We start from the raw sequence: 220,684 nt of genomic DNA on the forward strand, positions 1-220,684 counted from the left end.
GAGGGTCCTGAAGGGACGTTGAAGACGACGACGTTGATAGGCCGGGTGTGTAAGCGCAGCGATGCGTTGAGCTAACCGGTACTAATGACCCGTGAGGCTTAACCTTACAACGCCAGAGGCGTTTTTGAGAGACACGATTTTCAGTTTGTGACGGATAAAGAATTAGCAGAAGCGAAGAATTTTTCGTTTCGTGCACCAAGATTTGCCTGGCGGCTTTAGCGCGGTGGTCCCACCTGACCCCATGCCGAACTCAGAAGTGAAACGCCGTAGCGCCGATGGTAGTGTGGGGCCTCCCCATGCGAGAGTAGGGAACTGCCAGGCATCAAATTAGTTCCTTTTCCCCTGACAAGGAAAACAACAGGAACAGACAGCTATCAGCCATCCGCTGACAGCTGTGAAAGAACCGGTGGAGCGGTAGTTCAGTTGGTTAGAATACCTGCCTGTCACGCAGGGGGTCGCGGGTTCGAGCCCCGTCCGTTCCGCCACTTAATTGGAAAGCCCTGACTTAACGGTCAGGGCTTTTTCCATTGCAGCAAATACTGCCCGGAAAGCCCTCCCTGAACGCAGGCATCCTCACCGGACCTGGGCGCATCTCAGATGCGCCACGGTTGTTCAGCACTCCACTCGCTGAGGAAGTCAATAAAAGCGCGCACACGCTGGCTGACGCCAGTATCACTGTAATAAACCGCATTGAACGGCATCTCGACCGGCAGGCGTTGATCTGCCAGCACTTCAACCAGCGTTCCCTCCGCAATTTCACGATCGATCATATATTCCGACAGACAGGCGATACCATTACCTGTGAGACAGAGCTGTTTAATCGTCTCTCCGCTGTTGGAGGATAAAGCCCAGTCGATATCATAGAGCTCACCGCTGTCACGGGCGACGGGCCAGCGATTAAGCCGGGGCGAGTCCTCAAAGCCCAGGCAGTGATGACGATCAAGCTCAGCCACGGTGTGCGGCACGCCATGCTCCCGAAGATAGGCGGGCGACGCAACCAGTTTACGAAAGCTGTTAAACAGCAGACGGGCGCGCAGGGTAGAATCAGTCAGATTACCGGCGCGGATAGCGATATCCACTTTTCGCTCAATGAGGTTGATAAAACTTTCCGAGGAGATTAACGAAAGCCTCACCCCTGGATAGCGGGCACGGAAAGGCTTTATCATCGGCATCAGCAAATGCAGAATTACCGGCGTCGCGGCATCAACGCGCAAAAGGCCTTTTGGCTCCTGCAGGCTCTCAATCAGGTCGCTCTCCGCCGTCGTCATCTCCTGCAAAAAGCGCTGAACATGACGAAAATAACGCTCTCCCTCCTGCGTCAGTGCCAGCTGCCGGGTGGTGCGGGTGAGCAGGGCGATGCCCAGCTTGTTCTCCAGCTTTTTAATCGTTCTGCTGACGGCTGAGTTCGCCATCTGCAGCTGTTCAGCAGCGCGACTGAAACTTCCGCTTTCTACTACGCTGACAAACACTTTTAGTTCGTCAGAAGATGCCTTCATTTAACCTCCCTGCACGGACGTGGCGATGACGCGACGCGGTGGCCGATGGTGCTGTGGTTCCAGTATAGAAGTCTGGTCAGCAATGACCGCATGGATCATGCCTCCCCGCGTTTTGTTCAACGTCTGCAAAGGCGCTGTTTTATTCTGGAAAAGGGTGCTGAATTCTGACATTGACCTGCATCCATTGAAACCCCGGTCTAAAATCCCTATAACAGACAGGTGTTATCTGTTTTTGAATCATCAGCCAGGCGGGAAAGTGCGCAAAAAAACTTATGCAATGCGATATGTGGCTGGACAACCTGTGGAACAGATCTTTCCACCGGGTGCGATGCTCCATCTCGGTCAGGCACTGCCACCCGGCGCTCCCTTGCCCGCGCATCCGAATCTTAAGGTTCTGGTGTGGAACATCTTCAAGCAGCAGCGTGCAGACTGGATGTCGGTGCTGGAGGGGTTTGGTAAGGACGCGCACCTGGTTTTACTTCAGGAGGCGCAGACGACGCCGGAGCTGGTACGGTTTGCGACGAGTAATTATCTGGCTGCCGATCAGGTTCCCGCCTTTGTGCTGCCTCAGCACCCCTCTGGCGTGATGACGCTCGCTTCTGCCCATCCGGTCTACTGCTGCCCGCTGCGTGAGCGTGAGCCGCTGCTGAGGCTGGCTAAATCGGCGCTGGTCACGGCCTATCCTCTGCCCACCGGTGAAATGCTGATGGTCGTGAATATCCACGCGGTTAACTTCAGCCTGGGCGTCGACGTCTACAGCAAACAGCTGGGCCCGATAGGGGAGCAGATTATGCATCATCGCGGTCCGGTGATCATGGCCGGGGACTTTAATGCCTGGAGCCGTCAGCGCATTAACGCGCTCTACCGCTTTGCCCAGCGCATGAAGCTGGAAGAGGTGATGTTCACTGCCGACCACCGCCGTAAAGCGTTTGGTCGCCCGCTGGATTTTGTCTTTTATCGCGATCTCAGGGTGAGTGAGGCCTCAGTGCTGGTGACGCGGGCTTCCGACCATAATCCTTTACTGGTGGAGTTCAGTTCAGGACGGGAGTCCGGGGCAGACAGAAAAGAGTAAAGCGAGGGTACAGCGTAGAGGGCTGCGGATGAATAAAAGAAAAAGGCTGACAATTGTCAGCCTTTTCAACGTATCAGGTATCAGGTGTCGCGTTATTATTCACAAACAGCGTTAAATTATCGCCGGGCTGAATATCTTTCGCGCTGTCCAGCACACTGTTCCAGCGCATCACGTCTTTGATATTGACGCCGTGATGCCGTGCAATACTGTCAAGAGAATCACCCTTACGAACACGATAGGTGATGCTATTGCCGTTATCAGCCAGTCGGGTGCCATTCGAACCGATAGTCAGCGTCTGACCCGGTCGGATATCGGCACCGCGCAGGTTATTATCCTGCTTCAGTGTGGAGACGCTAACGCCAAGCTTCGCGGCGATACCCGAGAGCGTATCACCCCGTCGCACCTTGTACCCGCCGCTCGCACTCGCTTTAGCAAGCTGAGTTGGCTGTACCGCTGCGATGTCACCGGACGCCAGTGAGTTACGCAGTCTGGCGACGTTCGACTTCGGCACCATAATATAGTGCGGGCCGTTTGGCGCGGTTGCACCGCCTTTGTAGCCGGTATTGAAACTCTTCAGTTTCGTGAGCGACATACCTGCCATTTCGGCAGCCTGCGTCAGCTGTATCTGCTGACCCACTTCCACCCGTGCCAGTGCACGACTTTCGTTGGGTGTCGGCAGTTTGATACCGTAACGCTTGTTATGTTTGAGCAGTTCACTCAGAGCTAACATTTTCGGCACATACACCGTGGTTTCGCGTGGCAGCGATAAGTGCCAGAAGTCAGTCGGCTTACCGCGCGCCTTATTCTGTTTTATCGCTTTGAGTACACGTCCCTCACCGCTGTTGTATGCGGCAATGGTTAATAACCAGTCACCGTCAAACATGGTGTTAAGACGCTGCATCATATCCAGCGCAACCCGTGTGGATGCGACAACATCCCGTCGCCCATCGTAATACTGGTTCTGTTTCAGACCATAATTTCGACCCGTTGAGGCAACTATCTGCCAGATACCAGCGGCATTGGCGGATGAGGTTGCGCGAGGGTCAAAAGCGCTCTCCACTATGGGTAGCAGTACCAGTTCCATCGGCATTTTACGTTTCTGTATCTGCTCGACTATCCAGTACATGTACGGCTCTGCCCGTAATGTTACATCGTGGAGATAGCTCTTATTTTTTAAAAATTTACTTTTTTGTTCGCGGATTGCCGGGTTTTCCGGAATCCCCATCTTCAACTCGTCACTAATGAAACTCCAGAGATCTGCGTCTGCTGCGAGGCCAGTTCCATCTTCCTGCCATCGCGGCGACAAAAACTCGTCTCCGTACTTTCCATTTTCACCTTGACCAGCTGAAGACAGGCTCTGTGCATGCTGTTCGGGGATATTGGCATCGTTCCTCGACGCCTGACATCCTACCAGCAAGACTGAGGCGAGTAAGATCGCTTTAGCCTTCATGTGTGTGTCAATAGTTCGCTTAAAAGACGAGCAACTATACGTGACGACTTTTCACAACACAACCCGAAAAATCAAAAAGCGTCTTTCTTCTCGCGTAGAACGGCAAATGTGTGCCATACCGGTTCATCATTCACGTTAACGGTTAATGCCCTTTGCAAATCAACATCTTGCGTGCGGAGAAATAAATTTATTGACCGTTCGTGCCCCAGTTTTGTGGGCAGACTAATGCCATTTTCGGCGCGTAAGTCCTTAATTTTCTGATATTCGGCCATTATTTGCGGGTCATGGGGCAGAATAGCCGCAGAAAACTTCAGGTTAGATAAAGTATATTCATGCGCGCAGCAGACCAGCGTTTCCTCCGGAAGCTGATTAAGCTTTTGAAAGGATTCATACATCTGCTCTGCTGTACCTTCGAAAAGACGTCCGCAGCCACCCGAAAAGAGTGTGTCGCCACAGAAAAGATAAGGTGAGCTGTAATATGAGATATGTCCTAAAGTGTGACCAGGGGTATGAATCACCTCGAACGTCAGGCCGAGCACCGTTACCTGATCGCCCTCGCTGACCACCGTTCTGGCTCCTTTGGCGACCGTTTCCTGCGGACCGTAAACTTCGAGCGCCGGGAAATGCTCACACAGCGTTTTTACCCCACCCGTATGGTCGTTGTGGTGGTGAGTTAACAGAATCGCCACCGGCTGCCAGCCGTTAGAGGCCATTTTTTCTAATACCGGCTGAGCTTCACCGGGATCGACAATCAGACACTGACCTTCATCATTATTCAGCGTCCAGATGTAGTTGTCCTGCAACGCAGGAATATTGGTAAGATTCATCATCACCTCTAGCAGGTCGTAGGAATAAGGAAGAGCGTAAAGCATGAAGCCCGCGAAAACACGCCAGATTCTGAACGCTCCGCTATCGTGGCGCGATATGCCGTGGGGAGACTATTTCCGCGACGCGCTGACCCAGCAGCTTCAGCCTTACCTCGGAAAGCTTTATGGCTTTCATATGCTTAAGCTTGGCAACCTCAGCGCAGAAATCAACACCGAACACTGTGCTATTTCACATCAGGTCAACGTGGGCAGCGAGGGCGAGCTGTTACAGGTGCTGACTGACCCCCTGCAGCTTCCCTTTGAGTCGAAGTCGATTGATGCCTGTCTGCTGGCGCATACGCTGGCCTGGAGTCAGGACCCGCATCGGGTGTTGCGGGAAGTGGACAGGGTACTCATTGACGACGGCTGGATGATCATCAGCGGCTTCAATCCCTTCAGCCTGCTCGGGGTCACGAAAATGATTCCGGGGTTAGGCCGTAAGGCGCCCTGGAGCGGACGGATGTTCAGCCAGATGCGTCTGCTCGACTGGCTGAGCCTGCTGAACTATGAGGTGGTTTACCGCACCCGGTTTCAGGTGGTGCCGTGGCATCGGCAGGGGGGGAAACTGATCAGCGCCCACTTACCGGCGCTGGGGTGCCTGAATATTGTCGTGGCACGTAAACGCACCTTCCCGCTGTTGCCGACACGGGCGAAGAAGAGCATGAGTCCCAGCCAGATCCGCCAGACCGTCAATGCTACCCGCCAGTTCCGGCAGGCAGACGATCAGGACTCGCTCTTGTAACCGATATCTTCAAAGGCGGGATTTTCCGCCGCGCTGCGGGCCAGCACGTCGCAGCGCTCATTCTCGGGATGTCCCGCGTGGCCTTTAACCCACTCCCACTGAATCTTGTGGGTGCTGAGGGCCTGGTCGAGACGCTGCCAGAGGTCGACGTTCTTCACCGGTTTTTTATCCGCGGTTTTCCAGCCGCGTTTTTTCCAGTTATGGATCCAGCTGGTAATTCCCTGACGCACATACTGGCTGTCAGTACTGAGCACCACATCGCAGGGCTGCGTCAGCGCTTCAAGCGAAATAATGGCCGCCATCAGTTCCATCCGGTTATTGGTGGTGAGGCGATAGCCCGCGCTGAAGGTTTTCTCATGCTGGCCATAACGTAAAATCGCCCCGTAACCGCCGGGACCGGGATTTCCAAGACAGGATCCATCGGTGAATATTTCTACCTGTTTGCGCATCTCTGGTAGACTTCCTCTCAAAAACGTCAAGTCTGACATAAAACGGGTCTTATGAGCACTGCAAATAACCGCCAGATCGTACTCGATACTGAAACCACCGGCATGAACATGATCGGGGTCCATTATGAGGGGCACCGCATCATTGAGATTGGTGCGGTCGAGGTGATTAACCGTCGCCTGACCGGTAACAATTTCCATATGTACCTGAAGCCCGATCGGCTGGTCGATCCGGAAGCCTTCGGCGTTCACGGGATTGCAGATGAGTTCCTTGCCGACAAACCGATGTTCAGCGAGATTGCGGATGAGTTTCTCGACTATATCCGCGGCGCCGAGCTGGTGATCCATAACGCGCCGTTCGATATCGGCTTTATGGATTATGAGTTCTCAAAGCTGAATCGGGGCATTGAGAAAACCGAAACCTTCTGCAAAGTAACCGACAGCCTGGCGCTGGCGAGGCGCATGTTTCCCGGCAAGCGTAACAGCCTGGATGCGCTCTGCTCGCGTTATGAGATAGACAACAGCAAGCGAACGCTGCACGGCGCACTGCTCGATGCAGAGATCCTGGCGGACGTGTTCCTGACCATGACCGGCGGGCAGACCTCACTGTCGTTTTTATCCGAAAGTGAAAGCGCCCGTCAGGCGCAGGGCGAGAGCATTCAGCGCATCGTACGTCCCGCCTCGGCACTGCGCGTGGTGACGGCCAGCGACGAGGAGATCGTTGCCCATGAGTCACGTCTGGATCTGGTCATGAAAAAGGGCGGCAGCTGCCTGTGGCGCGGCTGAATGACGGAAATTTGTGGATAAAATCAACGGCGAGCTGAAAAAAACGGCAAACGATCGCGTCGTCAGGAAAAAGCGTTGACGCCGCAACGGCCTGCCATTACTATGCGCCTCGTTCTCGACGGGGAACAAAGCGCGGAGCGGTAGTTCAGTTGGTTAGAATACCTGCCTGTCACGCAGGGGGTCGCGGGTTCGAGCCCCGTCCGTTCCGCCAATCTCTTTAAAAAAGCCGATTCAGAAATGAATCGGCTTTTTGCTGTCTGCGATTCCGTGGCGGGTTACTCTTTCTGCGCCACGACCTCACCCTGCCAGCGCGCACTGTCTGCCGCTTCACGCTCTTCACGGGCGATAAAGCGGTAGCAGCCTGCCGCCAGACCGGCTCCGATAAACCAGCTGAAGTTCGCCACCTGATGCAGGGAAGGGATAAAGCTGATCACCAGGCAGATGGCCACCGACGGCAGCAGCGCGGCGATCGCTTTAGGGTTAAACCCGCCGCGATACCAGTACCGGCCCGCTGGCGTGGCGTTAAACAGGTCGTCGACCGAGATGCGTCCGCGTTTGATCAGGTAGAAATCAGTCAGCAGAATCCCGAACAGCGGCCCGATAAAGGAGCCCAGGACATCCAGGGTGTAGTGAATCAGTTCAGGCGACTGGAACAGGTTCCACGGCGTTAACAGCACCGAGCCCACCGCGGCGATCATCCCGCCGGTGCGGAAGCTGATTTTCTGCGGTGAACAGTTAGAGAAGTCGAAAGCAGGTGAGACGAAGTTCGCCACAATGTTGATGCCGATAGTGGCGGTAATCATCGTCAGTAGCCCAATCGCTACCGCCAGGTCGTTGCCGACCATGCTCACGGTCTCGATCGGATCGGTGATCATTTTACCAAACAGCGACTGGGTGCCCGACACGATGACCACCGTCACCACGGAGAAGAGCAGGAAGTTAAACGGCAGGCCCCAGCGGTTGCCACGACGGATCTCTGACATGCTTTTGCCGTAGCGGGAGAAGTCACCGAAATTCAGCAGCGGCCCGGAGAAGTAGGAGACGACCAGCGCGGTTGCGGTAATCATCTGCCACGTCTGCTCGCCCGGGGTGAGTGATTTACTGGCGAGGGTAAAAGAGATCCCATCAAAACCGGTCTTGTATACAATCCAGCCCGCCAGCGCCACCATCACCACATAGACAGCCGGACCTGCCACATCGATAAACCGTTTGATGGCGCTCATGCCGTGCCAGAAGACCATCGCCTGCAGCAGCCACATCACGCCAAAGCAGCACCAGCCCAGCAGCGACAGGCCAAGCCAGTGTGGCTCAGTCATTGAGTTCAGTGACGGGGCGAACTTCAGCAGAACCAGCATCAGCGCGTTCGCCGCCAGGTAGGTCTGGATGCCATACCAGGCAAAAGCGATCAGCCCGCGGATGACCGCCGGAATATTCGCGCCAAACACGCCAAACGCCTGACGGCAGATCACCGCATAGGGAACGCCTGCCATCTGGCTCGGTTTTGCCACCAGATTGGCACAGATCTGCACGATGCAGATCCCGGCCAGCAGGCAGAGCAGCACCTGCCAGCTGGCTAATCCCAGCGTGAAGAAGCTGGCCGCCACCACATAGCCGCCCATGCTGTGGACATCTGACATCCAGAACGAAAAAATGTTGTACCACGACCAGTTCTGGTCGCGGGTGGGCGCCAGATCGTCGTTACAGAGACGTGGGCTGTAACTGGCGTTAGCGTCAGAGGCCGTGCTGGCCACCGTGGAATGATTTGGCATGAAACCTGCTCCTCTACCCGAGAGTGAAATGAATAATCTGGTAAAGGGGTATTGCAGGATTCAGGCCAGATTTCTTTTCCTGTATACAATATTTGCTGTTCACGTATACGATATGTGGCGTACAGAGAGCTTCCGGAGCAGGTAATGACAAGTAAAACAGGCCAGCGAGACGCCGCCAGAACGCAGGATAAAGATGAAGGGATCTACCAGGCGCTGATGACCGCCATTGTGGAGCATCAGCTGCCGCCGGGCAGTAAACTGCCGGAAGAGGCGCTCTCCGGCGTGTTTGGAGTAAGCCGCACCGGCATTCGCAAAGTACTGCAGCGCCTTGCGGCGGTGCAAATGGTCACCCTGACGCCCAAACGTGGTGCGCAGGTCGCCACCCCTGGCGTTGAAGAGGCGCGGGAGATCTTCGCCACCCGCAGTTTAATGGAGTGCGCCAATCTGCACGCCGTGCTGGCCCATCTGCAGCCCCCGCATCTGGTGGCGCTGGAACAGCTTATCGCACAGGAGAATCAGGCACACGCCGCGCATGATGGCCCGGCAGCCATCCGGCTTTCGGCAGCCTTTCATATTCAGCTGCAGGCGATTTCCGGCAATCAGGTGCTCACCGGCATGGTGACCAGCCTGACGCAGCGCTCGTCGCTGGTGATTGCCGCCTATGGCGCGCCATGGCAGCGCGGCTGCCGCTGTGACGATCACACGCATCTGCTGACCCTGTTACGGGCACGTGCGCTGCAGCCACTGACTGAGGCGCTGCAGCACCATTTTGAGCATATTGTTTCCAGCCTGCACTTTGAGCGCAGCGGTGAAACGCTGCCCGACTTTTCACGACTGTTTGCCACGGGCAAAGGAGCGGCCTCATGAGCCTGATTCAGGTCATTAACCCCAACACCAGCCTGGCGATGACCGAAACCATCGCTCAGGCTGCCCGTGCGGTTGCCGCACCCGGCACCGACATTCTGGCCGTTTCACCCTCGCAGGGCGTGCCTTCCATTGAAGGGCATTTTGATGAGGCGATCGCGGCCATCGGGGTGCTGGAGCAGGTCAGGCTGGGGCGGGAACAGGGCGTCAGCGGACATGTGATTGCCTGTTTTGGTGACCCGGGGTTACTGGCGGCCCGCGAGCTGGCCAGCGGGCCGGTCATCGGTATCGCAGAAGCGGCGATGCACACCGCCACGATGCTGGCGACGCGCTTTTCGATTGTCACAACGTTGCCGCGTACGCTGGTGATAGCCCGTCATCTTCTGCAGCAGTATGGCTTTACCCATCACTGTGCCGCGCTGCATGCCATCGATCTGCCGGTGCTGGCGCTGGAGGATGGCAGCGGACTGGCGCAGGAAAAAGTGCGTGAGCGTTGCCTCCAGGCCAAACGGGAAGATGGCAGCGGCGCGATTGTGCTCGGCTGTGGCGGCATGGCGACGCTGGCCGCTTCCCTGACGCAGGAGCTGGGGCTGCCGGTGATTGATGGCGTCGGCGCGGCCGTAAAAATGGTGGAGTCGCTGGTGGCGCTTGGCTTTGGCACCAGCAAACATGGCGATCTGGCCTGGCCTTTGCAGAAACCTCTCTCAGGTGCGTTTCAGCATCTAAACTAACGGAACTTTCCAGACAGAAGACAGGAAGCGAGTAATGACTGACGCTGCAGAGAAGAAAGAGTACAGCTTTAACAAAAACTATCCGCGCGATTTGATCGGTTATGGTGCTCATCCGCCGCACGCCGCCTGGCCCAACAACGCCCGGGTGGCGGTGCAGTTTGTCCTGAATTACGAAGAGGGGGCGGAGAACAGCGTGCTGCACGGTGACGCCGGCTCCGAGCAGTTCCTCTCCGACATCATCGGTGCCGCCAGCTATGCCGACCGTCATATGTCGATGGAGTCACTCTATGAGTACGGCTCGCGCGCCGGTTTCTGGCGCATCCACAATGAATTTCAGAAGCGCGGTCTGCCGTTGACCGTGTTTGGCGTGGCGATGGCGCTGGCGCGTCACCCGGAGGTTGTCGAAGCGATTAAACAGGCGGACTACGATGTGGTCAGTCACGGCTGGCGCTGGCTCCACTATCAGGGCGTGGATGCGAAAACCGAACGTCAGCATATGCAGCAGGCAGTGGATGTGCTGACCGATCTGTTTGGGAAAGCCCCAACCGGCTGGTATACCGGACGTGACAGCCCGAACACGCGCCGGCTGGTGGTGGAGCAGGGCGGCTTCAGCTACGACAGCGATTACTATGGCGACGACCTGCCGTTCTGGACGCAGGTGACCTGTCAGGATGGCACGGTTAAGCCGCACCTGATTATTCCCTACACCCTGGAGTGCAATGACATGCGCTTTGCCTCGCCGCAGGGATTTAACACCGCCGAGCAGTTTTTCACCTACCTGCGTGACAGCTTCGATGTGCTGTATGAAGAGGGCGAGACCGCGCCGAAGATGATGTCGATCGGGATGCACTGTCGCCTGCTGGGGCGTCCGGGCAAATTCCGTGCGCTGCAGAATTTCCTCGACCACATTCAGCAGCATGACGACGTCTGGATCTGTACCCGCCAGCAGATCGCCGATCACTGGATCGCGACGCACCCGGCACCGTAGGCCGGTTCCGGTGCGTCGCCTCCCTCGGGCCAGGCGACGCACCGTCGATAATCAGCTCATCAGACTGACCTGGGCGGCCACAATGCACCAGCCGTGCGGCATGCGAACCCAGGTCTGCTGCTGACGGCCGATTTTATCACTGCCGGCACGGGTAAATTCGGTGCTGCAGACCGCATAATCCTCGCCAAAGGTGGTGATCACGGTATTCTGCAGCGTCCGGTCGAGGCCCGCAGCGGGGCGTGCAGCCCGGAAGGCGCGAATCTCATCAATGCCATACAAATTTTCACCGGCCCCAAGGCGCACGGTGCGCGGGTCGTGCCAGAAAAGCGCATCCAGTTCAGCCACGTCATTGCTCACCAGCGCCTTTTCGTAACGCCAGAACTGCGCCGTCACCTCGCTGACCACCTGCGGTAAATTAATCTCTCTGTTCATCAGGCTCCTGCCATCGTGATTTGCGGCAGGGTGATGCCGCGTTGTTCCAGTGTCCAGGCGGCACGTAATGCCGCCGCTTCATTAAACGGGCGGGCGATAAGCTGTAACCCAATCGGCAGGCCGCTTCGGGTCGCCAGCGGAACGGTACAGACCGGCAGTCCCAGGAAGGAGATGGGCTGCGTCAGCATCCCCATGCTCGCTTTGGCGGGCAGCGACTCACCCTGAATTGACAGCGTCTGCTGACCGATGGTGATCGCGCTGCAGGGGGTTGCCGGGGCGATCAGCACATCGAAGCGATCAAACAGCGGCAGCACCTGCTGCTGGAAATGACGACGGAAGCGCTGGGCCTGCACATACCAGGCGCCGGGCATCATCGCGCCGGCCAGCAGACGCTCGCGTGAGTTGGGTTCAAACACCTCAGGCTTCTGACGCAGGGCAGGCAGATAGTGATTCCCCCCCTCGGCGGCGGTCATGATAAAGGCTGCCGAACGCGCCAGCTCCGCCTCCGGCATCACCACCTCCTCCTGCGCCTCCAGCGCGGCTGCGACGGTGGCCACCGCCGCGCGGGCGTCCTCATCGCACCAGCGGGCAAAAAAACCGCCCAGCACGCCACAGCGCAGCCCTTCACTGCCCTGCGACAGGCCGGGCAGCGTGGCCTCTGGCGGCCGGACGGCCTGAAACGCATCTGCGGGGTCTGCGCCCTGCAGCAGGTCATAAACCAGCGCCAGGTCTTCCACCCGCCGGGCCAGCGGGCCGATATGATCGAGGCTGGCAACAAAGGGGTGGCTGCCGCTGCGTGACAGTCGGCCAAAAGTGGGTTTCAGGCCAAAAATGCCGCACAGCGACGCGGGCACCCGGATTGAGCCGTTGGTATCGGTGCCCAGCGAAAAGTGAACCAGCCCGGCGGCCACGGCGGCAGCCGACCCCCCGGACGAGCCGCCCGCGACGCGGCTTAAATCGCGTGGGTTACGGGTCGGGCCGTAATGGCTGTTCTCGGTGGTGAAACCATAGGCGTAGGCATCCATGTTCAGCATGCCCGACAGCAGCGCGCCTGCGTGGCGCAGTTTGCCGATGGCGAAGGCATCCGCCTGCGCCGCAGGGCGGTCGCTGAACAGCCTCGCCCCTGCCAGCGTGCTGTGACCCGCCACATCAAACAGGTTCTTCACCGCATAGGGAATGCCCGCCAGCGGGGGCAGGGGCTCACCGCGCTGCCGCTGCGCATCAACCGCGCTGGCTTCTTTCAACATGCGAGGCCCGGTGATTTCCGTCCAGGCATTCAGCGCCGGGTTGTGCTGCTCAATCGCCTGCAGCGTCTGTTCGGCCACCTCGCGAGCGCTGATCTCACCCTGGCGGATTGCCTGCTGCAGCGTCTGAATCGAAACTTCACCTGTTTTCATGCCTGATACACTCCCGCCACTTCCAGCCGGTCATCAAGCGGAAACGCCATCAGTGGTGCGGCCATCTCCGCGATACGCGACAGCTGGATTAGCAGCTCGGCGCGGCGGGGATCGTCCAGCGTCAGTTGCAGGATCTGCTCCATATGGCCGATGTAGCTGGCCCACTCATGTTCATTCATGATTCACTCCTGTTTAAAAACCGGCGGCGCTGCCGTTACTGCGCGGATCGCTCGCGCCTTCAAACATGCCATTGCAGTGACGCACAATGGCACCCGCATGACCCACGGATTCGCTGAAGTCCGGCAGGCGTTCTACCTCGTGCCCCCACTGGCGCAGCTGTGCGACGGTTGCGTCGGCAATGCGGCCTTCCAGCTTCAGCGAGTCTGATGACTGGCCCCAGGTACGCCCCAGCAGCCAGCGCGGTGCACTGACCGCCTGCTGTAGCGGCAACCCCTGAATCACATGGCGGGTAAAGATCGCTGCCTGGGTCTGCGGCTGACCATCTCCGCCCATTGCGCCATAAACCAGCGTCCGGCCATCTTTCAGCCGTGCGGCGGCGGGGTTCAGGGTATGGAAGGGCTGTTTGCCGGGTGCCAGCGCCAGCAGATGTTCAGGATCGAGGCTGAACGCGGCTCCCCGGTTCTGCCAGGTGATGCCCGTGCCGGGCAGGACGACCCCGCTGCCAAACTCGTGATAGATGCTCTGAATAAAGGAGACGGCAAGCCCGCTGCTGTCCATCACACCCATCCAGACCGTATCGCCCGGCCCGCGGCCGCTGCCCCAGTTTGCCGCCTCGCCATCTTTGATCTGGCTGGCGAGGGTGGCGAGGGCGTCCTCAGCCAGCAGCGCCTGCACATCTTCGGTGACATAACGCGGATCGGTAATGTGCCGGTCGCGCAGCGCAAAGGCTTTTTTGGTGGCTTCCACGATGCGGTGCACCGTCTGCGCCTCGTCAGCCCCGGCCATCTCCAGGCGATCGGTAATGCCAAGGATCGCCAGCGAGACGAGGCCCTGGGTCGGCGGGGCGATATTCCAGATGTCGCCTTCGCTGTGTGCGAGGTGCAGGGGCGTGGTGCGACGGGCGCGATGCTGCTGCAGATCGGCCAGGGTGACCGGCATGCCAAGCGTGGCCATTTCATCAGCCATATGGTGCGCCAGCGGGCCGCGATAGAAGCTGTCCAGCCCCTGTTCGGTAAGCTGGCTCAGTGTCTGTGCCAGCGCAGGCTGGGTAAAACGGCTGCCAGGCTGCGGCACCTCGCCATCAGGCATAAAGGTGGCGCTGAAGCCGGGCTGATGCTGTAACTCACTGCGGAAGTTCGTCGTGGCGGCGGTCTGAGAAGCGGTGACCGGAATACCGTCCGCGGCGTAGCGAATCGCATCGCGCAGCAGACGCGCCAGCGGCAGCAGCGGGCTGCCGGATTCAGCGGCGAGGGTCAGCGCCTCATGCCAGCCGCTGACCGTACCGGCGACGGTCAGCGCCGCTTTCGGCCCGCGATGAGGGATTCTGGGGTGACCGGCATAAAAATCCGGATGCGCCAGCGAACCGGCGGCACCGCTGGCGTCGATAGCGACGGGATCGCCGCCGGGTGGCAGGATCAGCCAGAACCCATCCCCGCCCAGCCCATTCATGTGCGGGTAGACCACGGCGATAGTCGCGGCTGCCGCCACCATCGCTTCAATGGCGTTGCCGCCGTCACGCAGCACCGCCAGCGCGCTCTCACTCGCCAGATGGTGCGGCGTCACCGCCATGCCCATCGGCGCCATATTACTCTGAATCATCTTTTTCTCGTTCTTCGGGTAACAGAACCGATAGCAAAGCAAGAGCTGTTCCAGTTTTTAGCCTGAGCTGACATTGCGCCGGTTAACCTGGCGTAAATTGTGCTAGCTTCTGCTGAAACAAAAGTTACAGGGTGCGATATGAAACAGCTTGATGAACGACTCCGGAGTCACTATCCCCAGCTCTCGCCGCAGGAGCAGCGCATTGCCGACTTCGTGTTTGACCACTTCGATGATCTGATCAGCTACAACAGCGCCGAGCTGGCGCGGCTCAGCGGCGTGTCGAAAGCCACGGTCAGCAGGCTGTTTAAACGTCTGGGATATGAGAAGTACAAGGATATGCGCGATGAGCTGCGCATCCTGCGTCAGAGCGGCATGCCGCTGACCGATAACCGGGATGCGGTGCAGGGCAACACGCTGCTGGCGCGCCACTACAAGCAGGAGATGGCGAACCTGACACAGTGGGTCAACAGCCTGGATGCCCGTCAGTTTAACGATGTGATCCAGCAGCTGGCGCAGGCGAAGCGCGTCTTTATCATCGGCATGCGCAACGCCTATCCGGTGGCGCTGCATCTGCGACAGCAACTGGTGCAGGCGCGCTCGCAGGTCTTTATTCTGCCGCAGCCAGGCCAGACGCTGGCAGAGGAGCTGGTGGATATCACCCCGGAGGATATGGTGGTGGTGATGGCGTTTCGCCGCCGCACCCGTATCATCCGTCCGCTGATGCAGCAGCTTCAGGCGGCCGGAATACCGCTGCTGGCGCTGTGTGAGCCGCAGGCGCAGACGGTCACTGCGCTGGCACGCTGGCAACTCTGCACGCCGCTCGACAGCGTTTCCGCCTTCGACAGCTATGGCTCGGCCATGAGTCTGATTAACCTGATTGCCAATGCGCTGCTGCATGAAATGCTGGCGCAGGGGCGGCAGCGTATTCATCAGATCGCCGATCTCTACCAGCAGTTCGACGAGCTGGAGCACCGTTAACAGGCACCATTTTGGTGCTTTGCCCCATTTCAGCACACGCCCGCCCGCGGCGTAATCCTCCCCGGTTACGCCCCTTTTTCAGTGAACTCTATGCCGCTTAACCCTTTTTCCGCCGCTGCCCTTGTTGGCACATTAGTTGCAGATTGCCTGTTAAAGAATCTTTTGTTTCATCACATTTCACCGGGGTGCATAATGAAAAAAGTTTTAATGGCGGTTGCAACAGCGGCATTACTGATGGCACAGGCGGGAAGCGCACTGGCCGATCAACTGCAGGACATTCAGAAGCGCGGTGTGATCCGCGTGGCCGTTCCGCAGGATTTCCCGCCGTTTGGCTCGGTCGGTACCGATCTGCAGCCGCAGGGGTATGACATCGACATGGCGAAATACCTGGCGAAGCAGATGAAACTTAAGTTGCAGCTGGTGCCGGTCAGCAGCGCCAACCGGGTGCCTTATCTGCAAACCGACAAGGTCGATCTGGTGATCTCCAGCATGGGTAAAAATGCGGAGCGTGAAAAAGTGATCGACTTTACCCGCGCCTATGCGCCGTTCTTCCTGGGCGTCTTCGGACCGAAAGGTGACGAGATCAAAGCGGCCAGCGCGCTGAGCGGCAAGTCGATTGGCGTTACCCGCGGCGCGGTGGAGGATATGGTGCTGAGCGAAGTGGCACCGAAAGATGCGCAGGTGAAACGTTACGAAGATAACAACACCACCTTATCGGCGTATCTCTCTGGCCAGGTGCAGTATGTCGCCACCGGCAACCTGGTGGTCGCCGCCATTGCCCGCCAGAATCCGGAAAAAGCGCCGGTCGCTCAGTTTATGCTGAAAGATTCGCCCTGCTTTATCGGTCTGAAGAAAGATGAGCCTGCGCTGAAGGCGAAGGTGAATGCGCTGATTGAGCAGGGGATTAAAGATGGCACCCTGAACAAGCTGTCCGAAGAGTGGCTGAAAGCGCCACTGCCCGCCAGCCTGGGCGCATGAGGACAGATTCATGACCGGGCAACTTAACTTTCCCGCGTTGTGGCCCTACTGGCCGGAGCTGCTTTCCGGCCTCTGGGTCACCATTCAGCTGACGCTGCTGGCGACCACCGGTGGGGTGGCGATTGGCATCGCAGGCGCGGCGCTGCGCAGCGGTAAACCGGGCTGGCTGAGCCGCCTCTGGGGCCTCTATGTCGAGCTGATCCGTAATACGCCATTTGTGGTGCAGCTGTTCTTTATCGTTTTCGGTCTGCCGAATCTGGGGCTGAAACTCACCGCCGGTGAGGCGGCGCTGCTGGCGATGCTGATCAACCTGGGCGCTTACAGCACCGAGATCATCCGTGCCGGCATCCAGGTGACCCCGAAAGGGCAGTGGGAAGCGGGGCGGGTGCTGGGATTGACCCGTAGCCAGACCTTTCTGCGGGTGGTGTTACCCCCTGCGCTGCAGCGGATTTATCCGGCGCTGGTGAGCCAGTGCATTATCGTGATGCTGGGGTCGTCGGTGGTGTCGCAGGTCTCCTACGAGGAGCTGACCTTCGCCGCCAACCTTATTCAGTCACGCACGTTTCTGAGCTTTGAGGTTTATCTGGTGACCACGCTGATCTACCTGGCGTTGTCGATTGCGATGCGCCATCTGCTGCTGGCGATAGGCCGTAAATGGTTTGGAGTGCAGCCCTCATGATGACGACCTTTACCGACTGGGACATCGTGCGCAACCTGCTGCTGGCGGCGCGCTGGACCCTGTTACTGTCGCTGGTAGCCTTTGTCGGCGGAACCCTGGTGACGCTGCCTCTGCTGCTGCTGCGTCTGCTGCAGCGCAAATGGCTGACGCGTGCGATACGGGGTTACACCGCGCTGTTTCAGGGAACCCCGCTGCTGATGCAGCTGTTTCTGGCCTTTTTTGGCGTCGGCTTATTTGGCATTGATGTGGCACCCTGGACGGCCGCCTCGCTGGCGCTGACCTTCTACACCAGCGCCTTTCTGGTGGATATCTGGTACGGCAGCATCCGCGCCCTGCCGAAAGGGCAGTGGGAAGCGTCACGCTGCCTCGGCCTGACCTTTGGTCAGACGCTGTGGCGGGTGGTTGCACCGCAGGCGATCCGCATCGGCATCGCCCCGACGGTAGGTTTTGCCGTACAGGTTATCAAGGGCACCGCGCTGGCGTCGATTATCGGGTTTATCGAGCTGACCAAGGCGGGCACGATTCTGAACAACGTGACCTACCAGCCGTTTAAAGTTTTCGGGCTGGTGGCGCTGGGCTACTTCCTGATGTGTTATCCGCTGTCTCGCTACAGCCAGTATCTGGAGAAAAAATTCAATGCCGCTCATCACCATTAATCAGGTGCAAAAATATTACGGCGACAACCATGTGTTGAAAGGCGTGGATCTGGATATCGACATGGGAGAGGTGATCTCGATCATCGGTCGCAGCGGATCGGGCAAAAGCACGCTGCTGCGCTGTATGAACGGGCTGGAAGGCTATCAGGAGGGCAGCATCAAGCTCGGCGGCATGACCATCACCAGTCGTGACTCGCAGGCGCGTGAGATCAGCCGCTCGATTGGCATGGTGTTTCAGAACTTCAACCTCTTCCCGCACATGACGGCGCTGGAAAACGTCATGCTGGCACCGCGCCGCGTGCTGAAGAAAAGCGACGCTGAATGCCGGGCGCTGGCGACGCAGATGCTGGAGAAGGTGGGGCTGGGCGAGCGCCTTAACTATTACCCTGCCAGCCTCTCGGGCGGCCAGCAGCAGCGCGTGGCGATCGCCCGTGCGCTGGCGATGACGCCCAAAGTTTTACTCTGTGATGAGATCACCTCTGCGCTGGATCCCGAACTGGTGGGCGAAGTCCTGAAAGTGCTGGAGCAGCTGGCAGCGGAAGGCATGACGCTGATCCTCGTCACGCATGAAATGAATTTCGCCCGCGACGTGGGCGATCGAGTGGTCTTTATGCATCAGGGGCGCGTCTGGGAGCAGGGCGACAGCAAAACGCTGTTTGCGCAGCCGCAGTCGCCGGAGCTGAAGCAGTTTATCTCTTCAGTGCGTCTCTGAGTCTTAAAAAAGGAAACCCGCATGGATATCAATCATTACCCGCAAATTAATCCGCCACAGCGTCTGCTGATGGGACCCGGCCCGATCAACGCCGATCCGCGCGTGCTGCGCGCCATGTCGAGTCAGCTGCTGGGGCAGTACGACCCCGCGATGACCCACTACATGAACGAAGTGATGGCGCTCTATCGCGGCGTATTTCGCACCGAAAACCGCTGGACGCTGCTGGTTGATGGCACCTCCCGCGCCGGTATCGAAGCGATTCTGCTCTCCGCTATCCGGCCTGGGGATAAGGTGCTGGTGCCGGTGTTTGGCCGCTTCGGCCATCTGCTGTGCGAGATCGCCCGCCGCTGTCGGGCAGACGTCCACACCATCGAAGTGCCGTGGGGCGAGGTCTTTACCCCCGATCAGATTGAAGAGGCGATTAAAAAAGTGCGGCCACGCCTGCTGCTCACGGTGCAGGGCGACACCTCCACCACCATGCTGCAGCCGCTGGCGCAGCTGGGTGCTATCTGTAAGCAGTATGGCGTGCTGTTCTACACCGATGCTACCGCGTCGCTGGCGGGTAACGCGCTGGAAACGGATGCCTGGGGACTGGATGCCGTCTCGGCGGGGATGCAGAAATGTCTGGGCGGGCCTTCCGGCACCTCGCCGATCACCCTGAGCGCAGAGATGGCCGCGGTGATCCGCAAACGTAAATGCGTGGAGCAGGGGATCCGCACCGAGGCGCATCAGGATGGCGAGGAGGAGATGATCTACTCCAACTATTTCGATCTCGGCATGATCATGGATTACTGGGGGCCGGAGCGACTCAATCACCATACCGAAGCGACCAGCGCGCTGTTTGGCGCGCGCGAATGTGCCCGCCTGATCCTGCAGGAGGGGCTGGACAACGGCATCGCCCGTCACAAACTGCATGGTGACGCGATGCTGAAGGGGATTCAGGGGATGGGGCTGGAAACCTTCGGCGACCTGAAAAACAAAATGAACAACGTGCTGGGCGTGATGATCCCGTCAGGCGTAAACGGCGACCAGGTGCGCAAGCTGATGCTGGAGGATTTCGGCATTGAGATCGGCACCTCGTTTGGCCCACTGCATGGCAAGGTCTGGCGTATCGGCACCATGGGCTACAACGCGCGTAAAGATTGCGTGCTGCAGACGCTGGCCGCGCTGGAAGCGGTGCTGACTCACCTGGGGTATCGCACGCCGCAGGGCGCGGGAGCTCAGGCCGCCTGGGATCACTACGGGAGCCAGGCATGATGATGAGCGCCAGCGAAGCCCTCGCTGCTGCACAGCGCGTCATGGCGCGCTGTGATGCGCTGGCAGCGATTAGCGAAACGACGGAGGGCCTGACCCGCGTCTATCTGTCGCCGGAACATCTGCGCGCCAACGCCTGCGTAGGGGAGTGGATGCAGGCGGCGGGGATGACGGTCTGGCAGGATGAAGTCGGCAATATCTGTGGCCGCTACGAGGCAGCCGAAGCGGGGGCGCCCGCGCTGCTGCTCGGTTCGCATCTCGACACGGTACGTAACGCCGGTCGCTACGACGGAATGCTGGGCGTGCTCAGCGCCATCGAAACCGTACAGTGGCTTCATGAGCACCAGTGCCGTCTGCCGCTGGCGATAGAGGTGATCGGTTTCGGTGATGAAGAGGGAACCCGCTTTGGCATCACGCTGCTTGGCAGCCGCGGTATTACCGGCAGCTGGCCGCAAAGCTGGGTAACCCATCCCGATGGCAACGGCATTACCGTGGCGCAGGCGATGGCGGATGTCGGGCTCGACAGTGCGCAAATCGGTGCGGCGGCCCGACGGATAGAGGATATCGTCGGCTATCTTGAACTGCACATTGAGCAGGGCCCCTGCCTGGAGCAGGAGGATCTGGCGCTGGGCGTGGTCACGGCCATCAACGGGGCGCGTCGTCTTCACTGCCGTTTTACCGGTGAAGCGGGCCATGCCGGCACGGTGCCGATGACCCACCGCAAAGATGCGCTGGCCGCAGCCGCCGAGTGGATGGTGTTTATTGAGCAGACCACCCGTGAGCAGGACCCGCAGCTGGTCGCCACCGTCGGCACCCTCAGCTGTGCCCCGGGGGCGGTGAATGTTATCCCTGGCGAGGTGTCGCTGTCGCTGGATGTGCGCGGTCCGCTCGATCATCCGCTGGAGACCCTGCTCTCCACGCTGTTAACCCAGGCCGGGGCGATTGCGCTGCGGCGTGGAGTGCAGTTTACGTCGAACGAATTTTATCGCATCGGAGCCACCGCCTGTGACTCGGCGCTGCAGCAGGCGCTGAGCCATGCGGTTGAAACGGTGCAGGGGCGCAGCCTGTCGCTGCCAAGCGGAGCCGGACATGACGCCATCGCCATTGCTGAACGCTGGCCGGTCGGTATGCTGTTTGTGCGAAATCATCGCGGCATCAGCCATCATCCGGCCGAGTCTGTCGCGGTGCAGGATGTGGCACCGGCGCTGCAGGCCTATCTGCAGGCGGTCACGCTGATCGCCGGACGGAGCTGAAAATGGAATTAACCACGTTTAATCAGCTGCCGGCCGACGAGGCGCTGGCGGCTATCCGGCATTGTGTGGCGATCCCGCACTGGCAGCTGTCGCTGGTGGCCGCTCGTCCGTTTGCCACCACAGACGCGCTGCTGACCCGCGCCGACACGCTGGCCCGCCAGTGGCAGCAGCCCGATCTGGCGGCGGCGCTGTCGGCGCATCCGCGCATCGGCGAACGCGCCCGGGGCGCAGACAAAGAGGCGACGCTGTCGCGCGGCGAGCAGTCCGCCATGCAGCAGGCCGATCACGCCCTGCAACAGGCGATGCAGCAGGGTAATGAGGCCTATGAGGCGCGCTTTGGCCGGGTCTTTCTGATTCGCGCGAAAGGGCGCAGCGGCGAGGAGATGCTGGCAGCGTTGCAGCGCCGTCTGCAGAATGACGATCAGGCTGAACAGCAGGAGGCGCTGGATCAGCTGCGTGAAATCACACTGTTACGCCTCAGGGAGACGATTCAATGAGTACCGTTACCACGCATATTCTCGACACGGCGCTGGGAAAACCGGCCAGTGGGGTGGCCATCTCGCTGGAGCAGAACAGCCCGGAGGGGTGGTTTCCCGTCTCTCAGGGTGAAACGGACAGCGACGGACGACTGAAAAATCTGACCCCGGAGCCGCTGACGCCGGGGCACTACCGCCTGACCGCTGAAATCGGCGACTATTTTGCTGCCGCCGGTCGGGATGCGCTCTACGTCAGCGCGCAGATCGATTTCATGATTGCCGAGGCGGGCAGCCATTTCCATCTGCCGTTTCTGATTTCCCCCTGGTCCTGGTCAACCTACCGCGGCAGCTGAGCCGGCCGTTTACAGCGAAAAGCGATCCGCATCCTGCCAGGCGGGGAAGCGTTCGCGGTAAGCGTGCAGCGCCTCCAGCGACAGCGTCGCATCCAGGCGGGCGCGCTGATGTGGCTCCGCCGCACTCAGGATCTCGCCCTGCGGCGAAATAATCTGGCTGTCGCCGCTGTAGTGATGCTGATTGCCATCACTGCCGACGCGGTTGCAGCCTGCGACATATGCCTGATTCTCAATCGCCCGCGCTAACAGCAGCGCCTGCCAGTGTAAGGCGCGAGGCGCTGGCCAGTTGGCGACATAGAGCGCCAGATCGTAGTCGTTGCGGTTGCGGGAGAAAACCGGGAAGCGCAGGTCGTAACAGATCTGTGGCAGGATGCGCCAGCCACGCCACGCCACCACCTGACGCGCTTCGCCGGGCTGATAGTGGTGATGTTCATCTGCCATGCGGAACAGATGCCGCTTGTCATACTGGTGCAGCGTGCCATCCGGCTCCACCAGCAGGAAACGGTTCACCGCGCCGTTTTCGGTCTGGATCGCCGCGCTGCCGCCCACCAGCGCATCGCAGCGGCGGGCATGCTGATGCAGCCACTCCACCACCCGCGACTGCGGCAGCGAGCTTTTCGCAGCCTCCATCGCAAAGCCGGTGGTAAACATCTCGGGCAGAATAATCAGATCGCGTCCGGTGAGTCCGGCCAGCTGTTCGTCAAAATGGCGCAGGTTGGCTTCGCCATCCATCCAGCTCAGCGTCTCCTGCAAAAGCGTGATTTTTAAAGCTGACATAAGCGCTCCGCGGCAGCATCTAACGTCGCCGGCTGTTTAGCAAAACAGAGGCGGATCAGTTTATGAGGAAAAGGATCGGCGCAGAACACCGACAGAGGAATCGCGGCGACGCCCACTTCGCGGGTCAGCCACTGGCAGAAACTGACATCATCCAGATCGGAGATCGCGCTGTAATCCACCAGCAAAAAGTAGGTGCCCTGGCACGGTAAAACCCTGAAGCGGCTGTGACGCAGTGCATTCGCCAGCCGATCGCGGCGGTCGCGATAGAAGGCGGGCAGAGCCTGATAGTGTTCCGGATGCTCACGCAGCATATCGGCAATTGCCAGCTGCGCCGGGGTATTGACCGAGAAGGTCAGATACTGATGCACCTTACGCAGTTCAGCGCTGATCGCCGCCGGGGCAATGCAGTAGCCCACCTTCCAGCCGGTCATGTGAAAGGTTTTGCCAAACGACGACACCGCGATGGCGCGCTGACGCAGGTCAGGATGGGCCAGCACGCTGGCGTGGCCCGCTTCATCAAAACAGATATGCTCGTAAACTTCATCGCTCAGCACGTAGACCGGTCGCGCAGCAATCGCCTGCCACAGCGCGGCAAAATCCTGCTGCTGCCAGACGGTGGCTGACGGGTTGTGCGGGGTGTTCAGGATCACCAGCCGGGTTTTATCACTCAGCAGCCCGGCAAACGCCTGCCAGTCTGGCCGGAAGGCGGGCGGCTGCAGCGCAATACGTTTCATGACGCCGCCCGAGAGCGTGACCGCCGGGGCATAGCTGTCGTAGCTGGGATCAAAGCAGATCACCTCATCGCCCGGACGCACCAGCGCGGTAATCGCCGCATAGAGCGCTTCAGTTGCGCCCGCCGTCACCGTAATCTCCGTTTCCACATCAGGCTGATAGTCATAAAGCCGCGCGGTTTTCTCCGCGATCGCCTGACGCAGCGGCAGCGCCCCGGTCATCGGCGCGTACTGGTTCGCGCCCTGGCTGACGTGATAGGCCAGCCGCTGTTGCAGATAGTCCGGGCCGCTGAAATCGGGGAAGCCCTGAGAGAGGTTGATGGCATTATGCTGCTGCGCCAGCGCACTCATCTGGCTGAAAATCGTGGTGCCGAGCGCCGGAAGTTTGCTCTCGGGGATCAGGTTGTGCTGCGTCATGATGTCAGGCCTTAAGCGCGAAGAGAGAAGCGGGATCACCCGGGGTTTGTGCCACTATAAACAGGATGGTAGTATTTGGCAATCAAGACGCTTAGACGTCTAAATGCTTTGTGCTCCGCGCGTCAGCGGCGTTGGCCGCGCTTGCTTACCCGGGTCACTTACTCATGTAAGCTCCCCGGGATAAGCGCGCTTGCCGCCTTGCTGACACACGGATCATTTCGCCTTTAACTGCTTTATGCTTCGCGCAACAGCGGCGCTGGCAGCGCCTGCTTACGTGGTATCACCTTTCACCGCAAGGAACCTTTATGTCGCAGAGTCATCCGTTAGATCAGCTGGTTGCCGCCTGTCACTGGATAGGCATGAAAGGCTGGGCTCCGGCCACCGGCGGGAATATGTCGGTACGCCGCGACGGGTATGTCTGCCTGCTGAGCGAATCGGGCAAAGATAAGGGCACGCTGACGCGTGATGACTTTATCGAGGTCGATATCGCCACCAGCCAGTCGCTGTCGGGCCGTAAGCCCTCGGCAGAAACCGGCCTGCACACGCTGATCTATCGCCTCTTTCCTGAAGCGGGCGCGGTGCTGCACACCCATACGGTCAATGCCACGGTGCTGTCGCGGGTGGAGCAGGGCGCGGCGCTGCTGCTGCACGGCTATGAGATGCAAAAATCGCTAAGCGGTCAGCATACCCATCTGGACACGGTGGCGATCCCCGTGTTCGACAACAGTCAGGATATCGTGGCGCTGGCGTCAGAGATTGAAGATTACGCCGCCCGATTTCCGCTGCGTTACGGCTTCCTGCTGCGCGGCCACGGCCTGACCTGCTGGGGCGAAGATGTCAGCGAAGCGCGCCGCCATCTGGAAGGTCTGGAATTTTTATTTGAATGTGAACGTCAACGTCGCCTGCTGGAGAAAGCATGATCCGCGCCATTGTTACTGATATTGAAGGCACCACCAGCGATATTCGCTTTGTGCACAACATCCTGTTCCCCTATGCCCGTCAGCATCTGGCGGACTTTCTGCGAGAGCATCAGCATCAGCCAGAGGTCGCGGCGGCGCTGCAGTCGGTGCGGGAAGAAGCGGGGCAGCCGCAGGCCGATCTGGCGGCGGTCATCGCGATCCTGTCCGATTTTATGGATCAGGATCGCAAATCCACCGGGCTGAAAGCGCTGCAGGGCATGATCTGGCGTGATGGCTATCTTAATGGCAGTTTTACCGGCCATCTCTATCCCGATGTGCTACCTGCGTTACGCCGCTGGCAGGCGCAGGGCATTGAACTCTATGTATATTCCTCCGGTTCGGTTGCGGCGCAGAAATTGTTATTTGGCTACAGCGACGAAGGTGATATTACTGACATCTTCAGCGGCTACTTTGATACGCACGTCGGCGCCAAACGCGAGGTGACAGCCTATCGCACGATCGCCGCTGAGATCGGGCAGCCAGCGGAGCAGCTGCTGTTCCTCTCTGATATTCGTCAGGAGCTGGATGCCGCCGCGGAGGCGGGCTGGCAGACGATACAGTTACTGCGTGGCGAGGCGGACAGCGAGAGCCGTCATCGTCAGGTGACGGATTTTTCCCAGATTAACCCGGAGTCGATTTAGCATGAGCGCACTGACGATTTTTACTGACCGCGAAGCGAGCCAGCCGGTCTGGCACAGTACCGAAGCAGAGGCGATTCGGGAACGCCTGAACGCGAAAGGGGTGCGTTTTGAACGCTGGGAAGCCGATCGCGATCTGGGTGAGAACCCGGATGCGGAAACGGTCATTAAGGCCTATCAGCATGCGATTGATCGGCTGGTGGCTGAGAAGGGCTATCAGAGCTGGGACGTGATCAGTATGCGCGCCGATAATCCGCAGAAAACGGTGCTGCGTGAGAAGTTTCTTTCCGAGCATACGCACGGCGAAGATGAGGTGCGTTTCTTTGTCGAGGGGGCCGGGCTGTTCTGTCTGCATCTTGACGGTGAGATCCTGCAGATCCTCTGCGAAAAGAACGATCTGATCTCAGTGCCTGCGGGCACGCCCCACTGGTTTGATATGGGATCGTCACCGCACTTCACGGCGATCCGGATTTTTGACAACCAGGAAGGCTGGGTGGCGCACTTCACCGGCGATAAGATCGCCGATGCCTATCCGCGTCTGGCCTGATTGGACCACGGCCGGAAAGGGGTTTGCGGTGAGCCTCCGCGCTGCCGCAAACCCCTGATATCGCTTACTGCGGCTGGAAGATGCCGCTCTGCACCTGGTCAGGCGTGACCACCCCCGTGTCGAGTATCCAGCCGCTGATCAGGGCGGCTGGCGTCACATCGAAAGCCGGATTGAAGACTCTGGCCGTTTCCGGTGCCCACTGCACGCTGCCAAAACTGCCCGCCACGCCCGTGACTTCGCTGGCGGCGCGCTGCTCTATCGGGATGGCGGCGCCATCCGGGCAGTGACGATCCAGCGTAGTATGGGGAGCCGCGACGTAGAACGGAATCTGGTGATAGTGGGCCAGCACCGCCAGGCTGTAGGTGCCGATTTTATTGGCCACGTCACCGTTGGCGGCAATGCGGTCGGCACCGACCCAGACCGCATCCACCTCGCCGCGCGCCATCAGGCTGGCGGCCATGGAATCGGTGATCAGGGTATAGGGGATCGCCAGTTCGCCCAGCTCCCACGCGGTTAACCGGCCGCCCTGCAACAGCGGTCGGGTTTCATCCACCCAGACATTTTTGATCCACCCCTGCTGATGCGCACGGGCAATCACGCCCAGCGCGGTGCCCACGCCCGCGGTGGCCAGCCCGCCGGTATTGCAGTGGGTGAGCAGCTGGCTGCCCGGTTTGATCCGCGTGCAACCGGCTTCAGCAATCGCATCACAGAGCTGTTTATCCTCCTGCACCAGCCGCCAGGCTTCGTCCGTCAGCGCAGTGACAAACGCCGGCTGGGCCAGCGCCACTTTCATCCGGTCAAGATTGTTCATCAGATTAACGGCGGTTGGCCGGGCGGCACGCAGATGTTCCAGCGCCTGTGCCAGTTCAGCGCGGGTCTGCCCCTGTTCAGCCAGCAGCGCCAGCAGCAGTGAGGCAGAGAGGCCAATCAGCGGCGCACCGCGCACCCGCAGCGCATGAATATGGTCAATCAGCTGCGTGACGCTGTGTGCGGGCAGCCAGTTCTTTTGCTGCGGCAGCGCCTGCTGATCCAGAATCCAGAGCTGATTGTCACGAACCTGTAAGCTGGTGGTTTTAAGTGTCTGCATTGTGGGTGAAATCCATGTTGCGTTAATGATGCGTATTGTGCCAACATGCTGAACGGATGTATAGACGTCTGAACGGCTTATTACACCTGGGTTATCCGCCTTCGATTGATGAGGAACAGGCAATGTCGCAATACCGTACCTTTACTGCTGCTGATGCTGTTGAGTATGCCCGGCAATTTGGCGGCGTGGACGATCCTGCCGCGCTCTGCAGCGCTGAAGAGATTGGTGATGGCAACCTTAATCTGGTGTTCAAAGTTTATGACGATCAGGGCCGGAGCCGGGTGGTGGTCAAGCAGGCATTGCCCTATGTGCGTTGCGTCGGGGAGTCCTGGCCGCTGACGCTGGATCGGGCGAGGCTGGAAGCGCAGACCCTGGTCGAGCACTATAAATATTGTCCGCAGCATACGGTGCAGGTGACGCATTATGATGCGGAGCTGGCGGTGATGGTGATGGAGGATCTCTCCAGTCACCGTATCTGGCGCGGCGAGCTGGTGAAGGGCGCTTACTACCCGGAAGCCGCAGCGCAGTTAGGCGTTTATCTGGCACAGACCCTGTTTCATACCTCCGATTTCGTTCTGCATCCGCATCAGAAAAAGGCGGAAGTGGCGCGTTTCATTAATCCGGAAATGTGTGAAATCACCGAAGATCTCTTCTTTAACGATCCCTACACCGATCATGAGCGTAACAGCTACCCTGAAGCGCTTGAGCCGCTGGTGGCCAGCCTGCGCAACGACGATGCGCTGCGCATTGCCGTCGGCGGGCTGAAGCATCGCTTTTTTGCGCATGCCGAAGCGCTGCTGCATGGCGATATTCATAGCGGCTCGATTTTCGTGGCTGACGGCAGCCTGAAGGCAATTGATGCGGAGTTCGGTTACTTTGGCCCGATTGGGTTTGATGTCGGAACGGCGATTGGCAACCTGCTGATTAACTACTGCGCGCTGCCGGGGCTGCTGGCTCCACGTGAGGCAGCCGATGCGCGCGAGCAGCGGCTGAGTGATGTCCATCGTCTCTGGTCGACGTTTGCTTCGCATTTTCTGGCGCTGGCGGCAGAGAAAACCCGCGATGAGGCGTTGTCCTGGCCCGGCTATGCGGCGGCGTTTCTGCGCAAGGTCTGGGCGGACACCATCGGTTACTGCGGCACCGAACTGATTCGGCGCACGGTGGGGATGTCCCACGTGGCGGATATGAAGCTGATTGCCGATCCGGCGATGCGCACAGACTGCATTGGTAACGCGATTAATTTAGGACGTACGCTGATCCTGGCTGCCGATCACGTGGAAGATGTGGATGCGCTGATTGCCCGCATCCGCCAGGCGGGATAAAAAAGGCCGACATGATGTCGGCCTCTGAAACAGAGCTGGCTCAGGAAGCATAAGTTCAGCAGCCCGGTGCGGCCATCACACCGGCCTGAACGCTACGCCGCCTCGCTGGTGCGCGACGCAGGCTGAGGCGCTTTCTCCGCCACCGGCACCGCCAGTGCATCTGCCTCAAACTCATCCACGTTGATGGAGCGCAGACGGCTGGCTTCAGCACGCTGCAACACCTCTGCTTCCTTCGCATCGATCCAGCCCTGCTCCAGCGCACGCTTCGCCAGCGCATCCAGACGGGTGAAGGAGAGATGCTGCTTTGTCTGTTTGCACAGGCGGTCATAAATCACTTCGGCTGCCATCACCTCCTGCAGCGCCTGTTCCATCTGACCGGCGGGGTTATTCTCGCCCGGCGTCAGATAGATGCCCCGGCCCAGACGGCTGCGGGTCGCTGACGGCTGTTGCAGCAGTTTTGCCAGCTGGTGATCCAGACGATCAGACGGGGCAGGGCAGTGATGTCCGCCCGCAAAGATAGCCATGCGTAAGGCACCCGCAACCAGCCGGTTCGGGAAGTTGCGCAGCAGATCGTCCATCGCGACCTCCGCCTGATGCAGGGCATCCTGCACGCCCCAGTGAACCAGTGGCAGATCGGCTTCATTACGGCCCTCATCGTCATAGCGTTTCAGGGTGGCTGAGGCAAGATAGAGCTGGCTCAGCACATCGCCCAGGCGCGCCGAGATGCGCTCGCGGCGTTTCAGACTGCCGCCCAGTACCGCCATCGACACATCTGAGAGCAACGCCAGGTTGGCACTGATGCGGTTCAGATGCTGATAGTAGCGACGGGTGGCATCGCGGGTCGGGCTGGCGCTGGTGCGTCCGGCGGTGAATCCCAGCCACAGGCTGCGCACGGTGCTGCTGCCGACGTGGCCGATGTGACTGAACAGCGCATCATCGAAGGCATTAACATCGTTGCTGGCGGCGGCGGCCATCTCCTGCAGAACATATGGATGGCAGCGGATCGCCCCCTGACCAAAGATAATCATGCTGCGGGTCAGGATATTCGCGCCTTCCACCGTGATGGCGATGGGCGCACCCTGATAGGCGCGTGCCAGGAAGTTACTGTTACCCAGCATAATGCCTTTGCCGCCGGCAATGTCCATGGCGTCAATAATGGCGCGCTGGCCGCGGTGGGTGCAGTGATATTTCACAATCGCTGACAGCACCGCCGGTTTTTCACCCTGCATAATCCCGGCGGTTATCAGCGTGGCCGCGGCGTCCATCACATAGGCGTTACCGGCAATGCGTGCCAGCGGCTCTTCAATCCCTTCCATCTTACCGATAGAGAGCCGGAACTGACGACGGATGTGCGCGTAAGCGCCGGTTGCCAGCGCCACACTCTTCAGGCTGCCGGTTGAGTTGGAGGGCAGCGTAATGCCACGGCCCACCGACAGACACTCCACCAGCATCCGCCAGCCCTGTCCGGCCATTTCCGGGCCACCGATGATAAAGTCAATCGGCACAAAGATATCCTTGCCGCGCGTCGGCCCGTTCTGGAACGGCACGTTGAGCGGGAAGTGGCGATGACCAATCTCCACGCCCGGCGTGCTGGTCGGGATCAGGGCACAGGTGATGCCCGGGCTGGCGTTATCGCCCAGCAGATGATCCGGGTCGGTCAGTTTAAAGGCCAGGCCGAGCACAGTGGCGATCGGGGCCAGGGTGATGTAACGCTTGTTCCAGGTCAGCCGCATGCCCAGCACCTGCTCACCCTGCCACTCACCCATGCAGACCACACCGGTATCCGGGATCGCACCGGCATCTGACCCCGCTTCCGGACTGGTCAGCGCAAAGCAGGGGATCTCTTCACCGCGCGCCAGTCGCGGCAGATAGTGATTTTTCTGCGCTTCGGTACCGTAATGCTGCAGCAGTTCGCCCGGACCCAGAGAATTAGGTACACCCACCGTGATCGCCAGAATCCCGGAGACGCCCGCCAGTTTCTGCAGAACGCAGGCCTGCGCATAGGCTGAGAAGGCCAGTCCGCCATACTCTTTTTTAATGATCATCGCGAAGAAACGATGCTCTTTCAGGTAGGCCCAGAGTTCCGGCGGCAGGTCAGCCATCTCATGGGTAATCCGGAAATCGTTCGCCAGGCGGCACGCCTCTTCAACCGGGCCGTCAAGGAAAGCCTGCTCTTCCGGCGTCAGGCGTGGCTGCGGGTAGTTATGCAGCTTCTGCCAGTCCGGCTTGCCCTGAAACAGATCGCCTTCCCACCAGGTGGTGCCCGCATCAATCGCTTCTTTCTCGGTGCGGGACATCGGCGGCATCACCTGCTGGAAGCGCTGTAACATCGGCTGTGAAAAGAGTCTGCGACGCAGCGACGGCAGGTTGAACGGCAGCAGCAGGATCGCCAGCGGCAGCAGGAGCCACGGCGTCCAGAGATGCGCGACCGCCATCGCGGCGGTCCACAGCAGCAGGATCGCGCTGGCGGTCCGCAGCGACAGGCGGTGATAGAAGAGGGCGCCAATCAGCGCCACCGTGGCAAGTATCGAAACAACCATCATAGTGAACCACTCCGCAAGTAGTAAGAGGTCTGACCTGTTATGTAGAGAGGTTTAGAGCAGCCGGGCGGATTTATCAATTTGTTTACATCGCAATTACAACCTGCCTCACAAAAACGGATTTTTGCCGTTTTATTCGACAACCGGTGTCGGAATCCACACCGCTACCGCCGGGTCAGGCGTGGCATGAAGCTTTGCGCTGACCGGCCATTCCGTTAAACTTGCTGCGATTAACCTCTTCTTATAAAGGACATCCCTATGTACCAGGACATCATCCGCTCTGAGCTTAATGAAGCTGCTGATACGCTGAATAAATTCCTCAGCGATGACGCCAATATTCATGCGATCCAACGTGCTGCGGTGCTGCTGGCTGACAGCTTCAAGGCGGGTGGCAAGGTGCTTTCCTGCGGTAACGGCGGCTCCCATTGTGATGCGATGCATTTCGCCGAAGAGCTGACCGGCCGCTATCGTGAAAATCGTCCTGGCTATCCGGCGATTGCCATCTCTGACGTCAGCCATCTCTCCTGCGTCAGTAATGACTTTGGCTATGACTACGTCTTCTCACGCTATGTGGAAGCGGTGGGGCGTCCGGGCGACGTGCTGCTGGGCCTCTCAACGTCGGGCAACTCTGCCAATATCATTAAAGCGGTTGAAGCCGCCCGTGCGCAGGGGATGAAAGTGATCACCCTGACCGGCAAAGATGGCGGTAAGATGGCCGGCAGTGCCGATATTGAGATCCGGGTGCCACACTTTGGTTATGCCGATCGCATTCAGGAGATCCACATCAAGGTGATCCACATCCTGATGCTGCTGGTCGAAAAAGAGATGGTGAAGTAACTGCGCTGGCCTCCTGTCTGACGGGGGGCCGCTTAATCAGAGGCGGTGGCTATGTGCGAATTGCTCGGGATGAGCGCCAATGTTCCCACGGATATCTGTTTCAGCTTTACCGGACTGGTTCAGCGGGGCGGGGGAACCGGGCCTCACAAAGATGGCTGGGGCATTACCTTTTACGAAGATAAAGGCTGCCGTACGTTTAAAGATCCGCTGCCGAGCTTTAACTCTCCGATTGCGCGTCTGGTGCAGGAGTACCCGATCAAGTCGCACTCGGTGGTGGCGCACATCCGTCAGGCGAATCGCGGGCAGGTGTCGCTGGAGAATACCCATCCGTTCACCCGCGAGCTGTGGGGCCGCAACTGGACCTACGCGCACAACGGGCAGCTGAAGGGCTATAAGCAGCTGGAGACCGGCACATTCCGGCCGGTGGGGGAAACGGACAGTGAGAAGGCGTTCTGCTGGATCCTGCATCAGCTGGCGACACGCTATCCGCGCACGCCGGGCAACTGGCCGGCGGTGTTCCGCTTCATTGGCGAGCTGGCCACCGCGCTGCGGCAGAAGGGGGTATTCAACATGCTGCTGTCAGACGGACGTTATCTGATGGCCTTCTGCTCGACCAACCTTTTCTGGATCACCCGTCGCGCCCCGTTTGGCCGGGCGCAGCTGCTCGATCAGGATGTGGAAGTTGATTTTCAGCAGCACACCACGCCGCATGACGTGGTGACGGTGATTGCAACGCAGCCTCTGACGGCCAATGAAACCTGGCAGCGGATTGCGCCAGGTGAATGGGCGCTATTCTGCCTTGGAGAGCGCCAGGAATGAACGGGAAGCGGCTTCGGGACTGGCTAAAACCGGTGCCGGGCTGCTGTTCATCACATATTTCCCGCTGGCGACATTGACCATCGGCGGCTGGTGATACTTCGCAAAGTAAGCGTATCCCGGCTGCAGCTGCTGCCAGAAGCTGGCATAGGTGGAGTAGCGGTGACGCTGCATGTTGCTGTCGGTCATGCGGAACGGATAGATGCTGATGCTGACATCCTGCTGGCCGTTTCGCAGCGCAGCATTCACATAGGTAAAAATCTCATCCATATAGGCGTTGGTCATGGCATAGCAGCCAATCGACTTACAGTCGCCATGGATCATCAGGTAGTTACCGCTGTAACCCTGATTGCGATCGTACTGATTCGGGAAGCCGATGTTGATGGCGCGATAAAAGCGGCTGTCGGGCTTCAGCTGATTCAGCTTCACGTTGTAAAAACCTTCCGGGCTTTTGAAATCGCCTTCACGGCGTTTCGGGCCGAGGCCGCCAGAAAAGTTGCAGATGCGGTAGGTATCCAGCAGGCGATATTCGTTACCGATTTTGCCGTAGAGTTCGAGCGTGCGTTCTTCCTTGAAGATCTGGATGTAGACCGGCGTGCCGAGTAACTGCTTCTTTAATTCTTTGCTGACCGGTGCCGCTGACTGAACGGGGTCGGGTGTCATTGCCATGCTGAGGGCTGGCAGTAAAATCATCGCAAACAGGAGTGCGATTTTGCCCATGCTGTGTATACCTTGAGGTGAAGAGAACATGACACAAATTTTGCGTCTTTGTTGGCATTATCGGAACTATCCGCTACCGCAGCGCAACATTAAACATTGTCTGTTTTTTTAGCAAGACGGCGTCGGCCAAATTCGCGATTTACTGAAGGTTATTCGGCCAGAAATTTGTAAACTTTATTCGCCCGGGCAACAAATATTGCAGTTACCCCTGTCGGCTGTATACTTATCCAGTGCCGGAGGGGGGTATGCGTAAAATCATTCATGTCGATATGGACTGCTTCTATGCCGCAGTGGAGATGCGTGACAATCCCCAGCTGCGCGACATCCCGATCGCCATCGGTGGCAGCCGCGAACGTCGCGGGGTCATCAGCACCGCCAACTACCCGGCCCGCAAATTTGGTGTGCGCAGCGCAATGCCGACCGGCATGGCCCTGAAGCTATGCCCGCATCTGCGCCTTCTGCCAGGGCGTTTCGACGCCTATAAGGAAGCCTCCGCGCAGATCCGCGAAATCTTTTCCCGCTTTACCCCGCTGATTGAACCGCTCTCGCTGGATGAAGCCTATCTGGATGTGACCGACAGCCCGCACTGCCACGGCTCGGCCACGCTGATGGCGCAGGCGATCCGCGCCACGATTTACCGTGAAACCGGGCTGACCGCCTCGGCCGGCATCGCCCCGATCAAGTTTCTGGCCAAGATCGCCTCCGACCTGAATAAGCCGGACGGGCAGTGTGTTATCACCCCGGCAGAGATGCCTGACTTTTTACTGACGCTGCCACTGGCGAAGATCCCCGGCGTAGGCAAAGTCTCTGCAAAGAAGCTCGAAGAGATGGGGCTGGTGACCTGTGGCGACGTGCAGAAGGCCGATTTAGCCCAGCTGCTGAAGCGCTTTGGCAAGTTTGGCCGGGTGCTGTGGGAGCGCAGCCACGGCATTGATGAGCGCGGCGTGATCGTTGAGCGCGAGCGTAAATCGCTTGGGGTCGAGCGTACGCTGGCGGAAGATATCAGCGACTGGGAGGCCTGCCTGGAGATCATCGATTTTCTCTATGCCGAACTCGACCGCCGGCTGACGCAGATCCGACCCGACAGACAGGTGGCGCGTCAGGGCGTCAAACTGAAGTTCAGTGATTTTCAGCAGACCACCCAGGAGCATATCTGGCCGGTGCTGAATAAAGAGGACATGATCGCCATCGCCCGCAAGACCTGGGATGAGCGCCGCGCCGGGCGCGGTGTGCGGCTGGTGGGACTGCACGTGACGATGGTAGATCCCCAGCTGGAACGTCAGCTCCTGCTGGGTTTATAAGTCAGCCTCACCCGCCGGCAGGGCTGACGCCAGATTACTTCTTATATTTCGCGGCCAGGGTGGCGAACCACGGTGCGACAAAATCCTCATTGCTGCCCCAGCCCGGAATGATTTTGTTCAGCGAGGCGACGTTCACCGCGCCAGGCTGGCTGTTCAGCTGCTGCTGAGAGATTGACGCCGCTTTAAACTGATACGTTGCAGGTGTCTCTTCACCGGCAATCTTCTTCGCCACCAGCCGCATATTGACCGCGCCAATGGTTTTAGGATCGACCGCCACCGTCTGCACCCACGGGCTGTTTTTCTCACGCATCAGCTGCAAATCCTGGTTCGAGACATCGATGCTATAGAGCTTGATCTCGGTCCGGCCATTCTCCTGCAGCGCCTTGTAAGCCCCCTGGCTGAATGCATCCCATGCTCCCCAGATGGCGTCGATTTTGCCTTTCGGGTATTTCCCCAGAATCGCACCAATCTTGTTGGCGGTGTCGCCCTGCACGTCAGTTGAAACGGCCCCAATCGACTCCAGCTGATGAATGCCCGGATTCTCTTTCAGCAGTTTTTCATACACCACCTGACGGCGCTCCATCGGCGGGAAACCGGCGACCCACAGCTTGACGATATTCGCCTTGCCGTGGAAATCGTTGATCAGCTGGCCCAGCGACAGCTGCGCCAGCGAGGCATCATCCTGAGCGGTAACGGTGACGCCGGGAATCGGGCTCTCCACCGGGGTATCAAACACCGACAGTTTGATGCCCGCATCGGCAATCCGTTTCACCAGCCCGCTGGCGTAGGGCGCCTTACCGTGCGACAGCACGATGCCGTCATACTTCTGGCTGATCGCCTGATTAACGAAGTCCTGGAAGCGCGCGTCGTCGCCGTTGCTGAGGAAGGTGCTGACCTTAAAGCCAAGCTGGCGACCCTGCTGAATAGCACCGGCTACAAACTGGGTGGTGTTGTCATCGGAGCCGAGATTGCGGATCACCGCAATGCGGATGGGGCCGTCATGACCCGCGATGGCCGCAGGCACCGGGGTGACGGTCTCCGCGAAGGCGGCGCTGGCGTTCAGCAGGCTCAGGGCCAGCAGCGAGAGCGTTATTTTTTGCATTGTTATCAACTCCGGTAGACGCGCCTCAGCGGCGCTGGATATAGGTGATCGCCAGTGCTAAAGCCAGCACCAGCCCTTTGATAATGTCCATGGCGTAGTAGGGCACAGAGAGCATGACCAGACCGTTCTGCAGCACGCCCAGGATCACCGCGCCGACCAGCGTGCCGAACGCATTCGGCTTGCCGGAGCCCGCCAGTGAGAAGCCTATCCACGCCGCCGCGACCGCGTCCATCAGGTAGCCGCTGCCGGCGTTGACCTGGGATGAACCGATGCGCGAGGCGAGCAGAATGCCGCCCAGGCCCGCCAGCAGGGAGGCGATGACGTAAGCCAGTACCCGGTAGCGGGTGGTGCGGATGCCGGAGAGGCGCGCCGCTTCCGGATTGCCGCCCAGCGCATACATCCGGCGACCATGTTTGGTCAGGGAGAGCGCCAGCTGTGCCACGACGGTCACCACCAGCATGATGATGACAATGGTCGGCACCTGACCGAGCAGGCCAAACGCCGCCGGAATGGTGCCTTCCGCCATATCACCGCTCGGCAGCACCATGTTCTCGGTGATCGACCCGCCGAAGCTGTAGGTCATCGCCACCCCCTGAATCACGAAGAGGGTCGCCAGCGTCGCCAGCATGTCGGGGATGCGCAGGATCACAATCAGGAAGGCGTTGAACAGCCCGACCAGCGTGCAGAGCGCCAGGGTGATCAGAATCGCGGTGGTGGTGCCAAAGCCGTACCAGACAAACAGTGAAATCACCAGCGCGTTAGCCAGCGAGGCGGTCGAGCCGACCGACAGATCAAAGCCGCCGACGGTCAGGGAGATAGAGACGCCAACGGCAATGACCGTCACAATCGCAATCGAACGCAGAATGTTGATGATGTTATTGGGTTCAAGGAAGCTGTCGGAAGCCAGCCCAAAAGCGGCGATCAGGATCACCACCGTGAGCAGCATGCCCCATTTATAGAGAAAGTCGAATAGCTGGTGATGCCACGGGGTGGCGGTCAGTTTAAGATGGGTCTCTTTGCTGCTCACGCAGGGGTTCCTCCGGTGGAATAGAGCAAAAGCGTCTCTTCGGTGACGTCGTCTGCAGCCAGTTCAGCCACAATGCGTCCATCCCAGAGCACGCAAATCCGGTCGCATAAGCCGACCAGTTCAGAAAATTCACCCGACGCGTAGATAATCCCTTTACCTTCCCGCGCCAGGCTGTCGATGAGGGTAAACAGTTCGGTTTTGGCTTTGATATCGACGCCTTTGGTCGGCTCATCGAAAATCAGCACGTCGGCGTTATTGCGCAGCCATTTGCCGATCGCCACTTTCTGCTGATTGCCGCCCGACAGGCGGCGCAGCGTCTGAGCCGGACCGGTGGTGCGCACCTGCAGCTGCCGGATAATCTGCTCGGCCCAGCGCCACGCCTGACGATGACCAAACAGGCTCCAGCGCGAAAAGCTGTCATCCGCGCTGACGCTGAGGTTCATCGCGACCGACTCATCAATAAAGATCCCCTCTTTGCGCCGCTCCTCCGGCACCAGCGCCATGCGACGGCTGACCGAATCGTGCGGCGAGCGGGGCTGCCAAGGCTGACCGTGCAGTTCACCCCGGCTGACGCGACTTTGTGTGGCGCCGAACAGGGCTTTGCAGAGTTCGGTTTTCCCCGCGCCGGCCAGGCCGGCAATCCCCAGAATCTCCCCTTTGTGCAGGCGCAGCGAGATAGCCTGCAGCCGCTGCGCATCGTGAAGTCCCTCTACCGCCATCAGCAGCGGCTGCGCCTGCTGTGGACGACGCGGCGGGAAGATGTCGGTCAGCTGATGACCCAGCATCTTCTCAACAATCTGCTCTCCGCTCAGCGCGGCCATCGGGCCGGTTTCAATCAGGCGGCCGTCGCGCAGCACCGTCAGACGGTCACAGATGGCTTTCAGTTCATGGATGCGGTGAGAGATAAAGACCACGCCGATGCCGCTGGCCTGCAGGCGACGGACCACGGCAAACAGTCGCTCACTTTCATGCTGGTCCAGCGGGGCGGTGGGTTCGTCCAGTATCAGGAAGCGGCAGTGGTGCGACAGCGCCCGCGCTAACAGAATCTGCTGCTTTTCCGCCAGCGTGCAGCGCTCCACCAGCCGGTTAACATCCAGCACCACATCGAGCTGAGCCAGCAGCGCCCGCGCCTGACGGCGGATCTCTCCCCAGCGATAGCGGTGACCCGGCTCGGCCAGACGGTCCAGCAGGATGTTTTCCGCCACGCTGAGCTGCGGCACCAGCGCCACATCCACTTCCTGCTGAACCAGATGAATGCCCAGCTGCTTAGCCTCGCGCGGTGTGCGAATGGAGACCGGCTGGCCATCAAGCAGGATCTCGCCGCTGTAGTGGCTGTGCGCGCCGGACAGGATCGCCATCAGCGTGGATTTGCCCGCTCCGTTCGCACCGGTGAGCGCATGAACCGAATGGCCTTCACTGCGGAAATCCACCGACGATAGCGCGGCAAACCCGCCAAAAGCGATGGAGATGTTACGCATCTCAAGGCAGTTTAACCCTGGCATGTGATGACTCTCCTGAAGAATGAGTGGCCGCATTTTTTCCTGAACCTTCAGGCGCGGCAACAGCCGAAAGCGCATAAGCTAGCACGAAATCTTATTAGCCATCCAGACATCCGGACATAATGGCGGCTATAACCAGCGAAGCGCGGGAACTTGGCGGAATAGCGGGGGAAAACGAAAAGAAGGCAGCGAATTATGCTGGGGGAAAGTGGCAGGCATAAAAAAACCAGGCCGGAGCCTGGTTCATTTTTCTGACGACCGGATTACTTTTCTGGCACCACATTCAGCAGGGTGGTCAGCAGTTTCCAGTAAAGGCCAACGCTTTCAATATGCACCTGCTCATCTGGCGAGTGCGGCCCGGTGATGGTCGGCCCAATCGACACCATATCCATGTTCGGGTAAGGCTTCTTGAACAGACCACACTCCAGACCGGCGTGGATCACCTGAATGTTCGGCGTCTTGTCGAACAGGGCGATGTAGGTCTGACGGGTCAGCGCCATGATGGCGGAGTCCGCATCCGGCTGCCAGCCAGGATAGCCGCCTTTCGCTTTGGTCTGCGCACCGGCCAGCTGGCCCAGTGACGTCAGCATCTGCACCACATAATCGCGGCCCGTGTCGATCAGCGAGCGGATCAGGCAGTTGATCTCGGCGTGATCCTCTTCCATCGTCACCACACCGATATTCAGTGACGTTTCAACCACGCCTTTCGCCACGTCTGAATTGCGGATCACGCCGTTTGGCGTGCTGTTCAGCAGGTTCAGGAAGCGATCGCGGCTGTCAGCGCTCAGGGCGGCACCCTGATGCGCCAGCGGCTCGGTGACCAGGGCGATGTTCGGCTCTTTGATACCGTGCTCGTTCTGGATGGCGCTCAGGAACTGCGCCGCCGCCGATTTCAGCGCATCCGCTTTGTGACTTTCAACCGCAACGGTCGCAAAGGCTTCACGCGGAATGGCGTTGCGCAGTGTGCCGCCGGTGAAGGTCAGCAGACGCAGATCCAGTTCAGCCGCGTGGGCCGCCAGGAAGCGCGCCAGCAGCTTGTTGGCGTTGCCGAGGCCCATGTGAATATCGGCGCCGGAGTGACCGCCACGCAGCCCTTTCAGCGTCAGCTTCAGGGTCTGGAACTCAGCAGGCACGGCCTCACGGGTCAGCGGCAGGGAGGAGACGAAGTCGATACCGCCCGCGCAGCCCATGTAGATCTCACCTTCCTCTTCAGAGTCGGTGTTGATCAGGATTTCGGCCTGCAGCCAGTTGGGCTGAAGACCGAATGCGCCATCCATGCCGGTCTCTTCGGTCATGGTCAGCAGCACTTCCAGCGGGCCGTGGGTCAGGCTGTTGTCAGCCAGCACCGCCAGCGCTGAGGCCATACCGATGCCGTTATCGGCACCCAGCGTCGTGCCGCGCGCTTTGACCCACTCGCCATCAATCCACGGCTGAATCGGGTCTTTGGTAAAGTCATGCACGGTGTCGTTATTCTTCTGCGGCACCATATCGAGGTGCGCCTGCAGCGCGACCGGGGTCCGGTTTTCCATGCCAGCGGTGGCGGGCTTGCGAATCAGGATGTTGCCGACCTGATCGCGCTCACACCAGAAGCCCTGCTCTTTAGCCCAGCCGGTGATGTAGCTCGCCAGCGCTTCTTCGTGAAAAGAGGGGTGAGGAATAGAGCAGATCTTAGCGAAAATATCCCACAGCGGCTGTGGAGAGAGTTGAGACAATTCAGACACGACAGGTCTCCTGTGTCAGTGTACCGGCGAGGCCGGACATCGCGAGTTTCCAGTGAAAAATCGCCGTCAGAGAATCTGACGAGCCAGGCCCGAGAATATCACTGTTTTTCACCGGGTGCGCTCCCGGACGCGCTAAAAAGCCGCAACCAGCGCGCGGGTGCTGGTTTTTAGCGCGTCAACTCCTTATAATCTCGCGCAACCTTTTCCCCGTTGCACATTTTTAAGCCACTTCGGTTGGCTGGGATTTCTATTCTATGAGCGAAAAATACGTCGTCACCTGGGACATGCTTCAGATTCATGCCCGTAAACTCGCCCAGCGTCTGCTGCCTGTTGAACAGTGGAAAGGCATCATCGCGGTGAGCCGTGGCGGTCTGGTACCGGCTTCGCTGCTGGCACGTGAACTGGGTATCCGCTATGTCGATACCGTCTGCATCTCCAGCTATGACCACGATCATCAGCGTGAAATGAAAGTGCTGAAGCGCGCAGAAGGCGACGGTGAAGGCTTCATCGTGATCGATGACCTGGTGGACACCGGCGGAACGGCGCAGGCGATTCGTGAGATGTACCCGAAAGCGCGTTTCTGCACCATTTTCGCGAAACCGGCCGGTCGCTCGCTGGTTGACGATTACATCGTCGATATCCCGCAGGATACCTGGATCGAGCAGCCGTGGGATATGGGCGTGGTTTACATCCCGCCGATTGTAAAAAGCTGATTGCGATACCCTCACGTCACAACGCCCGGTTTTCCGGGCGTTGTGCTTTCTGAGCCTCGCACCCCGAATTGCCGTACAGTACACTTAGCCATCGCCGTTTCTGTTGCAGGAGAAGTGAGAATGACGAGCAAAAACCTTAGCGAGGAGCTGTTCAAACCCCGCTTCAAACATCCTGAAACCTCTTCCCTGGTGCGTCGTCAGCATCATGCTACCCCGGATGTGCACTCCACGCTGGACGGAGAGAGCCAGCAGGGCTGGTATCGGATGCTGAATAAGCTGATGTGGACCTGGCGCGGCCTGACGCCGCAGGAGATCAGCGAAGTGCTGGCCCGTATCGCCATCAGCAAGGTTGAGCATACCGATGAGACGCTGCTCGATACGGTGATCGGTTTTCGCAGCGGCAACTGGCATTTCGAGTGGTGCAGACAGGCGGGGATCTGGCAGCAGAAGGCGCTTGAATCTGGCGACGACAGTGAGGCAGGCGACTTCTGGCTGCATGCGGCGCACCTTTACAGCGTCGCCGCCTATCCCTACATAAAAGGGGATGAGCTGGCCGATCAGGCACAGACGCTGGCCAATCGCGCCTATGAAGAGGCGACGCAGCGCCTGCCCGGTGAACTGAAGACCCTGACGTTCGCCATCGCGGGCGGCAGCCCGGTCACCGGCTTTCTGCACATGCCGCCCGGCGTCGAAGCCCCTTATCCCACCGTGCTGTTCTGCGGCGCGCTCGACTCGTTACAGAGCGATCACTACCGTCTTTTCCATGATTATCTGGCGCCTCGCGGTATCGCGATGCTGACCATTGACGTGCCGTCCGTGGGTAACTCGGTGAAATGGACGCTGAATCAGGACACCAGCTTCCTGCATCAGCAGGTGCTGCGTGACCTGACCAATGTGCCCTGGGTCGATCATACGCGTGTGGCGGCGTTTGGTTACCGCTTTGGTGCCAACGTGGCCGTTCGGCTGGCCTATCTTGAATCGCAGCGGCTGCGGGGCGTTGCCTGTCTGGGGCCGATTGTACACGCGCTGCTGACGCAGACGGCGCTGCAGGATAAGATCCCGGATATGTACATGGACATGCTGGCGAGCCGTCTCGGCATGGCCACCGCCTCTGACAGCGCACTGCGCACCGAACTCAATCGCTATTCGCTGAAAACTCAGGGACTGCTGGGACGTCGCACGCCCACGCCGATGCTTTCGGGCTACTGGCAAAACGACCTCTTCAGCCCGGAGGAGGAGAGCAGGCTGATCGCCCGCTCCTCATCGGACGGGAAAGCCCTGCTGATTCCGGTGAAGCCGGTGATGGCCAGTTTCGACAAAGCGCTGAATGAGATTTGCGACTGGCTGGAGAAGCGTTTAAAAAGGTAACTGGCAAAATTTTCACTGTTTGCTACAACTAGTAGCGGAATTTTTCCGGGCTGCCCGGAAATCAGGGCTGTATAGCGGTCAAAACCAATGGAGAATCAGCATGACGTTACCAAGTGGTCATCCCCGCAGTCGCCTGCTTAAGCGTTTTACCGAGCTTGGACCTTATATTCGCGATGGGAAATGTGGCGAAACCCGTTTCTTCTTCGACTGCCTGGCTGCCTGCGTTAATGTGAAACCCGCACCGGAACTGCGTGAGTTCTGGGGCTGGTGGATGGAACTGGAAGCGCAGGCTGACCACTTTACCTATGTCTACCACATCGGCCTGTTCGATAAAGAGGGTGACTGGTCGGTGGCAACCATCAAGGGCAAAGAGAACACGGCGCGCGTGGAGGAGACCTTACGTAACTTCCATACCCGTCTGAAGGCGATGCTGAAGGAGTTAGATCTGGACCTTATTCCGGCCAGCGACTTCGATGAGAAACCGGTGAAGCTGAGCGCCTGAGTCAGCGGAAAAGGGCGGCCTGACCTAGTCGTCAGCGTGCTGAGAAGCCTGAAGCAGAGTGAAACTGGCCGCGATAACGAAACCTGATGCGCAGGGAACCGGGTCAGAAAAGGAAAGCGTCCCGCGCCAGGGACGGCGCGGGCCGAGCGGCCAGGGATTGGCTTAAGCGACTTTCCGTTCTGACCCGGTTCCCTGAGCGGGCTCGATCTCACCGCAGCCTGAGTCAGATTGATTAACAACAAAAGGGCGAGTGAAAACTCGCCCTTTTTTATGCTGTGACCGGCGTGCAACCGCCACATCAGAACTGGTAAGTCATCCCCACCGCGACGATGTCATCGTTGTTGAGCGACAGCGCGTTGTCATCATCCAGCTGGTTGATTTTGTAATCCACGAAGGCCGACATATTTTTGTTGAAGTAATAGGTCGCACCGACGTCGATATATTTCACCAGATCCACATCGCCGATACCGTTTTCGATATCTTTGCCTTTGGTCTGCACATAGCCAATAGACGGACGCAGGCCGAAATCGAACTGATACTGCGCCACCAGTTCGATGTTCTGCGCTTTGTTGGCTGCGCCCGCAACGGAGGCACCCGTGTTGCGGTTGGTGCCGCTGATGGGCGTCATGTTGCGGGTGTCGGTGTAGATCGCCGCCAGGTAGACGCTGTTGGCATCATACTTCACGCCTGCGCCCCAGGAGTCGGCACGGTCACCGCCGCCATAGGCGCGCGCCTGCTGCTGGTTAGTACGGTCAGAGGAGGTGATGGCACTCATCAGGCTCACGCCACTATCACCCAGCGCATAGCCCAGTGAGGCGCCGTAACCGTCGCCGTTCTGACGGTTAATATCGGTGCGGCTGTTGGCGCTGGTAGCGTCGTTTTTGCCCTGATACTGCAGCGCAAATTTCAGTCCATCCACCAGACCAAAGAAGTTGTTGTTACGGTAAGTGGCGACGCCGGTGGCGCGCTGAGTCATGAAGTTATCTGAACGGGCCGTGCCGTCACCGCCAAATTCCGGAAACACGTCGGTCCAGGCCTCAACGTCATACAGCACACCGTAGTTGCGGCCATAGTCCACCGAACCGTACTGCGAAAATTTCAGACCGGCAAAACCGAGGCGGGTTTTGTTGCCATTGTTGGCGTCGCTGCCTTCGGAGTTATTGACGTTGTACTGATATTCCCACTGACCATAACCGGTCATCAGGTCGTTAATCTGTGTCTGACCTTTAAAGCCGATACGGGTATAGGACTTGTCACCATCTGCGCTGGCGTTATCGCTGAAGTAATGTTCCGCTTTCACTTTGCCGTATAAGTCCAGCTTGTTGCCATCTTTGTTATAGATTTCGGCAGCCTGCGCGGCAGAAGCCAGCATCAGCGTAGAGAGGAGCATGGCCAGTGTGCTTTTCTTCATTTGCTATCAATCCCAATGTGAGCGCCGTGTGAACGCCGTAAAAAAATGAAAGTTTTTGTAAAGCACCGACTTTTTACCCGTCAGAGATGAACTTTTTATGACGCTTTTCCTGATTTCTTGTTAACGGTGAACTTTTGGTCTACGCACCTGTCCACGTAATTTCGTGCTTTTCCCCCGCTGGCTGTTGGCTTCCTTATCGACTCCTGTTAAAACGTCCTTTCGTAAAAATTTTTCACTACGGCAGGAAATATGAGTGGCAGTCAGACCTTAGTGGTCAAGTTGGGTACCAGCGTTCTTACCGGCGGATCGCGCCGGTTAAATCGGGCGCACATGGTGGAACTGGTTCGGCAGTGTGCGCAGCAGCACGCCGCAGGCCACCGCATTGTGATCGTCACCTCCGGCGCAATGGCCGCCGGACGCGAACATCTGGGCTACCCCGAACTGCCGCCGACCATCGCCTCAAAGCAGCTGCTGGCTGCGGTGGGGCAGAGCCGTCTGATTCAGCTGTGGGAACAGCTTTTCTCTATCTACGGTATCCATATCGGCCAGATGCTTCTGACCCGCGCCGACATGGAAGATCGCGAACGCTTCCTCAATGCCCGCGACACGCTGCGTGCGCTGCTGGACAACCACATTGTGCCGGTAATCAACGAGAACGACGCCGTCGCCACCGCGGAAATCAAAGTGGGCGACAACGACAATCTCTCGGCGCTGGCGGCGATGCTTGGCGGGGCCGACAAGCTGCTGCTGCTGACCGATCAGCAGGGACTGTTCACCGCCGATCCGCGCAATAATCCCGACGCTGAGCTGATCAGTGATGTCCATGTGATTGATGACGCGTTACGTTCCTTAGCGGGCGGCAGCGTCTCCGGGCTGGGCACCGGTGGAATGTCAACCAAGCTTCAGGCCGCGGATGTGGCCTGCCGCGCCGGCATCGACGTCATCATCGCGTCAGGCAGCCGCACCGGCGTGATCAGCGATGTGATTGAGGGGAAACCGGTGGGCACGCGCTTCCATGCGCAGCAATCGCCGCTGGAAAACCGCAAGCGCTGGATTTTCGGGGCACCCCCGGCCGGTGAGCTGACCGTCGATGATGGTGCGCTGGCGGCCATTATCGAACGCGGCAGCTCGCTGCTGCCGAAAGGGATCCGCGCCATCCAGGGAAATTTCTCGCGCGGTGAAGTGATCCGCATTCGCAGCCTGCAGGGCAGGGACATCGCCCATGGGGTTTCACGCTACAACAGCGACGCAATGCGGATGATCGCCGGGCATCACAGCCAGCAGATCAGCGACATTCTGGGTTATGAATATGGCCCGGTGGCGGTTCACCGCGACGACATGATCGTCAGTTAAGGAGCGGACAATGCTTGAAGAGATGGGAAAAGCGGCGCGTGCCGCAGCGTATACCGTGGCCGATCTGTCGACGGCAGAGAAGAACCAGGTGCTGATGACCATTGCCGACTATCTGGAGGCGGAAAGCGCTGAGATTCTGGCGGCTAACGCGCTGGACTTAGCCGATGCGCGTCAGAATGGCATGAGCGCCGCGCTGATGGATCGGCTGACGCTCAATCCGGAGCGGCTGAGCAGCATTGCCAGCGATGTGCGCAAAGTCTGCCAGCTCGCCGATCCTGTCGGCCAGCTCATTGATGGCGGGCAGCTCGACAGCGGGTTGCGCATCGAACGTCGTCGTGTGCCGCTGGGTGTGGTGGCCGTGATTTATGAGGCGCGGCCAAACGTCACCGTGGATGTTGCCAGCCTCTGCCTGAAAACCGGTAACGCCGCGATTCTGCGCGGCGGAAAAGAGACCTGGCGCACCAATGCGGCCACCGTGCGGGTGATCCAGAAGGCGCTGCAACAGCACGGACTACCGGCGGCAATTGTCCAGGCCATTGAGAACCCCGATCGTGAACTGGTGAATCAGCTGCTGAAGCTGGATCGCTACGTCGATATGCTGATCCCGCGCGGCGGAGCTGGCCTGCATAAGCTGTGCCGGGAAAACTCCACCATTCCGGTGATCACCGGCGGCATTGGCGTCTGCCATATCTACATTGATGAGACGATGGCGATCGAACCGGCGCTTGATCTGATCGTCAACGCCAAGAAACAGCGTCCCAGCGCCTGTAACTCGCTGGAGACCCTGCTGGTGGATCAGGCTATGGCCGATCGTTTCCTGCCCGCTTTCAGCGCGCGTATGGCGCAGGAGGCGATCGCGCTGCATGCTGACAGCAACGTGCTGGCGCAGCTGCAGCAGGGGCCGGCATCGGTCTCGCTGGTCAATCCGCAGCAGTATGACGACGAGTGGCTGTCGCTGGATCTCAACGTCCGGTTAGTGGCAAATATGGACGAGGCGATTGATCACATCCGCACGCACGGCACGCAGCACTCGGATGCCATTCTGACCCGCGACACCCGCAAGGCGATGCGCTTTGTACGCCAGGTTGACTCGTCAGCCGTCTATGTCAACGCCAGCACCCGCTTCACCGATGGCGGGCAGTTCGGTCTGGGGGCTGAAGTGGCGGTGAGTACACAGAAACTGCATGCGCGCGGTCCGATGGGATTAGAGGCGCTGACCACCTATAAATGGATAGCCTGGGGCGACGATACGCTCCGCTCATAATTGCGATAATTTTTAACAAAACGGGAGTCTTTCACAGGCTCCCGTTTTTTTTAGCGTCTCTTTTTCGGGCCAGTGAAAGATAGGATTTTCTGCGCTTCAGTTTCAATTCCGTTCCGGTCACCTTATCGCAGGCCAGATTGCTGGCTGAATTTCACGCAATTTCTTACGGAACATTCCTGAAACACAAGGCGCTATGCGGCCTGAGGCAATATTTTTTGTCCCGTCGCAGGCTGAAGCGGATAATGATAATCAGGAACGCTTGATAAAGCGGTTAGGTAGTAAACGAGCGGTAATATAAAATGAACTGGTAGCAATAATGAAAATAACATCCAGTATCTCTTCTATGGCTGATTATTAACTAATGGTTAAAAAAGAAAGTACAAAACAAGCTTTCACCGCCAGGCTGATAGCGGCCTGTGAGAGTGCCGGCATTGCCGGACATGGACGGAACAAACAGGTTGCCAGCGCCCTGCAGAAGCAGGGCTGTAAAATTTCAACGCCGGGAGTGTGGAAGTGGTTTAACGCGCAGTCAGTGCCTGATGATGGCAACTTACTGGCGCTCAGCGAGCTGCTGGGCGTCCGGGTGGAGTGGCTGCAATATGGGATGGATCAACCCGCAGAGCCGGTGACGCTGAACACGTTTGCCGCCCGGAAAAATGTGTTCCGGGTGGACAGTCTGGACATTGGTCAGCGCAGCGCGGCGGGCCTGCCCGCGCGGGACGAGTTTGTCGAAACCATCCAGGCGATCGAATATGGTCCGGATGAGGCGCGGGTGCTGTTCAACGGTCGCCCGGCGGAAAACATCCGGTTAATCGCGATTAACAGCGACTCGATGGCGGACACCTTTGCGCCGCGCGATCAGCTGTTTGTCGATATCAGCGTGCGGATGTTTGATGGCGACGGCATCTACATCTTTACCCTTGATGAGCAGCTCTACCTCAAGCGTCTGCAACTTCAGCACAAGAAAATTGCTGTGATATCAGACAATAAACGTTATGAGACCTGGTATCTCAATCATGATGACGTCCCCAGCCTGAAGGTTCTGGCAAAAGTGATCATGAGCCAGGCGCGACAGTATCAAATCCTCGGCTGAGCCCGCCTTTAAGGCGTTTCTCAGGCGGGCCGCAAAAAAATAATCGGCATAAATTCATAAATTTAACCAGCGGTAAATAAAAAATTAACCAACAGTGTTTGATAATGCATAAGAACCTGTTAATAATTTGGATATGGATGAACAACGCCGTTCTTTCAGGGATGAGCCGCTCTTAAACAATTGAGGCGCTGCACAAGCGCGAATCATACCACCCAAAAGTCAGTGAACTTTGGGATGGGGTGGATGCGCAAAATGCAGCGTCGTCAGATGCCGTTTATTTCCCCTTCGCTTACTTTCCACCTGGCTGCTCACGCAGCCGGGGGGCGAGCGTGCGATCGTGAATCGCGACATTCGGGCCCGTTCGGTTCGCCGAAAGCTCGCGCCTGCCACCCCATCGCCAAAGACTCATTCACAGGAGGAGTTATGGCGATAATTCACTATGGCAAAAGCGTTTTTGTGGGCAACGCACGTACTCGTCGCCATCGGCGGCGCCAACCTCTCAGCAGCCTGAAACAGAGTATCGACCAGGCCCTGAACTCTCCAGCTGAAACACCTGCCCTGCGGCGCGCAGAACAAATCTGCCAGCGTCAGGTTATCCCGCGCGTGGATCGCGCGATTACTGCACCCCGCATCATCAGCAAAGAGACCCCCGCTTTCGACAACTGCTGTCTGCCTCACGTCCATCTCTACGCCGTGAGCTGAAGCGCAAAAAAACACACCTTTTCGTTCCGGATAACGCTTTGCGTTCTCCAGCTTTCGCTGGGCGTAATCTGCTGAATTACTGTTCAGTTTTGCTGCAGGGTGAGCAGGGCATTCTGCTGCGCCGGACAGGGTAATGATCAGTGGGCGTTATGTATTTCTGTTCACAGGGCTGAATGGGTTTAACCCGTCATTGAGGAGTCGTTATGAGCCAGATAATCGCAGTACTGAACTTTGAAGAAGGGTATGTCGACGCGCCTTACCTCGACACGCTGGGGTTCCCCACGGTGGCCGGTGGCATCCGCATCGGACCCAAGGGCGCCTCGCTGAACAACTATGCGTTCCGGGTGCCACGGCGCGTCGGGGATGTCTGGAAGCAGTGCATTCTCGAAAACAAAATTCAGGAGATGCAGAGCCGGGAACTGCTGCGTAACGCGCTGGCAAAGTGCAATGACGCCCGCACCGATGTGTTGCTGAGCATGGCGTATCAGCTGGGCGTCGACGGGGTCATGCAGTTTAAAAACATGCTCAGCGCCATTGTGGCTGAGAAGTTTGATGAGGCGGCGGACGCGATGATGAACAGCCTGTGGGCCCGTCAGACACCGGGCCGGGCCAGACGTCACGCCGAGATGATGCGCAGCGGAACCTATGCGGTTTACAGGGGGTTGCTATGAGATGGCTCATGTTTCTGGTCGCCGTGCTGACGGCGATCATCATCCTGCTGCTGTTGCAGCGTTTCACCACCCTCCAGTTTGTCTCGCACGCCCGCCTGCTCTTCAGAACCTGGTCAGTCTGGCTGGCGTCGCTGGGATCGATGCTCAGCGCCTGGGCGCAATCCTTTCCTTCTGCCGCCGTTGATGCCTGGAGCGTGCTGCCGGAGGACGTCAAAACGATTCTGCCGCACAACTATCTGGGGCTGGTCGGCGCCTTCATGGTGGCGATGGGCGTCATCGCCCAGTTTGTTCGTCAGAAAAACCTGCTGAACGAGAAGCAGAAGGCCGGAGGAACGCAGCCATGACGCTGATTACAACATTACTGGGCGGCGGCTGGCACTGGCTTGCCGCGCTGGCCGCCGTTATTGCGGCCCTGGGGGCCACTTATTTTGGTGGCAGGAAAGTGGGCAAAGTGCAGCAAAAAGCGCGGAACGACGTCGATAACGCGCAACAGGAGGCGGCCCGCGTGACTGCGGTGGCGCAACAGCAACAACATAACCGCGAGGAGGCTAACCGTGTGGCGACTGATAACCACAGCCTTGATGACGCTGCTGCTCGCGACAAGCTGCAGCAGTCGAAATACCACAAACCCTGAGCCGGTGGCGATCACCGACTCTGCCTGCGTTCTTTTTTCCCCTCTTTATACCTACGGCGATGACGCGCAAAAAATGGACGTTCGTACGGTGCGCGCCATCAACACCCACAACGACATGTGGGACACCCTTTGCGGCCATCCGGCTGCGGCGAAGTAGTGCGCTGATGGTCAGCGCGCTATCCCAATAATCCTGAGGAGGATTCTATGATCGAAGTTAACTCTTTTGCTGAACTGCGTACCACAGTCCCACCAAAATCAGGTGAAGTGGCGAGCCTGAAACGCTATTACGACAAAGATTCCAGCTTCCGTGGCGGCGCTGATTTTGTCGGCTTCCTCAGCACCACCCCGCTGAAGGATGATGGGGGTACGGTGGCGGTGGGGAACGGTTTCTACTGGAAGCGCACCATCAACGATCCCACTGAAGTGAATATCCTGCACTTCGGCGCGAAAGGGGATGGTGTCACCGATGATACCGACGCCTTTATGCGGATGCTGGCATGGACTCAGAGCTATAACACCTACGTGAAATCGCTGCCGGTGCGTTTTCCGGGTGGCCGCTTCCTGATTTCACCCATCGATCTCAGCGCGACGGAGACGGCGTTTTTTGGTATTCAGGGTGATGACAGCGATCTCGGATCGTCACCGCGTACCACCATCATTTCCGACAAAAGCGCCAATACGGTGTTTAAGGTTAATGCGCGCCGGATCGTCATCAAAGGCATCTGCTGGCATGGACAGGCTAATGCCGGAACCGTCGACACCACTGCCAAAGTCACCGTCACGCCAGAGCAGTGCAGCAACGTTCAGCCGTTCTTTGAAAACACGATTGTGGGCGGCCAGATCGTTAATATCTACTGCTTCAAGGCGCAAAGCACCGGCGGAACCGTCTTTAAGCTGCAGGATACGCTCGACAGTAAGTTTGATCAGGTCTACAGCTCAAGCACCTTCTCACGCGTGTTTGATGTTGGCTGGTCAAATACACCGAAGGGGAACTGGGACCACTCAACTGCGATTGAGTTGTGCAACGCCAACTTCCAGTCGGGCTATGGCGACGCCACGCTCTATATGCCGCGCGTGACCCAGGGGATCATGCGCAACGTCTGGATTGAGCACACCACCAACCCGGGGGATCTGTCGGACGGCGGCTGGACCATCGATACGCTCAACATTGAAGATTGTGGCACGCCGCTCAATCTCAACAATGCCCGCGTCCTGATGCGTCATATCAACCTGCAGGCCGGGGCGAAAATCACCAATGACGTGGCCGGCAATAAGTGGCTGTCGACCTTTGAATATGGCTATCGTCGGGATGAAAACTACGGCTCCTTCCTGACCGGTTCGCTGCGTGCTGGCTATTACAGCGGCTATAAAGTGGTGAACAACACCGACACCGATAACTGGTATCGGCTGGGTCAGCTCTATTTCCCGGCGCCTAACCAGCAGTGGGTGATGGAGTTAATCGGGAAAGCGGACGCCACCACGCCCTCCGGCACCGCCGGTTCGCCGGTTAACGTCGTCGGCACGGGTAAGACGCTGATCAACCTGCAGCGTCTGGAGACGGTCTGGGCCGATGCGTACCATATGGGGCAGCCGTCGGTGCTGGACATCCGCTATGGCCGGGTAGGGACTACCTATGCCGTTATCTGGGTCAAGCTGAAAGCCAACAGCGGCGAGACGATGTTCAACCTGAAGACCACCGGGCCGACCCGTTTCGACACCGGCTCCTGCTCGCTGTTCCAGTCCGACATGTCCGTGGTGACAGACGTCACCAAAGTCGGCTCTCTGAAACCCGCGGCACGCTTCGGCATGCACAACGGACTGGCGGGCATCGGGGCCAACGAAAAAGGCGTGGTTACACTCGCTACCGCAGCGGGAACACCCGCCAACAAGACCGCGCCAACGGGGTTTGTGCTGATCAATATCAACGGCGTTGACCGCAAGGTCCCTTACTACGATTGATGATCGGCATGTTTTGGGCGAGGCTCCGGCCTCGCCCTTTTTTGATCGGCCGTCAGAAACCGCAACGGCTCCCCGGCGATACTGACAGCGCGCGGTAAAACCGATAAGGTCATGGTCAGCGCAGATAAAACCCAGATATGAGGAGAAAAAGAGGATGAAAAGAGGCGTTATCGCGGCGGTGCTGGCTGCCGTTCCGCTGTTCGCGAGTGCCGCGGCCCCAACCTATCTGTTTGATTTTATCCAGAACAAACAGACCGGCCAGGCGTATCACAAGCTGATCGCGGGACACGCTTTTCCGGCATGGGTTAAGCAGGGCGGCACCAGTACCCCGGCCACGGAGGTCACCATTAAGGGGGTGAAGTATCAGGCGCTGTCGGGATGTAAGCCACACAACTGCCCGGCGCAGACGATTGCCATCCTCTACTCGCCGGAGAAGGGCGATATTCATGGCGTCTACTCCGATTATGATGAGAAAAGCCGGCGTCAGACGCTGACCTGGCTGAACCTCGATCCCATTGATGAGGGTGGGATGCGCAATAGCCTGCTGAGCGAGCTGAATGGCGATCTGGCACCCTGAGTCACACTGGCAGACAGAGCAGAATAGTGGCATGCGGGACGCATCGCTGAGACGTTTCCCCGCATGCCGGCCCGCTGAAACGGGCGGCCGCACAATTTGAGATTAATTTCAATTGCGGCTTGCGCCACCTGGTTAAGTGTGGCTTAATGAATCGTCGGTTTGATTAACAGACACTATCAAAGTAAGTAACCAAAGCAGTTCTCATCTCTAAGTTTGTCGCGAGACATCCCTTCTTTTTGAGTCTTCTCTTACGTTCTGATTAAAATCTGTTCTCAGGCCATTATGCCGGAAGGCTCGATATATTAAGGATTTAAGCATGTCTAACAAAATTCGCGGTACCGTTAAATGGTTTAACGCAGAGAAAGGCTTCGGTTTCATCTCTCCTCAGGACGGCAGCAAAGATGTATTCGTACACTTCTCTGCAATCCAGGGCACCGATTTCCGTTCATTAGACGAAGGTCAGCAAGTTGAATTCACAGTAGAAAATGGCGCCAAAGGCCCAGCTGCTGCGAACGTTGTTGGTCTCTAAGGACTGAAAATTACTTTTAAATGTCCACACTGTCATGGCTCACAGTTTCGTACATCACATTTTGATGTCACAAGAGCCAACCCGCATGGAGCGAAATGCATTTTCTGCAAATCTGTTGTTGTTCAGGTGAACACGGCAAGGATTGCGATTCAGAGCCAGCCTCGCGCACTCTGACAGGCTAGTGAGCCATATAGCGTTGTTGCATTTACAGTAATAAAAGGCTGCCTCTGGCAGCCTTTTTTGTTTCTGCTGTTGCCCGACCCGGAAACAGGCCCGCCGCAGCAGGCCGCTTCGGACGTTAACGCAGTACCGGCTGCAGGGAGAGTTTACCGGTGTTAAACACGCTCATGGCCTGTGCCATCCGCTCTGCCTGATCCTGTAGCGCCTGTGACGCGGCTGAGGCTTCCTGTACCAGCGCGGCGTTCTGCTGGGTCACCGCTTCCATCTGGGTAATCGCCTGGTTGATTTCACTGATGCCGCTGCTCTGTTCGCTGCTGGCGATAGTGATTTCGCTCATGATGTTCGCCACGCTCTGCACGCTGTTCACCACCTCCCCGATAGTAGAACCCGCATGTGTGACCAGCTTGCTGCCCTCATCGACTTTCGCGACAGAATCCTCAATCAGCACTTTGATCTCTTTTGCCGCTGACGCTGAACGCTGCGCCAGATTGCGCACTTCCGTCGCAACCACCGCAAAACCGCGACCCTGCTCGCCCGCACGTGCCGCTTCAACCGCCGCGTTCAGAGAGAGAATGTTCGTCTGGAAAGCGATGGAGTCGATAACGCTGATGATATCGACAATTTTCCGTGAGGAGAGGGCGATCGCTTCCATTTTCTCAATCACCTGCTCCATCACCACGCCGCCTTCACGCGCCACGCTCGAGGTTGCCGACACCAGATGATTGGCTTCACGCGCATTATCGGCGTTGTGCTTCACCGTCGAGGTCATCTGCTCCATGGCCGACGCGGTCTCCTCCAGCGAGCTGGCCTGCTGTTCGGTACGGGTAGAGAGATCGAGGTTGCCGCTGGAGATCTGATTCGAGGCCACCGCGATCGTGTCGGAGCCGGTGCGCACTTCGGTCACAATAGAGAGCAGGTTGTCGTTCATTCGCTGCAGCGCCTGCATCAGAATGCCGGTCTCATCACGCGAGGTGACCTGCATCTGCGAACTCAGATCGCCTGCGGCAACACGTTCAGCCACGTCAACCGCCGCCACCAGTGGACGCACGATAGAGCGGGTCAGGAAGTAGCCCAGCACAATCGAAGCCAGAATCGCCAGGGCGGAGAAAATCAGCGTGACCGTAATAGCCGACTGGCCATTATCCATAATGCCCTGACCCTCACTGCGCAGCTGCGAGTCCTGGGAGTTGGCAAAATTGATGGCGTCCTGCAGGAATTTATTCTGTGTGGCGGTCATGGATTGCAGCACATAGGTGCTGGCAGCATCAAAATTACCCGCCTGTACCAGCGCCATCAGCTCGGCTTTCACCTTTTCGAAGGCCAGCGATGACGCGAGAAGACCGGCGATCTTTTTCTTACCCACCGGCGTGACCTGAATGGCCTCGATCTTCTTCATGGCGTTGTTAGTGCGTTGTGTCGCCTCTTCCAGCTGACCAAAGCGTTTCGCATTCTTTTCCGGGTGCAGCGTGTCGATCACCATGCCGCGCAGATATTTAATCTGATCGTTAACGCCGTCGCGCACATCAAAGGCCAGCCGGACCTTTACATAACGATCGTCAACGATCGAGGCGATCGCCGTATTAATACTGTTAATCCTCGTTATTGAGGTCACGCCGATGACGATCAGCAGCGTGACAATAATACCAAAGGCTGCAGCGAGCCGTATTCCCACCTTCATATTACTGATAATGAACATAATCTCTTCCCGTATTAATATTAATCAATGAGTTATCAACAATAAGGTGCCTTGCCGTTGTGCGCAGTGCCTTGCTGATGCCTGAGGCCAGGACCGCAGACAAAAAGGGGGTCTCGCGCATACAGTTATCGGAGTGCGCAGATTTACCTTTAATATTTTTTAAGTAATAACGTTGCGTGAATAAATAATCGGGTCTAAGCATCAGAAAAAATGAACAATGATTGAGCGGCGAAATTAAGACAAAAAAAAGGGCTGTCAGCAGAAACGCTGACAGCCCGGTTTAAACAATGGCTTAAACGTCAGAAAATCAAAAAGTAGAGGCCAGCCCAGAATGCGAGGCTCAGGGTAACGGCGGTAATCCATGCCAGCTGGCGTAAACGGCCACGCAGCAGCTTCTGGCGAGCAGGGGTAACGGGTAAGGTTTCAATGTGCATAGTCGGTTCCTTGTCAGGTGAGCCGTAAACGCGGGCGAATGTGCCCGCATTCGCTTAGCGGGCCGCGTCGAGAACGTTGAAAATCACGTCTGACAGTTCGTTCAGCTCAAACTTCGCCACGTAGCCATCGGCACCGACTTTGCGCACGTGATCTTCGTTGGCGCTGCCGGAGAGGGAGGAGTGAATCACCACCGGCAGATACTTCAGAATCGGGTCACGCTTGATGTTGCGGGTCAGCGTAAAGCCATCCATTTCCGGCATCTCCAGATCGGTCAGCACCAGAGCAATTTTGTCATGGATCGACTCGCCTGCTGCCTGCGCGTCCTGGCTCATCTGCTTAATTTTTTCCCAGGCTTCCAGGCCGGTGTTATACATCAGCGCCGGGATGCCCATACTCTTCAGGCCCTGTTCCAGCAGCTGACGCGCCACCTTGGAATCCTCTGCCACAATCGCAACGGCGCCAGGGCGATAGTTGAACGTGCGTGGTCGGGCCGCTTCAGGCTCAACGCCGCGCACCGACGGAATGATGTCATACAGGATTTGCTCAACGTCCAGCACCATCGCCAGCTCATTGCTCTGCTTGTCACTGTCCAGACAGGCGATACTGGTGATGTTGCGACCGCCGATACCCGCTTCCGCGGTGTGAACCTGGCTCCAGTCGAGACGCACAATGTTTTCAACGGACTCAACGGCAAACGCCTGAGTGTTGCGGGCATACTCGGTCACCAGCAGCAGGTTAAGGCCGGTTTCCGGCACACAACCGGCCACGGCAGGCAGGTCGATGACCGGAATGAACTGACCCCGAATACTCGCCATCCCCAGCAGCGGCGACCGCATGCCAGCGGCTTTGGTGATGGCCGGCATCGGCACAATTTCACGCAGCTTGAAGACGTTAATGCCAAACAGCTCGGACTTGCCTTTCAGCTGATCGGAACCTAAGCGAAAAAGCAGCAGCTCAAACTTGTTCGATAACGCGAGGTTCGCTCTTTCATCAATCTCTTTTTGAAAATTATCCATGGTTGCCTCTGCGTTAACGCAGCTGGTGAAATAGGGTGTGTAAAGGTTATCGGCAGCAAACGGAAAAAGGTGAGAAGAGAAGGGTGAAATAAAACGATCGCCAATTAATGTGCCAGGCTTAACCCTGAAGGTTCAACATGGACACCTTTCCAATAAAGGAGTGTGAAATGAAAAAAGTGATTTTAGCGTCATTGCTGGTGATGGTGAGCGCGGGCGTTGCAGCGGAAGAGGGCGGATACAAAGCGGGTGAAACGCCACCGCCACAGCACAAGCAGGATGCGGGCTATAAAGGCTCTGAAGATACCGGTCAGACGCATATCGATCAGATCCGCGACTTCCGTCAGGGCGGTTACGTGACGCTGGAAGGCTACATCGTGAAGAAAGAGCAGGGTGAACGTTATCAGTTCCGTGACAACACCGGGACGTTACCGATTATCGCGCCGAAGAAAACCTTTGATGGTAAGACCTACACTGCGGAAGACAAAGTGCGGGTCAGCGGCAAGGTGCAGGGTAAAGGGGATAAGACCACGCTGCACGTGACCCAAATCGAAGAGCCGTAATAAAAACGGGCGAGGTTATCCTCGCCCGTTTTTTCAATCCTTCAGCAGAATCGCCCGGCAGGTTTTGCCTTTGATTTTGCCCTGCTTGAGCTTCACCAGCGCGCCTTTTGCCTGACTGGCTTCAATGGCCACGTAGGCATGGGTCGGCGTCAGCACAATCTTCCCAATCTGCTCCGCGCGATACCCCGCCTCACCGGTCAGTGCCCCCAGAATGTCGCCCGGACGAATCTTGGCTTTACGACCGCCATCGATGCAGAGCGTCATCATGGCCGCAGGCAGCGGTTTGCTGCTGCCTTTTTTCAGCGTGCTGGCCGCGATCCACGGCAGTTTCTGCTGCAGGAAATCTTCCAGCGCGTGGGCGCGAGCCATCTCATCGGGTGCCACCAGGCTGACCGCAACGCCATGCTCACCGGCGCGTGCCGTGCGCCCGATGCGATGCAGGTGGACTTCAGGGTCCCAGGCGAGCTGATAGTTGACGACCATCGCCAGTGATTTGATGTCGAGTCCGCGTGCGGCGACGTCGGTAGCAACCAGGACACGACCGCTGCCATTAGCGAAGCGGATCAGGACGCGTTCGCGGTCGCGCTGTTCGAGATCGCCATGCAGCGGCAGGGCGCTGATGTCGCGTGCGTTGAGCGCCGCGGCAACATCGTCGCATTCACGTTTGGTGTTACAGAAGACCACACAGGAAGCGGGCTGATGATCGCTGAGCAGGGCAATCAGTAAGCCCAGTTTTTCATTGTGGCTCGCTTCAAAGAACTGCTGGTCAATAGCGGGCAGTTCGCTGACATCTTCTGTCACCACGCTGAGCGCGTCGCGCTGGAAGCGGGTGCTGATAGCCGTGATGCCGTCAGGCCAGGTCGCGGAGAAGAGCAGGGTCTGGCGTGACGCGGGGGTGGCTTCAATGATCGTTTCCATATCATTCAGGAAGCCCATCTCCAGCATCCGATCTGCCTCATCGAGCACCAGCGTGTTGAGCTGGTCGAGCTTGAGGTTTTCACGATGGATGTGGTCGAGGATACGACCTGGCGTGCCGACCACGATATGCGGCGGATGCACCAGGGAGTCGCGCTGTGCGCTCATCGGCTGTCCGCCACACAGGGTGAGGACTTTGATGTTACGGGTGAAGCGTGCCAGCTGGCGCAGCACGTTGCCTACCTGATCCGCCAGTTCACGGGTCGGACAGAGGATCAGGGCCTGAGTCTGAAAGCGGGTGCTGTCGATGTGATGCAGTAAGCCGATACCAAACGCAGCCGTTTTACCGCTGCCGGTTTTTGCCTGCGCGCGCACGTCGCGTCCCTGCAGAATGGCGGGCAGCGTGGCGGCCTGGACCGGCGTCATGCTGGTGTAGCCCATCTCGCGCAGGTTATCGAGCTGGCTGTCGGGAAGCGAATTGAGGGTAGAAAAAGCGGTCACGGGCGCGGCCTCTGAGGCTGAAAGTGTAGGGCATGATTGCGGGGCAAGTCTGGCAGAAAGCACGCCAGACGGCAACGGGAACCTCGATGGTTAGCTGGGTGAATCTATCTCTGCCGTATCGCTTAGGAATAGACTGAAGTTTGCCTGAAAATGGTGGTTTTTTTTAATTAATTGGCCGGTGCCGAAGGCGACTAATCAAAAAAGGGTATTTCATGAGGCCAGTCATAGGTTTATAAGCTGCCGTTTTTAAAAATTTATTTCATTGTTAATCAGATAAATCCTTTGTCATGACTCCAGTAATAGAATTAATCATTAAAAAATATCACTCCTGGTGCCGATAAAAATCCTGAGCTAATTGCTTTATATTTAGCGCGCCATATTCCTGGTACAACGACCGGTAGAGGGTATTTGCATTGAGTAATAGCATCCAGGGACCACATGAAAATGTGCTTAAAATAGTAGGCCGCGCCGTACTGACACTTCACGTTCATGGAGAGAGCTTATCTGCGGATAAGATCGCTTCGATGATCGGGTGTTATGCGGAAGATGAGCCCTGTGATCAGGAAGATCGTCGCTTATACGCGCTGGCAATGGAATTAATGTCGAATCAACAATGGGCCAAAAGCGCGTAACACGCACTCCGCTCAGGTAAATGCAGAGCCTCCCCTGTGGAGGCTCTGTCGTTTCTGGGAGGCGTATGTCCGGCAGTCGTTTCCCTGAGCAGGCGCGATCCATTTCGAGATACCACTCAGCTTCCTGTCAGAGCAGGCTTCAGGGAGCATACGCCCTCCGCAAAGACGCAAAACCGCCATCCCTGGCAGGCTCAGCGCGGGCCATCCCTGGCCCGCTATGCTTTGCTACAGGCGTATGCTCCCTTCGCTTCAAGTCCGGCAGTCGCATCAGTTACTGACATTGACGGCGAGACCACAGGCAGGATGATTGTGGCTGCAATGATGAAGGATAAGGCGCAGGGAACAGGGTCAGAAGAGGAAAGCGTCCCGCGCCAGGGACGGCGCGGGCCGAGCGGCCATGGATGGCCTGAGCGACTTTCCGATCTGACCCTGTTCCCTGAGCAGGCTCGATCTCTCCGCTATGATTAAGCAGGCTAAACGCCCACCATCCGCCCTGCGATTTCAGGCCGATGACAGCGCAAACACGGGTTTACCGCGCGAGAAGGTCGCGACTACCGGTGAAATCCGTGCCACGGCTTCGGCGGAGCAGCTGGCGGCTACCAGCATCATGCTCGCCTCATCGCCCGGTTGCGGCCACTGTCTCTCACCCTGAGCCGAAAGCGGGAGCCGATCGTCTGTGGCAATCCCCAGCGCCCGCGACAGCGAAAACTCATCCGAGCCGCGATAGAGCTGGGCATAGAGATTCGCTTTTTCCAGCATGCTGCCGGTGCCAAAGGGTGACCAGTGATCGATAACGCTGTCGGTGCCGGTCATGACTTTTACGCCCGCCGCCTGCAGCTGCGGAATCGGCATGGTCAGTTTGCCGAGGGGAAGCGTTGAGGCCACGCTGAACTGCTGCTCTGCCAGCCCTTCAATCATTTTGTTCAGGGCGCTCCCCTCCAGCGTCGCCAGCGCAAAACCGTGGCTCAGTGTCACATTGCCTTTCAGCGCCGGGTTCCTGGCGACGGTGTCGATCATGTACTGGATCGCGGCCACGCCAGCCGGGGAGGTTTCATGCAGATGGATGTCAACGCCGCGCTGATAATCGAGTGCAATCCGGAACATCGCATCCAGTGACTTCTCCATCGCGCCATCCACGCTGGTAGGGTCCAGCCCGCCCACCTTTGCGACGCCGTGCTGTATCGCCTCGCGCATCAGGCCATCGACCTGCGAGTGCAGCAGGCCGTGCTGTGGAAACGCCACGATCTCGCAGTGAAAGGCGGGGTGCCGCGCCAGCGCCGCCTGCAGATGTTCCAGACTCTGCAGGCCACTGACCGGATCGATATTGCAGTGGCTGCGGGCGCGGGTGGTGCCTTTGGCGTTCAGCAGGGCGATTAACGCTTCGGCACGCGCCTGTGAGTGCGGCAGCAACTGCGGAATCAGCACCTGCTCGCGGGCAATCATATCCATGATGGTTTTGCCCTGACGGGGACGGGGCGCCTGCCACGGGCCGCCGTAAAAGGTCTTATCAAGGTGGATGTGCATATCCCGGGTGGCGGGCAGCAGCAGCGCATCCTGCGCATCCCATGACGGCAGAGTCGTATCACCCTGACCAGCGGGCGTCAGTCGATCAATGCTGCCGTCGCGCACGCTGATATCGTAACGGCCGGTGCGGGTGGCGACGATCTCATCCTCCTCACGAATAAACCCCTCCTCCAGCCGCACATTGCGCAGCAGATAGTGATCCTGCTGAGGCAGCGGGGCGGGGGTGTCAGGATGGGAGACGGAGGGGGCGGAAGTCGTCGCGGCACTGGCCGGGCCGAGACCCGCAGCGAGCAGGCCGCCTGCGGCGGTCCAGCGGACACCCTGTCCGAGAAAGTCACGGCGGCTCGATGAAGAGGAAACAGGCATAAAAACTCCAGTCAGGGGAACAGACCGTTAATCTGACAAAGGCGGGCTTACCCTGCTGCGCTATTTCTCACTGGTGACTATTCGATATCTCACTGCCAGCGCAGCTGACCGAACGCCGCCAGTGATTCCGCCAGCGCACGCTGCAACGGATCCTGTGGATGACGGCAGAACAGCGCCAGTTCAAAAGTATCAATCACCGGCAGCCCCTGCTCACGGCCCAGCACCCGATGTCCGGGCAGGCGACAGCTGGCGGGCAGCAACGTCAGCCCCAGCCCCTGCGCACTGGCGGCGGCCAGCGCCACCAGACTGGCGCTGCTGTAACTGATGCGCCAGCTTCGGCCCAGCGCATCGAGCGTCTGACACACCTCATCGCGATAAAGCCCCTGCTGGGGAAACAGCACCAGCGGCACCGGCGTCTGTTCGAAGCAGGGCCACTCCGCGCTGTCGAGCCACAGCAGCGGTTCCGGCCGCGATGCCAGCGGACGATCGCCATAGGGCTGCTTAATCAGCATGATATCCAGCTCTTCACGCTGCCAGGCGCGCCTCAGCTCCACCTGCATGCCGCTCATCACATCCAGCCGCAGCTGAGGGTGGGCGCGACTGAAGTGCGCCAGCAGACCGGCGGTGGGGGCGGCAAAATCTTCCGGCACCCCCAGCCGCAGCACGCCGTCGCGCCACTGATCGCTCAGGACATCGTGGGCTTCCCCGTTCAGCGCAATAATCCGTCGCGCATAGCCTAAAAGTTTCTCGCCCTCTTCGGTGATCTGCACCTGATGCGAGGAGCGAACCAGCAGCGCCTTTCCCACCATCTCCTCAAGGCGCCGCACCTGCTGGCTGACGGTGGATTGCGACAGGTGCACCCGGTCGGCCGCCCGGGTGAAGCTGGTGGTTTCGCACACGGCCACAAAACTGAGCAACTGCTGCGGGGTAAACATCGGCTGACGATTCATTTTTTCACTACCTGGCAGAGTAATATTTCATTTCCCAATAGTATCGGCTGCTGTCAGGCTGACAACTTTTAAACGTTTGGATTGCCGATGAAGAGAGATAACGTTCTGCTGCTGGCGGCACTGGTACTGGCCGGGCTGAATATGCGGCCGCTGATGACCTCCGTCAGCCCGCTGCTCGGCCAGTTACGCCAGAGCATTGGTTTGGCACCGCTGGCGGCGTCGCTGCTGCCAGCGCTGCCGATGATGATGATGGGCGCGATTGCCCTCGTCAGTGCGCCACTGATGCAGCGCTTTTCCGTGCGCAAACTGCTGTTGGGCGGGCTGCTGCTGTTGCTGCTGGCCCTGGCGAGCCGGCTGTTTGTGACGGAGGGGCGAGGACTGGTGCTGACGACCCTGCCGGGCGGTGCGGGCATCGGCATCGTGCAGATGGCGATGCCGGGAGTGATCCGTCAGCGCTTTGGCCAGCGCAGTGCCGGGGTCACCGGTCTGTGGGCCGCGGCGCTGATGGGCGGCGGTGGCATCGGTGCGGCAATCTCGCCGTGGCTGACCGGGCAGCTTGGCTGGCAGGGCGCGCTGAGCAGCTGGGCGCTGCCGGTGGTGCTGGCTATGCTGCTCTGGCTGTTTATCGCCAGCAGACCGGTCGCCCGCCAGGAGAGGGCAGCGCTGCCTTCCCTCTGGCGTAAACCGCGCGCCTGGACCCTGGCGCTGAGTTTCGGCCTGGTGAACGGCGGTTACGCCATCTGTGTCGCCTGGCTGCCCGACTTCTATCACCAGCTGGGCTGGCCTGCGCAGGCGGGCGGCTCACTGCTCGGCATGATGATCGGCTGTCAGGTGACCGGGGCGCTGCTGCTGCCTCTGATGGCGCGGGGGCGCGATCGCCGTCCGCTGCTGCTGCTGACGCTGGCGATGCAGCTCAGCGGCATGCTTGGCTTCCTGTTTGCCCCGCAGCTGGCTCCCTGGCTCTGGGCGGGGATCGCGGGCGCAGGACTGGGCGGGGCGTTTCCGCTGGCGCTGGTACTGGCCCTGGATCATCTGGCGCAGCCGCAGGCGGGTGCGCGGCTGGTCGCCTTTATGCAGGGCGTCGGCTTTATTATCGCGGGCAGTATGCCGTTTATCGCCGGGCAGTTGCACACGCTTACCGGCCACTTCAGCAGCGTGTGGGTTCTGCAGGCGGCGGTTACGCTGCTGCTGATTGCGCTGAATCTGCGTTTCCATCCGCGCAGTTATCCGCACGCCTTTCCCGAAGAAAACCCCTGATTTTGGTCAGACCAATCGGCGCAATATTTTTCCCTGGTTCACACAACCAGAAAAATCGCGCAACTTTTGTTGCCACAAGTTAACAATGCATTAACTATCTCCAGCCATAAGGCCCGCGAAAGCCGGATGTGGTCTGACCAATCCGGCGGGCTGAGGGAATGCAGCACAGCGACTGTGTTCCATCTCATCTTTCCTCTGGAGATAACGGCATGCAGATCTGGCAACAAAACTACGATCCGCTGGGCAACATCTGGCTTTCGAGCCTGGTCGCACTGATACCGATTCTGTTTTTCTTCTTTGCACTGATTAAACTTAAGATGAAGGGCTATCTGGCGGCCACCCTGACTGTGGTGCTGGCGCTGCTGGTGGCGCTGTTCCTCTATCAGATGCCGGTGGCACAGGCGCTGGCCGCCGTGGTGTATGGTTTTCTCTACGGCCTGTGGCCGATAGCCTGGATCATTGTCGCCGCCGTTTTCGTTTACAAAATTTCGGTTAAAACCGGCCAGTTCGATATTATCCGCGCCTCTATCCTGTCGATTACGCCCGATCAGCGCCTGCAGATGCTGATTGTCGGCTTCTCGTTCGGCGCCTTTCTGGAAGGGGCGGCGGGCTTTGGTGCACCCGTCGCGATTACCGCCGCGCTGCTGGTGGGGCTGGGCTTCAACCCGCTCTATGCCGCCGGACTCTGCCTGATCGTGAATACCGCGCCGGTCGCCTTTGGCGCGATGGGAATTCCGATTATCGTGGCGGGGCAGGTCACCGGGCTGGATAGCTTCGCCATCGGCCAGATGGCCGGACGTCAATTGCCGCTGCTGACCCTGATTGTGCTGTTCTGGATTATGGCGATTATGGATGGCTGGCGTGGGGTAAAAGAGACCTGGCCGGCAGTCATGGTGGCGGGCGGTTCCTTTGCTGTTGCCCAGTTTCTCAGCTCCAACTTTCTGGGCCCGGAGCTGCCTGACATTATCTCGTCGCTCGCCTCGCTGATATCCCTGACGCTGTTTCTGCGGGTCTGGAAGCCGGTGCGCATCTTCCGCTTTGCTGATGCCGGGGCGAAGCAGGATGACGCCCTGACTCCGCCGCAGACGTACCGGCTGGGCCAGATCGTTCGCGCCTGGATGCCGTTCCTGTTTCTCACCGCCACCGTAACGCTCTGGAGTATTCCCCCGTTTAAGGCGCTGTTCACCCAGGGCGGCGCGCTCTATGAGTGGGTGCTGAACATACCGGTTCCGCTGCTGAATGGGCTGGTGGCGCGGGTGCCGCCGGTGGTCAGCAGCGCCACCCCTTATCCGGCTCTCTATAAACTCGATCTGATCTCCGCCACCGGCACCGCGATTCTGATCGCGGCGATTGCGGCGATGATCTTCCTGCGCATGAAACCCAGGGCCGGATTGCAGACCTTTGCGGCCACGCTGAAGGAGCTGGCGCTGCCCATCTACTCTATCGGGATGGTGCTTGCCTTTGCCTTTATCTCCAACTACTCCGGCCTCTCCGCCACGCTGGCGCTGGCCCTCGCGCACACCGGTCACGCGTTTACCTTCTTCTCGCCGTTTCTGGGCTGGCTGGGCGTCTTCCTGACCGGATCGGACACCTCATCCAATGCGCTCTTCGCCGCTCTGCAGGCTACCACCGCGCAGCAGATTGGCGTCTCCGATGTGCTGCTGGTGGCGGCCAACACCACCGGCGGCGTGACCGGCAAGATGATCTCACCGCAGTCGATCGCCATCGCCTGTGCGGCGGTCGGGCTGGTGGGCAGAGAGTCCGACCTGTTCCGCTTTACCGTGAAACACAGCCTGATTTTCACCTGTATGGTCGGTCTCATTACCACGCTTCAGGCCTACGTTTTCCCCTGGATGATCCCATGACAAACCCGGCAGACCCGCTGGTGACGCGCCTGCGGGCGTACATCACCGACCATCATCTTGAGCCAGGCATGCGCCTGCCCGCCGAGCGACAGCTGTCGGCTGAACTCGGCGTTTCACGCTCCTCGCTGCGTGAGGCGATTCAGCAGCTGATCAGCAGCGGGATGCTGATCAGCCGGCGTGGCGGCGGAACCTGGCTCCGGCAGCAGCTGGCCCCCTGGTCGGAACAGCGCATCGTGGAGCCGATTCGCCAGCTGCTGCATGACGATCCCGACTACCGCTATGACATTCTGGAGGCGCGTCACGCCATTGAGGCCAGCACCGCCTGGCATGCGGCACTGCGCGCCACCGACGCCGACAGAGAGCGGCTGCAATACGCCTTTGATGCCACGCTGAAGCTGAAGGAGAGTGACGATCCCGATCTCGCCGCCCAGGCCGATGTGCGCTTCCATCTGGCGATTGCCGAGGCGTCGCACAACCTGGTGCTGCTGCAGACCATGCGGGGCTTTTTTGAACTGCTGCAATCCTCGGTCATGCAGAGCCGTCAGCGGATGTATACCCAGCCTGCGATTTTTGCCCGCCTCACGGAACAGCATCAGGCGCTGCTCGACGCCATTCTCGCGGGCGACGCCGACGCCGCCCGGCAGGCAGCGATGCAGCACCTGGGGTTTGTTCACACCACCATGAAAAGCCTGCATGAAGATGAAGCGCGTCAGGCGCGCATCACCCGCTTACCGGATAACGACACACGCAACCCTAAGGAATCCGACTGATGATTATCTCAGCTGCCAGTGACTATCGCGCCGCCGCGCAACGTATCCTGCCGCCGTTCCTGTTCCACTATCTTGACGGCGGGGCCTATGCCGAACATACCCTGCGTCGCAATGTGGAGGATTTGTCGGACGTGGCGCTGCGCCAGCGTATTCTGAAGAACATGTCAGAACTGAGCCTGGAAACGACCCTGTTTAAGGAAACCCTGTCGATGCCGGTTGCGCTGGCGCCGGTAGGACTGTGTGGCATGTATGCCCGTCGGGGAGAGGTGCAGGCGGCGCGCGCGGCCGCCCTGAAAGGGATACCGTTTACCCTCTCCACGGTTTCGGTCTGCCCGATTGAAGAGGTGGCACCGGCGATTAACCGCCCGATGTGGTTCCAGCTCTATGTGTTGCGCGACCGCGGCTTTATGCGCAACGCCCTGGAGCGCGCCAAAGCCGCGGGCTGCTCGACTCTGGTCTTCACCGTCGATATGCCGACGCCGGGTGCCCGCTATCGCGATGCGCACTCCGGCATGAGCGGCCAGCACGCCGCGCTGCGGCGCTACTGGCAGGCGGTCACGCATCCGCAGTGGGCGCTGGATGTCGGCCTGCAGGGACGTCCACACGATCTGGGCAATATCTCTGCCTATCTCGGCAAGCCGACCGGACTGGAAGATTACATCGGCTGGCTGGCGAACAACTTCGATCCCTCTATCTCCTGGCGCGATCTGGAGTGGATCCGTGAGTTCTGGGACGGGCCCATGGTGATCAAAGGGATTCTGGACCCGGAAGATGCGCGCGATGCGGTGCGCTTCGGGGCCGACGGGATTGTGGTGTCTAACCACGGCGGCCGTCAGCTGGATGGTGTGCTGTCGTCTGCGCGGGCGTTACCGGCGATTGCCGATGCCGTCAAAGGGGATCTTGCCATTCTGGCAGACAGCGGTATCCGCAACGGGCTGGATGTGGTGCGCATGATTGCGCTGGGCGCAGACAGCGTGCTGCTGGGACGCGCCTTTATCTATGCGCTGGCGACCCACGGTCAGCGCGGCGTGGAAAACCTGCTGAACCTGATTGAGAAGGAGATGCGCGTTGCCATGACCCTGACCGGCGCGAAGTCCATCGCGGATATCACGCGCGATTCGCTGGTGCAGGCCGGGGCGCTGCTGGAACCGCAGAGCGCCTCACCCCGTCCGCGCGCGGTGAGTTAAGCCTGCGAAAATGAATGCATTGTCTATACTTAGCTTCTTTACCCACAGGAGGAATGAGATGACCATTCATAAGAAAGGTTCGGCGCATTGGGAAGGCGATATCAAAGGCAAAGGCACCGTCAGCACTGAGAGCGGCGTGCTGAGCCAGCAGCCCTATGGCTTTAACACCCGTTTTGAAGGCGGCAAAGGCACCAACCCGGAAGAGCTGATTGGTGCAGCGCACGCGGCCTGTTTCTCCATGGCCCTGTCGCTGATGCTGGGCAATGCGGGCCACAAGCCGGAAAGCATTGATACCACGGCCGATGTGTCGCTGGACAAGAAAGGCGACGGCTTTGCCATCACCAAAGTGGCGCTGACCAGCACCGTCTCTCTGCCAGGCATTGATAAGTCAGCGTTTGATGAAATCATCAACAACGCCAAGGCGGGCTGCCCGGTTTCTCAGTTACTGAATGCGGAAATCACACTGGATTACACGCTGAATAACTGATGCCGGTAACGGGTCGCCCTCTGGCGACCCTGGCGCGACGCTATGCACAACCGGTCCTGCTGTTGACCGAAACAGATGCGCCTTCAGGCGCATCTTTGCTTTCTGACAGAGAGGAAACCGCGATGATGAGAGTCCGGGCGGCCAGAAAACAGTGGAAGATGGTGCTGGTGCTGTTATGCATCTGTGGTGCCCTGCTGCTGATACGCCGGGCTGCGATGATTTGGGCCTGAACCGATGAAGGGAACAGGTCGCCATTCGCTGGGCATCTTACTGATGGTGATTATCGTGCTGGAGGCGATTTACTTCCTGCTGACAGCCTCATGGCTGCCGTGGCGGTAGATTTCGCTCAGACAAAGGCATCTTCGCGCCGTCTGACCCGCACGTCGCTGCGCGCAATGCGATGAGCCTTACGCGGATCGCCCACCACAAACTCAAAGGTAGGCGTGTAGTAAAACGGCAGCCAGCCGCCATAACTGCTCTCCCACTCCCAGCGGACAGGGCAGGGCCACAGAATGCCATCATACAAAAGATAGTAAACCCAGCGTCCGGCAGGACGACGGGGACGTGATGTTTTCATGGGATTCACAACGATAATGGTGAACAACAGCTTATATTTTGTACGCTAAATCGCCAGCTTGCAATGTTGCCGCGCGGCTTTATTGCGACTGGCCCTGAATCAGCGATGAACTTCACCGCAAAGCAGGACCACGTTCGGTCTGACTTTGTGAATACGGTGCGCCATCGTTTCACAGTCGGCTTTGGTCGGATAGATACGCTCCGAGACGGGTAACGCCTCACAGGCATCATATCCACACGCGCTCACTAACAACACGAATCCTATCAACATCGCTCTTCTCCTTTACACGGTCTGCTGGTCCGGACTGTGACGTTTTTTTTCCCTTTTTATCCACCAGTATAGACAAACGTGCCGGGGCAGCATTGTCAGTGTGAGCGGTGGCCCGCCACACGGCCGGAAAACGGTGCGTCAGCAGAGAGGCGATGAGGCGTCAGCCCGCGAAATACCAGGCGGGCAGCAGCGCAATCAGATTGTTCAGGGTGTGCAGAAAGATGGGCAGGGCAAGACTGTTACTCCGCAGCCGGGCGTAGCAGAGCAGCAGCGAAAAGAGCGTCAGGGCGATCAGGGTCTGCCAGTGAACATACTGCGTGTGCATCACCGCAAACAGCAGCGAGGTCAGCAGCATACAGGCGAAGCGGCTGCGCGGTGCCCACAGCAGAAAGCCCTGCAACAGGAATCCGCGGAACAGCACCTCTTCAAACACCGGGGCCAGCAGCACGGCGGTGAGCAGCAGAATCAGCAGCGAATTGCGTCCCTGCTGGGCCTGCATCACCAGCCAGCCTTCCGGCTGCATAAACTGCATCTGGGCCGCCATCAGGACAAACAGCGCGCCGGTAAAGAGCAGGGTTTGCAGCATGCCGAGTTCACCCAGCGGCAGATCGGCGCGGCGCTGGCAGTAGAAGCGATACAGCGGGTAGATAACCGCAAATTCAAACAGGCAGAGCACCGGCACCAGCAGTCCGTCATTGCGCAGCACGCTGTAGTTGGGAAACAGCGTGATCAGCATGGTAACCAGGTAATAAACCACAAAGCTGCCGACGTAGAACAGCGTCAGGGTCACTCTGTCGGAATTGGTGTTCATAGGCGACTCTGCCAGCGAAGGTTAGCGCATAGTAGCAATGCGCCTGATCGCTGTCGAGTCAGCCCTTGAGACAATATTGCATGCTTATTTTTGCCGCAGACTAAACACCGGAGCAGGCGGGCCGATAACTGAGGAAACTATCTGGTCAGCCCCCCGTATTACGGGGCTGGCCCGTGACTAAAACCTGGTTGTGTAGTGAGCACTTTCAATGAATTTTAACCCCCCGGCACCGCCCTCACCGCCATTCAGACAGGCTGCTGAAGACCGCACTGTGCGCTTTACGCGCCGCAGTCTGCGTACGCTTTCGCTGCTGCTGTTTGGCGTGCTGCTGCTCTCAATGGTGATGGTGCTGACCATCGCCCAGCGGCAGAACAGCACATCGGCTGAGCACGATCTGCTGCTGGTGCAGCAGGCATGGAAGAGTCGTCAGGAGGCGATGGCCACTGATATCCGGGATTATGCCTTCTGGGGAGAAGCGTGGCGTAATCTTCACGTCAGCGTGAACAAGGCCTGGGCGTATGACGAAGAGAACTTTGGTCCGGGTCTTTATGAAGAGTATCACTATGAAGGCGTGTTCGTGGTGGATGGCAAAGGTCACACCACCTACACGGTGATTGATGGTCAGCTGACGGACACGCCGCTGGAGGCGTGGCTGGGTCAGCAGACGCCCGGCCTGATTGCGGCCGCGCGTCAGCTGAACAACAGGGCCATGACGCAGGATGCAGAGATCAATCATCTGCCCGCCATCGTGGTGGCCGCCCCTATCAGCAGCGGAAGAGTGGATAACACGCCGTCAAAGGCGGGGCCGCCATCCGTGATGGTGTTTGTGAATCTGTTTACCCCCGCCAAACTTCAGGCGCTGGGCGCCTCGCTGGATGTGCGCGAGCTGCGTCTGCCCGACAGTGAAGAGGATGCGCTACGCGAGCCGCGCATGGTGCAGCCGTTGCCGCACGGCGAACCGATTGTCCTGCGCTGGACACCAAAGATGCCGGGAATGGGCCTGATCCTGTTTCTGCTGCCCCTGCTGACGCTGATGGCGATCATCATTGGTCTGATCACCCGCCGCGTCAGCCGCCATGCGCTTTCGAATGCGATCCTTTCAGACCGGCGCTTCGCCATGCTGGCGATCAGCCAGCAGGAGCTGGCCAGCAGCGAAGCGCGGTTTCGCGATCTCGCTGAGGCGGCGTCAGACTGGATCTGGGAGACGGATGAGAAGGGCCGCCTGATCTACCTGTCCGCGCGCTTTGAAAATGTCACCGGCCACGACATGTCACACTGGCTGGGGCGACACATCGATCAGCTGCTGACCCATCCCAGCCATTCGCTGGTCGCCTGGCTGCTGCGCCAGGAGGAGGAGGGACAGCAGATGCCGTTGCGCTGCCAGTTTATGTCGGCGCAGGGCAACCGCCGTATTGGTCAGCTGGTGGCGAAAACGATCTGGCATGACACGCGGCGTATCGGATTCCGCGGCACGGTTTCAGACATCACGCAGAGTATGGAAGCGGAGGCGCGTATTCAGTTCCTGTCGCGTCATGACGTCTTAACCGGCCTGTCGAACCGCGTACAGCTGCAGGAGTTTCTGACACAGCATCTTGAGCAGCCGGAAGGGATCGTGCCGCTGACGCTGATTACGCTCGACCTCGATCAGTTCAGGCCGATCAACGAAACCTGGGGCCATGCGACGGGCGATGAGGTGCTGAGCCAGATCGCGCAGCGTCTGAAGCGCGCCACGGGGCCTCAGGAGCTGGTGGCACGACTGGGCGGGGATGAGTTTGTGCTGGTCCTGCGTGAAACGAACCGCGAGCGGGTCGATCAGCGCTGTGCTCAGCTGGTGCATGAGGTTCAGCAGCCGATCAGCACCGGCCAGCATGTCCACTATCTGACGGTCAGCATGGGCATTGCCTGCGTCCCGCAGGATGCCAGTCACCCGGAAACGCTGCTGCGTATGGCCGATATCGCGCTCACCGAAGCGCGTGAAGCGGGGCGCAATCAGTGGGTCTGGTATGCCAGCGAGATGGCCAGCCAGCGCGAGGATAAGCGTGAAATGGCACGCCGCATTGAGAAAGCGCTGAGGAACAATGAATTTCGCCTGCACTATCAGCCCCGCTATCAGCTGCTGAGCGGCCAGCTGGCGGGAGCCGAGGCGTTGCTTCGCTGGCAGGTTGCGCCGGATCAGTGGATGACACCCGATCACTTTATTCCGCTGGCGGAAGAGAGCGGACTGATTGCCACCATCAGTGACTGGGTGCTGATGCGCGCCTGTGAAGATGCGCTGGGGTGGGGAGGCGACCGCTACGTCTCGGTGAATATCTCGCCGATGGAGTTTCGCACCAGCGACCTGGTGCAGCGGGTGGCGGATGCGCTGGCCCGAAGCGGCCTGCCGGCAACGCGTCTGGAGCTGGAGATCACAGAGAATGTCACCTTTGAACATCCGCAGCGTGCGCTGGAGATGATGCAGGGCTTACGGGCGCTGGGCGTCAGGTTAACCGTGGATGATTTCGGCACCGGTTATGCCGCGCTGGGTTACCTGAAAACCTACCCCTTTAACGGCCTCAAGATCGATCGCTCATGGATGAAAGATTTTCCGGAGTCGGAGCAGGCGCAGTCAGTGGTAGCGGGCATTATTGCGCTGGCACGCGCGTTTGCGCTGACCATTACGGCAGAGGGGATTGAGACAGAAGCGCAGCTGAACCAGTTAAAACAGCTCTCGTGCGAAGAGGGACAAGGCTACTTCCTCGGTCGTCCGATGCCGCTGGCTGCGTTCAGTACGCTTCTGGAAAGAACGGCGCAGAATCAGGCTGGGTCCGCTTAACGGACTTTGACCGCCACGGCGGTCATCAGCATGGCGCAGACAACAAAAATAATCAGTTCCATTATGGACTCCCGGAGCTAAGAATAATCTTAGTTAATTGTAGCCACCGGGCGTTTCTTTTTTAAGCAGTGCGTGCGATTAATCCTAAATTGTGATCGCCACCGCTTACAGTTTTCGGCGGCTGTAACAACTTTACTTTTTTAGAGTTCAGCCTGGCCGGCACGCTTTGCTACTCTTGGGGACAGGGTTTTACACGTCCAACAGGAGATCAAACGTGAAATTTTATGGAAAAGGGCTGCTGGTAGCGGGTCTGTTTGCCTTAACCGCCTGTCAATCCGCCTCCCACTCTGACACGGCCAGCGTGAAGCCGGATCCTGAGAATGATCGCTGTGGTGCCTCACAGTTTCAGCACTATGTCGGCAAACCGTTAACCGCGCTGCAGGGACAGCATTTCGATCAGCTGGTGCGTCCTATCCCTTATAACTCTGCCGTCACCATGGACTTTAACCTCAACCGGCTTAACTTCCTGGCGGATAAAAACGGCAACATCAGCTCTGTTTATTGCGGCTGACGGCCTGGGTGTCACAGCCTTGTCATAACGGCGGGCGAGAATGGCGCTGCATTTCGATGCGCTTCTCGTCACGCGATTGACAATGCTCGTCTTGTTTATTCCCGCCCCGGCGGGAATTTTTTTAGCGCCTGCGGGCGGTAACAGGAGCGAACATGAAACGGATGAAAGGCGCGCTACTCTCTGTAGCCTTACTCAGCAGTGCAGCGGCGCAGGCCTCCAGTGCCGAAGCCTGGCAACAGAGCCGTCAGGTGATGACCCAGGCCTGCATTAACGCCAGTCACCTGAGCAAAGTCAGGGTGCTGGGCGAGCCGATTGAGTATGACGACAGCACAGGATACAGCGCTCTGTTGCTGGAGGGGCGCTATCCTCAGCGACAGATGAACAATAAGCGTGGACGGGAGCTCTGCCTGTTTCAGCGCAGCAGCGGGCGGGCCAGCATCAGCGAAGCGGATAAGCTGCGCTGGGTGAAATAAGCCAGCGCTTCAGGCCCGGGGTGGCGCGTCGATTAACTGAGCCAGCAGGGTACGATAACGTTGCAGCTGCGTTTCGTCCCCTTCGACTTCCAGTTTCTCAATCACCCGCGCAATTATCGCTTTATTGGTGGCGGGCTGACCCGCTTCCATCATCTCGCGCATAATCACCGCCAGCAGATCGGACTCGGGCGGCGTCCGCCAGTTCGGGCCATTGAAATAGTCGGTGATAGCGCGGCTGGCGCTGTTCGGTTGCACTCTCATTTCCCACCTCCGCTAAACCCCAGACCTCTCCCTTACACCCGGGTGCAGGGGCGTTTATCTACTCAATACGCGGGTTCGCCTCAGCATAGCCGGACGGTCTGCACCGTTGTTTGCGGAGGGCGTCACACCGATCGGAACGATCGCTATACCGCCGTGGCTGGCGGTTTTTTAAACATAGAAGCGAAGCAAACGGTTGTCAGTAACACAATGACATATTTTTCCATCCTGCTGAGGGGGGATGGAGATCGGCAGGCGACAGATCCGCGACCTGTACGGCGGCGTAAATTGCGCAGAATCAAGATGCTTGCCGTTTTTGCCATGTTCTGGCGGTCACGCGCAGCGGGCCTGGGTTAAACTCAGCCCTCTTTCTCTTCACGCCCTCTGCCCATGCCACGCATCATTGAACCCTGGAAGATAAACCTGATCTCGGTCTGGTTTGGCTGTTTTTTTACCGGACTGGCGATCAGCCAGATTATTCCGTTCCTGCCACTCTACCTTGAGCAGCTGGGCGTCACCGGCGGCACCTCACTCAGCCTCTGGTCGGGACTCACGTTCAGCATCACCTTTGTGATCTCAGCGGCCGTTGCGCCACTATGGGGCAGCCTCGCCGATCGCAAAGGGCGGAAACTGATGCTGCTGCGCGCCGCTGCTGGCATGGGGATCGTGATCCTGCTACAGGCTTTCGTCACCGAAGCCTGGCAGTTGCTGCTGCTGCGCGCCCTGATGGGGCTGACCTCAGGCTATATCCCCAACGCCATGGCGCTGGTGGCCGCTCAGGTGCCGCGTGAACGCAGCGGCTGGGCGCTGAGCTGTGTCTCCACCGGCCAGATTGGCGGGGTGATTCTGGGACCGATGCTGGGCGGGCTGCTGGCTGATGGGGTGGGGCTGCGCATGGTCTTTATGGTCACCGCGGCTCTGCTGCTGGTCAGTTTTCTGGTCACACTCTTCCTGATTAAAGAAACCGGCTACACCCCGGTGAGTAAAAAGGAGAAGCTCAGCGGACGTGAGGTGTTCCGCTCGCTGGATAACCCCAGACTGGTGCTCTGCCTGTTCTTTACCACCCTGGTGATTCAGATGTGTAACGGATCGGTTAACCCCATCCTGACGCTGTTTGTGCGGGAGCTGGCGCCCCATGCGGAGAACATCGCGTTTCTCAGCGGGGTGATCGCCGCGCTGCCCGGCGTGTCCGCTCTGCTGGCCGCACCCCGGCTGGGGCGACTCGGCGATCGCATCGGTACACAGCGTATTCTGCTGGCGACGATGGCGATCTCGCTGCTGCTGTTTATCGCCATGTCCTTTGTGACCAGCGCAACGCAGCTGGGCGTGCTGCGCTTTCTGCTGGGTTTCGCCGATGGTGCGATGATGCCTGCGGTGCAGACCCTGCTGGTGCGCCATTCACGCGACAACATTACGGGGCGGATCTTCGGCTACAACCAGTCGTTTATGTATCTCGGCAACGTTGCCGGTCCGCTGCTGGGCGGGGCGGTGTCGGCGATGGCAGGTTTCCGCTGGGTCTTTTTTGCCACCGCCGTGGTGGTGCTGATTAATGTGCTGTTTCTGAAGCGCGTTTACCGTCGTCCGAAGACCGTTCTGCCCGCGTCGGCTGGCAAATCGTCAGTTCCGTCTGCCAGCGCTGCTGAGTCAGCAGAAACTCAGGACTGACGCTGGGACTCCAGGAGTCATCGCCGCCCACGCCCATGTGGTACGCATCCAGATGCAGCCAGCAGCCCGTTTCCGGGCGCAGGAGGTGGCGGTGTGACGTCTCCCGCAGCTGCTCCAGGCTGAAGCGACTTAGCGAGAAAGCGAAATCCCCGCTGACCTGCCAGCTGCCGGTATCAAGCTCACGGGTGCCGCCGCGCAGGCCGTTCTCACCCGGGAAAACATAGGGCGTAAAGAGCCGATCCAGCGGTAACTGCCAGCGGGAAAACTGTGCGGCCAGCTGGCGGTCAGGGTAATTTTCGTGCGGACCGAGGCCGAGCCAGTTCACCTGCTGCGGGATCGTCGCCAGCGCGCAGCGTAGCCCGATGCGCGCTGGCGGTGGCAAACCGCGGGACTGCTCAACGGAAAGCTGCAGCGTCAGCTCCCCCTGTGCATTGATCAGAAAACGTATCCGGCTGATAAAGGCGAGCTGTCCCCCTGCGTGCCAGCTGTGCAGCGTCTCAATCTGCACCGCCCGGGTCAGCGTTTCGGCCGCAATCGCTATCCGCTGGCTTTGCATCTGGTCATAGCCCGCCGCTTTCCAGCGCTCCGACCAGGCGTTGGGATCGATCCGTTCCGCTTCGCTGGTCCCGATGTCATTATCCAGCGGCGCGCGGATAAAGCACGCCTGAAGCGGCGTCAGCAGCGTCGGCTCGTCATCCACCCACCACTGTTCCAGTTCGCCGCTGTGACGGGAAAATTGCCAGCGCTGCTGCCGGTGGGTGACGACAATCTCACGGCCGTTATCGTGCAGCTGCGGTGCCTCACCGGTTTCCGGCAGGAAAGGCAGTGCCAGCGCGGAGGGGAGCGCCCACTGATCCCAGGCGACACGCCAGCCAGCTTCGCTCCAGCGGGTCGGCTGCACCTGATGCACGGCAACATTCAGCCAGCATTCGCCCTGCAACGGAGGCGGGGAGGGCAGGGTGATCCGCTGCTGGCCCTGCGCGGGGATATCAAGCGGGATATCACCCTGCGCCACGACCTGGCCGGCCTGCTCTATGCGCCAGCGCAACACTTCGTTATCACTGTGGCGGAACAGATAGTCGCTGCTGACCGTAAAGCTCAGCGGATCGTCGGGATCGACCGTGAAGTGCCAGAACTGCTGGGCGCGCTGCGCCTCATAGAGCGCCGGATGAGGTGTACGGTCGGCAAACACCAGCCCGTTCATACAGAACTGACGATCGTTGGGTGTATCGCCAAAGTCGCCGCCATAGGCCTGCCAGGGCTCTCCCTGATCGTCATAGCGGGTGAGGCTCTGATCCACCCAGTCCCAGACGAAGCCGCCCTGCAGGCGCGGAAACTGACGGAAAGCCTGCCAGTATTTCGCAAAGCCGCCAAAGCTGTTGCCCATCGCATGAGCATACTCACAGAGGATCAGCGGGCGCGTTTCGCCCGGCAGTCCAATCCACTTTTTCAGTGACCATTTCGGCACCGCCGGGAAGGGCTGATCCTGATCCACCCTGGCGTACATCGGGCAGATGATATCGGTCGCGGCGGTATCCGCACCGCCGCCTTCATACTGAACCGGACGGGTCGGATCGCTGCTTTTCACCCAGCGGTAAAGCGCGTCGTGCGTTGCGCCATGGCCGGATTCGTTGCCCAGCGACCAGATAATAATGCAGCAGTGGTTACGGTCACGCTGCACCATGCGCGTGACCCGCTCGCTGTAGGCGGCAAACCAGCGCGGATCGTCAGAGAGCCGGTTCATGGGCTGCATGCCGTGGGTCTCAATGTTGGCCTCATCCACCACGTAAAGCCCGTACCGATCGCACAGCCGGTACCAGAGCGGATGATTGGGGTAGTGCGAGCAGCGCACCGCATTAAAATTGTGCTGCTTCATCAGCATGATGTCGCGGCGCATCATCGCCTCATCCACCACCTGACCCCGTTCAGGGTGGTGCTCGTGACGGTTAGTGCCGCGGATCAGCAGCGGTTTGCCGTTCAGGCACAGCAGGCCATTGTCGATAGTGACCTGGCGGAAACCGACATCCCAGGCTTCCACCTCGATTAACTGCTGCTGCTCATCCAGCAGGGCCAGCGTGGCGCGGTAGAGATGAGGCGTCTCCGCGCTCCACAGGTCAGGCCGCTCCACCGGCAGGCTGAGCAGGGCGCGTTCGGGATAGTGGCCGCGTTCATCGATAATGGCGCTGCCCAGCGGCTGCTGACACTGTGCAATCTGCTGCTCGCCCTGCCACAGCGTCAGACGCAGCTGATAGCGTGAGGTAACGGCGGAAGGCAACGCGACACGCACCTGCGCGCGCAGATCCGCACGGCAAAATTCCGGGCTGAGCCGGGTTTCCAGCTGAACGTCAGCCAGATGAATCCGGGGTTTATGCAACAGGGTGACGTCGCGGAAAATACCGCTCATGCGCCACATGTCCTGGTCTTCCAGATAGCTGCCATCGCTCCAGCGCAGCACCATCACGGCCAGCCGGTTTTTACCGGGACGCAGCACCTCGCTCAGGTCAAATTCAGCGGGCAGCCGACTGTCCTGGGAGTAGCCAATCCAGTGACCGTTGCACCAGAGGTGAAAGGCGGAGTTAACGCCGTCAAAAATAATGCGCGTCTGTCCCGTCTCCAGCCAGGCGGCTTCAATGCTGAATGTGAGCGAGTAACATCCGGTCGGGTTTGCTGCCGGCACCTGTGGCGGATCGACCGGGATCGGATACTGCACGTTGGTATAAATGGGCGCGTCATAGCCGTGCATCTGCCAGTTGGCCGGCACCGGAAGCGTACCGGCATCCGGCAGATCCTGCAGTAACCAGCTGGCGGGAATCGCTTCAGGCTGCGCAAAGTAACTGAATCCCCACTCACCATTGAGACTGCGCAGTGAGGCGGACGGGGCGTCATCACGCGCAGCGGCTTCATCGCGCCAGCTGGCAAAGGGCGGGTGGGCATCCAGCCGATGCAGTGAGGTCACTACCGGGTTTTCCCAGTCGCGCCGGGAGAGGATGTCGCTGAGAGCAGCCTGAGAGAGAGTCATGTCGGTATCCTGTAAATGTGATGCGCTCACAATGCGCAAAAAATGCCAGGCTGTAAAGCGTTCCCCCTCCCGATTTGCACAAATAGTTTCGTCTGCAAATCGGTCGGGATGTTGAGAACAGAGCAGATTACTGACTGTAAAATGTTAAGTCTGGTCAGCAAAGATGAATAGCGGCAGGATGCAGAGAAATCTCACTTGTCAGCCCCGCTGGTGGCTTCATACACTCAGCCCGATTTTTACACCCTGAGGTTGATATGAAACGAATCGTTAAGCTGGCGGCTGTTGTGGCATTAGGTTTTATCCTGAGCGGATGTCTTTTCCCGCCTCCTGGCGGCGGTGGAGGGGGCTGGGGCGGGCCGGGTGGCGGGCCAGGCCACGGATTTGTTGATCCGCGCTAAACGTGCAGTACAGTCCCACTCTGGAATGGGATCTTTCCATCACGCTGACCGGAAACATTTCCCGCTTTGCTTATTCGCTGCCAGAATAAGAAAGAACACATCCACATGGGAGATAACACGATGAAAGTCGGTTTTTTGGCAATGATGATGGCGGGCCTGCTGGTCAGCGGGCTGGCAAATGCGGCGGAGAAGACCCCGCAGCAGGAGAAAATGACGATCTGTAACCAGCATGCCAAATCACAGGATCTCAAGGGAGATGCGCGCAAATCCTTTATGAGTGAATGCCTGAAAAAAGAGAGCAAGCTGTCACAGATGTCTCCGCAGCAGATGAAAATGAAAAGCTGCAATGGCGAAGCTGGCGATAAAAAGCTGGCGGGTGATGCACGTAAAACCTTTATGAGCCAGTGCCTGAAAAAAAGCTGATGTTTCTCCCGGCCACGCAGGTGGCCGTTTCCCTTCCGGCCTGCGTTTAAATTCCCTGCGGTAACAGCCCGTTACGCTTCTGACAAACATTCCGCGTCAGGCTTTTAATTTCCTTTGCCACACTTACTGTTTGTGGGGATTTGCGCTGCGCAGGGTCTGACGGCGCGGCGCCCAACCGGAACAGTCAAAGGAGCCACGTTGTGAACTATCAATTTACCGTCGATCTGAAAGACCTGCCGCAGCGTCAGCCGGTTAAAAAAACGCTGGGTGAGGTGGAAGTGTTACTGATCCGCGAGGGGGAAAGCGTTCGTGCTTACCAGGCGACATGCCCGCATGCTGGCGCGCCGCTGGAGCAGGGCGCGATCTGTGGCGACCGGCTGGTCTGCCCGTGGCACAAAGCCGCATTTAATCTGGCCGACGGCAAAATGTGTGAGCCGCTGGCGCTGGCCGATCTCAAACAGTATCCGCTGCGAATTGAAGAGGGGCGTGTGCTGGTCAATCCTGAGGCGATGTCGCCCGCCGCGCCCATTGGCAGCGGTGCAGACGCACCGGTTTTCGTGGTGCTGGGTGGCGGCGCGGCAGGAAGTGCTGCGCTGTGGCGGTTACGGCATGAGGGCTATAAAGGGCGTCTGGTGCTGGTGGAGCGGGAAGCGGACGCACCCTACGACCGCACTGCACTGACCAAATTTGTGCCATCAGGCAAGATGGATATCAGCGAGGTACCGCAGCTGCTGAAAGCGGATGTGATGGATCACGTCGAACGCATTCAGGCCAGTGTGAGCCGCCTTGACGCTCAGCAGCAACGGCTGATCTTTGAGGATGGTGAAAGCCTCGCCTTCGACAAACTCCTGATCGCCAGCGGCGCGGCACCTGTCCGTCCCGATATACCCGGCAGCGATCTGGAGGGGGTGCATCTGCTGCGCAGCAAAGCCCAGACCGACCAGCTGCTTCAGGCGGTAGATGCCAGCCATAAAATTGTGATTATCGGCAACAGCTTTATCGGCACCGAACTGGCGTCGGCGCTGCGTAACCGTGACATTGACGTGACGGTGATTGCCCGCCAGACGCTGCCCTTTGCGAAACAGTTTGGCGATCAGATTGGCCGCTATTTCTATCAGCTGCATCAGAAAAATGGCGTGAAATGGGAGCAGGGCGAAATTGAATCCCTGCAGGGCGATCAGCAGGTGAGCAGTGTGCAGCTTAAAGGGGGGCGGCAGTTGCCCGCCACCGTCGTCCTGTTTGCCACCGGCGTGAAACCGGCCACCGACTTTATCCACGATCTGCCGCTGGCAGAAGATGGCAGCCTGCAGGCCGATGCAGAGCTGAAGGTCGCTGAGAACATCTGGGTCGCGGGTGATATCGCGACGTATCCGTCGGCGCAGGGGCCGCTGCGCATCGAGCACTATCGTGTTGCGCATCAGCAGGGACAGACCGTCGCCAGAAATATGCTGGACCAGCACGTCGCCTTTGAACGTGTGCCCTTTTTCTGGACGACCCAGTATGGCACCCGTTATGAGTATCTGGGCCACGCCAGAGAGTGGGATAATTTCCAGCTGCTCGGCTCGCTGGAGGAGAAAAAGTTTATCGCGTGTTATGGACAGCAGGGTGAACTGGCGGCGATCTGCTCATGCGGGATGTATACGCTGACCGCTGAGCTGGTGGAACGGATGCAGCAACCCATGACGTTTGCCGACGCCGTGGCGTACTGCAAGGCAGCGATGGAGTAGGCCGAACGCAGGGCAGGCCGACGGGCTGCCCTGCTCATCGTGGCTTGCTAGCTGCGGCTCAGTTTCTCTGACTTCGCCATGCACTGCTGCATCGCTTCAATCACCGCCGAACGCATCCCTTTCTCTTCCAGCACCTTCACCGCTTCAATGGTGGTGCCGCCGGGAGAGCAGACCATATCTTTGAGCTCCGCCGGATGTTTGCCGGTAGTCAGCACCATCTGCGCCGCCCCTTTCACCGTCTGCGCGGCAAACTGATAGGCCTGCGCGCGCGGCATGCCGCCAGCGACAGCCGCATCCGCCATCGCTTCGATAAACATGAACACGTAGGCCGGGGCAGACCCGCTGACGCCCACGACCGAGTGAATCAGATACTCATCCACTACCGCTGCCTTGCCGAAGCTCTCAAAAATCGCGACCACTTCGTCGGTTTCTGCGGACTCCACCAGCGCATTAGGCGTGACCGAGGTCATGCCTTCACTCACCAGCGAGGGGGTATTAGGCATCGCCCGGACAATTTTGCGGTCATAACCCAGCACCGAAGAGAGTGAATCAAGCGTCACACCCGCCGCGATTGACACCACCAGCGCCTCTTTCTTCAGGCTGCCTGCCAGCTCTTTTAACACTTTCAGGATGACATTGGGTTTGACCGCGCCAAACAGAATGTCCACCTCGCGCGCCAGCGCGTCAGCACTCTCTGCGGCGTTGATGCCATACTGCTCTGCCAGCGCCTGGTTGGTGTCTGCTTTGCGGTCATAAACGAAAATATCAGACGGGGCGATTTTGCCACTGTTGACCAGTCCGCCGATAATGGCTTTCGCCATATTTCCCCCGCCGATAAACCCGATTTTCTTAGCCAGCATCGCCATCTCCTTAGGACATTATGCGTTTTCTTCCGGCTAGCTTACTTCAGTCAGCCCGAATAACAAGTCAGCCGCGTGCAGCCTGGAAAGCGTGCCGCAAATTAAATTTGCCATTTAAAGGGAACCCGGCAAGATCGCAGACTTCTCTGACTGTAAGGAGTGATGATGTCTATCTGGGTCGATGCCGATGCCTGTCCGAATGTGATCAAAGAGGTGCTGTACCGCGCGGCCGATCGCACCGCCACCACGGTCACCTTTGTGGCAAACCAGTTTCTGCGTGTGCCGCCTTCGCCCTATCTGCGCACCCTGCAGGTGCCTGCCGGGTTTGATGTTGCGGACAATGAAATTGTTAAACGTGTTGAGCCAGGGGATCTGGTGATTACCGCCGATATTCCGCTGGCGGCCGAGGTGATTGAGAAGGGGGCGGCGGCGCTGAATCCGCGTGGCGAGCGCTACTCACCGGCGACAATACGGGAACGGCTGACGATGCGCGACTTTATGGATACCCTGCGGTCAAGCGGTGTGCAGACCGGCGGCCCCGCGGCAATGAGTCCGCGTGACCGCCAGCAGTTTGCAAATGAACTGGATAGCTGGCTCAGACAGCAGAAACGCTGACGTTAAACGAAGCTGTCGTCGTCGTAGTCGTCGCCGCCAAAATCGTTAAGGTCGCCGTTGTCGGCAAAATTGTTATCCCAGCCGCTGTTCTGATCCAGGAAGGCGTTGTCATTACCCTCATTGAAGGTATTGAGGTTGTCATCGCCGCCGTTAAAGGTGTTGAGATTATCGTTCACCTCCGGCAGCGGTGGCTCATTGATGATGTTCACAATCTCTTCCGGCTGTGAGTGGTGGAACATGCTGGTCAGCATATCGGCCATCACCACACCACCGGCGACACCCACCGCCGTCTGCAGTGCGCCGCCGAGGAAGCCGGTGCCGCGTGACGCCGGGGCTGGCGCATATTGCGGCTGAGCCGGTTGCTGAGGCGCACTGTTCCAGGGTGACGGTTGCTGCTGTTGCTGAGCAGGCTGCTGCTGACGTGAACCGCCGCCAAACAGTCCTGAGAGGAATCCGCCACTGCTCTGCGCGGGCTGCTGTTGCTGCTGCTGTGCCAGCTGACTTTCCAGCGCCGATACCCGCTCATTGAGTTTTTTCAGCGCCGCTTCCTGAATCAGGATCGCCTGCGCCATGTAGTAAGGTGCGCCAGGCTGCGCCTGCAGGTGCTGGTTAATCAGTTGTTCGGCAGCGGCATCACGTGCCGCGGTCTGGCTTTCGGCCTGTTTCAGGCGGGTGAACAGCCCTTCGATCAGTTGTTGTTCTTCGCGTTGCATGATGACTCTCCTGTGGCGATGGTGATCAGTATATGTGGGCGGCTGAGAGAAAAGTAAATCTGTGGCGGTAAGCAAATATTGCCAGACCCGTTTTGCCACGCTTTTTCGCCATTTCTGCCGGGCAGCGCAGACCCTGATGCACAAATCGTGCATGCATTTCCCCTTGAAAAGATAAGACTTATCGCCATTCAGGGCAGTAAAGTGCGTAAAACCTGCCTGACAGGTGGAGGCCATAATAATTTCCAGTTATGATGCGTCGCATTAATCAGCTAACCATGCAGCCGCATCGCGCGGTCAGGCGGAGGAACGGCCCTGATGTCACTACCCATCTTTTTGATTGGCGCTCGCGGTTGCGGCAAAACCACAGTCGGCGTGGCGTTGTCGCAGGCGCTGGGCTACGCCTTCACCGACACCGATCACCATCTGCAACTCAGCACGCAGCGCAGCGTGGCCGAGATTGTGACGGCAGAAGGGTGGGAGGGGTTCCGCGCCCGTGAAACAGAATCACTGCGGGCCGTGACGGCGCCGCGCACCGTGATAGCCACCGGCGGTGGCATGATTCTGGCCGAGGAGAACTGCCGCTTTATGCGGGAGCAGGGACAGGTGATCTGGCTCAGCGCCTCTCCGGAGGTGCTGGCAGAGCGGCTGCAAAGCGAACCAGAGGCGGCCCAGCGTCCGACCTTAACCGGCCGTCCGATTGCCGATGAGATGAGCGATGTCCTGCGCGAACGCGCGCATCTCTATCAGGCCGCCGCCCATCATCAGGTGAATGCCATGCAGTCCCCCGAGCGTGTGGTCGAGGAGATCCTGCTCTCCCTCTCCCTGGCGCGCGCCAGCTAACCCTCAGATTTTTCCCGCTTTGATCCCGCTTCAGTGGGTGTTGTCTATACTTACCTCATGACAGGCAGCGGCCTGTCCTGTGGAATGTTATTGAGAGAAGAGGGACACAGTATGCCGACCAGACCACCGTATCCACGTGAAGCGAAAGTTGTGCCTGTAGAAAAGGGTCCTGAGGGTAAAAAAGTCACGTCCTATGAGTTACGTGCTGACCACCCTAAACCAAATTCCTTAATCAGCGAGCACGAAACGGAAGAAGAAGCGCATGATGCCAAAGCGCGTTACGAAGACGTCGAAAAAGAGTAATTCGTTGCTGCTGGCAGGGACGCCAGCCTGTTCCATCCTGTCATAGCCGGCAACATCCTTTTCTGTCGCCCCTGCGCGATAGAGTTTCCCCTTTCCCCGACCGCATCCGGTCAATTAACACGCAAAATTTACGCAGATTTACTGCGACTGGCTTTTTGTCCGGGCGTCTGTTCTGCGCACTCCCGGCGTCGCCCTATAAAGCCCCGCTAATCAATTTTATCGCCGTATTTTCTCTGCTGCCGATCCTGCCGGTGTCAAAATTGTCGCTTGACCGATTCAGCGTCACGTTTTATTTTCGTCGGAACTGCAGAGGAACTTTGTTCCATATAGTGGAACCCGTGACATGACCACACTCGAAAATGCCGCCGCCGTACTCCGGTTATTTCAGCACAAGGGCGTGACGCAGGGGCATGTCGGTCTCTCCTTCAGTGAGGTGGTTGAGGCGCTGGGCCTGCCCAAAAGCACGGTATCGCGTCTGCTCGCCACGATGGAAAGTCAGGGGATGCTGGAGCGCGATGCCGACACGCGCGGTTATCATATTGGCCGCGTATTGTTAGCCGCCGCCGGGCACTATCTGTCCGCACCGCTGGTGGACAGCGTCTCAGCCGCAATGGTCAGGCTGGCCGCAAAAACGGGCTGCATGGGCTACGTGTCAAAGCTGGATGGCCGGGAAATATTAGTGATGCGCATGTTTCATGGCCGTCACTTTACCCAGATGGTCACCCCACCCGGCAGCCGGATGCCGGCTGACGCCACCTCAACCGGCAGAGTACTGCTGGCGCAGTTAAGCGATGACGAGGTGCTGGCGCGCTTTCGTGATCACTGGCAGGCTGGACCGGCAAACTCGCCGCAAAGCCCGGAGTCGCTTCTTGCCAGTCTGGCGGAAATCCGGCAGCAGGGCTGGTCACTGGCCCGGAATGAGTCTCTGCCTGGCATCAGTTCACTGTCAGTCATCGTACACAACAAACATCATGGCGAAACGGTCGCGCTCTGCCTGTCGTTTCTGTCGCAGGAGTCGGAACCGGGATACCCGCCCGCGCTCCTTGACGCATTACGCGCAACGGCCACAGAGATGGCCGAAAAGTTTGGCGCGTAACGTCACCACGATTTTATCGGCGTAATACTTTCGCCACACCAGGGAAAACCAGGGCCTTCGGGCCTTTTTCTTTCAATCTGATCGCCATGCTTTACGCAGCAGCCTGGCTGCCTGTATGCGTCCCCTCGCGTGTTTGTGCACGGGTGACGTTCCTGGCAGGAGGTCAGCGCCTGCGCGCATCAGAACCGTAAAAAAGACAAGCGGCGTCAACCCGTCAGCAGGCGGGCAGACATTCTTCTATTTCTTCTGGACAAGGACTGGCGGGGACATATGGAACGGGTAAATCCGATCAGGCATGCTGGCGTGGCACTGGTTTTAATTTTGCTTTCTATCGCGGGTGCCATTATTGGAATCCAGCTGATCACCACCCTTGGCGTAACGCCTAACACGTCGATTATTGGTGCGCTGTTTGCCATGCTGCTGGCGCGTATTCCGCTGCAGGCTTTCCGCCGCTATCGTTCGATTGAAATCCAGAATCTGGCGCAGACCGCTATCTCGTCAGCCACCTTCGGGGCAGCCAACAGCCTGCTGATGCCGATTGCGGTGCCCTGGGCGCTGGGAGAGCCGCAGCTGGTCCTGCCACTCTTCTGTGGCGTCAGTGCCGCAATGCTGCTTGATGCCTGGCTGCTCTATCGTCTGTTTGATACCCGCGTCTTTCCGGCCAGCTATGCCTGGCCTCCGGGCGTGGCGGCGGCTGAAGCGATCAAAGCAGGGGATAAAGGGGGGCGCCAGGCCTGGCTGCTGGTGGCGGGTATTGTTGGTGGCGTTGTCGGCGCGATGCTGAAGATCCCGATGTCCGCCTTTGGCACCGCGTTTATCGGCAATATCTGGGCGCTGTCGATGCTCGGCATCGGTTTTCTGCTGCGGGCCTACGCGCAGCCGGTGGCCGGTATTGATATCAATGCACTCTACATTCCGCATGGCGTGATGGTCGGTGCCGGCCTGGTGGCGCTGATTCAGGTCATGATGGTGATCCGCAGTCGCAAAAATGATGCGCAGGGGGTGAGCCGCAACGGCAATGAGGTGCAGCGGGCGCTGGGCTTCGGCAGCGTGGGCTACATCGTGATTTCGGCGCTGCTGGCACTGGCGGGCGGCCTGTGGAGTGAGATGGGCATCGCGATGCTGCTGCTGTTTGTCCTCTACGCCGCCTTTGCTGCCTTTGCCCATGAACTGATTGTCGGGATTGCCGCGATGCACTCCGGCTGGTTCCCGGCCTTTGCCGTGGCGCTGATTACGCTGATTATCGGCATTCTGCTCGGCTTTCCGCCGCTGGCACTCTGTCTGCTGTGCGGCTTTACCGCCGCCACCGGGCCGGCGTTCGCCGATATGGGCTATGACCTGAAGGCGGGCTTTATCCTGCGCGGCAACGGTGCCGACCTGCAACAGGAGCTGTGGGGACGGCGCATTCAGCTGATCGCCGCCATGATCGCCTTTGTGGTGTCGATTCCGCTGGTCTGGTACGCCCATATCCTGTTCTTTACCGATAACCTGCTGCCGCCGGTGGCGCGGGTCTATGCCAAAACGATTCAGGCGGGCGCGGAGCCGGGTATCGCCGGAAACCTGCTGCTGTGGGCAATTCCTGGCGCGATGATTCAGCTGATCGGTGGACCGAAACGGCAGCTGGGCGTGCTGCTGGCCACCGGTCTGTTAATCAATAACGCGATGGCGGGCTGGGCTGTGATGGTCGGGATTGCTCTGCGCATCGTCATTATTCGCGTCTGGGGCGAGCGGGGCCGGTCGCCTATGGAAGTCATGGCGGCAGGGTTTATTGCCGGTGATGCCCTCTACAGCTTCTTCCATTCGCTGTTTGCCAGCAGCAGCAAGAAATAAAAGGATTAACGATGAGTTTGCAGCAGACCCTGACGGTTTTTGAATTACTGGACAGCGCCCATATCGACGGGCAGCAGGTGGTGGATCTGTTTGCGCCCTGGCCGGAGATCACGGCCCGTTTCAACCGGGTGACGGGTCCCAAAGGCCGGACCGACTTTGTGCGCATCGATATCCCGGGCGTGCAGGGCAAAGCCGCGGGAGGCCATGCGCCAACGCTGGGCATTATTGGCCGGCTTGGCGGCATCGGTGCCCGCCCTGGCCGGATCGGGATGGTCTCCGATGCCGATGGCGCCGTCGCGGCGATCGCCTGTGCGCTGAAGCTGGCGCAGATGCAGGGTAAAGGCGACAGGCTGACGGGGGATGTGATCATCACCACCCATATCTGTCCCGATGCGCCCACGCGGCCGCATCTGCCGGTCGATTTTATGGATTCACCGATTGATGATGTCACGATGAATGACAATGAGGTGGTGGCGGGAGTGGATGCGATTCTGTCGATCGACACCACCAAAGGCAATCGCATCATCAACCACAAAGGCTTTGCCCTGTCGCCAACGGTAAAAGAGGGCTACATCCTGCGGGTGTCGGAGGATCTGCTGCGCATCATGGAGATGACCAGCGGTCGTCCGGCGGTGACCTTCCCGATCACGACTCAGGATATTACGCCGTACGGTAACGGGATTTATCATCTCAACAGTATTCTGCAGCCTTCCACCGCCACCGATGTCCCGGTTGTGGGCGTGGCGATCACGGCAGAGTCGGTGGTGCCGGGCTGCGGAACCGGGGCCAGCCATGAAGTGGACATTGCGGCCGCCGCGAAGTTTGCCATTGAGGTCGCCAAGGAGTTTGGTCGTGAAACCTGTCACTTCTACGATGCCGACGAATATGAGCGGCTGATCGCGCTCTATGGCAGCCTGGCGCATCTGCGTCACCGGAACCACTAAGATGACGGCCTCCCTGGTGACGCTGACCATCGGTCAGTCGCCGCGCAGCGACATTCTGCCGCTGCTGCGTCAGCATCTGCCGGATGCGCAGACCGATCACGCCGGACTGCTGGATGGGCTGAGCCGCACCGAGATCCAGGCGCAGTTTGCGCCAGATACAGGCGATGCGGTGCTGGTGTCACGGCTGCAAAGCGGCGAACAGGTGCGGCTGGCGGCGTCTAAGGTGGAGCAGGGATTGCAGCGCAAAATCAGCGCGCTGGAACTTGCAGGCTATCAGACCATCCTGCTGCTCTGCACCGGTGAATTCAGCCAGCTTCGCACCCGACAGGCGCTTCTGCTGGAGCCGGACCGTATTATCCCGCCGCTGATCGGCGCCATGGTGCAGCAGCAGCAGATCGGGATCGTGGTGCCGGTTACGGAGCAGATTGTCGAGCAGGCGGGTAAGTGGCAGCATCTGCCCGTTCCCCCCTGTTATGCGGTTGCCAGCCCCTATGAGGGCGATCAGGCGACCTTCATCAGTGCAGCGCACACGCTGCAAGCGCAGGGGGCGGCGCTGGTGGTGATGGACTGTATGGGGTATCACCAGCAGCATCGGGCTGCGTTACAGCAGCAGCTGGGCGTGCCGGTTCTCCTCTCTAATGAGCTGGTGGCCCGGCTGGCGGCCGCGCTGCTTCCCTGACGAAGGCGATCACAAACGCCTGTGATTTCGCGTGACAGATCAGCGGGTTCCCTTCTACACTGCCAGACACACAACATGTGCTCTGGAGACTATTATGCTCAACGTAAGTGAGTATTTTGACGGAAAAGTTAAATCTATCGGTTTTGACAGTGCGAGCACCGGCCGTGCCAGCGTGGGCGTGATGGCTGAAGGTGAATACACATTCGGTACCGGTCAGCCGGAAGAGATGACCGTGGTCAGCGGCTCGCTGAAGGTTTTACTGCCGGGTGAGACGGAGTGGAAATGGTTTGAAGCGGGTTCGGTGTTTAACGTGCCGGGTCACAGCGAATTTCATCTGCAGGTGGGCGAGCCGAGCTCCTATCTCTGCCGTTACCTGAAAGATTAAAAAAGGGCCGCTTAGCGGCCCTTTTTTTATGGTCAGACACCCCCTGTCAGCATGGGGCTGCCTGCCGATGATTAACGCTGGGCTTCGCCGCCGAGCGCTTCCACCAGGTTGCTGGTCAGCGCGGCCAGTTCGCTGGTCATCAGAATAAAGTCAGCATCAAAACGCTGGGCAAAATCTTCGCGGTCGATATCGTCGTTCTGGTCGCGCAGCGTGTCGCTGAACTTCAGACGTTTCACTGAACCATCATCGGCCAGCACAAACTGAATACGCTCCTGCCAGTCGAGCGCCAGTTTGGTCACCAGCTTGCCCGCTTCAATGTGGTTCGCGATCTCATCGCACACCAGATCCTGCTTTTTACAACGGATGACGCCGCCATCTTCCAGCAGCGCTTTCAGCTCCGCTTCATCCATCAGTGCAAAACCGGCCGGCAGATCGCCTGAGCGCACCCATTCGGTCAGCGTCAGCTCAATCGGGCTTTCCAGCGTCAGGGGCACCACCGGCAGTGAACCCAGACTTTTACGCAGCAACGCCAGCGTATCTTCCGCTTTCTTAGCGCTGGCACAGTCCACCATAATCAGATTGTTAACCGTGTCGATCCAGAGGTAAGTCTGGCTGAAACGGCTGAAGGCGCGCGGCAGCAGGCTGTGCAGCACTTCATCCTTCAGCGAATCTTTTTCAGTCTTCTTCAGCTTGCGGCTCTGCTCAGATTCCAGCTTGTCGATTTTGGCTTCCAGCGCCTGTTTCACCACTGGTGCGGGCAGAATTTTCTCTTCTTTACGGGCGCAAATCACGATCTGGCCGTTGTTCTCGTGGGTCAGCGCATCACTGCGGTTGCCCATCGGCGAGACCCAGCCGGTTTTGCTTAAATCCTGACTGCCACACGGCGAAAACGTGAAGGCGTCGAGCTGTTTTTCCATCTCATCTGCGGACAGCGGAATGTCACGATTCAGACGATAAACCATCATATTTTTAAACCACAACATCGGGATTCCTTACCGTGGCGCGATCGGGCGCACAAGTCTGCTAGAGTCAGCGCGCATGATAGCGAAACATCGGAGTGGTTTCATTGCCTTTCCGGCTGGCGGCTTCTAATGTATCTCTCATCTGAACGAATAATGAGGAATAAACCGTGCGCATAGGTATCGATCTGGGTGGCACCAAGACAGAAGTGATTGCATTGTCGGATGAAGGGCAGGCGCTGTTCCGCCACCGGGTAAATACCCCTCGTGATGACTATCAGGCGACGGTACAGGCGATTGTCGATCTGGTGATGCTGGCCGAAGAGAAAACCGGCCAGAGCGGCACGGTCGGGATCGGTATTCCTGGCTCACTGTCGCCTTACAGCAGGCGGGTGAAGAATGCTAACTCCACCTGGCTCAACGGCCAGCCGCTGGATAAAGATCTGGCACAGGCGCTGAACCGCGAAGTGCGTATCGCCAACGACGCCAACTGTCTGGCGGTGTCGGAAGCGATCGACGGCGCCGGGGCCGGACAGGCGCTGGTGTTTGCGGTGATCATCGGCACCGGCTCGGGAGCGGGCGTGGCGATCAACGGTGAATCACGCATTGGCGGCAACGGCAATGCCGGTGAGTGGGGGCACAATCCACTGCCCTGGATGGATGAGGATGAGCTGCGCTACCGCCAGGAAGTGCCCTGCTACTGCGGCCAGCAGGGCTGCATTGAGACGTTTGTCTCTGGCACCGGCTTTGGTATCGACTATCAGCGGCTGAGCGGCGTGCATCGCAAAGGGGCGGAAATCGTCTCGCTGCTGGCGCAGCAGGATCCGATCGCCGAACTGGCGATGAGCCGTTATGAGCTGCGGCTGGCAAAATCGCTGGCACAGGTGGTGAATCTGATCGATCCCGATGTGATCGTGCTGGGCGGCGGGATGAGCAACGTGGATCGCCTCTATCAGACCGTGCCGCTGCTGATGAAGAAGTGGGTGTTTGGCGGCGAGTGTGAAACGCCGGTGCTGAAAGCGCAGCATGGCGACTCCAGCGGCGTGCGCGGTGCGGCGTGGCTCTGGCCGCTGCAAAGCTGATGCGGCATGCCGGTGAGAGCTGGCTCTGTCATGCGCTTGCCGGACCGCGGCGGCTCAGCCCCTGAAGTACCAGGCGCTGAGCCGTTGATCCGTCAGCGTTGTTGTGCCGGTTTACTCGCCCACCAGCATACTGTCCTGCGGAGCGCGTCCGCGCTGCGCTTTGGTCGCGAGGAAATAGAGATAGCCCACCACCATAATGGCGACAAACAGCGCGCCAATCACCGGGTTGAACCACAGCATGGCCAGCAGACAGATGACCGACAGCAGCAGGGCGATGCCCGGCACAATCGGATAGCCCGGCGCACGGAAACTGCGTGCCATCTCTGGCGCGCTGCGGCGCAGCCGGAAGAGGCTGAGCATGCTCATGATGTACATCACGATGGCACCAAACACCGCCATGGTGATCATCGCCGCCGTCAGTGTCATCCCCTGCAGATTGATCACGCCATCGCTGTAGATGGCCGCAATGCCCAGCACGCCGCCGGTAAGGATGGCGCGATGCGGGGTCTGAAAACGCGACAGTTTTGCCAGGGCAGGAGGCAGATAACCCGCGCGGGCCAGCGCAAAGAACTGCCGTGAGTAGCCGAGAATAATGCCGTGGAAGCTGGCAATCAGGCCAAACAGGCCGATCCAGACCAGCATGTGCATCCAGTTTGAGTGCTCCCCGACGATCATTTTCATCGCCTGCGGCAGCGGATCGTTAATGTCAGCCAGTTTGCGCCAGTCGCCCGCACCGCCCGCCATCAGCATCACGCCAATCGCCAGCACCACCAGCGTCAGAATGCCGCTGATGTAGGCGCGGGGAATGGTCCGCGTGGGATCTTTTGCCTCTTCCGCCGCCATTGCCGCGCCTTCAATCGCGAGGAAAAACCAGATGGCAAAAGGGATCGCGGCGAAAATACCGGAGAAGGCGGGCAGTCCGAAGCTGTCGCTGCCGGCCCAGCCGTGTGCGGCGAAGTTCGCCAGGCTGAAACCGGGAGAGACCACACCCATAAACACCAGCAGTTCGATCACCGCCAGCACCGTCACCACCAGTTCGAACATCGCGGCCAGTTTTACGCCGAGGATATTCAGCGTCATAAACAGCAGGTAGGCGCCGACGGCGGCGGTTTTCGGGTTAAGGTCGGGATACTGCACGTTGAGATAGGCCCCAATCGCCATGGCAATCGCCGGTGGCGCAAAGACAAACTCAATCAGCGTCGCCAGACCGGCAATCAGCCCGCCGGTTTCGCCAAAGGCGCGGCGACTGTAGGCAAACGGCCCGCCCGCATGGGGGATCGCGGTGGTCAGTTCGGTGAAGCTGAAGATAAAACAGGTGTAAAGCGTGGCGATCAGCGCGGTGGTGACCAGGAATCCCAGCGTGCCCGCCACCGCCCAGCCATAACTCCAGCCAAAATATTCGCCTGAGATCACCAGGCCAACCGCAATCCCCCACAGATGCAGGGTGCCCAGCGTGGGCTTGAGTCTGTTTGTCATAACTGCCATCCCCGTCGTTGTTGGTCTTATGCGGCGTTACACCGCCATTACGCTACAGTAGAAGGATGATGCCGCTGCCTTGCGCGCCACGACTTGACGCCAGCGCAGTGACTTCTGTTCTCCAGAGTCAACTCACACGCAACAACCGGGTCAGTTGCACGCTGCGGTCAACTTTGTCTCCTCTGAAGTCAAGCAGCACACACGCTGGCCACGCATGCTGAAATGACGCAAGTGACCAGGAGCCGGACTGATGAGCGCGAAACAATATGACAACCTGACTGATTCCCAACTCACCCTGATGGCGCAGCAGGCGCTGGCCTGTTATCCCGATCCACTGCAGGGTCAGCTCAGCCTGCTGTGCCGATCGGAGAACGCCACGTTTCTGCTCAGGGCGGCCGGGCAGCGTTATGCGCTGCGGCTGCATCGTGGCGATTACCATCAGAAAGCGGATATCGTCAGTGAATTGCAGTGGCTCGATGCGCTGCGTGAAACCGGCATCATGGTGCCGGAAGCGGTGCCGGATAAAGAGGGCGAACAGGTGCTGACGCTGCGGCTGCCGGATGGCAGCGAGCGTTATGTGGTGCTGTTTCACTGGATCGAGGGCGAGATGCCGACCACCGACGTCGATCCCCGCGCCTTTCAGCAGCTGGGGCAGATCACCGCCCGGCTGCACCAGCAGAGTAAGCAGTGGCAAAAGCCAGCGGGCTTTCAGCGCATTATCTGGGACCACCACACCATGACCAGCGCGGAGAGTCACTGGGGACGCTGGCAGGATGCGCCGAACCTCAACCCTGCCGATCACGGCGTGGTCGAACAGGCGATTGCGCAGGTGGGCGCGGCGATGGCGCAGTTCGGGAAGGGATCGGATCGTTACGGCCTGATCCACGCCGATCTGCGCCTGACCAACCTGCTGCTGCACAAAGGGGAAACGCGGGTGATCGACTTTGATGACTGCGGGCTGGGCTGGTATCTGCACGATCTGGCGGCGGCGATCAGTTTTGTTGAGCACCATCCGCGCGCCCCGGAGTGGATCGATCACTGGATCCGCGGTTATGAGCAGGTGGCGCACATCAGCGATGCGGAGATGGCTATGCTGCCTGCGCTGCTGGTTCAGCGTCGTATTCAGCTCACCGCGTGGGTCGGTTCGCATGCCGAAACGGAAATGGCGCGCAGTCTGGGACCCGAGTGGGCGAGCCATTCAGTGCGTCTCTGCCGCCGTTATCTGGAGGGGGAGCGACTGCCGGTGGGGGTCTGATGCACCAGCGACGGGCGTCGCTGCGCCGCCACAGTGCCCGACAGCCGGGTGGCGCAGCGGAAGAGGCGGCCGGGATGTGGGATGCGGTTGCGCCCGTGCCGCCTGCGGCTGGCTCCGGGAAACTGGTATGGAAATTGCTGTCGGTAACAGGGGTGATCCACCTTTCTACTCACAGAGGCGACCATGAATCCGACACTGATCAAGCCCGATGCGTTTGCTGCCTGCTCGGCAGCCGCAGAAGCTGGCAATCACGGCGTACTGGCTGCGGCAGCGACTGGCCTGAGCGACTTTATTCATACTCAGGGCGGCGACGCGGACCGCATCTTCGGTATCAGCGGCATCGATCCGGAGCGCCTTGCCAGCCCGACGCTGAGCCTCGGGCTGGTTAACTACTGTCGGGTACTGGAAGAGGCGGCCCGACACTCCGATTCTGATAACTTCGGTTTGCACTACGGCAGGCAGTTTAAACCGCAGTCATTAGGCCTGATTGGCTACATCGGTCTCTGTTCCACCACGCTGGAACAGGCGCTGCACAATGTGGTCAACGCGTTTCCCTGGCATCAGCACGACACGCTGACACGCCTGGTGGATAAGGGGGAATGCTGGCGGCTCGACTATCAGGTGCGCCACGGGGCGATTCTGTCGCGCCGTCAGGATGCGGAGCTGACGCTGGGCATGTTTATGAATCTGATCCGCCACGTGGCGGGCAAACACTGGGCGCCGCGCGAAGTGCACTTTGAACATCCGCGCCCCGGCCAGTGGCACGATCACTGCAAAGTCTTTGATGCGCCGGTCTGGTTCGATCAGCCCTTCAATTCACTGGTGATCCCGAAGCGCGATCTGCTGCGCGCCATGCCGGAGAGCGATCCGATCCTGCTGACGGTGATGCAGGATGCGATCCGGCGGCTTAATCGTGGCACGTCGCAGCAGAGCATGGTTGAGCAGGCGCGTTCGCAGGTCAATCTGTCGCTGATGCAGGGGGAGCCGGTGCTGGAAGAGGTGGCGGATAAGCTGGGGCTGTCGAGCTGGTCACTGCAGCGGCGGCTGCGCGAAGAGGGCAGTAGCTTTACCGCGCTGGTGGATCAGGTGCGCTGCGAAATGGCGACACACTACCTGCAACAGAAGCAGCTGCCGATTTCAGAAATGGCGCTGCTGCTGGGCTACTCGGAAGTCAGTGCTTTTTCGCGCGCGTTCCGCCGCTGGTTCGGTATCAGTCCGCGTCAGTGGCGTCAGGAGGGGCTGGCCAGCTAACCGCGCGGCGCAAAGCCGAACCACGCAGGTTGTCCAGGCTCCGGCGGTGGCGGAAGGCCGCGGGTCTGCGCCACCAGCTGCCATGCGCGCAGGCAGAGCGCTTCATCACCCTGGGTCTGGGTCACCGCATAACGTCCACTCCGTTGCCACTCCATCCGTACCAGACATTGCTGGCCCGCATAACGGGCTGCATCCCGGAAGTCCCGGTTCAGCACCGGCTGCATTTGATGCGTCCAGTGACAGGATTTGCTGTCAGGATCTTTTTCCGGCTGACAGAGGTTTGCCACGCTATCCCGTTGCTTTATTACAGGTTGCTGGCAGGCGCTGAGCGAGATGGCAACAATCACACCCGGCAATATCCGCCTTATTACATTAATCAAATTCATTTAACTGGCCCATCTCCCCTTAAAGATCTTCCTGTCTGCTGCCGACAGTCTACAGACCGGCCTGCTGAATGCTATGGCATTCCTCCGACTGTCAGCAGAACCAGAATTTACCGCCCCGGTGCGGACGATCTCTCTTTCACGTTTTGGATGAGAAAGGCAGAAAAACAGGCCTTTGCGGCACTCTCCCGGTTGACGGCGGGCAGTGCCTTCCATGCCAGCAAACCCGCCTCGATTCTGGTGCTGCCTGCGGATAACGGCTCGCCGGATGTCAGCGCCACGCATCGCTTAACCTCCCGGCTGAGGTGCCCGTTATCCCTGGGGCAGCTCCAGCTGGCTGTAACCTAATCCATTCATCTTGCGCACTTTAATCTGCACCGGGATGCGCTCCTTCATCGCCTCGACGTGGCTGATCACCCCGATGGTTTTGCCGCTGGCGTTGAGCGCATCCAGGGCATCCAGCGCGGTGTCGAGCGTCTGGGCATCCAGCGTGCCGAATCCCTCATCCAGAAACAGCGATTCGATGCGCGTTTTGTGGCTCACCAGATCGGATAACGCCAGGGCCAGCGCCAGACTGACCAGGAAGCTCTCCCCGCCCGACAGGGTGCGGGTATCGCGTGCGGCATCAGCCTGCCAGGTGTCAACCACATCCAGCTCCAGCTGATCCTGCGCCCGCCGCTGCAGCAGATAGCGGCCATGCAGCCGGTCAAGCTGACGGTTAGCGAGCGCGACCAGATGATCCAGCGTCAGCCCCTGGGCGAAACGCCGGAATTTATCGCCGCTGGCGGAGCCGATCAGGTCGTTGAGCAGGCTCCACTGCGCCAGCGCCACCCCATCCTGTTCTATCTGTGTCATCAGACTCTGCTGCCGGGCACGCAGGCTCGCGTCGCTGTGCAGCTGCTGCTGAATCTGACCCTGCTGGCTGGCGTTGTCGCGCAGCGCCAGTCGTAACTGCTCCAGCTGCTGCGCCAGCGCCTCGGCAGATTCCGGCATCGCGTCGGGCTTTGCCTGCTGATGGGTGCTGAGCCGCTGACGCAGATCCGCCCGTCGCGCCTGCTGCTGCTGGTACTGCTGATCGAGCTGCTGCAGCTGCTGGCGCAGTTGCAGCGCAGTCTGCTCATCCAGCAGCGCCGCGCGCAGGCTGGCTTCATCGGCAAATCCGGCGCGCGCCAGTGCCTGCTGCAGTGTGCTTTCCGCCTCTGCCAGTTTGCTGCTGAGGGTCTGACGCTGATTTTCCAGCCCCGCCAGCTCACCCTGCAGGCGACTGACCTCGGACTGCGCCTGTTGCAGCGCGGTGAGTTGCTGTGCCAGCTGTTCATCAGCGTGCTGAACGCGGGCCTGCAGCTGCTGACGGGCGAGGGTGACCTCGCGATCGCCAAACAGCGCCAGACGCTGCTGACGCATTTCGCTGAGCTGCGCCTGGCTCTGCTGCTGCTGCTGCTGACGAGTCGTGAGCTGCTGCTGTTCCTGTTCAGCCTGCTGCTGCAGGGCAGTGAGCTGGGTTTCCCCTTTCAACAGCTGTGGCTGCAGGTTAGCGAGCAACTGCTCACTCTCCTGCCAGCGCTGCCAGCGCCGCTGTTGCTCCGCCAGCCACGCAGCGCGATCGGCGGCAGCGGGCAGGGCAAGATGGTGTGCGCTGAACTGCTGCTCCAGACGGCTCTGCAACTGCTCCCAGGCCTGCTGTTCCTGCTGCTGACGCTGTTGCAGCACATCCAGCGCCTGTAGCAGGCTGGTCAGCGACTGCTGCGCCAGCTGTTCGGCCTGCTGCTGCTGCTGCCAGGCCTGTAGCTGCTGAAGATGGTGATCTTTCGCAGCCTGAAGGGCCTGGCTTGCGGCTTCCTGAGCCTGTCGCTGCTGCTCAAGCTGACTTTCACGGTCGCTTTGCTGCTGCTGCCACGTGGCTAAGGCCTCGCGATCGGCAAGCGGGAAAGTAAGTGCCAGCTCACCGCTCAGAACCTGCCATTGCTGCTCAAGCTGCTCAAGCTGTTGCTGCATCCCGGCGATTTCCTCGCGCAGCGTCTGCTGCTGTACCGCAGACTGCTTCAGCTGTTCGTTTTTTGCCGTGCCCGCTTCGCGCAGTGCCTCGGTTTGTTGTTGCAGCGCAGCCCGGCGCTGCTGGTTAGCACTGACTTCCAGTGTGCTGTAGGCCCCGACGGCGGGATGGGTGCAGGAGCCGCACAGCGGACAGGGCTGATCGGCGGTGAGCCGGGCGCGGTAGTCGCTGAGATCGACAATCTGCTGCTCCAGCGCGCAGATTTTTTCCACATCGTCCAGCTGCTGTTTTTCGCGTTTCCACGTCTCACGCAGCGTCTGCAATTCCGCTTGGCTCTGCTGATGCGCTTTTTCCAGCGCGTGTAGCCTTTGCTGGCGCTGGTCCAGCTGCTGGTGCAGCGGCTGCCACTGCGTTGAGAGCAGCAGCAGTTGCTGACGCGCCGGACGGCTGCTCTGCAACTGGCTTAACGCCTGACGCACTGCAGCAGGCGGATGCTGCTCCTGAAGCGAAGTTAGTGCTTGCTCCGCCTGCGACAGCGCCTGGCGGGCCTGTTGCTCCGCCTGCTGGCGCGGCAGTGCCTGTCGGGCCTGCTGCTGCTGTTCCGCCTGCTGCGTGGCGATCTGCTGCTGCTGCTGATTGCGCTGTTGCGTCAGTCCCGCCAGCGTCGCTTCACGCTGTGCCAGCAGGGCAAAGTTTTCCTGCCACAGCGGCAGCGAAGCACCCCAGTGCGCCAGATCGGTCAACTGCTCACGTAACTGATGCTGTTCAGCCATCGCCTGCTTCAGGCGGGTCATCTGACGGGTCTGCTCCGCCAGGGTTGCCTGAGTCTGATCAAGATGCTGTTGCTGACGGGCGTTTTCCTGCTGCTGCTCCTCATTGTGCTGCTGCAGGGCGCTGATGCGCTGATCCAGCGGCAACACCTGTTCCGTCAGCAGGGTCTCCTGCTGCTGCTGTTCCTGCTGTGCCTGCTGGCGGGCAAGCTGAGTGGCCGCATAGCGCTGCTGATGCTGCTGATGCTGGCTCTGCGCCTGCTGCTGCTGATCCGTGAGCTGCTGACAGCGATGCGAGACCTGCTGCTGCTCGGTACGCAGGGCGTCGCGCTGCTGCAGCGCGCCCCGCAGTTTTTCAGCCGGTTCGCTGCGTGCCAGCCGCTGGCGATCGGGCTCAGCGGCCTGTAAGGCCGCGCTGGCCTGCTGCAACGCCGCCTCCGCCTGCTCACTCTCCCGCTGTAGCTGCTGTGCCTGTTGCTGCCACTGCTGTTGCTGTTGCGCCTGCTGATAGCGGCTGCTGAGCTGCTGTTCCGCCTGGTCCAGCCCGGTCAGCTGCTGTTGCAGCGCCTCGCGCGCCTCACTCTCCAGCAGGGTCATCGCGCCCGCCTGGCTGCGCAGCAGGTCCAGCTGGGTTTTCGCCTCTTTGTGGCGCTCATAAATGGCGGCTGAGATCAGGCCGTAGATTTCGGTGCCGGTCAGCTCTTCGAGAAGTTCGGCGCGTTCACTGGCTCTGGCATTGAGAAACGCGGCGAACTGGCCCTGAGAGAGCATCATCGAGCGGGTGAAGCGTTCAAAATCGAGCCCGGAGAGGGTTTCCGTCAGCTTCAGCTTGTCACCCACCTTATCGGCCACGATGGTGTTGTCGGCGCAGCGTGCCAGCTCAACGCGCGGGGCCTGCAGCTTGCCGTCGGCGGCACCGCGCGCGCGGTTCTGACTCCAGAAGGCGCGCCAGGCTTCACCCTTAATCTCAAACTCTACCTCAGCCAGACATTCCGCGCAGTCGCGGGTCATCAGCGGGTTCTGGCTCTGGGAGATCGCGCCCAGGCGCGGCGTCTGGTGGTAGAGCGCCAGGCAGATGGCATCCAGCAGGGTGGTTTTCCCGGCACCGGTGGCACCGGTAATGGCGAACAGGCCGTTGCTGGCAAAAGGTTCGGCGCGGAAATCGATAAACCATTCACCGCGCAGGGCATTCAGATTTTTAAAACGTAGCGTAAGGATCTTCATTGGGTCTCTTCCATGGCGGCCAGCGTCTGACGAAACAGGGTGGTCATCTGATCGATCTGCTCCGCCTCTAAGCCCTCATCCAGCGCCAGCCGGCGGGCGAAGACCTCTTCCACCTTCAGCTCGCTCAGGGTTTCATTGTCGAGCCGCGCCAGGCTCTGCTGCCGCTGTTCACGGCTGCGGCGCAATAGCAGCACCTCGACGGGGAGCGTGGCGGTCAGCGTTTCCACCTGCCGTTGCAGATCGCTGAGGTACTCCTGGGTCGTGACTTCGATATCGAGCCAGATCGGTTTCTCCGGCTGCTGCCCGCTGAAGGTGTTTAACTGTTCAGCAATCTGCGCCAGCGATCCTTTCAGCGCCTGCATCGGCTGAGTCTGCGGCACCACCAGCGGGGTGACCGCCTGCAGGCCGCTGGCCGTCAGCTCCAGCAGGAAGACGCTTTTTTCACTGCTCAGCTCATCAAAACTCAGTGGGATCGGTGAGCCGCTGTAGCGGATATGCTCGCTGCCGGCGACGCGCTGCGCGCGATGAATATGGCCCAGCGCAATGTAGTCGGCGGCGGGAAAGGCGCTGGCCGGGAAGGCGTCCAGCGTGCCGATATAGATGTCACGCACCGAATCGCTCTGGCTGACGCCGACGGTGGTGAGATGGCCGGTGGCGATCATCGGCAGCGCATGGCCCAGTGCCTGTGCTGCGGCGAAACGCTGCTGATAGTGGTGAGCGATCGCCTCCAGCAGCGAGGTCTGCTTGTCGCGTCCCGACTGACCCGCCCGGCTGCGCAGGATGTCGCGCGGCCGCAGGTAGGGAATCGCACAAAGCAGCGCCCCCGGTTCACCCTGACGGGTGTTGAGCAGCAGCACATCATCGTCCTGTGGGGTGGCGATCACCCGGGTATTGAGACAGGCGAGCAGCTCGCGCGACTCATTCAGCGTCGCCACGGAGTCGTGGTTGCCCGCCAGCACTATCAGCTGACAGCCGCTGGGCTGCAGCGCCACCACAAAACGGTTGAACATTTCGCGCGCGTAGCTGGGCGGCGTGCCGGTATCAAACAGATCGCCCGCGATAATCAGCGCATCCACCTGATGCTGTTCAATCTGGATCAACAGCCAGTCGAGAAACGCCTGATGTTCGGCCGCCCGGCTTTTGTTGTAGAAGAACTGCCCCAGATGCCAGTCCGCAGTGTGAATAATGCGCATGATGAGTCCCTGCCGTTGTGATTCGCCCGGCGATTATACTGGCTCTGCGGCCAAAGCAAAAAAGAGTCGCTGCACTGTCATAATTGATTACCTATGTGGTTACAGGCAGGTTATGTTTTTCATAAAAGTGTCACAAATCTGACGCATAATGGCGCCGCGAATCTCAGTGACAGCCGTCATAATCAGCAGGAGAAATAATGGCTAAGCGCATTTTGGTTGTGGAGGATGAAGCCCCCATCCGTGAAATGTTGTGTTTTGTTCTGGAGCAGAACGACTATCAGCCAATCGAGGCGGAAGATTATGACAGCGCCGTGGCCAGGCTGATCGAACCCTGGCCCGATCTGATTCTGCTGGACTGGATGTTACCGGGCGGCAGCGGCATTCAGTTTATCAAACACCTGAAGCGTGAGGCGATGACGCGCGACATTCCGGTCATGATGCTGACCGCCCGTGGCGAAGAGGAAGATCGGGTGCGCGGGCTGGAAGTGGGCGCGGATGACTACATTACCAAGCCTTTTTCCCCCAAAGAGCTGATGGCGCGCATTAAAGCGGTGATGCGCCGTATTTCACCAATGGCGGTGGAAGAGGTGATCGAGATGCAGGGGCTGAGTCTGGACCCCTCGTCGCATCGCGTGATGTCCGAAACCACGCCGCTGGAGATGGGCCCGACCGAATATAAGCTGCTGCACTTCTTTATGACGCACCCGGAGCGCGTTTACAGCCGCGAACAGCTGCTGAACCACGTCTGGGGCACCAATGTGTATGTAGAAGATCGCACCGTTGATGTTCACATCCGCCGTTTACGTAAAGCGCTGGAGATCTCCGGCCACGATCGCATGGTACAAACCGTTCGCGGAACAGGGTATCGTTTCTCTGCCCGCTACTGAACGGAGCCTTTACCGTGCTGGAACGCCTCTCCTGGAAGAGATTACTGACAGAACTGCTGCTGGCCTGTCTGCCCGCGCTGCTGCCGGGCCTGCTGTTTGGCGGGCTGGCCTGGTGGCTGCTGCTGAGCGTGCTGCTGGTGCTGCTGTGGCATTTTCATAATCTGATGCGGCTGTCACACTGGCTGTGGCTCGACCGCACCATGACGCCCCCTGCCGGGCGTGCCAGCTGGGAGCCGCTCTTCTATGGGCTTTACCAGATGCAGCTGCGCAACCGGCGGCGGCGGCGCGAACTGGGCAATCTGATCAAGCGTTTCCGCAGCGGTGCCGAATCGCTGCCGGATGCAGTGATCCTCACCACCGAAGAGGGCACCATTTTCTGGTGCAACGGACTGGCGCAGCAGCACCTTGGCCTGCGCTGGCCGGAAGACAATGGCCAGAATATCCTCAACCTGCTGCGTTACCCCGAATTCTCCCGCTATCTTCGCCAGCGCGATTTTGATAAACCCCTGACGCTGGTGCTGAACAATAAACTGCACATGGAATTTCGCGTCATGCCCTACAGTGAAGGGCAGTGGCTGCTGGTGGCGCGCGATGTGACGCAGATGCATCAGCTGGAAGGGGCGCGCCGCAACTTCTTTGCCAATGTCAGTCATGAGCTGCGCACCCCGCTCACGGTGCTGCAGGGCTATCTGGAGATGATGAACGACTCAGTGATGAGCGAACCTTCGCGCAGCAAAGCGCTCCACACCATGTCGGAGCAGACGCACCGCATGGACAGCCTGGTTAAGCAACTGCTGACGCTGTCGCGCATCGAAGCGGCCCCGGCGATCGACCTGAAAGAGAAGGTCGATGTGCCGGTGATGCTGAAACTGCTGCAGCATGAAGCCGCGACGCTGAGCGGCGGCCGCCACGACATCCATTTCCACACCGATCCCCATCTGAAAGTGTTCGGCAACGATGAACAGCTGCGCAGCGCCATCTCCAATCTGGTTTACAACGCGGTGAACCACACGCCAGAGGGCACGCGGATCGATATCAGCTGGCTGCGCGGCAGACAGGGCGCGATTTTCCGGGTCTGTGACAACGGGCCGGGGATCACGCCGGAACACATCCCGCGGCTGACCGAGCGCTTCTACCGGGTCGACAAGGCGCGCTCACGCGCCACCGGTGGCAGCGGGCTGGGGCTGGCGATTGTGAAACATGCCCTGAGCCACCACAACGCGCGGCTCGATATCACCAGCGTGCCGCATAAGGAGACCTGCTTTACCTTTACGCTGCCGGCAAGGTTGATTGTCAGCAGCGTGATGCAGGAGAATGCCGTTCATTAACCGCTGCCGGAACTCTGCCATGCGCCTGCTTCTTCTCTTCCTTATAACGCTGCTGCCGTGTCTGGCGCTGGCTCAGCCCGGCACGCTCGCCGGCAATCTCAGCAGTGTCGGGTCTGATACGCTGGGCTATCTGATGACCCTCTGGAGCGAGGATTTCAGCCGTCAGGCTCCGGGCGTTAACGTGCAGGTGCAGGCCTCCGGCTCCTCTACGGCCCCGACCGCGCTGGCGGCGGGGGCGGCGCAACTCGGCCCGATGAGCCGCCCGATGCAGGCGGATGAACGCCAGGCGTTTGAAGCGCGCTACGGCTACCCGCCGCTGGCGGTGCCGGTGGCCATGGATGCGCTGGTCGTCGTGGTCAACCAGCGTAATCCGCTGCAGCAGATTGCGCCCTCGCAGCTTGATGCCCTCTTTTCAGTGACCCGCCTGTGCGGTGCACACAGTATGCCGCGGTTCTGGGGCGATCTTGGCTTAACCGGCGCTGAGTGGCGTAAACGGCCGATTCAGCGCTATGGCCGCAACTCCGCCTCCGGCACCTGGGGTTTCTTCAAGCAGCAGGCGCTCTGCAAGGGCGATTTTCGCCGCGACGTGGCGGAGTTTCCCGGCTCGGCTGCGGTGGTGCAGGCGGTAGCCGGGAACCCGCGCAGTATTGGCTATGCCAGTTTTGGCTTTCATCTCAGCGGCGTCAAAATGCTGGCGGTGAAGAACGATCAGGGGCAGGCGATTGCCCCGGATGCGGAAGCTATCCGCAGTGGCCGCTATCCCTGGGCGCGTCCGCTCTATCTCTATGTCAATAAAGCGCCCGGTAAGCCGCTGCCGCCGCTGGTGGCCGCGTTTCTGCAGCAGGTGCTTTCCGCGCAGGGACAGCGTCGGGTCAGTGAGGCGGGCTACCTGCCGCTCTCTGACGCGCAGATGGCGCAGGCGCGTGCAGCCCTGCAGTAATCCTCTAAGTTGAATTTTTTTCATCATCGCTGAATTTTCTTCAGTTGCAGACTGAGGCCACTCATGTCACTCTGCATTCAGACATATAGCCATCCAGATGGCTATTTATATCAGAGTGCAATTATTTCCTGCCGCAATGATTGGCAGGAGAGACAGGAGTGATCATGCAAAGAGAAACCGCCCCGTTCCGTGCCGATACCGTTGGCAGCTTCCTCCGTCCCGCCGCGATTAAACAGGCGCGCGAACAGTTTTCAGCCGGCGAGATTGATGCGGCAGCGCTGCGTCAGGTGGAAGATGCGGCCATCCGCGATGTGGTGGCTAAGCAGCGTGAGAACGGCCTGAAAGTCGTGACTGACGGTGAGTTTCGTCGCGGCTGGTGGCACTTCGATTTCTTCTACGGCCTGGACGGCGTCGAGAGCTATGAAGCGGAGCAGGGCATTCAGTTCAATGGCGTGCAGACCAAAGCGCACGGTGTGAAAGTGGTGAGCAAGCTCGGCTTTCCGGCCGATCACCCGATGCTGGACCATTTCCGCTTCCTGCAGAGCATTGCCGGGGATGCGGTGCCGAAGATGACCATTCCCAGCCCCAGCGTGCTGCACTTCCGTGGCGGTCGCAAAGTGATCGACGCGGAGGTCTATCCCGATCTGGCGGACTATTTCGACGATCTGGCGCAGACTTACAAACAGGCGATTCAGGCGTTTTACGCGGCGGGCTGTCGCTATCTGCAGCTGGATGACACCGTCTGGGCTTACCTCTGCTCGGAAGATCAGAAGCGGGATATCCGGGCGCGTGGTGACGATCCGGCGCAGCTGGCGCAGACCTATGCCCGGGTGCTGAACAAAGCGCTGGAGGATAAACCGGCCGATCTGACCGTGGGTCTGCATGTCTGTCGCGGTAATTTCCGCTCAACCTGGATCTCAGAGGGGGGTTACGGACCGGTCGCTGAGATCCTGTTCGGCAGCGTCAACGTAGATGCTTTCTTCCTGGAGTATGACAATGCCCGTTCCGGCGGCTTCGAGCCTCTGCGCTTTATCAAGCCCGGTCATCAGCAGGTGGTGCTGGGGCTGATCACCACGAAAGTGGGAGAGCTGGAAGATCCGGCGCAGGTGAAATCCCGGCTGGAAGAGGCGGCGCAGTTTGTGAGTCTGGAGCAGATCTGCCTCAGTCCGCAGTGCGGCTTTGCGTCGACCGAAGAGGGCAACAGCCTTAGCGAAGCCGAGCAGTGGCAGAAGATTCGACTGGTTGTCGATATCGCGAAACAGGTCTGGTAAGGCTGTAACGTTGTGCAGACAGGCGCGTAAAACGCGCCTTTTGTGTATCTGCCGGTGCGTTTATGCGGATATTTCCCACCGTCTGTCTGTTTTTCAGGCACATCATCTTGTGTGCCTGTGCCAAAAATCAACGCTATCCTCTGTCATTTGAAAAAATGGCGGGATAAGCTTCTGGTTTTCCGATCCCGTATTGCCTTTCTCCGCTATAAACGTTTTACTTAGCGCCGTTGTCGATCCATCCCTCTGTGAACAGAATAAAAGCAGCTCAAATCACCTGCACTTTTCCCTGCGACGAGCATAATGCGCTGAGACACTCAGTCAGGTCGCGGCTTATATGCAGCGAGGGGGACAACACAAACCCAACTTCCACCGCAACATCAGTGACAGGCCGTATGACACATCGTTTAACTTCGAAGGACATTCTCGCGCTGGGCTTTATGACATTCGCCCTGTTTGTTGGCGCGGGCAACATCATTTTCCCTCCTATGGTGGGTATTCAGTCTGGCGAACACGTCTGGACTGCCGCTATCGGATTTCTGCTTACCGCTGTCGGTCTGCCCGTGATGACCGTGATCGCGCTGGCCCGTGTCGGCGGTGGCGTGGATGCGCTCAGCAGCCCGATCGGCAAGGTGGCGGGCATCGTGCTGGCCACCGTCTGCTATCTGGCGGTCGGGCCGCTGTTTGCCACCCCGCGAACGGCGACGGTCTCGTTTGAGATGGGCATCGCCCCCCTGACCGGTGAAGGCGCGCTGCCGCTGTTTATTTACAGCCTGATCTACTTTGTGCTGGTGATTGGCGTGTCGCTCTATCCCGGCAAGCTGCTCGACACGGTAGGGCACTTCCTGGCACCCCTGAAAATCGTTGCGCTGACCATACTGGGCGTCGCCGCGCTGTTGTGGCCGGCAGGCGGGACGATCACCGCCACGGCTGATTATCAGCGTGCGGCCTTCTCCAGCGGTTTCGTCAACGGTTACCTGACCATGGATACCCTGGGCGCGCTGGTGTTTGGCATCGTGATTGTTAACGCCGCCCGTTCGCGTGGCGTGGACAATGCTGCACTGCTGACCCGCTATACCGTACTGGCAGGACTGATTGCCGGTCTGGGCCTGACGCTGGTCTACCTCTGCCTGTTTAAACTGGGGGCGGGCAGCGGCGCGCTGGTGGATCAAAACGCTAACGGCGCAGCGATTCTGCACGCCTATGTTCAGCACACCTTTGGCAACATGGGCAGCTTCTTCCTGGCCGCTCTGATCTTCGTCGCCTGCATGGTGACCGCGGTGGGCCTGACCTGTGCCTGTGCGGAATTTTTTGCGCAATACCTGCCGTTATCGTATAAAACGCTGGTGTTTATTCTGGGTCTGTTCTCTATGGTGGTGTCGAATCTCGGCCTGAGCCACCTGATTCAGATCTCCATCCCGGTACTGACGGCGATCTATCCGCCCTGTATCGTGCTGGTGGTGCTGAGTTTCACCCTCAACTGGTGGAACAAGAGCAGCCGGATTATCGCGCCTGCAATGCTGGTAAGCCTGCTGTTTGGCATTGTCGATGCGATTAAAACGACCGGGTTTAAAGATTTGCTGCCGGCTTTCAGCCAGCATCTGCCGCTGGCCGACCAGGGTCTCGCCTGGCTGCCGCCGTCGCTGGTGATGCTGTTGATTGCCGCTGTGGTTGATCGGGTGAAAGGGCCTGAACAGGTGACGGCTCACTCGTAACAGTCAGCACGGTTTTTTCTTTAACCACGGGCTTGCCCGTGGTTTTTTCATTTCACAGGTACAGGTTGTTATGCAAGAAACCAATAAGCTCAAACGCGGACTGAGCACGCGCCACATCCGCTTTATGGCGCTGGGATCGGCGATTGGCACCGGGCTCTTTTACGGTTCCGCTGACGCGATTAAAATGGCCGGGCCGAGCGTGCTGCTCGCCTATATCATCGGCGGGGCAGTGGCTTACATCATCATGCGCGCGCTGGGTGAGATGTCGGTCAATAATCCTCAGGCCAGCTCCTTCTCCCGTTACGCCCAGGACTATCTGGGGCCGATGGCCGGATACATCACCGGCTGGACCTACTGTTTTGAAATCCTGATTGTGGCGATTGCCGATGTGACGGCGTTTGGCATCTATATGGGCGTCTGGTTCCCGGAGGTGCCGCACTGGATCTGGGTGCTGAGCGTGGTGCTGATCATCGGGGCGGTTAACCTGATGAGCGTCAGGGTGTTTGGCGAGGTGGAGTTCTGGTTCTCCTTCTTCAAGGTCGCCACCATTATCGTGATGATTCTGGCCGGTTTCGGCATGATTATCTGGGGGATTGGCAACGGCGGGCAGCCAACCGGTATCCACAACCTCTGGACCAACGGCGGCTTCTTCGCTCACGGTGTGGTCGGCATGCTGCTGTCGCTGCAGATGGTGATGTTTGCCTACGGCGGCATCGAAATCATCGGCATCACCGCCGGGGAAGCGAAAGAGCCGGAGAAGTCGATTCCGCGCGCGATCAACTCGGTGCCATGGCGCATTCTGGTCTTTTACGTCGGCACGCTGTTTGTGATTATGTCGATCTACCCGTGGAACCAGGTGGGGACGTCGGGCAGCCCGTTTGTGCTGACCTTCCAGCATCTGGGGATCGCCGCGGCCGCCTCGATTCTCAACTTCGTGGTGCTGACCGCGTCACTTTCCGCGATTAACAGCGATGTCTTTGGCGTGGGCCGTATGCTGCACGGCATGGCGCAGCAGGGCCATGCGCCGAAGGTCTTCATGAAGGTTTCCGCACGCGGCATTCCGTGGGTGACGGTCGTGGTGATGATGTTCGCCATGCTGATCGCGGTCTATCTCAATTACCTGATGCCAGAGAAAGTCTTCCTGGTGATCGCCTCGCTGGCGACCTTTGCTACGGTGTGGGTCTGGATCATGATCCTGCTGTCGCAGATCGCGTTCCGCCGCAAAATTGGCAAAGAGGCGGCCGGTAAGCTGCTGTTCGCCTTGCCGGGCGGCAGCTGGACCGCTGGCGTCGGCGTCGCCTTCCTCTGCTTTATTATCGGCCTGATTGGTTATTTCCCCGATACCCGCATTTCACTCTACGTGGGTATGGTGTGGATTGTGCTGCTGCTGCTGGGCTATAAGCTGGTGCGCAAGCCGCGCTAATCTTCCGTTCTGCTCTCCCGATTCACGGGGGAGCAGAACCGGCAATCTCCCGCCTTCATTCTCTTTTCCTCCCGCCTTAATTTCTCAAAGGATGCGCTGTCAGCGCAGAATAAAAGTCATTCCCCGGCAGACGGCGTCAGACAGGCCTGAATGGCCAGAGAAGGGGAGGATAAAAGGAAATAAAAAACGGCGAAACCAGTCGCCGAAAGAATCTAAATATTACAGGAAAAAATGTATAAAGGGATGATTGACGCGGCTATCGTAAAACAAAACGCGGGGCGCTGAAAGCCAGCCGGATTTAATTAAGAAAAGGGCGGAATAGCGCTAATTAACAGGGATTAACATTATTCAGACCGCGTTTTTGTTGCGGCCTGAATATGATTAGCCACAGACTCAGGGCAATATAACGGAAACCGGCAGCGTAGCGCTGTTGTCGATGTTTTTCTGCAGTTGTGTCAGCGTGGATTGATAAGGGCAGAGCAGGCCCACACTGGTATCCCTGCAGCCAGGCTGATGCCACGCCTGATGTAATAACGGGTGTTTTTCATCAACCGGTTGCAGCCGGCGGAGATCATCCAGGCTTTGCGCCTGAAAGTAGATCTGCAAAAAACGTTCCCCGCTTCGCGTGTCGCGCCAGCGCTCCAGCACCAGACTGCCGCCTGGCGGAATATTCCCGCGTGAATAGCCTGGCAATGCCCAGTCAAAGCCCATCAGCGTGCGCACCATGGCAATATTGGTGTCGTGCGCCACCAGAATTAACCAGCGGGTCGGCGACGTGTCAGAGCCAATCGCCTGCAGCATTGTGCTGAGCAGGATCGAGCCACGGCGCTGGGCCAGATAAAGGATATCGTTACTGAGGTCGTAGTTTGCGGTCAGCAGTGGCAGCAGCGAGGTGATCTGCGCCGCCGAGGTGATGTGTCCCCAGGCGAGCTGATCAGACGGAAGATTTTCGCTGTAGCCCAGGCGCAGCGTCTCCACCATGCTGGCCATCGCGCTCAGCCCCTCAACGTAACTGCCGCCGTTGCGGGTCTGTCTGAACTGCCAGGGGCGATCGAAGAACGTGCAGCGGGACGCAGGCGGGCAGACCGCCGCTCTGAGCTGCTGAATTGCCGGTTGCAGCTGCTTTTGCCACTGTGCCAGATCGCCTGCCTTCTGCTGCTTAGCCGCCAGCGCCCGGGCGGGATCGATGTGGGTGAGCGGCAGTTTGTCGCTCTGAAACAGGGGATCGACCTCGCCCGCGACGTGATGCACCGGCACGCCGCAGCCGGGAAAGGCGCCGTCAGTCAGTGCCGCCGCGGTGGCGCGGGTGCGCTGCAACGGACTGGCCCGCACATAGACCTGCGCCGCATCGGGGCAGCCCGCCGCCAGCAGGCCGAGCTGGCGATAGTGATCGCCCTGCCAGCGCCCCTTATTCACGACCGCGCTGTAGCCATGTCCGGTCAGCTCCCCATCGGCGGTGGTCCACACCGTCCAGGATTGCTCACTGGCCGCCTCAATCTCTTTGCGGTTTCCCGGCGTCGGTGGCCGCACGCCGTGGCGGCTCAGCTCGACCACCTTCTCCAGCTGATACTCAGCCGCCTGTGACGTCGTGCTCAGCAGACAGAGAGCGGCGAGAATAAGCGCGCACCGACGCAGCCGTAACCGGATCATCTACTCATCCAGAGCGGGATTACCCGTCAGCGCTTTAATCTGTGGATAGAGGGCCGCATTGGCCAGCAGAACCGGATTACCGTTTTTCAGCCCGTCGTTACGCAGGTAGTCGTTGGTGACGCCGCCCGCTTCGCGCATCAGGACAATGCCCGGCAGACTATCCCAGGGATGCATGTGCGCTTCGTAATAGCCTATCAGGCGTCCAGCAGCAGCCCAGGCGCTGGTCAGCGCGCCGGACCCTACCCGAATAAACATGCCACCCTGCTCAATCAGGCCGGTGATGAGGCGCGAGACGCTTTCGCCGCCGGTGCGGCTGGAGTTGCTGATACCCAGCAGCCCTTCGTCAAGCCGCTCTGCCGCATGGACCTGCAGGCGGCTTTCGTTAAGCCACGCCCCGTGGTTTTTGCGGGCATGAAACAGCTCCTGATGATTGGGGTCGCAGATCACGCCGATCACCGGTTCGCCCTCGAAGACCACCGCCAGCGACACGCACCAGTTAGGCAGGCCGTTGACGAAGCAGGCGGTGCCGTCGATGGGATCGATGACCCAGACAAAGGGGGCGCCCTGAACCTCGCCACCGCTCTCTTCGCCGTAGACGGCATCGTCAGGAAAACGTTCAGCGATTAATGTTTTAAGCAGCGCTTCCACGTTGCGGTCAGCCTCGCTCACCACATCCTGTAAATCCCTTTTGTGTTCCACCACCAGTGTCTGACGCTGCTGATACCATGACAGGGCCCGGCTGCCCGCCGCACGGGCGATGTCGCAGGCGTAACGGTAACGCGCGTCAATTTCAGATTGCGAAGCGGATGACATCTTTTCCTCTTATGATTTTGTGCCATAACGAACGGAAGGCGCGCCTGAACAGGCGGTCTGGCTGTGCTGTTAACGTAACTATTGTTAAGAAAGGCTTCATTAAGCCGCAGTTAGCGGGCAATGGCAAGATGGCGCAGGGGCGGACGACGGGCTTTTTCAGCGGGCAGGCGCCCGCATCTTCCCGGTGCGGCAGCAGAGGATCGGGTTTTACAGGGTGCGGCTGGTCGCCAGCGCCATTAAACGCGGATAAAAAACAAAAAACAGCGCTTCCAGCTGTTCGTAGTGTTCAGTGAAATCCTGGTAGGAGTCGCGCAGTGCCGCCAGACGCGGACGGCGGCTGGCCATGCCATGGAGGACCCGCTCCAGCCGCGCGGGCTGGGCATAATGCTCAAACCAGCGCTCGCGCCACATCACCGCGTTAAGTTCCTGAAAATCGACCGGCGTCTCCGCGAGGTGCGGCACGATTTCGCGCTCGGCGGCGGCAGAAAACTGCGCCAGCGTCTGGCCGGGCATGAACTGCTGCCAGTGACGGGCCAGAAAATGGTCCCAGATGACGTCCAGCGTAATCGGGGCCACGCGATAGGTTTCAGCACGGAACAGCTGACGGGCGCTGCGCACTTCCGGCAGCGTGTCGGTCATGACGTCAAGACGCCGGTGCATGAGGATGCCGTCTGCGACAGGCGCAGACCAGTGCTGGTGCGGGTTACCCCGCACAAAGTCAGCCATTAGATTGCCGAGCAGGGAGCTGTCGGCCAGCTGAGCCAGATGGAGATGAGCAAGAAAGTTCATGCCGCATTATAGGCTGAACTGCCTTTGCGCAGCCAGCTGTTCAGAATTGGTCGATTTTCCGCTAAACTGTGCCGCCTGTTTTTGCCTGAGAAAGAACACTTCAATGCGTGTCGCCGATTTTGCTTTTGAATTGCCCGAATCCCTGATTGCTCACTATCCCCAGGCGCAGCGCAGCGGCTGCCGTCTGCTGTCGCTCGACGGTCCCAGCGGCGCACTGACGCACGGGGTCTTTACCGACGTGCTGGATAAGCTGAATCCAGGCGATCTGCTGGTGTTCAACAATACCCGTGTGATCCCGGCGCGCGTCTTTGGCCGCAAAGCCAGCGGCGGCAAAATCGAGATGCTGGTCGAGCGGATGCTCGACGACAAGCGTGTGCTGGCACATGTGCGCGCCTCAAAAGCGCCGAAGCCGGGTGCAGCGCTACTGCTGGGCGAAGATGAGAGCGTGAAAGCGACCATGGTGGCCCGCCACGATGCGCTGTTTGAGATTGAATTTGATGATGAGCGCGCGGTACTCGATATTCTGAACAGCGTGGGCCATATGCCCCTGCCGCCCTATATCGATCGGCCGGACGAAGAGGCCGACCGCGAGCTTTATCAGACCGTCTACAGCGCCCGTCCGGGGGCCGTCGCGGCACCCACAGCCGGTCTGCATTTTGATGAGCCGCTGTTGCAGGCGCTGAAAGAGAAAGGCATTGAGATGGCGTTTGTGACGCTGCATGTCGGGGCGGGAACCTTCCAGCCGGTGCGTGTCGAAACCATCGAAGAGCATCACATGCACGCGGAATATGCCGAAGTACCGCAGGAGGTGGTTGATGCGGTGCTGGCCTGCAAGGCGCGCGGCAATAAGGTGGTTGCGGTGGGCACCACCTCCGTCCGGTCGCTGGAGAGCGCAGCCAAAGCGAGCCAGGATGCCCTGATCGCGCCATTCTTCGACGATACCCAGATTTTTATCTATCCGGGCTATGAGTATCAGGTGATCGACGCGCTCATCACCAACTTCCATCTGCCTGAATCGACCCTGATTATGCTGGTCTCGGCCTTCGCCGGGTATCAGCACACCATGGCCGCGTACCGCGCTGCCGTGGCTGAGCAATATCGTTTCTTCAGTTATGGCGACGCGATGTTTATCAGCAAAAATCCGCAGGCGCCGCTGGAAAAAGTGGGCGACTGATTTATCAACCGATAGCCGGAATCGCGCTCTGCGTGACAGAAGGCTATCTGCATCGGACTGTTTCTCCGATGTATCGGTTTCCAGCGGCTGCGGAAACTAGATTAATATCATTTCAATACATCAACTTACGAGAGTTATCCTGCCAGATTCACTCTCGTAATTTCCTTCCTGTGCCAGAAATGTGACAACGCCGCTAAATCTGCTCAAATGTTCACCACTCAGATGCGCGTATTTGTTCACCATCTCCAGCTTCTCCCATCCTCCCAATTCCTTCAGAACCATCAGCGGCGTTCCGTCCTGAACATGCCAGCTCGCCCAGGTATGTCTCAGGTCGTGAAACCGGAAATCCTTTATCCCTGAAAGCTTCAGCGCCCGGGTGAAATCACTTCGCACGAAATAGTCGTGAAATGTTCCATCGGAAGAAAAAACATATTCGAAACCGCGGGGGATCCGATTCAGAATCTGTACAGCCTCATCACTCAGGGGCAACTGTCTTGCCCGCCCCGACTTGGCGACTTCCGCTTTCACCACTGCACGCCGCCGCCCTAAGTCGATATCCTGCCAGGTGAGGGACAGAATCTCCCGCAGTCGCGCGCCGGTCAGCAGAGCGAATGAGCACAGGTTTCTCATCCACTCATGCTGAAGGTTTCCGATAAGCGATCTGGCATCGTTCTTATCGAGCCACCTCACGCGCACCTTTGGCTCACGCATTGTCTGCGCGTAGGGTATCTGGTCAATCCATCCGCTCTTATAGGCTAGCGAGAAACCCCGCATGATGAATGCCCGGTAGCGGTTCTTCGTCGCGTTAGAGAGGCGCTTGTGGGTTATGCGGCTGTGAGTGGGAAGATTTTCCGTAATCTCCTCGCCGCTCACAGATGAAACCAGTCGACCCTCAAAAAGACCATGCCAGTAGCGGGCATAGATTTTGATGTTCTCGATGTTGGCGTTATCCTCAGCGTCACGGAGCGCCAGCATGATCAGGTCTTCAAACAGGCGTTCCGGCCTCTTATCCAGATTCTTCACAGCCCACGCTTCATGCTTCAGCTTGTCGTGCAGCTGCTGTGCCTTCTCTTTTTCTTTGGTGCCAGCAGAGCGTCTAATTCGCGAGCCGTCTGGCTTCGATATATCAATCCAGTACGTGTTACCTCGTTTGTAGATCGGCATTTCCTCTTCTCCTTACCGCCTACAACAGCCAGCCGGAAAACATTGTTGTCGTTTGCTGCCTGCTGTTCAAACTTTTTCATGCTCTCTGAATTGGCACGCCAGCAGCCGCCCACCTTGAACATGTGGAATCGGGCCGGGTCGCGATAGATAGTTGACGCTGACACTCTGATAAGCGCAGCGTACTCTCTGACTTTCATGAATGCCTCGTCCGGCATATCTACTCCTTATACGGCCAGCACAGAGCCAGCAGGATGCAAATTAAAAAGGCGAGCCACATGAGGAACTCGCCGGGGGAAATGTCGTGGATGGTGTTCATTTGCGGTTTCGCCGCTTTTTAGACAGCCTCTTCAGTGCCGCAGCATTTGTTGGCCTGCCTCCAGGAGCCGAAGGGTATGAGGTCCAGTGATACTGTGGTGGCACCCATGCTTTTGCAGCAAAGGCCATTGAGGCGATGATAGCCGGGGCGAACATGCCGATTCTGGACATAACAACTCCTCACGCAGCGCGCGATAGTGAATAGGGTGGGTGGGGGATTAGGCTGCAGAAACTGCTAGATTGCGGTACCCGGTGCGCTCACAAGCCACCTGGTAAATGGCTAGGTCTTTCTCAATGCCAATGAATGCGCGCCCTGACTCCTGACAGGCGACGCCAGCGGTGCCGCTACCCATAGTGAAATCGAGCACGGTATCGCCGGGATTGCTGTAGGTTTCGATTAGGTATCGGAGTAGCGCTACTGGCTTTTGAGTGGGGTGGTAATTTCCCTTCTGTTTGTCGCTCGAGAAAAACTGAACATCGCGCGGGTACCGCGAAGTCGAGTCGTATTCTGTTAAGGTGTAAGCCTTGCCGTAGCATTCAGAATTGACTGCCTTGCGCTTACTGGTTCTGCGCTCATGTCCGTGAGTGAATTGCGGGTTGTATGTTGGCTGGCGGCGATAGAAGACTTCGATATTTTCATGGGCGCGCAATGGCTGCCTTTTGGCATTCAGAAAGCCGGTGGCATTCCCTTTCTCCCATATCCACTCACTGCGCCAGTGCTTAAGGTTGCTGGCAACTAAAACGCTAGTGAATGGCTGAGCTGAAAAGATGACGATCGGCGCGTTTTCCTTGGCTACCCGATAAATCTCTGACCACATGCGCTCGAGGTCTAGCACTGAATCCCATTTGCATTCCGTGGTGCCGTATGGAACATCAGCGCATACAAGGTCGATGCTTCCAGTCTCAATGGCGGGCAGAACATCGAAGCAGTCTCCGCAGTGGAGTTCAATCATGCCACTTTCCTCTGCTTCTTAGCGCGCTCAATGCGCTCATAGTCTTCCCGGCACTCTGGTGAGCAGAAGCATCCGGCCGGCACCGCCTCTTCGCAGTAATAGCAGGCGCCGGTAAACAACATTTCTGGATGCTTTCGGTTAGCCAGGGCAATCTCAATCATCTGCTGCTCGCGTTCTGCGGCTTCATCTGCTGGGTCTGGAAAGTTCATAATTACCTCCAAATTTTGGGCGTAAAAAAACCTGCCGGAGCAGGTCTGTTTTTTCTGTCAGAGACTCACATTTATTTCGCACTAAATAAGTGATAACCCTGACTTGTTATGTCGCGCATAGCGCTATCGGCATCAACACCAATAATTCGACATTGATTTGGGGACCGCATATCGAATGTGTCTATGCTGGAATAGGATTTTCCACCCATTTTCAGTACGCCATCAGGAAGGCTGGCCCCTGAAATGACTATCATGAAATTGCCTTTTGTCTTTTTACAGCGGCAAACATCAACAATCACTTGCCTTCCTCCTTCTGATAAACCGGGTCAGTGCCGCGCGGAAACTGCAGCGAAGCATTCCTGTAATGCTGCAATCTCTCCCTGAAATACTCTCTCATCGCCTCAGGCTGCTGCATCTCAACTTCATGCGGGATAACAGGCTGATTCATACGCTCCTTGTAAGCGACTCCTGACGCGGCTAAATCCACGTTAATCCTGTCGCGCTCTTCTCTGCTGCGTGCTGCTAAGTTGTGTGACATGGCGATGTCCTCCTGTGGGGAGTATATCGCGCAGAGGTTATTCCGGAAGGTTTGGTTTTTTAAATTTGTCGGGAAGAGTGCCGCCTTCAATCTCCTTTATTATCTGCTGGCAGGCATCATCAAGGCCATCAAGATATGGTTCATAATCGTCGAAGTTCGCCAACTCAGACAGCCTCTCCCTGGCTTGCTGGTTTTTGTCGATTACTATTTGAACGCCCTGAACCCTGAATTTATCTGCAGCCTTACGCAGCGCCAGCAGCTCCTTTGCCATATCCATAACCTCTTTCCTCGTTAGCGCCCATTCATCGTTTCGAGCAATACAGTCAAGAATTGAATCACTAATCATTTCGCCTCCTTGATGTCAGCACGCAGGTGTAATTCCGTCCCGTCAGGCAGCTTAAAAACTTTGATATCATCACTGTTCATTAGATGCATAGCGGCTGCATAGAGCACCTGGCCGGTCACATCTTCTTTTGGGCCGACAAACTGGCGTGCATCCAGAGCCATACCTCTGACTGCTTTGCTGCGTCCGGCGAAGATGGTGTTCGTAAGTGGGCTGACGCCGATCGTTAATGGATTGCTCATTCTCTTACCCCTTATGCCGCTGTCAGGCTCAATGCCGCGGCGAAAATAGTTAGTCCAGGCAGCCCGGATTGAGCCCCAGCGCAATTACACGCGCCCGGCGTTTTGCCGCGATGATCGCTTCCTTTCGGCGCTGCTCATCGAATCCACCGCCGCTGATGATGATTGGCACCGAGTTAAGCGGCACCAGTCGCTTAGGCTTGCGCTCCAGCGTGTAGGTATGGTCAAACACTCTGCCAACCTTCACAGGGTCGGATGAGGTGATAGAGATTGATTTGCATGGCTTAAGGCATTCGCGCATCTGGTGGTTAAACTCAGCGAGCGTCATATGAAAAAGGGCGCATAATTCGCGCCCGGTCATTGGTCTTTTTGATAGCTTGAAGGTGACTTTCTCTTTAAATCCGCTGTTCGGGTGATTGTTGCGCCGGTACTGAGCGAGTTTTCGCATGGTTACTCTCCTCCGTCTCCTTCAAGAACGCTGTATTCAGCACTCAGGACAGATGCGTTATCCTGATCGACATCACTTTCGGCTTTCTCATCCAGCACTGCGGCCTTCTGCATTTCGATACTGACCGGCAGGTATTTGAACAGGCGACGGATGACCGTCTTCTTCGCCATCTCTTCCCAGTGCGTAACCCATGGGCCATTGGAAGATGCCTTGCTCTGCGCCTTGACCTTCTCGACCTGCTTAGCGGTCATGACCTCAAACTGAGTGCCGCCATCCTTGAGGCGTGCCACCGCATAAACATGGGTAATTGGCGCGTCTTCATTGTCGCCCGGGCGGTGAATCAGGTTTTCGTCCAGGCCATACTCAAAGCTGAACTCATCATCGGCGCGCACTACCCGTGCAGACAGACTGACGATTTGCCCCGAACGGCGGGCAAGGTCAATCATGCCGCGGTAGCCGATGATGAGCTGGACGTTTGACTGGCCTGATTTAGAGCGACCATTACCGAACGGCAGCAGATAGGCATGACCCAATGCGCTACCGGGTTCAAGACCAAGCTGTGAGCACTGGACAACGGCACCAATAAAGCTGCTCTGGTCGCAAGTTGCCAGCGCCGGTGTCTTGCGAATCTCGGTGGTGACGATGCGAATCATTCGGTCGGCCGTCATGTGGCGGGGAAGCGCGGCTGCAAGCTGGCTCTTCATGGCTGGCTGGTTCATGAAGCCGACCAGTGTCTGCTCAGGCGTTTTATTGGCAACCTGCTTGCTCTGCTGCGTCTTCTGCAGGTCAGCGCTGGCGATAGGTGGCTGGTTACTCATTCCTTAACTCCTTCGCCCAATAGGGCAGTGATAGGGTTGCGATGCCCGGCCATTCATTCCGTGACAGGCATTCTGCGAAAGTGTGGATGTTTCGTTTGTACTCAGCCCGACCGGCATCCTTTGCCTGCTGGTCCATGACGAACACCTGTACCGGATAGCGGCCGCAGTCAATTGACGTGCTTACAGCAAGGAACGCAAAGGTAGGTGTTTCATCGAAGTGCGATTCATAGCCGTCTGAGTAGAAGGCGTCCTGAACGTGATAGCGGTATGAGTAGAAGTCTTTCTGAAATTTGATGATGTCGGCCGTGCTTTTGACGTCCACGCACCAGTTGAAATCGGTGATGATTTTGTCCGGCCGGCAGCGGGATAGAACGCCGGTGTCGCGGTCATTCCAGTAAACGCTCGCCTCTGCATTTCCCTGTGCTTCAAGCATCCACCGGGCAATCGGATGAGCCATGGCGCTGTCACGCATCAGCTTCAGCTTCCGGTTGTCGTCGTGCGTTATAGGCGTGATTCCTTCTGCCTCGCACCGCTCCATAAACTCCTTTTCCTTCTCCTTGCCCGCAGTAGTCCGGCGGTTAACCTCAGGGCCTATCTCAAAGCGCTTGCTGAACTCGTCAGGCTCAAGCAGCAGGCAGTGCACGGCAGTGCCTAAATCCAGCGCGGCCGTCTTTTCCTCATCGACCGGCGCATGCTTTCGCCACTGGTAGATGGCCGGGCTTATCGCAATATCATCCAGTTGTGATTTGCTGATGCCCGGGCCGCCGTGATAGTCCTCGTTGCTGATGTCGTAGTAGATGCCAGGCTGCATTACGCCGCCTCCTGATTTCCGTGTTTGTTGCGGTAGATTTCGATCGCGACTTCACGTCTAGCTACCCGCACCATCGCCTCACGCAAAAACTCCTCAGCGGCTTCGTGCTGCTCGTCGTCTTCATCGAACATCTCTATAGCGGGATAGCCGTAATGACGCGTCAGGAAGTCGCACAGAGCGGGCATGAGCGGGTTTGTCTTGTGCTGATTCATCCGCGCATCGACTTCAGCAGAGATAAGCTCCAGCTCGCTTTCTGGCAGGCCGTCAGCAATATCCTGCACCTCATTCCTGGCCGTTCTGTTCAGTCTCATTTCCGCTCTCCTATGCCGAGGCTTTTCAGCATCAGGCTGATGAAGGTGAAGTCTTTGGCTTTCTCAGCCATCTCGCGCTGGCGCTCCAGCTCGTCCTGCTGCTTGCGGTACTGCTCAGCTGCTGCCGGTGCGTTCATGGTCTTCCCTCCTGCGCTACAACCTGCAGAAGACGCTCCCACAACTGCTGCAGGCGGCTCTTTGGCTTCCAAGACATAACGTCAGCGCCGGTAAGTTTGAAATCGAACATGGTGTTTTTGGGGCAGCCCGATGCCGCCCCAGCGATAGCGAAAGCCTGCATGGGGATACTCCGTTGAATGGGTTGGTGTAAAAAGAAGGGGGCCATTGCGGCCCCCATAAGGATGAAACGTTCTGGTTATCTATCCTGCTGAAATCTCAGCGTTGGTGCGTAGCACCGTCATGGCCTGTCGTGACAAGCCATTGCGTTGCTACTTATCCCAGCGGTAAATCGTGCATGAGTTGGCGAATGGCTCTCCGTTCTTTTTAATCTTCCTGCCAATTAGCCATTTTTGACCAGTGGTGGCATTTCCATATCGAGAGTCAACAATGTAAGTATTGCCTTCGCTTGTTACTTGCTGCCCCTGCTTAACGCCAAGCTCTTCAAGAGCGGCTAAAGCCCAATCCTGATTTACGCTTTCCAGCTCGCTTTGTAGGCGCTTAATTTCGTCGCTCAACCGAAAAGCCTTGTTTGATAACTCTACGTACTTCTCCATCCTCTCTCTCCTGTAGTGGTTACTGGCCCAATGCCTTGCTGATTACTGATGTCGCGCGAATTAACGGATGCTGAGGGTCACAATCGTCGGTTGACACAGCTAACACGTCCTCCACGTAATCACGCAGTTGGCGAAGCGCCTCAAGAAGCTCAGGCGCTGCGGCGATTAGTCTGGCGTTTGCGTCATCTTCATTCTGCATAGCAAAACACGTGGTAATTAAGTCGCCATTTGCATCGACGATACGATTCCACTTTTCGTTACCATCGGAAATCAACCACGGCCCTTTGCTGCCCGTAAACTCACTCATACATTCCCTCCTGCTATAAACCCCAGCACCATCAGCACGCCAAACACAAACAAGCCGAAATACCAGTCACTGTCGCTTAACATGGTGCCTCCAGATGTGAAAAAGGCCGCCTAAGCGACCTAATTAAAAACCCAACTCTCTGTCTCAGCGTTGTGTCCAAAGTTGTAATCTATGACGGGTTGAGTCAGGTCAACCTCCTTTAGCTGGGACACAACGGTAGAGACCACGGCCAAATCCTGCTTAAGTCTCATGAGATGGTATTTTTTTCTACGTAATAGGCTTTCAATAGCCAGCTTTTTTGATGAGAAAGCAAAAGATCGCTCAGCTGATTTGGCCACCTTCTTAATGGCATATCGTCCTTGTTTATTCTTCCACTCAGCCAACCAACGCTCTGGCTCGGCTTTGCAATTACGATTATCAATCCAGTGCGCAGGAACCAGCCACGCATAATGCTCGGTTTGATAGAAAGCCAGATACTGCAAGGCATAAACCTTAATGCCATCCTCTTCCACAGTGGTCTGATATTTCCAATAGACCGGCATTCCGTCATATTGGGATTCAGATTCTGGGTATGGAACGAGCCACGATTTGCTCATACTCAACCTCTCGCCGTTACGATGTCTTTTGATTTGCGATAGCCAATAAAAAAGCTGCGTTAGGCAGCCTCAGATTCGATGATTTGATGTTCAGCTACCTGCAAGGCGTGATATCTGGTGAAGCCAGCGCCGATGAAATAGCTGATCTCTCCATCTCCGTGATCGATAACCGTATAGGCGTTTTCAATCGCCTCTTCCGTGCCGTTCTCATACTTAATTTTCAGCGTTGCCATAACTACCTCGCTGTAACTGTTTCTGATTTGCGGTAACCCGCGTTGAATAATGCAATCTCAGGCAGACACACTGATGTGCTCTCATGCCTGTCACGCAGAGAAGGGGAGGAGACTGCCTTATCGATGCGGCTAATGTGCTTTGGTCCTGCAGCCTGCTCACGTTCAGCTGCACGTTTTGCCCTGCGGCGATTTCTGGCGTTATCAGAGGCCAGAATGGTCATTACGATTGTCATGGCTTCACCTATAGATATTTTGCGTAGATGCGATGGCATTCTTTTTCAGCCATATCAATTGCTGAATCCAAGCTCTCAGCACGAGGCTCGGTGTTATTACCGAGGCCAAGAACCTTAAAACCATTAATTGAACGCTCAATCCGAACACCAAATTCAGCTAAGAGGCGACAGAGCCGCTTTTTCTGTTCAGAACTGATACGACTAGACATAAGCACCTCCGGTAATTGGCTTAGGTGATTGGATGGCCGGCGCTGATCTCCGGCATAACGGACCACGAACTGCGCCGCAGCTACCCGGCTGGTTTCAGGTTAGGAACCTGTCCTTGCAATTAAGCTAGCTAAGCCCGCGCATCAGCCTGCGCATTCATCCAATCCCAAAGCCAACTTCAATTTGGTTCACCGCATTTCGGCGGAGACAAAACCCATCAATGTTAAAGAGCGATCCAACATTCTGTTGGTTACTGCGTCCTGCTGATGAGGTAAAGAATACTCTCAGTATTTAATTAAGTAAATACCCAGAGTATTTATTTCGATTGTTGAATAGCTATGCTATTGAAAAGATAGGCAATTTATTTTTACGAAGTGGGATCTGCAGGCACAAAAAGGCCCGCTCAGGGTTTGTTATGAAATGGCAAGCATAAAAAAACCGGCGCAATGGCCGGCTTTTTTAGTGGCTTGGTGCATTAAGATGCCCAGGCTGTCTTAGATGGTAGATACCCATTTCTCTTCCAGTCGGTCAGCACTTTTCGTGCAGCCCTAACGAAGTAGGGTTTCATTCCCTCATCAGACATTGGCGAGTTGAGATATAGCTCACCAGTGGATGAGTTGATGTTGAAGCGACCCTCGCGGCCGTTTCCATCAGTATATGAATAGGTTACGAGGTTGCCAACTGTCTCAATCATCCGGATTTGTACTAGAATCGCCATAATATGCCTCATCAGGATTCCAATCATAGCCCAGAAGAACAGTCTTGCGGTGCGCTTCGGTTTGCGACACCTGTTCTCTCATTTCGATTATAGACTCTAACTGCTCATGTTTAAACAGGTCTAAATCTGACTTAACAAAATCACCTTCGCAGTATCTAGACCATACATTGACTATATCGGGGTCAGCATCTAAGCGTCTTAACTGTTCGACGTCATCAATGATAATCCTATGCTTTCGGATAAAGATATGCTCTTTTACCCTGACTACAATACGCTCTGGCTTGCGTAGGTTGGAAGCAATTTTGGGAACATCGCTGAGATCTTTTCGGATCTCATCATAAGCCAGTTCGGCCCGATCCCAATCTTCAATTTTGTTGGCATCAAGAACTTTTCTGACTGAAATCTCAGCTTTGACTTCGACATCAAGCGACAATATTTCATCAATGCTCTGAAATGCCTTGATAAAAATATCATCATTCATTTTATGATCTCAGAAAGGCCCATTTCTTCGATAATGAAGCCGATGAGTACAATGTTATATTCTAAAAAGTTAGAAAATCCCCTCTGTCCCATCCCATAGGGTTTAATCAGAGAAAATCCAAATTGCACAACGCCGTCAGTATAAGATAAACAACCTGACATTGAGGTTCTATTTATCTCGTTGATTTTATTAAGAATAAAATCATTGTCAAGGCCGTCTTTTGACTGGAAGTTTATCAAGAAGACTACGTTATCGTGCTTGGTTTTTGCCATATAAACGCGAAGACCATTCTTGGTAATTCTTATTCCATTATAGCCTTCTCGCTCTTCGCAGTCATATCCCAGCTCAAGCAACCACTCTTTATAATCTTCTTGGCTAGTTTGTGTGCTTATCTTTTCCACAATATTATCCTTAATGAAATCTTTAGGCCTGAAGCTACAAGCATAACTGTAAAGAATTTTTTAACTTTAATCTCTAAACCAACCGCATCTTAGTCTCGATCGCAACACCCAGCACCTTACAATTACCGTTCACTGGCACCATAGGCCACTGAGGGTTGAGACCCTTTAAGTACTTCTGGCTACCGTCGATGATGAGCTTCTTGAACGTAGCTTCGTTGTCATCAGTCAGCTTTGCTACGACCAGACTGCCATTTACCGCCTCACGCCCTGTATCGAACAGTACATAGGTTCCTGCCGGAATGCTCAGTCCGATCGGCGCAGTCATCGAATCGCCTTCCACCTGCAACCAGAAAGCCTCTCCTTGCGTATGTGCGTCAGATTCAAGCCACATATCGACATCCTTAATCGTATAGGGTTCACAGGCTTCATCCCATGCGCCAGCCTGAACCTTGCTTAAAACGGGGTAGCGGGCAGTTGGCTTATGGTCTCTTGGATTAGAGACATTAGCGTCAACCGTGCTTGCGTAGCGGGAAACATCCTTGGCTAAGGTTGGGCTGATTTCAGAAACAGAGACATGCAGGAGCCGTGCTAACTCGGTCACTACCGGGACGTTGAGTGCTATGCGGCCATTCATGTAATGACCGACCGCACCCTGAGAAATTCCCAGAGAGTCAGCGATTGTGTACTGAGTGATTTTTAATTCTTTCTTCTTCGACTCATACAAAGCCTTCAGGCGCGCAGCGTCTGCAAGCTGTTCTGTCGTCAGTGACTTTTTGTTTTCCATCAACTCATTCTAATACCGCAAGTAATTACACTCAAAATACCCGGGATATTTACTTTAATGAATACCCGTAGTATTCTTTGTTGTGTATCTTCAAGGAGTGAGCCTATGAACCGAATGACACTTGAGGACTACGCAAAAATTCATGGGCAGGCGAAAGCCGCTAAAGATTTTGGCGTTATCCAATGTGCAATCAGCAAGGCCATTCGGACGGGGCGACAGATTTTTGTGACCGTTCAGTCCGATGGAACCGTTAAGGGTGAGGAGTTAAAGCCTTTCCCGAGCATCAAGAAGTAAGCAACACCGCTCTTTAAAACTCTGACCCCGCTCCCACCGAAATGTCGGAGCAACCTCAAGTGACTTGCTCACCGCAATGTCACGCAAGTTATTCAACTAAAGGAATTTTACATGATGGAAATTGCAAGCTATCGCAAAAAGGCGAGAGAGATTGAAAGCCAGTTACTGAACAAACTGGCTGAACGTGGACAGGGAACACTGGCGAAGGTGCTGGACCTGGACGACGCAGCTGTAAGCCGCATGAAGCGCCCATCAGGAAAGCAGCGTCACAGCTTCTTCCAGATGATGAGTCTGGCGCTGGCGTATCTGGATGTGGTGTCACCGGAGTCTGAAATGGCTCAGAGGTTGTTGCGTATTGAGCAGCTACTGACCAAAGAAAAGACCGAGATGAGCGGTAACTCATTCTCGGCCTGATAGATATTTGCGAACACAAATAACTGGAGAAAAGTATGCCAGGAATAACTGGATATGTAAACAGTGGCGGGGTGCTTTATGAGTAATCTCGCTTACAGCAACGTTTCACCAATCAGGCCTGACAAAGAGGCCGTGGAGCGCCGTGTGGTCGATACCGATAATGGGTTTACCAGAATCGCTAACGAACTACTGGAGGCTATCGCAAGCGCCGATTTAACAGCTCGTCAGTTGAAGCTCATGCTGGCTTACATCCGTAAAACGTACGGCTTCAACAAGAAATCAGATCGCATCGCAGATGAGCAGATTGCTCAGATTACTGGCCTGTCACGTCAGAACGTGAACAAGGCCAAGAAGGAGCTGATTTCAATGAAGTGTCTGATAGTCGAAGGGAGTCAAATCGGCGTTAACAAGGAGGTCTCAGCGTGGCAATTCAGCAAGTGTCTCCAAGTTAGCAACTTTGTCTCTAAGTCAGAGACTTCAAATGTCTCTAAGTTAGAGACTTTGGATGTCTCGAAGTTAGAGACACACAAAAGACATTCTTCAAAAGACAAGAAAGACAATATTAATAAACCCCCTATAGTCCCCCGTCCTGAAGAAGTGAAACCGGCTGAAAAGCCAAAAGCAAAAACCTTCGATCCGATGGACGTCGTACTGCCCGAATGCGTTCCAGCAGATCTGTGGGCCTCATGGGTCTCATATCGCAGGGATATCAAACAGGCAATCAAATCCAAGCAGACCGTCACCCAGGCGCTCAACCTGTTAAGCCGGTGTCATGCGAATGGTCATTCGCCTGAAGAAATCATCAACAACAGCATCGCTAACGGCTGGACCGGACTGTTTGAACCAAAACAGGCCAAGAGTCCCGTACGGCAGAATACAGGACCGGCGCGCGCCGTGGCTGAGCGGTTTAACGAGAAAGATTACGGTCACACTCAAATGCCCTCATGGGCGCAGGAGTAACTCATGAGCTACGAAAACCAGATTGCCAACGATACTCGCGAGAAGATCGCAAAGGTGCAGCGTCAACTCGACGAGCTTGCTTCACCCCCTAAGCAGATTGAAAACACCGTTTTCGAATTCATTCAGGCAGTGTGTGACAAGCATGGAGCATTCGAGCAGCGATGCCGGAAAATGAGCATTGGCGTTGGTGGGAAGGAGATGATCACCAAGAGCGAGTGCAAAAAATGCCTGGAAGAGAAGCTTTCCAGACTGAAAAGCGACGAGGACAGCATTGCCCGCCGCCGCCGTGAAAGCGAAATTATGCGCCTGATGGGAAACCTGAACCTGCCACAGCGGTTTGCGCCTTCAACTCTGGATAACTACGAGCCAGCAAATCAGGACGCAGAGCGCTGCCTGAAGCTTTGCAAAGCTTACGCAGCCAAATGGGCCGACCGGCGCAAGCAGGGTGGCGGAATGGTCATGTGCGGCAAGCCTGGCACCGGTAAGAACCATCTTGCCCTGGCTATTGCTAAGCACGTCATCAACGAGCATCAGCACTCAGCCATGTTTACCACAGCTTTGCGTGTTGCCCGGGCTTACAAATCAACATGGGGTAAGAACGCGGAGCGTACAGAGTACGAGGTAATCAGCGCATACACCGATCCAGACCTTCTCATCATCGATGAGATTGGTGTGCAGTTCGGCAGCGAAGCTGAAAAGCTGATTCTGTTCGAGGTGATCAACACCCGATACGAGCAGATGAAGCCAACGATTCTTATCAGCAACCTCCCGCTTGAAGAGCTGACCGCATTCATCGGTGAGCGCGTAATCGACCGCATGAACGATGGCGGCGGCTGCACGCTCGCTTTCACCTGGGAATCCTATCGCTCACGGGGTGCCGCATGAAACAGGTAACTCAACTGGTAATTAATACGCCGCTGATGCGTCAGGCCCGCAATCTGCAGCTGGCAATCATCGACCTTGCGAAGAAGCGCGACCTGAAGCCTGAGCAGTTCCGGGCGCACCTGAACGCTATCGACATGCTGGCGCGAGAAGCACACGACCTGATGGTTGATGCGGAAGATGAGCAGCAGGAATCAAGGAGTCACCAATGAACAAGCTAACCTCTGAGAAGCGCAAAGAGCTGCTGGAAGAGATTAAATACAACCGCGAAAATTGCTTCCTATCCGAAAAAACCAAAATTCTGATGGATATTGCCGAGTCGGTAATACTGGAGCAGCAGGAGCGGGGTGAGGGTGAGTGGATTGAGTGGGGTGGTGGGGACCAGCCAGTAAGCGATTACTCAGTTGTCGAGGTTAAGTTCCGAAATGGCTCGGTTGAAAAGGGTGAATTTGCTGAGTGCTATGAGTGGAATCACGGATACCATGACCTATCAACCACTGAGGTCGACATCATCGCCTACCGCATCATTGAGAGTAATGGGAAGGAAAAATGATTTCGATAATTGGTTCAATTCTAGTCTGGATTCTTATCGTAATTGGCTGCATTGGCGCTCTTCTCTGCGCTGTTATCGGCTTCATTGTAATGGTTAATTTCCCTACCAGATTTCGATAAGGAGCCAGCTAGTGAAAATCTACCGCATCATCCCGGAGCGGGCCACCAATCAGAATGGAGAGCAGTGATATGAGTGACAAGTTAAAGCCATGCCCATTCTGCGGCGGTAAACCAACCGTAAGAGATGGCACGTATAGCGGATCTGCCATTCACATTTCATGCAGGTGTGGCGCTCAGATGTTTGGGGGGAGGAATCATTTTGGCAGCGAGCAAGAAGCCGTAGAAGCCTAGAATGTGCGCAATTATCAGGAGGACGCATGAACAACGTAATTCCCTTAAAACGCTCTGAGCATGTCATATCAGACGCTGAGCTGGATAAGCTGGCTATCGATATCAGCCGTTTCGCTCAGAAGCATGCAGGCACACTCAGCCTGAGCCACGGCATCAGGAAGTTACTCAGCGACGCATTAAAGCGAGACAAACGTGATGGAGACTCAACGTTACCTGTTGCGTGACAGCAACATCCGACAGAACTGCATCACTGCCATCCAGCAACTACCCGCCAATCCCGACAAGCCTCTGCAGGTAACCATCCAGGAAGACACCAGAAGCCTTGCGCAAAACCGCATGCTTTGGGCCTGCCTGCATGACGTATCAAGCCAGGTGGTCTGGTACGGGAAGAAGCTCGACGCAGAGAGCTGGAAGCATATTTTCAGCGCCAGCCTGAAAGGGCAGGAGACGGTGCCGGGCATTAACGGCGGCTTTGTGGTGCTGGGGCAGTCAACAAGCAAAATGCGCGTCAGTGAGATGCGTGACCTAATCACACTAATCCATGCCTTCGGTGCCGAGCGGAACGTCAGGTTTAGCGACGAGTCAGCGCGGGCGGCTGAATGGGCTAATCGATTCGGGAGTAGAGTATGAGCAAATTAACCACTGCAATTCTGGATGTGCTTTCTGATGGCGAATGGCACACCTCAAAAGAAATCACCGACCGCGCCTGCGTGATGGCCTCAGCTAAGCGGAAAAACGTGGATGTAGCCCTTCATGACATGACCGACAGCAACAAGATAAAGCGTCAGCGGTTTGGCAATACCGACCACGATTACCAGTACCGGATGGGAACGGTAAACATGGGTTTTGGCCGTAGCTACAACATGGCGATGCTGGATAGCCTGCTGGCAACAGTAAGGGGTGCTCATGCGAATGACATGGTTCGTGCATGACCCTGTAGACACCGACACCGCCGCCGAACTCCTTTCACGCTACGCCTCCCGCAATATCAAAACTCAGAAGACACTCTCAGCAGACCCACGCCTCTGGCTGGTGAGCGCCTTGCTGCCTGAGTCCCGGGAAGAGCCAAAGCCGAGCCGGCAGTATAAAAACCCAATGTGGAGCTGAAGATGAAACCAAATACCGACTACACGAAAATGGACATGCTCATTCAGGAGCGAATTGCTGCAGGCAAAAACACCTTTATGAAAATCGATGGCGGGCCGGTTTATGAAGAGGCCTCCCGATTGTCTGAAGAGACTGGTAGCCCAGCCTTCCGCATTATCGATCGGCGACTTCAGGCAATGCGCAAGAAGGGGTTAATCAAATACACCACAGCCGAGAAATGGACGGTGAACTATGTGTGAACGCTGCTGCCGCTGCCACACCATCCTTACCTCAGAAGACAAGTATCACTACGGGGCTAACTGCGAAAACTGCGAGGTAGATCGCCGCTATGAAGACCACGAACGGGACCAGCCAATCAAGTCAGCCTACTGGCGCTGGCGAGCCATCTGCTTCTGTGTGCGCTGGCTGTGGAACTCAGCTGCAGGATACCGAAGTCTACGCCTGTGGTTGCTGTCTCGACCTGTGGCTACTGGCCGATCCGAACTTCGACATGACAGGAGAAAGTGATGGTTAAAGGCACCAAGCCGCCGAAGCCGAAGAAGTGCAAATGCTGTCCTGAAAAGTTTACCCCCCGTAATAGCCTCCAGACCGTCTGTTCTCCCAAATGTGCCATCCAACTCGCTAACCAGCTATCCGAGCGCAAGCAAAAGCGCCTGGAGAAAGAGCAGCGCGCTGCATGGAACAAACGCAAAGCCGATGTGAAGCCGTTAAGCCACTGGATGAACATGACCCAGCGGGCATTCAACGACTACATCCGGGCGCGGGATGGGAATATCTGCATCAGCTGTGGCAGCACGACAGCGGTCAGCTATCACGCAGGGCACTACAGGACGACTGCAGCGGCTTCTCAGTTACGTTTTAACGAGGATAACGTTCACAGCCAGTGCAGTGCGTGCAATACGCATCAGTCAGGCAACATCAGTCCATACCGCATCAATCTAATCACCAAAATCGGCCTTCATCGCGTTCTGGCGCTCGAATCAAACAACGAACCTCACCGATACACCAGAGAAGAATTGGACAGCCTCAGGGCGCGTTACAGGGCTGCTCTGCGTGAATTGGTAAAGCAGAGGGAAGCAGCATGAAAAGATATAAGGTCACCATAACCCACGTCGTCGAAATACAGGCCGATAACGCGTGTGCGGCCAGCGACTTTGCCAAAAAGCTAAGTCTTAACGGCCCGCTTTCATCAATCTCCCGAACGTTCAGCGCCATGAACTCACATGTATCGGATTTCTGGTTCGCATCCAGAACGCCTGAGCAGACAGCCAAAGTTCGTGTGGAGGCAGCATGACCCTATACCTCAGAGAGAAGTGGCTCAGGCTACTGCTCAACTTCAGACCAATCACCCCAGCCATTCAGCCCGCTCATATTCAATCGTGGGACATCCAGCCTGAGAGGAAGAAACGATGAGTCTTGAAGCAACCGTTAAGTACCACTTCCCGAAGACAGCAAGCTTTGCCGGTATGCCGCCTGCAACAGCCTCTGATGCGTTATCTGGCACTGACTACATGGCAGCTATGGGAATGACGCAAAGTCGCGCTCCTCTGGGTTATAGTGCGTTTATGGGGAAGGTTGGAGTAAGCGATAACGACGCCCGACGCGCCGTATCGTTATTGACTGAATATGCTTTGAGTACCTGCGATAAGGTTGCCGCCCTTCGCAAGCTAGACCCTGATGTTAAACCAGCTGTGATGCAAACTCTCGCAACTTATGCGTACATGGATTATTGCCGCAGTGCGGCCAGCGTCAAACCGTGCGAATGCTGCCAGGCTAAAGGATTTATTGAGGCTGACGTGTTCAGTATGAAGTCGCCGCTTTCGGGTGGCGCCGCTCGGAGTGTGAAGGAGGTTGTCCGGGTTCTCTGCAAGACCTGTAACGGTAAGGGCGTCGTATCGTCGTCATGCCGGGACTGCAGCGGGAGAGGGCGAGCGGTTGATCGCAAGTTGACTGAAGAGCAGGGCGTGCCGGTGATGGGCGACTGTAAGCGATGCTGTGGTCGTGGGTATGAGCGTATTCCTGCTGTAGAGGCGTTTCGCAGCGTGGCCGCCATTACCGATGCAATCAGCCTGGCTACGTGGGATCGGAGTGGTAAGCCGTTCTATGACCAGTTAATCGGCAAGCTGGAAACTGAAGAGTCGTGGGCCAACGCCGCGCTGAATAAGGTTACCGGATAGCGCAATCGGAAATAGCTCATTATTTTATCGTGGGCTATTTACTTTTCAGGAATCTGGGGATATGATTCCTAACAGTTGAAGTTGCGCGCTGTTGTTTAACGCGATAACTTAATCCAGTCAGTTCCATCACTGATAAATGTGGATGCCAAAGAGCCTCGCGACCTCACCAGTCGGCGGGGCTTTTTTATTATCCGCTTCAGGGTATAAGCATGAAACTATCCCTTCCATGGGATAGGTGTCCATAACTGCTGCGAAGTCACGATTAAGATTTGATACTTTCGGCAAACATCGCCAAAGCCTTCGTCACTACTGCTGACTGAGGTAGTCCTGTTTGCTCTGCCAGTGATTCAAGAAGCGCGATTGTGTCGGTGTGCAATTTGATGCCTTTCACCTTCATGCCGCGCTTCTCATCACTGCGTTTTTGCCGATCGTCGTTAGTTGATTTCATAACGTCACCACTCTAAAATCTGGGGTGGGGTTGGAGGGGATTTCTCCCCTCCGCCTGACTGTCTTAGTAAGCTGGCGAGCTAATCACTAAGAGAACAATCAGGATGATGATTAACTTCATCATAACCCTTACCTCATGTTGGCCTCTGCTTCGGTAGAGGCCTTCCCGTTTCAGCGTCCTGCTGATGAAATACATTGTAGGTTAACCTACATCTGAGCGCAAGTGTTTTCTCTGCGCTTCTACAGAAATTTCAAAGAATTATTAAGGCTCACTCCGGTGGGCCTTTTTCGTTTATCGCCCCTGCCAATCATCATCGACTCTCACCCTTTCCTGTGTGGCAGCGGGAGATCTTTTATTTCCTACAGCAATTTGCCGGAAACCTCCGGGCAATGCCGGAGACGGCCTATGAAACTAAACCTTTCTGGCCGCGAGGTCAGGTATGAATGACAGCTTAGTCACCAGTATCGGCGCGATCATCTTTGGCACCGGCGCGGTTGCTTTGTTCTGGCGTCCACTGATATCTGGTCTTGCCAATATCGTGGCGGGCAATCGGGCTACAGGCGAGATTATCACTGGCTATAAAGACCAGGTATCTCAGCTTAAATCGGACAATGCCTTGCTTCGCGAACAAAACGATGAGTTACGCGCCCGCCACGATGAAAACATCATTCGCATATCTGCCCTTGAGACCGACCTCAAAGTCATCAAAAACGCTCTACGCGTCATGCTGGCTATGTCAGGGGCGAACCTTGATGAGCGATTCCGAACTGAGGTAAACGGGCTGATTGGCAAGCTCGGAGACGGAAACGATGACAAACCCTAATAAGACGGCGCAAAAGCGGGGTATTTACCTCGGAGTTCTGATGCTGGCGCTGAGTATGATTTGCGTGGCCATGACGATCATCTTTGTCTACGTCAGCGAAAAATCAAACCAGCGCGTTGAAGAAATCAGGCAGGACTATCGCGCAGTGGCAAACCGACGCGATAAGAAAGTTGATGTGCTGTCCGGCCAGGTATCGGCCCTGCAGCAAAAGCTCAATGTACTGCCTGACCAGACGGCGGACAAGACCGCTGACAAGGTGAAGAAGGTAGTGGCAGAGGACGATAACAAATGAGCCAGATTATCCCGATCCTGAATTTTGAAGAGGGCTACGTTGAAACGCCTTACCTTGACACGCTGGGCTTTCCAACTGTGGCGGGCGGTATCCGCATCGGTCCTAAAGGGGCATCGCTGAGCAATTACACTTTCAGCGTTCCCCGCAGTGTTGGCGACGTCTGGAAGGCGGTGATTGTTGACGCCAAAAAGATTGAGATGAGCAAGCGCCAGAATATCGCTGCGGCGATAAAGCAGTGCAACCCGGCGCGAGAAGACATTCTCATCTCTATGGCTTATCAACTGGGTGTCGATGGGCTGGCTCAGTTCAACAGGGCTCTTATCTTCATCTCAAACGGTGACTTCAATAGTGGCGCTAACGAGATGCTGAACAGCCTTTGGGCCAGCCAGACACCTGGTCGCGCTCGACGCCACGCTGAAGTGATGCGCACTGGTTCCTACGATATTTACAAGGGGAAGATATGAACTTCCTTATCTGGTTCCTGGTTGTAGCGGCCGTCGTTATTGTGGTGCTGCTCATCCGCAAGTACACCAGCCTGGAGTTTGTCGCCCATGCAAAGCTTCTATTCAAGGCGTACAGCGTATGGCTTGCATCAGCTGGTTCCGCACTTAGCGCGTGGGTGCAGTCATTCCCGCAAAATGCGCTCGATGCATGGAATGTGCTGCCGCCTGATATCAAATCGTTTCTGCCTCAGAACTACCTAGGAATGATTGGCGCATTCATGGTGGCGATGGGGGTGATTGCCCAGTTTGTGCGGCAGAAAAAGTTGCTCGCCAGTAAGCAGGAAATGGAGAGTCAGCCATGACGCTTATCACTTCACTGTTTTCAGGTTGGTGGACAGAGGTTCTCGCCGGCGCAGCTGTTCTGGTCGCGCTGTTTGCCAGTTACTTCGGCGGAAAGAAAATCGGCACCACTCAGACCCAGGCTAAAGCAGACGTCAAAGCTGCTGAAGTGAAGTCTGAGCAGGTTCAGGCTGTGGCAAAGAAGCAGTCCGACAACACGGAGAAAGCGAACAGTGTTAAACAGGCCAATGCTGCTCTCAGTGATTCTGCTCAGCGCGACAAGCTGCGCAACTCACGATTCAACTCCGACGACTGATTCGCCGGTCGCCACGGTCGATTCTCTCTGCACTCAGGATTCTGTGATCCGCACCCATGGCAAAGACGCCGACCTGATGGATATCCGAACCGTCAGGGCGATTAACGACCACAACGACCTCTGGGTGAAGCTGTGCGGAGAGCCCAAATGAACATCTTCAAGCGAGCCTGGCTATGGCTCATCACCAAGAAGGGAAATGAAGTGAGCGAACCCATTACTGATACCACAGCTGTGACAACGGACCCGACTAGCATTACCGCCGATACTGCCGCCGTTACCGCCACACCGGCAGCTGAAGTTAAATCAGGCGTTCAGGACTTCGAAGCGGCACTGGCATTCGTAGAGAGTGGCGTAGCACAGTTGGGTGCAGCGGCGAAAGATGAGCTGAAAGCACTGGCTAAGAAGTATCTCTGAAGACATTACAAAGGCCATTCGTGGAGTGGCTTTGATAATGCTTACCCGACAGTAGCATTGTCGAGAGTGCCCGCGGGAGCCAGCGACGTTAAACAAAGTCAATCCCGCATATTTCCCAAAGCGTCGCTCTGTCGCTGTCTCAGCTTACATCAATGAACCGAAGATCCTCGCGGGGAGACTGAGCTGTTAATCAATAACAGAGAAGCAGGGTTATAGGCGAAAGCTGAATTCCCCGACATGCGGTGAACGCCCACCGTGCGAGTTGCAGGCGTGGCACTCTGAGAGAAGAGGCAATAAACCAAAGAGGAAATTATGGCGACCGAAAAGAAAATGGGCCGCCCGACTGACTACCTTACGGAAGTAGCTGAAGACATCTGCAACCTGCTTATGCTGGGCGAGAGTCTTCGCTCCATCTGCAAGCGTCCGGGCATGCCTGCAATCAGAACTGTTATGTACTGGTTGCAGAGACACGAAGACTTCATGCAACAGTACGCGCGCGCACGCGAAGTTCAGGCTGAATTGCTGGCCGAAGAAATCATCACGATTGCGGATGACAGCAGCGGCGACGTCATTGTTGATGATGATGGCAACGAGCAGACCAACCATGAACGAGTTGCCCGCTCCCGCCTCCGTGTTGATGCCCGCAAATGGTACGCATCCAAGCTGGCACCGAAGCGCTATGGCGATAAGGTGACGCATGAGCAGAACATTACGATCACCGACCTTACAGACGCTGAGCTTGATGCCAGACTGCAGGAGCTAACCAATGCAAAATCTCAGCCGGGAGCAGAAGATTGAGCTGGTAAAGCTGCTGGAAGAGAAGAGACGACGCGAGAACGTTTATCGCTATCGTGGCTTCTATCAGTCACGTCACCCCTGGCAGAAGCGATTTATTGCCAGCACCAAAGAATATTCCCAGTCAGCTCTCATCGCTGCTAACCGCGTTGGCAAAACCGAGACGGCGACGTACATCGACGCCATCCACGCGATGGGTGATTACCCGGATGAGTGGACAGGCCACAGATTTGATCATGCGCCACTTACCTGGGTGCTGGGCTACTCCGGTGAGAAATGCCGCGACCTGCTTCAGACGCCAATCATCGGGCGCAAAACGGATAATGGCTGGGAAGGCGGCCTGATACCCGGCGAGCTGATTATCGGCGTTGAGGCCATGACCGGCACACCAAACGCCGTACGCTCCGTGTACATCAAGCACAAGTCAGGCGGCACAGCAAAGATTCAGTTCTGGTCCTACTCGCAGGGCCAGCACGCATTAATGGGTGACAGCGTCGACTGGTTCCACATCGATGAAGAACCCAAAGACCCCGACATCTTCCCACAGGTTCTGACACGTACAGCGACCGGTGACCGTGGCAATGGCGGGCGTGGCATTCTGACGTTCACGCCAGAGAACGGTCGCACCGACCTCGTTATCGGCTTCATGGACACACCCAGCGCCGCACAGACGTGCATGAATGTTGGCTGGGATGATGCTCCACACCTCAGCGAAAAGGTGAAGACAGAGCTTCTGGCATCATTTCCTGCGCATCAGCGCGACATGCGAACCAAAGGCATACCGATGCTGGGCCACGGTCGAATCTATGACCTCGCCGATGATGCAATCATGTGTCAGCCGTTCCCATGCCCCGATCACTTCTTCGTCATTGACGGCCAGGACTTTGGCTGGGACCACCCGCAGGCGCACGTTCAGCTTTGGGAAGACCGGGATGAAGACGTTATTTATGTCGCTCATGTGTGGAAGGCCAGAGAGAAAAAGGCCGATGAAGCGTGGCGGATGGTTAAACGCTGGGCCGATGGTGTTCCCGTTGCATGGCCTCACGATGGCCTTCAGCACGAGAAGGGCGGCGGTCAGCAGCTTAAAGAGCAATACAAAGCTGAAGGCTTCAGGATGCTGGCAGAGCACGCGACATGGCCGGACGGCAATTACAAGGTTGAGCCTGGCATCCATGAGATTCGCGAGCGCATGCTTGATGGCAAGTTCAAAGTGTTCAGCACATGCCCGGAATTCTTTGAGGAGTTCCGCATGTATCACCGCGATGAGCACGGCAAGATTGTGGCGATCAACGATGACGTCCTGTCAGCCGTTCGCTACGCCTATATGATGCGTCGGTCAGGCAAGCAGATGTTCAGCATCAAATCACCCCGCAAGAAGGCTCGCGTAGCCACCACAGAATACAACCTATTCGGGAGTTAACCATGGGTATCGAAACCGGCGCTCTGGCTGCTTATGCTGCCATTGCCTCTGCTGCCGTGGGCGCAGGAACAGCAGTGTACTCGGCAACACAGAATAAAGCGCCAGGCGTAAAAGGAGCACTGGCTCCAAACGCAGACGCCGCAACAGCGCAGGCAGATGACCTGCTTCGCAAGCGTTCACGTCAGGGCATCAATGCCAACATCCTCAGCGGCTCCGGTGGTGCAGGAAGCGTGGGCGCATCTTCTACCGGGCAGAAATCACTCTTAGGCGGTTAGCATGGCGAAGGAAAACGACGAACTGCTTGACCAGATACTCCGCGACCAGTCGACAATGGAAACATCCCGGTCAGCATGGGAGCAGCTCTGGCAGGAAGTAGCAGAGCGTTGTTTACCCCGCGGGGCTGACTTCAAGGGTGAGATTCGCGACGGTCAGAAGAAGTCCGATAAGGCCATTGATTCAACGCCGATTGTTGCGCTTGAGCGATTTGCTGCAGCGATGGAGTCAGTTATTACGCCTCGTACACAGACGTGGCATGGCCTGCAGAACGAGAGGTTCAGCGACGACACTGAAGTGCAGGAGTACTTCGAGGAAGTCACAAAGGTTCTGTTCCGGCTGCGATACGCGCCGTGGGCCAACTTCGCCAACCAGATGAGTGAGAACTACATCTCGCAGGGCGCATTTGGCAATGGCTGCATGTACGTCGACGAGCTGCCCGGCAAGGGCATGCGCTACCTGACGTATCACCTCCGTGAGATTTACTACGAGGAGAACTATCAGGGTATCGTCGACCTCGTTCACCGCAAGTTCAAACTCAACGCCCGGCAGGCTGTACAGCAGTTTGGCAAAGACAATCTGCCGGAGAGCATTCAGCGCGCCTCTGAATCAGCCCCGATGAGCAAGTTTGAGTTCATCCACCGCGTGTGTCCGAACACAGAAATCCAGTTCACCGAAGACGGTAAGCCGAAGCAGGACCACACAGGCATGCCGTGGGCGTCCTATTACATCTGCAAGGAAGGGCGGAAGATTGTCCAGCAGAGCGGCTATCACACAATGCCGTACTGCATTGGTCGCTACTACAAGTCACCCGGTGAGACATACGGGCGCGGTCCGGGCATGACAGCTTTGCCAGACATCAAAGTGCTCAACGAGATGAACCGTGAGACGCTGATTGGTGCGCAGCTAGCGAACCGTCCGCCGATTCTTGTGGCTGATGATGGTGTGCTGGACACGTTTAACCTGACGCCTGCGGCAATCATTCCCGGTGGCATGAGCTCGAACGGCTCACCACTGGCCGCGCCTTTCACGTCCGGTTCCCAGCCTAATCTCGGGCTGGAGATGATGGACCAGAAGCGCCAGCTGATTAATGACGTCTTCCTCGTCACGCTGTTCCAGATTCTGGTGGATAACCCACAGATGACGGCAACAGAGGCGATGCTGCGCGCTCAGGAAAAAGGCCAGCTCATGGCCCCGACTGCCGGTCGAATCATGTCAGAGCAGCTTGGTCCGATGATTGAGCGTGAGATTGATATCTGCGCCCGTAACGGCCTGCTGCCCGATCCGCCTCAGCAGCTTATCGATGCCGGGATGGAATATGACATCGACTACAAATCTCCGCTGGTGCGTATGCAGCGCGCAGAGCAGGGGCAGGGCATCCTCACCACGCTGGGAGTTGTCAGTCAGGCCGCACAGTTCGATCCAAGCGTTCTCGGCCTTGTGAAGTACGGCAAGGCAATCAGGGAGCTGGCTGACATCAACGGTATGCCGCTGTCCCTGCTGCTCACCGAAGAGGAAGAGCAGGAAGCCAAAGCGGCTCAGGCGCAGCAGGAGCAGCTGAACAACCTGCTTAACGCCGCGCCGAACATCGCGACCGCAGCTGACAAGCTGGCATCTGCTAACCAGAAAGCCAATACACCACTACCCGCACCGCAATAACCACCTGAAGGGATGACATGAGCAGATTAATTCTGAGGCGTGCGCGTGCCTTTAGGGCGGTATTTGGCACCACTGGCAAGCGCACCAAAGAGCAGGAGATTGTTATCAAGGTGCTGGGTGACTTCTGCCGGGTGAATAAGTCCAGCGTGACGGTATCACCTATTCACCGGCAGGTAGACCCGCTGGCAACGTGCGTGGCTGAAGGCCGTCGCGAAGTGATGAGTCGCATCTCTCAATATCTTCAGCTCGACCAGGAAGAGCTGATCCGAATTATCAACGAGGCAGAGAAAACCGATGTTTAACATTCGTGACCTTATTCGCGTTTACATGAACGAAGCCGGTGAAGCCGACCAGTCTGGTGCAGGTGACATTCTTCAAGCGGGCACTGAAGGCCAGCCGCAGTCAAACAGCACCAATCTGCTGGGCGGTGACGAACAGCAGCAGCCCGCAGAGCCGTTCCTTTCAGCACTTCCTGCAGAGGGTGATGCAGAGGGCTGGGGCAACGTCTGGAACAAACTCGGACGACCTGAGACGGCTGATGGCTATGAGCTGCCAGTACCAGAAGGTGACAGCGGTGAGTTTGCCGGCGCGGCCAGCGGCAAGATGCATGAGCTTGGGCTCAGCAAGTCGCAGGCTCAGGGTATCGCTGAGTGGTACAACACCCAGCAGTCGCAGATGGTTGAGCAGTTTAATCAGCAGCGCGAGCAACAGGCCACAGAGAATGTTGCTGCCATCCGCAAGGAGTGGGGCAATAACTTCGATACCAATGTTGCAGTAGCCAACAAGGCCATCTCTGCGTATCTGGCACCTGAAGCCATTCAGGCGCTGAAAGAGAGCGGGCTGGGTAGCAATCCTCACATCGTCAAAGCATTCCACAAAATCGGCCAGTCGCTTTCCGAGGCGAAGGTCATCAATGGCGAGCCGTCTCAGAGCGGACCCAAATCAACAGAAGACATCTTCTACGGAAGCAACTAAAGGAACCATAACCGATGGCTATTATTGGTAACACGGCCCTTACCCTGGCCGACTGGGCTAAGCGTCAGGACCCCGACCTGAAACAGGCTCGCATCATTGAGATGCTGAACCAGAAGAACCCTATCCTACTGGATATGCCGTTCATCGAATCCAACGCGCCGACCCACCACCGCACCACCGTTCGCACCTCGCTGCCCGCCGCTCAGTGGCGTCGCATCAACAAGGGTGTGAGTAAAGGCAAGTCGACCACAGCGCAGGTCGATGAAGCTGTTGCGATCATGGAAACCTACTCTGAGGTCGATAAAGAGCTGGCTGACCTGAACGGCAACACCGGTGCATTCCGCCTGTCCGAAGCTCAGGCCTTTATTGAAGGCATGAACCAGCAGATGGCCTCAACTCTGTTCTATGGCAACAAGGCGAACGACCCTGCTTCATTCGATGGCTTTGCGACGCGTTATAACGACAAAGACGCAGAGAACGGCAAAAACATCATCGACGCTGGCGGCACAGGCAGCAACCTGACCTCGATCTACATCGTGGGCTGGGGCGATCAGACTGTTCATGGCCTGTACCCGAAAGGCTCTAAAGCCGGCCTCAGCCATACCGACAAGGGCCAGCAGACGCTTTTCGATGCGGATGGTGATCCGTACGAAGGCTATCGCGATCACTTCCAGTGGAAAACCGGCCTGGCTGTCCGTGACTGGCGCTACGTGGTGCGTATCGCGAATATCGACGTAACCAAAATGCTGGACGAAAAGGCCAACGGCAAGTTCGCTACAGACCTGGTGCGCCTGATGATTGCAGCGACTCACATCCTGCCAGACCGCAGCGCTCGCATGGGCATTTACATGAACCGCACGCTTGGCGGCTTCTTTGACATGCAGGCGGTGGAGAAACCATCTCTCGGCCTGAACATCATCAAAGACACCGAAGGCCGACCATGGACTGATTTCCGTGGCATGCCGTTCCGCGAAACCGATGCCATTATCGATGGCGAAACTGCTGTAGCGTAAGGAGCTAAGCAATGGCAATTCTTGATAATGAGCTGACGTTCTCGAACGCTCAGGCGGTCACTGCGACCGCCGTATCAACCAACGTGGTTGACCTCGGTGTCGACCGCGATATCGGCATCGGTGAGCCGGTTTATCTGGCTGTGCAGGTTGGTGCAGCATTCGCTGGACTGACTTCACTCACCGTTACGCTGCAAACCAGCCCGGATAACAGCGCATGGTCAACCCTGTATCAGTCTGCGGCGATCCCCGTAGCCGACCTGACTGCAGGTGCACAGCCAGTTCGTGTTGTTGTTCCGTCACGCACTGAGCGCTATCTGCGCGTCAACTACACCGTGGCAGGCGCCGGCACCGCTGGCGCCGTAACAGCATCGCTGCTGCTCGGTCCGGATGGCTATCGCGCTTACCCGGCTGGCTCTCCGACGCCAGACTTCTCAGCGGTCACTAACGTTTCTGTTACCGGCGTGAGCGTCAGCCCGACCACTGCCAGCGTGGCCGTGGGTGCGAACGTAACCCTGACAGCCAGCGTGTCGCCTTCTGACGCGAGCAACCCGGCGATCTCTGCAACCTCATCCAACACCGCTGTGGCAACCGTGACTCGTTCCGGCAATACCATCACGGTGAAAGGTGTTGCTGCAGGCACGGCGACTATCACCGTCACCACCGCAGACGGCGGCCACACGGCGACCAGCACCATCACAGTTACCGCTGCCTAACTCTGATGTATCAGATACAGCCCTCTCCGGAGGGCTTTTTTAATGGTGAGATATGACTACCAAGATAATCGTCATAAACCGCGCTTTAGTGAAGCTGGGCGAAGAGCGCCTGATGAGCGAGACGGACAACAACAAAGCTTCCAGAACGATCGAGGCGATTTATGACGGTTTGCTTGAAAGCCTGCTTCGTGACTATCGCTGGGCGTTCTCCATCAGGCGGGCAAAGCTTGCGGCCCTCAGTGAGTCGCCAGCTTATGGATACTCACACCAGTATCAGCTTCCCTCCGACTTCCTCCGGATGGATGAGGTGCTTAATAGCGCGCTGATGAGCCCGCTATCAGGCGCTATTGACCAGCTTCGTGATTCACCCTGGCAGATTGAAGGGCGGAAGATACTGACTGACATAGAGGCCCCGCTGCACCTACGCTACGGCGCTAAAGTCACAGACCCGTCGCAGTGGGATAGCTCTTTCGCTGAAGCGTTCGCTTGCTTACTTGCTTATGAGATGTGCGAATCCATCACGCAGTCATCGACCAAAAAGCAGGCGGCCGGACAGGACTTTGACGCAGCCATTAAGGCAGCCCGCGCAGCCAGTGCCATCGAGCGACCACGCATTAAGCAGCAGGAAACATCCTGGTTAACATCGAGGTTATAAATGCCATCAGCTTCCCCATCACTAAATAGCTTCAATGCCGGTGAGTTTTCCCCGCTGATGATGGGGCAGACCAACTTTGAAAAGTGGTCATCCGGCGTTAAGTCGATGCTGAATTTCATCCCTCGCTCTCAGGGTCCTGCAGAGCGCCGCGGCGGCACCTACTTCGTTTCTGAAGTGAAAAACTCAGGACAGCGAGTATGGCTGGCCAAGTTCGAGTTCAACACTACGCAGGCGTTTATTCTTGAGTTCGGCCCTCAGTACATCCGATTCTATTCCGACCATGGCGTAGCGCTTAACTCAGACGGCGGAACTCTGGAGGTAGAGACTCCATTTGTCGCTGGCGAACTGACTAACAGTGATGGCGGGTTTGGGCTTTCGATGGTTCAGAGCGGCGATGTCATCTACATCTGCACGCATACCGGCAACCTGCCTCCTTACAAGCTGTCGCGCGAATCCAATACAAACTGGACAATTGAAGCTTTCGATTACTCCGGCGCACATGGGCCGTTCCGCGATATCAACTCAGATCGCACCATCACGGTTCGCACTGACCAGTTCCGCATCTGGTCAGCGAATGGAGCCACGCGTCCGGACGGTACGCCAACCACAACCACACAGTGCACCATCAGCGCCAACTCGGCTATTTTCGATTCGAGACATGTGGGCGGGCTTTTTTATATTGAGGCCAGCACCGACGGTGTGACGGATGGAACTGGCAAAAACGGCTATATCCCATCGTGGGAGGCCGGGACAGATGCGACGTTTCAGGCGGGTATGTTCTGCCGCAGCGATGGGAAATACTACGAGGATATGGAGGGCAACAACACTGGTGCCACCCAGCCTACATGGACATCCGGCGCCCACCGTGACGGCTCAGCCAACGCAGTTTTATGGCGTTATTCAAATGGCGGATGGGGGATTATCCAAATCACTTCGGTCGTGAGCGCTACGCAGGCCGTTGGCAAAATTCTGACTGAGCTCCCGCCAAGCGTGCGGGGATCTGCAGGGGATACCTACAAATGGGCGTTTGGTGAGTGGTCGCCGAAGTATGGATTCCCAACAAAGGTGGCTTTCTATAAGAACCGACTCCTGTTCGCGGCGCGTGGCAAGCTGTGGTTCTCTGTAGCTTCCGACTATGAGAACTTCACCACCATGACGAATGGGTATGAGGTTCAGTCTGACGATGCAATTAACGTTCAGATTGAGGCCGATTCAACCAATACCATTCAATGGCTGGCACCCGGTTCATCTCTGTTGGTTGGCACCGCGGGTGGAGAGCATACATGCTCACCTTCAACCACGACGGCTGCATTCGGGCCCGACAACATTCAGATAACCAAAGAATCATCTTATGGCTCAAAAGGCGTCAACGCAGTGCAGGTTGGTGCTACGTCGATGTTTGTTCAGCGCGCCGGATGCAAAGTCAGGGCAGTCCTGTCCGACTTAGAGAGCGGCTCATACAGCACCAGCGACGTGACAATCCTTGCGGAGCACATAACCCGGGCGGGCATTGTTGATATGGCCTGGCAGCAGGAGCCCGACTATGTTCTTTGGGTCGTACTCGCTGATGGTTCACTGGTCGCAATGACCTACAACGATGAACAGAAAGTTACCGCATGGCATCGTCACGATTTGAATGGCGATGTGGAGGCTGTCTCCTGCATCCCAGACCCTGACGGTATCAGGGATGATTTGTGGATCGTGGTGAAGCGAACCATCAATGGCGAAACAAAGCGCTATGTCGAGTATCTGAGAGCAGCGTGGGACGCCTCTACTGAATCGTTATCAGAAGCGTTTTATGTTGACTGCGGACTTAGCTATCGTGGCGCTCCGACCAAAACCATCTCAGGCCTGACGCACCTTGAAGGTGAAAAAGTGTCAGTGGTCACTGACGGAGCGGTGCATACAGAAGTCGTTGTGACCAGTGGGAGCATCTCCCTTGAGGCATCGGCATCAGTCGTTCACGTAGGTCTGTTATACCGATCTGAACTTGTCACCCTGCCACTGGAGGCGGGCGGCACGGCCGGCACCTCGCAGGGTAAAACCAAGCGTATCAGCAAGCTGACACTCAGATTCGTTAATACGCTGGGTGGAAAGGCGGGCCAGTTGGGCGGCAAATATCTGGACACCATAGAAAGCCGTGACTACTCCGACCTCATGGATAAGCCGCCAGCTGCTTTTACTGATGACCGGGATATCGATTTCGCCGGAGGTTATGACACTCAGGGGTGCATCAGAGTAGTTCAGGACCAGCCTCTGCCGATGACATTGGTTGCGATTTATCCCCGTTCATGGACAACCGGCGAATGAAAATAATCCCCTACGAACCTCACCACCTGCTGGACATTATTCCGCAGAAAAGCCAGTCATCGCTGGAGAGAACGCCAGAGCGTGCACAGCAGTTAGCCAGCTATCACAGCTTTACAGGTGTGATTGATGATCGCGTTATCGCTATCGGAGGTCTGGTTGAGCTTAACCCTATCCGGGCCTATCTGTACCTGATTGTCACAGAAGACATCCCTCACCAGTGGACTCAGCTGTACCGGGCGGCAAGGCGGCTTATTGCTGCAGGCCTGAATGACTATGTCAGGCTCGAAACCATGTCCTCCTTTCCGGAGGCAGAAAGGTGGCTAGAGCTGATCGGGTTTGAGTATGAAGGAACCATGCGTCGCGCAGGACCAGATGGTGAGGACGCCAAAATGTACAGCATAGTGAGGTCTGGCGATGCAGTTTACACAGGCAGTAAATAACAACCCAGCCGCATGGTCATCCGTTGCCTCATCGGGTCTGAACAGCGTAAGCGCAATGGCTCAGGGCTACACGGCATCACGCAACAGCAACTACAACGCGTCACTGCTTGATCAGCAGGCACGTACTGTTGCGCTACAGACCGGCTCGCAAACTGCGCAGATTCGCAGGCAGGGGAGTCAGGCTCTTGCGGGTCAGGCAGCTGCGTTTGCTGATAACGGCACCGGGAGCGGAGGCAGCAACGCACTCATTCAGCGCTCAACCGCGATCGACACTGAGATGGACGCGGCAACTGCTGACTATAACGGCAGAATGCAGATGGTTGAGCTGCAGAATCAGGCGGCGGCACAGCGGGCTCAGGCAAAAGCACAGCGTCCCGGTCTGGTCAGTCTGCTGGGTGGCATTAGTGGCGCGGCAGGAAGTTACTACAGCACTTCGGCAATGACAAAACGGTAGGTTAATAATGGCACGAATTCCGGTATACGATCGTCAGGTAGGGTTACGCGCTGGCGGCCCATCTCCGGTTAACCTGCCGTCGCAGTCAACTGATACTCAGATGCTCCAGCAGGGCGTCAACTCCTTTGCCGATGCGGCCGTCAGACTGCAGCAGCAGCAGAACTCAGTTCGCGGCACGCAGTACATGACTGACTTTGTTAATTCTCAGTCATCACTAGGCAAGGCGCTGAATGACGCTCAGCAGCAATCGAAAGACGGCATCGACTACATCCCGGCCGCTCAGCAGCTAATTAAGCAACACCAGGAAGATTTCTTCTCCCAGCACCCCGGCATGAGCGACACCGAAAAGCAGGACTACACCCTTCGCTGGGCGCAGTCACGCGGCCAACTTGAGAATCAGGCGATAAACTGGGGGCAGAATCAGGCTAAGCAGATTTCAGTCGCTAACCTGAATGACAGTGCATCCGCTGTCGGCAATGCCATTCTGCAGGACCCGAACTCAGCTAAGGCGCTGGCTGTGGCGCATCTGCAGGCGATAGACCAGAGCGATCTGGACCCGGCAACTAAGGCTGAGATAGCCAGCCGCTCCCGAAACATGTGGGCGCTGTCGGCGGCGCAGTATGGCATCCAGAAGGATGCTCAGCACGTAATCGACCAGCACGGTGCATTTCAGGCAGCCCAGACCATTGGTTCCGGAGATGGCGCATCAATGCCATCAGGCTCGCCTTCCACTCTGGCTACCAGAAATAACAACCCGCTGAATATCCGCTTCAGCAATACGAATAATTGGGCGGGAAAGGGCGGCGATAACGGCACTGGCTTTGAGCAGTTTGACACGCCTGACCACGGATTTCGCGCTGGCCTGAAGCTGATGCGCAACCATATCAACAATGGCAGCGATACGCTTTCCAGCCTCATCAGTAAATGGGCTCCGGCTGGAGATAACAATGACCCTGCCCAGTATGCGCAGTCAGTAAGCCAGCAAACCGGAATCCCTGTCGACGCCAAAATAAATCCGGATGACCCGCAGCAAATGACAGCTGTTGCCAAAGCAATGGCCCGTCAGGAGGGTTATGGCGCTCCGGTTAGCGACTCTCAACTGAGTCGCGCGTGGTCATCGCAAAGCGATCCGAATCAGCTTGCTCCGGGCGTTCCGTGGGGCCAGTTAACTCCACAGCAGACAAACGGAATTATCAATCAGGCGCAGGCTAAGGTGGACCAGCAGAACACGCAGCGCCGACTCCTGATGCAGGACCAGATGCGCAATGACACGGCTCTGATTGAGTCTGGCAATCCGGTTGCGAACCCAATCAGCCGCGAGCAGTGGATGAGCACCGCACCGCATGATGCCACGCCTGAGCAACTGACAATTCTGGATAAGCAGTTCCAGCAGTACGCACTGCTTAATCAGCTTCAGCCCATCTACTCCGACATCAATACGAAGTCGGCAGGTGAGGGACTGGCGTCAGTGCAAAGCATCAGACCAACAGGAAGCGAGGATGATTTTGCTTTCCGTCAGCAGCGGTACCAGCAGGCCGTCCAGAAATATCAGCAGGTAATCGGTGCGCGTGAAAAGGACCCGGGCGGGTGGCTGGCCCAGAACTCCCCTGAAGTGAAGGCGGCTTACCAGACCTACCAGCAGGACCCATCTCAGGGAGCTCTACTGGCTCAGGCCATTCTGGTGGACAAGTCTCGGCTGGGAATAAAGAGCAAGGACGTCCTTCCGGATGCGCTGGCTGATGGCATTCTTCAGCAGATTGACACCAGTAAGGAGCAGAGCGTGGCTGCAATTCAGGGTATTGCCGGTCAGTTCGGGCCCTATGCCGACCAGGTGATGCAACAGGTCCAGAAGAAAGCAGGCCCCGTTCTTCAGGTTGTCATGGCAGCGGATAACCCGCGATCGGCAAACACACTGTGGCAAAACCGCAACGTTAAAACTGGCGATATCAAAGACGCCATCAATACGGATAACAAGGGTGCATCTGACTCTGCAGACAGTGAGTGGGCCAGCCAGTCAAAGGACTTTGCTACCACGATGGTTAATCAGCCAGGTGGAGTTGGCGTCTGGAACAACTTCAACGAGCAGGGGCGTCGCCTTACCTACCTCAACATTCAGAAAGGGATGAGCCCGGGCGATGCTGCGAAGCAGGCCTATCAGGATGTCCTCGGCTCGCAGTATCAGACTCAGGGCTCATGGCGCCTGCCGGTTAAATACGGTCTCGATTTGAGCGACGTCCGCGATGGAGCGAACCATTATCTGGAAAACCTGAAGGCAGACCAGATTATGCCTCTGCAGGGTGACCCGCGACTGGGTGACGAGATTAATCGGCAGCAAAGCCTGTCGCGTATTCGTGATAACGCCGAGTGGGTTACAAATGCAGACGAGTCCGGCCTGCTGTTAACCCTGAATGGTCTTGTTGTGAATGGTAGTAATGGCGCGCCTATTACTGCCAGCTTCGATGAGCTTTCAAAATCAGGCCAGCAGAATCGCGGGTTACTCAACAGCATCGGCAAGTTCTTCTCATCGCCCACCAAGTTTGACGCGAAAAAAGGCGGCATGACACCGGAGCGCGCATTGTTCGGTGATAACTTTCAGCAAGGAGTACAGCGTTGACGATTTACACACAAGACCCTGGTCAGGGTATTAACCAGCCGATTGGCAATGCCGCGTCAGGTCTTGGTGAATCGCTTGCTGCTACTTTCGAGCAGGGGTTTGATGAGGGTCCGTTTAACTCGGCTTTACGCCTGAACCGTGCTTACGGGCAACTGAATGATTCTTCATCTGCAATGGTGCCTAAGGCTCAGGCTGATGCGACGCTGAAGCAGTACGGTGTTAAGAGCATCAACATCCCGGATGAAGGCGTTACCCAGACCTATCTGGATAATGTGGTGTCGAACCGAAAGGATACGCTGGCGCAGCAGCAAATAGCTGCTGCTGCCCCATCCGGCTTTGTTGCAACTCCGCTTAACGTGATGGCAAACCTAGCTGGAGCTATGGCTGACCCGGGTAACCTAGCTCTGGCCCTGATTCCTTTCGCCGGTGAGGCTCGCGCCGCCACTTTACTTGGTCGAGCCGGAGAGAGATTTCTGCAGGGTGCCGCAATGGGCGGCATCCAGACCGGCGCAACTCTTCCGACCATGGCAATGGCATCGGCGGCAGAGGGTGATGATTTCACGCTGGGAAGCGCCATGGAGAATCTTTTCTATGGCACTGTCGGCGGCGGCCTGCTTCATGCCGGTGGCGGAGTAATTGCCGATTTGGTTAGGGGGCGGAGGCCCACTGTCACCAGTGAGTCGCCACTTGAAACAGCAGCGCGTGTTGAGCCTGTTTCTGAGCCGGTATCGCCGAGCCGCGCATCAGCAGGTGAGCCTGATAATGCATCGCCGTTACTTGACCAGACCATTTCGCGCGAGGCTGACAATTACGCCTACAGTCGCGCATATGATGACGTAATCCCTGAGTATCAGCAGTCACTTCAGAACCTGCAGCAGGGGCGAATCGATAACGTAGCTGATCTGCGGGCGGAGATGGCCGCAAATGAGCATGCTTCCAGTCGACTGGATGCAACGCTGAAGTCGCGGACTGAGCAATACCAGCAACAGCGCATTAAGTATCGCGATGCACGACAGCGAGCGCTGGCTGATATTGAGAGTGAAAAGCAGGCCCTATCCTCGCGTAACGACGAAATAAATCAGGCGCTCGAAGGTAATGCGGCGGCAGAAAAAGCCACTGGGGAACTAAGCGCAATCGGTCGTGGAGAAATCCCTGACGGACTGGCAGGAAGAATCAGCGAGCGTGCCGTTCAGATAAAGTCCGGGCTGCAGCGCACTTCTCTCGCTGAGGGGGTACGAACAGCCGCGCAGAGAATCGATGACGCCCACTGGACTCAGCGGCAGAATGCTTTTAGAGCAGGACTGTCGCACATGATGCAGGGTAAATTGCCAGACGTTGAGCCTTTCTTCGATATGACCGCACCCGAACTGCGTGAGTCATCTATTGAGCAAATCAGAAAGGGACCGCGCAGCGACACCGAGCCATCTACAGTGAATGCCAGCAGGGATGCAGAAGCAGACTACCAGCGAGCAAGTCGTGATGATGCTGACCTGCTGAATGCTCAGGAAGATTTTGAATCTGAGCTGGCGCTGGCTAGAAGTCGCGTTGATGAACTGGACTCTCCGGAACTGCGTGAGGCGCTGGGTGAAATTCAGAAGCAGGCCAGTGACGAAAGTCTGGTTAAAGGGTATCAGGAATATGCAGCTTGTATGCTCAGGAGAATGTAATGGCTAATCAGTTTCTGACGCAATGCGAGCAGGCGGTCAACAAGGCAGCCGGTCGCGAGCTGTCTGAGCAAGAAATGGAAACACTGGTGCGCGACATGGAAACAACCGTAAAGCGCATCCGGGCTGAGAACGAAGGCATTTCATTGCAGGATGCAGCTCTGCGTGCAGCTGAGGACTTGGGTAATCAGGAGAAGCTGGCAAACGTCATTGAAGCCCGCAACAAGGCAATCAACACCCGGGTTGCAGCAGAGCGGCTGGCATTCCTGCGCGACAGCTTCCCTGACCGCCCTGATATTGGTCTGTCTGCCATTCTGGTTGGTCGCAATGAGGCGCGCACGGGCAGCCGATCATCCGCATCATCAGAGCAGTTTCAGCTGCGCTCTAAATACCTGTCAGGCCTGAATCATGACCTTGAACAGGCTGATGTGCTGAAGTTTCTGGCCGCCGGCACAAATGACGGTGAAGTTGCAGATGCGATGTGGCGACTGGGCAAGGGGGAAGCGACCAACAGCCTCCGCCCGGAGTCAGTGAAGATTGCGGAGATCATCACCAAATGGCAGGAAGCTGCGCGCATTGACGCCAACAAAGCGGGTGCGTGGATACGTAAGATGCCTGGCTATATCGCCCGTCAGGGGCATGACATGATGAAAATCCGCGCCGCAGGCTTTGATGCGTGGAAGCAGTCAATTTTGCCACGGCTGGACAATGCCACTTTTGAGGGTATTACAGACACTGATGCTTTTATGCGAAACGTATATGACGGTCTGGCATCTGGTGTCCACCTGTCCTCTGAAAAGCCTGACTGGATGAAAGGCTTCAAAGGCTCGCAGAACGTTGCACGCCGTGCCAGTCAGGAGCGCGTGCTGCACTTTAAAGACGGTATTGCATGGCACGAGTACAATCAGCAATACGGTGTTGGCAGCCTGCGTGAAGCGATATTTGGCGGACTTGAGTCGTCAGCCCGCAACACTGGCCTGATGCGTGTTCTGGGTACAAACCCGGAGAACATGCTTAACTATTTGGCAGATACAGTTTCTAACGATCTGCGCGGAAATGAAAAAGGTCTGCGCGCCTTCACGGATGCCCGCCGCAGCCAGATCAAAAGCCAGATGGCAGAGGTTACCGGCGCAACAAATATCCCGGGCTCAACAGCGCTGGCGCGTTTTGGATCAACGACCCGCGCAGTGGACTCAATGATTAAGCTTGGCGGCGCGCTGATTTCATCCTTCAACGACCTTGCCAGTAACGCGCTGGAGCTTCGCTATCAGGGGAAAAGTTTTCCGCAGGCGCTTACAGAGTCTATCCAGGGACGACTCAAGCGATATTCAGCACCTGAGCAGAAGCAGATTCTGAGCTCACTTGGCGTTTACGCCGACTCTATGCGCGATGAAATTCTGCAGCGCTTCTCTGGAGACGTTACTCTTCCCGGCAAGGTTTCCCGCCTGCAGCGCCAGTTCTTCAAGCTCAACGGCCTTAACTGGTGGACAGATGCTTCACGTAACACGACGGCCACGATGATTTCTCACTGGCTGGCTGACAACGCCGGTTCCGTACACGCATCGCTGAACGGCGATTTAAAGCGTGCCCTTGACCTGCACGGCATAGGTGAGGCTGAGTGGAACATTTATCGCCAGATGGAGTTGAAGGGCTCAGAGGGTCGCAAGTTCATGACGCCTGACGGCATTAACTCCATACCAGATGATGTGATTGCGAAGTATGTTTCCGATCGCAACGTCAACGTAAACGAGAAAAGCATTCAGGCAGGCCGTGAGCAACTGGCTGATAAGTTGCGTGGATATGTGCTCGATCGCGTCATGGTGGCAATGACAGAGCCTACAGCTCGAACCCGCGCACTGATGAAGCAAGGGACGCAACCGGGAACGGTAGAAGGTGAACTGCTTCGCTTTATCGGACAGTACAAATCCTTTACCGCATCTTTCATGCAGCAGGCACTGGGTCGTGAGGTATTTGGTCGCGGCTACACGCCTGCACCTCTGGGGCAAGGGCGATGGGGAAGCGTGCAGAACGCACTTTTCAAAAGCGGGAAGGGTGAGATGGTCGGACTGGCTCAGCTTTTCCTGTGGATGACCACGTTCGGATACCTGTCCATGCAGACCAAGCTGATGCTGAAGGGGCAGACGCCGCGGCCGGCAGATAGCAAAACACTGCTGGCTGCAGCTGCGCAGGGTGGCGGGCTGGGGATATTCGGTGACTTCCTTTTCGGCGAAGCAAACCGTTTCGGTAATGGGCCGGTAACCTCGCTAGCTGGGCCTGTCGCGGGAAACCTTGATGAGATCGTAACGTTGTTCCAGAAAGCCAGGGCTGGAGATGCTAAGGCGGGAGATGCTTTCAGGTTCACAGTCGACCACACGCCGTTCATGAATCTTTTCTGGGCGCGCCCCGTGATGAACTATCTCATCCTTAATCAGCTGCAGGAAGCGCTATCTCCCGGGTCTCTGCACCGTTACGAGCAGAACATCAGGAAAAATCAGGGCAACGATTTCCTTGTGCCGCCGTCGCAATTCATGCTCGGCCGATAAGCCTTTTGAAGGTTTCGCCAATCCACACCACAAAAGCCATTGAGTAATAGGCCCGCGCGAACATCATTACCATCGTTGGGCCTACCAGTAATCCCCACCAATCCAGATAAGGGATGGAGATAATAGATAGCACCGCCGCCGCAATGGCGGTCATTTCAATGTCGCTTGTCTGAATGTTTCGCATCAAACCTCTTACCGCAGGATCTCCCTGTGGTGGTTACACACGCCCGGAGAAAGGCAGATGACAGTCTCATCCACCCAAAGTTACGTGGAGTATAACGCTGACGGGGTCACGGCAACATTCACCATTCCCTTTTATTTCCTGCTGAACAGTGACATCTCAGTGATGGTTGCAGATTCAACTGGAAATCTCAGCGAGCCGGTTAATGGCACTGACTTCACCGTCACTGGAGCAGGAGATGGCGGAGGTGGGTCTCTCACTTTCGGCACTGTCACTGCGTCAGGAAAGACCATCCTCATTTACCGAAATCCACCATTAACACAAGAAACGAAGTATTACGAGAACGGCAAGTTCCCGGCAGCATCTCATGAGGCTGCGCTGGATAAGCTGACCATGCTGATTCAGGAGTATGGCTGGCGATTCGATTCTTTGTCTCTCAAAAAGCCAAGTTTCTTTGCCAGATATTATGACGCTCTTGATAACCGAATCAGCAATCTGGCAACGCCTGTTGATGGCAATGATGCTGTGCCCAAGCATTACGTCGATAAGTCGGTATCGGATTTCAAGCAGTACGTTGACGACGAAGTTTCTGCTGAGTCCGCCGAAAGAAAGGCGGCCGATATTGCAGAAGCTAATGCGCGCGCGGCGGCCGACGCCAATATTCAGGAGCAACTTACAGGCAATGTTCCATTGGAATCCAGCGCCTTCTCAGTGATCTCCTGGCATAAACAATCAGTAGATAACAGCGTCACTATTCCCGACAACATGAATGCCTGGTCATTCGGCCCTGAAGTGACTATCAGCGCCGGTCAGCAAGTCACTATTCCTGAAGGTAGTTACTGGACGATCGCAAACGGTCAGCAGGCTGGTAGCTCAGGAACAAACGTCGATTACGGCGAACTCTAAGGAAAACACATGGCAGCATCACTGCAGTTAAAAGGCGGCACTGCCGCAAAGGTCGCCGCATACACACCACTTGCTCGCGAGGTGGTAATCGACACAGACAACTGGCGGCTGGTGATCGGCGACGGTACTACGGCAGGTGGGAAGCCGCTCACTGTGGCATCCGCAGCGACCTGGACAACAGGACGTACCTTCGCCTTCACTGGAGATGTCACTGGTTCGAAAACTGGTGTTGATGGCTCCGCTAACGTGTCAATTGCACTGACGTTAGGCGCTGTTGACCTCGGCACGCTGGCGTAAGGGCATATTAATGGCAACCTCTATTCAGATTAAGCGCGGAGTAACTGCTAAGGTAGCAGCATACACACCATTAAGTGGCGAGCTGGTATTAGATACAACAACTAATCGCCTCTATAGTGGCGATGGTTCTACAGCCGGTGGTAATCCTGTTCGTGAAGCAGCAATGCCCATGGTAAGCAGATTACGCGGCTCCCTTTCCGCATCTGCAACAGCAGCAACTCTGACAGGCGCTAATGCCATAACCGGCGTTAGTGAGAAGGGGCTGAAGTTTGAGATTGGTTCATTCTCTTTGACCATTAACCTCGCCACCGTTGCAGCAGCTGGCGGGGTAAGTGCAAGTGTTTCATCATCTAATTACCTGGCCATTTACCTAATTTACAACGGAAACGCGCCAGCGCTGTACGGCATTGATGCATCATCTTCATCCGCGCCGCTGTTTGCTGCAAGCATGCCTTCAGGTTACACGTCATCAGTTCTATTGACTGTGGTGCCGCTGTCATCAGGAAAATTTAAGGAATCGGTCGTAATCGATAATGCCGTTTCAATCCCATCCACAGATGTAGTAACTGGCGTTGCGGCTTCTGGACCAGCGCTTACTTCCCAGTCTATTTCAGCAGTTGTTCCTTTGAATGCAGCCACTGTATCTGGGTATGCAGATGCAAACTCCACAGTTCAGAGTGATGCCGTGGCAGGCGTGGTGGCAGCCACAGCATCAGGAGTCGGCCAGTCAGCGGGGTATGCCATTGGCATCATGAGGTTTGTGATTAATAAAGTTCCAATTCTGACAGCACAGACCATTTATGCATCCGGCTATCGAGTGAGCGGGACAGGCACGGTGACATGGTCTTTATCCGTCACTGGCTACACAATTTAAATAGGAACAAAAGATGAGCAAACTTCGTGTAGACAAATTGTCTCCCACTGATGACAGCATTGAAGTCGAAGTAAAAGGATTGCTTGGTAGCGCGGATGTGAGTGATAGCCTGGCGGCAGGCAAGATCATTAAAACTACCTCAACAGGAGGGGTGCCGACTATTCAGGTTCCGTCAACAAACGGACAGCGCCTTTTTATCAACAAGGAGGTTACAACCAATGATGACCTGACTGTCCTGCAGATTAACCGCGACGTCAACGTTAGCGGCGGCACATCAGGTTATGTAGGAACGGCTGTAGTTGCCACCAGTACTGTCAATGCTTCAGGCGCAGGAAACTATGAGTGGACAGCATTGTTCATGATGAATAGCAATGTCGACTCGACCGACATTGTAGATGGTGTAGCCTCGCCACAAAACGTTGCCATTTATGGTCAGGCAAAAAAGAACGGTACTGCTGCAACGTGGGCTGCATGCCTGGAAATTCAGGACAACGCTAATTCCACCGCCACAGGGGCGACAATCGGACTTGAAGTAACAGCTGTCAGCCGTGGTGGAGATACAACCACCCCTCAACGAGTAGCTCTTCACGCGGCCATTAAAACACCAAGCGACAACACTATTGGTGCAGAGTGGGGCGTTGGACTTCTCGTATCGACTGAAGGCGTTGGGGTGCGAGTAAGGGAGGCTATACGTGTTATCGCCAGCGTTGGAGACGCGGTTCTTTACAGTAAGGCCACCACGACCCAGGCTACGGCGGCGCTGATAAAAGATGAGGGATCGCTTGTTCGCGGCATCGACCTTTCAACTGCGACATACACCAGCGACCAAGCCATCCGGCTCGCGGCCGGTCAGGTTATTGCCTTTGATGCTTCATCAGCCAACACCATTTATGCAAACACAAACGGGCTTAACTTCTCATCAAAAATTAATGCTGCAGCAGGTATAGCCTTCCCCGGAACGCTTTCATCCACATCAGCCACTGCCGGTTCCAGAACCTTGCCAACAGCTCCTGATGGTTTTGTCACGATCACAGTGGATGGAGTTAACAAAAAAGTTCCATACTACGCATCATAAGGTGATGAAATGTTTTTTATTGAATTCTCAGAAGAAGATATGAAGGTTCTTGATAGAGCACTAAAAGTCATGCCTTACTGCGAAGTTGCCACTCTCATCAACTCAATCAATCGACAGGTGAAAGAGGCGATAGAGCGCAAGGAAGAGCAGGGGTGACACGAAGATGAATTGATGGTGATTATGCGCGGTGATAATATGAGCGCATAACTCAAAGGGAATTCTATCTTAATGAATAAGCTGCTCTACTCCTTAATACTGACATCCTCATTTTCTTTCGCGGGGGTGACCTATATCACCCCTCATATTGACGGTGTTTCATTTTGTCCTTCAGCGATGAAAGACAAATCTGTAAAAAACAATGAGGAAGCTGCTCTATACTGCTTTAAAAAAGGAGAGAACTCAGCATCTACTATTGATGAAGCGTTAAATAAAATAGATAACGGCAAAGTCAGGAATGGCAAATTTGAGCTAGGCTACACACTAACTCTGCCACTATTTCGCTATTATCAGCAGGATGCTAGCGGGAAATGGTTTGTCAACAAAGAGTTCCTTAATCATGATATTGATGTCATAAAAAACATCAACCGCCCTGTTAATATTTATCTCTCTCTCAATCACTTTACTGACTCAAATGAGAAGCTATCCCGAGAGCTGGCAAAGGATAGCAGGAACATCATGTGGGACTCTCGCGGCCCCATGCCGATCTCTGACTACTTTGGATACCCAGTGATTCCATGGACAATCTCTGACTATAAAGCACCGATAACTACCTACAGAGAGGTGGTTTTCAAGGACGCTCTTGAGCACATAAAGTCTGTTATGCAAAGCACTCCTGGCAGGATTGTTGGCGTATCAATCCTGGGCGAAGTTCATCAGATGAACCGGGATATCATGGCTGGACCATCTTATTCTGTCGATATGAACGACACTTCAGACTACTCGCCATCGTCAGTAAATGGTTTCCGTAAGTGGCTCCCTCGTCAGTTTGCCAATGTGAAGGTGATGAATAGGATTCTTGGCTCTTCATATAAGTCATTTGACGAAGTCACTCCTCCATCAAAAAATATTCGCAAACAAATGCTTAATTCATTCCTGGAGCATAACGACGAATTTTCATCTGGAAGAATGGATATTTACGGCTGGATGACCGATTCAAGAAAATGCAAAGCAAAGATAAATGTATATCTTGACGGAAAGAAAATAGGCAAGGCAACCTATGGCTTAAATCGCACTGATGTTGCTCAGGCTACAAAAATCAAAAATCCTAATGTTGGCTTCCGATACTCTCTGGACTTCAGAAACATTAAATATGGCTCGCACCGTGTATGGCTAACGGAAACCTGCGGCGGGAATGAAACCTTACTGGATAACCGAGCTTTCTCTTATGTAGATCGTAAGCAAAGCCCGACACCAGTAATCCGCGTACCAGAACCTAAGCTTCCGGGGCGCAGCACTACGGTAACTATATCTGTAGATGGCCCGAAATCAGATCAGGATGTTTTCTTCAATCCTTTGTCAGAGCTATGGGAGCAGTACCGCCGCGAAGAAGTTAAGAAATACCTTCAGCACTTTGCAAAAATCGCTGACCGTTACGTACCTAAAAGCATTGTTTTCTCTCACCAGATCACAACGGAACTCAACGGCTCATGGAATGAAGGCATCACAGCTGAGGGCGACTCCAAGAAGGAGAACGCCTTTTATAATCAGGGCACCACTCTTTACGGCGGAGCCACATTTGGTGATGCATTTTTTGCCAATGTAAAACGTGATGGCTGGAAGACTTATTCAATCAGCGAGATGAACCCAATGTCTGACATTGGCGTCAGCGGTTACGTGAAGATGTTTGAACGACACAATAAAAACGGCGCTCGCTTTGTGTCCCCTTACTTCATCTCAGTGATATCAGACATCCTTCCATCTCGAGGATTAAATATGTTCGAAATGAAGCCAGGCAACACGGTGGCCCATTCAGACCAGTTCTATGAAGCACTGAAAGAAGTGATGAACAAAAAAAGCCCGGCGACCGGGCAATGACTCAACCGCGCCTCTCTGAGCAGGCTACGGGGTGGGTAACTTAAGGCTAGTTACCCGCAACCGAAGCCGCCAGCTTAAAATTTCAGCACCATCAGCAGCTTTACAAAACTGTGAGCCGTTTCGCCTTGATCAAATCCACCGATCGATATTACTGTTTATCCATACAGTATTTATCAGAGGAGGATTTGTCATGCCGCGTGATTATGAGATTAAAGACGCATTCGTAAACGCCATCAGGCGCATACCAGGTGGTGGTGTCACTGTTACCACTCAGGAGTTTGTTCGTCAGCTGGAACTGCTCAACTGGCACCTGAGCCTGCGTGAGGCCAATCAGTGGATAAAGTCGCACACATCGACGTTCCGGGACGTGTCCACTCAGGAGGGTGAGGCTAAGACGTACAGGCAGTTCAACCCGAATGGGGGCATCTGACATGGGATTTCCATCACCTGCGATTGATTACATAGAGCCCCGCCTCACGCTTAACAACATGCTTATGCCTCATCCTGCCAACATGATGCTGATTGAGACTCCTGATGGATTTGTGCTTGTTGATCGCACCATCACCGCAAAGCCAGGGGAGGCGGTCGCTTTCCAGTTAGGAGACTATCCGCAGGTTGGCAGGTTGTTCAGTACGGGAATAATTACTCAGGATGGCGAGACGATCGACGGAGAGGGGCTGGAAGGGATTATCGTGCTGGGTAAGGTGACGGCCGAGATTATGGCTGTGCATGAGCCGAGTCGCCCGACTATATAAAGGTGTGCCAAAATTGTGCCAGAAAAATGACACAATCAAGCATAAATCTGCAAAGAACGGCGGTCGCTAACTTGCTGGCTGGCTTGTGTAGCGGGTTGCGCGGTTGATATGATGCGCCACTTTTAATTAATCATCGGACTGTTTCTCCGATGGAGGCTTTGTGAAATTTGAACTTGATACCACAGACGGGCGCGCACGCCGTGGCCGTCTGATTTTTGATCGCGGCGTGGTGGAAACCCCGGCGTTTATGCCCGTTGGCACCTATGGCACCGTCAAAGGCATGACGCCGGAAGAGGTACAGGATACCGGCGCGCAGATCATTCTGGGGAATACCTTCCATCTCTGGCTGCGTCCGGGTCAGGAGATCATGAAACTGCACGGCGATCTGCATGACTTTATGCAGTGGAAAGGGCCGATTCTGACCGACTCCGGTGGCTTCCAGGTCTTCAGCCTGGGCGACATCCGTAAAATCACCGAAGCGGGCGTGCATTTCCGTAACCCGATCAACGGCGATCCGATCTTCCTCGATCCGGAAAAATCGATGGAGATTCAGTATGACCTCGGTTCCGACATCGTGATGATTTTCGATGAGTGTACGCCTTATCCGGCGGACTGGGACTATGCCAAACGTTCAATGGAGATGTCGCTACGCTGGGCACGACGCAGCCGTGACCGTTTTGACAGCCTCGGCAACAAAAATGCACTGTTTGGCATTATCCAGGGCTCGGTTTACGAAGATTTACGAGATGTCTCGGTTAAAGGTCTGGTAGAGATTGGCTTTGATGGGTACGCTGTGGGCGGCCTGGCGGTGGGTGAACCTAAGCAGGACATGCACCGTATTCTTGAGCACGTCTGTCCGCAGCTTCCGCAGGATAAACCCCGTTATCTGATGGGCGTTGGCAAACCTGAAGATCTGGTTGAGGGCGTCCGTCGCGGCGTCGATATGTTCGACTGCGTGATGCCAACCCGTAATGCGCGCAATGGTCATCTGTTTGTGACCGAGGGCGTGGTGAAGATCCGCAACGCCCGCTACAAAGATGACACCGCGCCACTGGATGCGGAGTGTGACTGTTACACCTGTCGCAATTATAGCCGGGCCTACTTGTATCATCTCGACCGTTGTAACGAAATACTGGGCGCGCGTCTGAATACTATCCACAATTTGCGCTACTACCAGCGTCTGATGGCTGGTTTACGCCAGGCTATCGAAGAGGGTAGATTAGAGCGCTTTGTAACTGAGTTTTACCAACGGACGGGTAAAGAAGTTCCGCCTTTAACGTCTGACAATTCATCAATGAGGGAAATTTAATGAGCTTATTCATTTCTGACGCCGTGGCCGCAGCAGGCGCACCGTCTCAGGGAAGTCCGTATTCTCTGGTGATCATGCTGGTGGTGTTTGGTCTGATTTTCTATTTCATGATCCTGCGTCCGCAGCAGAAACGTGCGAAAGAGCACAAGAAGCTGATGGATTCCATCTCAAAGGGCGATGAAGTGTTAACCAGCGGTGGCCTGGTCGGTCGCGTCACAAAAGTCTCTGACACGGGCTACGTCGCTATCGCGCTGAATGACACCAACGAAGTGGTCATTAAACGTGATTTCGTTGCCGCCGTGCTGCCTAAAGGCACCATTAAGGCGCTGTAATTCTTTCTTCCCTAAGGGAACTGCCGTGTTAAACCGTTATCCTTTGTGGAAGTATGTGATGCTGGTCGTCGTGATTATCGTCGGCCTGCTCTATGCGCTTCCCAACCTCTATGGTGAGGATCCGGCCGTTCAAATCACTGGTGCGCGCGGAAGCGCCGCCAGTGAGCAGACGCTGGATCAGATTCAGTCCGCATTAAAACAGGACAATATCCAGAGCAAATCTGTTGCGCTGGAAAATGGTGCGATTACCGCGCGCTTCGCCAATACGGATGTGCAGTTACGCGCCCGTGAAGCGATCATGAAAGCGCTGGGTGAAGACTACGTCGTGGCGCTGAACCTCGCGCCTGCCACGCCCCGCTGGCTGACCATGCTGTCAGCAGAACCGATGAAACTCGGTCTCGACCTGCGTGGCGGCGTGCACTTCCTGATGGAAGTGGACATGGACACCGCACTCAGCAAACTGCAGGAGCAGAATGCTGATACGCTGCGTAGCGACCTGCGCGCCAAAAATATCCCCTATACCAACGTCAATAAAATCGCGAACTACGGCGTGGAAATTCGTTTCCGTGACGCCGCCAGCCGCGATGCGGCGATTTCCTGGCTCTCTTCCCGTCATCAGGATCTGGTGATCAACAGCAGCGGCAGCGATGCGCTGCGTGCCACCATGAGCGATGCCCGTCTCAGCGAAGCGCGTGAATATGCGGTTCAGCAGAACATCACGATTCTGCGTAACCGTGTGAACCAGCTGGGCGTGGCGGAACCGCTGGTTCAGCGTCAGGGTTCCGATCGCATCGTGGTGGAACTGCCAGGGATTCAGGACACGGCGCGCGCCAAAGAGATTCTGGGTGCGACCGCAACCCTGGAATTCCGTCTGGTGAACACCACCGTGGATCCGAGCGCCGCCGCCAGTGGCCGGGTGCCGGGTGACTCCGAAGTCAAAAAGATGCGTGACGGCCAGCCGGTCGTACTCTACAAGCGGGTGATTCTGACCGGTGACCACATCACCGACTCGACCTCCAGCATGGATGAGTACAACCAGCCTCAGGTGAACATTTCGCTGGATGGCGCAGGCGGAAACATCATGTCGAACTTCACCAAGGACAACATCGGTAAACCGATGGCGACCCTGTTTGTGGAGTACAAAGACAGCGGTAAGAAAGATGCCAATGGCCGTTCCATTCTGGTGAAGCAGGAAGAGGTGATTAACGTCGCCAATATCCAGTCTCGCCTGGGGAACAGCTTCCGCATTACCGGTATCAACAATCCGAACGAAGCGCGTCAGCTGTCGCTGCTGCTGCGTGCCGGTGCGTTGATTGCGCCAATCCAGATCGTGGAAGAGCGCACTATCGGACCGACCATGGGTCAGCAAAACATTACTCAGGGTCTGGAAGCCTGCCTCTGGGGTCTGCTCGCGTCGATCCTGTTCATGGTGGTGTTCTACAAGAAGTTTGGTCTGATTGCGACCAGTGCGCTGCTGGTAAACCTGGTGCTGATTGTTGGCATCATGTCCCTGCTGCCGGGCGCGACCCTGACCATGCCGGGTATTGCCGGTATCGTGTTAACCCTGGCGGTGGCAGTTGATGCCAACGTACTGATTAACGAACGTATTAAAGAAGAGCTGCGCAACGGGCGCTCGGTTCAGCAGGCAATCCATGAGGGCTACAAAGGCGCCTTCTCCAGTATTGTCGATGCGAACGTGACCACCCTGATCAAAGTGATCATTCTTTACGCGGTCGGCACCGGTTCGATCAAAGGCTTTGCGATTACCACCGCTATCGGTATCGCGACCTCAATGTTCACCGCGATTATCGGTACCCGTGCCATTGTTAACCTGGTTTACGGTGGCAAACGCATCAACAAGCTGTCTATCTGAGGAGTGCGTTGTGGCACAGGAATATAACATTGAGCAGTTGAACCACGGGCGTAAAGTCGTCGACTTTATGCGCTGGGATACGCTGGCCTTCATCATTTCGGGACTGCTGATCGTCGCTGCGATTGCGATCGTGGGCGTGCGCGGTTTTAACTGGGGCCTCGATTTCACCGGCGGTACTGTGATTGAGATTGCGCTGGAAAAACCTGCCGACCTCGACACGCTGCGCAGCGATCTGGTGAAAGCGGGCTTTGACGAGCCGCTGGTGCAGAACTTTGGCAGCAGCCGTGACGTCATGGTGCGTATGGCACCGGTTACCGGTCCGGCAGGCACCGAAATAGGCAATAAAGTGGTGTCGGTGATTAACCAGACCACCCAGCAGAACGCGACCGTTAAGCGCATTGAGTTCGTAGGCCCGAGCGTGGGCAGCGACCTGGCGCAGGCGGGGGCGATGGCGCTGTTGTCTGCACTGATTGCGATTCTGATCTACATCGGTTTCCGCTTTGAGTGGCGTCTGGCACTGGGCACCGTGCTGGCGCTGGCGCATGACGTCATCATCACCTGCGGTCTGCTGGCGCTGTTCCGTATTGAAATCGACCTGACGATTGTTGCCTCACTGATGTCAGTAATTGGCTACTCGCTTAACGATAAAATCGTGGTCTCTGACCGTATTCGTGAAAACTTCCGCAAGATCCGTCGCGGCAGCGCTTACGATATTACCAACGTGTCCCTGACCCAGACCTTAAGCCGTACGCTGATTACCTCGCTGACCACACTGGCGATGATCCTCATCCTCTTCATCTTTGGTGGTGCGCTGCTGAAAGGCTTCTCACTGACCATGCTGATTGGTGTGACGATCGGTACGATTTCATCCATTTATGTCTCTTCGGCGCTGGCGCTGAAGCTGGGCATGAAGCGTGAACATATGCTGGTGCAGAAGGTTGAGAAAGAGGGCGCAGATCAGCCTTCTATCCTGCCGTAATCGCATGACAGAAATGAAAACGGGCAGCCCTGGGGCTGCCCGTTTTTTTTGCGCCGGCCGTCAGGGTAATGCCGGTGCAGCAGGTGGGGTCTGGGTCGGCACGTTGCCGGTCACGTTATGCACGCGAACATAGCCGATCTGCTCCGGTGTCAGACCGCTGAGGCGCAGCGGAACGGTGACCGAATGCTGCGGCAGCAGGGAGGCAGGCACGGTGATGGTCTGACTCAGCGTGTCATTGCCGAGCGGCTTGCCGCTGGCGGGATCGAGCTCACCCCAGATCACCGTGGCGTTCAGCGCAGGCAACGGCTGTTCATCCATCGAACGCACCGTGAGGGTTGCCCGCGAGCCGCTCGCTTCAGCCGTGACGGGCGACAGCGTCAGCCGCAGCGTACCGAGCCGGGTCTGCAACGCCACGGGCGTATTGGCCTGTGGCAGCAGCCATGCTCCCTGCTGCGACTGGCTGTTCAGCTGCCCCTGAATCTCCAGCGCACTGGCTTGCGAGGTCAGGTGCTGCATCTGCTGATTAAGCTGATTCACTTCCTGATGCAGCTCTCTGACCTGCGGTGTGCTGGCGGTGCTGCTGCATCCGCTCAGCGTTACCAGAGAGAGCGCCACCGGAACCCAAACCATCCTGTTCATAAGTTATCCTTGTCCGTTATTTCGGGATGCGTAACACCTGACCCGGGTAGATCTTATCAGGGTGTGACAGCATCGGTTTGTTCGCTTCGAAAATCTTATTGTACTCATTGGCGTTGCCGTAGACCTGTTTCGAGATAGCGCTCAGCGTATCGCCTTTTTTCACCGTGTAGAGTTCGGACTCCGCTGCGCTGTCGGTGACGGTAACCTTGTCTTCCACTTTGGTAATGCCCGCGACGTTGCCCGCTGCGATCAGAATCTTCTCTTTCAGCTCCTGAGAGATGCCATCGCCGGTCACCGTGACGGTATCGCCATTCACTTTGACATCAACCTTGTCGCTGTCGGGTAATCCGAGTTTGTTGATGTGCTCCTGCAGCTTTTTATTCTGGTCATCACCGCCATGCACGGCATCCCACAATTTTTCACCCGCTTCTTTCACAAAGTTAAACAGACCCATACAACCTCCAGTGTGTTAGTGGAAAATTTCAATTGCAGCCCTTAAAGCGTAGTCCCTTTTGCTGCAGACGAAATTTAGCATCGTTTATCCTGAGAGGTGAATCATCTGAAAGGCACGAAGAGATTTTGTTGATTCGCAGTTCGCGCTACACTGTCTGACCCATCACTCTCGCGTCAGGAAACGTCATGCATTGCCCATTCTGCTCCGCTGTGGACACCAAAGTGATTGATTCTCGTCTGGTTAGTGAAGGCTCTTCGGTGCGCCGCCGCCGCCAGTGTCTGATGTGCCATGAGCGCTTTACCACCTTTGAGGTGGCAGAACTGGTGATGCCTCGCGTGGTGAAAAGCAATGACGTGCGCGAACCCTTCAATGAAGACAAAATGGCCAGCGGGATGATGAAGGCGCTGGAAAAGCGTCCGGTCAGCGCCGACGCGGTGGAAAGCGCCGTGAATCATATCAAAACCCAGCTGCGTGCCACGGGTGAACGGGAGATCCCCAGTAAGCTGATTGGCAACCTGGTGATGGATGAGCTGAAAAAACTCGATAAGGTGGCCTACATCCGCTTCGCCTCGGTTTACCGCAGCTTTGAAGATATCCGGGATTTTGGCGAAGAGATCGCCCGGTTACAGGATTAAAGTATGGATGAACGCTATATGGCGCGCGCGCTGGAGCTGGCGCGACGCGGCCGTTTTACCACCATGCCCAACCCCAACGTCGGCTGCGTTATCGTATGCGATGGTGAGGTCGTGGGGGAGGGGTGGCACCAGCGCGCCGGAGAACCCCATGCGGAAGTCCACGCGCTGCGTATGGCAGGCGAAAAAGCGCGCGGTGCTACCGCCTATGTGACGCTGGAGCCGTGCAGTCATCATGGCCGTACGCCTCCCTGCTGTGATGCCCTGATCGCCGCCGGTGTGAAGCGGGTCGTGGCCGCGATGCAGGACCCGAATCCGCAGGTCGCCGGTCGCGGGCTGCACCGCCTGCAGCAGGCGGGCATTGAAGTCAGCCACGGTCTGATGATGCCGGAAGCGGAGGCGCTGAATCGCGGCTTTCTCAAGCGGATGCGCACCGGGTTTCCCTGGATTCAGCTTAAACTGGGCGCGTCGCTGGATGGCCGGACCGCCATGGCCAGCGGCGAAAGTCAGTGGATTACCTCTGCGGCTGCGCGTCGTGATGTGCAGCGTCTGCGGGCGCAAAGTGCGGCTATCCTGAGCAGCAGCGCAACCGTGCTGGCGGACGATCCCTCCCTGACGGTGCGCTGGTCCGAACTCAGTGCGGACACCCAGGCGCTGCTGGATGAGCAGCAGCTGCGTCAGCCGGTGCGGGTGATTATCGACAGCCAGAATCGCGTTACGTCCGGGCATCGCCTGATTTCGCAGCCGGGAGAAACCTGGCTGATGCGCCATCAGCCGGATCAGCAGAGCTGGCCGGCTGGCGTGACGCAAATTGCCGTTCCGCAGCGCGAGCATCAGCTGGATCTGGTGGCGATGATGATGCTGCTGGGTCAGCGCCAGATCAACAGCGTCTGGGTTGAAGCGGGCGCAACGCTGGCGGGTGCGCTGTTGCAGGCTGGACTGGCCGATGAGCTGATCGTCTACGTGGCACCTAAGCTGTTAGGTGATGAAGGCCGCGGCCTGTGTCACCTGCCCGGCCTCAGTCAGCTGGCTGACGCGCCTGCCTTTCGTTTCAGCGATGTCCGTCAGGTCGGAGACGATTTACGCCTGACCCTGACACCGCAATAACACGGGCGGAAAAGCGAGAGCACGCCGCCGAAGAGTATGATAGAATCCGCCCCCCTGCGCGGGGCTAAATAAACCCCTGAAAGGATAAGTATGAAAGTTATCGAAGCTGCTGTTGCAACGCCTGAGGCCAGTGTTGCCATCGTTATCGCGCGTTTTAACAACTTCATTAATGACAGCCTGCTGGAGGGTGCAATTGATGCCCTGAAACGTATCGGCCAGGTCAAAGATGACAATATCACCGTAGTCTGGGTTCCCGGCGCCTACGAACTGCCTCTGGCAGCTCGCGCGCTGGCTAACGCCGGCAAATATGATGCGATTATCGCTCTCGGCACCGTGATTCGTGGTGGCACTGCCCACTTCGAATATGTGGCGGGTGAAGCCAGCTCCGGTATCGCCAGCGTCGCCATTAACAGCGATATTCCTGTCGCGTTTGGCGTGCTGACGACTGAAAGCATCGAGCAGGCCATTGAACGTGCCGGTACCAAAGCCGGTAACAAAGGTGCGGAAGCCGCACTGACCGCGCTCGAAATGATCAACGTATTGAAAGCCATTAAAGCCTGATTTTTGTAAGGGGAATTTTGTGAAACCTGCTGCTCGTCGTCGCGCCCGTGAGTGCGCTGTTCAGGCGCTTTACTCCTGGCAGTTGTCGAATAACGACATTGCCGATGTGGAATACCAGTTTCTGGCGGAACAGGACGTCAAAGACGTCGACATTACCTATTTCCGCGAACTGCTGTCCGGTGTGGCGACCAACAGTGCGTATCTGGATGGACTGATGAAGCCCTACCTGTCGCGTCAGCTTGAAGAGCTGGGCCAGGTAGAAAAAGCGATCCTGCGCATCTCACTGTATGAGCTGAGCAAACGTGATGATGTGCCCTATAAAGTGGCCATCAACGAAGGGATTGAGCTGGCGAAAGTCTTCGGCGCTGAAGACAGTCATAAATTTGTTAACGGCGTGCTGGATAAAGCCGGTCCACAGATTCGACCCCATCGCAAATAAACAAAAAGGCCGGCTTGCCGGCCTTTTTTCATAGAGGGTTAAGCGGAACGTAATTATGTCTTGTGGTGAATTTGAACTCATCGCACGCTACTTCAACCGCAGAACACGCAGCCGCCGTGATGTCGAACTCGGCATCGGTGACGATTGTGCGTTACTGAGCGTGCCGGAAAAACAGACGCTGGCGATCAGCACCGATACCCTGGTTGCCGGTGTGCACTTCTTACGGGATATCCATCCCGCCGATCTTGGCTACAAAGCCCTGGCTGTTAATCTCAGCGACCTCGCCGCTATGGGCGCCGATCCCGCGTGGCTGACGCTGGCCCTGACGCTGCCGCAGGTCGATGAGAGCTGGCTGTCGGCGTTCAGTGAGAGCCTGTTTGAGCTGCTGGAGTATTACGATATGCAGCTGGTGGGCGGTGACACCACGCGCGGCCCGCTGAGCCTGACGCTGGCGATTCACGGTCTGGTGCCGCAGGGCCGGGCCCTGAAACGCTCCGGCGCGAAGCCGGGTGACTGGATCTACGTGACCGGCACGCTGGGTGACAGCGCGGCGGGGCTGGCGCTGCTGCAGCATCACTGCCGCATCAGCGATCCGGCGGTGCATGAGGCGCTGATCAAACGCCATCTGCGCCCCATGCCGCGCATTCTGCAGGGACAGGCCCTGCGTGCGCTGGCCTCCTCTGCGGTAGACCTCTCTGACGGCCTGATTTCCGATCTCGGTCACGTGCTGAAAGCCAGCGGCTGTGGTGCACGGCTTAATCTTGATGCTCTGCCGCTTTCTGGCGCGCTGCGTGACCATTTCGACCCTGAGCAGGTTCTGCGCTGGGCGCTGAGTGGGGGAGAGGATTATGAGCTCTGCTTCACCGTGCCGGAGGTGAATCGCGGCGCGCTGGATGTGGCGCTGGGTCATCTGGGCGTGCCCTACACCTGCATCGGTCAGATAGCACCGGAGTCGGAAGGCTTAACGCTGCTGGATAATGGCAAGCCCGCCACCTTCCGCCATAAAGGATTTGATCACTTTGATACGAAATAACGATGTGGCCAAAGGCCGCCTGCGGATGAGCAATCCCTGGCATCTGCTGGCGACCGGTTTTGGCAGCGGGTTAAGCCCGGTGGTGCCTGGCACCATGGGATCGCTGGCGGCGATTCCGTTCTGGTGGCTGATGACGTTTCTGCCGCAGGACCTCTATTCGCTGGTCGTGCTGGTCGGCATCTGCGTTGGCGTTTACCTCTGCCATCGCACCGCCAAAGATATGGGCGTTCACGATCATGGCAGTATTGTCTGGGATGAGTTTATCGGCATGTGGATTACGCTGATGGCGATTCCGGTCAACAGCTGGCAGTGGGTGCTCGGGGGATTTGTACTGTTCCGTATTCTGGATATGTGGAAACCCTGGCCGATTCGCTGGTTTGACCGCAACGTGCATGGTGGCATGGGCATTATGGTCGATGACATCATTGCCGGGGTCATTTCGGCTGCCATGCTGTATGGCATCGGGGTCTGGCTGGCGGGCTGATCCGCTCACCCGCGATAAGATGACGCCCGGCAAGGGCGTCATCTGACAGCGTTACTCGAATCCCACCGCCTGATGCGGCTGATAGACCTCTTCCAGCAGGGTAATCTCGTCGTCACTCAGTGTGACATCCACCGCCTTCACCAGATCCGCAAACTGCTCAGCACGCGACGCGCCAATGATTGGCGCCGTGACGGCAGGTTTACTCAGCAGCCAGGCCAGGGCGACCTGTGCCCGCGTCACGCCTTTGCTCTCCGCCACCTGCGCCAGACGCTGCGCAATGGCGGCATCATTCTCTTCGGTGGTGGCATAGAGCTTCGCCATGACCTGATCAGAGGTGGAGCGAGCGGTGTTTTCACCCCATGGGCGGGTCAGCTTACCGCGCGCCAGCGGGCTCCAGGGCAGCACGGCGATCTGCTCTTTCTGACAGAGCGGATGCATTTCACGCTCCTCTTCACGCTGAATCAGGTTGTACTGATCCTGCATGCTGACAAAGCGGTGCCAGCCCTGTTGCGACTGCATCTGCAACGCCTGTGCAAACTGGCTGGCGTGCATGGATGAAGCACCGATGTAGCGCGCTTTGCCCGACTGTACGACATCATGCAGCGCTTCCAGCGTCTCTTCCAGCGGCGTCTCGTAATCCCAGCGGTGAATCTGCAGCAGATCGACATACTCCATGCCGAGGCGCTGCAGGCTGTCATCAATGGATTGCAGGATATTTTTGCGCGACAGACCCTGTGAGAGGTTGCTCAGGGGGAAATAGACTTTGGTGGCGACCACAATCTCTTCACGGCGCGCAAAATCTTTCAGCGCCCGTCCCAGGATCTCTTCACTACTGCCGTCTGAATAGCTGTTGGCCGTGTCGAAGAAGTTGATCCCTGCGTTCAGCGCCTGCTGGATCAGCGGACGGCTGCTCGCTTCAGGCAGCGTCCAGGCGTGGTTGCCGCGCGTCGGCTCGCCATAGGTCATGCAGCCCAGACAGAGGCGCGAAACCTGAAGGTCGGTGGTTCCCAGTTGAATCAGTTTCATGGTGGAGGCTCCTGCGAAAGTGCAAAGGTTTCAGCATAGCAGGGCGTTGCGCTCCCCGGAGGGAGCGCAGAGAGGAGAGGTTACTGCGCCAGCCAGCGGGCGATCTGCTGCTGGATACCTTCGGCGTCCAGCAGGTAGTCATGACGCACTTCTTCCTGTGTGCCCTGCGGGATAAATTCATCGGGCAGACCGATATTGAGAACCGGCACAGCCAGGCGTTTCGCCATGACGAACTCATTGACGCCGCTGCCTGCACCGCCCTTGATTGCGCCTTCTTCCAGTGTAATCAGAGACGTGTGGGTGGCGGCCAGTTCAGCAATCAGCGCCTCATCCAGCGGCTTCACAAAGCGCATATCGACCAGGGTCGCATTCAGCGCTTCCGCCGCAGCGGCCGCTTCCGGCAGCAGCGTACCGAAGTTCAGAATCGCCAGTTCTTCACCCTGACGTTTCACCACGCCTTTGCCCAGCGGCAGGCTCTGTAGCGGTGCCAGTGGGGTGCCAACGCCGGTGCCGCGCGGATAACGCACGGCGCTCGGCCCGTCCTGATAGTGATAGCCGGTGTAGAGCATCTGACGGCACTCATTTTCGTCGCTGGGGGTCATGATCACCATCTCCGGCACACAGCGCAGATAGGCGAGATCAAATGCGCCCTGGTGAGTCTGACCGTCCGCGCCAACAATACCACCGCGATCGATAGCAAACAGGACCGGCAGTTTCTGGATAGCGACGTCATGGATCAGCTGATCGTAGGCGCGCTGCAGGAAGGTGGAATAGATGGCCACGATCGGCTTATAACCGCCAATCGCCATACCGGCGGCGAAGGTCACCGCGTGCTGCTCGGCGATCGCCACATCAAAATATTGCTGCGGGAACTCACGGGAGAAGGCCACCATGCCGGAGCCTTCACGCATCGCCGGGGTAATCGCCATCAGCTTCGGATCGTCGGCGGCCATTTCGCACAGCCAGTTGCCGAAGATTTTAGAGTAGCTTGGCAGACCTTCGGCACTTTTCGGCAGTTCGCCAATGGCCGGATCGAATTTAGGGACGGCGTGCCAGGCAATCGGATCTTCCTCTGCCGGGGCGTAGCCTTTCCCTTTCTTCGTCATGATATGCAGGAACTGCGGCCCTTTCAGGTTGCGCATGTTACTCAGCGTATTGACCAGCGTCAGGACATCGTGGCCATCAACCGGACCGATGTAGTTGAAGCCTAACTCTTCAAACAGCGTTCCCGGCACCACCATGCCTTTGAGGTGCTCTTCCGTGCGCTTAACCAGCTCTTTAATTGGGGGCAGGTTAGTCAGTACGCGCTTACTGCCTTCACGCAGTCGCGCGTAGGTTTTACCTGACAGGATCTGCGCCAGACGGTTATTCAGCGCGCCGACGTTTTCGGAGATCGACATCTCATTGTCATTGAGGATCACCAGCATGTCCGGTTTGATATCACCGGCATGGTTCATCGCTTCAAACGCCATACCTGCGGTGATAGCCCCATCGCCGATAATACAGGCGGTGCGACGCCCCTGACCTTCGCGTTCTGCCGCCGCGGCCATGCCCAGACCGGCACTGATGGAGGTCGACGAGTGACCGACGCTCAGCACGTCATATTCACTTTCGCCGCGCCACGGGAACGGATGCACGCCGTTTTTCTGACGGATGGTGCCGATGCGATCGCGGCGACCGGTCAGAATTTTATGCGGATAAGCCTGATGACCTACATCCCACACCAGATGGTCAAAAGGAGTGTTGTAGACATAATGCAGCGCGACAGTCAGTTCGACAACGCCCAGACCCGATGCAAAATGGCCGCTGGAGCGGCTCACGCTGTCTAACAGATACTGACGCAGTTCATCACACAGTGCAGGCAGCTTCTCTTTCGGCAGGGCACGCAGCTCCTGAACCGTGTTTGCCAGCGCCAGTGTCGGGTATTTAGCAATATCAAAACTCATCAGAGACTCATTATGGAAGTTATTTGTCGCGTTCAATTATGAAGCTCGCCAGCGCCTGCAGTGCTGTGGTGTTATAGGAGTGCGCAGCGAGCAATTCCAGAGCATCAAGGGCTTCCTGATACAAATCCCGCGCTTTGGCACGGGCATTTTCTAAGCCTAACAGTGAAGGATAGGTGCTTTTGCCCAGTTGCTGATCGGCACCCTGACGTTTTCCGATAACGGCGGTGTCACCCACCACGTCCAGGATATCGTCCTGCACCTGAAACGCGAGACCGATAGCCTCAGCATAGCGGTCGAGCAGCGGCAGGGCTTCACGGCCCGCATCGCCTGCGGTAAAAGCACCTAAGCGGACGGCTGAGCGGATCAGCGCGCCCGTTTTGTGGCGATGGATCTGCTCCAGCTGATCGAGATCCACCGATTTACCTTCTGCCGCCAGATCAAGCGCCTGACCGCCGCACATGCCGGCCACGCCGCTGGCGTTTGCCAGTTCAGAGATCATCCGCAGCCGGTACTCCGCGCTGACACCCGGCATGACTGCGTCAGTCAGAATTGAGAAGGCCAGCGTCTGCAGGGCATCGCCTGCCAGTATCGCCGTATCTTCGCCATATTTAATGTGACAGGTCGGCTGCCCGCGACGCAGAGCATCGTCATCCATCGCAGGGAGATCGTCATGAATCAGAGAGTACGCATGAATGCATTCAACCGCGGCGGCGGGCGCATCCAGACTCGCCGGGTCGGCGCGGAGCATCTCACCGGTCGCGTAGACCAGAAAAGGGCGCAGGCGTTTACCGCCCAATAATGCCCCATAATGCATGGCATTAACCAGAGGAGAACTCTGAAAAGGAAGTGGCGCTATAAAACGCGTCAGCGCGGCGTTGACCTGCTGCTGATACGCGTCGAGTAATCGGACAAAATCCATTAGTCATTTTCCGGCGTGAAAGCAGTGAGGTCGGCGTTTTTATCGTCGTTCAGCAGAATACGGACACGCTGTTCAGCCTGCTGCAGCGTCTGCTGGCCTGTCCGCGCCAGCTGCACGCCGCGCTCAAACTCGTTCAGGGCTTCTTCCAGCGGCAGTTCACCACTTTCCAGACGGCTGACAATCTGCTCCAGCTGCTGCAATGACGTTTCGAAGCTGGCTGGCTGTTCGGCTTTTTTCGGCATATTTCGTGTCGACTCACGGTTGGGACATTATCTCGCAATCGGTCATGGTAGCTGAGACCCTATGATTAGCAAAATAATCAATGCGGCAGCTGATGAAGAAGCAGTCACCTGACAAAGGTGATATACTCCCGCGCCTCGGATGCGGTTGCGCCTTGCAGCCCGCAATTTTGTGATTTTACCAGCTAAGTGCTGCCTCTTTTAGCACTTATTTGCCCAACGAAGCTGTGTCGCCATGAAGTTTATCATCAAGTTATTTCCTGAAATCACCATCAAGAGTCAGTCGGTGCGTTTGCGCTTTATCAAGATTCTTGCCAGCAATATCCGTAACGTCCTGAAAACCGTCAGCGACGACATCGCCGTTGTGCGTTACTGGGATCACATTGAAGTGCGCTCAAAAAACGATGCGCTGCGGGACATTATTCCCGATGAGCTGACGCGCATTCCGGGGATTCATCACGTTTTAGCGGTTGAAGATCGCGAGTACACCGATATTCATCACATCTTCGAACAGACCTTAGCGCAGTATCGCGACAGCCTCGAAGGGAAGAGCTTCTGCGTTCGGGTTAAACGTCGTGGTAAGCATAGCTTCAGTTCGCAGGATGTGGAGCGCTATGTGGGCGGCGGGCTGAACCAGCACATCGAAAGCGCCCGTGTGCAGCTTAAAAACCCGGAGGTAACGGTTAATCTCGAAGTGGACGAGAATCAGCTGACGCTGGTGACCGCACGCTATGAGGGGCTGGGCGGTTTCCCAATCGGCACACAGGAAGATGTGCTGTCGCTGATTTCCGGTGGCTTTGACTCCGGCGTCTCCAGCTACATGCTGCTGCGTCGCGGCAGCCGCGTACACTACTGCTTCTTTAATCTTGGCGGCGCCGCCCATGAGATTGGCGTCCGTCAGGTCGCGCACTATCTCTGGAACCGCTTTGGCCGTTCGCACCGGGTGCGTTTTGTGGCGATCAATTTTGAGCCGGTCGTCGGTGAGATCCTGGAAAAAGTGGATGACGGTCAGATGGGCGTGGTGCTGAAGCGCATGATGGTGCGTGCCGCTTCCCGCGTGGCTGAGCGTTACGGCGTACAGGCGCTGGTCACCGGTGAAGCAGTCGGACAGGTATCGAGCCAGACGCTGACCAACCTGCGTCTGATTGATAACGCCTCCGATACGCTGATTCTGCGTCCGCTGATCTCTCACGACAAAGAGCACATCATCAAAGTCGCCCGGGAGATCGGTACCGAAGATTTTGCCAGCACCATGCCGGAATATTGTGGGGTGATTTCCAAAAGCCCGACAGTGAAGGCGGTGAAAGCGAAGATCGAGGCAGAAGAGCAGAATTTCGACTTCACGATTCTGGATCGCGTGGTGGAAGAGGCGACCAATGTCGATATCCGCACCATCGCTGAGCAGACAGAAGAGGAGGTGGTGGAAGTTGAAACCGTCGCGCTGCTGAGTGAAAACGACGTAGTGCTGGATATCCGCGCCATCGACGAGCAGGAAGAGAATCCGCTTGATCTGAAGGCAACGGAGGTGAAATCACTGCCGTTCTACAAACTCAGCACGCAGTTTGGCGATCTCGATCAGAACCGCACCTGGCTGCTTTACTGCGATCGCGGCGTGATGAGCCGTCTGCAGGCCCTCTATCTGCATGAGCAGGGCTTTAAGAACGTGAAAGTCTACCGCCCGTAGTGCTGGCTTACGGTCAGTCAGACCCTATCGGGGTCTGACTGATGAGCCTGATCACGCCTGATAGTCATAAATGCCGGGTGCCAGCACCAGCTGGGCGGCAACGTCGCGCGCCATTTCTTTTCCCACCAGCAGATCGATCAGCTTCAGCGCAAAATCCATGGCCGTGCCGGGTGCCTGGCTGGTGAGCAGTTTTACCCGCGGGTCCCAGACGACGCGGCGCTCCATCCATTTCTCCGCCGGAATGGTCTCTTTTAAGCCGGGAAAGCCGGTCATGTTTCCGACAGGGAACAGATCGTGGGGAACCAGCACCGTACCTGCCGCCGCACAAATCGCCGCAACGATTTTATCGCTGAGATGAAACTGACGCACCGTTTCGACCAGCAGCGGGCTGTCACGGAAGGTCTCCGCGCCTTTCAGGCCACCGGGCAGGACAATGGCGGCGAAATCGTTGTCGGCGACCTCGACCAGCGGGGCGTCAGCCAGCAGGCGGACACCGCGTGAGCAGACGATCTCCCGGCTGCCATCGCTTTCGACGCTGGCGGTGACGACATTCAGCCCGGCACGAACCAGCAGGTCGATGGTGGTGACGGCTTCGGTCTCTTCACTGCCATGTGCCAGGCAAACCAGCACCGATGCGTTCGCGGTCATAATGGGACTCCTTGCGTTTTACAATGTCATACAGACGGGTGTTCTCCGACAGCACCAGGCCGTGCGTCCGGGCGCGGCGCAGTAAAAAGCCGCTGATGTAGTCGATTTCGGTGAGCCGCTGCGCGCGGATATCCTGCAGCATGGAAGAGGTGTTCGCCGCCGTGCTTTCAATCACGTCGAAGATAATATCCTGCAGGCTTTCGCTGGCTACGTTCTGGCCTTCGCGCTCCATGACCCAGCTGATCTCTTCGCATAACTGCGCAATCTGTTCCGGATACGCACGCAGCGCGCCGTTCTGGCACTCATATTCCACGCTGAGCGGGTTGATCACGCAGTTCACCGCTAGCTTGCGCCAGCAGGCCGCACGGATGTTGTCATGCCAGGCGACATCGGGCAGGGCATGGTGCAAGATGTCGGCCAGATCGCTGTAAGCAGCGCTTTTGCGGTTACCGGGGCCGATGTGGGTGATGCCGCTGGCGATGTGTTTGATGACGGTGCCATCACGCATCGCGGCGTGCGTCGTGACGCCGCGCAGTAGCGGCTGAGTTAACCCTTTAAGCTCCTCCAGCGTGCCCATGCCGTTATGCAGCAGCAGCACCGGGCAGTTTTCCGGCAGAACGCTTTCCAGATTTTTCACGGCGGGCGACACCTGTGGCGCTTTTAGCGTAACCAGCAGCAGCTGGCTTTCCGCCAGAAACAGCGGATCGTTAGCGATGAAGGTGCGGTTGGCTATGTTGCCTTCCGGGTCGACGACATTGGCCGAGCAATAGGGCTGCGGCACCCGCAACCATCCCTGCACCTCGTGTCCCTGACGGGCGAGCGCTGTCAGCCAGACCTGACCCAGAGCACCGCACCCTAACACGGTAATTTTCATACTGCCTCCCGCTGGCGGGCTATCCATTTATTATTTACTGTCACACCATGAGTATAGCGTCGTGCACAGCCTGATTTTATTTAGCACCGTAAGACGCGTATTATGCATGTCACTTTAGCGTCAGGAGAAGAAGAGATGCCATCTTTCGATATTGTTTCAGAAGTCGATCTGCAGGAAATTCGCAATGCGGTGGAGAATGCCAACCGTGAGGTGTCTACCCGCTTCGATTTCCGCAACGTGAGCGCCGAGTTTGAGCTCAACGAAAAGAATGAAACCATTAAAATCACCAGCGAGTCTGATTTCCAGGTTAAACAGCTGGTCGATATTTTGCGTGAGAAGTTACTGAAGCGCGGGATTGAAGGCGGTGCCTTAGAGGTGCCGGAAGAGATTGAGCACAGCGGTAAAAGCTGGGCGGTCGATGCCAAACTGAAGAAGGGCATTGAGAGCGACGTAGCGAAGAAACTGGTGAAGCTGATCAAAGACAGTAAGCTGAAAGTACAGACCCAGATTCAGGGTGAAGCGTTACGAGTGACCGGCAAAGCGCGCGATGATCTGCAGAGCGCAATGGCGATTGTGCGCGGCAGCAATCTGGGGCAGCCATTCCAGTTTAAAAACTTCCGCGATTAAGCGGGACAGGCTGTTTTTTGGGCCTGAAGGCAGTTATGAAAAACCCGGCTCAGGCCGGGTTTTTTGTTATCGAACCGGATGTCGTCTGGATGATTACGTTCTGGTTCCCTAAGCCTTTGAATTTATGAGTCGTCTGTAAGAGGGGTGCGGCTTTTGCGACTTTCCGATCTGACCCTGTTCCCTGAGCCAGCCCGATCTCAACACTACCACGGCAAACCGGCCTTTTATCAGCAACTCCCCAGCAGCGCTTCCAGCTCTGGCCGACTGGTGACCTTGCTATCAATTTTGATATACGCGCTTTTCTCTTCCGGCACGATAAACACGGAGTTCACCCCTTTCTGCGCTTTCAGGCGCTGCTCCAGATTCGGCAAAGCCAGTGCCGCGTCACTCAGCACAATGCGCAGGCTGCTCACATAAGGGGGTTCCTGCATCGTCATACTGACAAACAGCCAGGCCGCAGCCACCATTGCGCCGACCATGAACACGGTCTGTGCATCGAAATGACCAAACACCCAGCCGCCCATGCTGCCGCCAACGGCTACGCCAAGGAACTGACTGGTGGAGTAAATGCCCATCGCCGTTCCTTTGTAACCGGCAGGCGACTCTTTACTGATCAGCGAAGGGAGAATGGCTTCCATCAGATTGAAAGCGAAGAAGAAGAGCTGAACCCCAACGACCAGCGTCCAGAAATGGCCTTCCGCACCCCACAGCACGATCTCAGCAATAACGATCATCCCGACGCAGCCCACAAAGACGCGCTTCATGCGACGCTTCACTTCGGCATAAATGATGAACGGCACCACGCCCGCAAAGGCGATCAGCATGGTAGAGAGATAGACTTTCCAGTGTTCCGGGGCCGGGAAACCCGCCTGCTCAAACTGCCCCGGCAAGGCGACAAAGCTCGACATCAGCAGGATATGCAGACAGAAAATACCGATATTCAGCTTCACGAGGCGCGGATTCGCCAGCACCTTGCGAAAGCTGCCTTTGACCATGCCCGATTCACGGTTCAGCACATGATGCGGGGTGGATGGCACCACCAGCAGCGTGATGACGATACCCAGCGAGGCCAGGATCGCAATCATCCAGAACAGCGCCTGCAGCCCTAACGCGTGCGTAACGACCGGACCGACGACCATCGCAATCGCAAAGGTGACACCAAAACTGATGCCGATAAAGGCCATCGCTTTGGTGCGGTTCTGCTCTCGCGTCAAATCGGAGAGCAGCGCCATCACGGCAGCGGCAATTGCGCCGGAGCCCTGCAGCGCACGGCCCAGAATAATGCCCCAGATAGAGTCCGTGCAGGCAGCAATAACGCTACCCAGAACAAACAGCAGCAGTCCGCCCACGATCAACGGCTTTCGCCCGATGCGATCGGAAAGCAGACCAAAAGGAATCTGAAAAATCGCCTGGGCCAGGCCATAGATACCAATCGCCAAGCCGATCAGCGTTTCACTCGCGCCCTGTAATGCCATGCCATAAGTGGTCAGTACCGGCAGGACCATAAACATTCCCAGCATGCGCAGGGAAAAGACCGTACCGAGGCCCCATGTGGCGCGCAGCTCCACCGGAGTCATTTTATTATCGTTCATTCCAACCTCTGTTAATGTGCTGCATTTATTCTAGGGGGCGGGGCAGGGCGGGTAAAACAATAGTTTTTAAGCAGTCGTAACAAAAAGAAAGGGCGCGAAAATCGCGCCCTTTTCATGCTCTTACGGTGTCCGTTACCAGACGTAAGTCAGCAGGTCCTTCGAGGCCGGAGCCATCGAATCTACTGACATCATCACGCTTAGCGCGGTAATCGTCACGATAGAGAAGACAAACAGTTTACGCGCCCAGACACGATCGTCAGCGGTTTTATAACCGGATAACGCCATGCCCAGCCACCAGACGCTGACCGCAGCGGCCACCACCAGATATTTGTAGCCGGCATAGCCACCCAGCGTCAGCATCAGCGTGGCAATCATAAACGCCAGGATATAGAGCGTAATATGATTTTTTGCTACGGAGATCCCTTTCACCACCGGCAGTACCGGGATGTTCGCCGCCTGGTAATCTTTGAAGCGGAAGATGGCAATCGCGTACGAATGCGGCATCTGCCACAGGCTGAAGATCGCCAGCAGGATTAAGGCACCGGCATCAAACTCATTGGATACCGCACAGTAGCCGATAACCGGCGGTGCAGCACCCGACAGACTGCCAATCAGCGTACCGTAAACGGAATGACGCTTCATGTAGAGACTGTAGATGCCCACGTAAACCACGAAGCCCATCACCGCCAGCCACATGGCCAGCGGATTTGCACCGAAGTAGAGCAACGCAAAGCCAGCAATACCCAGCACAGTGGCATAAACCAGGCTTACTTTCGCGGAGATAAGGCCTTTTACCAGCACCCGATTCCTGGTTCTCTCCATCTTGATGTCGATGTCGCGGTCGATCACGTTGTTGAAAACACAACCCGATGCAACCACCAGTGACACGCCCACCAGGGTGATGAGAAACAGGGCGTAATCCGTGTTGCCTTTAGAGGCCAGCAGGAATCCGCCGATCACAGAAATTAAATTCCCGAAAATAATTCCTGGTTTTGTAACTTGCAGGTATTGCTTAAACATTACGCGTGACTCTTTAGTGAGGCATCATGTTGTAGTTGAGGTTCCACATGATCCACAGTGAGCCTACTACGACAATCAGGATGATGATGGCCGAGAAAACAATGGCTACCATGTTCCAGCCACCCTCAGATTTGCTGTCTAAGTGCAGGAAGTAAACCAGGTGAACCAGCACCTGGATGACCGCACAGACCAGAACAACACCGAGGATAGTACCGTGAGATGCACTGCCATCCATTACCATCCAGAACGGGATTGCCGTCAGGATGATAGAGAGGATGAAGCCGATCATGTAGGACTTCACGCTACCGTGTGAAGCGCCATGTTCGTTAACAGAATGACTCATTACATGGCTCCCATCAGGTAAACAACGGTGAAGACGCAAATCCAGACCACGTCCAGGAAGTGCCAGAACAGGCTCAGACACATGATACGGGTGCGGTTAGTCGCGTTCAGGCCACGTTTAGAAATCTGGAACATCAGCACCAGCATCCAGATCAGACCCGAGGTCACGTGCAGACCGTGGGTACCGACCAGCGTAAAGAAGCCAGACAGGAAGCCACTGCGATCCGGACCAAAGCCTTCCGCAATCAGGTGATGGAATTCATAGATTTCCATGCCGATGAAGCCCAGACCAAACAGGAAGGTCAGCGCCAGCCAGCCGATAACGGCACCTTTTTGCTCCTTGTTCATGGAGATAACAGCCATGCCGTACGTGATGGAACTCAGCAGCAGCAGGGCGGTTTCTACCAGAACAAACGGCAGCTCAAAGATATCTTTACCTGCCGGGCCACCGGCAGTGTTGTTGACCATGACGGCATAGGTCGCAAACAGGGTTGCGAAGATAATGCAGTCACTCATCAGGTAGATCCAGAAGCCAAAGACTTTATTGGCTCCTGCATCGTGATGCCCATGCTCCGCATGGGCGTCGTGGTGATGTTTAATCAGAGTTTCAGTTGACATTATTTCAGACCTGCTTTGCTGATTTCGTCAAAGTGCTGGTTTTCAATCTTCTGAACTTCAGCAACCGGAACGTAGTAATCCACGTCTTCGTCGAAGCTCTTCACGATCCAGGTAACGATCATGCCGAGGAATGAAAGACCTGCCAGCCACCAGATATGCCAGATCAGCGCGAAGCCCATTACCGTCGCGAACGCACAGATAACCAGTGCAGCACCGCTGTTTTTCGGCATATGAATCTCTTCATACGACTCCGGCTGCTTGTACGCTTCGCCTTTCTCTTTCATTTCCCAGAAAGCGTCACGCTCATGCACATGCGGGATCACAGCAAAGTTATAGAACGGTGGTGGTGAAGAGGTTGCCCACTCCAGCGTACGACCGCCCCACGGGTCACCGGTCAGATCACGGTTCTGGTCGCGGTCACGGACCGAAACGTAGAACATGGTCAGCTGACACAGGATACCCATTGCAATCAGACCTGCACCGACCGCAGCGACCACCAGCAGAGGGTGGAACTGTGGATCGATATCCTGGCTCAGACGACGGGTCATACCCATGAAGCCCAGCGCGTACAGCGGCATAAAGGCAACGAAGAAGCCGATGATCCAGAACCAGAAGGCGCGTTTGCCCCAGGTTTCGTTCAGGGTAAAGCCAAAGGCTTTCGGGAACCAGTAGGTCACGCCCGCCATACAACCGAAGACAACACCACCGATGATAACGTTATGGAAGTGTGCAATCAGGAACAGGCTGTTGTGCAGAATGAAGTCAGCACCCGGAACGGCCAGCAGTACGCCGGTCATACCCCCTACAGAGAAGGTTACCAGGAAGCCAACGGTCCACAGCATCGCAGAGTGCATCTGGATGCGACCCTGGTACATGGTGAACAGCCAGTTAAAGATTTTAACCCCGGTCGGAATCGCGATGATCATCGTCATGATACCGAAGAAGGCATTAACGTTCGCACCCGCACCCATGGTGAAGAAGTGGTGGAGCCAGACGATGAACGACAGCACGGTAATCGCGATGGTCGCCCACACCAGTGAGGTGTAGCCAAACAGACGTTTTTTGGAGAAGGTCGCGGTAATTTCTGCGAACACACCAAAGACCGGCAGAACCAGAATATACACTTCCGGATGACCCCAGACCCAGATCAGGTTGACGTACATCATCATGTTCCCGCCCATTTCATTGGTAAAGAAATGGAAGCCGAGATAACGATCAAGGGTCAACAGCGCCAGTGTCACGGTCAGAACCGGGAACGCAGCGATGATCAGGACGTTGGTGCACAGCGCAGTCCAGGTAAAGACAGGCATTTTGAACAGGCTCATGCCCGGTGCACGCATCTTCAGGATGGTCACGAAGAAGTTAATACCGGTTAAGGTCGTACCGATACCGGAGAGCTGAAGACTCCAGATCCAGTAGTCGACCCCGACGCCGGGACTGTACTCCGCGCCGGACAGTGGCGGATAAGCCAGCCAGCCGGTCTGCGCGAACTCGCCCACACCCAGCGACAGGTTAACCAGGATCACACCGACCGCGGTAAACCAGAAGCTCAGGTTGTTCAGGAACGGGAACGCAACGTCACGTGCACCAATCTGCAGCGGAACGGCGATGTTCATCAGGCCAACCACGAAAGGCATCGCCACGAAGAAGATCATAATGACGCCGTGCGCCGTAAAGATCTGGTCGTAGTGATGCGGTGGCAGAATGCCCGCTTCACCGGCCGAAGCCATTACCTGTTGGGTACGCATCATGATGGCATCAGCAAAACCACGCAGCAGCATGACGAATGCCATGATGACGTACATGATACCCAGTTTTTTATGGTCGACAGACGTTAGCCATTCAGACCACAGATATTGCCATTTACCAAAATAGGTGATGGCGGCAATCAGTGCCAGACCACCTAAAATGATACCGGCGACCGTGACCATGATAATCGGCTCATGGTACGGCACTGCATCCAGTGTTAATTTTCCGAACATCGTATTATTCCTCGGCTCCCGCGGAAGCGGCGTGACTCATGTCCATACCTTCATGTTCAGGCATGTCCATCTTCCCGTGGCTGGTCATGAACTTAGCGATAACTTGCTTGAACAGTTCAGGATTCGCTGAAGAGAAATATTCCACCGGGTGGTTTTCGCTTGGTACAGCAACTTTCTCGAAATCTTCCATGGTGGTCAGCGTGTTAGGTGCTGCTTTAACTTTTGCTACCCACTGCTGGAATTCCGCATCGTCTTTGGTTGCAATGGCTTTGAACTTCATGCCAGAGAAACCGCGACCACTGAAGTTCGCAGAGATACCGTCGAAAGTCCCTGGCTCATTCGCAATCAGATGCAGCTTGGTCTGCATACCGGCCATCGCATAAATCTGGCTGCCGAGCGTTGGAATGAAGAAAGAGTTCATGACGGAGTTAGACGTGATTTTGAAGTTAACTGGCGTGTTTGCCGGGAAGGCAATCTGGTTCACGGTTGCAATACCCTGTTCCGGGTAAATAAACAGCCATTTCCAGTCCAGTGCAACCACATCGATCTCAACCGGTTTTACATCAGATTGCAGCGGTTTGCTGGGCTCCAGTGCATGGGTCGATTTCCAGGTCAGCACGCTGAGGAAGAGAATGATCAGGATCGGAATGGTCCAGACCACGGCTTCCACTTTGTTAGAGTGTGACCAGTTAGGGCTGTACTTCGCATTCGTGTTGGATGCCCGATATTTCCAGGCAAACACCACGGCCATCAGGACTGCGGGGATAACGACGATCAACATCAGGCCAAAGGCAGTCAGTATCAGCGAACGTTGCTCCAGTGCAATCTGTCCTTTGGGATTTAACAATGCACTATCGCAGCCACTCATTAATAAAGTGCCTGCAATTAATGACAAAATCCCCAAACTTTTATTGTATTTACTGAGTCTCATTTAACGACCTCAATGACAAAGGGCTCTATTGTCGTTTAAGTGTGCGCGCATTTTACGGGAAGGTTTATGCAGTGTAAACCAGCTTAAGGATGTGTCAGATGCGTGTTGACACCTTTTGCTAAGGGTGTCACAGATGTTGCGTCAGGTGACAAATAGTTAACGCAGACAAGCAGTTGGCACCAATATAACAAAAACCAATGGAAGTAACCGCAAAAAAATCAGGGAAAGGAATAACCCTTACTTTTAACGCCCAAATATTTAACAAGTCTGCATCATTTGTGTGATGAAATTTAACTAAAGTAATTGCTCACCGGTTTTTAGTATTTCCGCTCCCCCTCCTCAGGCCATATTCTTATTTTCGAAAAATAACAGGCGATGATAAATGACGGCGGCCTGGTCCGTTGACAAAAAAATAAGCCGCAGCCGTTAACCCATCGATTTCACTTAAGCATCTGACGCGGGCAGGGCAGGCGCTCGTTTCAGTGCCCGGTAGTCGAGCAGCAGACCCGACAATACGGCCAGCAACGCGAGCACCATGCCAGTACCAAACAGGGGTGGCAGCAGGGCAGCCAGCGCAGTGAGCCCCAGCGCATCCAGCGCCAGCGCCACCAGCCAGAGTCCCAACACGCCACAGCCTGCTGCAAACAGACGATTCGTCCAGCGATAGCCAAGAGGATAGTAGCTTCGTGTCAGGAATTTGCCACTCTGCTCGACCTGATTTAGCGTCTGACGGCAAAATGCCAGCAGCAACAGACCCGGCACGCCCGCCACGACGGTGAAGGCATAAAAGGCTGGCCAGCCCCAGAGTTCAACCAGCCAGCCCGCAGCCGGACCGACGTAAACCCGGCCCACCGCAGAAAGCGCTGACAGCAGGGCAAACTGGGTCGCGGAGAACGATTTGTTGCAGAGGGTCATCAACAGCGCCACAAAGGCGGCGGTGCCCATGCCGCCACAGAGGTTTTCCACAAAGACCGCGCTGGCCATGCTCCACAGCTGTTTATCCGTCACCGCCAGCAGCCAGTAACCGAAGTTTGAGGCAGCCTGCAGCAGGCCGAAAATCATCAGTGCCCGGAACAGACTCAGGCGCTGCATGACGACACCCCCATAGAGCGCACCAATGATGGTCGCCAGCAGGCCCAGCGTCTTGTTAACCAGACCGACATCGCCAGCATTAAAGCCGACGCCGCGAATCAGAAAGGTGGTGGTCAGGGAGGCGGCAAAAGCATCGCCCAGCTTGTAGAGAATAATCAGGGTAATCAGCAGCCAGGCGTTATTGCGCTGAAAGAAATCTTTCAGCGGGTCGACAACAGCCTGACGCAGAGAGTGGGGCGTGGAAATATGGGTGTCCGGCTCGCTCGCCATCAGCGTGGCGATAATGCCTGGCACCATCATCAGCGCCATCAGCCAGTAGGTCGCCTGCCAGCCGAGATAACGGTCAGCCAGCCACAGCGCCAGCCCGCCTGAAATCAGCATCGCCAGCCGGTAACCCAGCACGGTTATCGCCGCGCCGCTGCCGCGCTCTTCAGGTGGCAGAATATCGGTTTTCCAGGCGTCAAAGACAATGTCCTGTGAGGCGGAGCAGAAGGCAATCAGCACCGCCAGAGCCGCCATCAGGGTCAGATCCCGGCTGGGTTGCAGAAACCCCATCGCCGCAATGCCCCCGACCAGCGCCAGCTGGCTGAGCAGCAACCAGCCGCGACGCCGGCCCAGAAACGGCGGCGTGTAGCGGTCCATCATCGGCGACCAGAGAAACTTAAAGACATAGGCCTGGCCGACCAGCGAAAAGAAACCGATGGTTTTCAAATCGACATTGTCCACCGTCATCCACGCCTGCAACGTGCCGGATGTCAGAGCCAGCGGCAGGCCGGAGGCGAAACCGAGCAGCAGCAGTACGGCGGCATTTTTCTGGCTGAAGAGGCGAAGATAGTGGTTCATGCGGATCCTGCCGGTAACAAACACGATGCCCGGCATCATGCCGGGCAGAGGAGAGGCGAAATTAACGCGCGTTCTGTTTGATGAAGTCGTTGACGCTGGTGTCCTGTGCCATGTCTGCGATGACATCGCTCATGGTGGCGTTGACCGCGTTAGTAATCTTCTGGTTCGTTGCGCTGAACGCGCCTTCTACGCTGTAAGTCTGGCGGTAATTTTTAACCTGTTTGCTGCCGTTTTTGGCGGTAGCGATGATAGAGATATCCGCTTTGGTGGTAATGCTGTAGCGCACGTTGCCCTGGGTAACGTCAGCATAGAGGTTGTTCACTACGATCTGCAGATCGACCGCGCCATTCGGTCCCACCATATAGCCACGTGCCGTCATCTGTTTCTCCAGCACTTCCTGCAGCAGGAAACGCAGGTCGCGCGATGGTGTCAGGGTCACCAGCTGACCGTCACGGTTCACTTTTGCCAGCGCCTGATCCTGACGCTGATCGGCTCCGTTGATGCTGACGGTGACCGCCATCAGGCCCGGATCGCGCTGTGGCAGCTCAATCTTAGGCTGAATGGTGAGGGTATTATTGCTGGTTGCACAGCCGGCTAAAATGAACGCAGCCAACAGGGGGAATAACAGTTTTTTCAACATACTTTTTCTCGTTGGTGTCAGGGGGTTGGTTTGCAAAAATGGCGTTCATCATAGCATTGCCCGGCAGTGAAAAAAGCCCTGCGCCAGGGGAAATTGTCTCTGAAGATGTTTTGCGCAGGGTCACTGGCGTGTCTGTTTGCTGTTCGTTTCAGCTGCGTTATGATGCGCGCCGGAAGCTGGCCGACGCCTGAGCGAATATTTCGTGTCGGCTGACGGGTAAGCGCAGTAAAAGCGACTAAGATTGAATGAGATGGGGCACCGCGCTCGCCATTGAGGAGTAATAGCCATGATCCGCGAACAAATAGAAGAAAAGCTGCGTGTGGCATTTCAGCCAGCTCATCTGGAAGTGCATGACGAAAGTTACCGGCATAATGTGCCTGCCGGTTCCGAAAGTCACTTCAAAGTGGTCATTGTCAGCGACTGCTTTGCAGGCCAGCGCTTTCTGGCGCGTCACCGTCTGATTTATGGCGAACTGGCGGCAGAACTCGCCGGCAGCGTCCATGCCTTAGCCCTGCACACCTACACACTGAAAGAGTGGGAAGGATTGCAGGATACCGTGCTGGCTTCGCCGAACTGTCGTGGGGCCGGAACCCTCGCCTGATCTCCCTTCTCTGAAACGGCCTGCGGGCCGTTTTTTCGTTTATTTAGCGAAAAACGCGATCCCTGGCTCAAAAAAGCAGCAAAGCTGCTGAAAAGTGGTGAGTTACCATCCTCGACTCATTCCAGCGATGCCGCTATAATGCTGCGTCTATTTTTCCGGAATGTCTTCGGGACGCTTCTGGTAACAGGGATCAGGTTCTCTTCACGGAAGCCGTCCCGGTTGTTGGATACGGCGCATTTCACGATGTGTGGTGTCTGAAGTTGACCGAGCACGTGATTTTTTGAGGTAACAAGATGCAAGTTTCTGTAGAAACCACTCAGGGCCTGGGCCGTCGCATTACGATTACTGTCGCTGCTGACAGCATCGAAAGCGCAGTAAAAAAAGAACTGGTTGACGTTGCCAGGAAAGTTCGCATCGATGGTTTCCGTAAAGGCAAAGTGCCGATGAACATCGTCGCACAGCGTTACGGCGCTTCTGTCCGCCAGGACGTGCTGGGCGAGCTGATGACGCGCAACTTCGTTGACGCCATCATCAAAGAAAAAATCAACCCGGCTGGCGCACCTAACTACGTGCCAGGCGAGTACAAAGAAGGTCAGGATTTCACCTACGCGGTTGAGTTCGAAGTGTATCCGGAAGTTGAGCTGAAAGGCCTGGAAAACATCGAAGTCGAAAAACCTCTGGTTGAAGTTACCGATGCTGACGTTGACACCATGCTGGATACCCTGCGCAAGCAGCAGGCTAACTGGATTGAAAGCGACGCAGCGGCCGGTGCAGAAGATCGCGCGACCCTCGACTTCAACGGTTCCGTTGACGGCGAAGAGTTCGAAGGCGGCAAAGCCTCTGATTTCGTTCTGGCCATGGGCCAGGGCCGCATGATCCCAGGCTTTGAAGAAGGCATCGTGGGTCACAAAGCGGGCGAGACGTTCACCATTGACGTGAAATTCCCGGACGACTACCACGCAGAAACCCTGAAAGGGAAAGACGCGAAGTTCGAGATCGTGCTGAAGAAAGTTGAAACGCGCGAGCTGCCAGAACTGACTGAAGAGTTCATCAAACGTTTCGGCGTTGAAGATGGTTCTGTTGCCGGTCTGCGCACTGAAGTCCGTAAGAACATGGATCGCGAGCTGAAAGGCGCTATCCGTAACCGCATCAAATCTCAGGCGATCGACGGTCTGGTTGCGGCTAACGAAATCGACGTTCCTGCTGCGCTGGTTGATAGCGAAATCGACGTTCTGCGTCGTCAGGCTGCACAGCGTTTTGGTGGCAACGAGCAGCAGGCGCTGGAACTGCCTCGTGAACTGTTCGAAGAGCAGGCGAAACGCCGTGTTGTTGTCGGCCTGCTGCTGGGCGAAGTGATTCGTACCCATGAGCTGAAAGCGGATGAAGCACGCGTTAACACCATGATCGAAGAGATGGCTTCTGCGTATGAAGATCCGCAGGAAGTGATCGAGTTCTACAGCAAGAATAACGAGCTGATGAACAACATGCGCAACGTTGCGCTGGAAGAGCAGGCGGTTGAAGCGGTCCTGGCGAAAGCGAAAGTGACCGAGAAAGAGACCAACTTCCAGGATCTGATGAACCAGACCGCTCAGGCCTGATCAGACCTTTAACGGTATGTGCTAAGCCCGTGACTGAAAAGTCGCGGGCTTTTTTGTTTTGACGCTCAGCACGCTATTCTCCCCCTCTATTTGCTTAATTAACCAGCAAATTATTCACGCATCGCTTTTTCCGGGTTAGCGAACAGGGAAAAGATTGTTATGCTTGAAACAGGCGTGCACTATCCCCAGATATAGGGAGTATGCAGGAAGAAGAGTGAGGCTGGCTGATTAACCGTCCTGAAGGTGTCGGAAAGAGACGTGGCGTGGAGTTTCCCGCGCGTCTTTCGTAGAATCGGTACAGAATGTTGCCAATGAAATTTATCCAGGAGACGGTAATGTCATACAGTGGCGATCGTGAATATACTGCACCGCACAATGCGCTGGTGCCAATGGTTGTTGAACAGACTTCGCGTGGTGAGCGTTCTTACGACATTTACTCCCGTCTGCTGAAAGAGCGTGTGATCTTCCTGACCGGCCAGGTCGAAGACCATATGGCGAATCTGATCGTCGCGCAGATGCTGTTTCTGGAAGCGGAAAACCCGGAAAAAGATATCTATCTCTACATTAACTCACCGGGCGGCGTGATCACGGCTGGCATGTCGATTTACGACACCATGAAGTTCATCAAGCCGGATGTCAGCACCATCTGTATGGGCCAGGCCTGTTCCATGGGCGCTTTCCTGCTGACCGCGGGGACCAAAGGTAAACGTTTCTGCCTGCCAAACTCACGCGTCATGATCCACCAGCCGCTGGGCGGCTATCAGGGCCAGGCGTCAGACATCGAAATCCATGCGCGCGAGATCCTGAAGGTGAAACAGCGTATGAATGAGCTGATGGCTGAGCACACCGGTAAATCGCTGGAAGAAATTGAGCGCGACACCGAGCGTGACCGTTTCCTCTCTGCCAGTGAAGCGGTAGAGTATGGCTTAGTCGATTCAATTCTGACGCATCGCCAATAAGACCCGACTTACCCTTGTCCCTGGTCTATAGTTAACAGGACAACGGTACTATTACGGGTTGAATGAATTTCGGCCGTCACTGCACGGCCTGCGCCGTACGCAGGTACGGCCTGAGAACAAGAAGAGGTTAACTGATGACAGATAAGCGCAAAGACGGTTCAGGAAAGTTGCTGTACTGCTCTTTTTGCGGCAAAAGCCAGCATGAAGTGCGAAAGCTGATTGCCGGGCCGTCAGTGTATATCTGCGATGAGTGTGTTGACCTGTGCAACGACATCATTCGCGAAGAGATCAAAGAAGTTGCCCCGCATCGTGAACGCAGTGCGTTGCCGACCCCACATGAAATTCGCCATCACCTTGATGATTATGTCATCGGTCAGGAGAGAGCGAAGAAAGTGCTGGCGGTTGCGGTTTACAACCACTACAAACGTCTGCGCAATGGCGATACCAGCAACGGTATTGAGCTGGGCAAAAGTAACATTCTGCTGATTGGTCCGACCGGTAGTGGTAAAACGCTGCTGGCTGAGACGCTGGCGCGCCTGCTGGATGTGCCGTTCACCATGGCTGATGCAACCACGCTGACTGAAGCGGGTTACGTGGGTGAAGATGTCGAAAACATCATCCAGAAGCTGCTGCAGAAGTGTGACTATGACGTGCAGAAAGCGCAGCGCGGCATCGTCTACATCGATGAAATCGATAAAATTTCACGTAAGTCTGACAACCCGTCGATTACCCGTGACGTGTCAGGCGAAGGTGTTCAGCAGGCGCTGCTGAAGCTGATTGAAGGTACTGTGGCCGCGGTTCCACCGCAGGGCGGACGTAAGCATCCTCAGCAGGAATTTTTGCAGGTTGATACCTCTAAAATTCTCTTTATCTGTGGCGGCGCATTCGCCGGTCTGGACAAAGTGATCTCGCAGCGTGTTGAAACCGGATCCGGTATCGGCTTCGGCGCAACCGTGAAAGGGAAATCGCAGAAAGCCAGCGAAGGCGAACTGCTTTCACAGTGTGAACCTGAAGATTTAATCAAATTTGGTCTGATCCCTGAGTTCATCGGCCGTCTGCCTGTTGTGGCGACCCTGAGCGAGCTGAGTGAAGAAGCCCTGATTCAGATTCTGCGTGAGCCGAAGAATGCCCTGACCAAACAGTACCAGGCGCTGTTCAACCTGGAAGGCGTTGAGCTGGAGTTCCGTGACGAGGCGTTAACCGCTATCGCGAAAAAAGCGATGTCACGTAAAACCGGTGCACGTGGTCTGCGTTCGATCGTTGAAGGCGCGTTACTGGAAACGATGTATGACCTGCCTTCTATGGATGACGTCGAAAAAGTAGTGATTGATGAGTCAGTTATTGACGGTCAGTCTGAACCGATGCTGATTTACGGCAAGCACGAAGCGCAGGCATCTGGCGAATAATTAAACAGATCGTCCACATTGTTATCTTAAAAAAGGGGAAAATGTTTCCCCTTTTGCTTTTCTCGCCTCTGTGACGTTGAATGTCAGACAATCATCCCCATATACTCAGATACCTGTGGGTTTAACTGCATACCTGCCTGATGCGGTTCCCATCACCTGGCGGACATTAAACAAAGAGAGAGCTCTATGAATCCTGAGCGTTCTGAACGCATTGAAATCCCCGTGTTGCCGCTGCGCGACGTGGTGGTTTATCCGCACATGGTAATTCCGTTGTTTGTTGGCCGGGAAAAATCAATTCGGTGCCTTGAAGCCGCAATGGATCATGATAAAAAAATCATGCTGGTCGCACAGAAAGAGGCTTCAACGGATGAACCTGGCATTAACGATCTCTTTTCAGTAGGGACCGTGGCATCAGTATTGCAAATGCTGAAACTGCCGGATGGCACCGTCAAAGTTCTGGTCGAAGGTTTACAGCGCGCCCATATCACGACGCTGGCCGATAACGGTGACCATTTTGTGGCACAAGCTGAATACCTGGTTTCGCCGGAAATTGAAGAGCGCGAGCAGGAAGTGCTGGTGCGCACGGCGATCAACCAGTTTGAAGGCTACATCAAACTGAATAAAAAGATCCCACCTGAGGTCCTGACTTCACTGAACAATATTGACGATGCGGCGCGCCTTGCCGACACCGTTGCTGCACATATGCCACTGAAACTGGCAGACAAACAGTCTGTGCTGGAGATGTCCGACGTTAACGAACGTCTGGAATATCTGATGGCGATGATGGAATCTGAAATCGATCTGCTGCAGGTTGAGAAGCGTATTCGCAACCGTGTTAAGAAGCAGATGGAGAAGAGCCAGCGCGAGTACTATCTGAATGAGCAGATGAAGGCAATTCAGAAAGAGCTGGGCGAGATGGATGACGCGCCGGACGAATATGAAGCGTTAAAACGCAAAATCGACGCGGCAAAAATGCCGGAAGAGGCGCGTGAGAAAGCCGAAGCCGAGCTGCAGAAGCTGAAAATGATGTCTCCGATGTCGGCGGAAGCGACCGTAGTGCGTGGCTACATCGACTGGATGGTGCAGGTTCCGTGGAACGCACGCAGCAAAGTGAAGAAAGATCTGCGTAAAGCGCAGGAGACACTGGATACCGATCACTACGGCCTGGAGCGCGTGAAGGATCGTATTCTCGAGTATCTTGCGGTTCAGAGTCGCGTCAGCAAAATCAAAGGGCCGATTCTCTGCCTGGTTGGACCGCCAGGGGTAGGTAAAACGTCCCTCGGTCAGTCGATCGCCAAAGCGACCGGACGTAAATATGTGCGTATGGCACTGGGTGGCGTGCGTGACGAAGCGGAAATCCGTGGTCACCGTCGTACTTACATCGGCTCAATGCCGGGTAAACTCATTCAGAAAATGGCAAAAGTCGGGGTGAAAAACCCGCTGTTCCTGCTGGATGAAATCGACAAGATGTCCTCTGACATGCGTGGCGATCCGGCGTCGGCGCTGCTGGAAGTCCTCGATCCGGAACAGAACATTGCGTTCAACGATCACTATCTGGAAGTCGACTATGACCTCTCCGATGTGATGTTCGTGGCCACGTCAAACTCCATGAACATTCCGGCTCCGCTGCTTGACCGTATGGAAGTGATTCGTCTGTCGGGTTACACCGAAGATGAAAAACTGAACATCGCCAAGCAGCATCTGCTGCCGAAGCAGATTGAGCGTAACGCCCTGAAGGCCAGTGAGATTACGGTTGAAGACAGCGCCATCATCGGCATCATTCGCTACTACACTCGCGAAGCCGGGGTGCGTAGCCTTGAGCGTGAGCTGTCGAAATTGTGCCGTAAAGCGGTGAAGTCACTGCTGATGGACAAGACGAAAAAGCACATCACCATCGATGGCGAGAACCTCAAGGATTTCCTGGGCGTTCAGCGCTTCGACTATGGCCGTGCTGACAGCGAAAACCGTGTCGGTCAGGTGACCGGACTGGCGTGGACCGAAGTGGGCGGCGATCTGCTGACCATCGAAACCGCCTGTGTGCCGGGTAAAGGCAAGCTGACTTATACGGGGTCGCTGGGTGAAGTGATGCAGGAGTCGATTCAGGCTGCGCTGACCGTGGTGCGTGCCCGTGCCGAGAAGCTGGGCATCAATGGTGACTTCTACGAAAAACGTGATATTCACGTTCACGTTCCGGAAGGCGCGACGCCAAAAGATGGCCCAAGTGCCGGTATCGCGATGTGCACCGCGCTGGTCTCCTGTCTGACCGGTAACCCGGTGCGCGCCGATGTGGCGATGACCGGTGAGATCACCCTGCGTGGTCAGGTGTTGCCGATTGGCGGCCTGAAAGAGAAACTGCTGGCCGCACACCGTGGTGGCATCAAAACCGTACTGATCCCGGACGACAACAAGCGTGATCTGGAAGATATTCCTCAGAACGTGATTGCCGATCTGGCGATTCATCCGGTGAAACGCATTGAAGAGGTGCTGAATCTGGCACTGGAAAATGCGCCATACGGTATGCAGGTCGCAACAGCAAAATAGTGATTAGCGGCATAAACCGTTAAAAAGCGAAGCTGGCAAGGCAATTGACGCTTGCCAGCTTTTTTTTGTGCCGCTAATTTAGGTGGCTGCCGGCATGACGTTCTCAGAGAAATTCCGTTGTTTCGGCTCCACAGGCTTGATATAACTTGCTGCGCGTTCGTACCCGGCGGGAAGCCGGGGTACGATGTGAAATAATAAAAGAGGGGATGAAGAGAGTGAATAAGTCACAATTGATCGACAAAATTGCTGCTGATGCTGACATTTCTAAAGCGGCAGCGGGACGTGTTTTAGATGCATTTATGGGCTCTGTTTCCGATGCGCTGAAAGACGGTGATGAAGTGGCTCTGGTCGGTTTCGGTACTTTCTCTGTACGTGACCGTGCTGCGCGTACTGGCCGCAACCCGCAAACCGGTAAAGAGATCACGATCCCGGCCGGTAAAGTGCCAGGTTTCCGTGCCGGTAAAGCCTTGAAAGACGCAGTCAATTAAGAATAACGAACAGATTCATTGACGCATTTTCTTCAGTGGATGAGAGGACGATGAACGCGTTCTCATGTAACATACGGGCACATCAATGAGATGTGCCTTTTTTGTTTTAATCGGTGAAAATCGGGCCGTTAGATGGACCTGGACCGGATTGAGACTGCCAGCTAAGCCAGCAGTTGCGTGAGTCGCCAGCCAGAGGCAAAGGGCGACCGGGCTTTACATTCACACTACAGCGGAGTGTTGCCATACCATGATGGACAATTTACGCGCGGCGTCGAACCATGTCGTGCTCAAGATTATTTTGGGGCTGATTATCCTCTCCTTTGTGCTGACGGGCGTTGGCAACTATCTGATTGGCGGCAATAACGACTATGCGGCCAAAGTAAACGGTCAGGAGATTAGCCGCGCGCAGCTGGAGCAGGCGTTCAACAGCGAACGCAGTCGTCAGCAGCAGATGCTGGGTGACCAGTTCTCGCAGCTGGCCAGCAACGACGGTTACATGCAGCAGATGCGTCAGCAGGCGCTGTCTCAGTTAATCGACCGGGCGCTGCTTGACAGCTATATCAAAGATCTCCACCTCAGCATCAGCGACGATCAGGTCAAACAGGCTATCTTCAACCAGCAGGCTTTTCAGACCAACGGTAAATTCGATAATGCGAAATACCTCAATCTGATCGGCAGCATGGGGTTCAGTGCTGACCAGTATGCTGAAGCGCTGCGTAAACAGCTCTCCAATCAACAGCTGATCAATGCCGTCGCCAATACTGACTTCACGCTGAAAGGCGAAGCGAGCCGGCTGGTGGACCTGGTGTCACAGCAGCGTGATATCCGTCAGGTGACGCTGGATGTGAACGCGCTGGCGGCGAAACAGACCGTCACCGATGACGAAATCAGCCAGTATTATCAGCAGCATAAAAGCAGCTTTATGGCACCAGAGCAGTTCCGCGTCAGCTACATCCTGATGGATGCCGCCAGCATGCAGCAGGATGCCAGCGAGGCGGATATTCAGGCCTGGTACGATCAGCATAAAGCGGACTACACGCAGCCACAGCGTACTCGCTACAGCGTAATCCAGACGAAAACGGAAGCGGATGCTAATGCCGTTCTGGCTCAGCTGAAAGCGGGCGCCTCTTTCGCGGACGTGGCAAAAGCCAAATCCATTGACCCTATCTCCGCGCGTAAGGGCGGCGACATGGGCTGGCTGGAACCGTCTACCACACCGGATGAGCTGAAAAATGCGGGCCTGACAGAGAAAGGCCAGATGTCGGGCGTGATCAAATCGTCAGTGGGCTTCCTGGTCGTGCGTCTTGACGATATCCAGGCAGAGCAGGTTAAGCCGCTGGCTGACGTTCACAGCGCGATTGCCGCGAAAGTGAAGCAGGAGAAGGGCGTTGATGCGTTCTACAAACTGCAGCAGAAAGTCAGCGAAGCGGCGAGCAACGATAATGAGTCACTGGCGGGGGCCGAGCAGGCTTCCGGTCTGAAGGCACAGGAGACCGGCTGGTTCAGTCAGGATTCACTGCCAGACGCGCTTAATTTTGATCCGGTTAAGCAGGCTATCTTCAACGGTGGCCTGGTGGGACAGAACGGTGCGCCGGGTAATAACTCCGATATCATCAGCGTGGATGGCGACCGCGCCTTTGTGCTGCGTATCAGCGATCACAAACCGGAAGCGGTAAAACCGCTGGATCAGGTTAAGGCGCAGATCACCGACACGCTGAAGCATGATAAAGCGACGCAGCAGGCGAAAGCCCAGGCGGACAAACTGCTGGATGCGCTTAAAGCCGGTAAGCAGGATGCGCTGACCGCAGCAGGCCTGACGCTGAGCGCCAGTAAAACGGTCGATCGCAACGTGCAGGATCCGGTGGCACAGGCTGCCTTTAATCTGCCTCAGCCTGCAGATAACAAACCATCATGGGGCGTGAGTGAAGATATGCAGGGCAACGTGGTGCTGGTGGCCGTGGATAAGGTGAAAACCGGCACCATGCCACAGGCGCAGATTGATGAAATGGTCAAAGGTGTCACGCAGAACAATGCCCAGCTGACCTTTGAAGCGTTACTGCAAAATCTGCGCAAAGAGGCAAAAATCAAGTACGGCGCAGCCGCACAAATGCAGTAAGCCTCGCAGAAACCGCAAAACCACTGTAATAACCCAAGGCCGCATTCGCGGCCTTTTCCATTTCTGAAATCCCGCTTTTGTGCCTTGTGCACCGTCGTGACACGCTGTCGCTGCTGTTTACACACAAGGAGAAACACAGCATGGCTAAACATGAAGTCGTTGCCCTCTATCTCTCACTCGCGCTGGGCGGCGCGTTCTGCCACAGCAGCGTCGCTGCGGCCCCCGATCCTGCCAGCACGTCCATCAGCCAGAACGCATTGCCTGCGCCGGAAAAAGCGATCAGCGACGTTGCTCAGCCGGGTCAGGTCAGCATCAACGATGCGACGGCGGAACAGCTCTCTGCCGTGATGAACGGCGTGGGGCTGAAAAAGGCCCAGGCCATTGTCAGTTATCGCGAACAGTACGGACCGTTCAGCGCGATCCAGCAACTCAGCGAAGTGCCGGGGATCGGGAATGCGCTGATAGAACGTAATGCAGGCCGGCTGAAATTGTGAGGCAACACGCATCTGTGATGCATAACCCGCGCTGAACCGGCGGCTCTGCTAAAGTGAACAGGTCCAACCAGTTCACCCGAAGCAGGAGAGCATGACCATGCAGACCACGATAAAAGTGCGCGGCTACCATCTGGATGTCTATCAGCACGTCAACAATGCGCGTTATCTTGAATTTCTTGAGGAGGCGCGCTGGCAATGGCTGGAAGAGGCTGAAGCATTCCACTGGCTGCAGGAGCAGAAACTGGCGTTTGTGGTGGTCAATATCAACATCAACTACCGTCGCCCGGCCGTACTGGGCGACGTACTCACCATCGACAGTGAGATTACGCAGTTAAATGGCAGGAGTGGCGTCATCGCACAGCGGGTGCTGCTGGCAGGCCAGGAGACAGTGGTTGCCGATGCTGCGCTGACCTTTGTCTGCATCGATTTGCGCACCCAGAAGGCGGTCACCCTGGAAGGGGCGTTGCGGGAGCGACTGATGCGTCTGATGGCATGAGAGAAAAAAGGCGGCAAACCCGATCGCTGCCGCCATCGCTGCTGGCCTCAGTTAAGGCCGCTCTTTGCTTTCATTGCGGCCATCACGCCCGCACGATCGCTGAGATAACCCTGCAGGCCGTTGGCCCGTAAATGACAGGCTGCACACTCACCGCAGCCGTCACCTTTCACGCCGTTATAGCAGGTCAGCGTCTCTTCGCGAATCAGCGGCAGTTGCTGCCAGTAGTCCGCCAGCGCCCAGGTTTCCGCCTTATTGAGCCACATCAGCGGCGTCTCGAAGCGGAGAGAGCGCGCCATACCAAGCGTGACCGCCAGGTTCATGGCTTTAACAAACTCATCGCGGCAATCGGGATAGCCGGAAAAATCGGTTTCGCAGACGCCCGTGATCACCGCTTCGGCCTCTACCTGATAGGCATAAACCGAGGCCAGCGTCAGAAAGAGAATATTGCGACCCGGGACAAAAGTACTCGGTAATCCGGTGGCGTCAGGATTGTAGGCGGGTACCGGAATGCTATCGCGCGTCAGGCTGCTGACGGCGAGTTCGTTCAGCATGGTGACATCCAGCACTTTATGTGCGCGCGCACCCAGCCTGATAGCCAGTTCCCGGGCCACCTCAATCTCTTCCCGATGGCGTTGTCCGTAATCGAAGGTGACGCAGTGCACCTCATCATAAAGTGCTAAAGCCTGAACCAGGCAGGTTGTGGAATCTTGTCCACCGCTGAAAACAACAACAGCGCGTTTCATGGCGTTTCCCTGATAAGTAATTTTGCGCTTATGGTAATGCCTCATTCCGCCGCTGAACAGCTGCACGGCGGATCAATCGGCGGCGGAATCCATGCGCGGCTGAAATCGAACCAGCCCAGCGTATTGAGTTCAATCCCTTCGACGCCGGGCGGCGCGTAGATTTGGTAGCGATAGTTGAACAGCGGCAGCAGAACGCCGTCCGCCATCAGCTGATGATAAAGCTGATGCAGCGCGCGGGAGCGGGCCTGACCGTCAGCAATCTGCTGGATAGCCAGCAGCTGTCTCTGTACCGCTTTGCCCTGCGGGGTCGCTGACAGGGGCCGCCACAGCGGATCCAGTGCCAGCCAGGTCGCCAGTGTAAACACCGGGGCATCGCCAATCAGTCGATCGCCCATCACCAGGTCGGCCTCATCAAGCTGATGAATGGTTTGCCAGCTTTTGACCGGATGAAAAAACACCTGGAGGTGACAGCCATGCTGCCTCAGTAATTCACATAACGCCTGCGCCATCTGATGCAGCTCAACCGGCAGCTGATAGTGGAGTGTCAGCGTGGCGGGCAGGGGGCCAGGCACCGCCTCGATCGTCGGCACCGGCCAGCCAGGCAACAGCTCGTTGCTGGGCGTAATTAAGCCTTCATCAAGAGGCAGCCGGCTGACGATGCCGCTTTGCTGGATCAGATGGAAAACGCTGCGCGCCTGTTCGGCAGTAAATCCGTCACGCGGGCGGCAGAGCAGATAGCAGAAACCGAGACTGATGCTGTTGCTGACCGGTTGCAGCGTCTTAAGCTCGGCGGCATCGCCGATGGCGATCTGCACCGGATGACGACAGCTGCTGCCCAGGCGGGGGTCGAACAGTTGTGGCGTAATCCAGTACTCCACGGCCTGCAACAGTGGACGCTGCAGGTGCCACTGCGCATGACTCTCCATCCTGACCAGTTCAGGGCTGAAGTGACGCAGTTTCCACGGACCGCTGCCGATGGCGGGATGATCGGGATGGGGCAGCAGGCACAGCAGATGTGCCAGCCGGTGCGGTAGCCAGAAATCAGGTTGCCGCAGCACAAAACGCAGGGCCAGCGGATGCGGCGCTTCCACGCTCTCCACGTCGGCCAGCAGCAGTGCGACGCGCGGTTCCTGCAACAGCTGACGAAACTGCGACACCAGTTGCTCCGCCTGAACCGGCTCGTCGTTGTGCCACCTCAGCTGAGGCCGTAACCAGAATAGCCAGTGACATCCCGTTTCATCGTGCTGCCAGTGATGAGCCAGATCGCCAACCGGCGCATCCTGCTCAAAGCGGGTCAGGCCGGAGTAGATCTGGCGCACCAGATGCTGTTCAGCCCGACCGGTAATCTGATGCGGTGCTGTGCTCTCCATCGGGCGATAGTAGGGGATGCGCAGCACCGGCGTATCGTTCTGCCACTGTCCCCCCATCATCGGGCGCAGCAGAGTCATCAGCCGCTCCGGCGGCAGATCCAGCAGCTGCAAGGCGTCTGCCGCCGCGCCGGTATCGAGCTGCCGTTGCAGCAGCTGCTGACGTAACGCTTCAGGCGTGCGCAGAAAAGTGACCTGGCCCTGCTTACCCCGGCCCGCTTCACCCCGCCAGCTGAGCCAGCCCGCCTGCTGCCAGTGTGACAGCAGCGTGCGCAGATGACGCTCGCTGCAGATGCAGTGACGGGCCATCTCCGCCACGCAGGTCTGCTGAGGCGCCCCCTGACTCTGCTGCCACAGGCGCTGAAACTGATGAATACGGTGAAGTTCGCGCATCATAAACCCGGAACAATTTTTTAAAAGTATTCACTATTAGTTCCGTAATTAACAGGCAATAGTGGGACTCATCTTTTCAGCAGGAGGAGAGTCATGATGCGTTTAGCCGCGTTCGATATGGATGGCACATTGCTGTTGCCGGATCACCAGCTGGGACAGCAGACACTGGAGAGTCTGCAGGCGTTACATTCACGGGGTCTTCATCTCGCGCTGGCGACGGGCCGCCATCTGCTGGAGATGCAGATTCTGCGGGAAAAAATGATTCTGCCCGCCTGGCTTATCACGGGGAATGGCACCCGCATACATGACCGGCAGGGAACGCGGCTCTTTGGATGCGATCTGCCTTCTGCTGTCGCCGAAGAGGTGATCCATCGTCACTGGGAGACGACTGCCACGATGCACATCTTTAACGACCAGGGCTGGTTTACCGACCGGCCGCAGCCTGAACTGCTGGTGGCGCATCAGATGAGCGGATTTGGCTATCAGCTGTGCGACCTTAAAACGCTGCCCGCGCATCAGGTAACAAAAATCTGCTTCATCGATCGGCATCAGCACCTGTGTCAGCTTAAAACGCAGCTGGATGCCGTGCTGGGCGATCAGGTCAACATCTGTTTCTCTGCGGAGGATTGTCTGGAAGTGTTGCCCGCAAACTGCAACAAGGGCAGCGCGCTGGCGCTGCTGTGTGACCATCTCTCCCTGACCATGGCGGAGTGTATGGCGTTCGGGGATGCGATGAACGATCGCGAGATGCTGGCTCAGGCCGGGCAGGGTTTCATCATGGGCAATGCGATGGCGCAGTTAAAGAGGGCGCTTCCGCATCTGCCGGTGTTAGGGCATTGCGGGACACAGGCGGTGTCCCATTATTTAAATCACTGGCTGGCGACACCCCACCTCGCGTATTCCCCCGAATGCTGAGGATTGCCGTGAACCGGACTGGAAGTCCGGTTTTTTACGCCAGCTCGCGCTGCCACGGCGTGATGTCACCGATATGTTTTGCCACCCATTCCGGCTGATAGTAGCTGTCGGGATAGCGTTCGCCACTGTCACATAACAGCGTGACCAGCGCGCCCGACTGATTTGCCGCCCGTAAGCGTTTCGCCACCTGCATCATGCCCCAGAAGTTGGTGCCGGTAGAGGCACCCGGCTTGCGTCCCAGAATCTTTTCCAGTTTCAGCATCGCGGCCAGCGTTGCGCCGTCCGGCACTTTGATCATTTCGTCGATCACATCGGGCATAAATGACGGCTCGACCCGCGGACGGCCAATCCCCTCGATCAGGCTGCCACGGGTGCTGGTCAGGGTGGCATCACGCTGCTGCCAGTAATCGAAAAACACTGAGTGCTGGGGATCGACCACCAGCAGTTTCGTTTCGAGTCCCTGATAGCGGATATAGCGCCCCAGTGTGGCGGAGGTGCCGCCGGTGCCTGCACTCATAATCACCGTATGAGGGATCGGATAGGGTTCATGCTGCATCTGACGGAAAATGCTCTCCGCGATGTTGTTATTGCCGCGCCAGTCGGTTGCACGCTCAGCATAGGTAAACTGATCCATAAAGTGGCCGTTCAGTTCACGCGCCAGCCGCTCAGATTCCGCGTAGAGCTGGCAGGGATCCTCGACAAAATGACACCGCCCGCCATAAAAGGCGATCTGCTCAATTTTCCGTTTTGCCGTACTGGCTGGCATCACCGCAATGAAGGGCAGTCCCAGCAGCCGTGCGAAGTAGGCCTCAGAAACAGCCGTGCTGCCTGACGAGGCTTCAATAATCGGCGTATCCTGTTTAATCCAGCCGTTAGAGAGGCCATAAAGAAACAGGGAGCGCGCCAGGCGATGCTTCAGGCTGCCGCTGGGATGGGTACTCTCATCTTTCAGGTAGAACCAGATGCCGGGAAAATCCGCCAGATCGAAACGGATCAGATGCGTCTCGGCCGATCGCTGAAAATCGGCGTTAATTTCGTTGATAGCGTGGCGAATCCAGCAGGTCTGCATCTCAGTCATCCGGTTATAAACAGTCCGGCTATTTTATGGCACGTGCAGGAAAAAGAGATTGCAAAATTACCGCTAAAATCGCGTTAATGGAGAAAATGATTCTCCCGGAGACGCGAATGTTAGACAAAACTGACCTTAAGCTGCTTGCACTACTGCAGCAGGACTGCACGCTGTCGCTGCAGGCGCTGGCAGATGCCGTCAACCTCACGACCACGCCCTGCTGGAAGCGACTGAAAAAACTGGAAGATGATGGCATTATTCGCGCGCGGGTGGCGTTACTGGACGGTGACAAAATCGGCCTGTCACTGACGGCGTTTATGTTTGTTAAAACCCAGCAGCACAGCCGTGACTGGTATCAGACCTTTGTCTCGGTGGTCAATAGCATGCCGGAGGTGATGGCCTTTTACCGTATGGCAGGCGAGTATGACTACCTGCTGCGCATTCAGGTGGCCGACATGAAAAGCTATGATGCTTTCTATAAGCGATTAGTCAACGGCGTGCCCGGCCTGATCGATGTGACCTCCAGCTTCGCCATGGAAGAGATTAAATACACCACGGCTTTACCCGTTGCCCCTCTGGGGGCCTGAGATTGAGAACAGCGCTGTGCGATTATTCAGTCAGTTAAGTTGGTATTTTTTGCGGGAGTGGCGACGCTATCTGGGCGCGGTCATCCTGCTGATTGTTATTGCTGTTCTGCAGTTGCTGCCGCCGCATGTGGTGGGGATCATTGTTGACGGCGTGACACGCGACACCATGAGTACCGGTCGCATCATGATGTGGATTGGGATCATGCTGGCAACGGCGGTCGTGGTCTATCTGCTGCGCTATGTCTGGCGCGTGCTGCTGTTTGGCGCTTCCTATCAGCTGGCGGTCGAGCTGCGTGAAGATTTTTATCGTCAGCTGAGTCGTCAGCAACCGGCATTTTATCTGCGCCATCGCACGGGTGACCTGATTGCGCGCGCCACTAACGACGTGGATCGGGTGGTGTTTGCTGCCGGGGAAGGGGTGCTGACGCTGGTGGACTCGCTGGTTATGGGCTGTGGCGTGCTGCTGGTGATGAGTACCCAGATCAGCTGGCAGCTGACGCTGCTCTCGCTGGTGCCGATGCCGGTGATGGCGATCGTCATCCATCGTTACGGTAATCAACTGCACGATCGCTTTAAGCTGGCTCAGGCAGCCTTTTCCAGCCTTAACGACCAGACGCAGGAGAGCCTGACCAGCATCCGCATGATCAAAGCCTTTGGGCTTGAGCAGCATCAGTCACAGCAGTTTTCCGCTATCGCCCGCGACACCGGTGAGAAAAACCTGCGGGTGGCGCGGGTTGATGCCCGTTTCGATCCCACTATCTATATCGCCATCGGCTTTTCAAACCTGCTGGCGATTGGCGGCGGCAGCTGGCTGGTGTGGCATGATCAGATGACGCTGGGTCAGCTCACCAGCTTCGTGATGTATCTCGGCCTGATGATCTGGCCCATGCTGGCGCTGGCCTGGATGTTTAATATTGTTGAACGTGGCAGTGCCGCATGGAGCCGCATCGGCGCGCTGCTGGCGGAAGCACCGGCGGTGGAAGATGGTGACAAAACGCTGCCGCCTGACCCCGGAACGCTTCAGGTGGCGATTCGAGCCTTTCACTATCCGGCCAGCACGGCGCCGGTGTTAAGCGATGTCTGCTTTCAGCTGAAACCCGGTCAGATGCTGGGACTGTGCGGCCCGACCGGCAGCGGCAAAAGCACGCTGCTCAGCCTGATTCAGCGCCACTTTGACATTCAGCAGGGGGATATCCGCTACCACCAGATCCCGCTGCCGCAGCTGCGGCTCGACAGCTGGCGCAGCCGTCTGGCGGTGGTCAGCCAGACGCCGTTCCTCTTCTCTGACAGCGTGGCCAGTAACATTGCGCTGGGGAAACCGGGCGCGACCCGGCAGGAGATCGAACAGGCCGCCAGGCTCGCCTGCGTGCATGACGATATCCTGCGTCTGCCTCAGGGTTATGAAACGGAAGTCGGGGAGCGGGGTGTGATGCTCTCCGGGGGACAGAAGCAGCGCCTTTCCATTGCCCGGGCTCTGCTGCTGAATGCCGAAATCCTGATTCTGGATGACGCGCTTTCTGCGGTGGATGGCCGTACCGAACATGAAATTCTGCATAACCTGCGTATCTGGGGAGAGGGACGCACGCTGATTATCAGCGCGCACCGCTTATCGGCGCTGACGGAAGCCAGTGAAATTCTGGTGATGCAGCAGGGCAGCGTCGCCCAGCGCGGCGACCACGATACGCTGAGCGGAACGCCCGGCTGGTATCGGGATATGTTCCGTTATCAGCAGCTGGAAGCCGCACTGGATGATGATGAAAATGAGAAAGGAGTGCCGCATGGCTAAGTCTGCCCGCTTGTGGCCTACCCTGAAGCGCCTGCTGAGCTACGGTAAGCCCTGGCGAAAATCCCTGTCGCTGGCCGTCGGCCTGCTCTGGATCGCGGCCGCTGCTGAAGTGACCGGACCGGTGCTGGTCAGCTACTTTATCGACAATCTGGTGGCGAAACATCAGATGCCCTGGGGGCTGGTCGCCGGCCTGCTGGTCAGTTTCATTCTGCTTCAGCTACTGGCCGCCGCGCTCCACTACTGGCAGGCGCTGTTATTCAACCGGGCGGCGATCGGCGTGGTGCAGCGGTTACGCAGCGATGTGATGAATGCCGCGCTCTGTCAGCCGCTGAGCGCCTTCGATACCCAGCCGGTCGGTCAGATTATTTCACGCGTGACCAACGACACCGAAGTCATCCGCGATCTCTACGTCACGGTGGTCTCAACCGTGCTGCGCAGTGCCGCGCTGGTCGGGGCCATGATGGTGGCGATGTTCAGCCTTGACTGGCGCATGGCGCTGGTGGCGATGATGATCTTCCCGCTGGTGCTGATGGTGATGGTGATCTATCAGCGCTTCAGCACGCCGATTGCCCGTCGGGTTCGCGGTTATCTGGCCGACATTAACAACGGCTTTAACGAAGTAATCAGCGGCATGAGCGTGATCCAGCAGTTTCGTCAGCAGGCCCGCTTCGGCGAGCGGATGGGCGAGGCCAGTCGCTCTCACTACCTGGCGCGGATGGAAACACTGCGTCTCGACGGCTTTCTGCTGCGCCCGTTGCTGAGCCTCTTTTCCGCAATGGTGCTGTGCGGCCTGCTGGTCCTGTTCAGCTTCTCCGTGCCCGGCGTTTTTGAAGTCGGTGTGCTTTATGCCTTCATCACCTATCTGGGACGCCTGAATGAGCCGCTGATTGAGCTGACCACACAGCAGTCGATGTTGCAGCAGGCGGTGGTCTCCGGTGAGCGCATCTTCGAACTCATGGATGCCGCGCAGCAGCAGTATGGCGACAGTCAGCAGCCGCTGGCTTCCGGCCGCATTTCGCTGAACAATCTGAGCTTCGCCTACCGTGAAAACCGCGATGTACTCAGTGACATTAATCTTGAGGTGGCGCCACGCGAATTTGTGGCGCTGGTCGGACATACCGGCAGCGGCAAAAGCACGCTGGCAAACCTGCTAATGGGCTACTACCCGGTGACGCGCGGTGAAATCCGCATTGATGACCGGCCGATTGGGCATCTGAGCCATAGCGTGCTGCGACACGGGATCGCCATGGTGCAGCAGGACCCGGTGGTGCTGGCGGATACGCTGCTGGCCAATGTCCGGCTGGGCCGTGATATCAGCGAAGAGGCGGTCTGGACGGTGCTGGAACAGGTCCGGCTCGCGCCCCTGGCGCAGGCTCTGCCGGAGGGGATTCACACCCGGCTGGGTGAGCAGGGGAATAACCTGTCTGTCGGGCAGAAGCAGCTGCTGGCGCTGGCGCGGGTGCTGGTCGATCTGCCGCAGATACTGATTCTGGATGAAGCCACGGCTAATATTGACTCCGGCACGGAACAGGCGATTCAGCAGACGCTGGCCAGGCTGCGTCAGCACAGCACGCTGGTGGTAATTGCTCACCGTCTCTCCACCATTATCGACGCCGACAAAATCCTGGTCCTCCATCGCGGCCGGGTGGTCGAGCAGGGCACGCACCAGCAACTGCTGGCGATGCAGGGCCGCTACTGGCAGATGTATCAGCTTCAGCAGGCCGGGGATGATCTCGCGTCGGGCGTGCCTGCCACCGCGGAAGCCTGACCTGCACCTTTTTTGCGCAGCTTTATCGGACTAATCTGTATAAATGCACTCCTTTGACGCCTGAAGCACCAAAGGAGTGCATCCCGATGCGCTGACCGGCTTTCTCCTTTTCCCCCTTTTCAGAGCCACTGCAGAGCCTCTCCTTGCTCCATCCCGCCTGACCCACTGATTATCACCGCTTTTACTAACTGGCACAGCCTTTGCTTATCTCCCTGTGTGTCCGTAAACGTTACCTATTTACTCGCTGGAGGGGATCCAATGAAGCTGGTTACCGTCGTAATTAAGCCATTCAAGCTGGAGGATGTGCGTGAAGCTTTGTCCTCTATCGGCATTCAGGGACTGACCGTCTCCGAAGTGAAAGGGTTTGGCCGCCAGAAGGGGCACGCCGAGCTCTATCGGGGCGCAGAGTACAGCGTGAACTTCCTGCCGAAAGTCAAAATTGATATCGCTATTGCCGACGATCAGCTGGACGAAGTTGTGGATGTTATCAGTAAAGCGGCTTACACCGGAAAAATTGGCGACGGTAAAATTTTCGTGGCTGAACTGCAGCGCGTCATTCGTATTCGTACCGGCGAGACCGACGAAGCCGCTCTGTAATTACGACTCAGTATTGTGATGGGATGGAATAAAAATGAATAAAGTTCTGACTAAGCTGGGCCTGACCAGCCTGGCACTGTTACCATCGCTCGCGATGGCTGCGCCTGCCGTTGCGGACAAGGCTGACAACGCATTTATGATGATTTGCACCGCGCTGGTGCTGTTTATGTCAATTCCAGGGATTGCGCTGTTTTACGGCGGTCTGATTCGCGGTAAGAACGTGCTGTCGATGCTGACGCAGGTGGCCGTCACTTTCTCGCTGGTGTGCGTCCTGTGGATGGTCTACGGCTATTCACTGGCGTTCAGCGAAGGTAACGCCTTCTTTGGCGGATTTGGCTGGACCATGCTGAAGAATATCCAGCTGACCGCGGTAATGGGCAGCTTCTATCAGTATATCCACGTTGCATTCCAGGCCTCATTTGCCTGCATCACCGTGGGCCTGATTGTGGGTGCCATTGCAGAACGCATCCGTTTCTCAGCCGTACTGATCTTCGTCGGTGTCTGGCTGACGCTGGCTTACCTGCCTATCGCGCATATGGTATGGGCAGGCGGTTTCCTGGCGCAGGATGGCGCGCTGGACTTCGCCGGCGGTACCGTCGTGCATATCAACGCCGCGGTAGCGGGTCTGGTGGGCGCGTATCTGGTTGGCAAACGTGCCGGCTTTGGTAAAGAAGCTTTCAAACCTCATAATCTGCCGATGGTCTTCACCGGCACCGCGATCCTCTATGTAGGCTGGTTCGGCTTCAACGCCGGTTCTGCCTCAGCAGCAAACGAAATTGCTGCACTGGCGTTCCTGAACACCGTTGTGGCAACGGCGGGTGCCGTACTCTCATGGACCTTTGGCGAATGGGCGGTGCGCGGTAAGCCTTCTCTGCTGGGCGCCTGTTCAGGCTTTATCGCCGGACTGGTCGCGATTACCCCAGCCTGTGGTTATGTTGGCGTCGGCGGTGCACTGATTATCGGTCTGGTTGGCGGACTGGCGGGTCTGTGGGGTGTGACCTCTCTGAAGAAATGGCTGCGTGTGGACGACCCCTGCGATGTGTTCGGCGTGCACGGCGTCTGCGGCATTGTTGGCTGTATCCTGACGGGCGTGTTTGCCTCCTCTTCACTGGGCGGCGTCGGTTATGCGCAGGGTGTGACCATGGGCCATCAGGTCTGGGTTCAGCTCTTCAGCGTCGGCGTCACAATCGTCTGGTCTGGCGTGGTGGCCTTCATCGGCTTTAAACTGGCCGATCTGATTGTCGGTCTGCGCGTACCGGAAGAGCACGAACGAGAAGGTCTGGATGTTAACAGCCACGGCGAGAACGCTTACAACCAGTAATGCGTGAGAGTATAAGCAGTGAAAAAGGGGCGAGCTATCGCCCCTTTTTTTATTCGCTTCGCTGGCGCATCACCCCTTCCTGCACCGTAGAGGCGACCAGCACCCCCTGCTGATTGTAGAACTCACCTCGTACGAACCCCCTGGCACCTGACGCTGAAGTACTTACCACGCTGTAGAGCAGCCACTCGCTGAAGTCGAACGGACGATGGAACCACATCGAGTGGTCGATCGTGGCGACCTGCATATCCGCCTCTAAAAAGCCTTTGCCGTGTGGCTGCAGCGCAACCGGCAGGAAATTGAGATCCGACGCATAGCCGAGCAGATACTGATGGATGCGCAGATCGTCAGGCAGCGGACCGTTGGCCCGGATCCAGACCTGGCGCTCAGGCTTGTCCACATGCCCGCGCAACGGATTGTGAATCTGCACCGGGCGGATCTCCAGCGGACGTTCCGCGATAAATATCTCCCGCAGTTTTTCCGGCAGCATGTGCGCCATCTTCTGCGCCATCGCCTGTTCCGTGACCAGATTTTCCGGTCCTGCCACCTGTGGCATCGCATTCTGGTGCTCAAAGCCACTTTCCGGTGACTGGAATGAGGCGGTCATATAAAAAATGGGCTGACCATTCTGTATGGCACTGACCCGGCGGGCGCTGAAACTTTTGCCGTCACGCAGGGTTTCGACGTCATAGATAATCGCTTTCTGGCTGTCGCCGGGCCGCAGAAAGTAGCTGTGAAAGGAGTGAATCGTCCGATCGGTCGCGACGGTTTGCTTTGCGGCATAGAGCGCCTGACCCACCACCTGACCGCCAAACACCTGGCGCAGGCCAAGATCTTCACTCTGGCCGCGATATAAACCTTCTTCCAGTTTTTCCAGATTTAATAAATTCAGCAGATTTTGCAGTGCCTGACTCATGGCGCGTTCCTCAATATAGTGACCTGCTCAGTGTGAAAGATCGGACCAGTTGACGTCAATCAGACTTTCCGCTTTGCCTGTGCCAGGCAAAATTTCATTTTTGTGCCAACATTAAGGACATACGGCGAGTGAAACGCTGTAAGCAGGATTCGCTGCCGACAATCATTTTGATCAAATGGAGACGACATCAATGAAACTGTGGCATGTGTTCAGTGGGGTAGTTATGGCGGTTGCTGTTGCGGGCTGTGCCGACAAGAGTAAACCTGTGCCAACACCAACGTTGGGTTCTGCGGTAGCCGGACAGACGGCGGCGATTGCGCAGCCTAACGTCAGCGGTTCAGTCTTTATTCGCCAGCGCATCGCGCTGCCGCCGGATGCGGTATTAACCGTGACGCTGTCGGATGCGTCTGTTGCCGACGCCCCTTCAAAAGTGCTGTCACAACGCGTGGTGCGGACGGAAGGCAAACAGGCGCCGTTCCAGTTTGTGCTGCCGTTTAACCCGGCTGACATCCAGCCAAATGCACGCATTCTGTTAAGCGCCGCCATCGCGATCGACGGCAAGCTGGCCTTTGTCACTGACAGCGTAAAACCGGTCATCAATCAGGGCGGCACCAAAGCTGAACTGCTGCTGGTACCGGTGCCTTCAATGGCGATGCCAACCCAGCCAGGCGCAGCGACCACCGTGCCTTCGACATCACCGACTCAGGTCACGCCTTCTGCGGCGGTGCCTGCACCAACCCGTCTGTAATGTACAAACGGGGCGGCAGAGCCGCCCCGTTTTTCAGCCATCGAATCGCCAGCGATACGTTTCAAGATTAAGCTCACCGGCATCACTCACCACAATCCCTTCTGCTTCCAGTGCATCCCGCTGTCGTATCAGCTGGTCGCCCTGAAGCGAAATCATGCCGTGACGATTGACGACACGATGCCAGGGGAGGGTGGTTCCCTCGGGTAACCGGCTCAGCACACCGCCGACCTGACGTGCCGCACGGGGCGAACCGGCCAGTCGTGCCACATCGCCATAGGTCGTGACACACCCGGATGGAATCGCGGCAACAATTTGCCAGATGCGTTGCTGGAAAGTGTCAGGCTGATTCATGTGCTTATTTCGTCAGGAAAAAGAGAGTTAACTTTATCATGCAGAGGCGATGGTGAAAGCATCAACGCGGCGGTTGTTCAAGAAAACAACGGTTGTCCCGACGACGCTTGCAATTGCCAGCCCCTTCCCAGATAATGCCCCCGCTCTCGTAAAGAGGGCTTGTCAATGGGGGCCCTGTTGGTTCTCCCGCAATGCTAGCTTGTGAACTCGGTCAGATCCGGAAGGAAGCAGCCGTAGCAGGTGATGCGTGTGCCGGGATGTAGCTGGCAGGGCCCCCACCACTTTCCCCCCCTGAACTTCTTCCCCAGTATGACAGACAGGCAAAACCCGCCTGGGCCGATCCTTTGCCGGCAGGCAGGAATATCCGGTACTTAATGTGGGGACAATGCCGTCAGATGCAGGTGAGCAGATTAGCGGACAAACTTCCAGACCGAACCCGGTACTTTATCGTAGAGCTTATTCATCGTCAGTTCAGCCAGACGATGGTCAGCTGCCGAATAGAATACCGCTAATTCATCTTCCGGTAATTCATACTTATTCTTTTCGATCACCCGCTCCAGGGTATCCAGGGAGCGACAGCGACGCAGTCGCATCAAATAATCAGTTTTTGTCAGTGTTTTGTTCATAAATAAAGCGTTCTCACGTCTGTACTATAATGAATGGCTCGGTTGCTGGAGAAAAGCGCACTCTTCAGTGAACAGATTAAATAAGCGTTTTGCTGAACGTTGCCACCGCTGAAGATCAGGATTATTGATACCGTAGTTACTGAATAACATAAAAGTATCATCAAGATATTCATCGATTTGCGAAATCAGCGCTTCATCTTCAACGTGTTTAATTTTGTAATTCATGGTGAACGAAGCGATATGTTCAATCAGATCGTTCAGGTGCAGATTGCTTTCAGAAGTGGGATCATTTACCCAGCCATGATGGCTGTCAGTCAATGTTGCCATGCTGTCGTCAAACAGGCTCTCACACAGGTATTTCAGCTGGGCAATATCATGCCGTTTTGGTGAGTATTCGTCCATCTTTTTCCCCTCCATAGCTTGCACAGTTGCCGCAGGGCGGCGAGTTCGGATAAAGCGGCCAGGAAGCGATCTTTCAGGTGGTTATTAAACGGGATACGTTAAAGATAGTGTAAAACCATTAGTTCTGCTCATCTCAATTACTAAATATTACAATTCATCACCCGGAGAGGGTTGCTGGTTGTCTATCACATCAAACTCAAGCGCACCGGGCTTAATGTAAAAGTTTACCCGCTCCGTTTGGGTCACCGTTTCATTCAGATCCTGACAGGGACTAAATAAATTCCACTGAAAATCGTAAAGTAATTTAAAACTATTCAGATCCAGGTATTCAACGGAAACTATTTTTAAACTGTCTGGTACTAACTGCGCATTCTGAGCGTACCAGCGTAAATCCCCTGTCAGCAAATCTGATATTTTGAGAATATTCCGCTGAACAACGTCAGCTATTTTTGCGCAGTCTGTTTCACCCATCGCAATATCACATTCAATCCGTGACAGCATATCTTGTCTACTCCTAACCGTTAATAAACCTATCATTGGTTTTACGCAACAGGTTTGCAAGCCAGTAAAGCACAAAACTGCCATTTTCTGAGTTTTGCCAGCAAAGCGGTGCGGCCGGTGTGGCTTTAACGCTCCCGGGGCGGCCGGACTCCCGATACCTTTTGAAACACATTCCGCTCTTGAACCGCAGGCTGCATCCGGTATCCTTATTGTTATGTTATAACATATTGGTGAACTGATGCGTCAGAGTGGATTACTTATGTCGCTGGGCGGACGGCTGAGCGTCGCCCTGCTGATCATCGCGCTGCTGGCTGTCGCGATATATTGGGGGATCAGCGCATGATCCGATTTAACGCACTGCGTGCAGGCTACCAGGGAGAGGGGGTCACCCCGGCGATCACGGGTCAGCTCGCAGCAGGCTCCATGACTGCACTGGTCGGCGCAAACGGCAGCGGGAAATCGACCCTGCTGAAAACCATTGCGGGCTTACTGCCGCCGGTGAGCGGACGCTGCGAACTGCAGGTAGCGCGCCGGGATATCGGCTGGCTGCCACAGCGCACCGAACTTGAGACCCGCTTTCCGCTGACGGTCTTCGAACTGGTTTCCATGGGGTGCTGGCCACGCTGCGGCTGGTTTGGCGGCATTAACCGGTCACTGCGGCGGGAAATCGGGCAGGCGCTGGAGGCGGTTCAGATGAGCGATTATGCGGACGCGCAACCGGCCACCCTCTCGGGCGGGCAGCTTCAGCGCGTCCTGTTTGCCCGGCTGATGCTACAGCGCAGCGCGCTCTGGCTGCTGGATGAACCCTTTAACGGCATAGACAGCCAGACGGTTACCCTGCTGATGTCGATTCTGGAGCAGCAGCAGCAGGCAGGCACCACTCTGCTGGTGGTGCTGCATGACCGCCCGCTGGTGGCGCGTTACTTCAGTAACGTCCTGTCGATGGATGAACATCATCTCAGCGATACCTTCCGGTCCGATGTCCTGGCACGGAGTCGAGCCTCGTGACCCTGATTCAGCCTTTTATCGAATTTGGCTTTATGCGGCGAGCGCTGGTGGCCTGCCTGGCGCTGGCCGTCAGTGCCACGCCACTCGGCGTGTTCCTCTCGCTGCGTCGCATGAGCCTAATTGGTGACGCCTTATCCCATGCGGTGCTGCCGGGTGCGGCCATTGGCTATCTGATCTCCGGCCTCTCACTGGTGGCCATGGGTATCGGCGGCCTGATTGCCGGGCTGGCGGTCGCGCTGCTCTCTGGCGCAGTCAGTCGCTACACGCCATTGAAAGAGGATGCCAGCTTTGCCGGATTCTATCTTGGATCACTGGCGCTGGGCGTCACGCTGGTTTCACTGCGCGGCTCAAGCGTGGATCTGCTGCACGTTCTGTTTGGCTCGCTGCTGGCGGTCGACAACGCGGCGCTGTTGCTGGTCGGTGGCATCGCGGCCTTTACGCTGATCATGCTGGCGGTGATCTATCGCCCGCTGGTCATCGATGCCTTTGACGGTGACTTTCTGCGGGCGCAGGGGAGATGGAGCGCACCGCTGGTGCATGGCCTGTTTTTAATGCTGGTGGTGCTTAACCTGGTCGCGGGCTTTCAGGTGCTGGGCACGCTGATGTCGGTGGGTTTAATGATGTTACCCGCTGCCAGCGCCCGTTTCTGGAGCCGTCATCTTGCGGCGATGCTGGCCATCGCCATCTTCATGGCAACCCTCTCTGCGCTGGCGGGCCTGATGCTCTCCTGGCACTTCTCGCTGCCGGCCGGCCCCGCCGTGGTGCTGAGCGCCGCCATGCTCTTCTTTCTCTCGATTCTGACAGGACCGTGCGGCGGAATTTTACGCCGCCATTAATCTTAAGGGGTATCTATGAAAAAATTACCGGTTAGTCTGGCGCTCGCTGCGCTGTTCGCCACGCCGCTGGCGATGGCAAAAACCGTAGACGTTGTCGCCAGCTTTACCGTGCTGGCAGACATCGTCAGCCAGGTGGGAGGCGATCATGTGAAGGTAAAAAGTCTGGTAGGGCCGGATGGCGATCCCCATACGTTTGAACCGACGCCGCAGGACAGCCAGGCGCTGGCAAAAGCGGATCTGGTCTTTGTCAGCGGGCTGGGACTGGAAGGGTGGATGGACCGCCTGGTCAGCGCTTCCGGTTATCACGGTCAGCCGGTGGTCGCCTCTGCGGGTGTCACCACGCGCAGCATGGAAGATGAGGGCAAAACCATCACCGATCCGCACGCCTGGAACAGCATGCAGAACGGCGTGATCTATGCGACCAACGTAATGAATGCGCTGGTCAAAGCCGACCCCGAGGATGCTGCGGCGATCCGTCAGCGCGGACAGAATTACATTCAGCAGTTACAGGCGCTGGATAGCTGGGCAAAGACGGCATTTGATAAAATTCCTGTGGAGAAGCGGAAGGTGCTGACCAGCCATGATGCCTTTGGCTACTTTGGCCAGCGCTATGGCGTGACGTTCCTGGCGCCCGTCGGGTTCTCTACCGAAGCGGAAGCGAGTGCCAGTAACGTCGGTGATCTGATCACTCAGCTGAAACAGCAGCACATCACCCGCTATTTCATTGAGAACCAGACCGATCCGCGTCTGGTTAAACAGATCGCCAGCGCTACGGGAGCGGAGCCAGGCGGTGAGCTCTATCCGGAGGCGTTGTCCCCGTCTTCTGGTCCGGCACCGACCTATCAGGCTGCCTTTAAGCACAACGTGAACGCCATGCTGAAGAGCATGCAGTAAGCATAAAAAAGGCCGGGCAAGCCCGGCCAGTCATCACGACACACACTAGCGTTTCTTCTTTCTTCCCTGTACGGCTTTAAAGCGCGGATTCGTTTTGCAGATGACGTAAATACGCCCCTTGCGACGGACCACCCTGCAATCCCGATGGCGATTTTTTGCGGAACGCAGCGAGCTTAATACCTGCATGACCCTCTCCTCTATTTACGACCCAGGAAGCGTCCGAAGCGCTGGTTAAAGCGCGCGGTGCTGCCCTCTTTAGCGAAATCTTTCTGTTTACCGGTGTAGAAAACGTGTGAAGCCGACGACACATCCAGCGTGACGTAGGGCAGCGTTTCACCTTCAAACTCTACGGTGCGGTCGGTTTTAATGGTCGAGCCGATTTTGTAGTAAACGTCAGCTGAGGTGTCATGGAAGACCACCGGGCGATAGTGAGGATGGATATTTGCTTTCATAATGCACACCTATGTAATGTTATAATATAACAATATTATGCGCCGCCGCGGAACGGAATGCAACGTCTGCTGATGGCAGAAAGGCGAGGGGGAGAGGAGAGCGAAACTGAAGGGTAAAAAAAAGGCCGCTTGCGCGGCCTCAGAGGTGTTACTGCTTAGTGAGTCTGGTTGTGCTCAACCGGCTCAGCGCTGCGCGGTTCCTCTTTGTGCTTACTGAAGCGGCGGCGAACCACCACGAAGAACACCGGAACAAAGAAGATAGCCAGCGCGGTCGCGGTCACCATGCCGCCGATAACGCCGGTACCCACGGCGTTCTGCGAACCGGAACCGGCACCGGTACTGATCGCCAGCGGCAGTACCCCGAGAATAAACGCCAGTGACGTCATCAGGATCGGACGCAGACGCATACGACAGGCTTCCAGCGACGATTCCACCAGGCCTTTGCCCTCTTTATCCATCAAATCTTTAGCAAATTCGACGATAAGGATGGCGTTCTTCGCCGAGAGGCCAATGGTTGTCAGTAACCCCACCACAAAGTAGACGTCGTTACTCAGGCCACGCAGGGTGGTGAAGATCAGCGCACCGATAACCCCCAGCGGAACCACCAGCATAACCGCGAACGGAATCGACCAGCTCTCATACAGGGCGGCGAGACACAGGAAGACCACAATCAGCGAGATGGCATAGAGCGCAGGCGCCTGGTTGCCCGACAGACGTTCCTGGTAAGACATGCCCGTCCAGTCATAGCCGATACCCGCAGGCAGTTTCTCCGCCAGCTGCTCCATCAGATCCATGGCGGCACCGGAGCTCTTACCTGGCGCAGCCTGACCCAGGATTTCCATCGCAGGCAGACCGTTGTAACGCTCAAGACGCGGTGAACCATACTGCCACTTCGCCGTCGAGAAGGCGGAGAAAGGCACCATCGTTCCGTTGCTGTTGCGCACGTACCATTTGCCGATATCGTCCGGCAGCATACGGGAGTCCGCTTTACCCATGACGTAAACTTTCTTCACGCGACCACGGTCGATGAAGTCATTGACGTAGGAGCCGCCCCAGGAGGCCGCCAGCGTGGTGTTGATATCGCTTAACGATACGCCCAGCGCCTGTGCTTTCTCCTGATCGATGATCAGCTTGTACTGCGGCGTATCTTCCAGACCGTTAGGACGCACACCCACCAGGGTGTCAGGATGCTGGGCAATCATGCCGAACAGCTGATTACGCGCTTCGGTCAGTTTCTCATGGCCCAGGTTGGCCTGGTCAATCAGCTCAAAGTCGAAGCCGGTGGCGTTACCCAGTTCGATAATGGCTGGCAGGTTGAAGGGGATGACCATCGCATCTTTGATGGCACCCAGCGCCTTCATCGCACGCCCGGCAATCGCCGGTACCTTCATGTCGCTGCCGGTTCGCTCATCCCACGGCTTGAGGCTGACGAAAGCAATACCGGTGTTCTGTCCGCGACCGGCAAAGCCGAAGCCGTTAACGGTAAACACCGATTTAACCGTGTCTTTCTCCTGCGTCAGGAAGTAGTCGGTGACCTGATCCAGCACTTTCTGGGTGCGTTCCTGCGTAGCGCCCGCAGGCAGCTGCGCCTGAGCCAGCAGTAACCCCTGGTCCTCTTCCGGTAAGAATGAAGAGGGCAGACGCATGAACAGATACGCCATGCCGACCACGATGACCAGGTAGATCACCATATAACGGCCGGTGCTGCGAATGATGTGGCCAACGCTGTCGACGTAGTGATTGGTACTTTTGTCGAACATCCGGTTAAACCAGCCGAAGAAGCCGGTCGTTTTACCGTGACCGTCTTTTTTCACCGGCTTCAGTATGGTGGCGCAGAGTGCCGGGGTCAGAATCAGGGCAACCAGCACCGACAGCGCCATGGCTGACACAATGGTGATCGAGAACTGGCGGTAAATCACACCGGTCGAACCACCAAAGAACGCCATCGGGATAAATACCGCGGCCAGCACCAGCGCGATACCGACCAGCGCCCCCTGAATCTGCTCCATAGAACGCCTGGTCGCCTCTTTTGGCGGCAAGCCCTCTTCCTGCATCACGCGCTCAACGTTCTCCACCACCACGATGGCGTCATCCACCAGCAGGCCGATAGCCAGCACCATCCCGAACAGCGTCAGGGTGTTTATCGAGTAGCCAAAAATGCTGATGATGGCGAAGGTGCCGAGCAATACCACCGGCACGGCGATAGTCGGAATCAGCGTCGCGCGGAAGTTCTGCAGGAACAGGTACATGACCAGGAACACCAGCACGATGGCTTCAGCCAGCGTTTTCACCACTTCGAAAATAGAGATCTTAACGAATGGGGTGGTGTCATACGGATAAACCACTTTCATTCCGGCCGGGAAGGTAGACTGCATCTTCGCCAGTTCCGCTTTCACCGCATTCGCGGTATCCAGGGCGTTTGCGCCGGTTGCCAGTTTGATACCGATACCGGACGCGGGCCGGCCGTTATAACGGGCAATGATCTCGTAGTTTTCTGCACCGAGTTCGATTTTTGCCACGTCACGCAGGCGAACCTGTGAACCATCCTCATTCACTTTCAGCAGGATTTTGCCGAACTCATCGGTCGAGGTCAGGCGGGTCTGCGCAATGATAGAGGCGTTAAGCTGCTGTCCCGGCACCGGCGGTGTCCCGCCTAACTGACCGGCGGCAACCTGGGCGTTCTGCGTGTTCAGCGCGCTGATCACGTCAACCGGCGTCAGGTTGTAGTTATTGAGCTTGTGCGGGTCCATCCAGATACGCATCGCATACTGCGCACCAAACACCTGGGTATCACCGACACCTTTGGTACGGCTCAGCGGATCTTTAATGGTCGAGGAAATATAATCAGAAATATCATTCTGAGTCATATTGTCATCGTCGCTGATGAAGCCGGCGACCATCAGGAAGCTGCTGGAGGATTTTTTAACCTGAATCCCCTGTTGCTGAACTTCCTGCGGCAGCAGTGGCATCGCCAGCTGCAGTTTGTTCTGCACCTGAACCTGCGCGATGTCTGCATCCGTACCTGACTCAAAGGAGATGGTCAGGGTCAGGGTACCGGATGAGTCACTGCTCGAGGACATATACATCAGTCCATCGATACCGTTCATATTCTGCTCAATGACCTGGGTCACCGTATCCTGCAGCGTTTTCGCATCCGCACCAGGGTAAGAGGCCTGAATCTCAATCGCCGGCGGCGCAACATTGGGATATTGCTCGATCGGGAGTTTGAGAATCGACAGCGCACCGGCCAGCATGATGATGATGGCGAGCACCCACGCAAAGATGGGGCGATCGATAAAGAACTTAGCCATGAATCAACGGCTCCTGTTATGACGATGACTTGTCAGACTGCGGCTTAGAATCGGGTGCCGCTTTCGCATCGTCTGAGACTTCTTGTGGGGTAACCTGTGCGCCCGGCTTGGCTCGCTGCAGACCTGTGCTGATCACACGTTCACCCGCTTTAACGCCGTCGGTGACTAACCATTTGTCGCCAATCGCCTGTGAGGTTGTGACCTGACGCGATTCAACTTTGTTGTCTGCGCCGACCACCATGACCGTCGCCTGGCCTGTTGGCGTGCGGGTGACCGCCTGTTGCGGAACCAGCAACGCATTCGGATTGGTCCCTTCCTCCAGACGCGCGCGCACAAACATGCCCGGTAACAGGGTATGGTCCGGGTTCGGGACAATGGCACGCAGGGTGATGGAGCCGGTGGTCTCATCGACGGTGACGTCAGAGAACTCCAGTGTTCCCTTCTGCGCAAAAGTGTTGCCGTTCTGCATCAGCAGGGTCACGCTGGCTTTGCCATCGGTCTGCTTCAGCTGACCTGACTCCAGCTCTGAACGTAAGCGCATGAAATCTTCGCTCGACTGGGTCACATCGACATACATCGGGTCAAGCTGTTGCACGGTCGCCAGCGCGGTGGTCTGGGCGCTTTGAACCAGCGCACCCTCGGTGACTGACGATTTGCCGATGCGGCCGCTGATAGGGGAGGTGACTTTGGTGTAGGCCAGATTAATGCGGGCCGTTTCCACGTTAGCTTTTGCCACCTGGACCGCTGCGTCATTCTGCGCAGCCGTGGCAACCGCCGTGTCGTAATCCTGCTGACTGATATATTTCGTGCCGAGCAGTGGCTTGTAACGCTTAACGGTCAGCTGAGCGATACGGGCGTTGGCCTGTGCCTGGGTTAAATCGCCTTTCGCGCTGTCATAAGCAGCCTGATAGGTAGCCGGGTCGATCTGATAGAGAGACTGACCGGCTTTGATATCACTGCCTTCAATAAAGTTACGCTTGAGAATGATACCGGAAACCTGCGGACGCACTTCAGCCACGCGATAGGCTGAGGTACGGCCTGGAAGTTCAGTCGAAATTTTCAGGGGTTCAGTTTTCAGGGTCACGACACCCACTTCTGGCGGTTGCTGGGCGGCTTGTTCGGATTTATTGTTGTCACATCCTGTTAACAAAAAGCTGCCTGATAGCATCAGGACGGCCGCCAGAGGCGATAATCCTCTGATTTTATTCATAAATAAACCTCTAGTGTCCGATATCAATTGGTCAATGGATCACAAACTGAAAAACCCATTGCTGTGTCAAGTCGCAGGTCGTGCTATGGTACATACATTCACAAATGTATGTAAACTTACCCGTTTGTAAAAAAAGCCCCCTATGGCACGAAAAACCAAAGCGCAAGCACTTGAAACGCGGCATCAAATTCTTGATGCCGCCCTTGTTCTGTTTTCGCAGCAGGGCGTCTCAGCCACGTCTCTGGCCGATATTGCAACCGCTGCCAGTGTGACGCGCGGGGCAATCTACTGGCACTTCAAAAATAAAGCCGATCTCTTACATGAAATATGGCTTCGTTGTGATGCCGGTCTGGATGATGTGGAACTTGAGTATCAGACAAAATACCCTGGTGATCCACTCTCTGTGTTGCGTGCAATGCTGGTCTATATCTTTGAAGCGACAGCAAAGGATCCTCAGCGCCGCGCCTTGATGGAGATCATTTTCCACAAATGCGAATTTGTTGGCGAAATGTCGGCGATGAAGAGTATGCAGCAGAGCCTGTTGCTGGAGTGCTACGACAAAATCGAAGATGTCCTGCGCCAGTGTATTGAAGCGGAACAGCTTCCGGGCACGCTCAGCACGCGGCAGGCCGCCATTATTCTGCGTGGGTATGTCAACGGCATGATGGAAAGCTGGCTATTCGCGCCAGAAAGCTTTGATTTAGCCGCCGACGCGCCGACGCTGGTGAATGCCTTTATCGATATGCTGTGCCTCAGCCCGACGCTGACAACCCGCCATTAATCGGGCTGACGGTCGCGTTTGTTCTCGAAGTCGCGCTGCACCATGGCCAGAGCTGAGAGCACCGTCTCCACCGGCAGTTGATGCTCTTCCAGCAGCTGAATCAGATCGACGGCCAGTTTGACGTCGTCAGGAGCATTTTCCAGTGACATCGCTTCTCCTATATACGTAATCGGGCCACGACCAGCAACATCAGCAGCGCACCTGCAATGGCCATCCCCAGCGCGCCGATGTGCACCGTGGCCAGTGAACCCAGTTCAAAGTACGTCGCAATATAGCCGCCAATCAGGGCGCCGATCATCGACAGTGTCAGGGTGGCCACCAGCCCGCCAGGGCGTCCCGGCAGCAGCAGACGTTTCAGCAACCCCAGCAGCAGCCCGCATAACAGCCAGGTGAATAAGCCCATTGTTCTTCTCCGCGCAGAATCACACCCAGTATAGAAGCGCTTTTGTCGCGCTGCGTTTTATTCGCTGCCGCGCAGTGAGGCCGCCCACTCCACCGAGCGAATCGCCTGACGGCAGCGAGCCAGCCGACCCTCTAACGTTTCCAGCTCCTGCTTCAGCTGCTGCTGAATCATCAGGGTTTCCGCCAGGGCCAGACGCTGCTCACGCTGATCGATCATCGCCAGCAGACGCCGCTCAAATTCACGGTACTCCTGATATTTTGTCGGGGCGGGTCCCTTCACCGGCTGTTCACGTCGCAGACGCAACTGCTGGGTACTCACCTCACGTTGCAGAGCCGCAATCTGATCGACCAGGCGTTCCGCCAGCCAGCGGCTGCGAACCAGATCCTGGCTGCTGTCGCACAGCCGGGCGAAATTCAGCTCCACTTCCTGCAGATAGTCCGCCAGCCGGGTGCCTTTGGTGTGGAACAGCTGGCTGTCAAAACGTGGCAGGCGGCAGACGCCGTCAGGGTGACGTGCCAGGGTCTCACGCAGGGTGAGAATAAGCTGCTGCAATCGCTGCTGCTGAATAGCGATCGCCTTCATCGCGGCACGCTCAACTGTGCTAACGTAAGCAGATGAAGAAAGAGCTGGGCGGCATTTATGCAACGCATTCTGTTATTAACCCTCGGCTGGCTGGCCATTGTGCTGGGAACGCTGGGCATTGTATTACCTTTATTACCTACCACGCCATTCATGCTGCTGGCAGCCTGGTGTTTCGCCCGCTCATCGCCGCGCTTTCATCACTGGCTGCTGTGGAAATCGCCTTTTGGCCGCTATCTGCGCCACTGGCAGCAGCATCGCGCCATGCCGCCGGGTGCCAAAGTGCGTGCCATCTGTCTGATCGTGGCGACCTTTAGCCTCTCCCTGTTTCTGGTGCACCAGGTCTGGGTTCGCGTCATGCTGCTGATCATGCTGGCCGCACTGCTGCTGTTTATGTGGCGGATTCCGGTGGTGGCAGAAACAGCGGACGCACCGCCGCCACCCGGATAAAGTTGCAATTAGCCGGTCATTTGCTTAGATTTGGGCGTCTTCGTGCGTGGCTTCCCTTTGTGAATTAACTTCCGCTGAGCCTTTTACCAGGTATTAGCGCTTTTGAAGCTGCGCGAAACAGAATTTTTTACCAGGCGTATCATCATGACCGACACTGCGCAGCAGCTTGAATTCATTAAAAACAGCATCAAAAGCATCCCCGATTATCCTAAGCCAGGCATCCTGTTCCGCGATGTCACCAGCCTGCTGGAAGATCCCAAAGCCTATGCCGCGTCGATTGCGCTGCTGGTTGAGCGTTACCGTAATAAAGGCATCACCAAAGTGGTCGGCACGGAAGCGCGCGGTTTCCTGTTTGGCGCACCGGTGGCGCTGGGCCTCGGCGTCGGTTTTGTGCCAGTGCGCAAGCCGGGCAAGCTGCCTCGTGAAACCTACAGCGAAGCCTATGAGCTGGAGTACGGCACCGATCAGCTGGAACTGCACAAAGATGCCATTCAGCCAGGCGACGTGGTGCTGGTGGTCGATGACCTGCTGGCGACCGGCGGCACGATCGAAGCGACAGTGAAACTGATTCGTCGTGCAGGCGGTGAAGTGAAAGACGCGGCGTTCATCATTAATCTGTTCGACCTGACCGGTGAATCGCGTCTGACTGCCCTGGGCGTTGAGAGCTACAGCCTGGTTAAATTCCCCGGCCACTAAGCCACTCTTCCGGCCTTGCTCCCGCGCGAGGCCGTCACGCCCCTGGCGTCAAGATAACGAGTGCCAGGCAAAAGCGTAGCTGATAGACTACTGCAATCTTATACAGGGGTTGCAGAGCGTCTGCGCTCATCTTTCCATCCAACTTCGTCGAATCCACATGAGCTATCAGGTACTTGCGCGAAAATGGCGTCCCCAGGCTTTTGCTGATGTTGTCGGTCAGGAACATGTTCTGACCGCGCTGGCGAATGGATTGTCTCTGGGACGCATCCATCATGCTTATCTCTTCTCCGGCACCCGCGGCGTCGGGAAAACCACCATTGCGCGTCTGCTGGCCAAAGGCCTTAACTGCGAAACCGGTATCACCGCGACCCCCTGTGGTCAGTGTGATAACTGCCGGGAAATCGAGCAGGGCCGCTTTGTCGATCTGATCGAGATTGACGCCGCATCACGCACCAAAGTTGAAGACACCCGCGATCTGCTCGACAACGTGCAGTACGCCCCGGCGCGTGGCCGCTTCAAAGTCTATCTGATCGATGAAGTGCACATGCTGTCGCGTCACAGCTTCAATGCGCTGTTAAAGACGCTGGAAGAGCCGCCTTCACACGTTAAGTTTTTACTGGCCACGACCGATCCGCAGAAACTACCGGTGACCATCCTCTCGCGCTGTCTGCAGTTTCACCTCAAGGCGCTGGATGTCGATCAAATCCGTCAGCAGCTTGAGCATGTCCTGAAGCAGGAACAGATTGAGAGTGAAACCCGTGCGCTGCAACTCCTGGCACGGGCTGCCGATGGCAGTATGCGCGATGCGCTGAGCCTCACTGACCAGGCCATTGCCATGGGGCAGGGGGCGGTGACCAGCAGCACGGTCAGCGTCATGCTTGGCACGCTGGATGATGAGCAGCCGCTGGGGCTGCTGGAGGCGCTGGTCGAGGGTGACGGTCAGCAGGTGATGAACCTGCTGAGTCAGGCGGCGTCTCGCGGCGTCGAGTGGGAGGCGCTGCTGGTAGAAATGCTGCGGCTGCTGCATCAGATTGCGATGGTGCAACTGCTGCCCGCCTCACTCAGCGATGATGACGAGAGCAGCGCACTTCGTTTGCGGGAACTGGCCCGGGTGGTACCGCCCGCCGATCTGCAGCTCTACTATCAGACCCTGCTGATGGGGCGCAAGGATCTGCCGATTGCGCCCGACCGCCGCATGGGGGTGGAGATGACGCTGCTGCGTGCACTGGCATTTCATCCGAAAGCCGCCGTGGCGGAACCCATTGCGCGTCCCGCATTAACCGAGCAGATGTCACCAGTGGCCCCGGCACAGCGATCGGCTGCGGGATCGACATCAGCGGCACCAGCCGCCCGACAACCGGCCACGCCGTCACCGGCTGCTGCGACACCGCCGCAGACGGCACAGCCACAGCCGCAGCCAGCCGTAACCCCGCAGCCGGTTGCCGCGCAGCCACAGATGGCGGCACCCGACGCGGAGCCACCGCGTTCGCCGCCGCCCGATGCCGCACCGGACAGCGCGCTGTCGAGTTCCACCAGCCAGCTCCTGCAGGCGCGCACTCAGTTGCTGCGTCAGGGAGCGAACAAACCAAAAAAGAGTGAGCCGGCGGCGCCAGGTGCGCGGCCGGCCAACTCCGCGCTGGAGCGGCTGGCTTCCGTTACCGAGCGCAGCCAGCAGCGGATCCGCGATCGCGAGCCTGCCACGCCGGTAAAAGAGGAAGCGTACCGCTGGAAGGCGGTGAATCAGACGGAGGAAGTGGCGGAGCCGGTGGCGACGCCAAAGGCCTTGCGTTCTGCGCTGGAGCATGAGAAAACCCCTGAGCTTGCGGCGCGTCTGGCGGAAGAGGCGCAGCAGCGCGATCCCTGGGCCGCAGAAATCGCTCTCCTGCCGCTGCCGAAGCTGGTTCAGCAGCTGGCCTTAAACGCGTGGAAAGAGGTGACCGAAAGCGGCGTCTGC

239 protein-coding genes, 2 tRNA genes, 2 rRNA genes, 1 other RNA gene, 2 pseudogenes and 1 other annotated feature (1 of these 247 cut by a window edge) are annotated in these 220,684 nt (G+C 56.9%); of the genes and pseudogenes, 151 read left to right on the plus strand and 95 right to left on the minus strand.

What is annotated here, in order from left to right; all coding sequences use genetic code 11:
* The 3 genes from AC1V0D_RS00005 to AC1V0D_RS00015 form a co-directional block, all read left to right on the plus strand.
* Nucleotides 1–106, plus strand: a 23S ribosomal RNA gene (locus AC1V0D_RS00005); the annotation flags it as partial.
* Between the two features lie 99 nt (nucleotides 107–205).
* Nucleotides 206–321 (plus strand): 5S ribosomal RNA (rrf, locus tag AC1V0D_RS00010).
* Nucleotides 322–408: 87 nt separating this feature from the next.
* A tRNA-Asp gene (locus tag AC1V0D_RS00015) sits at nucleotides 409–485 on the plus strand.
* Nucleotides 486–593: 108 nt separating this feature from the next.
* On the opposite strand, the gene yafC is transcribed toward AC1V0D_RS00015, so the two are convergent.
* Nucleotides 594–1,496, minus strand: coding sequence for a DNA-binding transcriptional regulator YafC (gene yafC, locus AC1V0D_RS00020; protein WP_009091951.1), 903 nt, complete (start codon nucleotides 1,494–1,496; stop codon nucleotides 594–596).
* Nucleotides 1,497–1,752: 256 nt separating this feature from the next.
* On the opposite strand from yafC, the gene AC1V0D_RS00025 reads away from it, so the two are divergent.
* Nucleotides 1,753–2,568 (plus strand): endonuclease/exonuclease/phosphatase family protein, encoded by an 816-nt coding sequence (locus AC1V0D_RS00025; protein ID WP_033736606.1) that lies wholly within the window; start codon nucleotides 1,753–1,755, stop codon nucleotides 2,566–2,568.
* 73 nt (nucleotides 2,569–2,641) lie between these two features.
* On the opposite strand, the gene mltD is transcribed toward AC1V0D_RS00025, so the two are convergent.
* Both mltD and gloB read right to left on the minus strand, forming a co-directional pair.
* Nucleotides 2,642–4,018 carry a murein transglycosylase D gene (mltD, locus tag AC1V0D_RS00030; protein WP_033736400.1) on the minus strand — a complete coding sequence of 459 codons (1,377 nt, stop codon included), beginning with the start codon at nucleotides 4,016–4,018 and terminating at the stop codon, nucleotides 2,642–2,644.
* Between the two features lie 71 nt (nucleotides 4,019–4,089).
* On the minus strand, nucleotides 4,090–4,845 hold the full coding sequence (gene gloB, locus AC1V0D_RS00035) for a hydroxyacylglutathione hydrolase (protein WP_482907387.1): 756 nt from the start codon (nucleotides 4,843–4,845) through the stop codon (nucleotides 4,090–4,092).
* Between the two features lie 43 nt (nucleotides 4,846–4,888).
* On the opposite strand from gloB, the gene AC1V0D_RS00040 reads away from it, so the two are divergent.
* Nucleotides 4,889–5,626, plus strand: coding sequence for a class I SAM-dependent methyltransferase (locus tag AC1V0D_RS00040; RefSeq protein WP_482906784.1), 738 nt, complete (start codon nucleotides 4,889–4,891; stop codon nucleotides 5,624–5,626).
* Here the strand turns inward: AC1V0D_RS00040 and rnhA are convergent.
* Entirely contained in the window at nucleotides 5,608–6,075 is a 468-nt protein-coding gene (rnhA, locus tag AC1V0D_RS00045) for a ribonuclease HI (RefSeq protein ID WP_009091940.1), read from the minus strand. The two genes, AC1V0D_RS00040 and rnhA, sit on opposite strands and share 19 nt — an antisense overlap.
* A 51-nt stretch (nucleotides 6,076–6,126) precedes the next feature.
* Here rnhA and dnaQ point away from each other — a divergent pair, with 51 nt between their 5' ends.
* Nucleotides 6,127–6,858 (plus strand): DNA polymerase III subunit epsilon, encoded by a 732-nt coding sequence (gene dnaQ / locus AC1V0D_RS00050; protein ID WP_009091938.1) that lies wholly within the window; start codon nucleotides 6,127–6,129, stop codon nucleotides 6,856–6,858.
* 134 nt (nucleotides 6,859–6,992) lie between these two features.
* Nucleotides 6,993–7,069: transfer RNA gene (locus tag AC1V0D_RS00055), tRNA-Asp, on the plus strand.
* Nucleotides 7,070–7,133: 64 nt separating this feature from the next.
* Here the strand turns inward: AC1V0D_RS00055 and AC1V0D_RS00060 are convergent.
* Nucleotides 7,134–8,627 carry an NCS1 family nucleobase:cation symporter-1 gene (locus AC1V0D_RS00060; RefSeq protein ID WP_046101291.1) on the minus strand — a complete coding sequence of 498 codons (1,494 nt, stop codon included), beginning with the start codon at nucleotides 8,625–8,627 and terminating at the stop codon, nucleotides 7,134–7,136.
* A gap of 144 nt (nucleotides 8,628–8,771) precedes the next feature.
* On the opposite strand from AC1V0D_RS00060, the gene AC1V0D_RS00065 reads away from it, so the two are divergent.
* From AC1V0D_RS00065 to puuE, 3 genes are read left to right on the plus strand one after another with little or no spacing between them, the layout of a single operon-like run.
* Nucleotides 8,772–9,494 carry a GntR family transcriptional regulator gene (locus AC1V0D_RS00065; RefSeq protein ID WP_009091934.1) on the plus strand — a complete coding sequence of 241 codons (723 nt, stop codon included), beginning with the start codon at nucleotides 8,772–8,774 and terminating at the stop codon, nucleotides 9,492–9,494.
* The gene (hpxA, locus tag AC1V0D_RS00070) at nucleotides 9,491–10,222 is read left to right on the plus strand and encodes an allantoin racemase (RefSeq protein ID WP_426607530.1); all 732 of its coding nucleotides are present in this window, start codon (nucleotides 9,491–9,493) and stop codon (nucleotides 10,220–10,222) included. The genes AC1V0D_RS00065 and hpxA overlap by 4 nt, the downstream gene beginning before the upstream one ends.
* Before the next feature lie 34 nt (nucleotides 10,223–10,256).
* Nucleotides 10,257–11,210 carry an allantoinase PuuE gene (gene puuE, locus AC1V0D_RS00075; RefSeq protein ID WP_009091930.1) on the plus strand — a complete coding sequence of 318 codons (954 nt, stop codon included), beginning with the start codon at nucleotides 10,257–10,259 and terminating at the stop codon, nucleotides 11,208–11,210.
* Between the two features lie 51 nt (nucleotides 11,211–11,261).
* On the opposite strand, the gene hpxZ is transcribed toward puuE, so the two are convergent.
* Genes hpxZ through AC1V0D_RS00095 form a run of 4 tightly spaced genes read right to left on the minus strand, consistent with a single transcriptional unit; the run spans nucleotide 11,262 to nucleotide 14,818 of the window.
* Complete coding sequence (hpxZ, locus tag AC1V0D_RS00080; protein WP_307744351.1) at nucleotides 11,262–11,642, minus strand: oxalurate catabolism protein HpxZ; 381 nt, start codon at nucleotides 11,640–11,642, stop codon at nucleotides 11,262–11,264.
* The gene (locus AC1V0D_RS00085) at nucleotides 11,642–13,039 is read right to left on the minus strand and encodes an AtzE family amidohydrolase (protein ID WP_482906785.1); all 1,398 of its coding nucleotides are present in this window, start codon (nucleotides 13,037–13,039) and stop codon (nucleotides 11,642–11,644) included. Before AC1V0D_RS00085 ends, hpxZ begins: the two co-directional genes overlap by 1 nt.
* Complete coding sequence (gene hpxX, locus AC1V0D_RS00090) at nucleotides 13,036–13,218, minus strand: oxalurate catabolism protein HpxX (RefSeq protein ID WP_009091925.1); 183 nt, start codon at nucleotides 13,216–13,218, stop codon at nucleotides 13,036–13,038. The genes AC1V0D_RS00085 and hpxX overlap by 4 nt, the downstream gene beginning before the upstream one ends.
* A gap of 13 nt (nucleotides 13,219–13,231) precedes the next feature.
* On the minus strand, nucleotides 13,232–14,818 hold the full coding sequence (locus AC1V0D_RS00095) for a gamma-glutamyltransferase family protein (RefSeq protein ID WP_482906786.1): 1,587 nt from the start codon (nucleotides 14,816–14,818) through the stop codon (nucleotides 13,232–13,234).
* 138 nt (nucleotides 14,819–14,956) lie between these two features.
* Here AC1V0D_RS00095 and hpxU point away from each other — a divergent pair, with 138 nt between their 5' ends.
* The 9 genes from hpxU (at nucleotide 14,957) to uraH (ending at nucleotide 22,157) form a co-directional block, all read left to right on the plus strand.
* Entirely contained in the window at nucleotides 14,957–15,796 is an 840-nt protein-coding gene (gene hpxU, locus AC1V0D_RS00100) for a MurR/RpiR family transcriptional regulator HpxU (protein WP_009091922.1), read from the plus strand.
* A gap of 192 nt (nucleotides 15,797–15,988) precedes the next feature.
* Nucleotides 15,989–16,774, plus strand: coding sequence for a transporter substrate-binding domain-containing protein (locus AC1V0D_RS00105; protein WP_009091921.1), 786 nt, complete (start codon nucleotides 15,989–15,991; stop codon nucleotides 16,772–16,774).
* A 10-nt stretch (nucleotides 16,775–16,784) separates the two neighbouring features.
* The gene (locus AC1V0D_RS00110; protein WP_009091920.1) at nucleotides 16,785–17,453 is read left to right on the plus strand and encodes an amino acid ABC transporter permease; all 669 of its coding nucleotides are present in this window, start codon (nucleotides 16,785–16,787) and stop codon (nucleotides 17,451–17,453) included.
* The gene (locus tag AC1V0D_RS00115; RefSeq protein WP_009091919.1) at nucleotides 17,453–18,109 is read left to right on the plus strand and encodes an amino acid ABC transporter permease; all 657 of its coding nucleotides are present in this window, start codon (nucleotides 17,453–17,455) and stop codon (nucleotides 18,107–18,109) included. Before AC1V0D_RS00110 ends, AC1V0D_RS00115 begins: the two co-directional genes overlap by 1 nt.
* On the plus strand, nucleotides 18,090–18,821 hold the full coding sequence (locus AC1V0D_RS00120) for an amino acid ABC transporter ATP-binding protein (RefSeq protein WP_009091918.1): 732 nt from the start codon (nucleotides 18,090–18,092) through the stop codon (nucleotides 18,819–18,821). Before AC1V0D_RS00115 ends, AC1V0D_RS00120 begins: the two co-directional genes overlap by 20 nt.
* A 21-nt stretch (nucleotides 18,822–18,842) precedes the next feature.
* Nucleotides 18,843–20,078, plus strand: coding sequence for a pyridoxal-phosphate-dependent aminotransferase family protein (locus tag AC1V0D_RS00125; RefSeq protein ID WP_482906787.1), 1,236 nt, complete (start codon nucleotides 18,843–18,845; stop codon nucleotides 20,076–20,078).
* Complete coding sequence (gene hpxK / locus AC1V0D_RS00130; RefSeq protein ID WP_058956403.1) at nucleotides 20,075–21,328, plus strand: allantoate amidohydrolase; 1,254 nt, start codon at nucleotides 20,075–20,077, stop codon at nucleotides 21,326–21,328. Before AC1V0D_RS00125 ends, hpxK begins: the two co-directional genes overlap by 4 nt.
* A 2-nt stretch (nucleotides 21,329–21,330) precedes the next feature.
* Complete coding sequence (gene uraD / locus AC1V0D_RS00135) at nucleotides 21,331–21,825, plus strand: 2-oxo-4-hydroxy-4-carboxy-5-ureidoimidazoline decarboxylase (RefSeq protein WP_482906788.1); 495 nt, start codon at nucleotides 21,331–21,333, stop codon at nucleotides 21,823–21,825.
* Nucleotides 21,822–22,157 carry a hydroxyisourate hydrolase gene (gene uraH / locus AC1V0D_RS00140; RefSeq protein WP_482906789.1) on the plus strand — a complete coding sequence of 112 codons (336 nt, stop codon included), beginning with the start codon at nucleotides 21,822–21,824 and terminating at the stop codon, nucleotides 22,155–22,157. The genes uraD and uraH overlap by 4 nt, the downstream gene beginning before the upstream one ends.
* A gap of 9 nt (nucleotides 22,158–22,166) precedes the next feature.
* On the opposite strand, the gene AC1V0D_RS00145 is transcribed toward uraH, so the two are convergent.
* Together AC1V0D_RS00145 and AC1V0D_RS00150 are read right to left on the minus strand one after the other, a co-directional pair.
* Nucleotides 22,167–22,934: an amidohydrolase gene (locus tag AC1V0D_RS00145; protein ID WP_482906790.1), complete on the minus strand. Its 768-nt coding sequence runs from the start codon at nucleotides 22,932–22,934 to the stop codon at nucleotides 22,167–22,169.
* The gene (locus AC1V0D_RS00150) at nucleotides 22,922–24,082 is read right to left on the minus strand and encodes a pyridoxal phosphate-dependent aminotransferase (RefSeq protein WP_058956400.1); all 1,161 of its coding nucleotides are present in this window, start codon (nucleotides 24,080–24,082) and stop codon (nucleotides 22,922–22,924) included. The genes AC1V0D_RS00145 and AC1V0D_RS00150 overlap by 13 nt, the downstream gene beginning before the upstream one ends.
* 305 nt (nucleotides 24,083–24,387) lie before the next feature.
* Between AC1V0D_RS00150 and AC1V0D_RS00155 the strand changes: the two genes are divergently transcribed.
* From AC1V0D_RS00155 to AC1V0D_RS00165, 3 genes are read left to right on the plus strand one after another with little or no spacing between them, the layout of a single operon-like run.
* The gene (locus AC1V0D_RS00155) at nucleotides 24,388–25,002 is read left to right on the plus strand and encodes a methylthioribulose 1-phosphate dehydratase (protein WP_482906791.1); all 615 of its coding nucleotides are present in this window, start codon (nucleotides 24,388–24,390) and stop codon (nucleotides 25,000–25,002) included.
* Nucleotides 24,999–25,682 (plus strand): acireductone synthase, encoded by a 684-nt coding sequence (gene mtnC / locus AC1V0D_RS00160; RefSeq protein WP_009091909.1) that lies wholly within the window; start codon nucleotides 24,999–25,001, stop codon nucleotides 25,680–25,682. The genes AC1V0D_RS00155 and mtnC overlap by 4 nt, the downstream gene beginning before the upstream one ends.
* A 1-nt stretch (nucleotide 25,683) precedes the next feature.
* Nucleotides 25,684–26,226 (plus strand): 1,2-dihydroxy-3-keto-5-methylthiopentene dioxygenase, encoded by a 543-nt coding sequence (locus AC1V0D_RS00165; RefSeq protein WP_009091908.1) that lies wholly within the window; start codon nucleotides 25,684–25,686, stop codon nucleotides 26,224–26,226.
* Between the two features lie 64 nt (nucleotides 26,227–26,290).
* Here AC1V0D_RS00165 and mtnA read toward each other — a convergent pair whose 3' ends face one another.
* Nucleotides 26,291–27,313, minus strand: coding sequence for an S-methyl-5-thioribose-1-phosphate isomerase (mtnA, locus tag AC1V0D_RS00170; protein ID WP_265137182.1), 1,023 nt, complete (start codon nucleotides 27,311–27,313; stop codon nucleotides 26,291–26,293).
* 122 nt (nucleotides 27,314–27,435) lie between these two features.
* Between mtnA and mtnK the strand changes: the two genes are divergently transcribed.
* Entirely contained in the window at nucleotides 27,436–28,635 is a 1,200-nt protein-coding gene (mtnK, locus tag AC1V0D_RS00175; RefSeq protein WP_154928048.1) for an S-methyl-5-thioribose kinase, read from the plus strand.
* Between the two features lie 92 nt (nucleotides 28,636–28,727).
* Here the strand turns inward: mtnK and fadE are convergent, their stop codons facing one another.
* The gene (gene fadE, locus AC1V0D_RS00180; RefSeq protein ID WP_009091905.1) at nucleotides 28,728–31,178 is read right to left on the minus strand and encodes an acyl-CoA dehydrogenase FadE; all 2,451 of its coding nucleotides are present in this window, start codon (nucleotides 31,176–31,178) and stop codon (nucleotides 28,728–28,730) included.
* Nucleotides 31,179–31,433: 255 nt separating this feature from the next.
* On the opposite strand from fadE, the gene lpcA reads away from it, so the two are divergent.
* On the plus strand, nucleotides 31,434–32,012 hold the full coding sequence (gene lpcA, locus AC1V0D_RS00185) for a D-sedoheptulose 7-phosphate isomerase (protein ID WP_009091904.1): 579 nt from the start codon (nucleotides 31,434–31,436) through the stop codon (nucleotides 32,010–32,012).
* A gap of 51 nt (nucleotides 32,013–32,063) precedes the next feature.
* A complete protein-coding gene (locus tag AC1V0D_RS00190) occupies nucleotides 32,064–32,831 on the plus strand; it encodes a class II glutamine amidotransferase (protein ID WP_009091903.1) in 768 nt (255 codons plus the stop codon).
* Here AC1V0D_RS00190 and dpaA read toward each other — a convergent pair.
* On the minus strand, nucleotides 32,802–33,548 hold the full coding sequence (gene dpaA, locus AC1V0D_RS00195) for a peptidoglycan meso-diaminopimelic acid protein amidase (protein WP_482906792.1): 747 nt from the start codon (nucleotides 33,546–33,548) through the stop codon (nucleotides 32,802–32,804). The genes AC1V0D_RS00190 and dpaA overlap by 30 nt on opposite strands.
* A gap of 245 nt (nucleotides 33,549–33,793) precedes the next feature.
* On the opposite strand from dpaA, the gene dinB reads away from it, so the two are divergent.
* Nucleotides 33,794–34,849: a DNA polymerase IV gene (dinB, locus tag AC1V0D_RS00200; RefSeq protein WP_482906793.1), complete on the plus strand. Its 1,056-nt coding sequence runs from the start codon at nucleotides 33,794–33,796 to the stop codon at nucleotides 34,847–34,849.
* A gap of 34 nt (nucleotides 34,850–34,883) precedes the next feature.
* On the opposite strand, the gene AC1V0D_RS00205 is transcribed toward dinB, so the two are convergent.
* The 4 genes from AC1V0D_RS00205 to pepD form a co-directional block, all read right to left on the minus strand.
* Nucleotides 34,884–35,951, minus strand: a complete 1,068-nt coding sequence (locus AC1V0D_RS00205; protein ID WP_482906794.1) for a sugar ABC transporter substrate-binding protein — start codon at nucleotides 35,949–35,951, stop codon at nucleotides 34,884–34,886.
* Nucleotides 35,952–35,976: 25 nt separating this feature from the next.
* Nucleotides 35,977–36,978 carry an ABC transporter permease gene (locus AC1V0D_RS00210; protein WP_482906795.1) on the minus strand — a complete coding sequence of 334 codons (1,002 nt, stop codon included), beginning with the start codon at nucleotides 36,976–36,978 and terminating at the stop codon, nucleotides 35,977–35,979.
* Nucleotides 36,975–38,480 carry a sugar ABC transporter ATP-binding protein gene (locus AC1V0D_RS00215; protein WP_482906796.1) on the minus strand — a complete coding sequence of 502 codons (1,506 nt, stop codon included), beginning with the start codon at nucleotides 38,478–38,480 and terminating at the stop codon, nucleotides 36,975–36,977. The genes AC1V0D_RS00210 and AC1V0D_RS00215 overlap by 4 nt, the downstream gene beginning before the upstream one ends.
* A gap of 260 nt (nucleotides 38,481–38,740) precedes the next feature.
* Complete coding sequence (pepD, locus tag AC1V0D_RS00220; RefSeq protein ID WP_009091896.1) at nucleotides 38,741–40,198, minus strand: beta-Ala-His dipeptidase; 1,458 nt, start codon at nucleotides 40,196–40,198, stop codon at nucleotides 38,741–38,743.
* A gap of 254 nt (nucleotides 40,199–40,452) precedes the next feature.
* Here pepD and gpt point away from each other — a divergent pair, with 254 nt between their 5' ends.
* From gpt to crl, 3 genes are all read left to right on the plus strand, one after another.
* Complete coding sequence (gpt, locus tag AC1V0D_RS00225) at nucleotides 40,453–40,911, plus strand: xanthine phosphoribosyltransferase (RefSeq protein ID WP_009091894.1); 459 nt, start codon at nucleotides 40,453–40,455, stop codon at nucleotides 40,909–40,911.
* A gap of 120 nt (nucleotides 40,912–41,031) precedes the next feature.
* A complete protein-coding gene (gene frsA / locus AC1V0D_RS00230; protein WP_482906797.1) occupies nucleotides 41,032–42,279 on the plus strand; it encodes an esterase FrsA in 1,248 nt (415 codons plus the stop codon).
* 100 nt (nucleotides 42,280–42,379) lie between these two features.
* On the plus strand, nucleotides 42,380–42,781 hold the full coding sequence (gene crl, locus AC1V0D_RS00235; RefSeq protein ID WP_009091890.1) for a sigma factor-binding protein Crl: 402 nt from the start codon (nucleotides 42,380–42,382) through the stop codon (nucleotides 42,779–42,781).
* A gap of 298 nt (nucleotides 42,782–43,079) precedes the next feature.
* Here the strand turns inward: crl and ompC are convergent, their stop codons facing one another.
* Nucleotides 43,080–44,192 carry a porin OmpC gene (gene ompC, locus AC1V0D_RS00240; RefSeq protein ID WP_009091888.1) on the minus strand — a complete coding sequence of 371 codons (1,113 nt, stop codon included), beginning with the start codon at nucleotides 44,190–44,192 and terminating at the stop codon, nucleotides 43,080–43,082.
* Between the two features lie 249 nt (nucleotides 44,193–44,441).
* On the opposite strand from ompC, the gene proB reads away from it, so the two are divergent.
* The 11 genes from proB to ymcF all read left to right on the plus strand — a co-directional run bounded on the left by proB (nucleotide 44,442) and on the right by ymcF (nucleotide 53,148).
* A complete protein-coding gene (gene proB, locus AC1V0D_RS00245) occupies nucleotides 44,442–45,545 on the plus strand; it encodes a glutamate 5-kinase (protein WP_009091886.1) in 1,104 nt (367 codons plus the stop codon).
* Between the two features lie 10 nt (nucleotides 45,546–45,555).
* Nucleotides 45,556–46,809, plus strand: coding sequence for a glutamate-5-semialdehyde dehydrogenase (gene proA / locus AC1V0D_RS00250; RefSeq protein ID WP_140923338.1), 1,254 nt, complete (start codon nucleotides 45,556–45,558; stop codon nucleotides 46,807–46,809).
* Nucleotides 46,810–47,170: 361 nt separating this feature from the next.
* Nucleotides 47,171–47,902, plus strand: coding sequence for a S24 family peptidase (locus AC1V0D_RS00255; protein ID WP_482906798.1), 732 nt, complete (start codon nucleotides 47,171–47,173; stop codon nucleotides 47,900–47,902).
* A gap of 423 nt (nucleotides 47,903–48,325) precedes the next feature.
* Nucleotides 48,326–48,604: a transcriptional antitermination N peptide gene (locus AC1V0D_RS00260; protein WP_058956390.1), complete on the plus strand. Its 279-nt coding sequence runs from the start codon at nucleotides 48,326–48,328 to the stop codon at nucleotides 48,602–48,604.
* A gap of 203 nt (nucleotides 48,605–48,807) precedes the next feature.
* Nucleotides 48,808–49,275 (plus strand): glycoside hydrolase family protein, encoded by a 468-nt coding sequence (locus AC1V0D_RS00265; protein WP_009091877.1) that lies wholly within the window; start codon nucleotides 48,808–48,810, stop codon nucleotides 49,273–49,275.
* Nucleotides 49,272–49,619, plus strand: coding sequence for a DUF7940 domain-containing protein (locus AC1V0D_RS00270; RefSeq protein WP_046101313.1), 348 nt, complete (start codon nucleotides 49,272–49,274; stop codon nucleotides 49,617–49,619). The genes AC1V0D_RS00265 and AC1V0D_RS00270 overlap by 4 nt, the downstream gene beginning before the upstream one ends.
* Entirely contained in the window at nucleotides 49,616–49,909 is a 294-nt protein-coding gene (locus AC1V0D_RS00275) for a hypothetical protein (protein ID WP_009091873.1), read from the plus strand. The genes AC1V0D_RS00270 and AC1V0D_RS00275 overlap by 4 nt, the downstream gene beginning before the upstream one ends.
* Nucleotides 49,910–50,113: 204 nt before the next feature.
* Nucleotides 50,114–51,868, plus strand: coding sequence for a glycosyl hydrolase family 28-related protein (locus AC1V0D_RS00280; protein WP_046101314.1), 1,755 nt, complete (start codon nucleotides 50,114–50,116; stop codon nucleotides 51,866–51,868).
* Nucleotides 51,869–52,022: 154 nt separating this feature from the next.
* Complete coding sequence (locus tag AC1V0D_RS00285; protein ID WP_052722459.1) at nucleotides 52,023–52,445, plus strand: Ivy family c-type lysozyme inhibitor; 423 nt, start codon at nucleotides 52,023–52,025, stop codon at nucleotides 52,443–52,445.
* A gap of 316 nt (nucleotides 52,446–52,761) precedes the next feature.
* Entirely contained in the window at nucleotides 52,762–52,974 is a 213-nt protein-coding gene (gene cspE, locus AC1V0D_RS00290; protein ID WP_009091867.1) for a transcription antiterminator/RNA stability regulator CspE, read from the plus strand.
* 3 nt (nucleotides 52,975–52,977) lie between these two features.
* Nucleotides 52,978–53,148, plus strand: a complete 171-nt coding sequence (gene ymcF, locus AC1V0D_RS00295; RefSeq protein ID WP_140028666.1) for a cold shock small protein YmcF — start codon at nucleotides 52,978–52,980, stop codon at nucleotides 53,146–53,148.
* 124 nt (nucleotides 53,149–53,272) lie between these two features.
* Here the strand turns inward: ymcF and AC1V0D_RS00300 are convergent, their stop codons facing one another.
* The 3 genes from AC1V0D_RS00300 to AC1V0D_RS00310 all read right to left on the minus strand — a co-directional run bounded on the left by AC1V0D_RS00300 (nucleotide 53,273) and on the right by AC1V0D_RS00310 (nucleotide 56,301).
* Complete coding sequence (locus AC1V0D_RS00300) at nucleotides 53,273–54,850, minus strand: methyl-accepting chemotaxis protein (protein ID WP_111208034.1); 1,578 nt, start codon at nucleotides 54,848–54,850, stop codon at nucleotides 53,273–53,275.
* A 299-nt stretch (nucleotides 54,851–55,149) separates the two neighbouring features.
* Nucleotides 55,150–55,284 carry a hypothetical protein gene (locus tag AC1V0D_RS00305; protein ID WP_255348909.1) on the minus strand — a complete coding sequence of 45 codons (135 nt, stop codon included), beginning with the start codon at nucleotides 55,282–55,284 and terminating at the stop codon, nucleotides 55,150–55,152.
* Between the two features lie 54 nt (nucleotides 55,285–55,338).
* Nucleotides 55,339–56,301, minus strand: coding sequence for a chemotaxis protein (locus AC1V0D_RS00310; RefSeq protein ID WP_009091860.1), 963 nt, complete (start codon nucleotides 56,299–56,301; stop codon nucleotides 55,339–55,341).
* Between the two features lie 167 nt (nucleotides 56,302–56,468).
* Here AC1V0D_RS00310 and AC1V0D_RS00315 point away from each other — a divergent pair, with 167 nt between their 5' ends.
* Complete coding sequence (locus AC1V0D_RS00315; RefSeq protein ID WP_009091859.1) at nucleotides 56,469–56,861, plus strand: YgiW/YdeI family stress tolerance OB fold protein; 393 nt, start codon at nucleotides 56,469–56,471, stop codon at nucleotides 56,859–56,861.
* 33 nt (nucleotides 56,862–56,894) lie between these two features.
* Here the strand turns inward: AC1V0D_RS00315 and dbpA are convergent, their stop codons facing one another.
* The 3 genes from dbpA to AC1V0D_RS00330 all read right to left on the minus strand — a co-directional run bounded on the left by dbpA (nucleotide 56,895) and on the right by AC1V0D_RS00330 (nucleotide 61,749).
* Nucleotides 56,895–58,277 (minus strand): ATP-dependent RNA helicase DbpA, encoded by a 1,383-nt coding sequence (dbpA, locus tag AC1V0D_RS00320; RefSeq protein ID WP_046101317.1) that lies wholly within the window; start codon nucleotides 58,275–58,277, stop codon nucleotides 56,895–56,897.
* 1,133 nt (nucleotides 58,278–59,410) lie between these two features.
* Entirely contained in the window at nucleotides 59,411–60,799 is a 1,389-nt protein-coding gene (locus tag AC1V0D_RS00325; protein ID WP_482906799.1) for an amidohydrolase, read from the minus strand.
* Between the two features lie 89 nt (nucleotides 60,800–60,888).
* On the minus strand, nucleotides 60,889–61,749 hold the full coding sequence (locus tag AC1V0D_RS00330; RefSeq protein WP_009091854.1) for a LysR family transcriptional regulator: 861 nt from the start codon (nucleotides 61,747–61,749) through the stop codon (nucleotides 60,889–60,891).
* 87 nt (nucleotides 61,750–61,836) lie between these two features.
* Between AC1V0D_RS00330 and AC1V0D_RS00335 the strand changes: the two genes are divergently transcribed.
* The 6 genes from AC1V0D_RS00335 to yniD all read left to right on the plus strand — a co-directional run bounded on the left by AC1V0D_RS00335 (nucleotide 61,837) and on the right by yniD (nucleotide 67,545).
* A complete protein-coding gene (locus AC1V0D_RS00335) occupies nucleotides 61,837–63,006 on the plus strand; it encodes a cyanate transporter (RefSeq protein ID WP_482906800.1) in 1,170 nt (389 codons plus the stop codon).
* Nucleotides 63,007–63,215: 209 nt separating this feature from the next.
* The gene (gene lldP, locus AC1V0D_RS00340; RefSeq protein WP_058956386.1) at nucleotides 63,216–64,871 is read left to right on the plus strand and encodes an L-lactate permease; all 1,656 of its coding nucleotides are present in this window, start codon (nucleotides 63,216–63,218) and stop codon (nucleotides 64,869–64,871) included.
* Nucleotides 64,868–65,641, plus strand: a complete 774-nt coding sequence (gene lldR, locus AC1V0D_RS00345; protein ID WP_154928038.1) for a transcriptional regulator LldR — start codon at nucleotides 64,868–64,870, stop codon at nucleotides 65,639–65,641. Before lldP ends, lldR begins: the two co-directional genes overlap by 4 nt.
* The gene (gene lldD / locus AC1V0D_RS00350; RefSeq protein ID WP_058956385.1) at nucleotides 65,641–66,828 is read left to right on the plus strand and encodes an FMN-dependent L-lactate dehydrogenase LldD; all 1,188 of its coding nucleotides are present in this window, start codon (nucleotides 65,641–65,643) and stop codon (nucleotides 66,826–66,828) included. The genes lldR and lldD overlap by 1 nt, the downstream gene beginning before the upstream one ends.
* Before the next feature lie 58 nt (nucleotides 66,829–66,886).
* On the plus strand, nucleotides 66,887–67,315 hold the full coding sequence (locus AC1V0D_RS00355; protein WP_046101325.1) for an OsmC family protein: 429 nt from the start codon (nucleotides 66,887–66,889) through the stop codon (nucleotides 67,313–67,315).
* Nucleotides 67,316–67,473: 158 nt separating this feature from the next.
* Nucleotides 67,474–67,545 carry a small membrane protein YniD gene (gene yniD / locus AC1V0D_RS00360; protein WP_482907388.1) on the plus strand — a complete coding sequence of 24 codons (72 nt, stop codon included), beginning with the start codon at nucleotides 67,474–67,476 and terminating at the stop codon, nucleotides 67,543–67,545.
* A gap of 116 nt (nucleotides 67,546–67,661) precedes the next feature.
* Here yniD and AC1V0D_RS00365 read toward each other — a convergent pair whose 3' ends face one another.
* From AC1V0D_RS00365 to AC1V0D_RS00375, 3 genes are all read right to left on the minus strand, one after another.
* Nucleotides 67,662–67,892: a hypothetical protein gene (locus AC1V0D_RS00365; RefSeq protein WP_046102016.1), complete on the minus strand. Its 231-nt coding sequence runs from the start codon at nucleotides 67,890–67,892 to the stop codon at nucleotides 67,662–67,664.
* Nucleotides 67,893–67,991: 99 nt separating this feature from the next.
* On the minus strand, nucleotides 67,992–68,162 hold the full coding sequence (locus AC1V0D_RS00370; RefSeq protein WP_009091837.1) for a hypothetical protein: 171 nt from the start codon (nucleotides 68,160–68,162) through the stop codon (nucleotides 67,992–67,994).
* Between the two features lie 160 nt (nucleotides 68,163–68,322).
* On the minus strand, nucleotides 68,323–68,973 hold the full coding sequence (locus tag AC1V0D_RS00375) for a CPBP family intramembrane glutamic endopeptidase (RefSeq protein ID WP_009091835.1): 651 nt from the start codon (nucleotides 68,971–68,973) through the stop codon (nucleotides 68,323–68,325).
* Between the two features lie 208 nt (nucleotides 68,974–69,181).
* On the opposite strand from AC1V0D_RS00375, the gene AC1V0D_RS00380 reads away from it, so the two are divergent.
* The 3 genes from AC1V0D_RS00380 (at nucleotide 69,182) to AC1V0D_RS00390 (ending at nucleotide 72,829) form a co-directional block, all read left to right on the plus strand.
* On the plus strand, nucleotides 69,182–71,785 hold the full coding sequence (locus AC1V0D_RS00380) for a bifunctional diguanylate cyclase/phosphodiesterase (protein ID WP_009091833.1): 2,604 nt from the start codon (nucleotides 69,182–69,184) through the stop codon (nucleotides 71,783–71,785).
* A 274-nt stretch (nucleotides 71,786–72,059) separates the two neighbouring features.
* Nucleotides 72,060–72,356, plus strand: coding sequence for an I78 family peptidase inhibitor (locus tag AC1V0D_RS00385; protein WP_009091832.1), 297 nt, complete (start codon nucleotides 72,060–72,062; stop codon nucleotides 72,354–72,356).
* 152 nt (nucleotides 72,357–72,508) lie between these two features.
* Entirely contained in the window at nucleotides 72,509–72,829 is a 321-nt protein-coding gene (locus AC1V0D_RS00390; RefSeq protein WP_046101327.1) for a hypothetical protein, read from the plus strand.
* Between the two features lie 9 nt (nucleotides 72,830–72,838).
* Here AC1V0D_RS00390 and AC1V0D_RS00395 read toward each other — a convergent pair whose 3' ends face one another.
* Nucleotides 72,839–73,090, minus strand: a complete 252-nt coding sequence (locus tag AC1V0D_RS00395; RefSeq protein WP_009091829.1) for a biofilm development regulator YmgB/AriR family protein — start codon at nucleotides 73,088–73,090, stop codon at nucleotides 72,839–72,841.
* A 387-nt stretch (nucleotides 73,091–73,477) separates the two neighbouring features.
* On the opposite strand from AC1V0D_RS00395, the gene AC1V0D_RS00400 reads away from it, so the two are divergent.
* The gene (locus AC1V0D_RS00400; RefSeq protein ID WP_071987815.1) at nucleotides 73,478–74,752 is read left to right on the plus strand and encodes a multidrug efflux MFS transporter; all 1,275 of its coding nucleotides are present in this window, start codon (nucleotides 73,478–73,480) and stop codon (nucleotides 74,750–74,752) included.
* Here the strand turns inward: AC1V0D_RS00400 and AC1V0D_RS00405 are convergent.
* Nucleotides 74,634–77,771, minus strand: a complete 3,138-nt coding sequence (locus tag AC1V0D_RS00405; protein WP_482906801.1) for a beta-galactosidase — start codon at nucleotides 77,769–77,771, stop codon at nucleotides 74,634–74,636. The two genes, AC1V0D_RS00400 and AC1V0D_RS00405, sit on opposite strands and share 119 nt — an antisense overlap.
* 518 nt (nucleotides 77,772–78,289) lie before the next feature.
* Between AC1V0D_RS00405 and AC1V0D_RS00410 the strand changes: the two genes are divergently transcribed.
* Both AC1V0D_RS00410 and AC1V0D_RS00415 read left to right on the plus strand, forming a co-directional pair.
* Nucleotides 78,290–78,592, plus strand: a complete 303-nt coding sequence (locus tag AC1V0D_RS00410) for a PsiF family protein (RefSeq protein WP_033736600.1) — start codon at nucleotides 78,290–78,292, stop codon at nucleotides 78,590–78,592.
* A 200-nt stretch (nucleotides 78,593–78,792) separates the two neighbouring features.
* Nucleotides 78,793–80,319, plus strand: a complete 1,527-nt coding sequence (locus AC1V0D_RS00415) for an FAD-dependent oxidoreductase (protein WP_482906802.1) — start codon at nucleotides 78,793–78,795, stop codon at nucleotides 80,317–80,319.
* 47 nt (nucleotides 80,320–80,366) lie between these two features.
* On the opposite strand, the gene proC is transcribed toward AC1V0D_RS00415, so the two are convergent.
* Nucleotides 80,367–81,179: a pyrroline-5-carboxylate reductase gene (gene proC / locus AC1V0D_RS00420; RefSeq protein WP_140923328.1), complete on the minus strand. Its 813-nt coding sequence runs from the start codon at nucleotides 81,177–81,179 to the stop codon at nucleotides 80,367–80,369.
* Nucleotides 81,180–81,344: 165 nt separating this feature from the next.
* On the opposite strand from proC, the gene AC1V0D_RS00425 reads away from it, so the two are divergent.
* On the plus strand, nucleotides 81,345–81,794 hold the full coding sequence (locus AC1V0D_RS00425) for a YaiI/YqxD family protein (protein WP_009091816.1): 450 nt from the start codon (nucleotides 81,345–81,347) through the stop codon (nucleotides 81,792–81,794).
* Nucleotides 81,795–81,796: 2 nt separating this feature from the next.
* On the opposite strand, the gene AC1V0D_RS00430 is transcribed toward AC1V0D_RS00425, so the two are convergent.
* On the minus strand, nucleotides 81,797–82,507 hold the full coding sequence (locus AC1V0D_RS00430) for a DUF2076 domain-containing protein (protein ID WP_009091814.1): 711 nt from the start codon (nucleotides 82,505–82,507) through the stop codon (nucleotides 81,797–81,799).
* A gap of 315 nt (nucleotides 82,508–82,822) precedes the next feature.
* Here AC1V0D_RS00430 and aroL point away from each other — a divergent pair, with 315 nt between their 5' ends.
* The 7 genes from aroL (at nucleotide 82,823) to ppnP (ending at nucleotide 88,584) form a co-directional block, all read left to right on the plus strand.
* The gene (gene aroL / locus AC1V0D_RS00435) at nucleotides 82,823–83,347 is read left to right on the plus strand and encodes a shikimate kinase AroL (protein ID WP_154928032.1); all 525 of its coding nucleotides are present in this window, start codon (nucleotides 82,823–82,825) and stop codon (nucleotides 83,345–83,347) included.
* A gap of 111 nt (nucleotides 83,348–83,458) precedes the next feature.
* On the plus strand, nucleotides 83,459–83,650 hold the full coding sequence (locus tag AC1V0D_RS00440; RefSeq protein ID WP_009091809.1) for a YaiA family protein: 192 nt from the start codon (nucleotides 83,459–83,461) through the stop codon (nucleotides 83,648–83,650).
* A gap of 343 nt (nucleotides 83,651–83,993) precedes the next feature.
* Nucleotides 83,994–84,746, plus strand: coding sequence for an IclR family transcriptional regulator (locus AC1V0D_RS00445; RefSeq protein ID WP_150029343.1), 753 nt, complete (start codon nucleotides 83,994–83,996; stop codon nucleotides 84,744–84,746).
* 270 nt (nucleotides 84,747–85,016) lie between these two features.
* A complete protein-coding gene (locus AC1V0D_RS00450) occupies nucleotides 85,017–86,576 on the plus strand; it encodes an OPT/YSL family transporter (protein ID WP_482906803.1) in 1,560 nt (519 codons plus the stop codon).
* Between the two features lie 11 nt (nucleotides 86,577–86,587).
* Nucleotides 86,588–87,520 (plus strand): DUF1177 domain-containing protein, encoded by a 933-nt coding sequence (locus AC1V0D_RS00455; RefSeq protein WP_482906804.1) that lies wholly within the window; start codon nucleotides 86,588–86,590, stop codon nucleotides 87,518–87,520.
* Between the two features lies 1 nt (nucleotide 87,521).
* The gene (locus AC1V0D_RS00460; protein WP_154928030.1) at nucleotides 87,522–88,199 is read left to right on the plus strand and encodes an AroM family protein; all 678 of its coding nucleotides are present in this window, start codon (nucleotides 87,522–87,524) and stop codon (nucleotides 88,197–88,199) included.
* A gap of 94 nt (nucleotides 88,200–88,293) precedes the next feature.
* On the plus strand, nucleotides 88,294–88,584 hold the full coding sequence (ppnP, locus tag AC1V0D_RS00465; protein WP_009091800.1) for a pyrimidine/purine nucleoside phosphorylase: 291 nt from the start codon (nucleotides 88,294–88,296) through the stop codon (nucleotides 88,582–88,584).
* A gap of 71 nt (nucleotides 88,585–88,655) precedes the next feature.
* Here ppnP and rdgC read toward each other — a convergent pair whose 3' ends face one another.
* Nucleotides 88,656–89,567, minus strand: a complete 912-nt coding sequence (gene rdgC / locus AC1V0D_RS00470) for a recombination-associated protein RdgC (RefSeq protein ID WP_009091797.1) — start codon at nucleotides 89,565–89,567, stop codon at nucleotides 88,656–88,658.
* A gap of 146 nt (nucleotides 89,568–89,713) precedes the next feature.
* Between rdgC and mak the strand changes: the two genes are divergently transcribed.
* Nucleotides 89,714–90,625: a fructokinase gene (gene mak / locus AC1V0D_RS00475; RefSeq protein ID WP_058956378.1), complete on the plus strand. Its 912-nt coding sequence runs from the start codon at nucleotides 89,714–89,716 to the stop codon at nucleotides 90,623–90,625.
* Nucleotides 90,626–90,736: 111 nt separating this feature from the next.
* On the opposite strand, the gene eat is transcribed toward mak, so the two are convergent.
* Nucleotides 90,737–92,101 (minus strand): ethanolamine permease, encoded by a 1,365-nt coding sequence (eat, locus tag AC1V0D_RS00480; protein WP_058956377.1) that lies wholly within the window; start codon nucleotides 92,099–92,101, stop codon nucleotides 90,737–90,739.
* Nucleotides 92,102–92,351: 250 nt separating this feature from the next.
* Here eat and AC1V0D_RS00485 point away from each other — a divergent pair, with 250 nt between their 5' ends.
* On the plus strand, nucleotides 92,352–93,356 hold the full coding sequence (locus tag AC1V0D_RS00485; RefSeq protein WP_009091791.1) for a phosphotransferase enzyme family protein: 1,005 nt from the start codon (nucleotides 92,352–92,354) through the stop codon (nucleotides 93,354–93,356).
* Between the two features lie 183 nt (nucleotides 93,357–93,539).
* Nucleotides 93,540–94,607 carry an AraC-like transcriptional regulator QhpR gene (gene qhpR / locus AC1V0D_RS00490; RefSeq protein ID WP_482906805.1) on the plus strand — a complete coding sequence of 356 codons (1,068 nt, stop codon included), beginning with the start codon at nucleotides 93,540–93,542 and terminating at the stop codon, nucleotides 94,605–94,607.
* On the opposite strand, the gene AC1V0D_RS00495 is transcribed toward qhpR, so the two are convergent.
* The gene (locus tag AC1V0D_RS00495; protein WP_046101341.1) at nucleotides 94,604–94,993 is read right to left on the minus strand and encodes a cell envelope integrity TolA C-terminal domain-containing protein; all 390 of its coding nucleotides are present in this window, start codon (nucleotides 94,991–94,993) and stop codon (nucleotides 94,604–94,606) included. The two genes, qhpR and AC1V0D_RS00495, sit on opposite strands and share 4 nt — an antisense overlap.
* A gap of 147 nt (nucleotides 94,994–95,140) precedes the next feature.
* Between AC1V0D_RS00495 and AC1V0D_RS00500 the strand changes: the two genes are divergently transcribed.
* Nucleotides 95,141–95,338 (plus strand): GNA1162 family protein, encoded by a 198-nt coding sequence (locus tag AC1V0D_RS00500; RefSeq protein WP_476639997.1) that lies wholly within the window; start codon nucleotides 95,141–95,143, stop codon nucleotides 95,336–95,338.
* On the opposite strand, the gene AC1V0D_RS00505 is transcribed toward AC1V0D_RS00500, so the two are convergent.
* Both AC1V0D_RS00505 and sbcD read right to left on the minus strand, forming a co-directional pair.
* On the minus strand, nucleotides 95,303–98,977 hold the full coding sequence (locus AC1V0D_RS00505) for an SbcC/MukB-like Walker B domain-containing protein (protein WP_482906806.1): 3,675 nt from the start codon (nucleotides 98,975–98,977) through the stop codon (nucleotides 95,303–95,305). The genes AC1V0D_RS00500 and AC1V0D_RS00505 overlap by 36 nt on opposite strands.
* On the minus strand, nucleotides 98,974–100,170 hold the full coding sequence (sbcD, locus tag AC1V0D_RS00510) for an exonuclease subunit SbcD (RefSeq protein WP_482906807.1): 1,197 nt from the start codon (nucleotides 100,168–100,170) through the stop codon (nucleotides 98,974–98,976). Before sbcD ends, AC1V0D_RS00505 begins: the two co-directional genes overlap by 4 nt.
* Before the next feature lie 197 nt (nucleotides 100,171–100,367).
* Between sbcD and phoB the strand changes: the two genes are divergently transcribed.
* From phoB to proY, 6 genes are all read left to right on the plus strand, one after another.
* Nucleotides 100,368–101,057, plus strand: a complete 690-nt coding sequence (gene phoB / locus AC1V0D_RS00515; protein WP_009091780.1) for a phosphate response regulator transcription factor PhoB — start codon at nucleotides 100,368–100,370, stop codon at nucleotides 101,055–101,057.
* Nucleotides 101,058–101,071: 14 nt separating this feature from the next.
* The gene (gene phoR / locus AC1V0D_RS00520; protein ID WP_482906808.1) at nucleotides 101,072–102,385 is read left to right on the plus strand and encodes a phosphate regulon sensor histidine kinase PhoR; all 1,314 of its coding nucleotides are present in this window, start codon (nucleotides 101,072–101,074) and stop codon (nucleotides 102,383–102,385) included.
* Nucleotides 102,386–102,404: 19 nt separating this feature from the next.
* Nucleotides 102,405–103,325 carry a PstS family phosphate ABC transporter substrate-binding protein gene (locus tag AC1V0D_RS00525; RefSeq protein WP_482906809.1) on the plus strand — a complete coding sequence of 307 codons (921 nt, stop codon included), beginning with the start codon at nucleotides 102,405–102,407 and terminating at the stop codon, nucleotides 103,323–103,325.
* 164 nt (nucleotides 103,326–103,489) lie between these two features.
* Complete coding sequence (locus tag AC1V0D_RS00530) at nucleotides 103,490–104,596, plus strand: cobalamin-independent methionine synthase II family protein (RefSeq protein WP_482906810.1); 1,107 nt, start codon at nucleotides 103,490–103,492, stop codon at nucleotides 104,594–104,596.
* 392 nt (nucleotides 104,597–104,988) lie between these two features.
* The gene (brnQ, locus tag AC1V0D_RS00535) at nucleotides 104,989–106,308 is read left to right on the plus strand and encodes a branched-chain amino acid transporter carrier protein BrnQ (protein ID WP_009091772.1); all 1,320 of its coding nucleotides are present in this window, start codon (nucleotides 104,989–104,991) and stop codon (nucleotides 106,306–106,308) included.
* A gap of 70 nt (nucleotides 106,309–106,378) precedes the next feature.
* Complete coding sequence (proY, locus tag AC1V0D_RS00540) at nucleotides 106,379–107,731, plus strand: proline-specific permease ProY (RefSeq protein WP_009091770.1); 1,353 nt, start codon at nucleotides 106,379–106,381, stop codon at nucleotides 107,729–107,731.
* A gap of 393 nt (nucleotides 107,732–108,124) precedes the next feature.
* Here proY and AC1V0D_RS00545 read toward each other — a convergent pair whose 3' ends face one another.
* The 3 genes from AC1V0D_RS00545 to AC1V0D_RS00555 form a co-directional block, all read right to left on the minus strand.
* The gene (locus AC1V0D_RS00545; RefSeq protein ID WP_482906811.1) at nucleotides 108,125–109,381 is read right to left on the minus strand and encodes a histidine-type phosphatase; all 1,257 of its coding nucleotides are present in this window, start codon (nucleotides 109,379–109,381) and stop codon (nucleotides 108,125–108,127) included.
* The gene (locus AC1V0D_RS00550; protein WP_482906812.1) at nucleotides 109,382–110,194 is read right to left on the minus strand and encodes an inositol monophosphatase family protein; all 813 of its coding nucleotides are present in this window, start codon (nucleotides 110,192–110,194) and stop codon (nucleotides 109,382–109,384) included.
* A gap of 207 nt (nucleotides 110,195–110,401) precedes the next feature.
* The gene (locus AC1V0D_RS00555) at nucleotides 110,402–110,983 is read right to left on the minus strand and encodes an acyl carrier protein phosphodiesterase (protein WP_009091765.1); all 582 of its coding nucleotides are present in this window, start codon (nucleotides 110,981–110,983) and stop codon (nucleotides 110,402–110,404) included.
* Nucleotides 110,984–111,086: 103 nt separating this feature from the next.
* On the opposite strand from AC1V0D_RS00555, the gene queA reads away from it, so the two are divergent.
* On the plus strand, nucleotides 111,087–112,157 hold the full coding sequence (gene queA / locus AC1V0D_RS00560) for a tRNA preQ1(34) S-adenosylmethionine ribosyltransferase-isomerase QueA (RefSeq protein WP_009091763.1): 1,071 nt from the start codon (nucleotides 111,087–111,089) through the stop codon (nucleotides 112,155–112,157).
* Between the two features lie 120 nt (nucleotides 112,158–112,277).
* Here the strand turns inward: queA and AC1V0D_RS00565 are convergent, their stop codons facing one another.
* The 21 genes and pseudogenes from AC1V0D_RS00565 to AC1V0D_RS00665 all read right to left on the minus strand — a co-directional run bounded on the left by AC1V0D_RS00565 (nucleotide 112,278) and on the right by AC1V0D_RS00665 (nucleotide 122,997).
* Complete coding sequence (locus tag AC1V0D_RS00565; protein ID WP_482906813.1) at nucleotides 112,278–113,321, minus strand: site-specific integrase; 1,044 nt, start codon at nucleotides 113,319–113,321, stop codon at nucleotides 112,278–112,280.
* 533 nt (nucleotides 113,322–113,854) lie between these two features.
* Nucleotides 113,855–114,589 carry a DNA-methyltransferase gene (locus AC1V0D_RS00570; RefSeq protein ID WP_482906814.1) on the minus strand — a complete coding sequence of 245 codons (735 nt, stop codon included), beginning with the start codon at nucleotides 114,587–114,589 and terminating at the stop codon, nucleotides 113,855–113,857.
* Nucleotides 114,586–114,798, minus strand: a complete 213-nt coding sequence (locus tag AC1V0D_RS00575; protein WP_482906815.1) for a hypothetical protein — start codon at nucleotides 114,796–114,798, stop codon at nucleotides 114,586–114,588. The genes AC1V0D_RS00570 and AC1V0D_RS00575 overlap by 4 nt, the downstream gene beginning before the upstream one ends.
* Before the next feature lie 71 nt (nucleotides 114,799–114,869).
* A complete protein-coding gene (locus AC1V0D_RS00580; RefSeq protein WP_482906816.1) occupies nucleotides 114,870–115,097 on the minus strand; it encodes a hypothetical protein in 228 nt (75 codons plus the stop codon).
* Complete coding sequence (locus tag AC1V0D_RS00585; RefSeq protein ID WP_482906817.1) at nucleotides 115,094–115,336, minus strand: DNA polymerase III subunit theta; 243 nt, start codon at nucleotides 115,334–115,336, stop codon at nucleotides 115,094–115,096. The genes AC1V0D_RS00580 and AC1V0D_RS00585 overlap by 4 nt, the downstream gene beginning before the upstream one ends.
* A 37-nt stretch (nucleotides 115,337–115,373) precedes the next feature.
* Nucleotides 115,374–115,682: a hypothetical protein gene (locus AC1V0D_RS00590; RefSeq protein ID WP_482906818.1), complete on the minus strand. Its 309-nt coding sequence runs from the start codon at nucleotides 115,680–115,682 to the stop codon at nucleotides 115,374–115,376.
* Nucleotides 115,679–115,921 (minus strand): DUF7446 family protein, encoded by a 243-nt coding sequence (locus tag AC1V0D_RS00595; protein ID WP_482906819.1) that lies wholly within the window; start codon nucleotides 115,919–115,921, stop codon nucleotides 115,679–115,681. Before AC1V0D_RS00595 ends, AC1V0D_RS00590 begins: the two co-directional genes overlap by 4 nt.
* Before the next feature lie 49 nt (nucleotides 115,922–115,970).
* Nucleotides 115,971–116,366, minus strand: coding sequence for a hypothetical protein (locus tag AC1V0D_RS00600; RefSeq protein WP_482906820.1), 396 nt, complete (start codon nucleotides 116,364–116,366; stop codon nucleotides 115,971–115,973).
* 2 nt (nucleotides 116,367–116,368) lie between these two features.
* A complete protein-coding gene (recT, locus tag AC1V0D_RS00605) occupies nucleotides 116,369–117,184 on the minus strand; it encodes a recombination protein RecT (RefSeq protein WP_482906821.1) in 816 nt (271 codons plus the stop codon).
* Nucleotides 117,177–117,995, minus strand: a pseudogene (locus AC1V0D_RS00610) (PD-(D/E)XK nuclease-like domain-containing protein); the annotation flags it as partial. The gene recT and the pseudogene AC1V0D_RS00610, both read right to left, overlap by 8 nt.
* A complete protein-coding gene (locus AC1V0D_RS00615; RefSeq protein WP_482906822.1) occupies nucleotides 117,995–118,306 on the minus strand; it encodes a hypothetical protein in 312 nt (103 codons plus the stop codon). The gene AC1V0D_RS00615 and the pseudogene AC1V0D_RS00610, both read right to left, overlap by 1 nt.
* The gene (locus tag AC1V0D_RS00620) at nucleotides 118,303–118,443 is read right to left on the minus strand and encodes a hypothetical protein (protein ID WP_427102727.1); all 141 of its coding nucleotides are present in this window, start codon (nucleotides 118,441–118,443) and stop codon (nucleotides 118,303–118,305) included. The genes AC1V0D_RS00615 and AC1V0D_RS00620 overlap by 4 nt, the downstream gene beginning before the upstream one ends.
* 309 nt (nucleotides 118,444–118,752) lie before the next feature.
* The gene (locus tag AC1V0D_RS00625) at nucleotides 118,753–119,037 is read right to left on the minus strand and encodes a hypothetical protein (RefSeq protein ID WP_482906823.1); all 285 of its coding nucleotides are present in this window, start codon (nucleotides 119,035–119,037) and stop codon (nucleotides 118,753–118,755) included.
* Between the two features lie 19 nt (nucleotides 119,038–119,056).
* Nucleotides 119,057–119,344 (minus strand): hypothetical protein, encoded by a 288-nt coding sequence (locus AC1V0D_RS00630; protein ID WP_482906824.1) that lies wholly within the window; start codon nucleotides 119,342–119,344, stop codon nucleotides 119,057–119,059.
* Nucleotides 119,345–119,463: 119 nt separating this feature from the next.
* Nucleotides 119,464–119,940, minus strand: coding sequence for a hypothetical protein (locus AC1V0D_RS00635; RefSeq protein WP_482906825.1), 477 nt, complete (start codon nucleotides 119,938–119,940; stop codon nucleotides 119,464–119,466).
* Nucleotides 119,941–119,999: 59 nt separating this feature from the next.
* On the minus strand, nucleotides 120,000–120,173 hold the full coding sequence (locus AC1V0D_RS00640) for a hypothetical protein (RefSeq protein ID WP_482906826.1): 174 nt from the start codon (nucleotides 120,171–120,173) through the stop codon (nucleotides 120,000–120,002).
* Nucleotides 120,174–120,175: 2 nt separating this feature from the next.
* Nucleotides 120,176–120,406, minus strand: a complete 231-nt coding sequence (locus AC1V0D_RS00645; protein WP_482907389.1) for a transcriptional antitermination N peptide — start codon at nucleotides 120,404–120,406, stop codon at nucleotides 120,176–120,178.
* Between the two features lie 8 nt (nucleotides 120,407–120,414).
* Nucleotides 120,415–120,615 carry a hypothetical protein gene (locus AC1V0D_RS00650; protein ID WP_286863217.1) on the minus strand — a complete coding sequence of 67 codons (201 nt, stop codon included), beginning with the start codon at nucleotides 120,613–120,615 and terminating at the stop codon, nucleotides 120,415–120,417.
* A gap of 684 nt (nucleotides 120,616–121,299) precedes the next feature.
* A complete protein-coding gene (locus tag AC1V0D_RS00655; RefSeq protein WP_482906827.1) occupies nucleotides 121,300–121,812 on the minus strand; it encodes a hypothetical protein in 513 nt (170 codons plus the stop codon).
* The gene (locus AC1V0D_RS00660) at nucleotides 121,809–122,213 is read right to left on the minus strand and encodes a hypothetical protein (RefSeq protein ID WP_482906828.1); all 405 of its coding nucleotides are present in this window, start codon (nucleotides 122,211–122,213) and stop codon (nucleotides 121,809–121,811) included. Before AC1V0D_RS00660 ends, AC1V0D_RS00655 begins: the two co-directional genes overlap by 4 nt.
* Before the next feature lie 73 nt (nucleotides 122,214–122,286).
* On the minus strand, nucleotides 122,287–122,997 hold the full coding sequence (locus tag AC1V0D_RS00665) for a LexA family protein (protein WP_482906829.1): 711 nt from the start codon (nucleotides 122,995–122,997) through the stop codon (nucleotides 122,287–122,289).
* A gap of 105 nt (nucleotides 122,998–123,102) precedes the next feature.
* Between AC1V0D_RS00665 and AC1V0D_RS00670 the strand changes: the two genes are divergently transcribed.
* From AC1V0D_RS00670 to AC1V0D_RS00730, 13 genes are all read left to right on the plus strand, one after another.
* Nucleotides 123,103–123,291, plus strand: coding sequence for a Cro/CI family transcriptional regulator (locus AC1V0D_RS00670; RefSeq protein WP_078805206.1), 189 nt, complete (start codon nucleotides 123,103–123,105; stop codon nucleotides 123,289–123,291).
* A gap of 111 nt (nucleotides 123,292–123,402) precedes the next feature.
* Entirely contained in the window at nucleotides 123,403–123,705 is a 303-nt protein-coding gene (locus AC1V0D_RS00675; RefSeq protein WP_482906830.1) for a CII family transcriptional regulator, read from the plus strand.
* Nucleotides 123,706–123,783: 78 nt separating this feature from the next.
* The gene (locus tag AC1V0D_RS00680) at nucleotides 123,784–124,665 is read left to right on the plus strand and encodes a replication protein (protein WP_482906831.1); all 882 of its coding nucleotides are present in this window, start codon (nucleotides 123,784–123,786) and stop codon (nucleotides 124,663–124,665) included.
* Between the two features lie 3 nt (nucleotides 124,666–124,668).
* Nucleotides 124,669–125,550, plus strand: a complete 882-nt coding sequence (locus AC1V0D_RS00685; protein WP_482906832.1) for an ATP-binding protein — start codon at nucleotides 124,669–124,671, stop codon at nucleotides 125,548–125,550.
* On the plus strand, nucleotides 125,547–125,759 hold the full coding sequence (locus tag AC1V0D_RS00690) for a hypothetical protein (RefSeq protein ID WP_482906833.1): 213 nt from the start codon (nucleotides 125,547–125,549) through the stop codon (nucleotides 125,757–125,759). Before AC1V0D_RS00685 ends, AC1V0D_RS00690 begins: the two co-directional genes overlap by 4 nt.
* Complete coding sequence (locus AC1V0D_RS00695) at nucleotides 125,756–126,100, plus strand: hypothetical protein (protein ID WP_482906834.1); 345 nt, start codon at nucleotides 125,756–125,758, stop codon at nucleotides 126,098–126,100. Before AC1V0D_RS00690 ends, AC1V0D_RS00695 begins: the two co-directional genes overlap by 4 nt.
* 188 nt (nucleotides 126,101–126,288) lie before the next feature.
* Nucleotides 126,289–126,450, plus strand: a complete 162-nt coding sequence (locus tag AC1V0D_RS00700; protein WP_482906835.1) for a Lar family restriction alleviation protein — start codon at nucleotides 126,289–126,291, stop codon at nucleotides 126,448–126,450.
* 26 nt (nucleotides 126,451–126,476) lie between these two features.
* Entirely contained in the window at nucleotides 126,477–126,674 is a 198-nt protein-coding gene (locus AC1V0D_RS00705) for a hypothetical protein (protein WP_482906836.1), read from the plus strand.
* Nucleotides 126,646–127,080, plus strand: coding sequence for a recombination protein NinB (locus AC1V0D_RS00710; RefSeq protein ID WP_482906837.1), 435 nt, complete (start codon nucleotides 126,646–126,648; stop codon nucleotides 127,078–127,080). The genes AC1V0D_RS00705 and AC1V0D_RS00710 overlap by 29 nt, the downstream gene beginning before the upstream one ends.
* Entirely contained in the window at nucleotides 127,077–127,382 is a 306-nt protein-coding gene (locus AC1V0D_RS00715) for a hypothetical protein (protein WP_482906838.1), read from the plus strand. Before AC1V0D_RS00710 ends, AC1V0D_RS00715 begins: the two co-directional genes overlap by 4 nt.
* A gap of 177 nt (nucleotides 127,383–127,559) precedes the next feature.
* Nucleotides 127,560–127,796, plus strand: coding sequence for a hypothetical protein (locus AC1V0D_RS00720; protein WP_482906839.1), 237 nt, complete (start codon nucleotides 127,560–127,562; stop codon nucleotides 127,794–127,796).
* 267 nt (nucleotides 127,797–128,063) lie between these two features.
* A complete protein-coding gene (locus AC1V0D_RS00725) occupies nucleotides 128,064–128,642 on the plus strand; it encodes a recombination protein NinG (RefSeq protein ID WP_482906840.1) in 579 nt (192 codons plus the stop codon).
* A 324-nt stretch (nucleotides 128,643–128,966) separates the two neighbouring features.
* Nucleotides 128,967–129,734: an antitermination protein gene (locus tag AC1V0D_RS00730; RefSeq protein ID WP_482906841.1), complete on the plus strand. Its 768-nt coding sequence runs from the start codon at nucleotides 128,967–128,969 to the stop codon at nucleotides 129,732–129,734.
* Between the two features lie 262 nt (nucleotides 129,735–129,996).
* On the opposite strand, the gene AC1V0D_RS00735 is transcribed toward AC1V0D_RS00730, so the two are convergent.
* Nucleotides 129,997–130,182: a hypothetical protein gene (locus AC1V0D_RS00735; RefSeq protein ID WP_482906842.1), complete on the minus strand. Its 186-nt coding sequence runs from the start codon at nucleotides 130,180–130,182 to the stop codon at nucleotides 129,997–129,999.
* Between the two features lie 63 nt (nucleotides 130,183–130,245).
* Nucleotides 130,246–130,377, minus strand: coding sequence for a type I toxin-antitoxin system Ibs family toxin (locus AC1V0D_RS00740; RefSeq protein WP_150043443.1), 132 nt, complete (start codon nucleotides 130,375–130,377; stop codon nucleotides 130,246–130,248).
* A gap of 244 nt (nucleotides 130,378–130,621) precedes the next feature.
* On the opposite strand from AC1V0D_RS00740, the gene AC1V0D_RS00745 reads away from it, so the two are divergent.
* The 22 genes and pseudogenes from AC1V0D_RS00745 (at nucleotide 130,622) to AC1V0D_RS00850 (ending at nucleotide 150,337) form a co-directional block, all read left to right on the plus strand.
* Nucleotides 130,622–131,005, plus strand: coding sequence for a hypothetical protein (locus tag AC1V0D_RS00745; protein WP_482906843.1), 384 nt, complete (start codon nucleotides 130,622–130,624; stop codon nucleotides 131,003–131,005).
* The gene (locus tag AC1V0D_RS00750) at nucleotides 130,992–131,297 is read left to right on the plus strand and encodes a hypothetical protein (RefSeq protein ID WP_482906844.1); all 306 of its coding nucleotides are present in this window, start codon (nucleotides 130,992–130,994) and stop codon (nucleotides 131,295–131,297) included. Before AC1V0D_RS00745 ends, AC1V0D_RS00750 begins: the two co-directional genes overlap by 14 nt.
* A complete protein-coding gene (locus tag AC1V0D_RS00755; protein ID WP_482906845.1) occupies nucleotides 131,294–131,761 on the plus strand; it encodes a hypothetical protein in 468 nt (155 codons plus the stop codon). Before AC1V0D_RS00750 ends, AC1V0D_RS00755 begins: the two co-directional genes overlap by 4 nt.
* Complete coding sequence (locus AC1V0D_RS00760) at nucleotides 131,758–132,102, plus strand: DUF7940 domain-containing protein (protein WP_482906846.1); 345 nt, start codon at nucleotides 131,758–131,760, stop codon at nucleotides 132,100–132,102. Before AC1V0D_RS00755 ends, AC1V0D_RS00760 begins: the two co-directional genes overlap by 4 nt.
* Nucleotides 132,099–132,395, plus strand: coding sequence for a hypothetical protein (locus AC1V0D_RS00765; protein WP_482906847.1), 297 nt, complete (start codon nucleotides 132,099–132,101; stop codon nucleotides 132,393–132,395). The genes AC1V0D_RS00760 and AC1V0D_RS00765 overlap by 4 nt, the downstream gene beginning before the upstream one ends.
* Before the next feature lie 147 nt (nucleotides 132,396–132,542).
* Nucleotides 132,543–132,809, plus strand: coding sequence for a hypothetical protein (locus tag AC1V0D_RS00770; RefSeq protein WP_482906848.1), 267 nt, complete (start codon nucleotides 132,543–132,545; stop codon nucleotides 132,807–132,809).
* Nucleotides 132,810–133,121: 312 nt separating this feature from the next.
* The gene (locus tag AC1V0D_RS00775) at nucleotides 133,122–133,607 is read left to right on the plus strand and encodes a terminase small subunit-like protein (protein WP_482906849.1); all 486 of its coding nucleotides are present in this window, start codon (nucleotides 133,122–133,124) and stop codon (nucleotides 133,605–133,607) included.
* Nucleotides 133,576–135,024 (plus strand): phage terminase large subunit family protein, encoded by a 1,449-nt coding sequence (locus AC1V0D_RS00780; protein ID WP_482906850.1) that lies wholly within the window; start codon nucleotides 133,576–133,578, stop codon nucleotides 135,022–135,024. The genes AC1V0D_RS00775 and AC1V0D_RS00780 overlap by 32 nt, the downstream gene beginning before the upstream one ends.
* A 2-nt stretch (nucleotides 135,025–135,026) precedes the next feature.
* Entirely contained in the window at nucleotides 135,027–135,299 is a 273-nt protein-coding gene (locus AC1V0D_RS00785; protein ID WP_325954673.1) for a hypothetical protein, read from the plus strand.
* A 1-nt stretch (nucleotide 135,300) separates the two neighbouring features.
* Entirely contained in the window at nucleotides 135,301–136,956 is a 1,656-nt protein-coding gene (locus AC1V0D_RS00790; RefSeq protein WP_426607444.1) for a portal protein, read from the plus strand.
* A 17-nt stretch (nucleotides 136,957–136,973) separates the two neighbouring features.
* Nucleotides 136,974–137,258: a Bbp19 family protein gene (locus AC1V0D_RS00795; protein WP_482906851.1), complete on the plus strand. Its 285-nt coding sequence runs from the start codon at nucleotides 136,974–136,976 to the stop codon at nucleotides 137,256–137,258.
* Nucleotides 137,251–137,931, plus strand: coding sequence for a hypothetical protein (locus AC1V0D_RS00800; RefSeq protein ID WP_482906852.1), 681 nt, complete (start codon nucleotides 137,251–137,253; stop codon nucleotides 137,929–137,931). The genes AC1V0D_RS00795 and AC1V0D_RS00800 overlap by 8 nt, the downstream gene beginning before the upstream one ends.
* A gap of 14 nt (nucleotides 137,932–137,945) precedes the next feature.
* Nucleotides 137,946–138,944, plus strand: coding sequence for a major capsid protein (locus tag AC1V0D_RS00805; RefSeq protein ID WP_482906853.1), 999 nt, complete (start codon nucleotides 137,946–137,948; stop codon nucleotides 138,942–138,944).
* An 11-nt stretch (nucleotides 138,945–138,955) separates the two neighbouring features.
* Nucleotides 138,956–139,354, plus strand: a pseudogene (locus AC1V0D_RS00810) (Bbp16 family capsid cement protein); the annotation flags it as partial.
* Nucleotides 139,355–139,405: 51 nt separating this feature from the next.
* Complete coding sequence (locus tag AC1V0D_RS00815) at nucleotides 139,406–139,657, plus strand: Ig-like domain-containing protein (protein WP_482907390.1); 252 nt, start codon at nucleotides 139,406–139,408, stop codon at nucleotides 139,655–139,657.
* 52 nt (nucleotides 139,658–139,709) lie between these two features.
* Nucleotides 139,710–140,312 carry a phage connector family protein gene (locus AC1V0D_RS00820; RefSeq protein WP_482906854.1) on the plus strand — a complete coding sequence of 201 codons (603 nt, stop codon included), beginning with the start codon at nucleotides 139,710–139,712 and terminating at the stop codon, nucleotides 140,310–140,312.
* Nucleotides 140,313–142,622 (plus strand): phage nozzle protein, encoded by a 2,310-nt coding sequence (locus AC1V0D_RS00825; protein WP_482906855.1) that lies wholly within the window; start codon nucleotides 140,313–140,315, stop codon nucleotides 142,620–142,622.
* On the plus strand, nucleotides 142,619–143,062 hold the full coding sequence (locus tag AC1V0D_RS00830; RefSeq protein WP_482906856.1) for a hypothetical protein: 444 nt from the start codon (nucleotides 142,619–142,621) through the stop codon (nucleotides 143,060–143,062). Before AC1V0D_RS00825 ends, AC1V0D_RS00830 begins: the two co-directional genes overlap by 4 nt.
* On the plus strand, nucleotides 143,037–143,516 hold the full coding sequence (locus AC1V0D_RS00835; RefSeq protein WP_482906857.1) for a hypothetical protein: 480 nt from the start codon (nucleotides 143,037–143,039) through the stop codon (nucleotides 143,514–143,516). The genes AC1V0D_RS00830 and AC1V0D_RS00835 overlap by 26 nt, the downstream gene beginning before the upstream one ends.
* Nucleotides 143,517–143,700: 184 nt before the next feature.
* Nucleotides 143,701–146,130 (plus strand): hypothetical protein, encoded by a 2,430-nt coding sequence (locus tag AC1V0D_RS00840; protein WP_482906858.1) that lies wholly within the window; start codon nucleotides 143,701–143,703, stop codon nucleotides 146,128–146,130.
* The gene (locus AC1V0D_RS00845; RefSeq protein WP_482906859.1) at nucleotides 146,127–147,797 is read left to right on the plus strand and encodes a hypothetical protein; all 1,671 of its coding nucleotides are present in this window, start codon (nucleotides 146,127–146,129) and stop codon (nucleotides 147,795–147,797) included. Before AC1V0D_RS00840 ends, AC1V0D_RS00845 begins: the two co-directional genes overlap by 4 nt.
* Nucleotides 147,797–150,337 carry a hypothetical protein gene (locus AC1V0D_RS00850; RefSeq protein ID WP_482906860.1) on the plus strand — a complete coding sequence of 847 codons (2,541 nt, stop codon included), beginning with the start codon at nucleotides 147,797–147,799 and terminating at the stop codon, nucleotides 150,335–150,337. The genes AC1V0D_RS00845 and AC1V0D_RS00850 overlap by 1 nt, the downstream gene beginning before the upstream one ends.
* Here the strand turns inward: AC1V0D_RS00850 and AC1V0D_RS00855 are convergent.
* The gene (locus AC1V0D_RS00855; protein ID WP_482906861.1) at nucleotides 150,321–150,521 is read right to left on the minus strand and encodes a hypothetical protein; all 201 of its coding nucleotides are present in this window, start codon (nucleotides 150,519–150,521) and stop codon (nucleotides 150,321–150,323) included. The two genes, AC1V0D_RS00850 and AC1V0D_RS00855, sit on opposite strands and share 17 nt — an antisense overlap.
* A gap of 57 nt (nucleotides 150,522–150,578) precedes the next feature.
* On the opposite strand from AC1V0D_RS00855, the gene AC1V0D_RS00860 reads away from it, so the two are divergent.
* From AC1V0D_RS00860 to secF, 12 genes are all read left to right on the plus strand, one after another.
* The gene (locus tag AC1V0D_RS00860; RefSeq protein WP_482906862.1) at nucleotides 150,579–151,424 is read left to right on the plus strand and encodes a hypothetical protein; all 846 of its coding nucleotides are present in this window, start codon (nucleotides 150,579–150,581) and stop codon (nucleotides 151,422–151,424) included.
* 9 nt (nucleotides 151,425–151,433) lie between these two features.
* Complete coding sequence (locus tag AC1V0D_RS00865; RefSeq protein ID WP_482906863.1) at nucleotides 151,434–151,721, plus strand: hyaluronate lyase N-terminal domain-containing protein; 288 nt, start codon at nucleotides 151,434–151,436, stop codon at nucleotides 151,719–151,721.
* 10 nt (nucleotides 151,722–151,731) lie between these two features.
* Nucleotides 151,732–152,595 (plus strand): hyaluronate lyase N-terminal domain-containing protein, encoded by an 864-nt coding sequence (locus tag AC1V0D_RS00870; RefSeq protein WP_482906864.1) that lies wholly within the window; start codon nucleotides 151,732–151,734, stop codon nucleotides 152,593–152,595.
* A gap of 13 nt (nucleotides 152,596–152,608) precedes the next feature.
* The gene (locus AC1V0D_RS00875; protein ID WP_482906865.1) at nucleotides 152,609–153,670 is read left to right on the plus strand and encodes a hypothetical protein; all 1,062 of its coding nucleotides are present in this window, start codon (nucleotides 152,609–152,611) and stop codon (nucleotides 153,668–153,670) included.
* Between the two features lie 9 nt (nucleotides 153,671–153,679).
* On the plus strand, nucleotides 153,680–153,826 hold the full coding sequence (locus tag AC1V0D_RS00880) for a hypothetical protein (RefSeq protein WP_482906866.1): 147 nt from the start codon (nucleotides 153,680–153,682) through the stop codon (nucleotides 153,824–153,826).
* 72 nt (nucleotides 153,827–153,898) lie between these two features.
* Nucleotides 153,899–155,704 (plus strand): hypothetical protein, encoded by a 1,806-nt coding sequence (locus tag AC1V0D_RS00885; protein WP_482906867.1) that lies wholly within the window; start codon nucleotides 153,899–153,901, stop codon nucleotides 155,702–155,704.
* Between the two features lie 190 nt (nucleotides 155,705–155,894).
* Nucleotides 155,895–156,134, plus strand: a complete 240-nt coding sequence (locus AC1V0D_RS00890; protein ID WP_482906868.1) for a DNA polymerase V — start codon at nucleotides 155,895–155,897, stop codon at nucleotides 156,132–156,134.
* Nucleotides 156,135–156,192: 58 nt separating this feature from the next.
* The gene (locus tag AC1V0D_RS00895; protein WP_482906869.1) at nucleotides 156,193–156,459 is read left to right on the plus strand and encodes a phage repressor protein; all 267 of its coding nucleotides are present in this window, start codon (nucleotides 156,193–156,195) and stop codon (nucleotides 156,457–156,459) included.
* A gap of 160 nt (nucleotides 156,460–156,619) precedes the next feature.
* Nucleotides 156,620–157,768, plus strand: a complete 1,149-nt coding sequence (gene tgt / locus AC1V0D_RS00900; RefSeq protein WP_009091761.1) for a tRNA guanosine(34) transglycosylase Tgt — start codon at nucleotides 156,620–156,622, stop codon at nucleotides 157,766–157,768.
* A complete protein-coding gene (gene yajC / locus AC1V0D_RS00905; protein ID WP_009091760.1) occupies nucleotides 157,768–158,100 on the plus strand; it encodes a preprotein translocase subunit YajC in 333 nt (110 codons plus the stop codon). Before tgt ends, yajC begins: the two co-directional genes overlap by 1 nt.
* Before the next feature lie 25 nt (nucleotides 158,101–158,125).
* The gene (gene secD / locus AC1V0D_RS00910) at nucleotides 158,126–159,973 is read left to right on the plus strand and encodes a protein translocase subunit SecD (RefSeq protein ID WP_009091758.1); all 1,848 of its coding nucleotides are present in this window, start codon (nucleotides 158,126–158,128) and stop codon (nucleotides 159,971–159,973) included.
* A gap of 10 nt (nucleotides 159,974–159,983) precedes the next feature.
* Nucleotides 159,984–160,952: a protein translocase subunit SecF gene (gene secF, locus AC1V0D_RS00915; protein ID WP_009091756.1), complete on the plus strand. Its 969-nt coding sequence runs from the start codon at nucleotides 159,984–159,986 to the stop codon at nucleotides 160,950–160,952.
* A gap of 60 nt (nucleotides 160,953–161,012) precedes the next feature.
* Here secF and AC1V0D_RS00920 read toward each other — a convergent pair whose 3' ends face one another.
* Nucleotides 161,013–161,591 carry a SadB/YajI family lipoprotein gene (locus tag AC1V0D_RS00920; protein WP_140028167.1) on the minus strand — a complete coding sequence of 193 codons (579 nt, stop codon included), beginning with the start codon at nucleotides 161,589–161,591 and terminating at the stop codon, nucleotides 161,013–161,015.
* Nucleotides 161,592–161,607: 16 nt separating this feature from the next.
* On the minus strand, nucleotides 161,608–162,045 hold the full coding sequence (gene lysM / locus AC1V0D_RS00925) for a peptidoglycan-binding protein LysM (RefSeq protein WP_482906870.1): 438 nt from the start codon (nucleotides 162,043–162,045) through the stop codon (nucleotides 161,608–161,610).
* 185 nt (nucleotides 162,046–162,230) lie between these two features.
* Between lysM and nrdR the strand changes: the two genes are divergently transcribed.
* From nrdR to pgpA, 6 genes are all read left to right on the plus strand, one after another.
* The gene (gene nrdR, locus AC1V0D_RS00930; RefSeq protein WP_009091750.1) at nucleotides 162,231–162,680 is read left to right on the plus strand and encodes a transcriptional regulator NrdR; all 450 of its coding nucleotides are present in this window, start codon (nucleotides 162,231–162,233) and stop codon (nucleotides 162,678–162,680) included.
* A gap of 3 nt (nucleotides 162,681–162,683) precedes the next feature.
* Nucleotides 162,684–163,784, plus strand: a complete 1,101-nt coding sequence (ribD, locus tag AC1V0D_RS00935; RefSeq protein ID WP_482906871.1) for a bifunctional diaminohydroxyphosphoribosylaminopyrimidine deaminase/5-amino-6-(5-phosphoribosylamino)uracil reductase RibD — start codon at nucleotides 162,684–162,686, stop codon at nucleotides 163,782–163,784.
* A gap of 90 nt (nucleotides 163,785–163,874) precedes the next feature.
* Nucleotides 163,875–164,345, plus strand: a complete 471-nt coding sequence (gene ribH, locus AC1V0D_RS00940; RefSeq protein ID WP_009091746.1) for a 6,7-dimethyl-8-ribityllumazine synthase — start codon at nucleotides 163,875–163,877, stop codon at nucleotides 164,343–164,345.
* A gap of 19 nt (nucleotides 164,346–164,364) precedes the next feature.
* Entirely contained in the window at nucleotides 164,365–164,784 is a 420-nt protein-coding gene (nusB, locus tag AC1V0D_RS00945; RefSeq protein WP_009091744.1) for a transcription antitermination factor NusB, read from the plus strand.
* A 55-nt stretch (nucleotides 164,785–164,839) separates the two neighbouring features.
* Complete coding sequence (thiL, locus tag AC1V0D_RS00950; RefSeq protein WP_046101351.1) at nucleotides 164,840–165,817, plus strand: thiamine-phosphate kinase; 978 nt, start codon at nucleotides 164,840–164,842, stop codon at nucleotides 165,815–165,817.
* Nucleotides 165,762–166,301, plus strand: a complete 540-nt coding sequence (gene pgpA / locus AC1V0D_RS00955; RefSeq protein WP_072052699.1) for a phosphatidylglycerophosphatase A — start codon at nucleotides 165,762–165,764, stop codon at nucleotides 166,299–166,301. Before thiL ends, pgpA begins: the two co-directional genes overlap by 56 nt.
* Before the next feature lie 51 nt (nucleotides 166,302–166,352).
* On the opposite strand, the gene AC1V0D_RS00960 is transcribed toward pgpA, so the two are convergent.
* From AC1V0D_RS00960 to xseB, 4 genes are all read right to left on the minus strand, one after another.
* On the minus strand, nucleotides 166,353–167,327 hold the full coding sequence (locus tag AC1V0D_RS00960) for an aldo/keto reductase (RefSeq protein WP_009091739.1): 975 nt from the start codon (nucleotides 167,325–167,327) through the stop codon (nucleotides 166,353–166,355).
* An 80-nt stretch (nucleotides 167,328–167,407) separates the two neighbouring features.
* A complete protein-coding gene (gene dxs, locus AC1V0D_RS00965) occupies nucleotides 167,408–169,273 on the minus strand; it encodes a 1-deoxy-D-xylulose-5-phosphate synthase (RefSeq protein ID WP_482906872.1) in 1,866 nt (621 codons plus the stop codon).
* A 19-nt stretch (nucleotides 169,274–169,292) separates the two neighbouring features.
* On the minus strand, nucleotides 169,293–170,192 hold the full coding sequence (ispA, locus tag AC1V0D_RS00970) for a (2E,6E)-farnesyl diphosphate synthase (protein WP_426607422.1): 900 nt from the start codon (nucleotides 170,190–170,192) through the stop codon (nucleotides 169,293–169,295).
* Nucleotides 170,192–170,434 carry an exodeoxyribonuclease VII small subunit gene (xseB, locus tag AC1V0D_RS00975; RefSeq protein ID WP_009091735.1) on the minus strand — a complete coding sequence of 81 codons (243 nt, stop codon included), beginning with the start codon at nucleotides 170,432–170,434 and terminating at the stop codon, nucleotides 170,192–170,194. Before xseB ends, ispA begins: the two co-directional genes overlap by 1 nt.
* A gap of 232 nt (nucleotides 170,435–170,666) precedes the next feature.
* On the opposite strand from xseB, the gene thiI reads away from it, so the two are divergent.
* Nucleotides 170,667–172,115, plus strand: a complete 1,449-nt coding sequence (gene thiI / locus AC1V0D_RS00980) for a tRNA uracil 4-sulfurtransferase ThiI (RefSeq protein WP_140923314.1) — start codon at nucleotides 170,667–170,669, stop codon at nucleotides 172,113–172,115.
* 51 nt (nucleotides 172,116–172,166) lie between these two features.
* On the opposite strand, the gene yajL is transcribed toward thiI, so the two are convergent.
* Both yajL and panE read right to left on the minus strand, forming a co-directional pair.
* The gene (gene yajL / locus AC1V0D_RS00985; RefSeq protein ID WP_009091730.1) at nucleotides 172,167–172,763 is read right to left on the minus strand and encodes a protein deglycase YajL; all 597 of its coding nucleotides are present in this window, start codon (nucleotides 172,761–172,763) and stop codon (nucleotides 172,167–172,169) included.
* On the minus strand, nucleotides 172,717–173,637 hold the full coding sequence (gene panE, locus AC1V0D_RS00990; RefSeq protein ID WP_009091728.1) for a 2-dehydropantoate 2-reductase: 921 nt from the start codon (nucleotides 173,635–173,637) through the stop codon (nucleotides 172,717–172,719). The genes yajL and panE overlap by 47 nt, the downstream gene beginning before the upstream one ends.
* A gap of 135 nt (nucleotides 173,638–173,772) precedes the next feature.
* Here panE and AC1V0D_RS00995 point away from each other — a divergent pair, with 135 nt between their 5' ends.
* Nucleotides 173,773–174,264: a YajQ family cyclic di-GMP-binding protein gene (locus AC1V0D_RS00995; RefSeq protein ID WP_009091726.1), complete on the plus strand. Its 492-nt coding sequence runs from the start codon at nucleotides 173,773–173,775 to the stop codon at nucleotides 174,262–174,264.
* Between the two features lie 227 nt (nucleotides 174,265–174,491).
* Here the strand turns inward: AC1V0D_RS00995 and AC1V0D_RS01000 are convergent, their stop codons facing one another.
* From AC1V0D_RS01000 to AC1V0D_RS01035, 8 genes are all read right to left on the minus strand, one after another.
* Complete coding sequence (locus AC1V0D_RS01000) at nucleotides 174,492–175,856, minus strand: MFS transporter (protein WP_009091724.1); 1,365 nt, start codon at nucleotides 175,854–175,856, stop codon at nucleotides 174,492–174,494.
* A gap of 132 nt (nucleotides 175,857–175,988) precedes the next feature.
* Nucleotides 175,989–176,876, minus strand: coding sequence for a heme o synthase (gene cyoE, locus AC1V0D_RS01005; RefSeq protein WP_009091722.1), 888 nt, complete (start codon nucleotides 176,874–176,876; stop codon nucleotides 175,989–175,991).
* 13 nt (nucleotides 176,877–176,889) lie between these two features.
* A complete protein-coding gene (locus tag AC1V0D_RS01010; RefSeq protein WP_008924889.1) occupies nucleotides 176,890–177,219 on the minus strand; it encodes a cytochrome o ubiquinol oxidase subunit IV in 330 nt (109 codons plus the stop codon).
* Nucleotides 177,219–177,836, minus strand: a complete 618-nt coding sequence (locus tag AC1V0D_RS01015) for a cytochrome o ubiquinol oxidase subunit III (protein WP_009091720.1) — start codon at nucleotides 177,834–177,836, stop codon at nucleotides 177,219–177,221. The genes AC1V0D_RS01010 and AC1V0D_RS01015 overlap by 1 nt, the downstream gene beginning before the upstream one ends.
* The gene (gene cyoB / locus AC1V0D_RS01020; protein ID WP_009091717.1) at nucleotides 177,836–179,818 is read right to left on the minus strand and encodes a cytochrome o ubiquinol oxidase subunit I; all 1,983 of its coding nucleotides are present in this window, start codon (nucleotides 179,816–179,818) and stop codon (nucleotides 177,836–177,838) included. The genes AC1V0D_RS01015 and cyoB overlap by 1 nt, the downstream gene beginning before the upstream one ends.
* Before the next feature lie 4 nt (nucleotides 179,819–179,822).
* Entirely contained in the window at nucleotides 179,823–180,749 is a 927-nt protein-coding gene (gene cyoA / locus AC1V0D_RS01025; protein ID WP_046101354.1) for a cytochrome o ubiquinol oxidase subunit II, read from the minus strand.
* Nucleotides 180,750–181,193: 444 nt separating this feature from the next.
* On the minus strand, nucleotides 181,194–182,684 hold the full coding sequence (ampG, locus tag AC1V0D_RS01030; protein ID WP_482906873.1) for a muropeptide MFS transporter AmpG: 1,491 nt from the start codon (nucleotides 182,682–182,684) through the stop codon (nucleotides 181,194–181,196).
* A gap of 61 nt (nucleotides 182,685–182,745) precedes the next feature.
* Nucleotides 182,746–183,324: a lipoprotein gene (locus AC1V0D_RS01035; RefSeq protein ID WP_009091711.1), complete on the minus strand. Its 579-nt coding sequence runs from the start codon at nucleotides 183,322–183,324 to the stop codon at nucleotides 182,746–182,748.
* A gap of 286 nt (nucleotides 183,325–183,610) precedes the next feature.
* Here AC1V0D_RS01035 and bolA point away from each other — a divergent pair, with 286 nt between their 5' ends.
* The 9 genes from bolA (at nucleotide 183,611) to AC1V0D_RS01080 (ending at nucleotide 194,023) form a co-directional block, all read left to right on the plus strand.
* Nucleotides 183,611–183,925 (plus strand): transcriptional regulator BolA, encoded by a 315-nt coding sequence (gene bolA, locus AC1V0D_RS01040; RefSeq protein WP_008924895.1) that lies wholly within the window; start codon nucleotides 183,611–183,613, stop codon nucleotides 183,923–183,925.
* Between the two features lie 293 nt (nucleotides 183,926–184,218).
* Complete coding sequence (gene tig, locus AC1V0D_RS01045) at nucleotides 184,219–185,523, plus strand: trigger factor (RefSeq protein WP_009091709.1); 1,305 nt, start codon at nucleotides 184,219–184,221, stop codon at nucleotides 185,521–185,523.
* Between the two features lie 335 nt (nucleotides 185,524–185,858).
* A complete protein-coding gene (gene clpP, locus AC1V0D_RS01050) occupies nucleotides 185,859–186,482 on the plus strand; it encodes an ATP-dependent Clp endopeptidase proteolytic subunit ClpP (RefSeq protein ID WP_009091707.1) in 624 nt (207 codons plus the stop codon).
* Nucleotides 186,483–186,616: 134 nt separating this feature from the next.
* Nucleotides 186,617–187,888 (plus strand): ATP-dependent protease ATP-binding subunit ClpX, encoded by a 1,272-nt coding sequence (gene clpX / locus AC1V0D_RS01055; RefSeq protein WP_009091705.1) that lies wholly within the window; start codon nucleotides 186,617–186,619, stop codon nucleotides 187,886–187,888.
* Nucleotides 187,889–188,074: 186 nt separating this feature from the next.
* Nucleotides 188,075–190,429 carry an endopeptidase La gene (gene lon / locus AC1V0D_RS01060; RefSeq protein WP_046101355.1) on the plus strand — a complete coding sequence of 785 codons (2,355 nt, stop codon included), beginning with the start codon at nucleotides 188,075–188,077 and terminating at the stop codon, nucleotides 190,427–190,429.
* Nucleotides 190,430–190,644: 215 nt separating this feature from the next.
* Nucleotides 190,645–190,917, plus strand: coding sequence for a nucleoid-associated protein HU-beta (gene hupB / locus AC1V0D_RS01065; protein WP_009091701.1), 273 nt, complete (start codon nucleotides 190,645–190,647; stop codon nucleotides 190,915–190,917).
* Between the two features lie 247 nt (nucleotides 190,918–191,164).
* Nucleotides 191,165–193,033, plus strand: a complete 1,869-nt coding sequence (gene ppiD / locus AC1V0D_RS01070; protein WP_482906874.1) for a peptidylprolyl isomerase — start codon at nucleotides 191,165–191,167, stop codon at nucleotides 193,031–193,033.
* A 140-nt stretch (nucleotides 193,034–193,173) separates the two neighbouring features.
* Nucleotides 193,174–193,527 (plus strand): helix-hairpin-helix domain-containing protein, encoded by a 354-nt coding sequence (locus AC1V0D_RS01075; protein WP_033736593.1) that lies wholly within the window; start codon nucleotides 193,174–193,176, stop codon nucleotides 193,525–193,527.
* A 97-nt stretch (nucleotides 193,528–193,624) separates the two neighbouring features.
* Nucleotides 193,625–194,023, plus strand: coding sequence for an acyl-CoA thioesterase (locus tag AC1V0D_RS01080; RefSeq protein WP_009091695.1), 399 nt, complete (start codon nucleotides 193,625–193,627; stop codon nucleotides 194,021–194,023).
* A gap of 47 nt (nucleotides 194,024–194,070) precedes the next feature.
* Here AC1V0D_RS01080 and queC read toward each other — a convergent pair whose 3' ends face one another.
* Both queC and AC1V0D_RS01090 read right to left on the minus strand, forming a co-directional pair.
* Entirely contained in the window at nucleotides 194,071–194,766 is a 696-nt protein-coding gene (gene queC / locus AC1V0D_RS01085; protein ID WP_482906875.1) for a 7-cyano-7-deazaguanine synthase QueC, read from the minus strand.
* Between the two features lie 41 nt (nucleotides 194,767–194,807).
* Nucleotides 194,808–196,526 carry an SgrR family transcriptional regulator gene (locus AC1V0D_RS01090; RefSeq protein ID WP_482907391.1) on the minus strand — a complete coding sequence of 573 codons (1,719 nt, stop codon included), beginning with the start codon at nucleotides 196,524–196,526 and terminating at the stop codon, nucleotides 194,808–194,810.
* A 93-nt stretch (nucleotides 196,527–196,619) separates the two neighbouring features.
* On the opposite strand from AC1V0D_RS01090, the gene cof reads away from it, so the two are divergent.
* Nucleotides 196,620–197,441 carry an HMP-PP phosphatase gene (gene cof / locus AC1V0D_RS01095; protein ID WP_058956364.1) on the plus strand — a complete coding sequence of 274 codons (822 nt, stop codon included), beginning with the start codon at nucleotides 196,620–196,622 and terminating at the stop codon, nucleotides 197,439–197,441.
* A gap of 34 nt (nucleotides 197,442–197,475) precedes the next feature.
* Here the strand turns inward: cof and AC1V0D_RS01100 are convergent, their stop codons facing one another.
* Nucleotides 197,476–198,510, minus strand: coding sequence for a PLP-dependent cysteine synthase family protein (locus AC1V0D_RS01100; RefSeq protein WP_009091687.1), 1,035 nt, complete (start codon nucleotides 198,508–198,510; stop codon nucleotides 197,476–197,478).
* A 116-nt stretch (nucleotides 198,511–198,626) separates the two neighbouring features.
* Here AC1V0D_RS01100 and AC1V0D_RS01105 point away from each other — a divergent pair, with 116 nt between their 5' ends.
* From AC1V0D_RS01105 to amtB, 5 genes are all read left to right on the plus strand, one after another.
* Nucleotides 198,627–199,097 (plus strand): Lrp/AsnC family transcriptional regulator, encoded by a 471-nt coding sequence (locus AC1V0D_RS01105; RefSeq protein WP_046101361.1) that lies wholly within the window; start codon nucleotides 198,627–198,629, stop codon nucleotides 199,095–199,097.
* A gap of 16 nt (nucleotides 199,098–199,113) precedes the next feature.
* Complete coding sequence (locus tag AC1V0D_RS01110) at nucleotides 199,114–200,883, plus strand: SmdA family multidrug ABC transporter permease/ATP-binding protein (RefSeq protein ID WP_154928010.1); 1,770 nt, start codon at nucleotides 199,114–199,116, stop codon at nucleotides 200,881–200,883.
* Nucleotides 200,876–202,651 carry a SmdB family multidrug efflux ABC transporter permease/ATP-binding protein gene (locus tag AC1V0D_RS01115; RefSeq protein WP_265137152.1) on the plus strand — a complete coding sequence of 592 codons (1,776 nt, stop codon included), beginning with the start codon at nucleotides 200,876–200,878 and terminating at the stop codon, nucleotides 202,649–202,651. The genes AC1V0D_RS01110 and AC1V0D_RS01115 overlap by 8 nt, the downstream gene beginning before the upstream one ends.
* A 258-nt stretch (nucleotides 202,652–202,909) precedes the next feature.
* Entirely contained in the window at nucleotides 202,910–203,248 is a 339-nt protein-coding gene (glnK, locus tag AC1V0D_RS01120) for a P-II family nitrogen regulator (RefSeq protein ID WP_003850469.1), read from the plus strand.
* 34 nt (nucleotides 203,249–203,282) lie between these two features.
* Nucleotides 203,283–204,569: an ammonium transporter AmtB gene (amtB, locus tag AC1V0D_RS01125; RefSeq protein ID WP_482906876.1), complete on the plus strand. Its 1,287-nt coding sequence runs from the start codon at nucleotides 203,283–203,285 to the stop codon at nucleotides 204,567–204,569.
* A gap of 49 nt (nucleotides 204,570–204,618) precedes the next feature.
* On the opposite strand, the gene tesB is transcribed toward amtB, so the two are convergent.
* Nucleotides 204,619–205,482 carry an acyl-CoA thioesterase II gene (gene tesB, locus AC1V0D_RS01130; RefSeq protein WP_140923306.1) on the minus strand — a complete coding sequence of 288 codons (864 nt, stop codon included), beginning with the start codon at nucleotides 205,480–205,482 and terminating at the stop codon, nucleotides 204,619–204,621.
* Nucleotides 205,483–205,672: 190 nt separating this feature from the next.
* On the opposite strand from tesB, the gene AC1V0D_RS01135 reads away from it, so the two are divergent.
* Nucleotides 205,673–206,230: a YbaY family lipoprotein gene (locus AC1V0D_RS01135; protein WP_058956361.1), complete on the plus strand. Its 558-nt coding sequence runs from the start codon at nucleotides 205,673–205,675 to the stop codon at nucleotides 206,228–206,230.
* A gap of 33 nt (nucleotides 206,231–206,263) precedes the next feature.
* Here the strand turns inward: AC1V0D_RS01135 and AC1V0D_RS01140 are convergent, their stop codons facing one another.
* Nucleotides 206,264–206,581 carry an MGMT family protein gene (locus AC1V0D_RS01140; RefSeq protein WP_058956360.1) on the minus strand — a complete coding sequence of 106 codons (318 nt, stop codon included), beginning with the start codon at nucleotides 206,579–206,581 and terminating at the stop codon, nucleotides 206,264–206,266.
* Between the two features lie 175 nt (nucleotides 206,582–206,756).
* On the opposite strand from AC1V0D_RS01140, the gene ffs reads away from it, so the two are divergent.
* An RNA gene (ffs, locus tag AC1V0D_RS01145) (signal recognition particle sRNA small type) lies at nucleotides 206,757–206,853 on the plus strand.
* 138 nt (nucleotides 206,854–206,991) lie between these two features.
* On the opposite strand, the gene AC1V0D_RS01150 is transcribed toward ffs, so the two are convergent.
* From AC1V0D_RS01150 to AC1V0D_RS01160, 3 genes are all read right to left on the minus strand, one after another.
* On the minus strand, nucleotides 206,992–207,207 hold the full coding sequence (locus AC1V0D_RS01150; protein WP_003850458.1) for an HHA domain-containing protein: 216 nt from the start codon (nucleotides 207,205–207,207) through the stop codon (nucleotides 206,992–206,994).
* Between the two features lie 24 nt (nucleotides 207,208–207,231).
* A complete protein-coding gene (tomB, locus tag AC1V0D_RS01155; RefSeq protein ID WP_046101364.1) occupies nucleotides 207,232–207,609 on the minus strand; it encodes an Hha toxicity modulator TomB in 378 nt (125 codons plus the stop codon).
* A gap of 147 nt (nucleotides 207,610–207,756) precedes the next feature.
* Complete coding sequence (locus AC1V0D_RS01160; RefSeq protein WP_312830039.1) at nucleotides 207,757–208,110, minus strand: hypothetical protein; 354 nt, start codon at nucleotides 208,108–208,110, stop codon at nucleotides 207,757–207,759.
* 339 nt (nucleotides 208,111–208,449) lie between these two features.
* Here AC1V0D_RS01160 and AC1V0D_RS01165 point away from each other — a divergent pair, with 339 nt between their 5' ends.
* The 3 genes from AC1V0D_RS01165 to AC1V0D_RS01175 are packed head-to-tail and all read left to right on the plus strand — an operon-like array spanning nucleotide 208,450 to nucleotide 210,848.
* Complete coding sequence (locus AC1V0D_RS01165; protein WP_167431160.1) at nucleotides 208,450–209,118, plus strand: metal ABC transporter ATP-binding protein; 669 nt, start codon at nucleotides 208,450–208,452, stop codon at nucleotides 209,116–209,118.
* Entirely contained in the window at nucleotides 209,115–209,954 is an 840-nt protein-coding gene (locus AC1V0D_RS01170; protein WP_046101366.1) for a metal ABC transporter permease, read from the plus strand. Before AC1V0D_RS01165 ends, AC1V0D_RS01170 begins: the two co-directional genes overlap by 4 nt.
* Before the next feature lie 15 nt (nucleotides 209,955–209,969).
* A complete protein-coding gene (locus AC1V0D_RS01175; RefSeq protein WP_482906877.1) occupies nucleotides 209,970–210,848 on the plus strand; it encodes a metal ABC transporter substrate-binding protein in 879 nt (292 codons plus the stop codon).
* Between the two features lie 45 nt (nucleotides 210,849–210,893).
* Here AC1V0D_RS01175 and ykgO read toward each other — a convergent pair whose 3' ends face one another.
* The 4 genes from ykgO to AC1V0D_RS01195 all read right to left on the minus strand — a co-directional run bounded on the left by ykgO (nucleotide 210,894) and on the right by AC1V0D_RS01195 (nucleotide 215,821).
* A complete protein-coding gene (gene ykgO / locus AC1V0D_RS01180) occupies nucleotides 210,894–211,034 on the minus strand; it encodes a type B 50S ribosomal protein L36 (RefSeq protein WP_009091664.1) in 141 nt (46 codons plus the stop codon).
* An 11-nt stretch (nucleotides 211,035–211,045) separates the two neighbouring features.
* Nucleotides 211,046–211,300 carry a type B 50S ribosomal protein L31 gene (locus AC1V0D_RS01185; RefSeq protein WP_009091662.1) on the minus strand — a complete coding sequence of 85 codons (255 nt, stop codon included), beginning with the start codon at nucleotides 211,298–211,300 and terminating at the stop codon, nucleotides 211,046–211,048.
* A 155-nt stretch (nucleotides 211,301–211,455) separates the two neighbouring features.
* The gene (locus tag AC1V0D_RS01190) at nucleotides 211,456–214,611 is read right to left on the minus strand and encodes a multidrug efflux RND transporter permease subunit AcrB (RefSeq protein WP_009091661.1); all 3,156 of its coding nucleotides are present in this window, start codon (nucleotides 214,609–214,611) and stop codon (nucleotides 211,456–211,458) included.
* Nucleotides 214,612–214,627: 16 nt separating this feature from the next.
* The gene (locus AC1V0D_RS01195; protein ID WP_009091659.1) at nucleotides 214,628–215,821 is read right to left on the minus strand and encodes an efflux RND transporter periplasmic adaptor subunit; all 1,194 of its coding nucleotides are present in this window, start codon (nucleotides 215,819–215,821) and stop codon (nucleotides 214,628–214,630) included.
* A 142-nt stretch (nucleotides 215,822–215,963) separates the two neighbouring features.
* Between AC1V0D_RS01195 and acrR the strand changes: the two genes are divergently transcribed.
* On the plus strand, nucleotides 215,964–216,602 hold the full coding sequence (gene acrR, locus AC1V0D_RS01200) for a multidrug efflux transporter transcriptional repressor AcrR (RefSeq protein ID WP_312829404.1): 639 nt from the start codon (nucleotides 215,964–215,966) through the stop codon (nucleotides 216,600–216,602).
* Here acrR and rsmS read toward each other — a convergent pair.
* Genes rsmS through priC form a run of 3 tightly spaced genes read right to left on the minus strand, consistent with a single transcriptional unit; the run spans nucleotide 216,599 to nucleotide 217,587 of the window.
* Complete coding sequence (rsmS, locus tag AC1V0D_RS01205; protein ID WP_009091656.1) at nucleotides 216,599–216,751, minus strand: pleiotropic regulatory protein RsmS; 153 nt, start codon at nucleotides 216,749–216,751, stop codon at nucleotides 216,599–216,601. The genes acrR and rsmS overlap by 4 nt on opposite strands.
* 8 nt (nucleotides 216,752–216,759) lie before the next feature.
* Complete coding sequence (locus AC1V0D_RS01210) at nucleotides 216,760–217,005, minus strand: GlsB/YeaQ/YmgE family stress response membrane protein (protein WP_046101367.1); 246 nt, start codon at nucleotides 217,003–217,005, stop codon at nucleotides 216,760–216,762.
* 57 nt (nucleotides 217,006–217,062) lie between these two features.
* On the minus strand, nucleotides 217,063–217,587 hold the full coding sequence (gene priC, locus AC1V0D_RS01215; RefSeq protein ID WP_482906878.1) for a primosomal replication protein PriC: 525 nt from the start codon (nucleotides 217,585–217,587) through the stop codon (nucleotides 217,063–217,065).
* Between the two features lie 57 nt (nucleotides 217,588–217,644).
* Between priC and AC1V0D_RS01220 the strand changes: the two genes are divergently transcribed.
* From AC1V0D_RS01220 to dnaX, 3 genes are all read left to right on the plus strand, one after another.
* A complete protein-coding gene (locus AC1V0D_RS01220) occupies nucleotides 217,645–218,034 on the plus strand; it encodes a DUF454 family protein (RefSeq protein ID WP_009091649.1) in 390 nt (129 codons plus the stop codon).
* Between the two features lie 144 nt (nucleotides 218,035–218,178).
* Entirely contained in the window at nucleotides 218,179–218,730 is a 552-nt protein-coding gene (apt, locus tag AC1V0D_RS01225) for an adenine phosphoribosyltransferase (protein ID WP_009091646.1), read from the plus strand.
* A gap of 157 nt (nucleotides 218,731–218,887) precedes the next feature.
* On the plus strand, nucleotides 218,888–220,684 hold the 5' portion of the coding sequence (dnaX, locus tag AC1V0D_RS01230) for a DNA polymerase III subunit gamma/tau (RefSeq protein WP_140923302.1). 273 nt of this gene lie beyond the right edge of the window; 1,797 of the gene's 2,070 nt are visible here — the first part of the coding sequence; its start codon is at nucleotides 218,888–218,890; its stop codon lies beyond the right edge, outside the window.
* Nucleotides 220,299–220,360, plus strand: a sequence feature (DnaX frameshifting element). Its footprint overlaps the gene before it by 62 nt.

It is taken from the genome of Pantoea sp. PA1 (assembly GCF_056856975.1).

Coding starts and splice junctions, on each gene's coding strand:
- yafC (WP_009091951.1), bottom strand. CDS start 1,496: ATGAAGGCATCTTCTGACGAACTAAAAGTGTTTGTCAGCGTAGTAGAA.
- mltD (WP_033736400.1), bottom strand. CDS start 4,018: ATGAAGGCTAAAGCGATCTTACTCGCCTCAGTCTTGCTGGTAGGATGT.
- gloB (WP_482907387.1), bottom strand. CDS start 4,845: ATGAATCTTACCAATATTCCTGCGTTGCAGGACAACTACATCTGGACG.
- AC1V0D_RS00040 (WP_482906784.1), top strand. CDS start 4,889: ATGAAGCCCGCGAAAACACGCCAGATTCTGAACGCTCCGCTATCGTGG.
- rnhA (WP_009091940.1), bottom strand. CDS start 6,075: ATGCGCAAACAGGTAGAAATATTCACCGATGGATCCTGTCTTGGAAAT.
- dnaQ (WP_009091938.1), top strand. CDS start 6,127: ATGAGCACTGCAAATAACCGCCAGATCGTACTCGATACTGAAACCACC.
- AC1V0D_RS00060 (WP_046101291.1), bottom strand. CDS start 8,627: ATGCCAAATCATTCCACGGTGGCCAGCACGGCCTCTGACGCTAACGCC.
- AC1V0D_RS00065 (WP_009091934.1), top strand. CDS start 8,772: ATGACAAGTAAAACAGGCCAGCGAGACGCCGCCAGAACGCAGGATAAA.
- hpxA (WP_426607530.1), top strand. CDS start 9,491: ATGAGCCTGATTCAGGTCATTAACCCCAACACCAGCCTGGCGATGACC.
- puuE (WP_009091930.1), top strand. CDS start 10,257: ATGACTGACGCTGCAGAGAAGAAAGAGTACAGCTTTAACAAAAACTAT.
- hpxZ (WP_307744351.1), bottom strand. CDS start 11,642: ATGAACAGAGAGATTAATTTACCGCAGGTGGTCAGCGAGGTGACGGCG.
- AC1V0D_RS00085 (WP_482906785.1), bottom strand. CDS start 13,039: ATGAAAACAGGTGAAGTTTCGATTCAGACGCTGCAGCAGGCAATCCGC.
- hpxX (WP_009091925.1), bottom strand. CDS start 13,218: ATGAATGAACATGAGTGGGCCAGCTACATCGGCCATATGGAGCAGATC.
- AC1V0D_RS00095 (WP_482906786.1), bottom strand. CDS start 14,818: ATGATTCAGAGTAATATGGCGCCGATGGGCATGGCGGTGACGCCGCAC.
- hpxU (WP_009091922.1), top strand. CDS start 14,957: ATGAAACAGCTTGATGAACGACTCCGGAGTCACTATCCCCAGCTCTCG.
- AC1V0D_RS00105 (WP_009091921.1), top strand. CDS start 15,989: ATGAAAAAAGTTTTAATGGCGGTTGCAACAGCGGCATTACTGATGGCA.
- AC1V0D_RS00110 (WP_009091920.1), top strand. CDS start 16,785: ATGACCGGGCAACTTAACTTTCCCGCGTTGTGGCCCTACTGGCCGGAG.
- AC1V0D_RS00115 (WP_009091919.1), top strand. CDS start 17,453: ATGACGACCTTTACCGACTGGGACATCGTGCGCAACCTGCTGCTGGCG.
- AC1V0D_RS00120 (WP_009091918.1), top strand. CDS start 18,090: ATGCCGCTCATCACCATTAATCAGGTGCAAAAATATTACGGCGACAAC.
- AC1V0D_RS00125 (WP_482906787.1), top strand. CDS start 18,843: ATGGATATCAATCATTACCCGCAAATTAATCCGCCACAGCGTCTGCTG.
- hpxK (WP_058956403.1), top strand. CDS start 20,075: ATGATGATGAGCGCCAGCGAAGCCCTCGCTGCTGCACAGCGCGTCATG.
- uraD (WP_482906788.1), top strand. CDS start 21,331: ATGGAATTAACCACGTTTAATCAGCTGCCGGCCGACGAGGCGCTGGCG.
- uraH (WP_482906789.1), top strand. CDS start 21,822: ATGAGTACCGTTACCACGCATATTCTCGACACGGCGCTGGGAAAACCG.
- AC1V0D_RS00145 (WP_482906790.1), bottom strand. CDS start 22,934: ATGTCAGCTTTAAAAATCACGCTTTTGCAGGAGACGCTGAGCTGGATG.
- AC1V0D_RS00150 (WP_058956400.1), bottom strand. CDS start 24,082: ATGACGCAGCACAACCTGATCCCCGAGAGCAAACTTCCGGCGCTCGGC.
- AC1V0D_RS00155 (WP_482906791.1), top strand. CDS start 24,388: ATGTCGCAGAGTCATCCGTTAGATCAGCTGGTTGCCGCCTGTCACTGG.
- mtnC (WP_009091909.1), top strand. CDS start 24,999: ATGATCCGCGCCATTGTTACTGATATTGAAGGCACCACCAGCGATATT.
- AC1V0D_RS00165 (WP_009091908.1), top strand. CDS start 25,684: ATGAGCGCACTGACGATTTTTACTGACCGCGAAGCGAGCCAGCCGGTC.
- mtnA (WP_265137182.1), bottom strand. CDS start 27,313: ATGCAGACACTTAAAACCACCAGCTTACAGGTTCGTGACAATCAGCTC.
- mtnK (WP_154928048.1), top strand. CDS start 27,436: ATGTCGCAATACCGTACCTTTACTGCTGCTGATGCTGTTGAGTATGCC.
- fadE (WP_009091905.1), bottom strand. CDS start 31,178: ATGATGGTTGTTTCGATACTTGCCACGGTGGCGCTGATTGGCGCCCTC.
- lpcA (WP_009091904.1), top strand. CDS start 31,434: ATGTACCAGGACATCATCCGCTCTGAGCTTAATGAAGCTGCTGATACG.
- AC1V0D_RS00190 (WP_009091903.1), top strand. CDS start 32,064: ATGTGCGAATTGCTCGGGATGAGCGCCAATGTTCCCACGGATATCTGT.
- dpaA (WP_482906792.1), bottom strand. CDS start 33,548: ATGGGCAAAATCGCACTCCTGTTTGCGATGATTTTACTGCCAGCCCTC.
- dinB (WP_482906793.1), top strand. CDS start 33,794: ATGCGTAAAATCATTCATGTCGATATGGACTGCTTCTATGCCGCAGTG.
- AC1V0D_RS00205 (WP_482906794.1), bottom strand. CDS start 35,951: ATGCAAAAAATAACGCTCTCGCTGCTGGCCCTGAGCCTGCTGAACGCC.
- AC1V0D_RS00215 (WP_482906796.1), bottom strand. CDS start 38,480: ATGCCAGGGTTAAACTGCCTTGAGATGCGTAACATCTCCATCGCTTTT.
- gpt (WP_009091894.1), top strand. CDS start 40,453: ATGAGCGAAAAATACGTCGTCACCTGGGACATGCTTCAGATTCATGCC.
- frsA (WP_482906797.1), top strand. CDS start 41,032: ATGACGAGCAAAAACCTTAGCGAGGAGCTGTTCAAACCCCGCTTCAAA.
- crl (WP_009091890.1), top strand. CDS start 42,380: ATGACGTTACCAAGTGGTCATCCCCGCAGTCGCCTGCTTAAGCGTTTT.
- ompC (WP_009091888.1), bottom strand. CDS start 44,192: ATGAAGAAAAGCACACTGGCCATGCTCCTCTCTACGCTGATGCTGGCT.
- proB (WP_009091886.1), top strand. CDS start 44,442: ATGAGTGGCAGTCAGACCTTAGTGGTCAAGTTGGGTACCAGCGTTCTT.
- proA (WP_140923338.1), top strand. CDS start 45,556: ATGCTTGAAGAGATGGGAAAAGCGGCGCGTGCCGCAGCGTATACCGTG.
- AC1V0D_RS00255 (WP_482906798.1), top strand. CDS start 47,171: ATGGTTAAAAAAGAAAGTACAAAACAAGCTTTCACCGCCAGGCTGATA.
- AC1V0D_RS00260 (WP_058956390.1), top strand. CDS start 48,326: ATGGCGATAATTCACTATGGCAAAAGCGTTTTTGTGGGCAACGCACGT.
- AC1V0D_RS00265 (WP_009091877.1), top strand. CDS start 48,808: ATGAGCCAGATAATCGCAGTACTGAACTTTGAAGAAGGGTATGTCGAC.
- AC1V0D_RS00270 (WP_046101313.1), top strand. CDS start 49,272: ATGAGATGGCTCATGTTTCTGGTCGCCGTGCTGACGGCGATCATCATC.
- AC1V0D_RS00275 (WP_009091873.1), top strand. CDS start 49,616: ATGACGCTGATTACAACATTACTGGGCGGCGGCTGGCACTGGCTTGCC.
- AC1V0D_RS00280 (WP_046101314.1), top strand. CDS start 50,114: ATGATCGAAGTTAACTCTTTTGCTGAACTGCGTACCACAGTCCCACCA.
- AC1V0D_RS00285 (WP_052722459.1), top strand. CDS start 52,023: ATGAAAAGAGGCGTTATCGCGGCGGTGCTGGCTGCCGTTCCGCTGTTC.
- cspE (WP_009091867.1), top strand. CDS start 52,762: ATGTCTAACAAAATTCGCGGTACCGTTAAATGGTTTAACGCAGAGAAA.
- AC1V0D_RS00300 (WP_111208034.1), bottom strand. CDS start 54,850: ATGTTCATTATCAGTAATATGAAGGTGGGAATACGGCTCGCTGCAGCC.
- AC1V0D_RS00305 (WP_255348909.1), bottom strand. CDS start 55,284: ATGCACATTGAAACCTTACCCGTTACCCCTGCTCGCCAGAAGCTGCTG.
- AC1V0D_RS00310 (WP_009091860.1), bottom strand. CDS start 56,301: ATGGATAATTTTCAAAAAGAGATTGATGAAAGAGCGAACCTCGCGTTA.
- AC1V0D_RS00315 (WP_009091859.1), top strand. CDS start 56,469: ATGAAAAAAGTGATTTTAGCGTCATTGCTGGTGATGGTGAGCGCGGGC.
- AC1V0D_RS00325 (WP_482906799.1), bottom strand. CDS start 60,799: ATGCCTGTTTCCTCTTCATCGAGCCGCCGTGACTTTCTCGGACAGGGT.
- AC1V0D_RS00330 (WP_009091854.1), bottom strand. CDS start 61,749: ATGAATCGTCAGCCGATGTTTACCCCGCAGCAGTTGCTCAGTTTTGTG.
- AC1V0D_RS00335 (WP_482906800.1), top strand. CDS start 61,837: ATGAAGAGAGATAACGTTCTGCTGCTGGCGGCACTGGTACTGGCCGGG.
- lldP (WP_058956386.1), top strand. CDS start 63,216: ATGCAGATCTGGCAACAAAACTACGATCCGCTGGGCAACATCTGGCTT.
- lldR (WP_154928038.1), top strand. CDS start 64,868: ATGACAAACCCGGCAGACCCGCTGGTGACGCGCCTGCGGGCGTACATC.
- lldD (WP_058956385.1), top strand. CDS start 65,641: ATGATTATCTCAGCTGCCAGTGACTATCGCGCCGCCGCGCAACGTATC.
- AC1V0D_RS00355 (WP_046101325.1), top strand. CDS start 66,887: ATGACCATTCATAAGAAAGGTTCGGCGCATTGGGAAGGCGATATCAAA.
- AC1V0D_RS00365 (WP_046102016.1), bottom strand. CDS start 67,892: ATGAAAACATCACGTCCCCGTCGTCCTGCCGGACGCTGGGTTTACTAT.
- AC1V0D_RS00370 (WP_009091837.1), bottom strand. CDS start 68,162: ATGTTGATAGGATTCGTGTTGTTAGTGAGCGCGTGTGGATATGATGCC.
- AC1V0D_RS00375 (WP_009091835.1), bottom strand. CDS start 68,973: ATGAACACCAATTCCGACAGAGTGACCCTGACGCTGTTCTACGTCGGC.
- AC1V0D_RS00380 (WP_009091833.1), top strand. CDS start 69,182: ATGAATTTTAACCCCCCGGCACCGCCCTCACCGCCATTCAGACAGGCT.
- AC1V0D_RS00390 (WP_046101327.1), top strand. CDS start 72,509: ATGAAACGGATGAAAGGCGCGCTACTCTCTGTAGCCTTACTCAGCAGT.
- AC1V0D_RS00395 (WP_009091829.1), bottom strand. CDS start 73,090: ATGAGAGTGCAACCGAACAGCGCCAGCCGCGCTATCACCGACTATTTC.
- AC1V0D_RS00400 (WP_071987815.1), top strand. CDS start 73,478: ATGCCACGCATCATTGAACCCTGGAAGATAAACCTGATCTCGGTCTGG.
- AC1V0D_RS00405 (WP_482906801.1), bottom strand. CDS start 77,771: ATGACTCTCTCTCAGGCTGCTCTCAGCGACATCCTCTCCCGGCGCGAC.
- AC1V0D_RS00410 (WP_033736600.1), top strand. CDS start 78,290: ATGAAAGTCGGTTTTTTGGCAATGATGATGGCGGGCCTGCTGGTCAGC.
- proC (WP_140923328.1), bottom strand. CDS start 81,179: ATGCTGGCTAAGAAAATCGGGTTTATCGGCGGGGGAAATATGGCGAAA.
- AC1V0D_RS00425 (WP_009091816.1), top strand. CDS start 81,345: ATGTCTATCTGGGTCGATGCCGATGCCTGTCCGAATGTGATCAAAGAG.
- AC1V0D_RS00430 (WP_009091814.1), bottom strand. CDS start 82,507: ATGCAACGCGAAGAACAACAACTGATCGAAGGGCTGTTCACCCGCCTG.
- aroL (WP_154928032.1), top strand. CDS start 82,823: ATGTCACTACCCATCTTTTTGATTGGCGCTCGCGGTTGCGGCAAAACC.
- AC1V0D_RS00440 (WP_009091809.1), top strand. CDS start 83,459: ATGCCGACCAGACCACCGTATCCACGTGAAGCGAAAGTTGTGCCTGTA.
- AC1V0D_RS00445 (WP_150029343.1), top strand. CDS start 83,994: ATGACCACACTCGAAAATGCCGCCGCCGTACTCCGGTTATTTCAGCAC.
- AC1V0D_RS00450 (WP_482906803.1), top strand. CDS start 85,017: ATGGAACGGGTAAATCCGATCAGGCATGCTGGCGTGGCACTGGTTTTA.
- AC1V0D_RS00455 (WP_482906804.1), top strand. CDS start 86,588: ATGAGTTTGCAGCAGACCCTGACGGTTTTTGAATTACTGGACAGCGCC.
- AC1V0D_RS00460 (WP_154928030.1), top strand. CDS start 87,522: ATGACGGCCTCCCTGGTGACGCTGACCATCGGTCAGTCGCCGCGCAGC.
- ppnP (WP_009091800.1), top strand. CDS start 88,294: ATGCTCAACGTAAGTGAGTATTTTGACGGAAAAGTTAAATCTATCGGT.
- rdgC (WP_009091797.1), bottom strand. CDS start 89,567: ATGTTGTGGTTTAAAAATATGATGGTTTATCGTCTGAATCGTGACATT.
- eat (WP_058956377.1), bottom strand. CDS start 92,101: ATGACAAACAGACTCAAGCCCACGCTGGGCACCCTGCATCTGTGGGGG.
- AC1V0D_RS00485 (WP_009091791.1), top strand. CDS start 92,352: ATGAGCGCGAAACAATATGACAACCTGACTGATTCCCAACTCACCCTG.
- qhpR (WP_482906805.1), top strand. CDS start 93,540: ATGAATCCGACACTGATCAAGCCCGATGCGTTTGCTGCCTGCTCGGCA.
- AC1V0D_RS00495 (WP_046101341.1), bottom strand. CDS start 94,993: ATGAATTTGATTAATGTAATAAGGCGGATATTGCCGGGTGTGATTGTT.
- AC1V0D_RS00500 (WP_476639997.1), top strand. CDS start 95,141: ATGAGAAAGGCAGAAAAACAGGCCTTTGCGGCACTCTCCCGGTTGACG.
- AC1V0D_RS00505 (WP_482906806.1), bottom strand. CDS start 98,977: ATGAAGATCCTTACGCTACGTTTTAAAAATCTGAATGCCCTGCGCGGT.
- sbcD (WP_482906807.1), bottom strand. CDS start 100,170: ATGCGCATTATTCACACTGCGGACTGGCATCTGGGGCAGTTCTTCTAC.
- phoB (WP_009091780.1), top strand. CDS start 100,368: ATGGCTAAGCGCATTTTGGTTGTGGAGGATGAAGCCCCCATCCGTGAA.
- AC1V0D_RS00525 (WP_482906809.1), top strand. CDS start 102,405: ATGCGCCTGCTTCTTCTCTTCCTTATAACGCTGCTGCCGTGTCTGGCG.
- AC1V0D_RS00530 (WP_482906810.1), top strand. CDS start 103,490: ATGCAAAGAGAAACCGCCCCGTTCCGTGCCGATACCGTTGGCAGCTTC.
- brnQ (WP_009091772.1), top strand. CDS start 104,989: ATGACACATCGTTTAACTTCGAAGGACATTCTCGCGCTGGGCTTTATG.
- proY (WP_009091770.1), top strand. CDS start 106,379: ATGCAAGAAACCAATAAGCTCAAACGCGGACTGAGCACGCGCCACATC.
- AC1V0D_RS00545 (WP_482906811.1), bottom strand. CDS start 109,381: ATGATCCGGTTACGGCTGCGTCGGTGCGCGCTTATTCTCGCCGCTCTC.
- AC1V0D_RS00550 (WP_482906812.1), bottom strand. CDS start 110,194: ATGTCATCCGCTTCGCAATCTGAAATTGACGCGCGTTACCGTTACGCC.
- AC1V0D_RS00555 (WP_009091765.1), bottom strand. CDS start 110,983: ATGAACTTTCTTGCTCATCTCCATCTGGCTCAGCTGGCCGACAGCTCC.
- queA (WP_009091763.1), top strand. CDS start 111,087: ATGCGTGTCGCCGATTTTGCTTTTGAATTGCCCGAATCCCTGATTGCT.
- AC1V0D_RS00565 (WP_482906813.1), bottom strand. CDS start 113,321: ATGCCGATCTACAAACGAGGTAACACGTACTGGATTGATATATCGAAG.
- AC1V0D_RS00570 (WP_482906814.1), bottom strand. CDS start 114,589: ATGATTGAACTCCACTGCGGAGACTGCTTCGATGTTCTGCCCGCCATT.
- AC1V0D_RS00575 (WP_482906815.1), bottom strand. CDS start 114,798: ATGAACTTTCCAGACCCAGCAGATGAAGCCGCAGAACGCGAGCAGCAG.
- AC1V0D_RS00585 (WP_482906817.1), bottom strand. CDS start 115,336: ATGTCACACAACTTAGCAGCACGCAGCAGAGAAGAGCGCGACAGGATT.
- AC1V0D_RS00590 (WP_482906818.1), bottom strand. CDS start 115,682: ATGATTAGTGATTCAATTCTTGACTGTATTGCTCGAAACGATGAATGG.
- AC1V0D_RS00595 (WP_482906819.1), bottom strand. CDS start 115,921: ATGAGCAATCCATTAACGATCGGCGTCAGCCCACTTACGAACACCATC.
- AC1V0D_RS00600 (WP_482906820.1), bottom strand. CDS start 116,366: ATGCGAAAACTCGCTCAGTACCGGCGCAACAATCACCCGAACAGCGGA.
- recT (WP_482906821.1), bottom strand. CDS start 117,184: ATGAGTAACCAGCCACCTATCGCCAGCGCTGACCTGCAGAAGACGCAG.
- AC1V0D_RS00615 (WP_482906822.1), bottom strand. CDS start 118,306: ATGAGACTGAACAGAACGGCCAGGAATGAGGTGCAGGATATTGCTGAC.
- AC1V0D_RS00620 (WP_427102727.1), bottom strand. CDS start 118,443: ATGAACGCACCGGCAGCAGCTGAGCAGTACCGCAAGCAGCAGGACGAG.
- AC1V0D_RS00625 (WP_482906823.1), bottom strand. CDS start 119,037: ATGGAGAAGTACGTAGAGTTATCAAACAAGGCTTTTCGGTTGAGCGAC.
- AC1V0D_RS00630 (WP_482906824.1), bottom strand. CDS start 119,344: ATGAGTGAGTTTACGGGCAGCAAAGGGCCGTGGTTGATTTCCGATGGT.
- AC1V0D_RS00635 (WP_482906825.1), bottom strand. CDS start 119,940: ATGAGCAAATCGTGGCTCGTTCCATACCCAGAATCTGAATCCCAATAT.
- AC1V0D_RS00640 (WP_482906826.1), bottom strand. CDS start 120,173: ATGGCAACGCTGAAAATTAAGTATGAGAACGGCACGGAAGAGGCGATT.
- AC1V0D_RS00645 (WP_482907389.1), bottom strand. CDS start 120,406: ATGACAATCGTAATGACCATTCTGGCCTCTGATAACGCCAGAAATCGC.
- AC1V0D_RS00650 (WP_286863217.1), bottom strand. CDS start 120,615: ATGTCTAGTCGTATCAGTTCTGAACAGAAAAAGCGGCTCTGTCGCCTC.
- AC1V0D_RS00655 (WP_482906827.1), bottom strand. CDS start 121,812: ATGAATGATGATATTTTTATCAAGGCATTTCAGAGCATTGATGAAATA.
- AC1V0D_RS00665 (WP_482906829.1), bottom strand. CDS start 122,997: ATGGAAAACAAAAAGTCACTGACGACAGAACAGCTTGCAGACGCTGCG.
- AC1V0D_RS00670 (WP_078805206.1), top strand. CDS start 123,103: ATGAACCGAATGACACTTGAGGACTACGCAAAAATTCATGGGCAGGCG.
- AC1V0D_RS00675 (WP_482906830.1), top strand. CDS start 123,403: ATGATGGAAATTGCAAGCTATCGCAAAAAGGCGAGAGAGATTGAAAGC.
- AC1V0D_RS00680 (WP_482906831.1), top strand. CDS start 123,784: ATGAGTAATCTCGCTTACAGCAACGTTTCACCAATCAGGCCTGACAAA.
- AC1V0D_RS00685 (WP_482906832.1), top strand. CDS start 124,669: ATGAGCTACGAAAACCAGATTGCCAACGATACTCGCGAGAAGATCGCA.
- AC1V0D_RS00690 (WP_482906833.1), top strand. CDS start 125,547: ATGAAACAGGTAACTCAACTGGTAATTAATACGCCGCTGATGCGTCAG.
- AC1V0D_RS00695 (WP_482906834.1), top strand. CDS start 125,756: ATGAACAAGCTAACCTCTGAGAAGCGCAAAGAGCTGCTGGAAGAGATT.
- AC1V0D_RS00700 (WP_482906835.1), top strand. CDS start 126,289: ATGAGTGACAAGTTAAAGCCATGCCCATTCTGCGGCGGTAAACCAACC.
- AC1V0D_RS00705 (WP_482906836.1), top strand. CDS start 126,477: ATGAACAACGTAATTCCCTTAAAACGCTCTGAGCATGTCATATCAGAC.
- AC1V0D_RS00710 (WP_482906837.1), top strand. CDS start 126,646: ATGGAGACTCAACGTTACCTGTTGCGTGACAGCAACATCCGACAGAAC.
- AC1V0D_RS00715 (WP_482906838.1), top strand. CDS start 127,077: ATGAGCAAATTAACCACTGCAATTCTGGATGTGCTTTCTGATGGCGAA.
- AC1V0D_RS00720 (WP_482906839.1), top strand. CDS start 127,560: ATGAAACCAAATACCGACTACACGAAAATGGACATGCTCATTCAGGAG.
- AC1V0D_RS00725 (WP_482906840.1), top strand. CDS start 128,064: ATGGTTAAAGGCACCAAGCCGCCGAAGCCGAAGAAGTGCAAATGCTGT.
- AC1V0D_RS00730 (WP_482906841.1), top strand. CDS start 128,967: ATGAGTCTTGAAGCAACCGTTAAGTACCACTTCCCGAAGACAGCAAGC.
- AC1V0D_RS00735 (WP_482906842.1), bottom strand. CDS start 130,182: ATGAAATCAACTAACGACGATCGGCAAAAACGCAGTGATGAGAAGCGC.
- AC1V0D_RS00740 (WP_150043443.1), bottom strand. CDS start 130,377: ATGTATTTCATCAGCAGGACGCTGAAACGGGAAGGCCTCTACCGAAGC.
- AC1V0D_RS00745 (WP_482906843.1), top strand. CDS start 130,622: ATGAATGACAGCTTAGTCACCAGTATCGGCGCGATCATCTTTGGCACC.
- AC1V0D_RS00750 (WP_482906844.1), top strand. CDS start 130,992: ATGACAAACCCTAATAAGACGGCGCAAAAGCGGGGTATTTACCTCGGA.
- AC1V0D_RS00755 (WP_482906845.1), top strand. CDS start 131,294: ATGAGCCAGATTATCCCGATCCTGAATTTTGAAGAGGGCTACGTTGAA.
- AC1V0D_RS00760 (WP_482906846.1), top strand. CDS start 131,758: ATGAACTTCCTTATCTGGTTCCTGGTTGTAGCGGCCGTCGTTATTGTG.
- AC1V0D_RS00765 (WP_482906847.1), top strand. CDS start 132,099: ATGACGCTTATCACTTCACTGTTTTCAGGTTGGTGGACAGAGGTTCTC.
- AC1V0D_RS00770 (WP_482906848.1), top strand. CDS start 132,543: ATGAACATCTTCAAGCGAGCCTGGCTATGGCTCATCACCAAGAAGGGA.
- AC1V0D_RS00775 (WP_482906849.1), top strand. CDS start 133,122: ATGGCGACCGAAAAGAAAATGGGCCGCCCGACTGACTACCTTACGGAA.
- AC1V0D_RS00780 (WP_482906850.1), top strand. CDS start 133,576: ATGCAAAATCTCAGCCGGGAGCAGAAGATTGAGCTGGTAAAGCTGCTG.
- AC1V0D_RS00785 (WP_325954673.1), top strand. CDS start 135,027: ATGGGTATCGAAACCGGCGCTCTGGCTGCTTATGCTGCCATTGCCTCT.
- AC1V0D_RS00790 (WP_426607444.1), top strand. CDS start 135,301: ATGGCGAAGGAAAACGACGAACTGCTTGACCAGATACTCCGCGACCAG.
- AC1V0D_RS00795 (WP_482906851.1), top strand. CDS start 136,974: ATGAGCAGATTAATTCTGAGGCGTGCGCGTGCCTTTAGGGCGGTATTT.
- AC1V0D_RS00800 (WP_482906852.1), top strand. CDS start 137,251: ATGTTTAACATTCGTGACCTTATTCGCGTTTACATGAACGAAGCCGGT.
- AC1V0D_RS00805 (WP_482906853.1), top strand. CDS start 137,946: ATGGCTATTATTGGTAACACGGCCCTTACCCTGGCCGACTGGGCTAAG.
- AC1V0D_RS00820 (WP_482906854.1), top strand. CDS start 139,710: ATGACTACCAAGATAATCGTCATAAACCGCGCTTTAGTGAAGCTGGGC.
- AC1V0D_RS00825 (WP_482906855.1), top strand. CDS start 140,313: ATGCCATCAGCTTCCCCATCACTAAATAGCTTCAATGCCGGTGAGTTT.
- AC1V0D_RS00830 (WP_482906856.1), top strand. CDS start 142,619: ATGAAAATAATCCCCTACGAACCTCACCACCTGCTGGACATTATTCCG.
- AC1V0D_RS00835 (WP_482906857.1), top strand. CDS start 143,037: ATGCAGTTTACACAGGCAGTAAATAACAACCCAGCCGCATGGTCATCC.
- AC1V0D_RS00840 (WP_482906858.1), top strand. CDS start 143,701: ATGACTGACTTTGTTAATTCTCAGTCATCACTAGGCAAGGCGCTGAAT.
- AC1V0D_RS00850 (WP_482906860.1), top strand. CDS start 147,797: ATGGCTAATCAGTTTCTGACGCAATGCGAGCAGGCGGTCAACAAGGCA.
- AC1V0D_RS00855 (WP_482906861.1), bottom strand. CDS start 150,521: ATGCGAAACATTCAGACAAGCGACATTGAAATGACCGCCATTGCGGCG.
- AC1V0D_RS00860 (WP_482906862.1), top strand. CDS start 150,579: ATGACAGTCTCATCCACCCAAAGTTACGTGGAGTATAACGCTGACGGG.
- AC1V0D_RS00865 (WP_482906863.1), top strand. CDS start 151,434: ATGGCAGCATCACTGCAGTTAAAAGGCGGCACTGCCGCAAAGGTCGCC.
- AC1V0D_RS00870 (WP_482906864.1), top strand. CDS start 151,732: ATGGCAACCTCTATTCAGATTAAGCGCGGAGTAACTGCTAAGGTAGCA.
- AC1V0D_RS00875 (WP_482906865.1), top strand. CDS start 152,609: ATGAGCAAACTTCGTGTAGACAAATTGTCTCCCACTGATGACAGCATT.
- AC1V0D_RS00880 (WP_482906866.1), top strand. CDS start 153,680: ATGTTTTTTATTGAATTCTCAGAAGAAGATATGAAGGTTCTTGATAGA.
- AC1V0D_RS00885 (WP_482906867.1), top strand. CDS start 153,899: ATGAATAAGCTGCTCTACTCCTTAATACTGACATCCTCATTTTCTTTC.
- AC1V0D_RS00890 (WP_482906868.1), top strand. CDS start 155,895: ATGCCGCGTGATTATGAGATTAAAGACGCATTCGTAAACGCCATCAGG.
- AC1V0D_RS00895 (WP_482906869.1), top strand. CDS start 156,193: ATGCTTATGCCTCATCCTGCCAACATGATGCTGATTGAGACTCCTGAT.
- yajC (WP_009091760.1), top strand. CDS start 157,768: ATGAGCTTATTCATTTCTGACGCCGTGGCCGCAGCAGGCGCACCGTCT.
- AC1V0D_RS00920 (WP_140028167.1), bottom strand. CDS start 161,591: ATGAACAGGATGGTTTGGGTTCCGGTGGCGCTCTCTCTGGTAACGCTG.
- lysM (WP_482906870.1), bottom strand. CDS start 162,045: ATGGGTCTGTTTAACTTTGTGAAAGAAGCGGGTGAAAAATTGTGGGAT.
- nrdR (WP_009091750.1), top strand. CDS start 162,231: ATGCATTGCCCATTCTGCTCCGCTGTGGACACCAAAGTGATTGATTCT.
- ribD (WP_482906871.1), top strand. CDS start 162,684: ATGGATGAACGCTATATGGCGCGCGCGCTGGAGCTGGCGCGACGCGGC.
- ribH (WP_009091746.1), top strand. CDS start 163,875: ATGAAAGTTATCGAAGCTGCTGTTGCAACGCCTGAGGCCAGTGTTGCC.
- thiL (WP_046101351.1), top strand. CDS start 164,840: ATGTCTTGTGGTGAATTTGAACTCATCGCACGCTACTTCAACCGCAGA.
- pgpA (WP_072052699.1), top strand. CDS start 165,762: ATGGCAAGCCCGCCACCTTCCGCCATAAAGGATTTGATCACTTTGATA.
- AC1V0D_RS00960 (WP_009091739.1), bottom strand. CDS start 167,327: ATGAAACTGATTCAACTGGGAACCACCGACCTTCAGGTTTCGCGCCTC.
- dxs (WP_482906872.1), bottom strand. CDS start 169,273: ATGAGTTTTGATATTGCTAAATACCCGACACTGGCGCTGGCAAACACG.
- ispA (WP_426607422.1), bottom strand. CDS start 170,192: ATGGATTTTGTCCGATTACTCGACGCGTATCAGCAGCAGGTCAACGCC.
- xseB (WP_009091735.1), bottom strand. CDS start 170,434: ATGCCGAAAAAAGCCGAACAGCCAGCCAGCTTCGAAACGTCATTGCAG.
- thiI (WP_140923314.1), top strand. CDS start 170,667: ATGAAGTTTATCATCAAGTTATTTCCTGAAATCACCATCAAGAGTCAG.
- yajL (WP_009091730.1), bottom strand. CDS start 172,763: ATGACCGCGAACGCATCGGTGCTGGTTTGCCTGGCACATGGCAGTGAA.
- panE (WP_009091728.1), bottom strand. CDS start 173,637: ATGAAAATTACCGTGTTAGGGTGCGGTGCTCTGGGTCAGGTCTGGCTG.
- AC1V0D_RS00995 (WP_009091726.1), top strand. CDS start 173,773: ATGCCATCTTTCGATATTGTTTCAGAAGTCGATCTGCAGGAAATTCGC.
- AC1V0D_RS01000 (WP_009091724.1), bottom strand. CDS start 175,856: ATGAACGATAATAAAATGACTCCGGTGGAGCTGCGCGCCACATGGGGC.
- cyoE (WP_009091722.1), bottom strand. CDS start 176,876: ATGTTTAAGCAATACCTGCAAGTTACAAAACCAGGAATTATTTTCGGG.
- AC1V0D_RS01010 (WP_008924889.1), bottom strand. CDS start 177,219: ATGAGTCATTCTGTTAACGAACATGGCGCTTCACACGGTAGCGTGAAG.
- AC1V0D_RS01015 (WP_009091720.1), bottom strand. CDS start 177,836: ATGTCAACTGAAACTCTGATTAAACATCACCACGACGCCCATGCGGAG.
- cyoB (WP_009091717.1), bottom strand. CDS start 179,818: ATGTTCGGAAAATTAACACTGGATGCAGTGCCGTACCATGAGCCGATT.
- cyoA (WP_046101354.1), bottom strand. CDS start 180,749: ATGAGACTCAGTAAATACAATAAAAGTTTGGGGATTTTGTCATTAATT.
- ampG (WP_482906873.1), bottom strand. CDS start 182,684: ATGAACCACTATCTTCGCCTCTTCAGCCAGAAAAATGCCGCCGTACTG.
- AC1V0D_RS01035 (WP_009091711.1), bottom strand. CDS start 183,324: ATGTTGAAAAAACTGTTATTCCCCCTGTTGGCTGCGTTCATTTTAGCC.
- bolA (WP_008924895.1), top strand. CDS start 183,611: ATGATCCGCGAACAAATAGAAGAAAAGCTGCGTGTGGCATTTCAGCCA.
- tig (WP_009091709.1), top strand. CDS start 184,219: ATGCAAGTTTCTGTAGAAACCACTCAGGGCCTGGGCCGTCGCATTACG.
- clpP (WP_009091707.1), top strand. CDS start 185,859: ATGTCATACAGTGGCGATCGTGAATATACTGCACCGCACAATGCGCTG.
- clpX (WP_009091705.1), top strand. CDS start 186,617: ATGACAGATAAGCGCAAAGACGGTTCAGGAAAGTTGCTGTACTGCTCT.
- lon (WP_046101355.1), top strand. CDS start 188,075: ATGAATCCTGAGCGTTCTGAACGCATTGAAATCCCCGTGTTGCCGCTG.
- ppiD (WP_482906874.1), top strand. CDS start 191,165: ATGATGGACAATTTACGCGCGGCGTCGAACCATGTCGTGCTCAAGATT.
- AC1V0D_RS01075 (WP_033736593.1), top strand. CDS start 193,174: ATGGCTAAACATGAAGTCGTTGCCCTCTATCTCTCACTCGCGCTGGGC.
- AC1V0D_RS01080 (WP_009091695.1), top strand. CDS start 193,625: ATGCAGACCACGATAAAAGTGCGCGGCTACCATCTGGATGTCTATCAG.
- queC (WP_482906875.1), bottom strand. CDS start 194,766: ATGAAACGCGCTGTTGTTGTTTTCAGCGGTGGACAAGATTCCACAACC.
- AC1V0D_RS01090 (WP_482907391.1), bottom strand. CDS start 196,526: ATGCGCGAACTTCACCGTATTCATCAGTTTCAGCGCCTGTGGCAGCAG.
- cof (WP_058956364.1), top strand. CDS start 196,620: ATGATGCGTTTAGCCGCGTTCGATATGGATGGCACATTGCTGTTGCCG.
- AC1V0D_RS01100 (WP_009091687.1), bottom strand. CDS start 198,510: ATGCAGACCTGCTGGATTCGCCACGCTATCAACGAAATTAACGCCGAT.
- AC1V0D_RS01105 (WP_046101361.1), top strand. CDS start 198,627: ATGTTAGACAAAACTGACCTTAAGCTGCTTGCACTACTGCAGCAGGAC.
- AC1V0D_RS01115 (WP_265137152.1), top strand. CDS start 200,876: ATGGCTAAGTCTGCCCGCTTGTGGCCTACCCTGAAGCGCCTGCTGAGC.
- glnK (WP_003850469.1), top strand. CDS start 202,910: ATGAAGCTGGTTACCGTCGTAATTAAGCCATTCAAGCTGGAGGATGTG.
- amtB (WP_482906876.1), top strand. CDS start 203,283: ATGAATAAAGTTCTGACTAAGCTGGGCCTGACCAGCCTGGCACTGTTA.
- tesB (WP_140923306.1), bottom strand. CDS start 205,482: ATGAGTCAGGCACTGCAAAATCTGCTGAATTTATTAAATCTGGAAAAA.
- AC1V0D_RS01135 (WP_058956361.1), top strand. CDS start 205,673: ATGAAACTGTGGCATGTGTTCAGTGGGGTAGTTATGGCGGTTGCTGTT.
- AC1V0D_RS01140 (WP_058956360.1), bottom strand. CDS start 206,581: ATGAATCAGCCTGACACTTTCCAGCAACGCATCTGGCAAATTGTTGCC.
- AC1V0D_RS01150 (WP_003850458.1), bottom strand. CDS start 207,207: ATGAACAAAACACTGACAAAAACTGATTATTTGATGCGACTGCGTCGC.
- tomB (WP_046101364.1), bottom strand. CDS start 207,609: ATGGACGAATACTCACCAAAACGGCATGATATTGCCCAGCTGAAATAC.
- AC1V0D_RS01160 (WP_312830039.1), bottom strand. CDS start 208,110: ATGCTGTCACGGATTGAATGTGATATTGCGATGGGTGAAACAGACTGC.
- AC1V0D_RS01165 (WP_167431160.1), top strand. CDS start 208,450: ATGATCCGATTTAACGCACTGCGTGCAGGCTACCAGGGAGAGGGGGTC.
- AC1V0D_RS01175 (WP_482906877.1), top strand. CDS start 209,970: ATGAAAAAATTACCGGTTAGTCTGGCGCTCGCTGCGCTGTTCGCCACG.
- ykgO (WP_009091664.1), bottom strand. CDS start 211,034: ATGCAGGTATTAAGCTCGCTGCGTTCCGCAAAAAATCGCCATCGGGAT.
- AC1V0D_RS01185 (WP_009091662.1), bottom strand. CDS start 211,300: ATGAAAGCAAATATCCATCCTCACTATCGCCCGGTGGTCTTCCATGAC.
- AC1V0D_RS01190 (WP_009091661.1), bottom strand. CDS start 214,611: ATGGCTAAGTTCTTTATCGATCGCCCCATCTTTGCGTGGGTGCTCGCC.
- AC1V0D_RS01195 (WP_009091659.1), bottom strand. CDS start 215,821: ATGAATAAAATCAGAGGATTATCGCCTCTGGCGGCCGTCCTGATGCTA.
- acrR (WP_312829404.1), top strand. CDS start 215,964: ATGGCACGAAAAACCAAAGCGCAAGCACTTGAAACGCGGCATCAAATT.
- rsmS (WP_009091656.1), bottom strand. CDS start 216,751: ATGTCACTGGAAAATGCTCCTGACGACGTCAAACTGGCCGTCGATCTG.
- AC1V0D_RS01210 (WP_046101367.1), bottom strand. CDS start 217,005: ATGGGCTTATTCACCTGGCTGTTATGCGGGCTGCTGCTGGGGTTGCTG.
- priC (WP_482906878.1), bottom strand. CDS start 217,587: ATGAAGGCGATCGCTATTCAGCAGCAGCGATTGCAGCAGCTTATTCTC.
- AC1V0D_RS01220 (WP_009091649.1), top strand. CDS start 217,645: ATGCAACGCATTCTGTTATTAACCCTCGGCTGGCTGGCCATTGTGCTG.
- apt (WP_009091646.1), top strand. CDS start 218,179: ATGACCGACACTGCGCAGCAGCTTGAATTCATTAAAAACAGCATCAAA.